General features: G+C 72.4%; 158 protein-coding genes and 1 pseudogene (1 of these 159 cut by a window edge). 43 read left to right on the forward strand and 116 right to left on the reverse strand.

Annotation, left to right across the window (positions count from 1 at the left end):
• Positions 1–288: 288 nt before the first annotated feature.
• Positions 289–4,368 (forward strand): non-ribosomal peptide synthetase, encoded by a 4,080-nt coding sequence (locus AZE13_RS13350; RefSeq protein WP_066930672.1) that lies wholly within the window; start codon positions 289–291, stop codon positions 4,366–4,368.
• A gap of 169 nt (positions 4,369–4,537) precedes the next feature.
• On the opposite strand, the gene AZE13_RS13355 is transcribed toward AZE13_RS13350, so the two are convergent.
• A complete protein-coding gene (locus tag AZE13_RS13355; protein WP_066930673.1) occupies positions 4,538–4,813 on the reverse strand; it encodes a hypothetical protein in 276 nt (91 codons plus the stop codon).
• Between the two features lie 261 nt (positions 4,814–5,074).
• Between AZE13_RS13355 and recQ the strand changes: the two genes are divergently transcribed.
• The gene (gene recQ, locus AZE13_RS13360; protein ID WP_066930674.1) at positions 5,075–7,108 is read left to right on the forward strand and encodes a DNA helicase RecQ; all 2,034 of its coding nucleotides are present in this window, start codon (positions 5,075–5,077) and stop codon (positions 7,106–7,108) included.
• A 56-nt stretch (positions 7,109–7,164) separates the two neighbouring features.
• On the opposite strand, the gene AZE13_RS13365 is transcribed toward recQ, so the two are convergent.
• Together AZE13_RS13365 and AZE13_RS13370 are read right to left on the reverse strand one after the other, a co-directional pair.
• Positions 7,165–8,445 (reverse strand): sensor histidine kinase, encoded by a 1,281-nt coding sequence (locus AZE13_RS13365; protein ID WP_066930675.1) that lies wholly within the window; start codon positions 8,443–8,445, stop codon positions 7,165–7,167.
• The gene (locus tag AZE13_RS13370) at positions 8,442–9,134 is read right to left on the reverse strand and encodes a hypothetical protein (RefSeq protein WP_181690340.1); all 693 of its coding nucleotides are present in this window, start codon (positions 9,132–9,134) and stop codon (positions 8,442–8,444) included. Before AZE13_RS13370 ends, AZE13_RS13365 begins: the two co-directional genes overlap by 4 nt.
• A 268-nt stretch (positions 9,135–9,402) precedes the next feature.
• Between AZE13_RS13370 and AZE13_RS13375 the strand changes: the two genes are divergently transcribed.
• The gene (locus AZE13_RS13375; protein ID WP_066930676.1) at positions 9,403–9,693 is read left to right on the forward strand and encodes a hypothetical protein; all 291 of its coding nucleotides are present in this window, start codon (positions 9,403–9,405) and stop codon (positions 9,691–9,693) included.
• Positions 9,694–9,752: 59 nt separating this feature from the next.
• On the opposite strand, the gene AZE13_RS13380 is transcribed toward AZE13_RS13375, so the two are convergent.
• Positions 9,753–10,586 (reverse strand): isocitrate lyase/phosphoenolpyruvate mutase family protein, encoded by an 834-nt coding sequence (locus AZE13_RS13380; RefSeq protein WP_066930678.1) that lies wholly within the window; start codon positions 10,584–10,586, stop codon positions 9,753–9,755.
• A gap of 303 nt (positions 10,587–10,889) precedes the next feature.
• Between AZE13_RS13380 and AZE13_RS36335 the strand changes: the two genes are divergently transcribed.
• Positions 10,890–11,207, forward strand: coding sequence for a hypothetical protein (locus AZE13_RS36335; protein WP_147264660.1), 318 nt, complete (start codon positions 10,890–10,892; stop codon positions 11,205–11,207).
• 197 nt (positions 11,208–11,404) lie between these two features.
• Here AZE13_RS36335 and AZE13_RS13390 read toward each other — a convergent pair whose 3' ends face one another.
• Positions 11,405–12,943 carry a glycosyltransferase family 39 protein gene (locus AZE13_RS13390; RefSeq protein WP_258527782.1) on the reverse strand — a complete coding sequence of 513 codons (1,539 nt, stop codon included), beginning with the start codon at positions 12,941–12,943 and terminating at the stop codon, positions 11,405–11,407.
• On the reverse strand, positions 12,940–15,489 hold the full coding sequence (locus AZE13_RS13395; RefSeq protein ID WP_066930682.1) for a D-alanyl-D-alanine carboxypeptidase family protein: 2,550 nt from the start codon (positions 15,487–15,489) through the stop codon (positions 12,940–12,942). The genes AZE13_RS13390 and AZE13_RS13395 overlap by 4 nt, the downstream gene beginning before the upstream one ends.
• A gap of 240 nt (positions 15,490–15,729) precedes the next feature.
• On the opposite strand from AZE13_RS13395, the gene AZE13_RS13400 reads away from it, so the two are divergent.
• From AZE13_RS13400 to AZE13_RS13410, 3 genes are all read left to right on the forward strand, one after another.
• Positions 15,730–16,503, forward strand: a complete 774-nt coding sequence (locus AZE13_RS13400; protein ID WP_066930683.1) for a GOLPH3/VPS74 family protein — start codon at positions 15,730–15,732, stop codon at positions 16,501–16,503.
• A 315-nt stretch (positions 16,504–16,818) separates the two neighbouring features.
• Positions 16,819–17,685, forward strand: coding sequence for a helix-turn-helix domain-containing protein (locus AZE13_RS13405; protein WP_066930684.1), 867 nt, complete (start codon positions 16,819–16,821; stop codon positions 17,683–17,685).
• Between the two features lie 199 nt (positions 17,686–17,884).
• Positions 17,885–18,094 carry a DUF397 domain-containing protein gene (locus tag AZE13_RS13410; RefSeq protein WP_066930686.1) on the forward strand — a complete coding sequence of 70 codons (210 nt, stop codon included), beginning with the start codon at positions 17,885–17,887 and terminating at the stop codon, positions 18,092–18,094.
• A gap of 452 nt (positions 18,095–18,546) precedes the next feature.
• Here the strand turns inward: AZE13_RS13410 and AZE13_RS13415 are convergent, their stop codons facing one another.
• Positions 18,547–19,665 (reverse strand): ADP-ribosylglycohydrolase family protein, encoded by a 1,119-nt coding sequence (locus AZE13_RS13415; protein ID WP_066931367.1) that lies wholly within the window; start codon positions 19,663–19,665, stop codon positions 18,547–18,549.
• 238 nt (positions 19,666–19,903) lie between these two features.
• On the opposite strand from AZE13_RS13415, the gene AZE13_RS13420 reads away from it, so the two are divergent.
• Positions 19,904–20,158: a hypothetical protein gene (locus AZE13_RS13420; protein ID WP_066931369.1), complete on the forward strand. Its 255-nt coding sequence runs from the start codon at positions 19,904–19,906 to the stop codon at positions 20,156–20,158.
• Between the two features lie 45 nt (positions 20,159–20,203).
• Here the strand turns inward: AZE13_RS13420 and AZE13_RS13425 are convergent, their stop codons facing one another.
• On the reverse strand, positions 20,204–23,041 hold the full coding sequence (locus tag AZE13_RS13425) for a bifunctional FO biosynthesis protein CofGH (protein ID WP_258527783.1): 2,838 nt from the start codon (positions 23,039–23,041) through the stop codon (positions 20,204–20,206).
• Positions 23,042–23,134: 93 nt separating this feature from the next.
• Positions 23,135–23,536 (reverse strand): VOC family protein, encoded by a 402-nt coding sequence (locus AZE13_RS13430; protein ID WP_066930691.1) that lies wholly within the window; start codon positions 23,534–23,536, stop codon positions 23,135–23,137.
• 420 nt (positions 23,537–23,956) lie between these two features.
• On the opposite strand from AZE13_RS13430, the gene AZE13_RS13435 reads away from it, so the two are divergent.
• A complete protein-coding gene (locus tag AZE13_RS13435; protein WP_107288337.1) occupies positions 23,957–25,531 on the forward strand; it encodes a CehA/McbA family metallohydrolase in 1,575 nt (524 codons plus the stop codon).
• Between the two features lie 66 nt (positions 25,532–25,597).
• Here the strand turns inward: AZE13_RS13435 and AZE13_RS13440 are convergent, their stop codons facing one another.
• The 3 genes from AZE13_RS13440 to AZE13_RS13455 all read right to left on the reverse strand — a co-directional run bounded on the left by AZE13_RS13440 (position 25,598) and on the right by AZE13_RS13455 (position 27,924).
• Entirely contained in the window at positions 25,598–25,846 is a 249-nt protein-coding gene (locus AZE13_RS13440; protein WP_066930693.1) for a hypothetical protein, read from the reverse strand.
• A gap of 432 nt (positions 25,847–26,278) precedes the next feature.
• Positions 26,279–26,593, reverse strand: coding sequence for a hypothetical protein (locus tag AZE13_RS13450; RefSeq protein ID WP_258527784.1), 315 nt, complete (start codon positions 26,591–26,593; stop codon positions 26,279–26,281).
• Positions 26,594–26,739: 146 nt separating this feature from the next.
• Complete coding sequence (locus tag AZE13_RS13455; protein WP_066930695.1) at positions 26,740–27,924, reverse strand: helix-turn-helix domain-containing protein; 1,185 nt, start codon at positions 27,922–27,924, stop codon at positions 26,740–26,742.
• A 185-nt stretch (positions 27,925–28,109) separates the two neighbouring features.
• Here AZE13_RS13455 and AZE13_RS33985 point away from each other — a divergent pair, with 185 nt between their 5' ends.
• Positions 28,110–28,316, forward strand: a complete 207-nt coding sequence (locus tag AZE13_RS33985) for a DUF397 domain-containing protein (RefSeq protein ID WP_079123970.1) — start codon at positions 28,110–28,112, stop codon at positions 28,314–28,316.
• Positions 28,317–28,449: 133 nt separating this feature from the next.
• Here the strand turns inward: AZE13_RS33985 and AZE13_RS13460 are convergent, their stop codons facing one another.
• The 6 genes from AZE13_RS13460 to AZE13_RS13485 all read right to left on the reverse strand — a co-directional run bounded on the left by AZE13_RS13460 (position 28,450) and on the right by AZE13_RS13485 (position 35,833).
• On the reverse strand, positions 28,450–29,958 hold the full coding sequence (locus tag AZE13_RS13460; RefSeq protein WP_066930696.1) for an aldehyde dehydrogenase family protein: 1,509 nt from the start codon (positions 29,956–29,958) through the stop codon (positions 28,450–28,452).
• Between the two features lie 94 nt (positions 29,959–30,052).
• Positions 30,053–31,795, reverse strand: a complete 1,743-nt coding sequence (locus AZE13_RS13465) for an N-acyl-D-amino-acid deacylase family protein (RefSeq protein ID WP_066930697.1) — start codon at positions 31,793–31,795, stop codon at positions 30,053–30,055.
• A 15-nt stretch (positions 31,796–31,810) separates the two neighbouring features.
• Complete coding sequence (locus AZE13_RS13470) at positions 31,811–32,929, reverse strand: LLM class flavin-dependent oxidoreductase (RefSeq protein WP_066930699.1); 1,119 nt, start codon at positions 32,927–32,929, stop codon at positions 31,811–31,813.
• 171 nt (positions 32,930–33,100) lie between these two features.
• Positions 33,101–33,883, reverse strand: coding sequence for an SDR family NAD(P)-dependent oxidoreductase (locus AZE13_RS13475; RefSeq protein ID WP_066930701.1), 783 nt, complete (start codon positions 33,881–33,883; stop codon positions 33,101–33,103).
• 55 nt (positions 33,884–33,938) lie between these two features.
• A complete protein-coding gene (locus AZE13_RS13480) occupies positions 33,939–34,922 on the reverse strand; it encodes a TIGR03619 family F420-dependent LLM class oxidoreductase (protein WP_066930703.1) in 984 nt (327 codons plus the stop codon).
• A 161-nt stretch (positions 34,923–35,083) separates the two neighbouring features.
• Positions 35,084–35,833 carry a pyridoxal 5'-phosphate synthase gene (locus AZE13_RS13485; RefSeq protein ID WP_079123971.1) on the reverse strand — a complete coding sequence of 250 codons (750 nt, stop codon included), beginning with the start codon at positions 35,831–35,833 and terminating at the stop codon, positions 35,084–35,086.
• A 338-nt stretch (positions 35,834–36,171) separates the two neighbouring features.
• Here AZE13_RS13485 and AZE13_RS13490 point away from each other — a divergent pair, with 338 nt between their 5' ends.
• Positions 36,172–37,356 carry a macrolide family glycosyltransferase gene (locus AZE13_RS13490; RefSeq protein WP_066930707.1) on the forward strand — a complete coding sequence of 395 codons (1,185 nt, stop codon included), beginning with the start codon at positions 36,172–36,174 and terminating at the stop codon, positions 37,354–37,356.
• A 56-nt stretch (positions 37,357–37,412) separates the two neighbouring features.
• Here the strand turns inward: AZE13_RS13490 and AZE13_RS13495 are convergent, their stop codons facing one another.
• Positions 37,413–38,594, reverse strand: coding sequence for a thiolase C-terminal domain-containing protein (locus AZE13_RS13495; protein ID WP_066930709.1), 1,182 nt, complete (start codon positions 38,592–38,594; stop codon positions 37,413–37,415).
• Between the two features lie 223 nt (positions 38,595–38,817).
• Between AZE13_RS13495 and AZE13_RS13500 the strand changes: the two genes are divergently transcribed.
• Positions 38,818–40,281 carry an acyl-CoA dehydrogenase family protein gene (locus AZE13_RS13500; RefSeq protein ID WP_066930711.1) on the forward strand — a complete coding sequence of 488 codons (1,464 nt, stop codon included), beginning with the start codon at positions 38,818–38,820 and terminating at the stop codon, positions 40,279–40,281.
• Positions 40,281–40,823 carry a nitroreductase/quinone reductase family protein gene (locus AZE13_RS13505; protein WP_079123972.1) on the forward strand — a complete coding sequence of 181 codons (543 nt, stop codon included), beginning with the start codon at positions 40,281–40,283 and terminating at the stop codon, positions 40,821–40,823. The genes AZE13_RS13500 and AZE13_RS13505 overlap by 1 nt, the downstream gene beginning before the upstream one ends.
• 343 nt (positions 40,824–41,166) lie before the next feature.
• On the opposite strand, the gene AZE13_RS13510 is transcribed toward AZE13_RS13505, so the two are convergent.
• Entirely contained in the window at positions 41,167–41,814 is a 648-nt protein-coding gene (locus AZE13_RS13510) for a TetR family transcriptional regulator (protein WP_066930713.1), read from the reverse strand.
• 987 nt (positions 41,815–42,801) lie between these two features.
• On the opposite strand from AZE13_RS13510, the gene AZE13_RS13515 reads away from it, so the two are divergent.
• On the forward strand, positions 42,802–45,423 hold the full coding sequence (locus AZE13_RS13515; RefSeq protein ID WP_258527816.1) for a PQQ-binding-like beta-propeller repeat protein: 2,622 nt from the start codon (positions 42,802–42,804) through the stop codon (positions 45,421–45,423).
• 62 nt (positions 45,424–45,485) lie between these two features.
• Here the strand turns inward: AZE13_RS13515 and AZE13_RS39260 are convergent, their stop codons facing one another.
• The gene (locus AZE13_RS39260; RefSeq protein WP_066930715.1) at positions 45,486–46,469 is read right to left on the reverse strand and encodes a hypothetical protein; all 984 of its coding nucleotides are present in this window, start codon (positions 46,467–46,469) and stop codon (positions 45,486–45,488) included.
• Positions 46,470–46,650: 181 nt separating this feature from the next.
• Here AZE13_RS39260 and AZE13_RS13525 point away from each other — a divergent pair, with 181 nt between their 5' ends.
• Entirely contained in the window at positions 46,651–47,190 is a 540-nt protein-coding gene (locus AZE13_RS13525; RefSeq protein ID WP_066930717.1) for a hypothetical protein, read from the forward strand.
• A 28-nt stretch (positions 47,191–47,218) separates the two neighbouring features.
• Here the strand turns inward: AZE13_RS13525 and AZE13_RS13530 are convergent, their stop codons facing one another.
• Genes AZE13_RS13530 through AZE13_RS13540 form a run of 3 tightly spaced genes read right to left on the reverse strand, consistent with a single transcriptional unit; the run spans position 47,219 to position 49,641 of the window.
• Entirely contained in the window at positions 47,219–47,980 is a 762-nt protein-coding gene (locus AZE13_RS13530; RefSeq protein WP_066930719.1) for an enoyl-CoA hydratase/isomerase family protein, read from the reverse strand.
• A complete protein-coding gene (locus tag AZE13_RS13535; RefSeq protein ID WP_066930721.1) occupies positions 47,977–48,462 on the reverse strand; it encodes a Zn-ribbon domain-containing OB-fold protein in 486 nt (161 codons plus the stop codon). The genes AZE13_RS13530 and AZE13_RS13535 overlap by 4 nt, the downstream gene beginning before the upstream one ends.
• 27 nt (positions 48,463–48,489) lie before the next feature.
• Complete coding sequence (locus AZE13_RS13540; RefSeq protein WP_066930723.1) at positions 48,490–49,641, reverse strand: lipid-transfer protein; 1,152 nt, start codon at positions 49,639–49,641, stop codon at positions 48,490–48,492.
• 133 nt (positions 49,642–49,774) lie between these two features.
• Here AZE13_RS13540 and AZE13_RS13545 point away from each other — a divergent pair, with 133 nt between their 5' ends.
• On the forward strand, positions 49,775–51,334 hold the full coding sequence (locus tag AZE13_RS13545; protein ID WP_066931377.1) for a FadD3 family acyl-CoA ligase: 1,560 nt from the start codon (positions 49,775–49,777) through the stop codon (positions 51,332–51,334).
• 188 nt (positions 51,335–51,522) lie between these two features.
• On the opposite strand, the gene AZE13_RS13550 is transcribed toward AZE13_RS13545, so the two are convergent.
• The 4 genes from AZE13_RS13550 to AZE13_RS13565 all read right to left on the reverse strand — a co-directional run bounded on the left by AZE13_RS13550 (position 51,523) and on the right by AZE13_RS13565 (position 57,352).
• The gene (locus AZE13_RS13550; protein WP_066930725.1) at positions 51,523–53,139 is read right to left on the reverse strand and encodes a class I adenylate-forming enzyme family protein; all 1,617 of its coding nucleotides are present in this window, start codon (positions 53,137–53,139) and stop codon (positions 51,523–51,525) included.
• Between the two features lie 142 nt (positions 53,140–53,281).
• A complete protein-coding gene (locus AZE13_RS13555) occupies positions 53,282–53,503 on the reverse strand; it encodes a hypothetical protein (protein ID WP_066930727.1) in 222 nt (73 codons plus the stop codon).
• Between the two features lie 371 nt (positions 53,504–53,874).
• On the reverse strand, positions 53,875–54,180 hold the full coding sequence (locus AZE13_RS13560) for a hypothetical protein (protein WP_066930729.1): 306 nt from the start codon (positions 54,178–54,180) through the stop codon (positions 53,875–53,877).
• Positions 54,181–54,418: 238 nt separating this feature from the next.
• On the reverse strand, positions 54,419–57,352 hold the full coding sequence (locus tag AZE13_RS13565) for an AfsR/SARP family transcriptional regulator (RefSeq protein ID WP_066931379.1): 2,934 nt from the start codon (positions 57,350–57,352) through the stop codon (positions 54,419–54,421).
• 256 nt (positions 57,353–57,608) lie between these two features.
• On the opposite strand from AZE13_RS13565, the gene AZE13_RS13570 reads away from it, so the two are divergent.
• Positions 57,609–58,952, forward strand: a complete 1,344-nt coding sequence (locus AZE13_RS13570; RefSeq protein ID WP_079123973.1) for an amidohydrolase family protein — start codon at positions 57,609–57,611, stop codon at positions 58,950–58,952.
• A 77-nt stretch (positions 58,953–59,029) separates the two neighbouring features.
• Here AZE13_RS13570 and AZE13_RS13575 read toward each other — a convergent pair whose 3' ends face one another.
• Both AZE13_RS13575 and AZE13_RS13580 read right to left on the reverse strand, forming a co-directional pair.
• Complete coding sequence (locus tag AZE13_RS13575; protein WP_066931382.1) at positions 59,030–59,518, reverse strand: GNAT family N-acetyltransferase; 489 nt, start codon at positions 59,516–59,518, stop codon at positions 59,030–59,032.
• An 86-nt stretch (positions 59,519–59,604) separates the two neighbouring features.
• Positions 59,605–60,081 (reverse strand): Zn-ribbon domain-containing OB-fold protein, encoded by a 477-nt coding sequence (locus tag AZE13_RS13580; protein WP_066930731.1) that lies wholly within the window; start codon positions 60,079–60,081, stop codon positions 59,605–59,607.
• A 156-nt stretch (positions 60,082–60,237) separates the two neighbouring features.
• Here AZE13_RS13580 and AZE13_RS13585 point away from each other — a divergent pair, with 156 nt between their 5' ends.
• Positions 60,238–62,511 carry an acetate--CoA ligase family protein gene (locus AZE13_RS13585; RefSeq protein WP_066930733.1) on the forward strand — a complete coding sequence of 758 codons (2,274 nt, stop codon included), beginning with the start codon at positions 60,238–60,240 and terminating at the stop codon, positions 62,509–62,511.
• A gap of 58 nt (positions 62,512–62,569) precedes the next feature.
• A complete protein-coding gene (locus AZE13_RS13590; RefSeq protein ID WP_079123974.1) occupies positions 62,570–63,433 on the forward strand; it encodes an enoyl-CoA hydratase/isomerase family protein in 864 nt (287 codons plus the stop codon).
• Positions 63,434–63,464: 31 nt separating this feature from the next.
• Here the strand turns inward: AZE13_RS13590 and AZE13_RS13595 are convergent, their stop codons facing one another.
• Positions 63,465–64,163 carry a hypothetical protein gene (locus AZE13_RS13595; RefSeq protein WP_309302188.1) on the reverse strand — a complete coding sequence of 233 codons (699 nt, stop codon included), beginning with the start codon at positions 64,161–64,163 and terminating at the stop codon, positions 63,465–63,467.
• Positions 64,164–64,171: 8 nt separating this feature from the next.
• Positions 64,172–64,807, reverse strand: a complete 636-nt coding sequence (locus AZE13_RS13600; protein WP_258527785.1) for an RNA polymerase sigma factor — start codon at positions 64,805–64,807, stop codon at positions 64,172–64,174.
• A gap of 268 nt (positions 64,808–65,075) precedes the next feature.
• Between AZE13_RS13600 and AZE13_RS13605 the strand changes: the two genes are divergently transcribed.
• From AZE13_RS13605 to AZE13_RS13615, 3 genes are all read left to right on the forward strand, one after another.
• Entirely contained in the window at positions 65,076–65,735 is a 660-nt protein-coding gene (locus AZE13_RS13605; protein WP_066931384.1) for a flavin reductase family protein, read from the forward strand.
• 256 nt (positions 65,736–65,991) lie between these two features.
• Positions 65,992–66,342 (forward strand): type VII secretion target, encoded by a 351-nt coding sequence (locus tag AZE13_RS13610; RefSeq protein ID WP_066930742.1) that lies wholly within the window; start codon positions 65,992–65,994, stop codon positions 66,340–66,342.
• A gap of 66 nt (positions 66,343–66,408) precedes the next feature.
• A complete protein-coding gene (locus AZE13_RS13615; protein WP_066930745.1) occupies positions 66,409–68,673 on the forward strand; it encodes a hypothetical protein in 2,265 nt (754 codons plus the stop codon).
• 12 nt (positions 68,674–68,685) lie between these two features.
• On the opposite strand, the gene AZE13_RS13620 is transcribed toward AZE13_RS13615, so the two are convergent.
• Genes AZE13_RS13620 through AZE13_RS13630 form a run of 3 tightly spaced genes read right to left on the reverse strand, consistent with a single transcriptional unit; the run spans position 68,686 to position 71,850 of the window.
• Positions 68,686–69,771 (reverse strand): Zn-dependent alcohol dehydrogenase, encoded by a 1,086-nt coding sequence (locus AZE13_RS13620; protein WP_066930747.1) that lies wholly within the window; start codon positions 69,769–69,771, stop codon positions 68,686–68,688.
• The gene (locus tag AZE13_RS13625) at positions 69,768–70,976 is read right to left on the reverse strand and encodes an acyl-CoA dehydrogenase family protein (protein WP_066930749.1); all 1,209 of its coding nucleotides are present in this window, start codon (positions 70,974–70,976) and stop codon (positions 69,768–69,770) included. Before AZE13_RS13625 ends, AZE13_RS13620 begins: the two co-directional genes overlap by 4 nt.
• Positions 70,966–71,850, reverse strand: coding sequence for an SDR family oxidoreductase (locus tag AZE13_RS13630; protein WP_066930751.1), 885 nt, complete (start codon positions 71,848–71,850; stop codon positions 70,966–70,968). Before AZE13_RS13630 ends, AZE13_RS13625 begins: the two co-directional genes overlap by 11 nt.
• Before the next feature lie 115 nt (positions 71,851–71,965).
• On the opposite strand from AZE13_RS13630, the gene AZE13_RS13635 reads away from it, so the two are divergent.
• Positions 71,966–72,895, forward strand: a complete 930-nt coding sequence (locus tag AZE13_RS13635) for a cyclase family protein (RefSeq protein ID WP_066930753.1) — start codon at positions 71,966–71,968, stop codon at positions 72,893–72,895.
• A 69-nt stretch (positions 72,896–72,964) separates the two neighbouring features.
• Here AZE13_RS13635 and AZE13_RS13640 read toward each other — a convergent pair whose 3' ends face one another.
• The 6 genes from AZE13_RS13640 to AZE13_RS13665 all read right to left on the reverse strand — a co-directional run bounded on the left by AZE13_RS13640 (position 72,965) and on the right by AZE13_RS13665 (position 83,550).
• Positions 72,965–73,429 (reverse strand): ATP-binding protein, encoded by a 465-nt coding sequence (locus tag AZE13_RS13640; protein WP_079123975.1) that lies wholly within the window; start codon positions 73,427–73,429, stop codon positions 72,965–72,967.
• Between the two features lie 494 nt (positions 73,430–73,923).
• On the reverse strand, positions 73,924–74,979 hold the full coding sequence (locus AZE13_RS13645) for an acyl-CoA dehydrogenase family protein (RefSeq protein ID WP_066930754.1): 1,056 nt from the start codon (positions 74,977–74,979) through the stop codon (positions 73,924–73,926).
• A gap of 7 nt (positions 74,980–74,986) precedes the next feature.
• Positions 74,987–76,168 carry an acyl-CoA dehydrogenase family protein gene (locus tag AZE13_RS13650; RefSeq protein ID WP_066930757.1) on the reverse strand — a complete coding sequence of 394 codons (1,182 nt, stop codon included), beginning with the start codon at positions 76,166–76,168 and terminating at the stop codon, positions 74,987–74,989.
• Between the two features lie 175 nt (positions 76,169–76,343).
• Positions 76,344–78,986, reverse strand: coding sequence for a protein kinase (locus AZE13_RS13655; RefSeq protein WP_258527786.1), 2,643 nt, complete (start codon positions 78,984–78,986; stop codon positions 76,344–76,346).
• A 206-nt stretch (positions 78,987–79,192) separates the two neighbouring features.
• The gene (locus AZE13_RS13660) at positions 79,193–81,580 is read right to left on the reverse strand and encodes a serine/threonine-protein kinase (RefSeq protein ID WP_066930761.1); all 2,388 of its coding nucleotides are present in this window, start codon (positions 81,578–81,580) and stop codon (positions 79,193–79,195) included.
• 263 nt (positions 81,581–81,843) lie between these two features.
• Entirely contained in the window at positions 81,844–83,550 is a 1,707-nt protein-coding gene (locus AZE13_RS13665) for a glycerol-3-phosphate dehydrogenase/oxidase (RefSeq protein WP_066930763.1), read from the reverse strand.
• Positions 83,551–83,781: 231 nt separating this feature from the next.
• On the opposite strand from AZE13_RS13665, the gene AZE13_RS13670 reads away from it, so the two are divergent.
• Positions 83,782–85,044, forward strand: a complete 1,263-nt coding sequence (locus tag AZE13_RS13670) for a nucleotide sugar dehydrogenase (protein ID WP_066930765.1) — start codon at positions 83,782–83,784, stop codon at positions 85,042–85,044.
• Between the two features lie 636 nt (positions 85,045–85,680).
• Here the strand turns inward: AZE13_RS13670 and AZE13_RS13675 are convergent.
• The 4 genes from AZE13_RS13675 to AZE13_RS13690 form a co-directional block, all read right to left on the reverse strand.
• Positions 85,681–86,796 (reverse strand): GuaB3 family IMP dehydrogenase-related protein, encoded by a 1,116-nt coding sequence (locus AZE13_RS13675; RefSeq protein WP_066930767.1) that lies wholly within the window; start codon positions 86,794–86,796, stop codon positions 85,681–85,683.
• Between the two features lie 151 nt (positions 86,797–86,947).
• Complete coding sequence (gene guaB, locus AZE13_RS13680; protein WP_066930769.1) at positions 86,948–88,450, reverse strand: IMP dehydrogenase; 1,503 nt, start codon at positions 88,448–88,450, stop codon at positions 86,948–86,950.
• A 193-nt stretch (positions 88,451–88,643) separates the two neighbouring features.
• Positions 88,644–89,219 (reverse strand): sigma-70 family RNA polymerase sigma factor, encoded by a 576-nt coding sequence (locus AZE13_RS13685; protein WP_066930771.1) that lies wholly within the window; start codon positions 89,217–89,219, stop codon positions 88,644–88,646.
• Between the two features lie 428 nt (positions 89,220–89,647).
• Positions 89,648–90,259 (reverse strand): response regulator transcription factor, encoded by a 612-nt coding sequence (locus tag AZE13_RS13690; RefSeq protein WP_003948568.1) that lies wholly within the window; start codon positions 90,257–90,259, stop codon positions 89,648–89,650.
• A gap of 382 nt (positions 90,260–90,641) precedes the next feature.
• Between AZE13_RS13690 and AZE13_RS13695 the strand changes: the two genes are divergently transcribed.
• Complete coding sequence (locus AZE13_RS13695; RefSeq protein WP_066930773.1) at positions 90,642–90,977, forward strand: WhiB family transcriptional regulator; 336 nt, start codon at positions 90,642–90,644, stop codon at positions 90,975–90,977.
• 105 nt (positions 90,978–91,082) lie between these two features.
• Here the strand turns inward: AZE13_RS13695 and AZE13_RS13700 are convergent, their stop codons facing one another.
• The gene (locus AZE13_RS13700; protein WP_066930775.1) at positions 91,083–92,024 is read right to left on the reverse strand and encodes a LysR family transcriptional regulator; all 942 of its coding nucleotides are present in this window, start codon (positions 92,022–92,024) and stop codon (positions 91,083–91,085) included.
• Between the two features lie 259 nt (positions 92,025–92,283).
• On the opposite strand from AZE13_RS13700, the gene AZE13_RS13705 reads away from it, so the two are divergent.
• The 3 genes from AZE13_RS13705 to AZE13_RS13715 all read left to right on the forward strand — a co-directional run bounded on the left by AZE13_RS13705 (position 92,284) and on the right by AZE13_RS13715 (position 95,181).
• Positions 92,284–92,949 (forward strand): MOSC domain-containing protein, encoded by a 666-nt coding sequence (locus tag AZE13_RS13705; RefSeq protein ID WP_066931386.1) that lies wholly within the window; start codon positions 92,284–92,286, stop codon positions 92,947–92,949.
• A gap of 154 nt (positions 92,950–93,103) precedes the next feature.
• Positions 93,104–93,877: an SDR family NAD(P)-dependent oxidoreductase gene (locus tag AZE13_RS13710; RefSeq protein ID WP_066930777.1), complete on the forward strand. Its 774-nt coding sequence runs from the start codon at positions 93,104–93,106 to the stop codon at positions 93,875–93,877.
• 314 nt (positions 93,878–94,191) lie between these two features.
• Complete coding sequence (locus tag AZE13_RS13715; protein ID WP_066930779.1) at positions 94,192–95,181, forward strand: hydroxyacid dehydrogenase; 990 nt, start codon at positions 94,192–94,194, stop codon at positions 95,179–95,181.
• Between the two features lie 112 nt (positions 95,182–95,293).
• Here the strand turns inward: AZE13_RS13715 and groL are convergent, their stop codons facing one another.
• Both groL and groES read right to left on the reverse strand, forming a co-directional pair.
• Positions 95,294–96,919 carry a chaperonin GroEL gene (gene groL / locus AZE13_RS13720; RefSeq protein ID WP_066930781.1) on the reverse strand — a complete coding sequence of 542 codons (1,626 nt, stop codon included), beginning with the start codon at positions 96,917–96,919 and terminating at the stop codon, positions 95,294–95,296.
• 133 nt (positions 96,920–97,052) lie between these two features.
• Positions 97,053–97,361: a co-chaperone GroES gene (gene groES, locus AZE13_RS13725; protein ID WP_066930783.1), complete on the reverse strand. Its 309-nt coding sequence runs from the start codon at positions 97,359–97,361 to the stop codon at positions 97,053–97,055.
• A 474-nt stretch (positions 97,362–97,835) separates the two neighbouring features.
• Between groES and AZE13_RS13730 the strand changes: the two genes are divergently transcribed.
• Both AZE13_RS13730 and AZE13_RS13735 read left to right on the forward strand, forming a co-directional pair.
• The gene (locus AZE13_RS13730) at positions 97,836–99,191 is read left to right on the forward strand and encodes an FtsW/RodA/SpoVE family cell cycle protein (RefSeq protein WP_066931388.1); all 1,356 of its coding nucleotides are present in this window, start codon (positions 97,836–97,838) and stop codon (positions 99,189–99,191) included.
• A gap of 354 nt (positions 99,192–99,545) precedes the next feature.
• Positions 99,546–100,727 carry a class I SAM-dependent methyltransferase gene (locus AZE13_RS13735; protein WP_066930785.1) on the forward strand — a complete coding sequence of 394 codons (1,182 nt, stop codon included), beginning with the start codon at positions 99,546–99,548 and terminating at the stop codon, positions 100,725–100,727.
• An 82-nt stretch (positions 100,728–100,809) separates the two neighbouring features.
• Here the strand turns inward: AZE13_RS13735 and tsaD are convergent, their stop codons facing one another.
• From tsaD to tsaB, 3 genes are read right to left on the reverse strand one after another with little or no spacing between them, the layout of a single operon-like run.
• The gene (tsaD, locus tag AZE13_RS13740) at positions 100,810–101,970 is read right to left on the reverse strand and encodes a tRNA (adenosine(37)-N6)-threonylcarbamoyltransferase complex transferase subunit TsaD (RefSeq protein WP_066930787.1); all 1,161 of its coding nucleotides are present in this window, start codon (positions 101,968–101,970) and stop codon (positions 100,810–100,812) included.
• A gap of 5 nt (positions 101,971–101,975) precedes the next feature.
• The gene (rimI, locus tag AZE13_RS13745; RefSeq protein ID WP_107288350.1) at positions 101,976–102,449 is read right to left on the reverse strand and encodes a ribosomal protein S18-alanine N-acetyltransferase; all 474 of its coding nucleotides are present in this window, start codon (positions 102,447–102,449) and stop codon (positions 101,976–101,978) included.
• A gap of 26 nt (positions 102,450–102,475) precedes the next feature.
• Positions 102,476–103,135, reverse strand: coding sequence for a tRNA (adenosine(37)-N6)-threonylcarbamoyltransferase complex dimerization subunit type 1 TsaB (gene tsaB, locus AZE13_RS13750; RefSeq protein ID WP_066930791.1), 660 nt, complete (start codon positions 103,133–103,135; stop codon positions 102,476–102,478).
• Positions 103,136–103,239: 104 nt separating this feature from the next.
• Here tsaB and AZE13_RS13755 point away from each other — a divergent pair, with 104 nt between their 5' ends.
• Positions 103,240–103,824, forward strand: a complete 585-nt coding sequence (locus AZE13_RS13755) for a hypothetical protein (protein WP_066930793.1) — start codon at positions 103,240–103,242, stop codon at positions 103,822–103,824.
• 62 nt (positions 103,825–103,886) lie between these two features.
• Here AZE13_RS13755 and AZE13_RS13760 read toward each other — a convergent pair whose 3' ends face one another.
• The 9 genes from AZE13_RS13760 to AZE13_RS13800 all read right to left on the reverse strand — a co-directional run bounded on the left by AZE13_RS13760 (position 103,887) and on the right by AZE13_RS13800 (position 113,021).
• Entirely contained in the window at positions 103,887–104,108 is a 222-nt protein-coding gene (locus tag AZE13_RS13760) for a hypothetical protein (RefSeq protein ID WP_066930795.1), read from the reverse strand.
• Between the two features lie 168 nt (positions 104,109–104,276).
• Positions 104,277–104,798, reverse strand: coding sequence for a tRNA (adenosine(37)-N6)-threonylcarbamoyltransferase complex ATPase subunit type 1 TsaE (tsaE, locus tag AZE13_RS13765; RefSeq protein WP_066930797.1), 522 nt, complete (start codon positions 104,796–104,798; stop codon positions 104,277–104,279).
• Positions 104,799–104,962: 164 nt separating this feature from the next.
• Complete coding sequence (locus AZE13_RS13770; protein ID WP_066930799.1) at positions 104,963–106,342, reverse strand: alpha/beta fold hydrolase; 1,380 nt, start codon at positions 106,340–106,342, stop codon at positions 104,963–104,965.
• Positions 106,339–107,538, reverse strand: coding sequence for an alanine racemase (gene alr, locus AZE13_RS13775; RefSeq protein ID WP_066930801.1), 1,200 nt, complete (start codon positions 107,536–107,538; stop codon positions 106,339–106,341). The genes AZE13_RS13770 and alr overlap by 4 nt, the downstream gene beginning before the upstream one ends.
• Positions 107,539–107,681: 143 nt before the next feature.
• The gene (locus tag AZE13_RS13780; protein WP_066930803.1) at positions 107,682–108,428 is read right to left on the reverse strand and encodes a L,D-transpeptidase family protein; all 747 of its coding nucleotides are present in this window, start codon (positions 108,426–108,428) and stop codon (positions 107,682–107,684) included.
• Between the two features lie 198 nt (positions 108,429–108,626).
• Positions 108,627–110,069, reverse strand: coding sequence for a bifunctional ADP-dependent NAD(P)H-hydrate dehydratase/NAD(P)H-hydrate epimerase (locus AZE13_RS13785; RefSeq protein ID WP_066930805.1), 1,443 nt, complete (start codon positions 110,067–110,069; stop codon positions 108,627–108,629).
• A gap of 22 nt (positions 110,070–110,091) precedes the next feature.
• A complete protein-coding gene (locus AZE13_RS13790; protein WP_066930807.1) occupies positions 110,092–110,460 on the reverse strand; it encodes a holo-ACP synthase in 369 nt (122 codons plus the stop codon).
• A gap of 76 nt (positions 110,461–110,536) precedes the next feature.
• Complete coding sequence (glmS, locus tag AZE13_RS13795) at positions 110,537–112,384, reverse strand: glutamine--fructose-6-phosphate transaminase (isomerizing) (protein ID WP_066930810.1); 1,848 nt, start codon at positions 112,382–112,384, stop codon at positions 110,537–110,539.
• A 139-nt stretch (positions 112,385–112,523) separates the two neighbouring features.
• Positions 112,524–113,021, reverse strand: a complete 498-nt coding sequence (locus AZE13_RS13800) for a hypothetical protein (protein ID WP_066930812.1) — start codon at positions 113,019–113,021, stop codon at positions 112,524–112,526.
• 259 nt (positions 113,022–113,280) lie between these two features.
• Here AZE13_RS13800 and AZE13_RS13805 point away from each other — a divergent pair, with 259 nt between their 5' ends.
• From AZE13_RS13805 to AZE13_RS13815, 3 genes are all read left to right on the forward strand, one after another.
• Entirely contained in the window at positions 113,281–113,514 is a 234-nt protein-coding gene (locus tag AZE13_RS13805; RefSeq protein WP_066930814.1) for a hypothetical protein, read from the forward strand.
• Positions 113,515–113,654: 140 nt separating this feature from the next.
• Complete coding sequence (locus AZE13_RS13810; protein WP_066931390.1) at positions 113,655–113,975, forward strand: DUF6234 family protein; 321 nt, start codon at positions 113,655–113,657, stop codon at positions 113,973–113,975.
• Between the two features lie 96 nt (positions 113,976–114,071).
• Positions 114,072–115,937 (forward strand): glycosyltransferase family 39 protein, encoded by a 1,866-nt coding sequence (locus AZE13_RS13815; protein ID WP_107288339.1) that lies wholly within the window; start codon positions 114,072–114,074, stop codon positions 115,935–115,937.
• A 21-nt stretch (positions 115,938–115,958) separates the two neighbouring features.
• Here AZE13_RS13815 and AZE13_RS33990 read toward each other — a convergent pair whose 3' ends face one another.
• Entirely contained in the window at positions 115,959–116,243 is a 285-nt protein-coding gene (locus tag AZE13_RS33990; protein WP_398780149.1) for a hypothetical protein, read from the reverse strand.
• A 203-nt stretch (positions 116,244–116,446) separates the two neighbouring features.
• A complete protein-coding gene (locus tag AZE13_RS13825; RefSeq protein ID WP_066930820.1) occupies positions 116,447–117,010 on the reverse strand; it encodes a TetR/AcrR family transcriptional regulator in 564 nt (187 codons plus the stop codon).
• Between the two features lie 72 nt (positions 117,011–117,082).
• Here AZE13_RS13825 and AZE13_RS13830 point away from each other — a divergent pair, with 72 nt between their 5' ends.
• Together AZE13_RS13830 and coaA are read left to right on the forward strand one after the other, a co-directional pair.
• A complete protein-coding gene (locus tag AZE13_RS13830; protein ID WP_066930822.1) occupies positions 117,083–118,243 on the forward strand; it encodes an FAD-dependent monooxygenase in 1,161 nt (386 codons plus the stop codon).
• Between the two features lie 77 nt (positions 118,244–118,320).
• The gene (gene coaA / locus AZE13_RS13835; RefSeq protein WP_066930825.1) at positions 118,321–119,313 is read left to right on the forward strand and encodes a type I pantothenate kinase; all 993 of its coding nucleotides are present in this window, start codon (positions 118,321–118,323) and stop codon (positions 119,311–119,313) included.
• A 79-nt stretch (positions 119,314–119,392) separates the two neighbouring features.
• Here the strand turns inward: coaA and glmM are convergent, their stop codons facing one another.
• The 4 genes from glmM to AZE13_RS13855 form a co-directional block, all read right to left on the reverse strand.
• Positions 119,393–120,751 carry a phosphoglucosamine mutase gene (gene glmM, locus AZE13_RS13840; protein WP_066930827.1) on the reverse strand — a complete coding sequence of 453 codons (1,359 nt, stop codon included), beginning with the start codon at positions 120,749–120,751 and terminating at the stop codon, positions 119,393–119,395.
• A 169-nt stretch (positions 120,752–120,920) separates the two neighbouring features.
• A complete protein-coding gene (gene rpsI, locus AZE13_RS13845) occupies positions 120,921–121,433 on the reverse strand; it encodes a 30S ribosomal protein S9 (RefSeq protein WP_066930829.1) in 513 nt (170 codons plus the stop codon).
• A 42-nt stretch (positions 121,434–121,475) separates the two neighbouring features.
• Positions 121,476–121,919 (reverse strand): 50S ribosomal protein L13, encoded by a 444-nt coding sequence (rplM, locus tag AZE13_RS13850; RefSeq protein ID WP_030062877.1) that lies wholly within the window; start codon positions 121,917–121,919, stop codon positions 121,476–121,478.
• A 234-nt stretch (positions 121,920–122,153) separates the two neighbouring features.
• Positions 122,154–123,779 carry an ABC-F family ATP-binding cassette domain-containing protein gene (locus tag AZE13_RS13855; RefSeq protein ID WP_066930831.1) on the reverse strand — a complete coding sequence of 542 codons (1,626 nt, stop codon included), beginning with the start codon at positions 123,777–123,779 and terminating at the stop codon, positions 122,154–122,156.
• Positions 123,780–123,835: 56 nt separating this feature from the next.
• Here AZE13_RS13855 and AZE13_RS13860 point away from each other — a divergent pair, with 56 nt between their 5' ends.
• Positions 123,836–124,708, forward strand: coding sequence for a hypothetical protein (locus tag AZE13_RS13860; RefSeq protein WP_066930833.1), 873 nt, complete (start codon positions 123,836–123,838; stop codon positions 124,706–124,708).
• A gap of 30 nt (positions 124,709–124,738) precedes the next feature.
• On the opposite strand, the gene truA is transcribed toward AZE13_RS13860, so the two are convergent.
• The 33 genes from truA to AZE13_RS14025 form a co-directional block, all read right to left on the reverse strand.
• Positions 124,739–125,617: a tRNA pseudouridine(38-40) synthase TruA gene (gene truA / locus AZE13_RS13865; protein ID WP_066930835.1), complete on the reverse strand. Its 879-nt coding sequence runs from the start codon at positions 125,615–125,617 to the stop codon at positions 124,739–124,741.
• 79 nt (positions 125,618–125,696) lie between these two features.
• Positions 125,697–126,164 carry a 50S ribosomal protein L17 gene (rplQ, locus tag AZE13_RS13870; protein ID WP_066930837.1) on the reverse strand — a complete coding sequence of 156 codons (468 nt, stop codon included), beginning with the start codon at positions 126,162–126,164 and terminating at the stop codon, positions 125,697–125,699.
• A 163-nt stretch (positions 126,165–126,327) separates the two neighbouring features.
• Positions 126,328–127,350 carry a DNA-directed RNA polymerase subunit alpha gene (locus AZE13_RS13875; protein WP_003956430.1) on the reverse strand — a complete coding sequence of 341 codons (1,023 nt, stop codon included), beginning with the start codon at positions 127,348–127,350 and terminating at the stop codon, positions 126,328–126,330.
• 121 nt (positions 127,351–127,471) lie between these two features.
• Positions 127,472–128,098 carry a 30S ribosomal protein S4 gene (rpsD, locus tag AZE13_RS13880; RefSeq protein ID WP_066930839.1) on the reverse strand — a complete coding sequence of 209 codons (627 nt, stop codon included), beginning with the start codon at positions 128,096–128,098 and terminating at the stop codon, positions 127,472–127,474.
• Positions 128,099–128,128: 30 nt separating this feature from the next.
• The gene (gene rpsK, locus AZE13_RS13885) at positions 128,129–128,533 is read right to left on the reverse strand and encodes a 30S ribosomal protein S11 (RefSeq protein WP_004571845.1); all 405 of its coding nucleotides are present in this window, start codon (positions 128,531–128,533) and stop codon (positions 128,129–128,131) included.
• Between the two features lie 63 nt (positions 128,534–128,596).
• The gene (gene rpsM, locus AZE13_RS13890) at positions 128,597–128,977 is read right to left on the reverse strand and encodes a 30S ribosomal protein S13 (RefSeq protein ID WP_066930841.1); all 381 of its coding nucleotides are present in this window, start codon (positions 128,975–128,977) and stop codon (positions 128,597–128,599) included.
• Between the two features lie 194 nt (positions 128,978–129,171).
• On the reverse strand, positions 129,172–129,285 hold the full coding sequence (rpmJ, locus tag AZE13_RS13895) for a 50S ribosomal protein L36 (RefSeq protein WP_003956441.1): 114 nt from the start codon (positions 129,283–129,285) through the stop codon (positions 129,172–129,174).
• Positions 129,286–129,345: 60 nt separating this feature from the next.
• Positions 129,346–129,567, reverse strand: coding sequence for a translation initiation factor IF-1 (gene infA / locus AZE13_RS13900; protein ID WP_003956442.1), 222 nt, complete (start codon positions 129,565–129,567; stop codon positions 129,346–129,348).
• Between the two features lie 163 nt (positions 129,568–129,730).
• Positions 129,731–130,567 carry a type I methionyl aminopeptidase gene (gene map / locus AZE13_RS13905; protein WP_066930843.1) on the reverse strand — a complete coding sequence of 279 codons (837 nt, stop codon included), beginning with the start codon at positions 130,565–130,567 and terminating at the stop codon, positions 129,731–129,733.
• A 125-nt stretch (positions 130,568–130,692) separates the two neighbouring features.
• On the reverse strand, positions 130,693–131,346 hold the full coding sequence (locus AZE13_RS13910) for an adenylate kinase (protein WP_066930845.1): 654 nt from the start codon (positions 131,344–131,346) through the stop codon (positions 130,693–130,695).
• Positions 131,346–132,659, reverse strand: a complete 1,314-nt coding sequence (gene secY, locus AZE13_RS13915) for a preprotein translocase subunit SecY (protein WP_066930847.1) — start codon at positions 132,657–132,659, stop codon at positions 131,346–131,348. The genes AZE13_RS13910 and secY overlap by 1 nt, the downstream gene beginning before the upstream one ends.
• A 226-nt stretch (positions 132,660–132,885) precedes the next feature.
• Entirely contained in the window at positions 132,886–133,341 is a 456-nt protein-coding gene (gene rplO / locus AZE13_RS13920) for a 50S ribosomal protein L15 (RefSeq protein WP_066930849.1), read from the reverse strand.
• Position 133,342: 1 nt separating this feature from the next.
• Positions 133,343–133,525 (reverse strand): 50S ribosomal protein L30, encoded by a 183-nt coding sequence (gene rpmD / locus AZE13_RS13925; protein WP_066930851.1) that lies wholly within the window; start codon positions 133,523–133,525, stop codon positions 133,343–133,345.
• Entirely contained in the window at positions 133,525–134,127 is a 603-nt protein-coding gene (rpsE, locus tag AZE13_RS13930; RefSeq protein ID WP_066930853.1) for a 30S ribosomal protein S5, read from the reverse strand. The genes rpmD and rpsE overlap by 1 nt, the downstream gene beginning before the upstream one ends.
• Positions 134,128–134,173: 46 nt before the next feature.
• Positions 134,174–134,557 carry a 50S ribosomal protein L18 gene (rplR, locus tag AZE13_RS13935; RefSeq protein ID WP_066930855.1) on the reverse strand — a complete coding sequence of 128 codons (384 nt, stop codon included), beginning with the start codon at positions 134,555–134,557 and terminating at the stop codon, positions 134,174–134,176.
• Between the two features lie 3 nt (positions 134,558–134,560).
• Positions 134,561–135,100 carry a 50S ribosomal protein L6 gene (gene rplF / locus AZE13_RS13940; protein WP_066930857.1) on the reverse strand — a complete coding sequence of 180 codons (540 nt, stop codon included), beginning with the start codon at positions 135,098–135,100 and terminating at the stop codon, positions 134,561–134,563.
• Positions 135,101–135,122: 22 nt separating this feature from the next.
• Entirely contained in the window at positions 135,123–135,521 is a 399-nt protein-coding gene (gene rpsH / locus AZE13_RS13945) for a 30S ribosomal protein S8 (RefSeq protein ID WP_066930859.1), read from the reverse strand.
• A 240-nt stretch (positions 135,522–135,761) separates the two neighbouring features.
• Positions 135,762–135,947 carry a type Z 30S ribosomal protein S14 gene (locus tag AZE13_RS13950; protein WP_003956452.1) on the reverse strand — a complete coding sequence of 62 codons (186 nt, stop codon included), beginning with the start codon at positions 135,945–135,947 and terminating at the stop codon, positions 135,762–135,764.
• Positions 135,948–135,949: 2 nt separating this feature from the next.
• The gene (gene rplE / locus AZE13_RS13955; RefSeq protein WP_016571061.1) at positions 135,950–136,510 is read right to left on the reverse strand and encodes a 50S ribosomal protein L5; all 561 of its coding nucleotides are present in this window, start codon (positions 136,508–136,510) and stop codon (positions 135,950–135,952) included.
• Positions 136,510–136,833 carry a 50S ribosomal protein L24 gene (gene rplX / locus AZE13_RS13960; protein ID WP_046927446.1) on the reverse strand — a complete coding sequence of 108 codons (324 nt, stop codon included), beginning with the start codon at positions 136,831–136,833 and terminating at the stop codon, positions 136,510–136,512. Before rplX ends, rplE begins: the two co-directional genes overlap by 1 nt.
• A 3-nt stretch (positions 136,834–136,836) precedes the next feature.
• Positions 136,837–137,205 carry a 50S ribosomal protein L14 gene (rplN, locus tag AZE13_RS13965; RefSeq protein ID WP_003998823.1) on the reverse strand — a complete coding sequence of 123 codons (369 nt, stop codon included), beginning with the start codon at positions 137,203–137,205 and terminating at the stop codon, positions 136,837–136,839.
• 98 nt (positions 137,206–137,303) lie between these two features.
• Entirely contained in the window at positions 137,304–137,585 is a 282-nt protein-coding gene (rpsQ, locus tag AZE13_RS13970) for a 30S ribosomal protein S17 (protein ID WP_019888756.1), read from the reverse strand.
• Positions 137,585–137,809, reverse strand: a complete 225-nt coding sequence (gene rpmC, locus AZE13_RS13975; protein ID WP_066930861.1) for a 50S ribosomal protein L29 — start codon at positions 137,807–137,809, stop codon at positions 137,585–137,587. The genes rpsQ and rpmC overlap by 1 nt, the downstream gene beginning before the upstream one ends.
• Positions 137,809–138,228, reverse strand: a complete 420-nt coding sequence (gene rplP / locus AZE13_RS13980; protein WP_066930862.1) for a 50S ribosomal protein L16 — start codon at positions 138,226–138,228, stop codon at positions 137,809–137,811. The genes rpmC and rplP overlap by 1 nt, the downstream gene beginning before the upstream one ends.
• Positions 138,229–138,233: 5 nt before the next feature.
• Positions 138,234–139,052, reverse strand: coding sequence for a 30S ribosomal protein S3 (gene rpsC, locus AZE13_RS13985; protein WP_066930864.1), 819 nt, complete (start codon positions 139,050–139,052; stop codon positions 138,234–138,236).
• Entirely contained in the window at positions 139,052–139,399 is a 348-nt protein-coding gene (rplV, locus tag AZE13_RS13990) for a 50S ribosomal protein L22 (protein ID WP_043264895.1), read from the reverse strand. Before rplV ends, rpsC begins: the two co-directional genes overlap by 1 nt.
• 43 nt (positions 139,400–139,442) lie before the next feature.
• The gene (gene rpsS / locus AZE13_RS13995) at positions 139,443–139,724 is read right to left on the reverse strand and encodes a 30S ribosomal protein S19 (RefSeq protein ID WP_004571826.1); all 282 of its coding nucleotides are present in this window, start codon (positions 139,722–139,724) and stop codon (positions 139,443–139,445) included.
• Positions 139,725–139,736: 12 nt separating this feature from the next.
• Entirely contained in the window at positions 139,737–140,573 is an 837-nt protein-coding gene (gene rplB, locus AZE13_RS14000; RefSeq protein WP_066930866.1) for a 50S ribosomal protein L2, read from the reverse strand.
• Between the two features lie 39 nt (positions 140,574–140,612).
• Positions 140,613–140,936, reverse strand: coding sequence for a 50S ribosomal protein L23 (gene rplW / locus AZE13_RS14005; protein ID WP_066930868.1), 324 nt, complete (start codon positions 140,934–140,936; stop codon positions 140,613–140,615).
• Positions 140,936–141,589 (reverse strand): 50S ribosomal protein L4, encoded by a 654-nt coding sequence (gene rplD / locus AZE13_RS14010; protein ID WP_066930869.1) that lies wholly within the window; start codon positions 141,587–141,589, stop codon positions 140,936–140,938. Before rplD ends, rplW begins: the two co-directional genes overlap by 1 nt.
• Before the next feature lie 8 nt (positions 141,590–141,597).
• Positions 141,598–142,242, reverse strand: a complete 645-nt coding sequence (rplC, locus tag AZE13_RS14015; RefSeq protein ID WP_066930871.1) for a 50S ribosomal protein L3 — start codon at positions 142,240–142,242, stop codon at positions 141,598–141,600.
• Between the two features lie 14 nt (positions 142,243–142,256).
• A complete protein-coding gene (rpsJ, locus tag AZE13_RS14020) occupies positions 142,257–142,565 on the reverse strand; it encodes a 30S ribosomal protein S10 (protein ID WP_003948644.1) in 309 nt (102 codons plus the stop codon).
• Positions 142,566–143,023: 458 nt separating this feature from the next.
• Positions 143,024–144,244 (reverse strand): cytochrome P450, encoded by a 1,221-nt coding sequence (locus tag AZE13_RS14025; RefSeq protein WP_066930873.1) that lies wholly within the window; start codon positions 144,242–144,244, stop codon positions 143,024–143,026.
• 318 nt (positions 144,245–144,562) lie between these two features.
• Between AZE13_RS14025 and AZE13_RS14030 the strand changes: the two genes are divergently transcribed.
• The 4 genes from AZE13_RS14030 (at position 144,563) to AZE13_RS14045 (ending at position 151,709) form a co-directional block, all read left to right on the forward strand.
• Complete coding sequence (locus tag AZE13_RS14030) at positions 144,563–145,957, forward strand: acyltransferase domain-containing protein (protein WP_066930875.1); 1,395 nt, start codon at positions 144,563–144,565, stop codon at positions 145,955–145,957.
• Positions 145,958–146,087: 130 nt separating this feature from the next.
• Positions 146,088–147,041 carry a class I SAM-dependent methyltransferase gene (locus AZE13_RS14035; protein WP_066930877.1) on the forward strand — a complete coding sequence of 318 codons (954 nt, stop codon included), beginning with the start codon at positions 146,088–146,090 and terminating at the stop codon, positions 147,039–147,041.
• Between the two features lie 10 nt (positions 147,042–147,051).
• Positions 147,052–150,414, forward strand: a complete 3,363-nt coding sequence (gene fabD, locus AZE13_RS14040; protein ID WP_066930879.1) for an ACP S-malonyltransferase — start codon at positions 147,052–147,054, stop codon at positions 150,412–150,414.
• Positions 150,415–150,464: 50 nt separating this feature from the next.
• Complete coding sequence (locus AZE13_RS14045) at positions 150,465–151,709, forward strand: cytochrome P450 family protein (protein ID WP_066930881.1); 1,245 nt, start codon at positions 150,465–150,467, stop codon at positions 151,707–151,709.
• A 107-nt stretch (positions 151,710–151,816) separates the two neighbouring features.
• On the opposite strand, the gene AZE13_RS14050 is transcribed toward AZE13_RS14045, so the two are convergent.
• From AZE13_RS14050 to AZE13_RS14095, 10 genes and pseudogenes are all read right to left on the reverse strand, one after another.
• Positions 151,817–153,004, reverse strand: a complete 1,188-nt coding sequence (locus AZE13_RS14050; RefSeq protein ID WP_066930883.1) for a cytochrome P450 — start codon at positions 153,002–153,004, stop codon at positions 151,817–151,819.
• Between the two features lie 228 nt (positions 153,005–153,232).
• The gene (locus AZE13_RS14055; RefSeq protein WP_066930885.1) at positions 153,233–154,372 is read right to left on the reverse strand and encodes an acyltransferase family protein; all 1,140 of its coding nucleotides are present in this window, start codon (positions 154,370–154,372) and stop codon (positions 153,233–153,235) included.
• Between the two features lie 241 nt (positions 154,373–154,613).
• Positions 154,614–156,023 (reverse strand): amidase, encoded by a 1,410-nt coding sequence (locus tag AZE13_RS14060; protein ID WP_066930887.1) that lies wholly within the window; start codon positions 156,021–156,023, stop codon positions 154,614–154,616.
• A 97-nt stretch (positions 156,024–156,120) separates the two neighbouring features.
• Positions 156,121–163,878: pseudogene (locus tag AZE13_RS14065) on the reverse strand (SDR family NAD(P)-dependent oxidoreductase); the annotation flags it as partial.
• Positions 163,879–163,957: 79 nt separating this feature from the next.
• Complete coding sequence (locus tag AZE13_RS14070; protein WP_066930891.1) at positions 163,958–171,877, reverse strand: SDR family NAD(P)-dependent oxidoreductase; 7,920 nt, start codon at positions 171,875–171,877, stop codon at positions 163,958–163,960.
• 10 nt (positions 171,878–171,887) lie between these two features.
• The gene (locus AZE13_RS14075; protein WP_066930893.1) at positions 171,888–192,749 is read right to left on the reverse strand and encodes an SDR family NAD(P)-dependent oxidoreductase; all 20,862 of its coding nucleotides are present in this window, start codon (positions 192,747–192,749) and stop codon (positions 171,888–171,890) included.
• Positions 192,750–197,600, reverse strand: coding sequence for a non-ribosomal peptide synthetase (locus AZE13_RS14080; protein WP_066930895.1), 4,851 nt, complete (start codon positions 197,598–197,600; stop codon positions 192,750–192,752).
• Complete coding sequence (locus AZE13_RS14085; RefSeq protein ID WP_066930897.1) at positions 197,597–212,137, reverse strand: SDR family NAD(P)-dependent oxidoreductase; 14,541 nt, start codon at positions 212,135–212,137, stop codon at positions 197,597–197,599. Before AZE13_RS14085 ends, AZE13_RS14080 begins: the two co-directional genes overlap by 4 nt.
• A gap of 23 nt (positions 212,138–212,160) precedes the next feature.
• Positions 212,161–218,574: a beta-ketoacyl synthase N-terminal-like domain-containing protein gene (locus tag AZE13_RS14090; RefSeq protein ID WP_309302189.1), complete on the reverse strand. Its 6,414-nt coding sequence runs from the start codon at positions 218,572–218,574 to the stop codon at positions 212,161–212,163.
• A 202-nt stretch (positions 218,575–218,776) separates the two neighbouring features.
• Positions 218,777–219,583: a 4'-phosphopantetheinyl transferase family protein gene (locus AZE13_RS14095; RefSeq protein ID WP_107288340.1), complete on the reverse strand. Its 807-nt coding sequence runs from the start codon at positions 219,581–219,583 to the stop codon at positions 218,777–218,779.
• Between the two features lie 235 nt (positions 219,584–219,818).
• On the opposite strand from AZE13_RS14095, the gene ccrA reads away from it, so the two are divergent.
• Positions 219,819–221,165, forward strand: a complete 1,347-nt coding sequence (gene ccrA, locus AZE13_RS14100) for a crotonyl-CoA carboxylase/reductase (protein WP_066930901.1) — start codon at positions 219,819–219,821, stop codon at positions 221,163–221,165.
• 266 nt (positions 221,166–221,431) lie between these two features.
• Positions 221,432–224,143: a helix-turn-helix transcriptional regulator gene (locus AZE13_RS14105; RefSeq protein ID WP_258527788.1), complete on the forward strand. Its 2,712-nt coding sequence runs from the start codon at positions 221,432–221,434 to the stop codon at positions 224,141–224,143.
• A 22-nt stretch (positions 224,144–224,165) separates the two neighbouring features.
• Here AZE13_RS14105 and AZE13_RS14110 read toward each other — a convergent pair whose 3' ends face one another.
• The 7 genes from AZE13_RS14110 to AZE13_RS14140 form a co-directional block, all read right to left on the reverse strand.
• Positions 224,166–224,939 (reverse strand): thioesterase II family protein, encoded by a 774-nt coding sequence (locus tag AZE13_RS14110; RefSeq protein WP_066930903.1) that lies wholly within the window; start codon positions 224,937–224,939, stop codon positions 224,166–224,168.
• 260 nt (positions 224,940–225,199) lie between these two features.
• Positions 225,200–226,393: an elongation factor Tu gene (tuf, locus tag AZE13_RS14115; RefSeq protein ID WP_066930905.1), complete on the reverse strand. Its 1,194-nt coding sequence runs from the start codon at positions 226,391–226,393 to the stop codon at positions 225,200–225,202.
• A 165-nt stretch (positions 226,394–226,558) separates the two neighbouring features.
• On the reverse strand, positions 226,559–228,679 hold the full coding sequence (gene fusA, locus AZE13_RS14120; protein ID WP_066930907.1) for an elongation factor G: 2,121 nt from the start codon (positions 228,677–228,679) through the stop codon (positions 226,559–226,561).
• Positions 228,680–228,718: 39 nt separating this feature from the next.
• On the reverse strand, positions 228,719–229,189 hold the full coding sequence (gene rpsG / locus AZE13_RS14125; RefSeq protein ID WP_004571813.1) for a 30S ribosomal protein S7: 471 nt from the start codon (positions 229,187–229,189) through the stop codon (positions 228,719–228,721).
• Positions 229,190–229,191: 2 nt separating this feature from the next.
• The gene (gene rpsL, locus AZE13_RS14130; RefSeq protein WP_003948652.1) at positions 229,192–229,563 is read right to left on the reverse strand and encodes a 30S ribosomal protein S12; all 372 of its coding nucleotides are present in this window, start codon (positions 229,561–229,563) and stop codon (positions 229,192–229,194) included.
• A 358-nt stretch (positions 229,564–229,921) separates the two neighbouring features.
• Positions 229,922–230,398, reverse strand: a complete 477-nt coding sequence (locus tag AZE13_RS14135) for a DUF1707 and DUF4190 domain-containing protein (protein WP_066930909.1) — start codon at positions 230,396–230,398, stop codon at positions 229,922–229,924.
• Positions 230,399–230,675: 277 nt separating this feature from the next.
• Positions 230,676–230,686 carry the 3' end of a DNA-directed RNA polymerase subunit beta' gene (locus AZE13_RS14140; RefSeq protein WP_066930911.1) on the reverse strand. 3,889 nt of this gene lie beyond the right edge of the window, so only the last 11 of its 3,900 coding nucleotides appear in the window; the start codon falls outside the window, past its right edge; the stop codon is at positions 230,676–230,678.

Here is a 230,686-nt window from a genome sequence, read left to right on the forward strand (position 1 = left end):
ATGGTCGTCCCAGACCTTCTCCGCGAGTGTCCTACCCATCGCTTTCCCTCCGCGTACGGAACATTCCTGTCACACTCGGCGAGGCTAGGTACCGGCCTCCCTGTACTGTCCTTGATCGGTCCTCGCCCCACCCGGAACGCCCGAGGTGCCGATCCGGCACCTCTCGACGGGGGTTGCGATTCAGGTTGCCCTGTGTTTCCGTTTGAAAAGCCATCCGGCGCGCCACGCCAATTTTTCTCGTTCGATACTTCTGCACTTCTGCACTATCGAGATACCGGGGGAGTCGTCATGACGGAGAGCGTCGAACCCTTTCCACTGACCGATCTGCAGCATGCGTATGTCGTGGGCGAGTTGGGCGGAGCGGATGATCCGGCGCCGGCCCTCCTCTGCCAGGAGTACGCATTCGGGCCCGGTGTCACCCCTGATCAGCGGCGGCTCGTCGAGGCCCTGGCGAGACTCCGGGAAACCCACCCGGCGCTGCGCCTTCGCATGCGCCCCGAGGGCGTGCAGGATTACGCCCCGGCCGGCTCCGAAGAAAATCCACTGGTATCCACCAGCGACCTGACGGGGCACTCGGCGGAAAGCGCCCTGAACATCCTCCAGGAATTACGTTCAGCGCTTCCCTTTGATATCCCTCCGCACACTGCGGGGTGCCCCTTTCTGATCCGTCTGGTACTGCTTCCCGACGGCACCTCGCACCTGCAGATCGCACTGCGGCTCACCGTATTCGACGGGACCACCACTCCGCGTTTCTTCACCGAGCTCGGCCGGTGCTACGCGGACCCCGGCCACCGGCCGAAATCCTCCGCGCAGTCCTTCCACGGATTTGTCGATGAGCGGAGACGCGCCAAGGACACCGAGGCATACCAGGCCGCCGCGCGGTACTGGCATACGCGAGTGGAAACCCTGCCGCCCGCGTTCGAGCTGCCACGTCGCGCCGCCGGAGATACCGCGGCGGCGACGTCGCCGCTGCTGCTGCGACGTGCTCATCGACTGGATCCGGAGACCTGGCAGGCGTTTCAGCGGAACGCCGCGGCGATGCGGATGTCGCCGAGCGCCGCGCTGTTCTGCCTCTACACCGACTGCCTGCTGCGCTGGTCCGGTGGACGCGGCGGCACTCTCACCGTGCTCACCTCCCAGCGGACGCCGGAGACCGGCCCGGACGGGCGCCCGGGCGGCGAGCCGTTCTGGGGATGCGCCTCGAACACCGTACTGGTCGGCGTCGACGCCGGGGAGGGCTCCTTCGCGGAGCGCGGCCGGGCCCGCATGGCGGTGGCCTACACCGACTTCGCCGCGGCCGCGGTCTCCGGTGTGGAAGTCGGCAGAGCGGTGAACCGACGCACCGGGCACACCGGCAACCCCGCGCCTGTCGTGTTCAGTTCGGCCCTCGGCCTGGCAAGCGGCTCACCCCATGACTACCTGCTCCCGCTGCCCGGCGCGAAGCTCGTGCACAGCGCCCTGAGCACGCCGACCGTGCAGCTCGACCACCAGGTGTACGAGGAGGAGGGCGGGCTGGTCTGCAACTTCGACCACGCCGCCGCCGCTTACCCCGACGGTCTCGTCGACGACCTGGCCGAGCACCACCGGACTCGGCTGCTGGCGCTCGCCGGTGACCTCGCGGAGTGGAGCCGGACCGAGCCCAGCCCGCTGCCGGAACGCCAGCTCACCGACCGGCGCAGCGCCAACGCGACCGGATCATCGCTGCCCGAGGGCGCGCTCCACTCGTTCGTGCTGGAGGCCTTCGCCCGACGGCCCGCCGCCCCCGCCGTGCTGACCCGGAGCCGGTGCCTGGACCGGCGCGAGATCGACCGGCGCTCCCGGACGCTGGCCGCGCGACTGCGCCGGGCCGGAGTCGGCCGGGACCCGGAGCGCACCGACCTGGTGGCCGTGCGGCTGCCGAAGTCCCCGGAGCAGATCATCGCCGTCCTGGGCGTCCTGCGGGCCGGGGCCGCGTACCTGCCGATGGCGCCGAGCTGGCCCGCCGCGCGCGTCGAAGCGGTGCTCGAGCAGAGCGGGGCGGTGGCGCTGGTGGGGGATGCGGACGGCTGCGGGACTCGGGTGGCGGTGCTCCCGGTACCGGCGGACACCGCGGAACCGGAAGCGGAAGCGGCCGAGGGGCCGGAGGGTGCCGGGGCGTACGCGGCAGCCGACCCGGACCGCACCGCGTACGTCATCTACACCTCCGGGTCCACCGGCACCCCGAAGGGCGTGGTGCTCTCCCACCGGTCCGCCGTCAATACCCTGCGCGACCTGACCCGGCGCTTCGGGCTCACGCAGGAGGACCGGGTGCTCGCCGTCTCGTCACTCGCCTTCGATCTCTCGGTCTTCGACATCTTCGGCCTTCTCGGCGCCGGCGGATCCGTGATCATCCCCGAGGACGGCGGCGCGCCGGACCCCGAGGCGTGGGGCGCACTGTGCCGACGGCACGGCGCCACGGTGTGGAACTCGGTGCCCGCACTGCTCGATCTCACCCTCGAGTACCTCGGCGGCCGTGCGGCGGAGCTCCTCGGCTCGCTGCGGCTGATCATGCTGAGCGGCGACTGGGTACCGTTGCCGCTGCTGGAGCGGATCGCCCAGGTCTGCCCCGGCGCCAGGGTCGTCGCCCTGGGCGGTGCCACCGAGGCCGCCATCTGGTCCACCTGCTTCTGGACCGAGGAGCAGCCGGCCGGCTGGTCGAGCGTGCCGTACGGATATCCGCTCGCCAACCAGACCCTGCACGTGCTCGACGCGGACCTCGTCGACGTGCCCACCTGGGTACCCGGAGACCTGTACATCGGCGGGGCCGGTGTGGCCACCGGCTACCACCATGCCCCGGGCCTGGAGAAGGCGGCCTTCGTGCGGCACCCCGCGACCGGGGAGCGGCTCTACCGGACCGGTGACCGGGCCCGCTACCGGCCCGGCGGCATCCTGGAGTTCCTCGGGCGCCAGGACGACCAGGTGAAGGTCGGCGGGCACCGGATCGAACTGGGCGAGCTGGAGGCGCGGTTGGCCGCCCGGCCGGAGGTGGGCAGGGCCGTGGCAGTGGTGGCGGGCAGCGGGTCCCAGCCGTATCTCGTGGCGTTCGTGAGCCCGGCTCCCGGCGCGCGGCCCGACCCGGACCGGCTGCGCGCGGCGCTCGCGGCCGAGCTGCCCTCGTATATGGTCCCGGCCAGGGTCGTCGCGGTCGACGCGATCCCGCTCGGCGCCAACGGCAAGGTCGACCGGCACGCGCTGCTGGAGCAGTCGCCCCGCTCGCGGGCGACGCGGGCCCCGGCGGACGGTGTCCCACCGCGCACCGCCGCCGAGGCCACCCTGCTCGGGCTGTGGCGCGAACTGCTGGGCCCGGCCCCCCGCGGCGTCACCGACGACTTCTTCGCACTCGGCGGCAACTCCCTGGTGGCGGTACGCCTGTTCCACCGCATCGGCGAGGCTTTCGGCACCTCGCTGCCGCTGGGCACGCTGATGCGCGCACGGACCATCGCCGCCCAGGCGAAGGAGCTGGCGGCGGCAGCCGCGGCCGGTGGTTCCGCGGGCACCGGCTCCGAGCTGATCGCCCTGCGCGGCGGCGCGGGCGACGGCGACCTGCTGGTGCTGGTGCACCCGGTGGGCGGCGAGGTCCTCTGCTACCAGGAGCTGCTGCACGCCCTCGGCGCGGACCCGCGGTCCGCCGGAGCGCCCGTGTACGGGCTGCGGGCGCTGGGCCTGCTGCCGGGTGAACCGCTCGCCGGGAGCCTCGTGGAGATGGCGGCCGGCTATCGCGACCGCCTGCTGGACGAGCTGCCGGCCGGCCGGATCCACCTGGCGGGCTGGTCCATGGGAGGGACGGTGGCCGTGCAGCTGGCCGAGCTGCTGGCGGCGGCGGGCCGCCCGGCGGCCTCGGTGACCACGGTCGACGCCTTCACCGGAGCTCTCGCCGGTGCGCCGGCCGGGGAGCGTGAGCGGGCGGCCGGCTTCTTCTCGGACCTGACGGGGGGCGCCGATGTCGGCCCGCTGGTGCCGGAGCGGGCGCCAGGGACGGACCGGACGTCCTGGCTGTGCGAGACCGAGGCGGCCCTGCTCGCGGCGGGGTTGTTGCCACGCTCCATGGGCGGCGCGGAGCTGGACCGGATCTATACCGTCTACGCGAACAACTCCGCGATCCTGGCCGCCCATCGGGCCGACGGCAGGGCGGTCCGCGACCGGCTGACGATGGTCCGGGCGCGCGGCACGGGGCGCGATGTCTTCGCCGGGCTGATTCCGCTCGACGAGGCTCTGGGCGGCGGTACGGAGGGCCGGGGCGGGTCACGGCCGGTCTGGTTCGACGGTGTGGACCACCACTCCGTGATCGTCGGCGAGTCCGCCCGGACGCTGGCCGGGCTGCTGGCCGGGCGACTGGCGGGCCGGCGGTAGCGCGACGCCGCCCGGGCGGATCGAGCTGCACCGGGCGGCACCTTCGATTTCTGCGGAGTGGGTCCGGTGCCGGAGCGCCGCCCCGGGCACCGGACCCACTCCCCTTTTCCGGGTTTCCGTTGTTGCGTTGTTGCGTTGTTTCCGTTGTCTCGGTGTTGCGTTGGTTCCGTTACTTACCCATGCCGACGCTGTTGTTGCAGCCCATGCTCGAGCCGATCCCGGTGTGCTGCGCACCCGGAGCACCCTCGCCGTTGAGCGCGTTGCCCAACAGGCCGTTGAGGATGCCGACTTCACCGAGGACGTCGACGTTCAGGTCGTGCGACCGGCATGAGCTGCCGGACTTGATGGACGAGCCGTGGCCGTCGGCATAGGCGGTGCCGGCGCCAAGGAAGGTGACACTGCCGAGAGCGGTGACCACAACGGCAGCCGTACGAAGCTTGCTCATTTTCCCATCTCCGGAGGTTGAACGATTGCGATCGGTAGTCGATCGACTTCATGTGGTTACTGAAGGCTAATACGACATATCTCACAATCAGTCAGCGACGCGCCGAAATGTCTGCGATGTCCTCTCTGTGGCGCGACGTTCCCACTCACGCCCACGGCCGTGACCTCCCCACTACCACCCCGCCCCTTGGACAGCCGGTCTCCGCGGCGGAGTTATCCACAGGGGCCACAGGGGAGGGCGTGGAGCTCGTAGGCTTCTGGAATGGCTCTGGCGGACGTGGAAGTGGTCGTGGACATGGATGTGGAAGACGCTCCGGGGACGAGCGAGGCGGTGCAGGTGCTGCGCCGGGTCTTCGGGTACGACGCGTTCCGCGGCAGTCAGCAGGAGATCATCGAGCACGTCATAGGGGGCGGGGACGCGGTCGTCCTGATGCCGACCGGTGGCGGCAAGTCGCTCTGCTACCAGATTCCCGCGCTGGCCAGGAGCGGTGTCGGCGTGGTGATCTCGCCGCTGATCGCATTGATGCAGGACCAGGTCGACGCGTTGCGCGCGCTGGGTGTGCGGGCCGGCTTCCTGAATTCGACACAGGATCTGGAGGAGCGGCGGCTGGTCGAGGCCGAGTTCCTGGCCGGGGAGCTGGATCTGCTGTATCTGGCACCGGAGCGGCTGCGGGTCGAGCAGACGCTGAGCCTGCTGGACCGCGGCAAGGTCTCGCTCTTCGCGATCGACGAGGCACACTGTGTCGCACAGTGGGGGCACGACTTCCGGCCCGACTACCTGGCGCTGTCGATGCTGCACGAGCGCTGGCCCGAGGTGCCGCGCATCGCGCTGACCGCCACCGCGACCGAGGCCACCCATACCGAGATCACCAACCGGCTGCGGATGGCGGACGCCCGGCACTTCGTGGCCAGCTTCGACCGGCCGAACATCCAGTACCGGATCGCGGCGAAGAGCGAGCCGAAGAAGCAGCTGCTGGAGCTGCTGCGCGGGGAGCACGCCGGGGAGGCGGGGATCGTCTACTGCCTGTCGCGGGCGTCGGTGGAGAAGACCGCGCAGTTCCTCGTGGACAACGGGATCCCCGCGGTGCCGTACCACGCGGGGCTCGACGCCGGCACCCGTGCGCGGAACCAGGCGCGCTTCCTGCGGGAGGACGGGCTGGTCGTGGTCGCCACGATCGCGTTCGGGATGGGGATCGACAAGCCGGATGTGCGGTTCGTGGCGCATCTGGATCTGCCGAAGTCCGTGGAGGGCTACTACCAGGAGACCGGACGCGCGGGACGGGACGGCCTGCCGTCGACGGCCTGGCTGGCGTACGGGCTCCAGGACGTGGTGCAGCAGCGGAAGCTGATCGACGGGTCGGAGGGGGACGAGGCGCACCGGCGGCGGCTGTCGGCCCATCTCGACGCGATGCTGGCGCTGTGCGAGACGGTGCAGTGCCGGCGGGTCCGGCTGCTGGCCTACTTCGGCCAGGAGAGCAGTGCGTGCGGCAACTGCGATACGTGCCTGACCCCGCCGCAGACCTGGGACGGCACGGTCGCCGCGCAGAAGCTGCTGTCGACGGTCGTACGGCTCCAGCGCGAGCGGGGGCAGAAGTTCGGGGCCGGGCAGATCATCGACATCCTCCTGGGGAAGAAGACCGCGAAGGTCATCCAGTTCGATCACGACGCGCTGAGCGTCTTCGGGGTGGGCGCCGACCTTCGGGAGGCCGAATGGCGGGGCGTGGTAAGGCAGTTGCTGGCGCAGGGCCTGCTCGCCGTCGAGGGTGAGTACGGCACGCTGGTGCTCACCGAGACCAGCGGCGAGGTGCTGCGCGGTGCGCGCGAGGTGCCGATGCGCCGGGAGCCGGAGAAGGCGGCGCGCGCGGCCAAGGCGCAGGCGAAGGCGAAGGGCAAGCGGGCGCCGGTGGACCTGCCCGAGGAGGCCCGGCCGGTCTTCGAGGCGCTGCGCGGCTGGCGGGCCCGTACCGCCAAGGAGCAGGGCGTGCCCGCGTATGTGATCTTCCACGATGCGACGCTGCGGGAGATCGCCATGCTCCGGCCGACGACGACGGCCGAGCTGGGCACGGTCAACGGGGTCGGCGAGAACAAGCTGGTGAAGTACGGGCAGCCGATCCTGGACGTACTGGCGGGAAGGGAGCACGGCGGCGGAGAAGGAGACGGAGACGGAGGAGGAGCAGCAGCGGGCGGAGGCGCGGGGGACGGAAGCGGAGCCGGTGCCTCGGCGGGTGAGGACGAAGCGCTGCCGGAGCCGCCGGACGACCTGGCTCCGGACGACCTGGACGCCATCGACTGGTGAGTGCCGAGTGGTGAGTCCCGAGCGCCTGCGGTGAGCCGGGGGTGAGTGCCCTCGGGTCACGGCGGGGCGGCGGAGGAGCCGTGCGCCAGGTACAGGGTGGCGCGGGCGCCGCCGTCCGGGGCGTTGGAGAAGCACAGGTCGATACCGAGGACGGCGGCCTGGCCGACGGCGATGGTCAGGCCCAGGCCGTGCCCCTTGCCGCGGCCGGGTGCGTCGGTGCGGAAGCGCCGTGGGCCGTGGTGCAGCAGATCGTCGGGGTAGCCGGGGCCGTGGTCACGTACCTCGACGGTGGGGAGACCGCCGGGCGGGGCGTCGACGGTGACGACGACCGGCGGCCGGCCGTGCCGGTGGGCGTTGAGGACGAGGTTGCCGACGATGCGGTCGAGGCGCCGCCGGTCCGTTTCGACGACGGTCTCGGAGACGATCCGTACCTCGGTGTCGAGGCCGGTGGCGCGCACCGCGCGCTCGATCAGCGCCCCCAGTTCGTACGCGCCGAAGTCGGCGCGCTCGGTGCCGGAGTCCAGCCGGGAGATCTCCAGCAGGTCCTCGGTGAGGCGGTGCAGCGCCCGCAGCCGGTCGATGATCATCTCCTTGGGCCGTCCCTCCGGGAGCAGCTCGGCCGCGGCGAGGGTGCCGGTGAGCGGCGTACGGAGCTCATGGGCGACGTCGGCGGTGAAGCGCTGCTCGGCCTGCAAGCGGCTCTGCAGGGAGCCGGCCACGGAGTCCAGGGCCGCGGCCACCGCCGCCACCTCGTCCTGCCCCGCCGGACCGCGGCCCGGTCGCCGCAGGTCCTCCCCGTCGCCGACCCGGGCGTCCAGATCCCCGGCCGTGATCCGGCGCGCCACCGCCGCCGTGGTGGCCAGCCGGCGGCTCATGCGGTGGGCCAGGAGCAGCCCGGCGAGGGTGACGGCCGTGGCGGCGAGCACGGCCGAGCCCAGGATGACGGTGTCGAGCTCCTCCAGGGAGTGCCGGGTATTGGCGTACGAGTGCCAGACGGCCAGCACCCGGCCGCCGGCGGGCGCCGCCGCCCACATGACGGGCCGGTCCCGGTACGTACCGACCATCGTGCCGCGCTGCCCGGAGCGCACCAACCGGCCCAGTCCGGCGGGCAGTTCGGCCGGATCGAGCAGGGGGTTGACGCCCTCGCGCGAGGTGCCGTACTCGAAGGCGTCCAGCGCGGTATCGAGGTTCTCGCGGGTCTCCTTGCGGATGTCGGCGACGATGTGCCGGGCCACCTCGTTGTGCACGAGGACGCCGAACACGGCGGCGACCGCGCAGCTCACCGCCATCACGGTCAGCGCGATCTTCCAGCGGACGGAGACCGCCGGGAACCTCATGGGCCGCCGCCGGCCGGACCGCCGCCGGCCGGACCGCCGCCGGACGGACCGCCACCGGCCGGCCGGGTCCCGCGCACCTGCCGAGTCAGGTGCTTGCGGGGATCGTCGAGCGTGAGGTCCCACAGGGCCATCGAGTCGCCGTCCCAGACGTAGTCGGTGACGGCGACATAGCGCGGGTCCTTGGTGGGCTCCCGGACGGAGAGGTGCCCGGCCGCCAGCTCGACCCCGGCCAGCACCGCGCGCAGCACCAGCACCCGGGTCACCACGGCGTGCTGGACGCTGTAGACGCGCAGCTCGCTGTTGCGGGGGTCGAGGTCGACGGCGGTGATCAGATCCGGCTTGCCGTCACCCGTCAGGTCGTGCAGTACGGGGCGGCGTACCGCCTTGGGGGCGGGCGGCCGCCGCCCCTCCGCGGTGAGGTCCGCGGCGACGACGGCGAGCGGGTCCGCGTCCGCCATGCTGCCGCTGGGGACGCGCGGCACGCCCCGTACCGGCTTGCGGGCGGTCGGGCTGTCCTCCCGGGCGAGCGGGGCGGGCGACGAGCCCGGCCACAGCGCGAGCGGCGCCTTGACGTCCCTGGCGCGCCCGTCGCTCTCCAGCCCCTCCGGACCGGCACAGGCGGCGAGGAGCGGGAGCAGCGGGAGGGACAGGAGGGGCAGGAGAACCAGGAGGCACGGGGACCGTCGCATCTCGTCGCCACCGCCTCCGTCGTCGTCGCGCCCACGCCCGTACGGCCACACCTCCGCACCTCCGCACACCCACACACCCGCATATCCGCACACCCGTACGGTCATTCGGCCCGGAGCTTCATCGTCAGGAGGCTTCGTCACAGGGCCGATCGCAGAGATCTTGCTGACTGTTACACAACATATGGGTGGCCGTTAAGGACGCTCCGTACCGTGGTGTGCCGTAACTCACCCCTATGGCGGCGAGCGCCGCCCCCGACGAGGAGCACCCATGCGGGCCCAGCGCCGCCACATGATCCGTACCGCCACCGTCGCGACCGGTGCGCTGGCCGTCCTGCTGCTTCCCGCAGGTGCCGCCTCCGCCGCCGACACCGCCGCGCACACGGAGAGCCGGACGTCGATCATGCTGCCCGACAACGGGCTGGCCGGACTGGCCGAGAAGGCCGGCCAGCTGCCCAAGGCCGGACTGATCGGTGGCGCGGGCGCGCTGGGCGTGGCCGGTGCGGTCGTCGCCGTGCAGCGCCGGCGGCAGAGCGGCCACAGCAGCGGCCATCAGGCCTGAGCGGCCCGCCGCCGAGCCCCCTGCTTCCCTGCTTCGCCCCCACTCTCCCCTGCTCCTCCCTATTCCTCCCCCGCCAGCCGCTGCACGTCCTCGTACCCCAGCACCTCGCCACCCGTCCCCGTGACATCCGGCAGTTCCCGCTCCGAGCCGATGGCCTCCGCCGCCCCGAGCATCGCCTGCAGGGCGGTACGGAAGAGCAGTGAGCCGGTGCTGATACGGCGAACGCCGAGCTCCGCGAGCCGGCTGACGGTGTGTCGCCCCGGGGCGAAGAGGATGTTCAGCGGCGCCGGGATCTCGGCGACCAGTACCGACACGTCCGCGTCGGCGACGACTCCCGGGACGAAGATGCCGTCCGCGCCCGCGGCCAGATAGCTCTCGGCGCGCGAGAGCGTCGCCGAGAGCGGCGGCGGGGCGTCCACCCGCCAGTGGGTGTCGACCCGGGCGTTCAGGAAGAGCCCCGGTGCGCGCTCCTTCGCCGCGCTGATCAACTCGGCCTGACGGACCGGGTCCTGCAGCCCCGCACCACCGGGCAGCCCGTCCTCCAGGTTGAGGCCGGCCGCCCCGCACTCCGCCAACTCGCCTGCGATTGCGGCGACTTGGGCCGCGTCTCCGGCGTATCCGCTCTCGATGTCGACGGTGTACGGGCACGGCAGCCGGCCGTTGAGCCGCCGCGCCAGGGCCAGGGTCGCCTCGCGGACTTCGGTGAGGCCGCGGCCGTCCGGCCAGCCATGGGCCGAGGCGACGCCCAGACTCGTCGTACCGACCGCCGCGTACCCGGCTCCGGCCAGAGCGGCGGCCGAGGCGACATCCCAGGCGTTGGGCAGCAGCAGGGGCCGGTCGGCGTGGTGCAGCGCATGGAAATGGAAGGTGGCGTACTCCGGGGAGGTGCTCATACGGGCACCGTAGGCATGTCTCCCTGCGGTAGCCAGCCGAGACTCGCGGCGAACAAGGGAGTCATGACCACTCCGGCGTACAGCCCTCACCCACAGCCCCCCGAGCACACGCGGCCGACCCCGCACCTCACCGGGTGGCCCCGGCCCGCACTCCGGGCGCCCACCGGGACCAGAAATGCCATACCCAAGTGCACAAATCACCCATAAACGCCGATGTCAATACCCGCTGCTTTATGGTTGTTTGAATCCCCTGCCCGGTATACAGTCGACCAAGATCAACAAGAACACCGGGAAAGGCTTCACATGAAGTCCAAGTGGATTTTCGCCGCTGCTGGCGCCATGACCGCCACCACGCTTCTCTTTTCCGCGCCGGCGGCGAGCGCTGCCTCCAAGGCCACAAAAATCTCGTTCACCACCGATGGCACCCGCATACGGGCGAAGCTCGACATCAACTCCTCTGTCGCGGGGCTCGGATACAAGAGCCACTCGGTCACCGGGTACTGCCAGGGCCTGGCAGGAGACGCCTGGATGGTGAAGCTCAAGGACAACACCACTGGGGTAAGCGGCTGGTCCTACATCGGCAACCTGTCAGGCTGGAACAATCTCCCGTACTGCGGCTGAATTCCCTTCCCGCGAACGTCGACGTGTGAGCCTTGACCGGTCGCGAGGGACGCCGCGAGGGGGCCGTCAGTAAACTGACGGCCCCCTCGCCGGTTTTTCACAAGGAAACCTCTGTCGGCCAGAATTCCCCTCTCGACCGGAGATTCTCGGCCACACCGCCATACCGCCATACCGGCACAGGCCGACGGCGCCCCGTCTCAGCAGTCTCCCGCATCGCCACCTTCCGTGCCGCCTCCTGCCCGTGCGTAGAGCGTTACCCGGGCCCCCCGCACCTCCGTGGTGCCACACACTACGAACGCCGAACGCAGCGTGGCCCGCTTGGCGATCTCCTCGTCACTGTTGTCGGCCGGCTGCCCGGCCGGGTCCCCGGCGACCACGATGCGGCGGCTGGCCAGCATCCGGCCCCGGACCTCGTCACCGGACAGCTCTGTTCCGTAGAGCGTGCGGGACGTCGACGGGCTCTCGGCCAGGGCAAGATCGCGCAGTCCACGGAAGTCGTGCGGCCGGGTCGCCATCCAGATCCGGCGCCGGGACGGCATGAAGAGCAGGCCGTCTCCCGGCTCAGCGACCTTCCGTACGGCCTGGGCGACCGCGGTGACGTCGTCGACCCGGCTGTCCGGGCTGCGGAGATGAACGTCGACGGGGAGCAGAGCCGCCAGGACCAACGCCACGGCCGCCACCCGGCGCAGCCGCCGGGTGCGGGTCTGGCCCTGCTCACCGGCCGGGCGGAGCAGCCGGGCCAGGGCCGCACCCGCGAGCAGCGCGAATCCGGCGACGTAGTACAGGACATAGCGGTCGACGTAGGCCGGTTGTAGGTGGGAGAGCAGGAGCAGCAGCAGAGTGGGGAGCAGGAGCAGGGGAACGGCCAGGTCACGCAGGCTGATCGGGCCGGACGGGGGTACCTCCCGACGGGGGAGCGCCCGGACGCGGGCGCAGGCGAGGCCGAGGGCCGCGAGCACGGCGAAGGTCAGCAGCTGAACCGGGTCCGGCCACATCAGCCAGCTGATCTGCGCGGACTGCCGGGTGCTGTAGACCGCGAGCGGAGCCAGTCCGGCGAGGACGGCGGCCGCGCACAGCGCCCAGGCACGCCGTACGCGGCGGGGCAGCCGGGCGAAGACCACCGCGGCGCCGTGCGCGGGCAGCGCCAGACACGCGAACTCGTGCAGCAGACAGGCGAACAGCATCAGCGCCGTATAGCCCAGCCACAGCCTCCGGCGGGGACGGGCGGCGGCCCGCACCAGCAGGTAACCGGCCCAGACGACCAGGGCGCAGACGATCGCGTAGGAGCGCCCTTCCTGCGCGTACTGCTGCATGAGCGGGATCACCGCGAAGGTCAGGCCGGCGAACAGTCCCGCCCGCCGGCCGGCCAGCCGTCGGCCGAGCAGGGCCACACCCGCCGCGGCGGCGGTCATCGCGGCCACGGACGGCAGCCGCAGGCCGATCGCCGCGCCGAAGTCCCCGTCGAGGGTGGCGTCGTAGAGGCGGAACCAGACGTGCATCAGCGCGTAGTACGCGCCGTGGACGACATCGACGTGCTGGAGCGTGGCCCACAGGTCGGCCAGGCCGCGGTGGGCCATGTCGTACGTGGCCGCCTCGTCCCGCCAGATGGCTTCCCGCCGGCGGATCCCCCACGCCCCCAGGAGCAGCATCAGCCCGGAGGGCATCAGCCATACGGCGGTGCTCTGCGCCGCCCGGACGCCACGGGCGCCACGGGCGGCGATGGTGGTGCCGCTCACCCCAGCCTGGTCAGCTTCGCTCCGAACGTCGGCGCGACGAGGTCCTTCTGCAGGGCCACCGGCACCGTCTGGGCGCTCGCGCCTGTGCCGACCGTCAGCACGCCGACCTGGGTGCCGGCCTTGGCCTCGTGCGGGACGGTCTTGCCGCCGTCGCCGAGGCTCATCTCCAGCTTCTGGCCCGGGACTCCCACCGCGTTCAGGTCCTTGGTGGCGACGACCGGCGTCAGCCCGTCCAGGCCGTCGTCGACGTAACCGACGACCTGGCCCTTCTTCACCGCCGTGGCCGAGGTCAGCGCGTTGCGCACCACTTCGATGACCTTCTTGCTGTTGTTCTTGACCATCTTGAGGCTGTTGAGGGCGTCGGGGTCCACGCCCGCGAAATGCTGGCCCATCATCGTGCCAAGGATCAGCCGGTCCTTGCCGTCCACTGTCTTGTAGGCCGCCCAGGACAGCGTGCCGCCGGCCGCCGAGCTGGAGCCGGTCTTGATGCCCTTGATGCTCAGCCCTGCCAGCAGCAGGTCGTCGTTGTTGTTGTTGATCCGCTCCGGCAGGCCCGGGATCTCGGCGTTGGGCATGGCGACGATCGGCCGGAAGGCGTCGAACTTCATGACGGCCTCGGCCAGCTTGAGCTGGTCGACGGCGGTGCTCACGGTCTTGGCGTCCAGACCGCTGGGGTCGGTGTAGGTGGTGTTCTTCATGCCGAGGTCCTTGGCGGCGACGTTCATCTTCTTGACGAATGCCGCCTCGTTGTCGGACTGGGTGTCCCAACGGGCCAGAAGCCGGGCGATGTTGTTGCCGGACGGGATCATCAACATCTTGAGCATGTCCTGCTCGCTGAACTTCTGCCCCGCCTTGAGCCCCTCGATCCGCGACTCGCTCTCGGATCCGCCCTCGTCCACCGCCTTGGCATCGACCTCGATGTCCGGGCCCTTCTCGTCCTTCTTGAGCGGGTGGTCCTTGAGGATGACGTAGGCCGTCATGATCTTGGCGACGCTCGCGGTGGGCACCGGCTTCTGCTCGCCGAACGTCCCCAGCTCGCCGGAGCCCACAACCTTGACTGCCGCCTGCCCCTTCTCGGGCCACGGGATGGACAGCTTGCCGCCCTCGAAGGTGAACGAGGACTTGGCGGCGCCGAAGGCGAGGGCAGGGTCGGGCAGCGGGCGCACCGACTGGACGACCACGAAGATGATCCCCAGCAGCGCCACCAGCGGGGTCCAGATCTTGACCCGGCGGACGATGGTGCGCATCGGCGTCTCGGCCGGCGGCGGGGTGTTGGTGAGCTTCGCCAGGAGGTCGAGCGGCGGCAGCGGCTCCTGCTTGGTCCGCTCCGACTCGGGCAGCGCGGCGGGCCCGGCGGCGCTCGCGGCACCGGTGGCCGCGCCGGCTCCGGCGGCGGCCGGCTTGGCGGGAGCGGCACCGGTGGCGGGCGGCAGAATCCCGGTGGCCGCGGCGCCACCGGACGCCTTGCCGGACGCCGCCTTACCGGTCTCCTTGCCGGATTCCTTGCCGGTCTCCTCCTTACCGGCCTTGCCGGAGGATCGGTCCGCGGGCTTCTGCCCGGCCGTGTCAGTGACCTTGTCAGTGACCTTGTCGGTGGCCTTGTCGGTGGCCTTCTCCGCGGCCTTGCCGGGGCCGGAGGCCGGGCCCGCGGTCTTGTCGGTGGCCTTGGCGGTCGTACGGGTCGGCGTCCGGGGCGCCGTCTTGCCCAGCGACTTGTCCGCGCTGCCGTCGTCCGCCGACTTCAGCGCCACGAACTGGCTGGTCCGCTCGGAGTCGCGCTCGGGAGCGTCCTCGGCGGCGGAGTCCTTGGCGGCGCCCGGCCCCTTCGCCACGCCGGAATCGGGAGCGTCCTTGCCCTCGCCCTTGGCCTCGTCCTTGCCCTTGGCCGGCGGGGCGATCTTGAACGTGGTGGTCGCCTGATCGACGGTCTCGGCCGAGGCGCCCTTCCCCTTGGTCTTGGCGATGGCAAACACACGGGTCGCGTCATCGACCGCCGACGCATCGTCCTCGGCCGCCTCGTCCTTACCGTCACCCTTGGCATCGGACGCCTCACCAGAGGTCTCACCGGACGTCGCGGCGACCGTCTCGGCTGCCGCCTCGGCAGGCCGGCCCTTCTGCCGCCCGACGGTCTTGAACACCGCGGTCGCCTTGTCGACGGCCTCGGACCCGGCGTCACTCCCGGCCCCGGACGCAGCTTCGGTGTCCGCGTCCGCGTCTGCGTCCGCGTCGGCTTCGGAGGTGGCCTCGGCCCGCTCCTCGCCCTCCGGCGCGGCCTTCACCTCAGCCTTCTCCTCGGCCTTCGGCTCCGCCGAGGCCGCCGCCTTCGCTTCCGCCTTCACTCCCGCCTTTGCGGGGGTACCCGCAGACGCCTCCGAAGCCTCGCCCCGCTCAGGCTCCGCCGACTCCTTCGCCGGTTCCTTCTCCGACTCCTTCGCCGGTCCGGCCGGCTCCCCTCGGAAGGCGGACAGGCGCGGATCACGTTCGCTCCGCGCCGTCTCCCCCGACGACTGCTTCTTGTCCGACTTGTCGGGGGACTCGCCCGCCACCGATGTCTCCTTCGTACGTCGCACTGCTGTCTGACCCAGTGTTCCCGAGTGTCCTGTTGTCCGCATGAGGCCGCCTCGCCACCACGCGAACCGGAACCTGCCGCACCCCACGGATAGCTGTCGCCGATGTACAAGACGAGAACGACATACCTACCGGTTCCCTACCGAACCCCCCACGCACTCTCGACAGATGAATGTGAGAGGGGTCACCCTGTCATTCATCCACGCGGGGAGGCATGGATGGGCAGGAGCCGCAGAACAATTCCGGAGGAGCTTCTGCTGCTCGCTTTGGACCCGGCAACGGGCACCACAGCGCAGCCGCAGTCGCTCGACCTCGGCCTGGCCGGGGCACAGCTAGTAGAGCTGGCTCTGGCAGGACGGATAGCCCCAGACGGGGATCGTATCGCCGTGGTGATGGCACGGCCGACAGGAGATCCGACTCTGGACTCCGCGCTCGAACTGCTGCGGCGACGCGGCAGTCCGGTGCGCGCGGTCCACTGGATCGGCGGGCCCCGCCTGGGGCTGCGCCAGACGTACCTCACACACCTCGAACGGTGCGGCATGGTGCATGCCGTGGCGGGGCAGATGTGCGGGGTACTGCCGACGACGCGCTACCAAGCGACGGAGACGGCGATCAGCCGGGAAATCAGGGCCCGGCTGGACAACGCGATCCGCACCGGCGTACCGCCGGACCCGCGGACCGCGGCACTCGCCGCGCTGGCCCACGCGGTCGGGCTCGGCAAGCACCTCTATCCAGGGAACGAGGGGCGGTCATCGCGCTCCCGTCTCCGGGATCTGATCCGGCACGACCCGATGGGCGGGCTGGTCGCACACGCCGTCATGGACGTGCAGAACGGCGTCGCGGCCCAGCCCCGGCGATCACAGGCCGCCAACGGCGGCGGCCGGACCGTACGGCAACCGGCGTCCGCGTCCCGCGGCACGGCGGATCCGGCCGGCGCGCCGGACCAGTCACGGCACGGCCACAGCAGGATGGCCCGGGCGGGCGCCCGCTGACGCCGTAGGGCGCCGCAGGGGCCCGCACCACCCGTGCGGCGCCACACCGGGCCATACGCACCATCCGAACCACCCGAACCATGCGCACCGCTCGCAGTACGCGTCACAGTACGCACGGCGGACCGGTCCGTTCTGGACGACGGCCGATCCGCCGCCCCGCGCACACCCGCTCCGCGCGCACACGCTTCACCCATATACACCTGCGCACATATGCACGGCGCTCGCCTTCTGTACGCATTTCACTGCGCGGTGTCACCTCGGGGTGGCAGGCTGCTGAGGAAACGAAAGCAGTACGGAGCCGGAGGTGCACTACCCGTGGCGTCCAATATCAACCCCACCGTCAGGCGACGCCGCTTGGGCCAGGAGCTGCGCAGGCTCCGCGAGGACAAGGGCATGACGGCGGAGCAGGTGGCCGAGGAGCTGCTGGTCTCCCAATCGAAGATCAGCAGACTCGAGAACGGCCGCCGCAGCATCAGCCAGCGCGACGTCCGCGACCTGTGCGCGGTGTACGAGGTCGATGACCACCGGATAGTCGAATCGCTGATGCAGATGGCGAAGGACTCACGCCAGCAGGGCTGGTGGCACGCCTTCGGCGACATCCCGTACAGCGTCTACATCGGCCTGGAGACCGAGGCCGCCTCGCTCCGGATCTATGAGTCGCTGCTGGTACCCGGCCTGCTCCAGACGCCCGGCTACGCCGAGGCGGTCATCCCCGGCACCGTCCCCGAGCTGGCGACGGACCACTTGGAGAAGCGGATCCAGGTGCGGATGCGCCGCCAGGAGCGCGTCAACGACCCCGAGAAGCCGCTGCGGCTTTGGGTGGTGCTGGACGAGAGCGCGCTGCGGCGGGTGGTCGGGAGCCATCTGATCATGCGCGAGCAGCTCGACCATCTCGTCGAGATGAGCAAATTGCCGCATGTGACGGTGCAAGTACTTCCCTATGACGCCGGTGCGCACGCCGGAATGTCGGGAACGTTCTCCATCCTGGAATTCGACGACGCCTCGGATTCCAGCGTGGTGTACATCGAGGGCGTCACCAGCGACCTCTATCTGGAGAAAACCAACGATGTCCACAAATACACAATCATGTACGAGCATTTGCGGGCACAGGCACTGAGCGCGGAAGCCAGCCGGGAGTTCATCGCGGACGCGGCGAAGACTCATGCGGATGCGGTGAGGTGAGGCCCAGGACCAGGGAAAACGGGGCGGAATATGGCATTCCGGAAAACCGGATCGCACCGTACACCCCGCCCCGCCTTCCATGAAAGGAGATCACGGAACACACCATTCGGACGGGTGAACGGCCTCGGCGGCTGGCGATGTCGGCGCGTAGCGTCATCACTACCGAATCCGCGGTAACTCAGAGTAAGCAGGAGTGAACATGGCCGTGCAGCCCAATTCCGCATTCTCCTGGACCAAGTCCTCGTACTCCGGTGGCAACGGCGCCTGCGTGGAAATCGCCGTGCCCGCCACCGCAGCCATCGCCGTGCGCGACTCCAAGGACCCCGAAGGGGCGCGCCTCACGTTCGACAACCCCTCCTGGAACCACTTCGTGTCGAACCTCGCCGACGGCGCGTTCGACGTGGCGTGACCTGACACGTCAGCACCGCAAAACCGCAGATACGAGCCCTCTCGACTGGATCGCCGTCCTGGCCGAGGGGGCTCTCCGCTGCGCTTGGCTTGCTTCCCACGTTGTCGTCTGCGGCGCCGTACCGTCCGTTTCGCCGTGGCGCCTGCGGCGGGCGTGGGTTTGTCGGGTGCGGGTCCGCTCCTCCGGACTGCCGTCCTGCGGAGCGGCCCCTCCCGTGAGGGGGAGGAAAGTCGGTGAGTGGGGGCGTACGCGAGTGGTCCACTGCGGACACGTACAGGGTTACGGTCACCCCCACCGGTCGTTTCCCACCCACCCACGGTAGGGGGCGCACCGCAGGACGTCAGTCCGGAGGGGCGCACCCGTGACGTACAGCCCCGCGCAGCGGAAAACAGCCCGCCGCCAGGCACCACGGCGGGAAAGCCAACAACGTGGGAAGCAAGCCAAGCGCAGCATCACGCCCGGGGATACCGCGCAAGCCACCCTGGCGAGGACCCGGCAGGCCCGTGCAGCGCCGCGCCCTGGGGCATCTCCATCGAGAAGTCGTCGGCCAGCTGCAGGATCGTGTCCCGGCCCTCCAGCTCGATCAGCCACTCCGGCGGCAGCGCCGTCTCGCCGTGCAGGGTGCCCAGCAGGTTGCCGCAGACGGAGCCGGTGGAGTCGCTGTCACCGCTGTGGTTGACGGCGAGCAGCAGACCGTGCCGGAGGTCCTCGGCGACCAGGGCGCAGTACACGCCGATCGCCAGGGCCTCCTCGGCCGCCCAGCCCCCGCCCAGCGACTCCACCCGGGCGGGCGTCGGCATGCCCTGCCGTACGGCGCCCAGCGCGCGCTGGAGGGCGTCGGTGGTCTCCTCGTGGCCGGGGCGGGTGGCCAGGTGGGCCAGTGCCGTCTGTACGGCGCTGTCGAGGTCGTCGCCGCGGGCCAGCGCATGGCTGATCACCGCGAGGGCGCCCGCCGCCAGATAGCCGGTGGGGTGGCCGTGCGTCTGCGCCGCGCATTCGACGGCGAGCTGGAAGACCAGCTGCGGTTCCCAGCCGACCAGCAGCCCGAACGGCGCGGAGCGCATCACCGCGCCGGAGCCTTTCGAACCGGGGTTCTTGGGCTTGTCGAGGGTGCCCATCACCTCGTCGCCGAGGCCGGTCAGGCAGTCCCGCCCGGGTGCGCGGCGGGAGTAGAGCCACTCCTGACGGGCCAGCCAGCCGTCCTCCTTCCTGCGCTCGTCCGGGCCCCAGTCGCGCTGGGTGGCGGCCCAGCGCAGATAGGCGCGGTGGACGTCGCTGGGCGGGTGCCAGGCGCCGGTGTCGCGGCGGACCTGGGCGCGGATCAGTCCGTCCACGGTGAACAGGCTCATCTGGGTGTCGTCGGTCACCGCACCGCGCCGCCCGTAGGCGGTCACCAGGTCCGTGACACCTTCCTGGCCGTGTGCCGAACGGATCGCGTCGAGTGAGTGGTGCTCGATCCCGGCCCCGAGCGCGTCGCCGATGGCACCGCCGAGCAGACAGCCGCGCACCCGGCTGCGGAAGTCCTGTTGTTCCGCGCGCCCCCAGATGGCGCCGCTGCCCGTTGTGCTCACCACGCCCTCCCGAAGCTCACCCGGTTCCTGGGCCTCGCCCCCTCGGGCCCCTCGCGCAGCACTGTAATCGACCGGAATTGATCAATTTTTGGCGAGGCGAGTCGGGGTGGGAATGTGAACAGTCACTGGTTAGGCGGCTTTTGGGCGGAGTGGTACCGGGGCGCCCGGCCTTGAGCCAATCTCCCGGCCGGGCGCCCGTTCGATAATGGCGAGGGCGCCCGCTGGGCATGCTCTCCCCATGTCCGAGTACGAGTGGGATCGCACCACCATGGCCGTTGTCGCCTCCGCGCTCTCCGGGGACAGCGACGGCGCGGTGGAACTCCTCCGGCCGCTCCCCCAGCGCGACGTCTGCCATATCGCGGTACGGCTCGCCGCCATGGCCGCCGATGCTCTGATCGTCGCCGCGCAGGACAGCGGGGGTGACCGCGAAGAGGCGCTGTCGCAGTGGCAGCAGTGCATCCTCCAGCACGAGTCCGAGTACGAGGGCGAGTAGCCGCGACGAGGGCGCGAGGGCGCGCCGGTCCGGACGGAGGTGCCGTTACTCCACCACCGGCAGCAGCTCCGGCAGGTGCCCGTCCGACGCGCGGGCGGCGGCCTGGCGCTCTTCGGGGACCGGACCGTAGGTCGTCGTACGGGGGCGGGCGGGGCGGCCCGCCCGGTCGGCTATGGCGACCAGGTCCTGGATGGATCGGTACGAGCCGTAACTCGACCCCGCCATCCTGGAGATGGTCTCCTCCATCAGTGTGCCGCCCAGGTCGTTGGCCCCCGAGCGGAGCATCTCGGCCGCGCCCTCCGTGCCCAGTTTGACCCAGCTGGTCTGGATGTTGGTGAGGTGCGGGTGGAGCAACAGCCGCGCCATGGCCGTCACCGCGCGGTTGTCGCGGATGGTGGGGCCGGGGCGGGCGATACCGGCGAGGTAGACGGGGGCGTTGGTGTGGATGAACGGCAGAGTGACGAACTCGGTGAAGCCGCCGACATTCTTGGACCGCGCTTCCCGCTGGATGTCGGCCAGCAGCCGGAGGTGGCCGAGCCAGTGGTGCGGCTGGTCGACATGGCCGTACATCATCGTCGAGGACGAGCGGATCCCCAGCTCGTGAGCGGTCTTGATGACCTCGACCCAGGTGGCGGTGGGGAGCTTGCCCTTGGTGAGGATCCAGCGGACCTCGTCGTCGAGGATCTCGGCGGCGGTACCGGGAATGGAGTCCAGCCCGGCCGCCTTGGCCTCCGTGAGCCACTCGCGGATGGACAGGCCGGTGCGCGCGGCGCCGTTGACGACCTCCATGGGCGAGAAGGCGTGTACATGGATTCCGGGGACGCGCTCCTTCACCGCGCGCGCGATGTCGAAGTATGCCGTGCCGGGCAGGTCGGGGTGGATGCCGCCCTGCATGCAGACCTCCACCGCGCCCACGTCCCAGGCCTGTTGGGCACGGTCGGCGACCTGGGAGAGGGAGAGGGTGAAGGCGTCGGCGTCCGTACGGCGCTGGGCGAAGGCGCAGAAACGGCAGCCGGTGTAGCAGACGTTGGTGAAGTTGATGTTTCTGGTGACGATGTAGGTGATGTCGTCGCCCACGGTGTCACGGCGCAGTGCGTCGGCGATGGCGCACAAGGCGTCCAGGGCGGGCCCGTCCGCGTGCAGCAGCGTCAGCGCCTGGGCGTCGGTGAGCTCGGTCGGGTCGTCGGCGGCCTGCGACAGGGCCTGCCGTACGTCGGCGTCCATCCGCTCTCCCCGCCCGCCGCCGGCGGGGACCGGCCCGGCCGCCATCACGGGCGCGGCGGCCTCGCGCAGCGCCTCCCAGTCGCCGTACACCTCGTCGAAGTCGTCCCGGCGGTCGCCGCTGCGGCCTTCGGTGTCGATGGTGTGGTGCAGGTCCGTACGGCCCGAGGAGTTCAGCGTGAAGGCCTCGTCGGGCTCCTGCCAGGGGCGGCCCACCACGGGGGCGTCCTCGACGGCCAGCCCCGTCTCCGGGTCGGCGAGCGCGCGTACGTGCGGCAGCATGCGGGGGTCCAGCCAGGGTTCGCCGCGCTGGATGAACTCCGGGTAGACGGGCAGCCGTTCGCGCAGCTCGAAACCGGCGGCCGCGCAGCGCTCGGTCAGCTCGTCGATCTGCGGCCAGGGGCGCTCGGGGTTGACATGGTCGAGGGTCAGCGGCGACACCCCGCCCCAGTCGTCGATCCCCGCGGCGATGAGCAGCGCGTACTCGCCGTCCACCAGGTTGGGCGGCGCCTGGAGGCGCGTCGACGGGCCCATGATGTGCCGGGCCACCGCGATCGTCGCGGCCAGCTCTTCCAGTTCGGCGTCCGGCATACCGCGCATCGCGGTGTCCGGCTTGGCCCGGAAGTTCTGCATGATCAGCTCTTGGATGCCGTGGTAGGACCGCTGTATCCGGCGCAGCGCGAACAGTGACTCCGCACGCTCCTCGTACGTCTCCCCGATACCGATCAGCAGCCCGCTGGTGAACGGGACGTTGGAGCGCCCGACATCCTCCAGGACGCGCAGCCGCACGGCCGGCTCCTTGTCGGGCGAGCCGTGATGCGGGCCGCCGGGCTCGCTCCACAGGCGCTCGGCGGTCGTCTCGAGCATCATCCCCAGAGACGCGGACACCGGCTTGAGGCGCTGGACGTCCGTCCAGGACATCACCCCGGGGTTGAGGTGCGGCAGCAGCCCCGTCTCCTCCAGGACGCGGATGGCCATGGCCCGGACGTACGAGATGGTGTCGTCGTAGCCGTGCGCCGCCAGCCATTCACGGGCCTCGGGCCAGCGCTCCTCGGGCTTGTCCCCCAGGGTGAACAGGGCTTCCTTGCAGCCCATTTCGGCGCCCCGCCGGGCGATGTCCAGCACCTCGTCGGGCGACATGAACATCCCGTGACCGGCCCGGCGCAGCTTGCCGGGGACGGTGGCGAAGGTGCAGTAGTGGCACTTGTCCCGGCACAGCCGCGTCAGGGGGATGAACACGCCCTTCGAGTACGTGATGACGCCGGGGCGGCCGACGGCCTCCAGGCCCGCGTCCCGTACCCGCCCCGCGGAGGCGCACAGGTCCTCGAGGTCCGCACCGCGGGCCTGCAGCAACACCGCGGCTTCGCCGGCATCCAGCGCCACGCCGTCGCGGGCCCGCCTGAGCGCGCGGCGCATCGCGTTCGCGGTGGGCCGGGCCGGAGCGGCGGGGCCCACCGGAGAAGCGGCGCTCCCCGGGGAGGCGGGGCTCACCGGGGAGGCGGCGGTCACCGGGGAGGCGGGAGAGGCCTGGACGGTGGAGCGGTCCTGGGCGGCCTCCTCCCCGCGGGTCCGCCGGCCGGCGTCCCGGCCGGACAGCTGGGCGGTCTTGCGGTCGGTCCCCCGGTCGAACGCCTGGTCAGATCCCTGCGCACTGGATGTCATTACTCGAGCATACGAGCGCGCACCGACAGCGCCACCGCCGGAAGGCGGGCGGCCGATGTGCCACTGATCACGACCGCCCGGGACTCTCGGGGATCAGAGACTCGCGAGCAGCTCGTCGGAGTATGTCCGGGTCAGGAACTCCATGCTGTGGCCGTCCGGGTCGTCGACGTACACCCCGCGGCCGCCGTCGCGGGTGTTGTACTGCTGCGGCTCACGGTGGCGGGGGCCCGCCCAGTACGGCAGACCGCGCTCCTCGATCCGGGAGAAGATGGCGTCGAACTCGTCCTCGGACACCAGAATCGCGTAGTGCGTGGGGACGAACTCCCGGCCGTCGGCGGCCAGATCCGCGAAGTCGAGCGTCACCCCGTTGTCGAGCCTGAGGACGGCGAACGGGCCGTAGGCCTTGGGTTCGGGCGCGTCGAGAAGCTCGGCGAGGAAGCGGGCAGAGGCGAAGCGGTCGGAGCTGAGCACGATCGTGTGGTCGAGGCTGGGCATGGGATCTCCTTGGTCTCCGTGGGCCCGTGATCAGCGCTGCCGGTGGCCGGCCCGGATTCCTCAGCCGCCACCGGATCCGCGATGCGCGGGCCCTTCCGTGATCCTGGATCCTGCGGTCCTTCACCGCGATCCTTCACCATCGACGCTACGACGCGGGGCCGGGCGGGGGATCGGTCTGCGGTACCGACCATGAACGGGAGCGCCGTACGCCCATGGTCCTAGGGCTCCGGCGACAGGCCCTGACGGGGGCTGAACCGGGTGCGAGGAACAGTTCGCCCCGCCGCCCGGCAGTTATCCACAGACCTTTGTCCACAGGCCTTTTCCTCGCCGCCCCGCCCGCGTACAACTGTCTTCACGCGGCGCGACGAACCGACTGCGCAGCGACATCGGACGGACGGCACGAGACATCACGGGGCGGAGATGAATCGACGCGAGGTGCTGAAATTCTCGGCAGTTGCGGGTACGGCGGGCGCGCTTACGCTCGAAGGTGTGAGCTTCGCCGACGCGGTGCCGGCGGGCGGGCGGCAGTCCGGAGGCGAGCCAGCCGAGCAGACCCGCCGGGTGACCGGGCATCTGCCCACGGGCGCGCCGGACTTCGTCTACCTACCGGTCGAAGTGCCGCCCGGCGTAAGCGAGATCGCCGTCTCCTACGACTACGACAGACCCGCCGTCCCGGACGGCACGGCGGGCAACGCCTGCGACATCGGCATCTTCGACGAACGGGGCACCGGGCTCGGCGGGCAGGGCTTCCGCGGCTGGTCGGGCGGCGCGCGCACGGAATTCTTCCTCCGGGCCGACGACGCCACCCCCGGCTACCTCCCGGGCCCCGTCAACGCCGGCACCTGGCATATCGCCCTCGGCCCGTACACGGTCGCACCGCAGGGGCTCTCCTACGAGGTCACCCTCACCCTGCGGTACGGCCCGCCGAGCCGGGCCCCGGCAGCCGTGTACCCGCCCGACCGGGCGCGAGGCCGCGGCCGCGCCTGGTACCGCGGCGACAGCCACCTCCACTCGGTGCACTCCGACGGCAAGCGCACACCGGCCCGGATCGCGGAGCTGGCCCGGGCCGCCGGGCTGGACTTCATCACCACCTCCGAGCACAACACCACCTCCTCGCACCGCGCCTGGGAGGGGTTGTGGGGTGACGACCTGCTGATCCTCATGGGCGAGGAAGTCACCACCCGCAATGGACATGTGCTGGCGATGGGCACCGACCCGGGCGTCTTCATCGACTGGCGCTACCGGGCCCGGGACCACGCCTTCGGCAGGTTCGCCCGGGCCATCCGACGGGCCGGCGGACTGGTCATCCCGGCGCATCCCCACGCCACCTGCATAGGCTGCAACTGGAAGTTCGGGCTGCACGAAGCGGATGCGGTGGAGGTGTGGAACGGCCCGTACACCCCCGACGACGAAGTCGCCCTCGCCGAGTGGGACAACACCCTGGCCGCGCACTGCCAAGACAGCCGGGAACACAAACCTGGCAACTGCCGCGGCCGCGGCCGCGCGGCCTGGCTGCCGGCCGTCGGACACAGCGACGCTCATCGTGGCCCGGACATCATCGGCCTGCCGCAGACCGTGGTGCTCGCCGACGATCTCTCCCGCCGCGCCCTGCACGACGGCATACGCGCGGGCCGGGTGTGGATCGCGGAGTCCTCGAAGGTCGGCCTGTCCTTCTCCGTCACCGGTGAGCGCGGCGAGCACGCCGGGATCGGCGAACGCCTGGAGGTGCCCGGCACGACGAAGGTCATGGCCCGGCTCACGGTCTCCGGCGTTCCCGGCTGCACCGCCTCCTTCCACACCGACCAGGGCCGCCTGCACTCCTCCCCTCTCCCGCCCTCCGGGGAGAGCACGGTCACCTGGCAGACCACGCCCGACAACGCCGCGTACATACGCGCGGAGGTCCGCCACCCAACCACTCCCGGCCTGCCGGGCCCCATGGCGGCGATGACCAATCCAGTCTTCCTGGGGCACCGGGCGGGCGACGAACGGGAGTGACCGTGGGGGGGGTGGGTGGGGGCGGGGGGCGGCCGGAAGGCGTGCCACGCTGGTCCCGCCCTGGACTTACGCCGTCGGCGGGGTGCGGTCCGCCGTCGGGTCGGTGAGGGTGGCGTCGAAGTACTGGAACGCCGACAGCTCGTAGACGTTGTGCCGTGTGGCGCCCGCGTGCTGGAGGCACCACGTCTGGGCGTCGGAGGCGTCGGCGGTGTCCACCGAGTGCTCCGCGCAGATCAGGCACTTACCGAGGTGCCGCACGACCATGCCCGGCACGGCCGACAGCGTCCATTCCAGGAACCGGTACCGCGCCCTCATAGCGTGCCCTCCGGACGGTCCGAGGCGTCGCGCTCCGCCGCCCGGATGCCGTCGATGCACTGCTGGAGACCATCCAGCATCTCCGCCAGTTCCTCCTCGGTCAGCTCATCCATCCACGCGGTACGGGCCTTGACCTCCGCCCGCCTCCGGTCAAGATGCCGGTACAACTGCCGGTGCCTCACGTGCCGGTTCCACGCTTGCTCGGCCCGGTCACGTAGCCGGCACCAAGCGCCCGCGCTCATGACCCTGCCACCGGGTGGAGGTAGCGGCGTAGCTCGATGTTGCAGTCGATCACCTTGGACTTGTCCCCGGCGGTGTACGCCTCGGCGCGCTGCCGGACCAGCGCCCCGCAGACGTCGCACCCGGCAACCGGTACCGGCTCCGGTACCGGCAGGGGGTCTTTCAGGTGGGCGGGACGGCAGTTGCGCGGCGTCAGGCCGTCACCACCCCATGAATCCGGCGCGGCCCGGCGTCGACGCCGTGCACGGCCAGCCACAGCACCTGGCGCCGCTGACGCTGCGCCCGCCGCTCGCGCCGCTCCTCAGGGGTGAGGACGTACGGGCGGATCAGGTACACGTCCTCACCGCGCAGCAGCCCCGGCTGCCGGACGGGTACGCGGGGAGGCGCGAGCATCGGGGCGGCCGCACGGCGCGCGGCGGGTAGCGCGCCGGTCGATCGATGGCGGCCCCGCGCGGGCAGTAGCACCCGCAACAGCAGTTCGAAGATCCACGCGCTATGTTTGCGCATGCTGTCAACCTCCCAGGGGTTGGTGGCCATGCCCCCGGGCCGCAGCCACGGTCGCGGGGGTCTTCTGCCCCCGGCATCGTCCCGACATGCGAAGGCCGGAACTATCAGACGTCGCTGATAGCCCCGGCCAAGGCTTTACGAAGGCGTCACATGCCCAGCCACGAACCATAGTTACTGAAGGTGTCCGGCATTCTGCGTTTGGCTGACTCCAGCCCGGCGTAGGTCTCGCGCACCGTAGGGCAGTACCGCGTCTGCTGAGGCGCCACCTTGCGCGCCTTCGACAAGCTCTTGAACGCCGCATCAATGCGGCCCGTCCACATCTGTGCCCGCGCGACCTCGACGTGGTGGCGTGCCAGTCGGGATGGGGGCCACCCGTCCGGAATCGTGATCTCTTGCGCGGAGTCCACAGCCTCGGCGTACAGGTCCAGTTCTGCCAGCACACTCACCCGATGTGCGCAGACATTCGTTGGACCGAACGACATCCAGTGGACTTTCTCCGCTGGTCCGGTCCGCTCAGCGATGCGCTGAGCCTCGCCGAGGTGGCCCTCTGCTGTGTCCTTGTCCTTCTCGCGGCCCGCCAGCACAGCGGCCCCGAGGTGGAGTTGCCCGGTGACGACATCGAGCACACGCCCCGGATCGGCTTGCTCCAAGGTGGCCATGCCCAACCGGACCAGCCGCTCACCGGTGCGATAGTCGCCCGCCCGGAGGTAGGCCAGCGCCCGCATGTACTGGCGCATTCCGCCGAGTACCGGGTCCGAGGCGCGTTGCGCTGCCCAGTCCAGGCGGTCCAACGCCACCGTGCACAAGTCCGGGAACCCGAGCTTCGTAGTCACGTCATACGCAGTGCGGTACGTACTCGCTAGCAACCGCCAGTGGCGGTCGGCGAGGTTGGTGTGCGCTGCCGTCGTAGCCTCGTGGATCAGGCCGGGAAGGTCAGCAGCCACCTGCTTGATGTTCGTAGCACGGACCAAGGCACAGAGCTTCTCCGCATGAGCCTCCAACTCCTCTACCGGGCGTGGGGTCACGTCCGGGTCGGGGCCGAGGTCGTAGATGTTCAGTGCCTCACGAATGGGGTTGATAAGGCCGTCCAGTTGGTCCTGTCGCAGTTCTTCGAGGTACGGCTGTCCGGTGAGGTCCGTGACCGGCACCGACAGGGCGCGAGCCAATGCGCCGATCACGGAGGGACTCGCGGGCAGGACGCCCTGCTCCACCTTGGTCAGCGTGCTGTATGAGACGTGCGAGAGATCAGCCAACTCGCGTTGCGTCAACCGGCGGACTTTGCGCGCGTGCGCGATGCGTGCGCCCGTGTGCTCGTCAGTGTGCGGGGGCATACTGGTCTCCGTTCTGCATCGACACCAGAACGGTACCCCTGGTCAGCCACAGGGGAACGGTGATCGGCCCCCGTCGCCCGGCGGGGGCCGATGCCGTCAGTACGAAGCGGCGTTGCAGGGAATCTGGGAAACAGCACTCGATGCACAGGCGTCGCGGCGTCTGATCTCTGAGGTAGCAGGGAGCCATGCAAAGCATTGATCTTCAAAGGGCAGAGTGGTTCAAGTCGAGCTACAGCAATGGACAGTCCTGCTGCGTCGAAGTTGCCGATCACTTTCCCGGCATCGTCCCCGTCCGCGACAGTAAGGACTCGCACGGCCCCGCGCTGGCCTTTTCAGCGGACGGCCGGTCATCGTTTGTATCAGCCGTCAAGCAAGGGCAGTTCCCCGCCTGAGCCGACCCGCAACACCCCCTGATCGGCCCCCGCCACGTCCCGGCGGGGGCCGATGCCGTAGCGGGACGCTGCCGCCCGCAGTCGGCTGCTCTCCCGCCCGTGTGTAGGAGCGGCAGGCGCAGGCCCCACCCCCTCACCCCGGCCACACGATTGCCTGGAGTTCGCTGTAGGCGTGGAGTGCGTACGAGCCCACGTCCCGGCCTACGCCGCTCTTCTTGAAGCCGCCGAAGGGCGCCTCCATGTTGCGGCCGACCGTGTTCACCCCGACCCCGCCGGCCCGCAGCCGCCGGGCCACCCGGAAGGCACGGGCCACATCGCCGGACCAGACGTAGTCGATGAGGCCGTAGTCGCTGTCGTTGGCCAGCGCCACGCCCTCGTCCTCGTCCTCGAAGGGGACGACCACGACGACCGGGCCGAAGATCTCCTCCCGGACGACGCGCATGTCGTTGCCGCAGTCGGCCAGCAGCGTCGGTGCGACGTAGCAGCCCCGCTTCAGGTCGGCGGGCCGTTCGCCGCCCGTGACGACGCGGGCGCCCTCCCGCCGCCCCAGTTCGATGTACGACTCGACGCGGTCCCGGTGGGCGGCCGAGATGACCGGGCCGACGACCGTGGCGCGCTCCCTCGGGTCGCCGACCTTCAGCCGGCGGGCGTACCGCGCGAGCCGCTCCACCAGCGCGTCGTACACACCCCGCTGTGCGATCACCCGGGTCGGTGCCGTACAGATCTGCCCGCTGTAGAAGGAGAACGTGGTGCCGATACCGGCCACCGCCGAGTCGAGGTCCGCGTCGTCGAAGACCAGCGCCGCGCCCTTGCCGCCCAACTCCATCAACTGGCGCTTCATGGCGCGCCCGCAGACCTCGCCGATGCGCTGCCCGACGGCTGTGGAGCCGGTGAAGCTCACCATGTCCACATCCGGTGAGTCGACGGCTGCCGCACCGAGCTCGGTGGCCGCACCGCTGACCACGTTCACCACCCCGGCCGGCGCCCCCGCCTCCTCCAGTGCCGCCGCCATCCGGTACACCGACAGCGGATCCTGCGGGGCCGGTTTCACCACGACGGTGTTGCCCATGGCCAGGGCCGGGGCGACCTTCCCCGCGGGATTCGCCCACGGGTTGTTGTACGAGGTGATGCAGGTGACCACGCCGACCGGCTGGCGGACGACGAGCGCGCCCACCACCCCGGCCTTCCCCATCGGCCCGGCCCCGGCCCCGGTTCCGGTTCCGCTCCTGGGCCCACCCACCGGCCCGGCCTCGTTGATCTGCGGCGGCAGCCCCTGCTCCACGGGCTCCAGGGCGCCCTTCGCGTACCGCCGGAAGCGGCTCACCGCCACCGCGACCTGCATCGCGCGGGCCGTCCCGGTCGTCGCACCGCTCTCGGCCTGCGCCAGCTCGGCGTTCGCCGCGAAGTCCCGCTGGATGACGTCCGCGGCCCGGTCGAGGATCGCGGCGCGCTCCTCGGGCGCCGTCCGCGACCAGGCCCCGAAGGCCTGGCGGGCCGCGGCGGCCGCCTCGTACACCTGCGCCCGGGAGGCCTCGGGGGCGAGCCCGACGGCCGCCTCCGTCGCCGGGTCGATCACCTCGTGGTGCCCGCCCGCGGGCTCGACCCACTCCCCGCCGATGAACAACCGCCCCGCCGGTGCCATCACTCCGTCCTCACCTCGTACTCACCGCCACCCACCTCGCACTCACGGCCACTCACCCCGTACTCACCGCCACTCGCCTCATGCTCACGGCCACTCACCTCGTAGCCACCGTCGCGGTGTCGCGGCCCGATCGCAGCACCCTGCCCGGTACGGCCCCGGTGACCGCATCGTCGCGGAGCGCCTCGACCCCGTTGACCCATACGGCATGGACGCCGATCGCCCGGGAATCCAGGCGCGGGCTGTCCCCCGGCAGGTCGTGCACCAGCGTGGCCTGCCCGGCGTCGATCCGCTCCGGGTCGAAGAGGACCAGGTCGGCGTGCCAGCCCTCCTGGATACGTCCGCGTTCCCGCAGGCCGAAGAGGCGAGCCGGATCGTCCGTGAGCATCTTCACCGCCTGCTCCAGACCGACCAGTCGCCGGCCGCGCAGACAGTCACCGAGGAAACGGGTGGTGTACGGGGCGCCGCACATCCGGTCCAGGTGCGCGCCCGCGTCCGAGCCGCCGAGCAGCACGTCCTGGTGCTGCCAGGTCTCGGCGCGCAGGGCCCAGGAGGCCGGATCGTTGTCGGTGGGCATGGGCCACAGGACGGTCCGCAGCCGGTCGTGGGCGCAGATCTCGACCAGGCAGCGGAAGGGGTCCTGGCCGCGCTCGGCCGCGATGTCCTGGACGACCCGCCCGGTCAGCCCCTCGTTCGCCGCGGAGTAGGTGTCGCCGATGACGTACCGGCCGAAGTCGGTGAGCCGCCGGAGGACACCGGCCTCCTCGCTGTCCGCGTGCCGCAGCATCCCGGCCTGGACGGCCGGATCGCGGAGCCGTGCGATCCGCTCGTCCACCGGCAGTCCGAGGATCTCGCCCCACCCGGGGATCAGGTTCAGCGCGCAGTAGGTGCCCAGGGACATGTTCATCGGCGTGAGGATCGGCATGGTGAGGGCGACGACCCGGCCGCCCGCCTCGCGGGCCCGTTCGCTCGCCTCCAGCTGTCGCGGTACGCGCCCGGGGACCGCCGCGTCGATGGTCAGGACGTTCCAGTTCAGCGGCCGCCCGGCGGCCGCGCTCAGCGCCACGAACAGTTCGATCTCGTCATCGCCGAACCGGTCGAGGCATCCGGTGACGATCGCCTCGATCTGGGTGCCCTCGTGTGCGGCGACGGCCCGGCCGAGCGCGAGCAGTTCGTCGGGCCCGGCGTACCGGGAGGCGACCGGCCGTCCGTCGCCGTCGGAGTGGGTGGACGACTGGGTGGTGGAGAAGCCCCAGGCCCCGGCGTCCATCGCGGCATGGAGGAGGGCGAGCATCTCCGCCATCTGCCGCCGGCTCGGCGGGCTGCCGCTCACGGCGTCGGCTCCCATCACATAGCGGCGCAGCGCGCAGTGTCCGACCATGAAGCCCGCGTTGACGGCGATCCGCCCTTCGAGCGCGTCGAGGTAGTCCCCGAACGAGTGCCACGACCAGGGCGCGCCTTTCTCCAGCGCCACCAGGGACATGCCCTCCACCTTGGCCATCATCCGCCGCGTGTAGTCGGCGTCCTCCGGTCGGGCGGGGTTCAACGGGGCGAGTGTGAAACCGCAGTTGCCGCCGGCCACGGTCGTCACCCCGTGGTTGAGGGAGGGCGTCGCGTACGGGTCCCAGAACAGCTGCGCGTCGTAGTGGGTGTGCGGATCGACGAAGCCGGGGGCGAGGGCGCGTCCGGTGGCGTCCTCGCTCGTCCGCGCCTCTTCGGCGACGGTGCCGGGCGGTGTGATGACGGCGATCCGCCCGTCCCGTATCCCGACATCGGCGACGTACGCGGGCGCACCCGTGCCGTCGACGACGGTCGCGCCCTTGATCAGGTGGTCGAGCATGGCCGCGGCCCCCTTTCAGGCGGCTTGCCGGAATCGCGTCGTCCGGTGCACCGGGTCGGTGTCGATCTTCGGGATGACGTGCTCGCCGATGAGCCGGATCGTGTTCATGGTGTCCTCGTACGGGATCCCGATCGGCAGCCCGAAGCTCAGCTGGTCGGCGCCGGCCTGCTCCCAGCGCTTGCACTGCCGGAGCACCTCGTCCGGATCGCCGCAGATCATCAGCTCCTCGGCGATCAGCAGCTCGATGACCTCCGCGGTGTAGTCGGGCAGCAGCTCGGGCCACTCGGGGATCCCCTCGGGCCGCGGGAAGGTGTCGTGGTACCGGAACACCAGCGACTGGAGGTAGTTGAGCCCCCCGTTGACGGCGAGCTCCACCGCCGCGTCGTGCGTCTCGGCGCATATCGCCGTCGACGTCACCATCACATTGTCGTTGACGAAGTCCCCGACCGGTTCGGCGTCCCGGACGGCCGTCTTGTACTGCTCCAACACCCACTCCATGTCGGAGACCTTCTGCACGCTGAAGCCCAGTACCCCCAGCCCCTTCTTCGCCGCCATGGCGTACGAGGACGGGGAGCCGGCCGCGTACCACATCGCCGGGTGCGAGGCCCCGTACGGCTTCGGGAAGACCTTGCGCGGCGGCAGCGACCAGTGCGTGCCCTGGAACCCGGCGTACTCCTCCTGGAGCCACATCTTCGGGAACTCGGCGATGGTCTCTTCCCAGATCTCCTTGGTGTGGTTCATATCGGTGATACCCGGCAGGAAGCCCAGGATCTCGTGCGAACCGGCCCCGCGCCCGCTGCCGAACTCGAACCGCCCCTCGCTGAGATGGTCGAGCATGGCGACCTTCTCGGCGACCTTGACGGGGTGGTTGACCTGCGCGAGCGGGTTGAAGATCCCGGAGCCGAGGTGGATGCGCTCGGTGGCGTGGGCGAGGTAGCCGAGGAAGACGTCATTGGCGGAGAGGTGCGAGTACTCCTCCAGGAAGTGGTGCTCGGACGCCCAGGCGTATTTGAAGCCGGAGGCGTCCGCCTGGATGACGTACTCGGTCTCCTCCATCAGCGCCTTGTGCTCCGCGAGCGGGTCGGTCTCGGCCCGCTTGCCCACGTACCCCTGTACAAAGAGCCCGAATTCCAAGGATGTTCACCGTCCTCAGCCGACTTCAGCCGTCCCCGGCCCCGTTTTCTGACGGTACGTCAGGTAACTGTGCGAGGCCGACTGTGGCACCGCCCGCACGGACCGTCAAGAGCCGCACGGGCCGTCAAGAGCCGCACGGCCGAGCGCCCCGGCAGGACAGGACAGGAGGAGTCAGACGACGGAGACGCCGGCCAGCCAGCCGCCGTCGATGACGAACGGCTGCCCGGTGATGTAGGACGAGTCGTCGGAGGTGAGGAAGAGCGCGAGCCGCGCCACCTCCTCCGGCCTCCCGGCCCTCCCCAGCGGTACGAGCTTGCGGTACAGCTCGTCGAGGGCGCGAGAGGCCTGCTCGGCGTCCGCCTCCGGGTCCAGTTGCGCCGGGTTGGACATCGCGGTGTCGATGGCGCCGGGGCACATGGCATTGACCCGTATGTTCCGGCGGGCCAGCTCCAGGGCCGCGACCCTCGTCAGCCCCACGATGGCGTGTTTGGCGGCGGCGTACGCACCCACATACGCCATGCCCGTGACACCCGCGTACGAGGCGGTGTTCACGATGGAACCGCCCCCGGCGGCGGCGATCTCGGGCGCGACGGCCTTGATGCCGAGGAACGTGCCGACCTGGTTGACCTGGATGATCTGCTGGAACTCGTCGAGGGGGGTGCCGGTCAGCTCGTTGAACCGCAGGATGCCGGCGTTGTTGACGAGCCCGTCGACCTTTCCGAACGCCTCCTTGGCCGCGGCGACGGCATCCGCCCACGCCTCCTCGCGGCCGACGTCGAGCGGGACGTACCGCGCGCCGGGCCCGATGTCCTTCGCGACCGCCTCCCCCTGCCCGTCGAGGACGTCGGTGAGCACCACCTTCGCCCCCTCGGCGGCGAACAGCCGGGCCTCGCGCTCCCCCTGTCCGCGCGCCGCACCGGTGATGAGCACGACCCGTCCGTCCAGCTTGCCCACGGAAACCTCCTCGTTGACGCCGCCGGCTACGTCAGTCGGTCGGCCGGTCAGCCGGTCAGCCGGTCAGCTGTGGAGCGACTTCGGTGGCGAACGCCGCCATCTGGTCCGTCAGTTCGCTGCGGCTGCGGCTGCGGAACCGCACCTGGATCTGCCCCACGCCCATCGCCCCGTACTCCCGCAGCGAGTCCGCGATCCGTTCCGGCCGCCCGGCCAGGGTCCGCCGCCCGACCTCCCACCCCGGCTCGCCGACGTACAGCGGCTCGACGATGGCGCCGATCACCGCCGGCTCCGCGATCCCGGCGGTCTCCCGCAGCCGCTGCAGCCGGGCGATCTGCCCGGGCAGCCGCTCCCGCCGGTCGCCCTGCGGCAGCCAGCCGTCCCCGCGCTCCGCGGCCCGGCGTACGGCGGCCGCCGAGGAGCCGCCCACCCAGATCGGCGGCCGCGGCGCCTGGACGGGCCGCGGCGCCTGCCCCAGCCCCTGGAACGAGAACCGCTCCCCCGCGAATTCCGGGAACTCCGCACCGCCGAGCGCCGCCTTCAGCGCGTCAATGGTCTCGTCCAGTACGGCCCCCCGCCGGGCGAAGTCCACCCCGAGCGCCTCGAACTCCTCCCGCACATGCCCCGCACCGACCCCGAGGATCAGCCGCCCGCCGGAGAGGTGGTCGAGCGTGGCGTACTGCTTGGCCGTGATCAGCGGATGCTTCAGCCCGACCACCGCCACGTGGCTCAGCAGCCGCACCCGCTCCGTCACGGCCGCCAGGTGCGCGAGCGTGGCGACCGGGTCGTACCAGACCGTGCTCATCGCCTCGGCCAGCCTCCGGGGGATCGCGAGGTGCTCGCAGCAGGCGAGGTACCCGAATCCATGGCGGTCGGCGGTCCGCGCGACCTCCACCAGGTCGGCGGGCCCGGCGGCGACCTCCCAGGTCTCGGCGTAGAGGGTGCTCTGCGACTGCACCGGAAGCTGCATCCCGTACATCAGCCGCCCGCCATCGGGCCGCCATACGCAGCCGCCCCCTGCACCCTCGCCCGTACTGCCCATGCGCCCTCCAGCCGCCGCGCGACCCCCACGCAACTGACGGGGCGTCACGTCGCTTCTTGGCGATACATGCTCGCCGCCGACGCGCCATCCGACAAGGCCGCTGCCATGGCCTCACGCCTCGCCCACTCACCACCGACTCATCCCCTCGCCGGCTCACGGCCTCACGGCCAGAGGAGCTCCCTCACCCACGCCCCGCCCTCGTAGCGGTAGTTGAGGCGTACGTGCCGCCGCTCGGCATCGCCCTGGAAGAACTCCACCTCCTCGGGGCGGAGCACATACAGCGTCCAGCTCGGCACCGGAGCGTCCGGTTCGCGGCGGGCGCGCTCCCAGGCGGCGGCCGAAGCCCGGGCCAGCTCCTCCACCGAGGAGAGCACCTCACTCTGCCTGCCGACCAGCGCGGCGGCCAGGGCGCCCGTGGAGCGGCGGTGCAGATCCGCCTGGCTCTCCTCGGAGCCCGCCGGGGACACCGTGCCCCGGATCCGCACCTGACGGCCGACCACAGGCCAGTAGAAGCCGAGCGCCGCCCGCGGCCGCGCGGCCAGTTCGCGGCCCTTGCGGCTGCCGCGGTGCGAGGCGAAGTGCCAGCCGCGCTCATCCGCGTCGTGCAGCATCAGGGTGCGTACGGAGGGGTCGCCGGCCGCATCGGCGGTGGCGAGGGTCATGGTGTGCGGCTCCGGCTGGCCGGCCTCGGCGGCCTCTCGCAGCCACCGCCGGAACAGCGGCAGCGGCTCGGTGGGCGCCTTCGCCGGGTCGAAGGACGGCAGTTCGCGGTCCCAGACCCGCAGTCCGCGCAGCAGCTCCCGGAACGCGCGGGCCTCGGCGTCCGGCACACCAGGATCAGCGGGCGCGTCAAGATCAGCGGGAGGGCCAAGTTCAGCAGGAGCGCCAGGGTCAGCAGGAGGGCCAGGCATTTCAGACATGCCAGGCAGCGTACGTCGGACATCGCTCCCGGCGCCGAAAAACCATTCGACCTGGGCCGACGGCCGCCCGTACGGTGTCCGGTATGAACTTCCTGCAGATCTACGGCTGATACTCCGCCGCCGCGGGCGCACGCCGCCCCGCCGCCGCCCCACACACCGAGGCACGCCCTGCGCGCGACCGGCTCCATTGCCGTGTCGCGCGGCGCCGCCCGGGTGATCGGGTTTCCGTTTTCCAAGCCGTATCCGCGAGCCGTATGCGCGAGCCGTATGCGCAAGCCGCATTTCCGAGCCGCAGGCTCCGCGCCGAAGGAAGTAAGGAAGTCTTGTCCATGTCTCGTCTGCCGCGTCGTGCCCATATCGCCATGATCGGCACGCCCATGATCAGCCATGTGCTGCCCAGCCTGGAGATCATCCGTGAGCTGGTGGCCCGTGGCCATCGCGTGACGTACGCCAACACCGACCACGCCGCCGCGGTGATCGCCCCCACCGGTGCCGAACTGGTCCGCTACACCTCCTCCCTGCCGGTCGCCACCAACGACTGGCCGGATGACCCCATCGCCGCCTCCTCGCTCTTCCTCGACGACGCGATCGACGTCCTCCCGCAGCTGCGCGCCGTGTACGACGACGACCCCGCCGACCTCTACCTGTCCGACATCGCGGCGTACGCCGCCCGCGCGCTGGCCGAGGCGCAGGGGCGTGACCTCGTCCAGCTGTCCCCGACGTTCGTGGGCTGGGAGGGCGCCGCGGAGGAGATGGCCGCGATGTTCGCCGAGCTGCCGGGGGCCGATGACTATCGGACGCGGTTCACCGCGTGGCTGGAGCGCTGCGGTGCGGTCACCACCGACGTGGACGAGTTCTCCGGCCGGCCGCGGCGGGCGCTGGCCATGATTCCGCGGGCCATGCAGCCGCATGCGGACCGGGTCGACGCCGACGCGGTGACGTTCGTCGGCCCGTGCCTCGGCTCCCGTGCGGAGCAGGGTGCGTGGACCCGGCCGGCCGATGCGGAGAAGGTGCTGCTGGTGTCGCTGGGTTCGGCGTACACCCGGCAGCCGGAGTTCTACCGGCAGTGTGTGCGGGCCTTCGGGGACCTGCCGGGGTGGCATGTGGTGCTGCAGATCGGCAAGTACACCGATCCGGCGGAGCTGGGGGACGCCCTTCCGGCCAACATCGAAGTGCGGTCGTGGGTACCGCAGCTGGAGATCCTCGAGCAGGCGGATGCCTTTGTGACGCATGCCGGAATGGGGAGCTGCAACGAGGGCCTGTACGCCGGCGTGCCGATGATCGCGGTTCCGCAGGGTGCCGAACAGCCCATGAACGCCGACCGGCTGGCCGAGCTGGGCGTCGCCCGCCGCATCGATACGGCTGACGCGACGGCGGAGGCCCTGCGTACGGCGCTGCGGGAGCTCACCGGCGATCCGCGGGTCGCCACGCGCTCGGCACAGCTTCGGACCGAGGCACGCGCCGGGGGCGGGGCCCGGCGGGCCGCGGACCTGATCGAGCAGCAACTGGGCTGACGCGATGCAGGGGAGTGCCCCACGGACCGCTCCATTCCATGGGGCACTCCCCCACCTCACCCCCGCCCCAGCACCACCGTCCCCGACGAGCAGAACCAGCCGCCGGTGCCCGAGGCGACCGCGAGCTGTGGCAGCGTGCCGTCCGCCCTCCGGACCTGACGGTCCGGGCCCGCCTCGCCACGGAGCTGACGTACCGCCTCGACCAGCAGGAACAGCCCCCGCATCCCGGGGTGGCAGGCGGCCAGCCCGCCACCGTCGGTGTTCACCGGCAGCTCGCCGCCGCGCAGCAGCCGCCCCTCCTCGACAAACGCCCCGCCCTCGCCCTTGGCGCAGAATCCCAGGTCCTCCAGCGTCACCAGGGTCATATACGTAAAGGCGTCATACAGTTCGGCGAGATCGATCTCGGCGGGGCGGACACCGGCGCGGGCGAAGGCGAGGCGCCCGGAGACCGCCGCGGGCGAGACGGTGAAGTCGTCCCACTCGGACATCGCGGCGTGCGAGATCGCGGTACCGGAGCCGAGCATCCAGACCGGTCGTTTGGCCAGGTCGGGGACGTAGTCCTCGGCGACCAGCAGGACCGCGCAGCCCCCGTCGGAGCGAATGCAGCAGTGCAGTTTGGTGAACGGATCAGCGATCATCGGCCCGGAGAGGACCTCGTCAACGGTGATCGGGGCGCGGTGCCACGCATCCGGGTTGGCGGCCGCGTTGGCCCGCGCCTGGACCGCGATCTGGGCCAACTGCTCCAGTGTGGTGCCGTATTGGTGCATATGGCGGCGGGCAGCCATGGCGTACTTGGCGATCAGGGTATGCCCGTAAGGGGCCTCGAACTGGAGCGGCCCGCGGGCGCCGAAGGAGAGGTTGGCGGTGCGCCGCCGGGCTTTGAGGTCGGCGCGGGCGGTGGAGCCGTAGGCGAGAAGCACGGCGTTGGCGTGGCCGGCTGCGATCGCGTCGGCGGCGTGCGCGGCCAGCACCTCCCAGGTGGAGCCGCCGACCGAGGTGGAATCGACCCAGGTGGGACGTAGTCCCAGGTACTCGGCGACCTCGATGGGCGCGAGGGTGCCCAGCCCGGCCGAGGCGAAGCCGTCGATCACGGACCGGTCCAGGCCGCTGTCGGCGAGCGCCCGGCGGGCGGCCTGGGCATGCAGGGCGTACGGGGTGGCCTCGTCCACGCGGCCGCAGTCGGACAGGGCCACCCCGGCGATGGCGACCTTGCGCCCCCTGGACGTCACTGGCGACATAAATCTGACGGTACATCAGCCAGACGGCGCCGGGCAGCCCACGAGATGCCGAGCAGCCCTCGAAGCGTCGGCGCGAATGGGCGATGACGGCCAGGCAGACCTAGGAAAATGCACCCGACCCACTTAATATGACGCCCCATCAGATGGGATACCGCAAGCCCGAGGCGGCCCGTCCGGATGCGGATCGGACGGGTGTGGTCGTACGGCTGGGAGGAGCCCGCCGATGGATGCCGCGCTCACCGAGGAGCAGCACGAAATCCGCCGCACACTGCGCGATCTGCTGCGCAGACACTGCGGCCCGGACGAGGTGAAGGCGGCGGTGCGCACCCCGCCGGGCTACGACGAGCAGCTGTGGCATCGCCTCGCCGGGCGGCTCGGCCTGCCCGGCCTCGCCCTCCCCGCCGCTTACGGAGGGGTGGGCTGCGGCCCCACCGAACTCGCCCTGGCCTGCGAGGAGACCGGCCGCGCCCTGCTCCCCTCACCGCTGATCGCCACCGCCGCGCTGGCCGCCCCGCTGATCCTCGCGCTGGGCAGCGACCGCCAGCGCGGCACGCTGCTGCCCGCCCTCGCCTCCGGCGAGCTGACCGGCACGCTCGTCGTACCGGGTGACCGGCTGACCACCGCGCTCACCCTCACCGGTGCGAACGACGGCGACTGGGCGGGTGACGGGCGGGCAGGCGGAATCCAGGCCCGGATGACGGAAGACGGCTGGCGGCTGTACGGGGAGGCCGGGCAAGTACTGAACGGGCATACCGCGGACGTCCTGCTGGTAGCCGCGCACACCGGCGGCTTCGTACGCGGCCGCACCCTGCTCTTCGCCGTACGCGCGGACGGGGCCCCAGGGCTGCTACGGGTCCGGCAGACCTCGCTGGACGAGACCCGGCTCCAGGCGCGGATCCAACTGCGCGACGTACGGGCCGAGTTGCTGGGCGAAGGGAAGGGCCCACGGAACGGCCCGAGCCGTGGCAGCGGGGGCGGCCTGAGGGGTGGCACCGGGGACGGCCCGAGCCGTGGCACCGGGCACGGCTCGGGGAACGATCCGCGCGACGACGACGCGACGGCGGTGGCCGCGGCGCTGGCCGCGACCGGCGCGGTGGCCGCCGCGGCCCTGGCCACCGAAGCCGTCGGGGCGGCCGATGCGGCGCTCACCCGCACTGTCGCCTACGTCAAGGAGCGCGAGCAGTTCGGCCGGCCCATCGGCTCCTTCCAGGCGGTCCAGCACCGGCTCGCCGACCTCTACGTCACGCTGCAGGCGGCGCGTTCGGCGGCGTACTACGCGGCGTGGTCGGCGGGACGACGCGCGGGGCCGGGCACTCCGCCGGTGGCGGACCAGTCCGACGATGGCGACGGCGGCGGCCGCGGTGCGGCCGAGCCCGGGGTGGGTGCGCTGGCGCTCGCGCAGGCACTGGAGGCGCTGCGCGCGGTGGCGGGCGAGGCGGTACAGCTGCACGGCGGCATCGGTTTCACCTGGGAGCATGCGGCGCATCTGTACGTCAAGCGGGCGGCCTGCGACGAGCTGCTACTGGGCCCGGCCCACCGGCTGCGGGCGCGGGCCGCCGAGGAGGCGGGCCTGTTCGCGGGCGTGCGGCAGGAAGCCCGCAGACGCGGTACCCGCGGACGGGGCGCCCGCGAACAGGACGGCGGGCCGGCCGCAGCCCTCCCCACCCGAGAGGCGGTCGATGTGTGATGCCCGCAGACGGACGCGCGCTGCCGCCCACCGGGCGGCCGGCGCGGAAACTGGCACGGAAACTGCTGCGGCAACGGGTGCAGAAGATCTCCGCGACCCGTACGTTCGCCCGGATCGCCCCGCACGTCATCCCGGCGCTGGACCGTGCGGTGCACCGGCTGACCCGCGGAAAGGTACTGATCAGCGCCCGGATGCTGCCAGGAGTGATACTGACCGCGACCGGCGCCCGGAGCGGGCGGCCGCGGCGCACCCCGCTGGCCTGCGTACCGGAGGAGGGCGGCACCTGGCTGCTGGTCGGCAGCAACTTCGGGCGGCCCGGGCATCCGGCCTGGACCGGCAATCTGCTCAAGCACCCCGAAGCGGAGATCAATTGGCGGAGGCAGGATATTTCCGTACGGGCCCGGCTACTGACCGGCGAGGAACGAGCGCGGGCGTGGCGGACGGCGCTGGATTTCTGGCCGCCGTATGCCGCGTATCAGGCGCGGGTGGAGCGCGAGATCCGGCTCTTCCGGCTGTCCCGACTGGAACAGCCTGGCCGGTGACGGCGACCGTGACAGCGACCGGCGATGATGACCGTAACCGTAACGGCGACCGGTGACCGGTCATGCACAACGGGTGCCCCCGCGGACGGGAGGCACCCGTTGTCAGTGCTGTATGGCTGTATGGCAGGACAGACACCGGACCGATGGCGAACCGGCCCGGACACACCGGGACTTGGAGGCGCGGCTACCACTCGGCCGCTTCCTCGGCTGCGTGCTCGGTTACTCGCTGGTTGCGCACCGGCCGCTCCGATACGTGATCGGCTGCTCGGCCGGCTTCGCGCCGGCTATACGGCCGCACCGGTTGCACCGGCACGGGCAGCGGCAGCGGCGCAGGTTGAGCCGGTTACTTGGTCGGCTTCTTGCCTGTGACGCCGTAGTGCACCAGCAGCGCCAGGTTGGGCTTGAGCTCGGCCTGCTTGACGCCCCAGCTCTGGAAGCCCTTCTGGTGCCCGGCGACCGCCGCCAGCATGGCGACGATCGAGCCGGCCATGGCTGCCGCACTCACGTCCTTGTCGATCCTGCCCTTGCTCTGGAGTTCCTGAATGGACTCCGTGAGCGAGTTGGTGACGGCATTGAGGATCTTCATGCGGATCTTGTAGAACCGCTTGTCACCCTCGGCCGCGCCCAGATCGACGACGCGCAGAATGGCGTCGTTCCGGCGCCAGAAGGAGAGGAAGCCGTCGACCAGGTCCTCTGCCGTCTGCCAGCCGGATTTACCCGCCCAGGAGCGGCCGGCGACAAGATCGGTCAGAGTGGCACCCTCTTTGGCCATCTCCTCCGCGATTTCGAGGACGGCTCCTTCGACGTCGGGGAAGTACTGATAGAACGTAGCGGGTGAAGTCCCCGCTTTTCGGGCCACATCGATGACCTTGACGTCCCGGTAGGGGGACGAACTGAGCATTTCACTGAGGCAGTCGAGAAGCTTCTGCCGCGTCGCCTGTCCGCGGCGGCCGGCAACTCTGCCGTCAACGGTTCGAACTTGTCCTGTCATGCCGTCAGCTTACCGAGGGGTGATCGGAGCGCGATCTGGCTGCCTGCAAATGGGGATGCGGGAGTTAGGGGCCCGGAAGCCCCGTGAGTGCCCTGGTGGCGCCCCTGCTCACGGCCGCAAACCGGGCGCCCCGGCTTGGTCCGAACCAGTGAATACCTTTATCAACAGGCTGTGGACAACTTCCGTGGATAAGCGGTCACTATCTGTACGATCTCCGTGCAGCCTCTCCTTGAACTCCGCGCGGTCGCACAGTAAATGCCCACGCGGTAAATGCCGGAACGGGCCCCCGAAGCCGGGAGTCCGAATCCCAGAGTCCGTATCCGGGGGCGTGGAATCATTCAGAACTACCGCCCCGCGCCGCCCCGCGCGTGAATCCGCGATCCCGCCGGGCAGATCACACAAACCGGCGCTAGCGTGGACATATGGCCGCCACGTCGGCCTGCGGTGAGCGCTGTCCGGACGCAATCACCCGACAATCGCGGCGCCACGCCACGCCTCATTCCACCGAAGTGACCCTCGACAGCGCAGAATTGATCCGTACTGAACGGTAGTGGACGGTAGTGGACGGCAGTGGACCGTAGTGGACGGTGCCGAACCGCGTCCGACGACGCGGGGAGGGCAGAGGCGGGGGCAGGGGCAGAGATAGGGGCAGGGCAGGGGCGGAGGCGACAGGGGGAAGGTGCGGGCGCCGGAGCGGCCGTAACCGACCGGTAACCCCTGGCGGCCGCACAACGGCGGACGGATCGGAGCACGTCAGACAGGATGGGGTGACATCGGGTAACGAGCCCGGTACGGGGAACGACGGGTATGCCAGGACACGGCGGACGGGCCCCGGGTTCGCAACCATCGGCTCGGCCAGGAAGAATCAGCACGCGTACGGCCGGTTCGGCCAGGCGGTGAGACGCTGCACGGGGCAGTGGCTCTCGGCGGCTCGTGGCTGGTGAGAGTCTCTTTTTTACGCCCCCACGGGGAGGTGGCAGGCAAGTGGTGGAGCAGCAGCTGAAGGCGCTGACGCAGCACGATCCCCGGCGGATCGGGCCGTTCGAGGTGCTCGGCCGTCTCGGGGCCGGCGGCATGGGCCTGGTCTATCTGGCCCGCTCGGCGTCCGGCCGGCGCGTGGCGATCAAGACGGTGCGCACCGAGCTGGCCGAGGACCAGCTGTTCCGGGTCCGCTTCACGCGCGAGGTCGAGGCGGCCCGCGCGGTCAGCGGCTTCTACACCGCGGCGGTGGTCGACGCCGACCCGCGGGCGGCGGTCCCCTGGCTCGCGACGGCGTACGTCCCCGCGCCCTCCCTGGAGGAAATAGTCAATGAGTGCGGGCCGCTGCCGGCCCAGGCGGTGCGCTGGCTGGCGGCCGGCATCGCCGAGGCGCTGCAGTCCATCCACGGCGCCGGCCTGGTCCACCGCGACCTGAAGCCGTCGAATGTGCTGGTCGTCGAGGACGGCCCCCGGGTGATCGACTTCGGTATCGCCTCGGGGGTGTCCAACACCCGGCTGACCATGACGAACGTGGCCGTCGGGACGCCTGCGTACATGTCGCCCGAGCAGGCCCGTGACTCCCGCAGTGTCACGGGCGCCAGCGATGTGTTCTCGCTCGGCTCGACGCTGGTGTTCGCGGCCACCGGGCATGCGCCGTTCCATGGCGCCAACCCCGTCGAGACGGTGTTCATGCTGCTGCGCGAGGGGCCGGACCTCACCGGGCTGCCGGACGAACTGCGTCCGCTCATGGAGTCCTGTATGCAGATGGAGGCCGGCCACCGGCCGTCCCCCGCGGATCTGCAGTCCCAGCTCGCACCCCACCTCTTCAGCTCCGGCGGCGACGACAGCGGAACCGCCTCCGCCTGGCTGCCGCCGGGCGCCGTGGCGCTCATCGAGAGCCGCCGCGGCGGCCGCTCCGTACCCCCCCAGGAGGCCCCGAGGGCAAGCGCGCAGCGCGGCTCCGGCCGTCCGGCGCACTCCACCCCGCCGGCCGCGCCTCCGCCGCCGCCCATGGCCCCGCCCGCGGTGCCTCCGATGCCCGCACCCCAGCCCGTAGCGGTGCCACCGCGTCCGGAGAGCGCCCCGGCGGTCTCGGCCCCCGCCTCCGCCCCGGTGTCCGCCAGTCCCGGGTGGCCGGGGAAGGTCGGCGCCGGCCCCGCCGCGCACCGCGCCGCCGACCCGCGCGGCAACCCTGGCGAGCACCCCGGTGCCCCCGGCACCCCTGCCGGCCCCGGCAACGCCGGTCCGGTACGCCTCGGCGGCTCGCCCGCCCCGATAGGGCCGGGGCCGCGCGCCGACGTCCGGGACCCGCAGCCGCGCGGGCAGGCCGCCGCCGCGACGAACTGGGTCCGGCCGCCCGCCGCCGGCCCCGCGGCCGGTGTCCCGCGGCAGGGCGCCGCCCCCGGCACCCCGGTGGCCACCGGCGCCGGAGCCGGAGCCGGGGCCGGCGCACAGCCCGCCGCCCCGCCGGAACCACCAGCTCCGCCCGCCGCCGAGCCGGACCGCTGGCGTCCCTGGCGGTTCCGGATGTCGAACGACGTCTGGGGAACCCCGGTCGTCGCCGACGGCCTGCTCTACATCACCTCCTTCGAGGTGCACGCACTCGACGTGGCGAGCGGGCGCCGCAGGTTCAAGACCCGCGACGTCGCCTGGTCGATGGCGGTCGCGGACGGCCGGATCCACGCCTCCGACGGTCCCAGCCTGTACGCGCTGGACGCCGCCGACGGCACCGAGCGCTGGCGGCTGAACACCGAGGGCTGGGTCTACGCCCTCCAGGCCGACCGCGGCACCGTCGTCACCAGCACCCGCGGTGGCGGTGTCCAGGCGTGGGAGGCCGCCACCGGCGAGCTGCTGTGGGAGACCACCGGCGTGCAGACCGACTTCGAGACCGCCGAGGCCGGGCCCGTGGTGCACAACGGCACGGTGTTCGTATGGGCCGATACGCGGCTGAAGGCGCTGGAGGCCCGTACCGGCGCCGAGCGCTGGTCGTATCCGGTCGGTGACGCGGCGGCCTGCGGCGGAGTGCCGATGCGGCTGCTGCCCGCGCCGGACGGGGTGGTCTATGTGGCGGCCGGGACCCGGGTGCTGGCGATCGACATCGCACGCGGCGATGTGCGCTGGCACTTCGAGGCACCCGCGGTGTTCCTGAGCCCGCCCGCGTTCGCCCCCGGCCCGGCCGTCACCGGCGGCGGCATCTACCTGGCGGACTACCTCGGCACGGTCTACGCGCTGGACCCGGCGGACGGCCGCGACCGCTGGCGGATCGCCACCGAGGCCCGGCAGTCCGCCGAACCGGTGCTGGTCGCCCATGGCGCGGTCCACCTGGGCAGCGGCAAGGCGCTCTACACCCTCGACGCGGTGACCGGCACCCCGCGCTGGCGCTTCCAGGCCGGTGCGGAGATCATCGGCGCACCGGTCGTCGCGGAGGGCAGGGTGCACTTCGGGTCGGCCGACCACTGCCTGTACACGCTCGACGCGATGGGCGGCCAACTGCGCTGGAAACTGGCCACCGGCGGAGAGATCACCGGCTCACCGGTGGCGGTCGCCGGGGTCGTCTACGCCTGCAGCAAGGACCGCTGCGTATACGCCCTGGACGCCGCGAAGGGGACGGGGCAGGCACGGAGGTCGTAACGGACTCGGCGGGACGGGACTCAGCGGGACGGGACTCGGCGGGCTACTCCTGCCGCTCCGGCCTACTGCTCCTGCTCCGGCGGCTGTTGAGCCTCGGACTTCTGGGTCTCTTCGGCCTCCTGCGGTTTCTGGACTGCCTGCGGTTTCCGGGCTGCCCGGGGTTGTTGCGGCTGAGGCCGCCGGTGTTCTCTGCCCCACTCCACCGGGGGTGTGGGAGGAAGCCGGTGGGACGGCATGGTCGGCGGTGGTCCCGGAGGCTGTTGCTGCCGGGGCTCCGGCGCGGGGGTTCGCGGTAGCTCCTCGGTCGGCGGCGGTTCCTCGGCCGGAGGCGGCTCGGTGACCGGCAAGGGCGTGGTCGGGGTGTCGTCCTCGTGATACCGCGTAGTCGCGTCGTAGGGGTCGTCGTATACGTAGCGCCGGCCGTAACGGCCGTTGTCGTACGGCCGCTCACCATAGCCGCGATGGCCATACCCACGATCGCCGTAACCACGGCCGTCATAACCCCCATGCCCATAAGCCCGGTCGTCGTAGCCCCCGTCGTATCCCCGCTCGTAGCCCCCGTCGTCGTAGCCCCGGTCGTAGGGTCCCTGGTGGTGGAGGCGGTCGTAGTGGCGATCGTCTCCGCGGCCGTATGCCCGGCGGTTGTGGCCCCGCATGATCAGAGCGCCGAGCAGCATCAGCGCGCCCCCGCCCAGCGCGCTGCCCACGCCGATACCCAGCCCGCGGGTGCCGGCCGTCAGCTCGCCCGCGGCCTGCCCCTGGCGGACCATCCACAGGATCGTGAAGCCGAAGACGACCAGCCCGGCGAGGGTGACCGTCAGCCGGGAGCGCAGAGCGATGCCGATCAGCGTGAGCAGCGCGGCGAAGGCCATGGGGAGGAGGATCGAGCCGAAGAGCGCGGCCGCGTTGTCGGTGATGCCGTTGAACAGGTCCTCGATCCGTACATCGCTGCCGTGACGGCCGTCGTACCAGGGACGGAAGGGGCTCCAGACGGCGGCCGTCGCTCCGACGAGGGCGACCAGGGACCCGAGAACGTTGCGCACCACGGGCGTCGCCTCGCTTCGGGTCGTTCTGCCGTCCTCCGTGACCGACGCTACGCCTGCCCGTCTGCGCTCGCTAGACAGGTACGCCCACATGAGACGCCCACGCGACTTGCTAGGGTGCCGTGCACGCGTCAACCCACAGGGTGGCGGGGCTCAGGTTGTTTTCACGGGGGACGGTCGGACAATGAAGCAGCGCACGGGCATACGTATGCGTACCGGCACCCGCAGGGGTACGAAGGCGGCGGTCGCGGCGGGACTGGCGGTGGCCGCGGTCGCGACGGTCGGCGGCTGCTCCTTCGCGCGGCCCCGGGTCGTGGTCCCGTCCTACTACCCGCCGCCCACGCCCACGCCCACCGGCTACGGGTCGGCCCCCTCCTACGAGCCCACCTACTCGCCGTCGCCGACCCAGGAGACGTACGACCCGGACGGACGGTCGGACGTCACCGGCCGCGGCTGTGAATTCTCCAACTCGCTGCGGCAGTTCACATACACCGTGACCATCCGCAACCCGTCGTCGACCGACACCTTCTCCTACGACATGGCCATCAACTGGATGAAGGCCCGGCCGGCCGACGGCAACGCGTACGGGCTGCACGAGCGGTCGATCGTCGTGCGCCCGGGGGACACCGAGACCTACACCGCCAAGTACACGGTCAACCAGTCCTCCATCGGGCAGTTCTGGTTCACCTGCCAGGTCACCCGGGCCCACAAGACCCGGATGTGAGGGTTCAGCGGCACCCGGATGTGAGGGTTCAGCCGCCCTGGTGCCGCTTCCGGGAGGCGAACAGCTCCGCCTGTCGCTCCGGGGGCAGGTTGCCCAGTGCGATGAGGTGGGGGGCGTGCGTCAGGGCCTGTGCCCTGGTGGCCTCCTTGGCCGCCCAGAGGGCGCGTACGGTGCCCTGGACCGCCTCCGTCGGCTGGGCGGCGACCACGGCGGCGCGGCGCAGCGCGACCTCGGCCGCGGCGCCCGGTGCGGTCAGCTCGGAGACCAGCCCGATCTCGTACGCGCGGCGGGCGCTGAGCCGCTCGGCCGTGCCCATCAGAGCGAGCCGGGCGGTCTCCCCCAGCGGCATCCGCTGCGCCATGAGGATGGATTCGTACGCGCTGACCATCCCGTAGGTGGTGTGCGAGTCGAAGAAGGTGGCGTTCTCGGAGGCGATGAGGAATTCGGCCTCGCCCAGGAGGTAGCAGGCGCCGCCGCAGGCCATGCCGTCGACGGCGGCGATGACCGGCTTCCACAGATCGTTGGCCTTCGGGCCGATGGCGAGCAGCGGGTCGTCGAGGGAGTAGGGCGAGGGCGGCTGGGGGACGTCGGCGGAGCGGTCGATGCCGGTGCAGAAGGCGCGGCCGCCGGCACCGGTGATCACCGCCGCCCGTACGGAGTCGTCGAAGCGGAACGCGCGCCAGGTGGCGGCGAGTTCGGCGGCGGTGTCGAGGTCGATGGCGTTGTGCCGGTCGGGCCGGTCGAGGGTGACCAGCGCGACCCCGTCCGTGATCTCCGTACGGACCGTCATGGCCGCTCCAGGAGCCAGCGGGGTACGGTCACGCCTCCGGGCATGGGGTGGAAGACGGCTTTCACCGGGGCGCCGATGCGCAGCCGGGCCGGGTCGACGGAGTTGAGGGCGGCGTCGGCGGCTGCGACGAGGTTGCCGACGAGCCGGATCCGGGGGGCGTCGGCCAGCTCCACGACGATCGCGTTGTAGCCGGGCCGGGCGGCGTACGCGGGCAGCAGCGGCGGGTGCGGCAGGACGTAGGACCAGATGCGGCCGCGGCCGCTCATCTTCTGCCAGTGGGCGGTGAAGGACCGGCAGTGCGGGCAGCAGGGCCGGGGCGGGAAGCGGAGTTCTCCGCAGTCGCCGCAGGCCTGGACGCGCAGTTCACCGCGGGCGGCGTACGCCCAGAAGGGCTCCCCGTCGTCGTCGGGGACGGGCAGCAGCAGGCCCGAAGCGTCGGTGGCAGGCGGATTGTCAGTGGCGGGTGTCACCCTGGGTGACATGGACTCACGTGTACTCATCGTCGCGCCTCAACTCCTCAGCAGCAGGGCCGAGGTGGGGACGCCCTCGCCCGCGGTGACCAGGCAGGTGGTAGCGCCGGGGACCTGCGCGGTGCTGGTGCCGCGCAGCTGTTTGACGCCCTCGGTGATCAGGTTGAAACCGTGCACGTATGCCTCGGAGAGGCCTCCGCCGCCGGTGTTGAGGGGGAGCCGGCCGCCGATTTCCAGCGCGCCGCCCTCGGTGAAGGCCGCGCCTTCGCCGCGCCCGCAGAAGCCGTAGCCCTCCAGCGAGAGGGGGATCAGGGGGGTGAACGCGTCATAGATCTGGGCCACATCGACGTCCTGCGGTCCGAGGTCGGCGCCCTTCCACAGGTGCCGGGCGGCGGTCCAGCCGGGGCCGGTGAGCGGGTCGTCGTTCCAGTAGTTGACCATGCCGTGGTGCTGGGCCGGCAGCCCCTGCGCGGCGGAGTGGAGGTAGACGGGCCGGTGGCGGCAGTCGCGGGCCCGCTCGGCGGAGACCACCACACAGGCCAGTGCGCCGTCCGTTTCCAGGCAGTTGTCGAAGAGGCAGAGCGGTTCGCTGATCCAGCGGGCGGTCATGTACATCTCGCGGGTCAGCGGGCGCTCGTACATCATCGCGGCCGGGTTCTGGTTGGCGCGGTTACGGCAGGCCAGCGCGACGTTGAAGAAGTGGTCGCGGGTGGCGCCGTATTCGTGCATATAGCGGCGGGCCAGCATGCCGATCTCGTCGGCCGGGCGCAGCAGGCCGAAGGGCCGGGTCCACTGCGCCGGTGTCGGCATCTGCACCCGGGTGTTCTTCCAGGGCCGCGGTCCCGAACCGCGTTTGCGGGACCGCCAGGCGACGCCGACGCCGGCCTGGCCGGTGGCGATGGCCGCGGCCAGGTGGGCCACCGTCGCGCAGGAACCCCCGCCGCCGTAGCCGACCTTGGAGAAGTGGGTGACATCCCCGGCACCGATGGCCTTGGCGATCTCGACCTCGTCGGTCTCCTCCATGGTGTAGGAGGCGAAGGCGTCCACCTCCGAGGGGACGATCCCGGCGTCGTCCAGCGCCGCGACGATGGCCCGGCAGGCGAGGGTCTTCTCGGACTCCGGAAGGCGTTTGGCGAACGGAGTCTGCCCGATGCCGGCTATCGCCGTAGCGTCCTTGAGGGTCGCCCCCATCGCCGCCTCCGTGGTCGTCCACCCGTACTGACAGCGCAGGAGGCTACCGTTAATCTGACACTCAGTCAGCTATTCCGGTCAGGCCTTCGACAGGAGGCGGGCGATGCGCAAAGACGCAGACAACGCACACGACATGGATGCGCGGGCGGATCTGCGGTACGGCACCCTCCCCGGGCTGCTGCGCACGGCCGCCCGGCGGTACGGCGCCCGGGAGGCCGTGGCCGAGGGCCGTACCCGCATCTCGTACGCCGAGCTGGGCGAGCGGGTGGAGCGGGCGGCGGCCGCCTGCATCGCCTCCGGTGTCATGCCCGGCGACCGGGTCGCCGTCTGGGCTCCCAACACCCTCGACTGGATCGTCTCCGCCCTCGGCGCGGTGACCGCGGGTGCCGTCCTCGTCCCCGTCAACACCCGCTTCAAGGCCACCGAAGCCGCCTACGTCCTCCACCGCACCCGCACCCGCCTGCTCTTCGTCACCGGCACCTTCCTCGGCACCTCGTACGTCGCCGCGCTCCGCCGCGTCCGGAGCCGGCTACCGGCCCTGGAACAGGTGGTGGTGCTGTCGGACAGCGCCCCCGAGGGGTGCCGCACGTGGAAGGAGTTCCTGGCCGGCGGCGACCGCGTCACTGGCGAGGAGGTGTGGCGGCGCGCCGGCTCGGTGGTGTCCGCCGCCCCGTCCGACATCATCTTCACCTCGGGCACGACAGGCCGCCCCAAGGGCGCGGTCATCACCCATGCGCAGACCCTGCGCTGCTACGGCGTATGGAGCGAGCTGGCGGGGCTGCGGGAAGACGACCGCTATCTGATCGTGAACCCGTTCTTCCACACGTTCGGCTACAAGGCGGGCATCATCGCGTGCCTGTTGCGGGGCACGGTGATGGTGCCGCAGCCGGTGTCCGGCGTGGACACGGTGCTGGCGAACCTCGCCGCCGAACGGATCTCGGTACTGCCGGGCCCGCCCGCCCTGCTCCAGTCCCTCCTCGACCATCCGGCGCGTTCCGCCCAGGACATGAGCGCGCTGCGGCTGGTGGTCACGGGCGCCGCGGCGGTACCGCTCGAACTCGTGGAACGGCTGCGTACGGAGCTGGGCGTGCGGACGGTCCTGACGGCGTACGGCCTCTCCGAAGCAACCGGTCTCGTGACGATGTGCCGCCGCGACGACACTCCGGAGACCATCGCCGCGACCTCCGGACGCGCCATCCCGGGCACCGAGGTGCGGGTCCTCGCCGCACCGGGCGAACCCGGCGAGGTACTGGTGCGCGGCCACCACGTGATGCGCGGCTACTTCGAGGCCCCGGAGGAGACGGCGAAGGTCCTCGACGCCTGGGGCTGGCTGCACACCGGGGACATCGGCGTGCTCGACACGGCCGGGAACCTCCGGATCACCGACCGCGTCAAGGACATGTTCATCGTCGGCGGCTTCAACGCCTACCCCGCCGAGATAGAGCAACTCCTCGGCCGCCACCCGGACATCGTCGAGGTCGCCGTCATCGGCATACCCGACCGCCGCCTCGGCGAGGTCGGCAAGGCCTATGCGGTACGCCGCGCCGGCTCCTCCCTCACCGCCGACGACCTGATCGCCTGGGCCCGCCGCGAGATGGCCAACTACAAGGTCCCCCGTGAGGTCGCCTTCGTCCCCGAACTGCCACGCAACGCCGCCGGCAAGGTCCTCAAGACAAAACTGCGACCGGCCTAGCCGAACCACTGGGCCCACTACCCGCAGACAATCACTGACGTACGCCCCCACCAGCCCTTTCCACCCACCCACGGGAGGGGCCGGACCGCAGGACGAAGTCCGGAGGGCCGGACCCGTGACGTACAGCCCCGCGCAGCGGCAACAGCCCGCCGCAGGCGCCACGGCGGGACGGCCGACAACGTGGGAAGTCAGCCAAGCGCAGCGAACCGCCTACGCAACACACCCTTCAGCACCTTGTTCAGCGGCCCCCCGCGCGGCAGCTCGTCGACGGTCTCCAGCTGCTCCGGCAGCTTCTGGACCATCAGCCCGGCCGCCCGCAGATGCGCGGTCAGCGCCCCCAGCGTCAGCGGCGGGTCGGCAGCCGGATCGACGGGCCTGACCACCGCGCACACCCGCTCCCCCCGCTCGCGGTCCGGCAGGCCGATCACCGCCGCCTCGGCGACGGCCGGATGGGTGTGCAGCAGGTCCTCGATCTCCTGCGCCGAGATGTTCTCACCCTTGCGGATGATGATGTCCTTGAGCCGTCCGGTGAGCACCAGATGCCCGTCCGGGCGGATCCGCCCCAGGTCACCGGTGTGGAAGTACCCGTGGGCGTCGAACGCCGCGGCGGTCAGCGCCGGATCGGTGTACCGCCGGAAGAGCATCCGGCCCTTGAGCGTCACCTCCCCCGCCTCCCCCGTCGCGGCCTCGCTCCCGTCCGGCCGGGCGATCCGTATCTCCGCGCCCACGACCGGGCGGCCCACCGTGTGCGCCAGCTGCTCGTCGCTGTCGTACGGCGTCCCCATCGCGATCATCGGGCACTCGGTCATCCCGTATCCGTGCACGAGCGCGCACTCCAGCTCCCGCCCGGCCGCCGCGTACAGCTCCGGCGGCAACGGCGCCCCGCCGCCCGACAGCAGCCGCAGCGAGGGAATCAGCGGCCCGGCCGGCCCGGCCCCCTCCGGCCGCTGCCCCCGACGGCGCCGCGACTCATCGAGGAACGCCTGGTAGAAGGCGGTACTGCCACCGGCCATGGTGACGCCCCGCCGCCGGTAGACGTCCGCCGCCCGGCCGGGCTCGAAGCTGTCCAGGATGACCGCGGGAAAGCCGCTGACCAGCATGGCGATGACGTAATCCGGGCCGGCGATATGCGCGTACGGGAAGGCGATCGAGCCGACGTCCCGCGCGGACATCCCGAGCGCCGTGGCCAGCCCGACCCCGCCGGCGATCAGCGTGGCGTCGGTGTGCTCCACACCCTTGGGCGACGCGGTCGTCCCGGAGGTGTGGTAGATCCAGGTCGTCGCCTCGTCGACGCCGGACACGCGCCTTCCCCCGCCGGGCGACGCGCCGGGCGACGCATCGGGCAGCCCGGCCGGATCCCCCCTCGGCAAACCGCCCGCGACCGAGACCACCCGCACCCCGTCCCCGTCCCCGCACCCCGCCACCTCCCGCACCATCGCGGTGTGGTCGAACCCCCGCCATACGCCTGGTACGAGGACGTACTCCGCCCCCGACGCGGCCAGGATGAAGCCGACTTCGCGCTCCCGGTGCTGGGTGATGACGGGTATCTGTACGGCCCCGAGCCGGGCCAGCGCCAGCGAGGCGACCACCGTCCCGATCCGGGTCGGCAGCTGCCAGGCCACGCGTGTCCCGGCCCCGATCCCCAGGGCACGCAACCCCGCCGCCGCCCGCAGCGCCTCGTCCCGCATCCCGTCGAACGTGATGCTCCGCCCGTCCCCGTCGAAGAACATGGGCTCCCCGCGCGAGGCCCGGGCCCGGTACTCGACCAGCTCCCAGAGTGTGCGGATACGAGCGGGTTCGAACACGGCGCGCCTCCTGACTGCGGGGCGGAGCGGGGGCGAGCGTGCCTCATGACGCCGCCAGCCCTGCAATGCACTGCCCTGCAATGCCTGCAACTGACGATACGTCAGATCACTGAGCACCGTCAGGAAGCTTGCGCAGGATCCGTCAGGGCATGTGGTTGTCCACAGGCACCAGCGGCGCGTGGTTGTCCATAGCCCTCAGCGGAGCGTGGTTGTCCAGCGGTATCACCGGCGCGTGGTTGTCCCATATCGCCACGGAGTGGGGCCGGCCGGGCGCGTGACCGGCAGCCGCGGCGGGCAGCGCGACGGCGCCGAGCGCGAGCAGCGCGATACCGGTGGCCACAAAGCTCTTACGTGTGCGGGTCATTCCAACTCCTAGGCAAGCGGGACAGTTGACAGTTACGACAGTGGACAGTTGCCGCTCTCGGGACAACTCCCGTGACAACTGCTGTTCCTGAGACAACGTAGCGGCGCGTGAAGGCAGATATTCGAAACATCGCGAAAAAGAAACAAATATCGCTAGTTACACGCTGATCGGGCCGCGAAATACGCCGCAGGGACCGGCTCTCGACAGCATCCCCTCCGTGCCGTCGAAGCCGGCCCCTGCGATCCCCCGAACACACCCCCGTTCCCCCGGTTCCCCCCGTCTTCCCCCGATTCCCCCCGATTCCCCCGTTGCTTCGATGGGCCCTGCCCCCCTTGCTCCCCTGCCCGGGCCCGTGGGCGAACCGACCGGTGTCAGTCCTTCTGGGAGACGCCCTTGCCCGGTGCGGACTGGTGGTCGTCCTCGACCATGGGCGTGGTGATGGGCTGGTGGTTGTCCATGGGCCGCAGAGTGTCGTCCCGCTCACCGGCCTTCTTCTTCGCCTTCGCGGTGGCGGCGGCTCCGATGATGGGCTGGTGGTTGTCCATGGGCAGGATGTCCCGCTCAACGGCTTCCTTCACCTGCGTGGCGACGCCGGCTCCGCTGATCGGCTGATGGTTGTCCATGGGCAGGAGAACGTCCCGGTCCCCGGTGGCTGGGGCCTTGTTGTCGGCGTTCACTTGGATCAACTCCTGTGTGGGCGATACTGCTTGGTAGCCCGGCCGGCGACTCCCCCGTTGGCCGCCGGACGGGCGTTGACGGCCGCTCACCATAACTGTGCGGCCTGGGCACCGAGCCGCTTGCCCCCCGAGGCGGCGGTTCGATGCTGACAAGAGTGGCCCGGCGCGATGAACGATCGATAAACGTCATCGATAAACGTCGGATTCGCCCTGCTGGGCGGCCGCGCTTATGCCCCCGCTACGCCACCGCGGTGGGCGAGAGAAGCGCCTGGACAACGATACTTTCCGAGGACCCCAGGCGCTCAAACGTCGCCAGCGCCTCCTGCCAGCACACCCTCGCCCGCCCGGTGTGGCCGAGCTGGTGCAGGGCCCGCCCCAGGGTGGTCAGGACCGTTGCCCGCCAGGAGTCGCCGCCGATGCCGCGCAGCGCGGTCAGTGCCTGCTCGGCGCGGTTCGCTGCGGCGGCGGGGCGGCGAGCGGCGAGTTCGACCTCGGCGAGCCGGAAGTGGGTCATCCCTTCCCAGAAGCGCTGCCGGCTGTCCCTGAAGATGGCCAGTGCCGCCATCAGCTGCTCGGTGGCCTCCTCCAGGCGCATGGCCTGGGTGTACGCGAGCGCGAGGGCATACATGCCGTTGGCGAGCCGGCGCCTGGCGCCCAGCCGCCGGTATATCGCGAGTCCCTCTTCCGCCAGCTCGATGGCGCTGTCCACCCGCCCGGTGTCCAGGTGGACGCGGGAGAGGTTGCACAGCGCGCTGGCCTCGGACTGCTGGTTCCGGTCGTCCCGGAAGGCGATGAGGGCCTGGCGGAGGTAGCCTTCCGCGTCGGCGTGCCGGTACTGGGCGTTGGCGATGATTCCGCGGTCGTTGGGCGCGGAGGACGTGACGTACGGATCCTCACAGGCCAGTCCGAGCAGCATGGCGGACTTGGCGTTCCCATCGGCTTCGTCGAGCCGCCCCGACAGCGTGCGGGCATAGGTGAGTCCGAGGTGGAACCGGGCCTCCGCGTGCTGGTCCCCGATCTCCCGGGCGGCCGCCAGCAGCTCGATGTTCGCCTGCTCGTACTGCAACGCGTCGGCGCCGGACTCGGACAGGTCCTTGGTGAGCAGCAGCAGGTCGGCGGCGCGTCGCAGGGTCGCCGGGCCACCGGACTGCCGGGCGCAGGCGAGGAGGCACCCGGCCTCGGAGAACAGCCACTCCAGCGCCGTGGCGCGGTCGGCGAAGACCAGGCCGGGGTAGCTGGTGCTCTCCATGTGGTCGACGAGCCGGTCGCCGGGACGCTCCAGCGCGTACATGCGCGCCGCGGTCGCCAGGTAGAAGTCCAGCAGCCGGGAGAGCGCCGCGTCCCGCTCCGACGGGGGGTGTTCGTCACGCTCGGCGCAGGCGCGCGCGTAGAGGCGTACCAGGTCGTGGTAGCGGTAGCGGCCCGGCGCGGCGGACTCCAGGAGGGAGGTGTCCACGAGGGATTCGAGGAGTTCCTCGGTCTCTTCGATGTCCATGTCAATCACGGCTGCGGCCGCGGCGAGCGAGATGTCCGGGCCGTCCGCCAGGCCCAGCAGCCGGAAGGCGCGGGCCTGGGCGGGCTCCAGCTGCTTGTAGCCCAGCTCGAAGGTCGCCTTGACGGCGAGGTCGCCGGCCCGGAGCTCGTCCAGCCTGCGGCGTTCGTCGGCGAGCTTGCGCGCCAGGGTGGAGACCGTCCACGTACGGCGTGCGGCGAGCCGGGAGGCGGCGATGCGGATGGCGAGCGGCAGGAATCCGCAGGCGCCGACGACAGCCATGGCGGCCTGCCGCTCCGAGGTGACGCGCTCCTCGCCCACGATGCGGGTGAAGAGCGCGAGCGCCTCCTCCGGGCTCATCACGTCGAGGTCGATGAGGTGCGCCCCGGCCAGGTCGATCATCCGGGCCCGGCTGGTGATCAGCGCGGCGCAGCCTTCCGTGCCGGGGAGGAGCGGCCGGACCTGTGCCGCGTCCCGGGCGTTGTCCAGGAGCGCCAGCACCCGCCGGCCGGCGAGGGTGGAGCGGTAGAGGGCCGAACGCTCCGCCAGGCCCTCGGGGATGGAGGCGTCCGGTGTGCCCAGGGCGCGCAGGAACGCGCCGAGGACGGCCACCGGCTCGGAGGGGTTGTGACCGGCGCCCTGGAGGTCGACGTAGAGCTGTCCGTCGGGGAAGTGGTCGCGGGCGGCGTGCGCGACGTGGACGGCGAGGGTGGTCTTGCCGACACCGCCGATGCCGGTGAGGGCCGAGACGGCCATCACGCTGCCCTCGGCGGTGGCGAGCTGATCGCCGAGTTCGGCGACGAAGGCAGCCCGGCCGGTGAAGTCGGCGACGGTCGCCGGAAGCTGCTGCGGACGCGGGACGACGGGGTCGGCCGGGTCGGCATCGAGGCCGGCGACCGCCGGTGCGTCCAGCTCCGGGTCGGCCTGCAGAATGCGCTGATGCAGCTCGGAGAGCGAGGCGCAGGGATCGACGCCGAGCTCGTCGGCGAGCAGCCGGCGGGTGTCGGCGTAGACGGCCAGCGCCTCGGCCTGCCGGCCGCTGCGGTACAGCGCCAGCATGAGCAGTTCGCGGAGGCGCTCGGCCAGTGGGTGGGCGGCGGTGAGCGCGGTCAGCTCGGAGACCGCGTCGGCGTGACAGCCCGCTTCCAGGTCGAGTTCGAGGCGGCTCTCCGTGAGGGACAGCCACCACTCCTCCAGGCGGGTCCGCTGGGTCTCGGCGTACGGGCCGGGGAGGCCGGCGAGCGGCTCGCCGTCCCACAGCGCCAGCGCCGTGTCGAGGAGTTCGCGGGCCCGGCCGCGGTCGCCGGCGGCCTTGGCCTTCTCCGCCTCGGCGACGTACTGCTCGGCGTGGTCGTGGTCCAGGTCCAGTGAACCTTCCGTCGGCCGGATCGCATAGCCTCCGGCCTCGCTGACCAGCACCTCGGCATCCGGGCCGAGCGCTTTGCGGAGCCGGGAGGCGTACGTGCGCAGCGCGGCGAGTGCGGCATGCGGCGGGGTGTCGCCCCACAGGGCGTCCACCAGCTCGGCCGCGGTGGCGGTACGTCCGCCGCGCAGCAGTAGTGCCGCGAGCAGCGCGCGCTGCTGCGGGGAGCCCGCCGCCAACGGCGTTGCGCCGCGCCAGGCCCGTACGGGACCGAGCACGGTGAAGCGGAGCCGCTCCCGCCCCGGACCGTCGTCCATGGTGTCCCCCTGCCTGTGCCAGATGACCACGCGGTACACATCTTCTCGCTGTGCGCAACGGCCAGTCTGCCTTGTTACGGGCCCTTCCGTCAGTAGGGGTCGGGACCGTGCACAAAGCCTCCTCGGCTGCCGAAGGGCGGCAACGGGCCGGCGCGCGGCCGGGCCGCGGAGTGTGCGCCTCCGTACGCCCCTGGTCAGACGGCCATCCGCACAGCTACTGCTGACGGAGCGTCAGATTCTCGCTACCTTACTCGCCATGGAGACCACGGCGAGCACGGCGAAGACGGCGAAGAGGGCGAAGACGGCGAGCACGACGACCACGGACGCCGTGGAGACCACGGAGGCCGCGGAGGCCGCGGCAGCCTCGGCGACCCCGGGCACCCCGCATCCCTTCCCCGAGATCATCTCGGTGGACGACCACACGGTGGAGCCCCCCGGCGTCTGGCAGGACCGGCTCCCTGCGAAGTACCGGGACACCGGTCCGCGGATCGTCCGCGCCCCGGTCAAGGAAATAACCTTCGTGGGCGGCAGATTCACCCCGAAGATGGGCACCACCGGCGAGGACGGGCCGATGGCCGACTGGTGGGTCTACGAGGACCTGCGCCGCCCGCTCACCCGCCTCGACACCGCCGTCGGCTGCTCCCGTGACGACATCAGGCTGGAGGGCATCACCTACGAGCAGATGCGCCCCGGTTCGTACTCGGTCCCCGACCGCCTGGCCGACATGGACGTCAACCACGTCCGGTCGGCCCTCTGCTTCCCCACCTTCCCCCGCTTCTGCGGCCAGACGTTCACCGAGGCCAGTGACCGTGAACTGGGCCTGCTGGGAGTGCGCGCGTACAACGACTGGATGGTGGAGGAGTGGTGCGGCCCCCAGGCGCAGGGCCGGCTGATCCCGCTCACCCTCATCCCTCTATGGGACGCGGAGCTGGCGGCGGCGGAGGTGCGCCGCAATGCTGCCCGCGGCGTACGGGCGGTCTGCTTCAGCGAGATCCCGCCCCGCCTGGGCCTGCCCAGCATCCACACCGACCGCTGGGACCCCTTCCTCCGCGCCTGCGACGAGACCGGCACGGTCATCGCCATGCACATCGGCTCCTCGTCGGCGATGCCGTCCACCTCGCCCGACGCCCCACCCGCCGTCGGCTCCACACTCACCTTCGCCAACTGCTGCTTCTCGATGACGGACTGGCTGCTGAGCGGCGTCTTCGAGCGCTTCCCCCACCTGAAGATCATGTACGCCGAGGGCCAGATCGGCTGGATCCCGTACATCCTCGAACGCGCCGATGTGGTCTGGCAGGAGAACCGCGCCTGGGGCGGCGTCGCGGAGAAGGTCCTCCGCCCCCCGTCCGAACTCTTCGCCGAGCATGTCCACGGCTGCTTCTTCGACGACGCCTTCGGCTTGAAGAGCCTCGACGCGATCGGCGTCGGCAACGTCCTTTACGAGACCGACTACCCGCACTCCGACTCCACCTGGCCGCGGTCGAGAGCGGTCGCCGAGTCCCAGATGGGCCACCTCGCCCCGGACGTGGTCGAACGCATCGTCCGCGGCAACGCGATCGACCTGCTGGGCCTGACAGAAGAGGGCCTCTGGGCCGGGTGAGGGCGTGGTCGTGAGAAACGAGGGGGCGAGGGGGGGGAGAGGGGAGGGGGCAAAGGGACGAGGGAGCGAGGCTCAGTTCACAGGCGCCGGTACATGATGTGGAGGCCCACATAGCCCTTGGTGGGGTGGTGGAAGCCCTCGGGGAGGGTGGTCATGATCGCGAACCCCAGGGACTCCCAGAGGGCGACGGCACCGGTGTTGGTCTCCACGACGGCGTTGAACTGCATCGCCCGATAGCCGTCGGCGCGGGCCCGGTCCACTACGTACTCGCCCAGGGCCCGCCCGACACCGCGTCCATGATGCCGCGGATCGACCATGAAGCTGGCGTTGGCGATATGCGCGGCGCCGCCCATGTGGTTCGGGTTCATCTTGGCCGTACCCAGCACCGTTCCGGACTCGTCGACGGCGACGACCGTACGGCCGGGCGGATGCTGCATCCAGATCTCCCGGCCTCCCGCCTCGTCGAGGTCGCGGGGGTAGGCGTACGTTTCACCGGCCGCGGTGATCGCATGGAAGAAGGGCCAGATGGCGGGCCAGTCGGCCGCGGATGCCTCGCGTATCAGCATGTCCACAGCATGGCGTCGGCGGGGGCGGACCACCACTGAATATGCACTGATGAATATGCACTGAATACGTACCGGTCAATCCGCCGCTACGCGGGACCGGGGCCGAAGACGGGAATGGCGAAAGGGCCGGCGTCGCCTTCGGCGATTCCGGCGGCCCCGGCGGCGTCCGGCTTCCCGACGCCGGGGGCCACGTCCCGGAACCGCACCGTGAGCGGCATCCCGATGCGTAGTTCCGCCGGCGCGCAGTCGGTGACCTCGGTCATCATCCGCGGCCCCTCGGCGAGATCGACCACGGCCGCCACATACGGCAGACGGTCGCCGAACGGGGGCAGGTCGTTGCGGTGCACGACCGACCATGTGTAGAGAGTGGCGTGGCCACTGGCCGGCTCCCAGACCACGTCCGCACTCCAGCAGTACGGACAGAATTCGCGCGGGTAGTGATGGGCCGTGCCACACCCCGCGGCCCGGCAGCGGCGCAGCAGCAGCTTCCCCGCGGCCGCCGCCTCCCAGTACGGCCGGGTGAAGGCGTCCACCTCCGGCAGATCGCATCGCGCGCTCGGCATCTCGACCCTCGCCCTCCCCTCCTCCGCCCCATTCCTGACGTGACTCCCCTTCGGTAACCTGACTAAACGTCAGCTGGCGCAACAGGCAGGTACGCGGGCAGGTACGCACGGCAGGTATCAGGCGACGAGAGCTCTCACACAGGAGTGGCGGCTGCGATGCTCGGATCGACGTACGGCACCCTCACCACGCACTCCCGGCCGGCCCGCATCGTGGCCTGTGGGGAGCGACCACCGCACACCGTTCACGGTATGAGCGCGCAGCATCAGCGTCGCGGCGGCGGCCCCGGCCCCGGGCAGAACGCCGGCGCCGGGGCCGACCTGGATGTCAGCGGCCGGCCGCTGCACGCCGCGGTGCCCGATCTGGACCGGTTCTTCCAGCCCGAGTCGGTGGCGGTGCTCGGCGCCTCGGATGCCGAAGGCCGCCCCAACACCGCTATCACCCGACGGCTCATCGCCTGGGCGGAGCGGGCCGGCGCCCGGCTCCACCCGGTCAATCCGGGCCGCAAGCAGGTCTTCGGCATGCCCTGTTACGCCACCGTCGCCGATCTGCCCGAACCGGTCGACCTCGCCGTGCTGCTGGTCGCGGACCCGCTACCCCTCATAGGCCAACTCGCCGAGGCCGAGGTGAAGTTCGCGGTGGTCTTCGCCTCCGGCTTCGCCGAGACCGGGGAGCGGGGGGCGGCCGCCCAGGCCCGGCTGGCCGAGGCGGTCGGACGCTCCGGACTTCGGCTGCTCGGCCCGAATACCAATCTCAACGCCTTCGAGGAGTTCCGCGAGGACCTCGAAGGGCCGGCCATCGCCCTGATCACGCAGTCAGGCCACCAGGGCCGCCCCGTCTTCACCCTTCAGCAGCTGGGCATCCGCCTCTCCCACTGGGCTCCCACCGGCAACGAGGCCGATCTGGAGACCGCCGACTTCCTCTCCTACTTCGCCACGCGCCCCGAGGTCGGCGCGATCGCCGCGTATGTGGAAGGCCTCAAGGACGGCCGGGCCTTTCTGCTCGCCGCCGACCGCGCGGCCCGTAACAAGGTGCCCGTCGTCGCCGTCAAGGTCGGCCGCACCGAGACCGGTGCCCGGACGGCCGCCTCGCACACCGGCAAGCTGACCGGCGCGGACGAGGTCGTGGACGCCGCGATGCGGCAGTTCGGCGTGATACGGGTGGACGGGCTCGACGAGCTGCAGGACACCGCCGCCCTCCTGGCCCGCGCCAAGCGGCCCACCGCCGAGGGCATCGCCGTCTATTCGATCTCCGGCGGCACCGGTGCCCACTTCGCCGACCTCGCGGCAGCGGCCGGGCTGCGGCTGCCCGCCCTCGACGACGCCAAGCAGGCCGAGCTGCACCAGTGGATACCGGACGATCTCAGCGTCGCCAATCCGGTCGACAGCGGTGGGCATCCGGTCGGCGACTGGCGCGGCCGCAAGATCATCGACGCGATCCTGGCGGACCCGGCCGTCGGCGTGCTGATCTGCCCGATCACCGGCCCCTTCCCGCCGATGAGCGACCGGCTCGCCCAGGATCTCGTGGCCGCGGCGGAGCGGACGGACAAGCTGGTGTGCGTGGTCTGGGGCTCGCCGGTCGGCACCGAGGACGCCTACCGCAGCACTCTGCTCGGCTCCACGCGGGTGGCGACCTTCCGTACCTTCGCCAACTGCATCACCGCCGTCCGGGCCTACCTCGACCACCACCGCTTCACCGACGGCTACCGCTCCCCCTTCGACGACGCGCCGCGCATCCCGTCCCCGTCCGCCCGCAAGGCACAGGCCCTGATGCGCCCCGGCCAGCAGCTCAGCGAACACGCGGCGAAGCAGCTGTTGCGCGCCTATGGCATCCGCGTCCCGCGCGAACAGCTGGTGGCCAGCGCGGCGGCCGCCGTACGGGCGGCGAGCCAGGTCGGCTACCCCGTCGTCATGAAGGCTTCCGGGCCGCAGCTGGCGCACAAGACCGAACTCGGCCTGGTCAAGGTCGGACTGACCTCGGCCAGCCAGGTCCGGGACGCCTACCGCGAACTCACCGACATCGCCCGCTACGAGAACATCCCGCTGGACGGAGTCCTGGTCTGCCAGATGATCGAGCGGGGCGTCGAGACGGTCGTCGGTGTCACCCACGACCGCCTCTTCGGGCCGACCGTGACCGTCGGCCTCGGCGGAATCCTCGTGGAGGTCCTGCGGGACGCCGCCGTGGGGGTACCGCCGTTCGGCGAGGACCAGGCGCGCGCGATGCTGGACGAGCTGCGCGGCCGCGCCCTGCTGGACGGCGTACGGGGCGCGCCGCCCTCGGATGTGGACGCGCTCGTGGAGGTCGTCCTGCGAGTGCAGCGGATGGCCCTCGAAATGGACGGTGAACTGGCCGAGCTGGACATCAATCCGCTGGTGGTGCTGCCGCGCGGACAGGGCGCGGTGGCTCTGGACGCACTCGCCGTCTGCCATTGATGCCCGCGCCCTCGGCCGCACTCCCACTCCCACTCCCGCTCCCTGGAGTCGCTCCCCCATGACGACGCCCTCCTCGTCCCCCGGCACTCCTGATTCCACGTCCTCCGCCGGCCCCAACAGCACTGCCGGGCCCGCCGATTCATTGATACTGCACACCACTGACAACGGCGTCGCGTGGATCACTCTCAACCGACCCGACGCCCTCAACGCCCTCACCTGGGACCAGCGCGAACGCCTGATCGCCCGGCTCGCGGACGCCTCCGCCGACCCGGACGTACGGGCGGTCGTCATCACCGCGACCGGCAAGGGCTTCTGCTCCGGTGCCGACCTGCGTGGTGCGCCGCAGGCGGGCGAACGGGTGGCCGGCGATGTCGCCCGGCTGATCCGGCGCGGCGCCCAGCGGTTCATCGCCGCGGTACTGGACTGCGAGAAGCCGGTCATCGCCGCCGTCAACGGCACCGCGGCCGGACTCGGCGCCCACCTCGCCTTCGCCTGCGATCTGGTGCTGGCCGCCGAATCGGCCCGCTTCATCGAGGTGTTCGTCCGCCGCGGTCTGGTCCCGGACGGCGGCGGCGCCTACCTCCTGCCCCGGCTGATCGGACCGCAGCGCGCGAAGGAGCTGATGTTCTTCGGTGACGCCGTACCGGCCGCCGAGGCCGCGCGCCTGGGGCTGGTCAACCGGGTCGTTCCGGATGGCGAGTTGGAGCGGACGGCCCAGGAGTGGGCCGACCGGCTGGCAGCCGGCCCGACCCGCGCGCTGGTTCTGACGAAGCAGCTGGTCAACGCCTCGCTGGAGTCCGACCGCGGTACGGCCTTCGCCGCCGAGGCGACGGCTCAGGAGATCATCATGACGACCGAGGACGCGAGGGAAGGCGTCACGTCCTTCGTGGCACGACGCCGACCCGCGTACCGGGGCCGATGACGCCACACCACCGCTGACGCGTCCACCGCATCTACCGCACGTCCGCTGGGCACACCGGCACCTCACGCGTATTACGGGTCCGCACCCCGGGCAGCCACCCCTGCGCCCCCTGCCCGCTGGTGACCAGATACCAGCGGGTGGAGGTGATCCCCGCCTCGTCGCGGACCATCTGCCCGTCCGTGACGACGCAGCGCGCGGCCAGCTCGTCGCCGTGCCAGACCCGTCCGACGGAGTTGCCGGCCGCGGCGTACTCGGTGTGCGGGTCCTTCGCCAGCCGTAGCGCGCACTCCAGGGAGCGGCCACTACGGCAGGCCTGCTCGCTGTTGTAAACCGTGATCGTCACCGTCGGCGGCGGTCCGGCGGGCTCCGGACCGACGGAACCGGGGCGCACCAGCCACCACACCCCCAGCCCCACCGCGACGACCGCGGCGGCGACCGCGAGCGCGACCGCGAGCCCGAACGGCCGTCTTCTGCGCGCCGGTGCGAGCGACACCGCTGCCGGAGCCGGCGCGTCGGCGGTCTCCTTGATGCGTTCCCAGAGGCCCGGCGGGGTGTCGATCTGTTCGTCCGCGAGCCGCAGCCGGGCGCGCAGCAGCGCCTCGGCCTCGTCTTCGGCGCCACCGCCCCGGCCATCGCCGAAGCCCCGGCCGTCCCCGAATCCCCCACCGTCCCCGAAGCCCCGGCCGCCGCTGCCTGCGGCGCCGCCGCCGTACCGTGACCCCACACCCACCGTGCTGCTCACCTCCCGGCCTGCCCGTACTCCGATTCAATGAGGTAAGCGCGCAGCCTGTCCAGCGCGCGGGCGCGATGCCGGGCGGCGGTGCCCCGGTGCACCTTCATGATCTGGGCGGCCTGGTCGATGGTGTAGCCGTCGAGGTCGACGAGGATGACGATGCCGGCCTGGCGGTGCGACAGGCGCCCTAACAGGCGCACCGCTTCGATCTCGGCGTGCCGCCGCTCCACCCCGCCGTCCCAGCCGCCGTCCCACCCGTCCGCCCCGGCTGCCCCGGCCGCCGCCCCGGGGCCCGCGCCCGCACCGGCCTCCTCGACGCCCTCCATCCTGTCGACCAGCACCTGGCGCCGGTCCTTGCGGTAGGCGTCCCGGGCGACGTTGAGTACGGCGGTGAAGGCATAGGCGTACGGCTCCGGATGGGCGAGGAAGCGCTGCGGCCGGGCGGCGAGTCTGAGGTACGCCTCGTGCACCACATCCTCCGCGGACTGTCGTGAACCGGCCAGCATCACCGCCCTTCGGTAGAGCCTGGGCAACAGCCCGCAGAAGACCTCGTCGAAGGTCGGCGACGCGGTGGATGAAGCGGATGAGGCAGATGAAGTGGGTGAAGCTGACGAACCAGGTGACGGTGTCGCATCGGCCATGTACCGGGACTCCCCCGTGCTGCTCTGCTACGGACGCGGCCGTGGTGGACGCTACCCGTGCGCACGGCACGCAATCGGGATTCTCCTTCCTCAATTCCCCACGCGTCCAGGGCGATCGGCCACCCGCCCCTACCCACCGCCCGGCCGCCGGCCAAACCACACCTCCGGGTGACCACCGCCCGCGTACGCCCCCTGCCCACCCGCTCCCCGGAGCTTCCCAACTGACGCTTCATCAGTTTCAATGAACGGCATGATGGGACACGCCGGAATGGCTGCCACGGCCGTGCGGTACCTGCGCTCCGTCGGGGCCCCGACCACTGCCGCCACACCCGCCACGTCCACCACGCCCCTCCCACGTCCGGCTCCACGCCCCGCCCTGCGCACCGTACGCGACGACGAACGTGCCCCGCTCGCCCCCGATCCGGCCGAATTCCGCACCGTCCTGGGCCACTTCGCCAGCGGCATCACCGTCATCACATCCCCCGGAGGGTCCGACCCGCGCGATCCCGACCCGGACGAGCCCGGCCCGGCCGGCTTCGCCTGCCAGTCCTTCGCCTCCCTCTCCCTCGACCCGCCCCTGGTGGCGTTCATGGTGGCGCGTACGTCGACCACCTGGCCGCGGATCGCCCGCGCCGGCGTCTTCTGCGTCAACATCCTCGGCGCCGGCCAGGGCGGCCTCTGCCGCGCCTTCGCCGTCAGCGGCGCCGACAAGTTCGCCGGTGTCTCCCACCGCCCCGCACCGGCCACCGGCTCACCACGCCTCGCGGACGTCCCGGCCTGGATCGACTGCACCATCCACGCCGTGCACACCGGGGGCGACCACCTGATCGTCGTCGGCCGCGTCGCCGCCCTGGGCACAGACCCGACCGCCGCCGAAGCCGGCCCGCTGCTTTTCCACCGGGGTGGCTTCGGGGTCTTCAGCCCGTAGGCTCCCTTTTTTTGCTTTGCTCCGCGGCTTCCTCCGGCTCCTTTCCGCAGAAACGGAATTCGACGGGCACCCCGTCGAGGCGACTTCCGTCGAGCACCCCCTCAGCCAGTGCAATACATACGCAGCCGTACGGTACGGTTGAGCGTTTGGCAGCGTACGGAGGCGGGCGCGACGGCCGGGCGAAATCCGCTCAGGAACACCGTTCACTACGCTTTCGCCAAACCATATGCACACAATAGTGACTTATGGAGCGGGAATGTCAGTAGGCGATATCGAGCTCGGTGACGCCGCGCAGCTGCGCAAGGCGGGCACCGGGGCCACTGAGGTCGCGGGGGAGACGGAGACGGCGGGCAAGCACCCGGTCGACGAGACCAGGGGGGCGTCCCAGTCCTTCAGGGGAGGCATGTGGGACGGCAAGCTGGGCACGGCTCTGGACAATCTGGTCGAGGTCTGGTCAAGCCAGACGTCCGCCCTTGCCGGAAAGTGCCATTCCTTGGGCACTCGCTGCATGGAGACCGCCGAAAACTACAGCTCTGTAGAGACGCAGAACGCATCGGCCTTTTCCGATGTCGCCAAGGGGACTCATTCTCCGTCCCCATTTGGATGAACTCCGCCTGTTTTCCATAGATAGAGCGCACACTGTCCGTTCGCATACACCACGGGGGCGATCGAAATGCCGACGTACGAGCAGCTGTACCACCTCGACCTGACCACTCTCAAAACCGCTGTCGACCGCTGGGCGGAGGTGGGAAGCAAGTTCAAAACCCTGCGCACCTCGTTCACGGATCGGGTGCAGAAGCCCTTCGACGCGTCCGCCTGGACGGGGCCGAGGGGCATGGTTGAGGATGCGCGCAGCCAGCTCAAAGCCTGCGGACGGGAGTACGAGGACGCGGGCGTCGAGGCCAAGGGCATACACGGAGTCCTCGCCGACGCACACACCCAGCTGAAGCAAGCCAAAGCCGACCTGCATCATCTCGCCGACGTGGAGGCCAAGAACCTGGGCCTGTACGTCAGCGGCAACGGCGAGGTCATCCCCCGCAAGGCCTTGGAGGGCAATTCCTCCACGGCCGGCGAATCGGAAGACGGCGACGGGCAGCAGGAGCAGCAGAAGGTCGACGCCTTCGCCCGGCGGATCACTGCCGTGCTGGAGCGCGCTGCCGAGATCGACGAGACCACCTCCTGGGCCCTGCGCAACGACCTCGGGCGCCGTAAGGACGACTTCAACGACAAGGGCGTCGCCAAATCCCTCACTGAGGCAGCCGCCAAACGCGAGGCGGAGCGGGAGGCGGAACGCGAGGCGAAGCGGCAGGCCAGGGCCGATGCCACGCGCGCCGCGGAGCTGGCCGAAAGTGGAGATCTCAGCGATGAGGAGCGCGAGGAGTTCCAGCGACTCGTGCACCGCAATCGCAACTCGCCGGAATTCAGCACCAACTTCTACAAGTCCCTTGGTCCCGAGGGGACGCTGGACACCTTCCGCGACATCTCCTTCTGGCTCGATCAGGACTATCCCATGGTCTCCGAGGAGCGCAAGAAGTTCTACGCGGACCTCCAGAAGGACCTCGGCTACTCCTTGGCGACAGCCACCAATCGGGTCAATGAGCCGCATCTGTCCGACGAATGGAACGACCAGCTACGCAAGGAAGGGTCGGAAGACCCCAAGGCTTACAACGCTCTCGGAGACGTCGTGCGGTACGGCGAATACGACTCTCACTTCCTGCTTCCGGTAACAGAGCACGTAGCACAGCTTCAGGTAGAACATCCCTATAGCTTCCGGGCATCCGGCTTCATGACCGCGCTGTCGCACAACCCGTCGATCGCCGAGCAGTTCTTCACCGAGCCACCCCACGCGTACAACGAAGACGGTACGCCGAGGGATGGCGCTCCCGACCTCGGCACCGATGAGGACGGGAAGCCGATCACCAACTACTTCGATATGTACACATCCGAGGACTTCCAGTGGGGGCAGCTGGGCGAGGACAGGGCGGTCGAAATGGGGCTACGCGAACCGGGGGTGGGTCAGGAAGGACGTGACGCCTTCGGTCAGGCTCTCGAAGCAGCCCTCACGAGCCGTAATCCTGACGACGACACCGAGAAGTCCGCAGGTCCGCATTCCGCGGGGCAGGCGCAGCTGATGCACGACGTCGTCGAGAAGTTCGGGAACGAGCCCGACCTCCTCAACAAGGCGGAGAGAGGACGGTTCGCCTGTATCAACGACAGCCTCGGAAACATCACAGCCGAGTACATGCTGGACGTTCAGAGGGCCATGGCCGGCGGAGACGGCAACAGCACCTACTTCCCGGCAAACGGCGAGGACGCGAAACTCTCCAGTGGGGGGCTGAACAACGGCCCGTTGACGGCCTTCATCGGCGCGGTGGGCAAGGACCCGGACGCCTATGGTGCGATCGCGAATGCCCAGCAGGCGGCCACGCAGGAAGCGATCAGGAACGCCATTCACTCCAGTGATGAAGCGGAGCGGGCCACATTGGTGAAGGATGTGGTCCGGCCAGGAGTCACCATCGAGGGCATCCTCACCGAATCGCGTGCTGTCGCGACGTACGACGAGAAGATCGCTGACGACGAGCGGTACAACAAGTCCCTGGAGGAGAAATCCAAGTGGGCAGGCCGCATCGTCGATGTGAGTGTCGGATGGATCCCTCTCGGTGGTGACTTGGCCCATATGGGAGTCGAGGAAGCGCAAGAGAACGTCCAGAAGAAGTACTCACGGGACTCCAGCGTCGCCGCCGAGCAGGATGCCGATACCTACGTTGAATCGAACCGGGAGAATGTCGCACAGGCGACCCGCAGTGCGGCGCTGACCGCCGCGAAGCAGGCCGGCCTGTCCTCCGAGGAGGCGGAACGACTGGCGCTCGCCGCCTACAACGAGGCCAACGACGGATACCACGAGGGACGAGGACGCGAACAGGGCATCGGCCGGTAGCGACACAGGCCGTCAGCCGAAGGTCAGCACCGTTCGGGCGGATCTGCCCTGAAGCGTGGCGTTTGCTGCTCCCGCGAAGTCCTCCACCCGGTACGTCCGCGTCACCAACTCGTCCAGCATGAGCCGCCCTTCCAGGTAGAGGCGGGCGTACCGGGGGATGTCGCGCTGGGGGCGGGCCGAGCCGTAGCGGCAGCCCAGGATGGACTTGTCCAGGTAGAGCGATGACACCAGGAACGACGCCTCCGCGCTCGCCGGGGGGACGCCGAGCAGCACTGCCTGGCCGTGCCGGTCCAGCAGGTCGATCGCCTGGCGGATCAGCCGGGTACTGCCCACGCACTCGAAGGCGTGGTCGGCGCCGGTCGGCAGGATTTCCCGGACCAACTCCTTCAGCGTTGGCCCGCCGTTCGCCGCAGTCGGCGCGGTCACGAAGTGTGTGGCGCCGAACCGGCGGGCCACCGGCTCCTTCGCAGGGTTCGAGTCCACTGCGACGATCGTCGACGCCCCGGCGATCCGCGCTCCCTGGAGCACATTGAGGCCGATGCCTCCGGTTCCGAGCACCACGACCGCTTCCCCGTGGTCCACCCGCGCGCGGTTCAGGACCGCGCCCACCCCGGTCAGCACCGCGCACCCGATCAGCGCGGCCGACGCCAGGGGTATCTGCTCCGGGATCTTCACCGCCTGGACGGCCTTGACGACCGTACGTTCCGCGAATGATGAGTTGGACGCGAAGTTGAACAGTTTCGTGCCGTCACGTCGCCGGAACGGCCGCGTGGGCATCCCGATCGCCTGGCGGCACATCGTCGGCCGTCCTCGGTCGCAGTCCGCGCACGTCCCGCAGTTGGCCAGGGTCGACAGGGCAATGTGATCGCCGGGTGCCACATGCTTGACGCCCGGGCCGACGGCCTCCACCACCCCCGCTCCCTCGTGCCCCAGCACCACCGGTACCGGGAAGGGAATCGTCCCATCGACCACTGACAGATCGGAGTGGCACAGGCCCGCTGCCCGGATGCCTGCCAGTACCTCGCCCGGCCCCGGATCCCGTACCTCCAGATCGTCCACCACCCGCGCCCGCTCGCCGTCGAAGATGACGCCTCTCATCGCCGGTCAGCCCTCCTCAACGCCCGGCTCTCCGGGAGCTCTCGGGAAGCTCTCGGCAGGCCGAGTACGCGCTCGGCGATGATGGTGCGCTGGATCTCGTCCGAGCCGCCGTAGATGGTGTCGGCGCGGGTGAAGAGGAAAAGTCTTTGGAGCGGGTCGAGTTCGTAGGGCGCCTCGGGGGACCAGTCGGCGGGGCCCAGTGCCGCCGTCGCGCCCCGTACGCGCATCGCCAGCTCCCCCAGCCGCTGATGCCAGCCGCCCCACAGCAGTTTCGCGACACTCGGTGCGCCCGCGTCCCCGGACGCACCGAGTGTCCGCATCGCATTCCAGCGCATGATCTTCAGCTCCGCCCAGTGATGGATGAGTTGCGCGGACATCAACGGGTCCTGGACTGCGCCGGAGCGGACAGCCGCGGCGATCACCTCGGACAACTCCGCCGCGAATCCGATCTGCTGGACGAGCGTGGACACCCCGCGCTCCAGCGCCAGCAGCCCCATCGCCACGCGCCAGCCGGCACCCTCCCCGCCCACCGCATGTCCGGCGGCGGCCACCGCTCCGTCGAAGAACACCTCGTTGAAGTCGGCGGCCCCGGACATCTGACGGATCGGACGGACGTCGATACGGCCCGGCTGGTCCATCGGCACCAGGAGGAACGACAGCCCCCGGTGCCGCCGCTCGTCCGGATCGGTCCGGGCCAGTACGAAGCACCAGTCGGCCTCCCTGGCCAGTGAGGTCCAGATCTTCTGGCCGCGGATGCGGTAGACGACCCCGTCCCGGATCGCCACCGTCCGCACCCCGGCCAGGTCCGACCCCGCGTCCGGCTCGCTGTAGCCCTGGCACCACAGCTCCTCGCCCCGCGCGACGGCCGGGAGGAAGCGGCGCCGCTGGGCGTCGTCCCCGTACGCGATCAGCGTCGGCGCCAGCAGGTTCTCCCCGATGTGCCCGATCCGCCGCGGCGCCCCGGACCGTGCGTACTCCTCGGCCCACACGATCTGCTGCGTCAGGCTCGCCGTACGGTTGCCGTACGTTCCGTGCGTACGGTCCCATCCGATCCCGATCCACCCGCCGGCGCCGAGTTCCCGCTCCCAGGCGAGGCCGCTGCGGTCGCCCGCCAACTCTGCGCCGGCGTCCGCGAGATGCTCGGTCAGCCAGGACCTGGCCTCGGTCCGGAAGCCGTCGTCCTCGCGCTCGAAGTCAAAGTTCATGCCGCTGCGCCAGGGCAGGCATCGGGTCCGCGCCGACGGCCTCCGGCACCACCTCGGCGACCTTCTCCGGGGTCCACCCTCCGCCCTCGGCATACGCGTCGGCGTACACGGCGCGCAGTTCCGCAGGCTGGGCCCACACCGCGATCTTGGGCCCGGCCACCGTGTAGACCTGTCCGGTGACCTCGCGGGCCCGCTCGCTCAGCAGGTAGACGACGAACGCCGCCACGTCCTCCGGCTCGCCGATCTCCGTCAGCTCCATCGGGACCTTCGCCGACATCCGCGTGTGCGCGACGGGCGCCACCGCGTTGGCGGTGACCCCGTACTTGTGCAGGCCCAGCGCGGCGCTCCGTACGAGCGAGATGACGCCGCCCTTGGCCGCGGCGTAGTTGGCCTGGGCCACCGACCCCTGGTGACTGCCGCTGGTGAAGCCCACCAGGGTTCCGGACCGCTGGCGCCGCATCACCGCGGCGGCCGCCCGGAAGACGGTGAACGTCCCCTTCAGGTGGGTGGCGACCACCGGGTCCCACTCCTCCTCGGTCATGTTGAAGAGCATCCGCTCGCGCAGGATCCCGGCCACGCAGACCACACCGTCGATCCGTCCGTACTGCGCCAGCGCGGTGTCCACGATCCGCCGGCCGCCGGCCATGGTGGAGACGTCGTCGGCGACCGCGGTGGCCACCCCGCCGGCCGCCTCGATCTCCGTCACCACGGAGTCGGCGACCTCGCTGCTCGGTTCGCTGCCGTCGAGGGCGACCCCGTAGTCGTTGACCACGACCTTGGCGCCGTGTGCGGCGCAGGCCAGCGCCACCGCCCGGCCGATGCCGCGCCCGGCACCGGTGACGGCGATCACCTTGCCGGACAAGAAGTTCCCCATGCCGCGCCCCTTCCCCTGGCCTGCGTCGCGCCCCTTGGGCCATTTCTGACGACCCGTTAGATTTTTGAGCAGGTGCGGTACGAATACAAGACCGAGGTACGAGGAGACGGACCCCATGCCCCTGCCGCGGGAGTTCCATGACATCGCCAAACGCGTGAACAACTGGGGGCGTTGGGGGACGGACGATGAGATCGGCACGCTGAACCTGATCACCGACGAGGTGGTGCGCAAGGCCGCCGCCGGCACCACCCGCACGGGACGCCGCATCCCCCTCGCCCTCCCGCTCCGGCAGGACGGGGTGCAGACCGGGATGATCCCCGGGCGCATCAATCCGCTGCACACGATGACCGCGATCAATCAGGAGATCTTCGGCCCGGATACGGTCGCGACCTCGGACGACATGGTCACCATGGGCCTCCAGGCCGCCACCCACTGGGACGGCCTCGCCCATGTCTCACACTCCGGGCGGCTCTACAACAACCGCGCCGCCGACTCGATCACCGCACACGGCGGCGCCACCGTCCTCGGCATCGAGAAGGCCACCCCGATCGCCTCCCGCGGCGTCCTGCTGGACGTGGCCCGGGTGCACGGCACCGACCGGCTGCCCGGCGGGCACGCCGTCACACCGGAGGATCTGGACGCCGCGGAGGAGCTGGCGGGTACGACGGTCCGGGCCGGCGACATCGTCCTCGTACGGACCGGTCAACTGCGGCACTACCTGGCCGGGGACCGGCGGGCGTACGCGTTCCCGTCACCGGGCCTGTCGCTGCGCACGCCGGAGTGGTTCCACGCGCGGGACGTCGCGGCGGTCGCCAACGACACCTTGACGTTCGAGATCTTCCCGCCGGAGATCGAGAACCTGTGGCTGCCGGTGCACGCGCTCCATCTGGTCGAGATGGGCATGCCGCAGGGGCAGAACTGGAATCTGGAGGAGCTGTCGCGGGCCTGCGCGGAGGCGGGCCGCTGGGCGTTCTTCCTGGTCGCGGTGGCGGAACCATTCGTCGGCGGGTCCGGCGCACCGGTCGCGCCCGTGGCGATTCTGTGAGCCGGCCGGCGGCCCGGAAGCTTTCTGAGTCGGTCGGCGGCCAAGGAAGCTTTCTGAGCCGACGGGCTCTCACCGTGCGACGGAGCTCAGCCGTCCCAGCTCCGTGCCGGTCGCGCTCGCCACCAGCACCGGCTGACCGCGGTCCACTTCGCACCAGATGCGCTTGCCGGCCCCCTCCTGCTGCCAGCCCCAGCGGTCCGCCAGACCGTCGACCAGCTCCAGGCCGCGGCCGTTGGTGTCGTCGCCGTCGGCGTGCCGCTGGCGCGGCGGGCGGGCGCTGGCGTCCGCCACCTCCACCCGGACGGTGCCGACCACGGCGCCCGCCCCGGAGAAGCACATTCGCAGTACGGCCGCCGCTCCGGTGTGCACCACGGCGTTGGTGACGAGCTCGGAGATCAGCAGGATCAGCGTCTCCGCGAGTGGTTCATCGGGCCCTATGCCGGACCCCACGAGCCGCGACCGGGCCCATCGCCGAGCCCGGCCCACCTCCGCGGGGTCGGGCCCTACGTCCAACTGCACCTGAAGCACCTGCACCGCTCACACCATCCGAACCGGCGGAAACATCGCCTCGCGCCTCCACGGAGTCACAGTGCGTGACCCCAGTGAGGCACAGCATGGTTGACGTTCAGTCACCCCAACAAGCGCTTCGGGCATATTCCAGCGCAAGGGAGTATGCATGCTGCATACTGTGCGACGCACTTTGCGGGGAGTCGAACAAGGGGGGTTGCCGGGCCCTCGCCCAAGGCGAGCGGCGCGCAGTCCGTACCCCGGAGTCGCCATGGGGTCGACACCGGGTTCGTTGCGCCATAGAACCACTCGCACCCAACGGAGCGTACCTGAGCGGGACGCCGACTCCCCCCTGTGACGAGTCACGCCTCGGACACAACCCGATATCGACCCTCCGTGACCACTTCTGCGTGGTGAGTCCGACATTTCGCACACGGGTTGGCGGAGTCTGACATCGGGCCGGCGCCCAGCCCTCTCGCTCAGCCGGCGCCGGCCCGTCAGCCGATGCCGGCGCCGGTCCGTCAGCCGGTGCCGGCTTCTCCGGCGATCAGGCCCGCCGCCAGACGCTCCTCCGCCTCGCGCGCCGCGCCCCAGCGCTCGGCCCGCAACCAGGCCCGCTTGAGGTGCAGATGGACATCCGCCTCCCAGGTGAAGCCCATGCCGCCGTGGACCTGGAGGCAGTCCCGGGCGTTGCGTACGGCGGCCTCGTCGGCGAGCAGTTTGGCGCCCGCGATGTCCAGGGAATCGCCGGTGACCGCCGCCGCGTATACGGCACTTCTGGCGATTTCCGTACGTACGAGCATCTGCGCACACAGATGCTTGACCGCCTGGAAGGAGCCGATGGGAGCGCCGAACTGGGTGCGCTCGCGGGCATGGGCGACCGCCATCTCGACCGTCCGGGCCGCACTGCCCAGTTGCTGCGCGGCGGTGAGCAGTGCGGCCTCGCGGCGCAGCCGGGGTACGTCCAGGCCGGCCACCAGGGGTGCGCCGCGCGACGGGTCGGTGACGGTGGCGGTGGCGGAAGCGGTGACGGCGGTGGTGGTGATGACAGCGGCGAGTGGGGTGAGGGGGTCGACCGAGGTCCAGGGGGTGCGGGCAACCTGGCCTGCCGGGCTCCGGCATACGCGGTATGCCTCGCGTGTGCGCCCCTGCGCGCCCCCAGACCCCTCCAGCGAGTCCGGGGAGTCCAGCAAGATCAACTCATCGCAGTCCTCCGGGTGTTCCCACAGCACCGGCTCCGCCGCACCGTCGCACAGTCCGACGATCCGGTCGCCGTCCGCGACCCCCGCCACGACCCCGGCCAGCAGCTGGCACGCCACCACCGGCCCCGGCAGCAGCACCCGCCCGGTCTCCTCAAGGGTCAGCACCGCTTCCGGCAGCCCCAGCCCCACCCCGCCGGCCGCCTCGGGCAGCCGCAGCGCGAAGAGCCCGGCCGCGCCCAGCTCCCGCCACAGCGCGCGGTCCAGTACCGGGTCGTCCACGGCCGCCCGCAGCCGGTCGCGGCCGAACCAGCCGGCCAGCATTTCCCGGATCCCGTTGCGCAACGCCCGCTGATCGTCGGTGAGTTGGAAGTGCACCGGCCGCTCACCGCCCCTTCGGCAGGCCGAGGATCCGCTCGGCGACGATGTTCTGCTGGATCTGCGACGTACCGGCGGCGATGGTGTACGAGAGGGAGGAGAGCCGGTCCGCGACCCAGGGGTGGCCGGCGTCCAGCGCGCCCGCGCCCAGCACCTCGGCGGCCGCGTCGTACAGCTCCTGGCGGGCGTGCGAGTAGCGCAGCTTGAAGACCGAACCTCCCCCGAGCTCAAAGGGGCAGGGGGGACCCCCGGCGCCGGGCGGGCTCCCAGCGCCGGGCGGGCCCCCGGCGTCCCGGAACGCGCTGACGTTCCACTGGATGAGCCGCCACAGGGCGGTGAACTCGGCGCTCAGCCTGCCCAGCCTGCGGCGCAGCACCGCGTCGCCCCAGCGGCCGTTCCCGTGTGCCGCACGGGCGAGTTCACCGAGCACCCGACGGCAGGCCACGACCTCGCCCACGAACGCCGTACCGCGCTCGAAGGACAGCGTCACCATCGACACCCGCCAGCCGTCGTTCTCCGCCCCCACCCGGTTGGCGACCGGGACCCGCACCTCGTCGAGGAAGACCTCGGCGAACTCGGCCGACCCGGCGAGGGTACGCAACGGCCGGACCGTGACACCGGGCGCGTCCATGGGCATGGCCAGCCAGGTCAGGCCCCGGTGCTTCGGGGCATCGGGGTCGGTGCGGACCAGCAGTTCGCACCAGTCGGCGACCTCGGCGTGCGAGGTCCAGATCTTGGCGCCGCTGATCACGTACGTCTCGCCGTCCCGTACCGCCCTCGTGCGCAGCGCGGCGAGGTCCGATCCGGCGTCCGGTTCGCTGAAGCCCTGGCACCAGATCTCGTCACCGCGCAGGATCGGCGGCAGCCAGCGCCGCCGCTGCCGGTCGGTACCCTCCGCCGCGATCGTCGGCCCGGCGTGCAGCAGCCCGACGAAGTTCGCGCCCACGTAGGGCGCACCGGCGCGCTCGGTCTCCTCCAGGAGGATCAGCCGACGGGCCGGATCGGCGTCCCAGCGCACTTCCGCGTACCCGGCGTCGTACAGCCTCCGCTGCCAGGCCGCGTCGTACGCCCGGCGGCCCGGCCAGTCGGTCGCGGCGGGCTTCGCCGGGAGCCCGGGCAGCACCTCGGCGAGCCACCGCCGCAACCGGGCCCGGAAGTCCTCCTCTTCCGGCGTGCAGGAGAGATCCATCGGGTCCCCATCCCCCTCCACATCCGCATCCAGCCACTACCTGATGCATCGTCAGGAAATGAGGCTAGGCCGGATCCCCAGGGGCGACAAGGCGACGGCGTCGACATCGGCATCGGCATCGGCACCAGCACCGGCACCGGCACCGGCACCGGGGCGTGTTACGGGGCAGGGGACCTCAGCGTGGGCGGTAGGAGCTGGTCGCCTGTTCGTACAGCCGGTCCGTCTCCTGGCGGCCGGTGTCCGGGCCGATGACCAGGACCAGGTGGTAGCGGCCGTGGTGGATCAGGGCGAGATTGCGTACGTAGACCTCGCGGCCGCTGGTGTCACGCCAGCTGAAGGCGCCCTCCGCCATGGCCGTCGTACCGACGTCGATCCGCCGTAGGCCGGAGGCGGTGGCCCAGCCGGAGCTGCGGTACGGGGCGAGTTCGGGCTCCTTGTTCTGGAGGTAGGCCAGCGGGTCCGTGCCGAACCTCGCCGCGGTGTCGCGGCCGGGCACGATCAGCAGCTCGTGAGCGCCTTTGCCGACGTACCGCACCTGGCTCTGGTTGTTCGCGCCGCGCCGCTGCCAGTCCGTGGGGACGGCGATCTGGAAGCCCTTGGGGTCGGTGCGCAGCCCGAAGCCCTTGGCGAGGCCGGCGGACGCGGTGGGCCGTGGGGCGGTGGTACCGGTACCGGGCGGGTCGCCGTCCCGGTCACCGCCCTGGCCGCCGTCCTCCTGGCCGCTGGAAGGGGCGGGGTTGCCGCCGGGGGCCGCGCCGGAGGTGGCCGCGCGGTCCGCGCCGGGCCCGCCGGACTCCGCGTCCCGGCCGGCCTTCGGCATGAACGCCGTCGCGTAGACCACCGCGCAGACGAGGAGCAGCAGGATCACGGTGAGCAGGATCCGGCCGAGGTGGCGCGGGGTACCGCTCCGTGCCGGGCGGGCGGGCCGTACGGCCGTGCCGACATCGACCTGACCCAGCATCTGCTGCTCGTACAGGTCCCGGTCCGTTGTCCTGGACCGTCCGGCCGGTCCGGGCGGTCCGGCCCACACGTCGGTGCGCGCCGGACGGGCGGCCGGACGGGACGCCCGGAACGGCTTCGGCTCCCTCAACTGCTTCGGTTGCTTTGGTTGCTTTGGTTGCTTTGGCTGCTTCGGGGAGCGTGGCGGAGATGGGGGTCCCCCCTGCTCCTTTGAGCTTGGGGGAGGGAAGGTCTGCTCGGTGGGCGGTGCCGGACGGCGGGGGCCGGAGGTGCGCGGGGCAGGCGTGCGCGGCCCGGGCGGTGCCGGTGCGATGGTGGCGGCGGCGGTCCGGCGTGCGCGGGACGGCTGTGCGGGCGCCGCACGGCGGGCGGCGGCCCGGCTCCTCCCGGTCCTTCCCCGGAGGACGAGTTCGCCTCTGCGGCGCAGGATCGGCAACCGCCGCGCGGCGCCGCCCGGCTCCAGCGCGGGCATCGTCACCAGCCGACGGCCCACCTCCGGCTCGGGCGCCGTACGGAGCAGCGCGCGCAGTTGGCGGTGCAGCTCCTCGGCGTCCGGGCGGTCGGCCGGATCCCGGCTCAGCAGGGACTCGACGACGGGCCGCAGCGCCCCGCACTCCCCGGCCGGGACCGGTGGCTGGGAGCGGACCAGCCGCGCCAGTTCGGCGACGCTGTCCTCAGGGAATGGTGGGTGCCCCTGGACGCCGCGGAAGAGCAGCGCGCCGACCGCCCAGAGGTCGGTGGCCGGGCCCACCGGCAGCGCCCGCTCCCCGTTCTCGTACGGCGGTCCGGCCTGTTCCGGCGCCCAGCGCTCGGTGACCGGGCCGACGACGGTCAGCCGCGCCTGCCGGGCCCGCTCGGCGGCGAGTGCGGTGGTGGGGCGGCCGTAGGCGGTGGCTGTCGCGGTGTCAGTACCAGGGGTGGCGGTGTCGTCGGGCGCGGGGGACGGCTTGGACAGGGAGATCCTGCCCGAGGCCGCGGCCGCAGCCTCGGCCCCTGCCTCCCCCTCCGTCCCTGCCCCCGTCTCCGTCCCCGCTCCTGTCCCCGGCCCCGCCCCTGGCCCTGCCGCGGCGTCCGCGCCGGGCGGCGAATCGTATCCGCACAGCGCCTCCTGGGCCGCGCCGGCCGCCAGACCGGTCAGGATGGCGCGGCCGTCGTCGCAGATCAGGACCGTACGGGCGGTGATGTTGCGGTGCAGCAGGCCGTCCGCGTGCAGCACGCGCAGTGCGGTCAGCAGGTCGGCGGCGATCTCCGTGGCGCGGTGCGCGGACAGCGGGCGCTCGGCGAGCAGCGCGGTCAGCGGGCGGGCGGTGAGGAGTTCGCCGACGATCCAGAGGCTGCCGTCCTGCACGAAGACGTCGAAGACCTGCTCCAGCCTCGGGTGGTCGGGCAGCTGCGCCACGGTCGTGGCGGCCTCCAGGGCGCGCCGTACCACAGGGTCCCGGGGACTGCGGTCCGCGCCCCGGCCGGGCCGGCCGGTGCCGAAGCCGCCACCGGGGCGGCGGTCGGCGGCCCCGGCCGCCTCCGCGTCCATGGCTCCGGCCCCCATGGCCCCCACCGCACCCGCGCCCACGACCTCCGCCTCGACGACCTCCGGCAGCGGCACCTGGCGGACCAGGACCTCCTGCCCGCTGTACGTGTCGAACGCCCGGGTCTCGGTGACATCGCCCTCGGCGAAGCCGCCGCCGCCCCCCTCGCCGTTGCTGCCGCTGACGTCGTTGCCGGGGAAGCCGTTGCCAGGGAAGTTGTTGCCAGGGAAGTTGTTGCCGGGGAAGCCGTTGCCGGGGACGTTGTTGCTGCCGAAGGGGTGTACGGGCAGGCGGTAGCGCTCGGCGAGCACTCGTCCTGCGTACTCGTCCACGACGCCTCCCCGCAGCGCGCGCTCTGTCCACCCTCACGCCGGAGCCGACCACCGGCGCGGATGCCGCTCACGATACGTGCCCGCACCGGCGGTTGCGGTCCGCTCGGCCGAACGACGCGCGCGCCGTCTCCGTCCTTCCGCCCGGGCCGGGCCCAGTCGGTCCAGGGCCCGTCTCCGTGATCTCCGTGGGCCCGCCCCGGAAGTCCCTAGTCCTTGATCGCGAAGGTCTTGAACGCGGTCGCGATCACCTGCTGGCATTCCTTCGCCGACCAGGTGTCCGCCGTGCAGGTGATCATGATGGCGTAGCCGTGGTCGTCGTCGGCGCGGAACCCGCGGTTGAGTATCCGCACCTTCTCGCCCTTCTGCGAGCGCGTGAACGACCAGTCGGCGACGGTCGGGTAGCCCCGCCACTTCACCGGCTTGATGTCGATGCGGTGGTAGTCGTCGCTGGAGTCGCGCACACTCGGCTCCAGGCTGCGCCAGGCGGCCGCCGCGTCCTTGCCGGGCTTGGCGTTGTAGTCGATCTGAACGCGCGGGAATCCGCCCGAGGCGCTGTATATGGCGCCGGAGTTGTCGCCGGCGGTGTCGGTCTGGTGGAAGCCCTTGGGCATCGCCATGCGGAAGTGGAAGGTGTCGTTGACCAGCTCGGCGAAGCCGTCCGGCAGCTTCCCGCCCTTGCCGTCCTTGCCGTCCTTGCCGCCGTCACCGTCCGCGCCGTCGTCATCGTCCTTCTCGCCCTTGCCGCCCGCGCCGTCGCCGGTGGTGGAGCCGGGCCGCTGCGCGCCCGTGCCGGGCCCGTCGGTGTCCTCGTCGCCCTTCGTGCCGGACGCATCGGCCTCGCCGGCCGAAGGGCCGGCCTTGGCGGCGGGGGACGTCCGGCCGTCGCGGCCGGCCGCGGCGCCGCTCTCGTCGTCGCCGCTCAGCGTGACGGCCAGGATCGTGCCGAGGACGGCCAGGACGACGACCACGGCCACGGCCACAGTGATCAGCGTGCGGCGCGGGACCACATCGGTCAGCGGCGCGCGCGGGACGGACGGGCGGTTCCCGTCTCCGGGTCTGGACTCGGTTCTGGACTCCGTACGGGCCGCCACGGCGGCGTTGCGCACGGACTGCAGGGCGCCGCGCAGCCGCTCCTTGGCGGCATCGGCGGCGTCGGCAAAGGCCGGGCGGGCGGCGCTCGCCGGGCGGCCCGCCACCGTACGGTCCCCGGCCGCACCGCTCCTGGCCGCACCGCCCCCGGCCGTACCGCCTCCGGCCGTCTTCTTCGCGTCCCTGGCGTTCTTCTCGTCCCTGGCGTTCTTCGCAGCACCCACGGCGGACGAGCCCGTGGCACCCGCGGCCGCCTTCTTCCCGTTCGCCGGGCGCTTCGGCGCGCCCACCGAGGCGTTGACACCGGCAGCACCCGCAGCACCGGCACCCTTGGCAGCGCCGGTCTTCGCTTTCACACCGGCCGCCGTCGTCTTCGTACCGGCCCTGCCGGCGCCGGACGCGCTACCGCTGCCACTCCCGGACGACGTCCCCCGGCTCCCGGCCGCGCTCCCGCCCTCCTCCGCCGGCTTCGCCTTCGGCCCCCGGCTCTTGGGTTCGGCCGCCGGCTTCGACGCGCCCTGAGCGCCCTTGATGCCCTTGGCGCCCTTGATGCCCCTGGTGCTCTTGGCGCCCCCGGTGCTCTTGGCGTCGGTCCGTTCCCCGGGCACTACCGGCAGCGCCATCGCCCGCGTCGCGTCCACCGGCGGCTCGGGAGCGGCCTCCTCCGGGGCGTGGATGACGTCCAGCAGCAGCGCCCGCGCACCCGCGTCGTCCAGCCGGGCGTCCGGGTCCTTCACCAGCAGGCCGTACAGCACCTCTTCCAGTGCGCCGGCGCTCTTCGGCGGCTCCACCGGCTCGGTCATCACCGCCGTCAGCGTGGCGATCGCCGAGCCCTTGTCGTACGGGGGCACGCCCTCGACGCAGGCGTACAGCAGCCCGCCCAGCGACCACAGGTCGGCCGGCGGCCCGGGCCGCTGACCGCGGGCGCGCTCAGGGGAGATGTAGGAAGGGGCGCCGACGAGCATGCCGGTCGAGGTCACGGAGGGGTCGCCCTCGACCTGGGCGATACCGAAGTCGGTCAGCACGACCCGGCCGTCGTCGGACATCAGGACGTTGGACGGCTTCACATCGCGGTGCAGGATGCCCACGCCGTGCGCGGCCCGCAGCACGTCGAGCACGGCCAGGCCCACCTCGGCGGCGCGGCGCGGGGTCAGCGGTCCGTCGTCTCGGACCACCTCGGCCAGCGAGCGGCCCTCGACCAGCTCCATCACGATCCACGGCCGGTCGTCCTCGTCGACCACGTCGTAGACCGTCACCGCACCGTTGTTGCGGATCCGGGCGATCGCCTTGGCCTCCCGCAGCGTACGGGTGATCAGGCGGCGTTTCTCGTCCTCGTCGACCCCGCCCGGGAAGCGCAGCTCCTTGACTGCGACCGTGCGGCCCAGGACCTCGTCGCGTGCCCGCCAGACGGTGCCCATGCCACCCCGGCCGAGGACATCGGCGAGCCGGTACCGGCCGGCGAGCAGCCTGCCCTCCGTGCCGTCCATCTCGACCTCGTCGCCCACTGAATCCCCTCGGCAATCCAGCCGAGTTGGCAGCTTTGATGTCGCATCAATCATCAAACTGACCCAACTCGGACAACCCACCCTGGCAGAGCCTTCATTCTCTCTCATCCGCGGCCATGCGAAAGGCCCGGGTAGGCGCCGGAAGGCACAAGAGAGCTGAAGAGGGAGCTGAGCAGGAAGGAGAAGAGGGACGTGAAGAGGGACGCGCAGAGGAGACCCGAGGGGATCCGAAGGGGATCTGAAGAGAAGCCGAGGAGGGAGCTTCAGAGCGGCACGATGTCGGGCGCGCCCAGCCGCGCCGCATCCGCCGTCAGATCGTCCGGCTGCCGCTGCGATTCGCGCTCCGCCTCCACCCGCTTCTCGTAGTGCGCGATCTCCTTCGCGATCTGCTCCTCGTCCCAGCCCAGTGCGGGAGCCATCAGGGCGGCCGCCTCCGAGGCGCTGCGGGTGCCCCGGTCGAAGGTCTCGATCGAGATCCGGGTACGGCGCGTCAGCACGTCGTCCAGGTGCCGCGCGCCCTCGTGCGTACAGGCGTACACCACCTCGGCGCGCAGGTAGTCGTCCGCGGCGGCCAGCGGTTCGCCGAGGGCGGGATCGGCGACGACCAGTTCCAGCAGCTCCTCGGCGAGCGAGCCGTAGCGGTTCAACAGATGCTCTATCCGCGCCACATGCAGCCCGGTGCGCGCCGCGATCCGGGCCCGCGCGTTCCACAGCGCCTTGTAGCCCTCGGCTCCGGCCAGCGGGACGTCCTCCGTGACGCACTCCGCGACCCTCTGGTCGAGCCCGTGCACCGCCTCGTCGACGGCGTCCTTGGCCATCACCCGGTACGTCGTGTACTTGCCGCCGGCGATCACCACCAGCCCCGGCACCGGATGCGCGACCGTGTGCTCGCGCGACAGCTTGCTGGTGGCATCCGACTCCCCCGCCAGCAGCGGCCGCAGCCCGGCGTACACACCCTGTACGTCATCCCTGGTCAGCGGGGTCGCCAGCACCGAGTTGACGTGCTCCAGCAGGTAGTCGATATCCGCGCTGGACGCCGCCGGGTGCGCCTTGTCCAGATCCCAGTCGGTGTCCGTCGTGCCCACGATCCAGTGCCGCCCCCACGGGATGACGAACAGCACGCTCTTCTCGGTACGCAGGATCAGCCCGGTCGTGGAGTGGATGCGGTCCTTCGGGACGACCAGGTGGATCCCCTTGGAGGCCCGTACGTGGAACTGCCCGCGCTCCCCGATCAGCGCCTGGGTGTCGTCCGTCCACACCCCGGTGGCGTTGACGATCTGCCGGGCCCGGATCTCGTACTCGCCGCCCGTCTCGACGTCCTGCACCCGCGCGCCGACCACCCGCTCGCCCTCGCGCAGAAACCCCACCACGCGGGCGCGATTGGCGACCTGTGCGCCGTACGCGGCGGCCGTCCGCACGATCGTCATCACATACCGGGCGTCGTCCATCTGGGCGTCGTAGTACTGGAGGGCGCCGACCAGTGCGTCCTTCTTCAGGCAGGGCGCGACCTGGAGTGCGCGTTTGTGCGAGAGGTGCCGGTGGACGGGCAGGCCGCGGCCGTGGCCGGACGAGACCGACATCGCGTCGTACAGCGCCACGCCGGAGCCCGCGTACCAGCGCTCCCACCCCCGGTGCGCCAGCGGATAGAGGAACGGCACCGGCTTCACCAGGTGCGGCGCGAGCCGCTGCAGCAGCAGCCCGCGCTCCTTCAGCGCCTCCCGTACCAGCGCGAAGTCCAGCATCTCCAGGTAGCGCAGACCGCCGTGGATGAGCTTGCTCGACCGGCTGGACGTGCCCGACGCCCAGTCCCGGGCCTCCACCAGACCGGTGAACAGGCCCCGGGTCGCCGCGTCCAGCGCGGTTCCCGCACCGACGACGCCGCCGCCGACCACGAGAATGTCCAGCTCCCGCTCCGCCATTCGGGCGAGCGCCTCGGCCCGCTGCGCCGGTCCCAGTGTCGCTGTCCTCACCGCTGCCTCCCGCTGCCGTCGGGGCCACTGTGGTCGGGGGCGACACCCCCGCACGTTCGATTCTGACGGCGCCACGTGCCGCTGCCCACCCTCCGCTCACGGCGGCAACACCCGGCGGTACCGATCCATCAATCCCCATTCTGGGCCAAATATCCGTTTAGTCTACTTATGCACTATTCGCATACGTCAGACCGCAGTCAGCCGCTGTCACTCGGGAAGGACGGCCGCAGCATGCCCGCAGATCTCGCCGTCATCGGACTCGGTCACCTCGGTCTCCCCCTCGCCCGAGCCGCCACCACCGCCGGTATCGGCACCCTCGGTTACGACCCCGACCCGCGCGCCACCGCCCTCTCCTGCGCCGACGGACCGCTGTCCGCCACCGAGTTCCGCCGCCTGCTCGCGGCCGGCTTCCGCACCACCACCGACCCCGCCACCCTCGGCCGGGTCCGTACCGCCGTCATCTGCGCGCCCACCCCGCCCCGCGAGGACCGCGCCCTCGACCTCACGGCCGTCGCCGACGCCGCGCGCGTCCTCGCCGCCCAGCTGCGCCCGCACACCACCGTCATCCTGGAATCCACCGCCTACCCGGGCACCACCGAGGAATTCCTGCGCCCCCTCCTCGAAGCGGGCTCCGGCCTCACCGCCGGCCGCGACTTCCACCTCGCCTGCGCACCCGCGCGCCACGACCCCGGCAACCGCACCCACTGCTACACCAACACCCCCAGGGTCATCGGCGGACTCACCCCCGCCTGCACGGAGGCGGCCGCGACGTTCTACGGCCGGCTCACCGACAAGGTCGTACGGGCCCGGGGCCCGCGCGAGGCGGAGATGACCAAGGTGCTGGAGACCAACTTCCGGCACGTCAACATCGCCCTGGTCAACGAGATGGCGGTGCTCTGCCACGACCTCGGCGTCGACCTGTGGGACGTCATCCGCTGCGCGGAGACCAAGCCGTTCGGATTCCAGTCCTTCCGGCCCGGCCCGGGCGTCGGCGGCCACACCACCCCCGTGGACCCCAACAGCCGCCCCGCCCAAGGGCGTTCACCGGCCGGACGCCCACCGACCCCGCCGCTCCGCCTGGTCGAACTGGCCCGGGACGTCAACGGCCGGATGCCCCGGTACGTCATCCAGCGCTGCGCCGCCCTCCTCAACGAACACGGCAAGTCCGCGCGCGGCGCCCGGATCCTCCTGCTGGGCGTCACCTACAAACCCGACACCACCGACCAGACCGGCTCCCCGGCCCGGGAGATCGCCTCCCACCTGCGGGAACTGGGCGCACACGTCACGTACCACGACCCCTACGTCCCCCACTGGCAGGTCCAGGGCCGCCCCGTCCCCCGCGCGGACTCCCTCTACGAGACCGCCGCCGCGGCCGACCTGACGGTCCTTCTCCAGGCCCACCGCACCTACGACCTCCAGGGCCTCTCGGTCAAGGCCCAGCTGCTGCTGGACACGCGGGGAGCGACGCCGGCGGGGGCGGCGCATCGGCTGTGACAGGGGCGCGCAACGGCCGCCCGGACTCCGGAGCTGGTGGCACCCGGGCCCTGCCACGGGTACCGTACTGGCTGGATCGCGGGTGTCCGCCCCTACCTTGTATGGGGGCGGCCGCTCACCATCACCGCAAAAAAGGTGGAGCCCACCGCAGCGGGTACTGCGGCAGGCTCCTGGCCGGATTACGGGTGTCCGCCCCTAACTCTCGGAGGGGCGGCCGCTCACCGGCCGTACATCCGCAAGATCCACCTCCTCCGGAACTTCACCAGCCGAAGCCGAATCTGATCCCAGCGAGTGGGCTTGCGGTGACGGCCCATGGGCACGCCCCCTTCCATGACGCCGCCCATTGACCCGGTTGGACGGTCCACTGGAGCTTCGGGCCGGGCCCCCGGGCAAAGGGTCCGGTACGTGCTCCTTGGAAGGGGGCGCCCCAGAGAGCGGGTCGCCGAGCATGGACACTACCGCCCTGCTACACCCGTTCAGCCCACACTCACGCTGAACGCAACCACGCGCCCCTGCCCCCGCAAAACGCGCCCCCACCAGCCCTGTTGGGCATGCGAAAGGGCCGGTCACCCCCTGGATGACCGGCCCTCGTGGGTCTACGGCTCGTAGGTCCTACGGCCTACCGCGTCCGACGGCTCACCGCCGCGGTGCGACCGTCACCTCGACCCGCTGGAACTCCTTCAGCTCGGAGTAGCCCGTGGTCGCCATCGCCCGGCGCAGCGCTCCGAAGAAGTTCATCGAGCCGTCGGGGGTCGAGGACGGGCCCAGCAGGATCTCCTCGGTCGTGCCGACCGCGCCCAGGTTCATCCGCTTGCCGCGCGGCACGTCCTCGTGGACCGCCTCCATGCCCCAGTGGTAGCCGTGCCCCGGTGCGTCCGTCGCCCGCGCCAGGGGCGAGCCCATCATCACCGCGTCCGCGCCGCAGGCGATCGCCTTCGGGAGGTCGCCGGACCAGCCCACCCCGCCGTCCGCGATGACGTGGACGTACCGGCCGCCGGACTCGTCCATGTAGTCCCGGCGGGCCGCCGCGACATCGGCGACCGCGGTCGCCATCGGGACCTGGATGCCCAGCACGTTCCGGGTGGTGTGCGCGGCACCGCCGCCGAAGCCCACCAGCACACCGGCCGCGCCGGTCCGCATCAGGTGCAGGGCCGCGGTGTAGGTGGCGCAGCCGCCGACGATCACCGGGACGTCCAGCTCGTAGATGAACTGCTTGAGGTTGAGCGGCTCGGCCGCGGACGAGACGTGCTCGGCGGAGACGGTCGTGCCGCGGATCACGAAGATGTCGACACCGGCGTCCACCACGGCCTTGGAGAACTGGGCGGTGCGCTGCGGCGACAGCGCCGCGGCGGTGACCACACCGGAGTCGCGCACCTCCTTGATGCGCTGCCCGATCAGCTCTTCCTTGATCGGCGCGGCGTAGATCTCCTGAAGGCGGCGGGTGGCGGCCTCCTCGTCCAGCTCCGCGATCTCGGCGAGCAGCGGCTCCGGGTCCTCGTAGCGGGTCCACAGCCCCTCAAGGTTGAGGACGCCCAGGCCGCCCAGCTCGCCGATGCGGATCGCGGTCTGCGGCGAGACCACCGAGTCCATCGGCGCCGCCAGGAACGGCAGCTCGAAGCGGTAGGCATCGATCTGCCAGGCGATCGAGACCTCCTTCGGGTCGCGGGTGCGGCGACTGGGTACGACGGCGATGTCGTCGAATGCGTATGCCCGGCGGCCGCGCTTGCCGCGCCCGATCTCGATCTCAGTCACTGTGATTGGCCCTTCCTACGGATACGCCCCCAGTATCCCCGACCGGGGACACTGGGGGCGCATCCGGTGCTTCCGTCCTCGGCGAGCACCTGAGTGAAGTCCGCAACACCCCACCCTGGCCCACCCTGAGGCTCGATACCCGCCCGGAGGCTCAGCGCCCCGAGTAGTTCGGCGCCTCGGTGATCATCTGGACGTCGTGCGGGTGCGACTCCTTCAGGCCCGCCGCCGTGATCCGGACGAAGCGGCCCTTCTCCTTGAGCTCGGGGATGTCGGCGGCGCCGACGTAGCCCATGGAGGCGCGCAGGCCGCCGACGAGCTGGTGGGCGACCGAGGCGAGCGGGCCGCGGTAGGGCACCTGGCCCTCGATGCCCTCGGGCACCAGCTTGTCCTCGGAGAGGACGTTGTCCTGGAAGTAGCGGTCCTTGGAGAAGGACCGGCCCTGGCCGCGGGACTGCATCGCGCCCAGCGAGCCCATACCGCGGTACGACTTGAACTGCTTGCCGTTGATGAAGACCATCTCGCCGGGCGACTCCTCGCAGCCGGCCAGCAGCGAGCCCAGCATGACGGTGTCCGCGCCGGCCGCGATGGCCTTGGCGATGTCGCCGGAGAACTGCAGACCGCCGTCACCGATCAGCGGCACCCCCGCCGCGTGCGCGGCCTGCGCGGCCTCGTAGATCGCGGTGACCTGCGGGACGCCGACGCCGGCGACGACGCGGGTGGTGCAGATGGAGCCGGGGCCGACGCCGACCTTGATGCCGTCGGCGCCCGCGTCGATCAGCGCCTGGGCGCCGTCGCGGGTGGCGACGTTGCCGCCGACGACATCGACGCTGATGTTGGACTTGACCTTGGCGATCATGTCGAGGATGCCGCGGCTGTGGCCGTGCGCGCTGTCCACGACGAGGAAGTCGGCACCGGCCTCCACCAGCGCCTGCGCCCGTTCGTACGCGGCGTCGCCGACGCCCACCGCGGCACCGACGACCAGCCGGCCCTCGGCGTCCTTGGCGGCGTTCGGGTACTTCTCGGCCTTGACGAAGTCCTTGACCGTGATCAGGCCCTTGAGCACGCCCGCATCGTCGACCAGCGGCAGCTTCTCGATCTTGTGGCGGCGCAGCAGCTCGATGGCGTCCTCGCCGGAGATGCCCACCTTGCCGGTGACCAGCGGCATCGGCGTCATGACCTCGCGGACCTGACGGCTGCGGTCCATCTCGAAGGCCATGTCGCGGTTGGTGACGATGCCCAGCAGCTTGCCGGCGGCGTCGGTGACCGGCACCCCGCTGATCCGGAACTTGGCGCAGAGCGCGTCGGCCTCGGCCAGCTCGGCGTCCGGGCGGACCGTGATCGGGTCGGTGACCATGCCCGACTCGGAGCGCTTGACCAGGTCGACCTGGTTGGCCTGGTCCTCGATGGAGAGGTTGCGGTGGAGGACGCCCGCGCCGCCCTGCCGGGCCATGGCGATGGCCATCCGCGCCTCGGTGACCTTGTCCATCGCCGCGGAGAGCAGCGGGATGTTGACCGTGACGTTCCGCGAGACCCGGGAGGCGGTGCTCACCGCGTTCGGCAGCACCTCCGACGCACCGGGCAGCAGCAGTACGTCGTCGTATGTCAGGCCGAGCATGGCGAATTTGGCGGGCATACCGTCGACGTTGTCACTCATGACACCTTCCCCAATGCTCTTGCCTCAGCGCGGACTCCCATGCTAACGGCCTAGAGAAGTGTCCCAATCCACGAGCGATGAGGGCCTCGTCACTTGTGTTTTCCTACGGCGACATCACGCCGGTCGTCCACGACGGCGTCACGCCGCCCCTTCCGGGCACGGATCCCGCGCCACGGTCACGTCACTGCTCGGCTCACTGCTCGGCGAGCGCCCGCAGCCTGCTCAGCGCGCGGTGCTGGGCGACCCGGACCGCGCCCGGTGACATTCCCAGCATCTGCCCGGTCTCCTCGGCTGTCAGCCCGACGGCGACCCGCAGCAGGACCAGCTCGCGCTGGTTCTCCGGCAGATTCGCCAGCAGCTTCTTGGCCCACTCGGCATCGCTGCTCAGCAGCGCCCGCTCCTCGGGCCCGAGGGAGTCGTCCGGCTGCTCGGGCATCTCGTCGGACGGCACGGCCGTACTGCCGGGATGCCGCATCGCGGCGCGCTGCAGATCGGCGACCTTGTGGGCGGCGATGGCGAAGACGAACGCCTCGAACGGCTTGCCGGTGTCGCGGTAGCGCGGCAGCGCGCACAGCACCGCGACGCACACCTCCTGCGCCAGATCCTCGACGAAGTGCCGGGCATCACCCGGCAGCCGCGACAGGCGGGTCCGGCAGTAGCGCAGGGCCAGGGGATGCACATGGGCCAGCAGGTCGTGGGTGGCCTGCTGGTCACCCTCCACGGCGCGTGCGACGAGATCGCCGATCTCCTGTCTCCCGTCATCGCGCATCGCACCATGGTGCCTCGGTGCGGCGCTGTCGGTGACGCCGCCCCCGTCGTTGCGCCCCGAACCGTTACGAACCGTCGTGCCGGCACTCACGTTCCACGCCTCCCCCGTTCGGGTTGTACCCATACCGACCACAAGCCCTCGCCGGTAGCTTGTCTCCGTGCCGTACGGCACCGGGCAGGGCTTGTCCGTCATAGAGGTCTCTTCTGGCCGAGTGAGAAGCCCCGGCCTCCGCCGGGGAGGAGTCACACCTCCAAGGATGCGGCATCCCGTGAGGTTTCGGCGCCGGCGTCGACGCGGCGGGGTTACGACATGCCCTGCCCGTTCGGCGGGCGGGCGTCGTAACCCCGTTTGCACAGCAGGCCGCGGCGTTCGCACGGCAGGTCGCAACCCCGCGTGCGCAGCGGGCCGTAACCCGCTCGCGCGGCCGGTCAGCGCACCAGTCCCCAGCGGAAGCCCAGGGCCACCGCGTGTGCCCGGTCCGAGGCGCCGAGCTTCTTGAAGAGCCGCCGGGCGTGCGTCTTGACGGTGTCCTCCGACAGGAACAGCTCACGGCCGATCTCGGCGTTCGAGCGGCCGTGACTCATGCCCTCCAGCACCTGGATCTCCCGCGCGGTGAGCGTCGGCGCGGCACCCATCTCGGCGGACCGCAGCCGGCGCGGGGCGAGCCGCCACGTCGGATCGGCGAGCGCCTGGGTCACCGTCGCCCGCAGCTCGGCGCGCGAGGCGTCCTTGTGCAGATAGCCGCGGGCGCCGGCGGCGACCGCGAGCGCGACGCCGTCGAGGTCCTCGGCCACCGTGAGCATGATGATCCGGGCGCCGGGGTCGGCGGACAGCAGCCGGCGCACGGTCTCGACACCGCCGAGACCGGGCATCCGTACGTCCATCAGAATCAGGTCCGAGCGATCGGCACCCCAGCGGCGGAGGACTTCCTCGCCGTTGGCCGCGGTCGTCACACGCTCGACGCCGGGCACGGTCGCAACCGCCCGACGGAGCGCCTCTCGGGCAAGCGGGGAGTCGTCGCAGACGAGGACGGATGTCATGACCGCCCTCCGCAGCTGATGCGCGTCACCTTGAGCCTCCAGGCTGGTACGTATCGTCACCTGTGCGATTGACGGCCGCCTCGGACACCTGCCCGAGGGCTACCTCTGCCAACCGCCTCCGCACACTCAACGACGGTCACTCGAAAGAGTTACGGCTTCGCTGACCGTATTCAGCACGCTCCGTGAGGAGCCGGATACGCAGGCGACTGGCGGACCAACCGGCATCCGCGCGTGCACCCTATGCCCTATTTGGCTCCCTTTCTTCCATTTTCGCGGTAACTATGACTAGATTCGCAATGAGTCATATTTACATCTACTTCGATAGTAGATGTACGGTCGTGAGCACCGAGCCCGAATCAGCATCGCGTCGAGGGGACAAGCAATGGCAGATTTCTCCCGCCTCCCGGGCCCGAACGCAGACCTCTGGGACTGGCAGCTGCTGGCCGCCTGCCGCGGCGTGGACAGCTCGCTCTTCTTCCACCCCGAGGGCGAGCGTGGAGCGGCCCGCAGCGCGCGTGAGCAATCGGCTAAGGAGGTGTGTATGCGCTGCCCCGTACGGGCCGAGTGTGCGGCGCACGCACTGGCCGTCCGCGAGCCCTACGGGGTCTGGGGCGGCCTGACCGAGGACGAGCGCGAGGAGCTGATGGGCCGGGCCCGCCACCGGCTGATCCCCGCCACCTCCGCCGCCTCCGGCGACCCGGGCGTCGCCGGCCCCTGAGAGCGGTCTGGAGACCCCCTCGGGAAGAAACGTTCCTTCGCACGAGCGGGCAGCCGGGAACGGCAGGTGTGTCACCTCCGCCGACCGCCCCGTACCACCAATGGCCTAACGGCCCTCACCGACGGCCGTACGCGCGCGCCGGCCCGCCGCGTTCACCAGCTGGTCGAGCGTCGCCTCGACAGCGGGCACATGCGCCAGATCCGGCAGCGTCAGCGCGACGATCTCCCGCTGTACGGCAGGTTCCAGCCGCACCGCCGTGGCCCTCTTCGGACGCACCGACTCCAGCGTCAGCTCGGGCAGCGCGGCCACCCCCAGCCCCGCGCCGACCAGTCCGATCACCGCCGGGTAGTCATCGGTCGCGAAGTCGATACGCGGGGTGAAGCCCGCACTCTCACAGACCTCCACGAGGTGCCTGCGGCACCGGGGGCACCCGGCGATCCACGGCTCGTCCGCCAGCTCCGCGAACCGCACGGTCTCCGCCTTCGCCAGCCGGTGGCCGTCCGGCACCAGGCCGATCAGCCGGTCCGCCAGAATCGGCCGCGCCACCAGGTCGTCCCACTCCGCGCAGGCCGCCGGGTCCGCACCGCGCACCTCCGGGTAGCGGAAGGCCAGCGCGATCTCGCAGTCACCGTTGCGCAGCATCTCGATCGAGCGCGGCGGCTCGGCCTCGACCAGCGAGACCCGGGTACCCGGGTGCGCGGCCCGCATCCTGGCCAGGGCGGTCGGCACCAGCGTCGAACTGCCCGACGGGAACGACACCAGCCGCACCCGCCCCGCCCGCAGGCCGGCGATGGCCGCGACCTCCTCCTCCGCCGCGGTGAGCCCGGCCAGGATGCCGACGGCATGCCGTACGAGCGCCTCGCCGGCCTGCGTCAGCCGCATCTCACGGCCGGCCCGGACCAGCAGCGGAGTGCCGGCGGACTGCTCCAGGGCCTTCATCTGCTGGCTGATGGCGGGCTGGGTGCAGCCCAGCTCGCGCGCCGCACCGGAGAACGAACCGGTCTGCGCGACGGCGCGCAGCACACGGAGATGACGGGCCTCGATCATGGTTCAAGTATAAGCGGGGCTTGGATAGATCACGAAAATCCGCTCTGTCGCTTTGGGGTGGGACGGCGGGACGGGTCACGTGGAACAGGTGGAGAAGGGGGTTGTGCGGAGCCGGGGGTGTGCGAAGCCGGGGATTGCGCGGAACAGGGGTTGCTCTGATGCCCGTCGTTCGGCTGGGGTGGGTGGGTGCGGGCGGGTCCGGACCATGACAAGGGAGCGAAGGATGGACGACACGACGTCCACGGAGGCCATCGACGCCATGAAGGTGCTGACCGTGAACCTCGGGAAGGCCACACCGTCCGAGCACACGGCCGCCGAGGGCGGCACCGGCATCGACAAGCGGCCCGTGACGGGCCCGGTGGCGGTCGCCGCACCCGGCCCCGAGGGCGTCGGCGGCAGCGGACTGGCCGGTGACACGGTGGCCGATCTGCGCCATCACGGCGGCGACGACCAGGCCGTGTACGCCTACGCCCGCGAGGACCTGGACGACTGGGAGCAGGCGCTCGGCCGGACGCTGCCCAACGGGTGCTTCGGCGAGAACCTCACCACCTCCGGCGTGGACATCACCACCGCCCGGATCGGCGACCGCTGGCGGGTCGGCCCGCGGCTGCTGCTCGAAGTGAGCTGTCCGCGCATCCCCTGCCGCACGTTCCAGGGGTGGCTCGGCGAGCACGGCTGGGTCCGGCGGTTCACCGAGGCCGGGGTGCCCGGCGCGTACCTGCGGGTGATCGAGCCGGGCGAGATCCGCGGTGGGGACACCGTGGAGCGGGTGTACCGCCCGGATCACGAGGTGACGGTCGGGCTGATGTTCCAGGCCCTGACGACCCGCCGGGAGCTGCTGCCCCGGCTGCTGGAGGCGGGCGAGGCGCTGGCCGGGGCGGGGCGCCGGGCAGCGCTGAAGTACCTTGAGAAGAACGCCGGTTGAGCGGAGGCCGAGCGCGGCGGACGCGCGGCGGATGCGCGGCGGACGCGGCGGATGCACGGCGAAGCCCGGCAGGCCGCCGCCCGGTCCCGGCAGGCGGCACCCGTCCGCGCCCGGGCGGATAGCGTGCCCGTAGGGCGCCGGATAGCGTGCCCGTATGACGACTGCATTGATCACGGGTGCGACGGCGGGCATCGGGGCGGCGTTCGCCCGGCGGCTGGCGAGCGACGGCCACAACGTGGTGCTGGTGGCACGCGACGAGAAGCGACTGCGCGAGCAGGCAACCGAATTGCACGACCGGCACGCCATCGAGGCGGAGGTGCTGCGCGCCGATCTGTCGACGGAGGACGGTATCGCGGCGCTCGAAGCACGGCTCTCGGACACCAGGCGTCCGGTCGACCTGCTGGTGAACAACGCCGGCTTCGGCAACAAGGGCGAATACCTGGAGGTCCCGATGGCCGATGAGCTGGCGATGCTCAAGGTCCACTGCGAGGCGGTGCTGCGGCTCACCACCGCCGCGGTGCGCGGGATGCGGGAGCGGCGGCGCGGTGCGGTGGTCAATGTGGCATCGGTGGCGGCGTTCCTCCCACGCGGCACCTACGGCGCGAGCAAGGCATGGGTCGTGCAGTTCACCCAGGGCGCCGCGCGCGACCTGGCGGGCAGCGGGGTACGGCTGATGGCGCTGTGCCCCGGCTTCGTACGGACCGAGTTCCACCAGCGGGCCGGGATGGGCACGGACAACATCCCCGGCTGGATGTGGCTGGACGCGGACAAGCTGGTGGACGCGGCGATGAAGGACCTGGTGCGCGGGAAGTCGGTGTCCATCCCCGACCCGCGCTACAAGGCCCTGATGGGCGCGGTGAAGCTGACGCCGCGGGGGGTGCTGGGCGGACTTTCGTCCCGGACGGGGCGGAAGTACGGGCCGCGGTAGTCCATCCGCCGCACTCCTGCGGCCCCCTCCTGCCGCAACGGCGAGCGGCCGCGACGGCGAGGGTCCGGCAGCATGGTTGACGACAGAAGCGAGAGGTCCACCCACCCCCACGGGAGGGGGCGGACCGCAGGACGCCAGTCCGGAGGGCCGCACCCGTGACGTACAGCCCCGCGCAGCGGCAACAGCCCGCCGCCAGGCGCCACGGCGGGAAAGCCGACAACGTGGGAGGTCAGCCAAGCGCAGCGGAAGGCACGGCGCCGCAGACGACAACGCGGGAAGGGAGCCAAGCGCAGCGACCCGGTCTGCTCCTGGCGATGGCCGCCGATACCGCCGAGCGCCTGTTCGATGACCGGCACCGGGCCCGGCTCGGGGCGCTGGCGCGTACCGATCCGTACCTCGTCGCGGACGAGCTGGCCGAGCCCGCGCCCGCGGTCGCCGACGCGCTGGCCCGGGCCGAGATCCTCCTCACCGGATGGGGCGCCCCGGCCCTGACCGGCCGGGTGCTCGCCGCCGCGCCGCGGCTCCGTGCGGTCGTCCACGCCGCCGGCTCCGTCAAGCACCACCTCACCGAGGCCTGCTGGGAGCGCGGGATCGCCGTCGCGTCGGCCGCGGACGCCAATGCGCTCCCGGTCGCCGAGTACACCCTGGCGGCGATCCTGCTGGCCAACAAGCGGGTGCTGCACTCCGCGCACCGCTACCGCGAGCTGCGCGGGCGGCCCCATGACTGGCACGCCGAGCTGGGCCGGGCCGGCAACTACCGCCGTACGGTCGGGGTCATCGGCGCGTCCCGGACCGGCCGGCGCGTGATCGCGTTGCTGCGCCCGTTCGACCTGCGAGTGCTGCTGTACGACCCGTACGTGGACGCCGCCGAGGCCGGCCGGCTGGGGGTCCGGGCGGTGGCCCTCGATGAGCTGTGCGCGGCGAGCGACATCGTCACGGTGCACGCGCCGCAGCTGCCCGCCACCCGCCATCTGCTCGGGGCCCGCGAACTGGCCCTGATGCCGGACGGTGCCACGCTGGTCAACACCGCCCGCGGCTCGCTCGTCGACGGGACGGCGCTGCTGGCGGAGCTGCGAACCGGCCGTCTCCATGCCGTCCTCGACGTCACCGAGCCCGAACTCCCACCGCCCGGCTCGCCGTTGTACGACCTGCCGAACGTTCTGCTCACCCCGCACATCGCGGGGTCGATGGGCGGCGAGCTGCACCGGCTGGCCGATGCGGCGCTGGACGAGGTCGAGCGCTATGTGAACGGGGTGCCGTTCGCCGGTCCCGTACGGGCAGCCGACCTCGGCCACTCGGCCTGACACTGGCCGATCTCGGTCACTCGGCCTGACACTGCCGGGCGGTCCGCCCCGGAGAACGGGCGAGGCCCGGCCCCCTCGGGAAAGGGGACCGGGCCGTCGTACGCGGGAGGCGTCAGTGCGCGTGGCCGTGACCGTGACCGGCCTCGGCGGCGGGCTCCTCTTCCTTCTTCTCGACGACCAGGGTCTCGGTCGTGAGCAGCAGGGAGGCGATCGACGCGGCGTTCTCCAGGGCGGAGCGGGTGACCTTGACCGGGTCGATGACGCCGGCCTTGACCAGGTCGCCGTACTCGCCGGTGGCGGCGTTGAAGCCCTGGCCCTTGTCCTGCTCGGCGACCTTGGCGGTGATGACGTAGCCCTCGAGGCCGGCGTTCTCCGCGATCCAGCGCAGCGGCTCCACGGCGGCGCGGCGGACCACGGCGACACCGGTGGCCTCGTCGCCGTCCTTGCCGAGGTTGCCGTCCAGCACCTTCACGGCGTGGACCAGCGCGGAGCCACCACCGGAGACGATGCCCTCCTCGACCGCGGCGCGGGTCGCGGAGATGGCGTCCTCCAGGCGGTGCTTCTTCTCCTTGAGCTCGACCTCGGTGGCCGCACCCACGCGGATGACGCAGACGCCACCGGCGAGCTTGGCGAGGCGCTCCTGGAGCTTCTCGCGGTCCCAGTCGGAGTCGGTGCTCTCGATCTCGGCCTTGATCTGGGCGACCCGACCCTGGACGTCGTCGGCGTTGCCGCCGCCGTCGACGATGGTGGTGTCGTCCTTGGTGATGGTCACGCGGCGGGCGGTGCCCAGCACGTCCATACCGGCCTGGTCGAGCTTGAGGCCGACCTCCTCGGCGATGACGGTGGCACCGGTGAGGGTGGCCATGTCGCCGAGCATCGCCTTGCGGCGGTCACCGAAGCCGGGGGCCTTCACGGCCACGGCGTTGAAGGTGCCACGGATCTTGTTGACCACCAGGGTCGACAGGGCCTCGCCCTCGACGTCCTCGGCGATGATCAGCAGCGGCTTGGAGCCACCCGCCTGGATGATCTTCTCCAGGAGCGGCAGGAGGTCCTGGATGGACGAGATCTTGCCCTGGTGGATCAGGATGTACGGGTCGTCGAGGACGGCCTCCATACGCTCCTGGTCGGTGACCATGTACGGCGAGAGGTAGCCCTTGTCGAAGGCCATGCCCTCGGTGAAGTCGAGCTCCAGACCGAAGGTGTTGGACTCCTCGACGGTGATGACGCCGTCCTTGCCGACCTTGTCCATGGCCTCGGCGATCAGCTCACCGACCTGCTTGTCCTGCGCGGACAGGGCGGCCACGGCGGCGATGTCGGCCTTGTCGTCGATCGGGCGCGAGGTCGCGAGGAGCTCCTCGGACACGGCCGCGACGGCGGCGTCGATGCCCTTCTTCAGGGCGGCCGGGGAAGCACCCGCGGCGACGTTGCGCAGACCCTCGCGGACCAGGGCCTGGGCCAGCACGGTGGCGGTGGTGGTGCCGTCACCCGCGATGTCGTTGGTCTTGGTCGCCACCTCCTTGACGAGCTGGGCGCCCAGGTTCTCGTAGGGGTCCTCGACCTCGACCTCACGGGCGATGGTGACACCGTCGTTGGTGATGGTCGGGGCGCCGAACTTCTTGTCGATGACGACGTTGCGGCCCTTGGGGCCGATCGTCACCTTGACCGTGTCGGCAAGCTTGTTGACGCCGCGCTCAAGGGCACGACGGGCGTCCTCGTCGAACTTCAGGATCTTCGCCATGGTTAGCTTCAAGTCCTCTCATTGCGATCCTCGGCACGCAGTGGGGACCGCGGTGTCAAACGGAACTGCGCCCCTGCCCCGGGTTGTTCAGACTCGGGAACCAGGGGCGCAGATCACGGCAAAACTGGGTGACTTACTTCTCGATGACCGCGAGCACGTCGCGGGCCGAGAGGACGAGGTACTCGTCGCCGTTGTACTTCACCTCGGTGCCGCCGTACTTGCTGTAGAGCACGACGTCGCCGACCTTCACGTCGAGCGGAAGGCGCTCGCCGTTCTCGAAGCGGCCCGGGCCCACGGCGAGGACGGCGCCCTCCTGGGGCTTCTCCTTCGCGGTGTCCGGGATGACCAGGCCCGAGGCCGTGGTCTGCTCGGCGTCGAGCGGCTGGACCACGATGCGGTCCTCGAGCGGCTTGATGGCAACCTTGGAGCTGGTGGTCGTCACGATCCGACCTCCCCCTTCGGAGATCTCACGGGGTTAACTGTCTGAGGTGGCGACCAGGAGGATCCGTCGTCGCGGGTGCCGGACCTGCCCGTCGCTGTGTTCTGGCACTCCCCCAGGGAGAGTGCCAACGCTGAGACTATGACGCGGTTAGCACTCGGTCAAGCGGAGTGCCAGCGCGGCGAGGAGCGGTTCCGGTGACGCGGGTTGACCCGGCGATCCACCGGACGGCCATCCGGGACGGGTTCGTGCCAAATCGGACACATCTTCGCGTTTCCTCGCAACCACGCCACCCCCTGCCCTCGTCTACCTCCCCGACCACCGGGCCGACGAACCGGGTCCGGGCATGTCACATAGGCGTGGGAACCAGTCCGGACCGGCCCGTGCATTGACCATCGATGCGGAGGTAACCGCGTGCGTGGACTGACCGGCGCTCCCCGGGCAAGCGAGGAACGGGAGAGCGATGCCGAACGCACCATGACGTTCGCCGCACTCGCCGCAGCCCCGAACCGCCGCAGAACCGAGGCCTGGCTGCTCGCGTTCGTCGTCCTGATCGCCGTCTTCGGCTACGCCTGGACCGGGCTGGCGATGACCGGCCGGCTGCCCGGCGGACTGACCGGCTTCTCGGTGAGCATGTTCTTCCTCGCCCTGGTGCCGCATCTGGTGCTGCGCCGCTTCGCCCCGCGCGCCGATCCCCTGATCCTGCCGCTGGCGACCCTGCTCACCGGGATCGGTCTCGTCCTGCTGCACCGCCTGGACATCACCTACGCGCAGACCCCCAGACTGAAGATCGCCGAGGCGGCCAGCGGCCAGCTGGTGTGGTCGGTGATCGGGGTGGCGGTCTGTGTCGTCGCCCTGCTGGTGCTGCGCGATCACCGCATTCTGCAGCGGTACATCTACGTGATGATGGCGGTCGCGCTGGTACTGCTGATGGCGCCGGCCTTCTTCGGCGCGGACACCTTCGGCGCCAAGCGCTGGATCCTCCTCGGCCCGCTGTCCCTCCAGCCCGGCGAATTCGTCAAGATCGCGATCACGGTGTTCTTCGCGGGCTACCTCACCGTCAACCGCGACGCGCTGGCGCTGGCCGGGCGCCGGTTCATGGGCATGCAGCTGCCCCCGGGCCGGCAGCTGGCGCCGATCTTCACGATCTGGGTGATCAGCCTGCTGGTGCTGGTCTTCGAACGCGACCTGGGCACCTCGCTGATCTTCTTCGGCGTCTTCGTGATCATGCTCTACATGGCCACCGGCCGCACCAGCTGGGTCGTGTGCGGCCTGCTGATGGCCACGGTCGGCGCGGCCGTCGTCGGCACCCTGGAGCCCCATGTCCACGGCCGGGTCACCGCCTGGCTCGACCCCATGCGGGCCTTCACCAAGGAGGGCCGGGCGGAGCTCATGTCCGACCAGCTCGGCCAGGCCCTGTTCAGCTTCGGCAGCGGCGGCATCAGCGGCAGCGGCCTGGGCCAGGGCCACCCCGAGCTGGTCGGCTTCGCCGGCAACAGCGACTTCATCCTCACCACGGTCGGCGAGGAGCTGGGCCTGGCCGGGGTGATGGCCGTGCTGGTGCTGTACGTACTGCTGGCGCAGCGCGGCCTGCGGGCGGGACTGATCGCCCGCGACCCGTTCAGCAAGCTCCTCGCGGTCGGCCTCGCCGGCGCACTGCTGCTCCAGGTCTTCGTCGTCGCCGGCGGCGTCACCGGCCTCATCCCGCTCACCGGCAAGGCCCTCCCGTTCCTCGCCAAGGGCGGCTCGTCACTGGTGGCGAACTGGGTGATGGTGGCGCTGTTGCTGCGCATCAGCGACCACGCGCAACGACGCCGGGAACCGGCGAATTAATCCCACGTCGTCGGCTGCGGCGCCGTACCTTCCGTTTCGCCGTGGCGCCTGCGGCGGGCGTGGGTTTGTCGGGTGCGGGTCCGCTCCTCCGGACTGCCGTCCTGCGGAGCGGCCCCTCCCGTGAGGGGGAGGAAAAACGGTGAGTGGGGGTGTACGTCAGTGGTCCACTACCGGCACATGGGGACTACGTACACCCCCACCGGTCTTCTTCCACCCACCCACGGGAGGGGGCGCACCGCAGGACGGCAGTCCGGAGGAGCGCACCCGTGACGTACAGCCCCGCGCAGCGGAAACCAGCCCGCCGCCAGGCGCCACGGCGGGAAAGCCAACAACGCGGGAAGAGACAATGGTCCCGTGAACGTAGAGGATTTCGTCGGGTTGCTCACCCCGGAGGGGCAGTCGCTACTGGAGGAGCTGCGGGAGTACGACCCCGCGGATGAGCTGGCGGCAGCCACCCGGCTGCGGCGTACGCACGCCGCGTCGCTGGTGTCCGCGGCGCTCGGCCAGGCACGGCTCCGGCAGCGTGCGGAGGCGAAGTTCGGCGAGGACGCCCACCGCATGTACTTCACGCCGAACGGCGTGGAGCAATCCACCCGCGCCGCCGTGGCGCGCCACCGTGCCGAGCACTTCGCCGCGCTGGGGGTGCGCCGCCTCGCCGACCTGTGCTGTGGGATCGGCGGTGACGCGATCGCCCTCGCGCGGGCCGGGATCGACGTACTGGCCGTCGACCGCGACCCGCTGACCTGCGCGGTCGTACGGGCGAACGCGGATGCCCTGGGGCTGGCCGACCGTATCGAGGTGCGCTGCGCGGATGTGGCCGAGGTCGACGTCTACTCGTACGACGCGGTGTTCGTGGATCCGGCCCGGCGCGGGGGCCGGGGCCGGATCTTCGATCCGGAGGCGTACTCGCCGCCGCTGTCCTGGGCGATCGGAACGGCTCGGGCGGCCCGGTGCGCGGCGTTGAAGATCGCGCCCGGTATTCCGCACGAGGCGATCCCGGACGACGCCGACGCGGAGTGGATCTCGGACGGCGGGGACGTGAAGGAGGCCGTGCTGTGGTTCGGCTCCGGGCAGCCGGGGTTCCGGGCGACGCTGCTGCCCCGGCACGTCTCGCTGTGGACCGCGCGGGACGCCATGCTGCCCGACCCCGAGCCGGGTCCCGTGGGCCGCTATCTGTACGAGCCGGACGGTGCGGTCATCCGGGCGCACCTGGTCGCGGAGGTCGCGGAGGAGGTCGGCGGCCGGCTGATCGATCCGACCATCGCCTACGTCACGGCCGACGAACTGCTCCCGACGCCTTACGCGACCGCGTACGAGATCACCGACGTGCTGCCGTTCCACGTCAAGCGGCTCAGGGCGCTGCTGCGCGAGCGCGGGGTCGGCACCGCGGTGATCAAGAAGCGTGGTTCGGCGGTCGAGCCGGAGGAGCTGCGCAAGAAGCTGAAGCTGGCGGGCGGCGGCGACACCGTGACGATCTTCCTGACCCGGGTGGCGGGAGCGCCGTCGATGCTGCTCGGACACCCGGCGAAGGCATGACCGCGAAGGCATGACCGCAAAGGCGTGACCGCGAAGGCCTGGCGGGCGGGGAGGCGGCCGGTTCGTGCCGCCTCCCCGGCGCTCAGGAGTAGAGGTTCTGCTTGCTCAGCTCGTGGACGTGATCATGGGAGTGGGAGTGGCCATGGCTGTGTCCGTGGCCGTGGCCGTGATCATGGGCGTCCTCGGTGGCCGTGCCCGGTACGTGGGGTTCGGTGACGGGGAGCGAGGAGTCCGCCGAGAGGTCCCAGTCGGAGGACGCGCGGTTGCGGGCCACCATCTCCGCGCCGAGGGCCGCGACCATCGCGCCGTTGTCGGTGCACAGCTTGGGGCGGGGCACGCGCAGGGTGATGCCGGCGTCCTCGCAGCGGCGTTCGGCCATGGCGCGCAGGCGGGAGTTGGCCGCGACCCCGCCGCCGATCATCAGGTGCTCGACGCCGTTGTCCTTGCAGGCCCGTACGGCCTTACGGGTCAGGACGTCGACGACGGCCTCCTGGAACGAGGCCGAGACGTCCGCCACCGGAACGTCCTCGCCGGCCGCCCGCCTGGTCTCGATCCAGCGGGCCACGGCGGTCTTCAGGCCGGAGAAGGAGAAGTCGTACGCGGCGTCGCGCGGGCCGGTCAGACCGCGCGGGAAGTGGATCGCCTCCGGGTCGCCCTCGCGGGCGTGGCGGTCGATGACCGGGCCGCCCGGGAATCCGAGGTTCAGTACCCGTGCGACCTTGTCGAACGCCTCGCCGGCCGCGTCGTCGATGGTCGAGCCGAGGGGACGTACGTCGGAGGTGATGTCCGCCGACAGCAGCAGCGAGGAGTGGCCGCCGGAGACCAGCAGGGCCATCGTCGGCTCGGGCAGCGCGCCGTGCTCCAGCTGGTCGACGCAGATGTGCGAGGCGAGGTGGTTGACCCCGTAGAGCGGCTTGCCGAGGGCGTAGGCGTACGCCTTGGCGGCCGAGACGCCGACCAGCAGGGCGCCGGCCAGGCCCGGACCGGCGGTGACCGCGATGCCGTCCAGGTCGGAGGCGGCGACCCCGGCCTCCTTCAGCGCGCGCTGGATGGTGGGGACCATCGCCTCCAGGTGGGCTCTCGACGCCACCTCCGGGACCACTCCGCCGAAGCGCGCATGCTCGTCGACGCTGGAGGCGACCGCGTCGGCGAGGAGGGTGTGTCCGCGGACGATGCCGACGCCGGTCTCGTCGCAGGAGGTCTCGATGCCGAGGACGAGCGGTCCGCCGCGTGAGTCAGCCATGATTCTCAAGTTCCTTGTACGGAGGGTGCTTCGGAGGAGGACTGGGTGGTGCGCCGCATGACGAGGGCGTCGATGTTGCCGGGCTGGTAGTAGCCGCGGCGGAAGCCGATCGGCTCGAAGCCGAAGCGCTCGTAGAGGCGCTGGGCACGCTGGTTGTCGACCCGGACTTCCAGCAGCACCTCGTGGCACTCGAAGTCCGTTGCCGCGCCCAGGAGTTCGGTCAGCAGCCGGGCTCCGAGGCCGGTGCCCCACTGGTCGCGGGCGGCGGCGATGGTCTGGACGTCTCCGGTGCCGTCGACGGCGGCCAGCCCGGCGTACCCGACCAGCCGGCGGTCCAGTTCGGCGACGACATAGCGGCGGGTGGCGTGCGGAGCACGGGCCTGGGCCAGCTCGGACCAGAACATGCCGGGCGACCAGGCGTCCTCGGGGAAGAGATCGCGCTCCAGCTCCAGCACCGGCGCTATATCCCACCAGCGCATCTCGCGCAGCGTCGCGGCCGGCCCGGTCACTTGGGGGTGACCACCTTGTAGTTGGCGGGCACCTGGGCGTCCGGACGGCGCAGGTACAGCGGCTGCGGGGGCAGCAGCTCCTCGCCGGCCGCCAGCTTCAGGGCGGCCAGCTCGGCGAGCGCGGCGCCGGACTGGTGCTCGGGCGCCGTACGCCGTACGCCGGTGAAGGCGGTGTCGTAGAGCAGCGCGCCGGCACCCACGGCCGGGACGCCGTCCACCTGGTCGGCAATGTCGGCGGGGCGGTCGACGGCCGGTTCGGTCAGCCGCGTACGGGCATCGCCGTAGCGGGCCCAGTAGACCTCTTTGCGGCGGGCGTCGGTGGCCACGACGAAGGGCTCGGTCAGCCCGGAGGCGTAGGCGAGGCCGTCCAGCGAGCACAGGCCGTGGACGGGCACGCCCAGGGCCGCGCCGAACGTGGCGGCGGTCACCAGGCCGACTCGCAGGCCGGTGTACGGCCCGGGGCCCACGCCGACCACGATGTCGCTGACCTCGTCGAGCTTCCGTCCGGCCTCGGCCAGCACCCGGTCGACGGCGGGCAGCAGCAGCTCGCCGTGCCGGCGGGCGTCCACCTGGCAGGACTCGGCGAGGGCGTGCGTCCCGTCATGGAGCGCGACGGTGACGGCGGGGGTGGCGGTGTCAAGAGCAAGCAGCAGCACGTATCAAGCCTACGGCTCGGCCGGCGGTGCCCTGCCCCCTGCTACCGTCGCCCCGTAGCAGGGGAATATAAGGGCGGCAGGAACAAGGGAGAGGTGGCACAGCGGTGCCCGCTAAGAGCAGCACGATCGTCACCGCGCTGACCGTGGCCGCCGTGGTCGCGGTCGGAGTGCTGGGCTACCAGGCCGCGGCGTCCGCTCCCGATCACCTCACGCCGGTCCGCAGCGACGGCCGGCCCACCGCGCCCAAGGACCCGCAGGACGGGCGCGGCAAGAAGACCGAGCCGGCCGCCCCGGCCGTCCCCGCCGCCTCCGGCACCGGAAAGCGGGTCGTCTACGCGCTCGGCGACAAGCGGGTGTGGCTGGTCGGCGAGAAGGGCGAGGCGCTGCGGACGTTCACCGTCGCGCCGAGTGCGGTGAGCCCGAAGCCGGGGGCGTACAAGGTCACCTCGCGGTCGGTGAGCATCACGGGCTCGGACGGGGTTCCGGTCGAGCATGTGGTGCGGTTCGCCGCCGTCGGCGGGGTGACGATCGGCTTCAGTGCGGCGGTCGACGGCTCCCGGCCGGGTACCGGCGCGACGCCGGGTACGGGCGCGGCGAAGAAGACCGGCGGCGTCCGTGAGTCGCGGGACGACGGCAAGGCGATGTGGGACTTCGCGGTGAACGGCACCAAGGTCGTCGTGGTCGCCTGAGCGGCCCTCGGCCCGTTCTTCAGCCCGTGCCTCAGTCCGTTCCGTTTTTCGGCCCTTTCGAGCTATGCGGCGTGGCGCCCCTGAGTGGACGCGGGCTTGTCCTCGTCCTCCGGCGCGGTCGAACCCGTCTCCCTACGGGCATCCTCGGCGGCGCCGGGAGGCGTGGAGACGGCGGTGGCCGCGGCGCATGCCGCGAGCAGCTCGTTCATCGTGGGCGTCGTGGGCGTCGTAGGCGTCGTGGGCGTCTCACGCGCATCGTGCGTGGGGTGCTGGTGGGCCGGCATGGACGCCTCCTGGGGCTCCTGGGGCAGGCAGACGACAGAAGCCAGGCCGCTACTTAGGCTGACCTAACTGGGTCTCTCCCCATGTCACCATGCCCGGCACCAGCTGCGCAACATCTTACCGACGGCTTGTCGGAAACTACCGCAGGAGCAGGCCGCCGGCGGCAGGGCCTACGCGAGCAGCAAGCCGTCCAGCTCCGTGCCCGACCAGCGGGAGCCGACCCCGGTGACCGTCACCTCGCGGACGTCCTCCACGTCCTCCTCCGGGTGCGGCGCGGCGGCGCCCATGGCGCGTCCGATCACGACGTGCAGCCGGTCCTCGGACAGCTCCTCGACCTTGCCCTCGCCCCACTCCACGACCACCACCGACTCCGGCAGCGAGACGTCCAGGTCCAGGTCCTCCATCTCGTCCAGCCCGCCGCCGAGGCGGTAGGCGTCGACGTGGACCAGGGCGGGGCCGCCGGTCAGCGAGGGGTGGACCCGGGCGATGACGAAGGTCGGGGAGGTCACGTCGCCGCGTACGCCCAGGGCCTCGCCCAGGCCGCGGGTCAGCGTGGTCTTGCCGGCCCCCAGCTCACCGGTGAGCAGCACCAGGTCGCCGGGGCGCAGGAGCGGGGCCAGTCTGCGACCCAACTCCTGCATCTGACCTGGGGACTTGACGGTGACATGGGCGGTGGCGTCAGTGGTGCTCATGCCGCAAATGGTACGGCCTGCCCCTCGCCCGACCACCGCCCCTCAACGACACCGCTTGCGCGGCGGCACACTCCGTAGCCGCCACCCGGCCACCACCCCTCAACGACGCCGCTGCGCGGGGCAGGCCCGGATGGGCGCGTTGAGTGCGCGTCCCCGGCCGCGCCTCAGGCCCGGGCGTGACGCGAACTGCGTGCCCTGGCCGTCGCCCGTTCCACCAGGGACACCAGGTGCTCGTTCACCAGCTCGGGGCGCTCCAGCATCACCAGGTGCCCGGCGCCGGGGACGCACTCCAGCTCCGCGTCCGGCAGCACCTCGGCGATCGTCCGGCTGTGGTCCGCCGGGGTGATCAGGTCGTTCTCCCCGGCGAGCACCAGCGCGGGCACCGCGTCGTACGCCACCAGCGCCTCGGTCTTGTCGTGCACCGCGAACGCCGGGAAGAACTCGGCGACCACATCGATCGGGGTCGCCTCGATCAGCCGCTCGCCGAACCGCGCGATGCCCGGGTCCACCTGCTCCGGCGTCCCGAAGGAGTACCGCTTGATCAGCCCGGCGAACAGATCGGCGGTGGCCCGCCGGCCCCGCTCGACGATCTCGCTCTGCCAGCCCAGGGCCTTGAGCACGCCCGGCGCGAGCCAGTGGAACGCCTTGACGCCCATCGACGGCAGGCCGTAGCTGACCTCGCTGAGCCGGCCGGCGGAGGTGCCGATCAGCGCCACTCCGATCACTCGCTCCGCGACGAAGTCGGGGAACTGGTCGGCCAGAGCCATCACCGTCATCCCGCCCATGGAGTGCCCGACCAGCACGATCGGCCCCTCGGGCACCGCGGCGTCCAGCACCGCCTTCAGATCGCGGCCCAGCAGGTCGATGGTGACCTCTTCCGTGCCGTCGAGCTGGCCGCGCCCGCGCGCGGAGCGGCCGTGGCTGCGCTGGTCCCAGTGGACGGTGCGCACGGTGCCGCGCAGCGCGGCGCGCTGGAAGTGCCAGGAGTCCTGGCTGAGGCAGTAGCCATGGCTGAAGACCACCGTCGGGGCCGCCGAGCGCCGGCCCAGCGCGGCCGTCAGGCGCTTGCGCAGGCCGCCCTGGGCCTCCTGGGCGGCCCGGACCGGCTTGCCGCGGGCGGGCTGCTTGGCGGACCGTTCGCGCGGGGCGTCCCGGCCGTCCCTGCCGCCCCGCCCGTCCCTGCCATCCCGGCCGCTCTTGCCGTGTTTGGCCGGATGATGACCAGCGCTCCCCGGGTCGCCCGGCTCGTCGACCTCGTAGTACAGCTCGGTGCCGTCCTCGGCGACCGCCGCGCCCGGTGTGCCGCGCAGCGTGCCGTACGGGCCGGCCGAGTCCAGCGCGAGCCGGGCCCGGCGGCGCATGCCCCGGCCGACGGTCATCCGCTCTATCGCCACTCCGGCCGCGGCGCCCGCCGCGACCACGCCGATCGCGGCGCCCGCGAGGCCGGCGTGCCGGCCGGCCTTCGCCCAGTTGGTGGCGGCTTCCGTGGCCACCTCGGCCGCTGCCTCGACCGCCTTCGCGGCGGTCTCCTTGCTGTCCGTCATGTAGTACCCCCCGTGAGCGTGGTGTTCCCTTCGGGTTCTTGCCGTGCTCCGTTCCGTATGTCGCTGTCCACATAGACGCGCGGCACCCGGGTACCGATCCGGGTGACGATTTCGTAGCCGATGGTTCCGGCCGCGCGGCCCCAGTCCTCGGCGGTCGGCTCACCACGGTCCCCGGGCCCGAAGAGCACGGCCGGGTCGCCGGCCTCGGCGTGCTCGCCGCCCAGGTCGACCACGAACTGGTCCATCGCGATCCGCCCGGCGACCGTCCGCCACTTGCCGGCGACCAGTACCGGGCCGGCGCCGGAGGCGTGCCGCGGGATGCCGTCGCCGTAGCCGAGCGGGACCAGCGCGAGGGTGGTGGCGCCGGGTGTGCTGTACCGGTGCCCGTACGAGACGCCGTGGCCGCCCGGGACCCGCTTGACCGAGGCGAGCGAGGCCTCCAGCGTCATCGCGGGCCGCAGCCCGAAGTCCTCGGACGTGCCGACCTCGGGGCTGGGCGAGACGCCGTAGACGCCGATACCGGCGCGTACCAGGTCGAAGTGCGCCTCGGGGAGGGTGAGCGTCGCCGGGGTGTTGGCGAGATGGCGCACCTCGGGGCGCAGCCCGGCCGCCTCGGCGGTGCCGAGCGCCTCGCGGAAGGCGGCGAGCTGGGCGGCGATCGAGGGGTGGCCGGGCTCGTCGGCGCAGGCGAAGTGCGACCAGACGCCGGTGACGGTCAGCGCGCCCTCGGCCTCGGCGGCGCGGGCGGCGCGGGTCAGCTCGGCCCAGTCGGCGGGCTGGCAGCCGTTGCGGCCGAGACCGGTGTCGATCTTGAGCTGGACGCGTGCCGTACGGCCGCAGGCGCGGGCCGCCGCGGTCACCTCACGCAGCGCCCACAGCCCGCTCACCGCGACGTCGATGTCCAGCTCGATGGCCTTGCGCCAGGGCCCGCCCGGCGTCCACAGCCAGCACATCAGGCGCCCGGTGTCGCCGGCCGCGCGCAGCGCGAAGGCCTCCTCGGGCAGCGCGGTGCCCAGCCAGGCCGCGCCGGCCGCCCGGGCGGCGCGCGCGCAGGGCACCGCGCCGTGTCCGTAGCCGTCGGACTTGACCACGGCCATCAGCTCCGACCCGGGGGCGCGTTCCCGCAGTGCGCGGACGTTCGACCGCACGGCGGCGAGGTCGATGGCGGCACGGGCGCGCTTCGCTGTCTCGTTCATCCCCCTCAGTGTCGCAGGCGATGCGCCCGGGCCCGGGGGGACGGGCGGGGAAAGTACGTTCCCCCGCCGGATCGCACATCGGATCGCGCGTCGGAACGCGCGTCGGAACGCACAGCGGTACGCAGGCCGGATCACCCGCCGGGTCACCCGCTGGGTTTCCGCCCCCAGACGTAGACCATGTCGCCCTTCTTCAGCACGCTCCACAACGCGCGCGCGTCCGACCGGAAGAGGTTGACGCAGCCGTGCGAGCCCTCCCCTTCGTAGATGTCGTCCGAGACGCCGTGGAGCGCCTCCCCGCCGTCGAAGAACTGCGCGAACGGCATCGCCGAGCGGTACAGGCTGGAGACATGGTGCTTGCTCCGGTGATAGATCCGAAATGTTCCGGTACGGGTGGCCATACTCGGCACCCCGGTACGGATCGGCACCGGAGCGAAGACCACCCGCCCCTTCTGCTGCACCCACAACAGCTGCCGGCCCAGATCGACGCAGGCGGTCCGCTCGGGGCGGTCGGGGCAGCGTCCGGCCCGGTTGGGGTTCCGCTTGGCCCGCATCAGCCGCACCACGGCGCCGGTGACCGGCCCCGCGTAACCGGACGCCGGGGAGATCCGGTGCACCTTCTGGAACCGCCGGATCGCCCGGCAGTCCTCCGTGCTCTGCTCCCCGTCCGCCGGCCGCCGCAGATAGCGCTCGGCCTGCTGCTGAAAGGGCCCGGCGACGCGAGTGCAGCCCGACTCGTCGACGCCGTCCGCCCGCGGTACGTCCTCGAAGTGCAGCTGCTGCCGTCCCCGGGGCGGCCCGGGCGCCCGCTCCTCGGCCGTGGCCACCTCGGACGGCCCGGCGAACGGGAGCAGCGAGGCGCTGACCAGCAGCGCCACAAAGGTCCGTTTCATACCCTCACGATGCCGCCACCGGGCCGCCGTTCGGTTCGCACCGGGGCCAGGTTCGCCCTCGTGGTCACGGCCATTCCCCCGCCGGGCGTAACCGCGCCGTCCCCCCGGAGACCGTCCGACGGGTCAGGCCCTTCCCTCACCCGTCAGTCCGTTGGCCCGTCCCTCTCCCGGCAATCCATCGGGCCTTCCGTTCACCCGTCAATCCGTCGGGCCGTCCGTCACATCCAGCCAGGCAGCGTCCAGATGTTCCGCGATCTCCGAGGCGAGACACGGCACACCGACCGGCAGCCCGGCGGCCCGCCGCCCGGCGAGACCGTGCAGATACGCACCGGCCGAACCGGCGTCGCGCGCGCCGAGGCCCGCGGCGAGCAGCGAGCCGGTCAGCCCCGACAGCACATCCCCGCTCCCCGCCGTCGCCAGCCAGCTGGTCCCCGTGGGGTTCACCCGCACCGGCCCGCGCTCCCCGGCCACCAGCGTCGTCGAGCCCTTGAGCAGCACCGTGGCGCCATAGCGCGCCGCCAGCTTCCGTACGGATGCCAGCCGGGCCGCCTCGACCTCGTCCCGCCCGCACCCGAGCAGCGCGGCCGCCTCCCCGGCGTGCGGGGTCAGCAGGGTCTCGGCGGTCCGCGCCCGGATCCGCTCCGGCGTCAGGAAGCGCAGCCCGTCCGCGTCCACCAGCACCGGCACATCCGACGCGAGCACGTCCTCCAGCGCGCCCGACTCGTCGCCGAGGCCCGGCCCGACCACCCAGGCCTGCACCCGGCCCGCCCGGTGCGGCGGCCCGGCGTGCACCAGCGTCTCCGGGAACCGCGCCAGCACCGCGTCCGCGGCCGGCCCGACGTACCGCACGGCCCCCGCACCACCGCGCAGCGCACCGGCCACCGCCAGCACCGCCGCCCCCGGATAGCGCGCCGAGCCGGCGACCACCCCGACCACACCCCGGCGGTACTTGTCGCTCTCCGCGGACGGACGCGGCAGCAGCGCCGCCACCTCCGGATGCTGCAGCGCCTCCACCTCGGCCGCGCCGTCCGGCAGCGTGAGCCCGATGTCCACCAGCCGCAGCGCCCCGGCCCGTTCCCGGGCCGGATCGATCAACAGCCCCGGCTTGTACGTGCCGAACGTGACCGTCGCATCGGCCCATACGGCGTCCCCGGACACCTCGCCGCTGTCCGCGTCCACCCCGCTGGGCAGATCGACCGCCACCACCAGCGCCGACTCCCGTGCCGCCCGGACCAGTCGCGCGGCCTCGGGGCGCAGTCCGCCGCGCCCGCCGATCCCCACGATCCCGTCCACGACCAGATCGGCCCAGGCGACGTCCCGCGGCGGATCGTCCGACACCCGCCCGCCGGCCCGGCGCAGCGCGGCCAGCCCGCCCTCGTGCGCCCGCCCGGGCGAGAGCAGTACGGCCACCACCCCGGCCCCGCGCCGGGCGAGCCGGGCCCCGGCGTAGAGCGCGTCCCCGCCGTTGTCGCCGCTGCCCACCAGCAGCACCACCCGGGCGCCGGACACCCGCCCCAGCAACTGCCCGCAGGCGACGGCCAGTCCGGCCGCCGCCCGCTGCATCAGGGCCCCTTCGGGCAGCCGGGCCATCAGCTCCCGCTCGGCGGCCCGTACGGTCTGAACGCTGTATCCAGTCCTCATGGGACCAGTCTGATCCCTCGCGCTACCCCTCGGCGATCACCACGGCGGACGCGACGCCGGCGTCATGGCTCAGCGACACGTGCCACGACCGCACGCCCAGCGCCGCCGCGCACGCCTCGACCGTGCCCCGCACCCGCAGCCGCGGCCGTCCGCTGTCCTCGACGTAGACCTCGGCGTCCGTCCAGTGCAGCCCGCCCGGCGCGCCCAGGGCCTTGGCCACCGCCTCCTTGGCCGCGAACCGTGCGGCCAGCGAGGCGACACCGCGCCGTTCCCCGCTCGGCAGCATCAGCTCCGAGGGGATGAACAACCGGTGCGCCAGCTCCGGCGTACGGTCCAGCGCCGCGCCGAACCGGTCGATCTCGGCCACATCGATCCCGACCCCGATAATCACGCGCTCACTCCCCCGTCACCGAAACCGTCACCGAAGCCGTCGCCGAAACCTTCACCGAACCCGGCAGGATTCCGCATCACTCCACCGTCACCGACTTGGCGAGATTTCGCGGCTGATCGACCTCGTTGCCGCGCGCGGTGGCCAACTCACAGGCGAACACCTGCAACGGCACGGTGGACACCAGCGGCTGGAGCAGCACCGGCGTCCGCGGAATCCGTACGAGGTGATCGGCGTACGGCACCACCGCCTCGTCCCCCTCCTCCGCGATCACGATCGTCCGCGCCCCACGCGCCCGGATCTCCTGGATATTCGACACGATCTTGTCGTGCAGCACCGACCGCCCGCGCGGCGACGGCACCACGACGACCACCGGCAGATCGTCCTCGATCAGCGCGATCGGCCCATGCTTCAGCTCACCGGCCGCGAACCCCTCCGCGTGCATATACGCGAGCTCTTTCAGCTTCAGCGCGCCCTCCAGCGCCACCGGATAGCCCACATGCCGCCCGAGGAAGAGGACCGTGTTCTTACCGGCCAGCCCGCGGGCCAATTCCCTTACCGGCTCCATCGTGCCGAGCACCTGCTCGACCTGCGTCCCGATCGCGGCCAGCTCCCGCACCACGTCCCGGATCTCGTCGCCCCATTTCGTCCCCCGCACCTGCGCGAGGTAGAGCGCCACGAGATAACAGGCGACCAGCTGCGTCAGAAACGCCTTCGTCGACGCCACCGCGACCTCGGGCCCGGCGTGCGTGTACAGCACCGCGTCCGATTCCCGCGGAATCGTCGACCCGTTCGTATTGCAGATCGCGAGCACCTTCGAGCCCTGCTCGCGCGCATGCCGCAGGGCCATCAGGGTGTCCATGGTCTCGCCGGACTGACTGATGGCGATCACCAGCGTCCGCCGGTCCAGAATCGGATCCCGGTAACGGAATTCGCTCGCCAGCTCCGTCTCGCACGGAATCCGCGTCCAGTGCTCGATCGCGTACTTGGCGATCATCCCCGCGTGATACGCCGTCCCGCACGCCACGATGACGACCTTGTCGACCTCGCGCAGCACCGCCGGCGCGATCCGCACCTCGTCCAGGGACAGCACCCCCGACACGTCGATCCGCCCCAGCAGCGTGTCGGCGACCGCCTTCGGCTGCTCCGCGATCTCCTTCAGCATGAAGTAGTCGTAACCGCCCTTCTCGGCGGCCGACGCGTCCCAGTCGACGTGGTACTCCCGCACCTCCGCCGGCGCCCCGTCGAAGTCGGTGACCGCCACCCCGTCCCGGCGCAGCTCCACCACCTGGTCCTGCCCCAGCTCGACCGCTTCCCGGGTATACGCGATGAACGCCGCCACATCCGACGCGAGAAACGCCTCACCGTCCCCCACGCCGACCACCAGTGGCGAATTCCGGCGCGCCCCGACCACCACATCCGGCTCGTCCGCGTGCACCGCGACCAGCGTGAACGCGCCCTCCAGCTGCCGGCACACCTGCCGCATCGCCTCGGCCAGCTCCCCGCACGACGAGTACGCCTCGGCCAGCAGATGCGCCACGACCTCGGTGTCCGTCTCCGAGACCAGCCGATGCCCCCGCTCTGCGAGCTCGGCCCGCAGTCCGGCGAAGTTCTCGATGATCCCGTTGTGCACGACGGAGACCCGTCCGGCGTTGTCCAGATGCGGATGCGCGTTCTCGTCCGTGGGCCCGCCATGGGTCGCCCACCGCGTGTGCCCGATCCCCGTCGACCCGGTCGGCAGCGGACGGTCCGCCAGCTCCTTCTCCAGGTTGGCCAGCTTCCCCGCCTTCTTCGCGGCCGCCAGCCCTCCGTCGGCGAGCACGGCGACCCCCGCCGAGTCATACCCCCGGTACTCCAGCCGCTTCAGCCCGGCCAGCACCACCTCAAGGGCGCTCTGCCCGCCCACGTATCCCACGATGCCGCACATACAAACCCCTTCGGACCCGATGATCGCGCCCGAGCCATCGTGCCACGAGCACCAACGACTCCCCCGACTTCGAGCCGGGGCGCGGGGTGGGTGTGGCGCAGGAAACGGGCCCGCGATCGGCGGGCCCGTCCTGCGGATATCAGCGCGAGCCGCAAACGCCGTATGACATGAGCACCGCCGTGGACTCTTCGTCAGGATCCGAGCTGTTGAACCATTCGATCTGGAGCGTGGGGGTACAGGCGCTCGTCGACGCCTTGAAGACGACAGCGTCACGAGTGCTCAGTTGCTCGCCGGCATCCACCGATCCACTGCCGCTGAGGCCACAACGAATGTGCGTGGAGTCATTCACCGTGCAGGTGCCCACCTGTTCACCTGTGCTGGACCGAACCAAGGCGATGGACGATCCCACGCTGTTGAGGATCTCTGCGTCGTTGAGGGCGGAAACCTCAAGGTGGTGGTAGCTGCTGTAGTCGCACGGCTCCGTCTCCGGCCACAGCCGACTGCAATAGGCCCACGGATGAAGCTGGCCCACGGACCCCGGGGCCACGGTGCCGCTCGGGCCTGCCTCCCAGCCGCTGGGCCAGTCGTCGGCCGCGAATGCCGTTCCTTGCGACAACATCAGCACCGCTGCCCCCACGGCGGCGATGACGCCGAACCTACGCCCCCTCCGCTCTCTCCGCCCTCTCCGCTCTCTCTTGAGTCTCACGGCCACCCCTCTCTCTGGACAACTCCCTTGTTTCCGGGAGCAAGACCAGAACAGCACGACACATCAGCCCCGAACAGAGCATGTGCCCACACCCATCCCAAAGGGGCATATGACGCGCATACGTGCGCACGGCAGGTCACGACGCCTCGACAGCGGCCGTGCCTCGCGCGCTTCCCCATAACATCAGCGCATGAAGGAGAGCAGTGAGAGCAGCGAGAGCGATGTCTCCGCACAACAGGGCCACGATTCCCGGCGGTTCATACCAGCCACGCTCCTGGCCATAGGGATCGCGGTGCTGATCTGGTACGCGGCGGGGAAGCTGGACTGGCGGCCCCCCGGCCTCGGCTTCCTGACGGCGAAGACGGCCGTCTTCGGCGCGACCGGAATCGTCGGCCTCGTGGTCTGGCTCGTCAAGCGACGTTGATCGGCACCGGGGCGCGGGGCACGGAACAAGCCCCGCAACTCGCCGAGACCCTGCGACGGCAGGAGAAACAGCCCCGGGACCGGGCGAAATAGGTACGGCTACTCATGCCCTCGTGCTCGATCTTCGTCACGGTGACGGACATGCAAGGCAAAACTGGACCATCGCGAGGAACGGACATCGGGGTGGCCATCGCCCTGCTCGTCCTCGACATTCTGCTCGTCGGGTGGCTGCTGTACGGGTACGGGATCACCGGGTGGGCGGACGGCTACTCGCCGAACAGGGAGCCCGAAGCCCCCGACGTCGCGCGGACGGCGATCTGGATTCTGCTGGGCGGCTCCGTCGTCAGCGGCGGTGGACTGCTCTACCTGCGATGCTGGGTCGCCGGCGTGACGCAGTTCCTGGTCCTGGGTGCCGGAGCGATGCTGTTCGCTTCCATGCCCCTCACCTTCCCCTCCCTGTGATCCAGGCGCGGAGCGCGCAGGGGCGGGTAGCGGTACGTGGCTGTCCGCGCTGCCGCTGGTCGCGGCGGGGCCGGCAGCCGGGACAATGGTGTCCCTATGGACGATGACATATCCCCGCATCCGGGCAGACAGCCGGCCGCTGGATCCGCTTCGGCGGAGGGCACCCGGCCCGACACGTCTTCCGGGCAGGACCCGGCGCCCGCCCCGTGGCGGCGGGTGGCCTTCGGTGCCGCGCTGGTGCTGACCGGGGCCGCGGCCCTGCAGCAGATCCTGCTGATCGCCGGCCTGGGAGGCTGGCTGCCGGGCTGGCAGCCGTGGCCCTACCTGCTGGGCGCGGCACCGGCCTGGATGCTCGCCCGGCCTTACTGGCCGAGGGCTTTCGGTGCGGGGGCCGGATCGGGATCGGGGTCGGGATCGGGGTCGGGATCGGGGTCGGGCGGCTGGGCGAAAGCCGTCAGCGTCGCGCGGCGGGTGCCGCCCTGGGCCTGCGCCGTCGCGATCCTGGCGCTGGCCGCGGGCCTGTGGGCGGCGCTACAGGACGACGAGCCCTATATCGGGCACGAAGAGGCCGTCTACGCGAACAAGGCGCGATCGTGGCAGGACGGCACCCCTGACGCGGGGTGGGGCGTCTACCGGCCCGTCGGCCTCCCGGCGCTCGGGCGCATCGCGCTCGCCTTCCACGACGACGTCGGCGCGCTGCGGGCCGTCGCCCTCGTCCTGGCGCTCTTCACCCTCGGTGTGACGTACGTGGTCGCCAGCCGCTGGACCACCCCGCGGCGCGCCGTCGTGATCTTGCTGCTGCTCCTGAGCGGGCTCGGCTTCCTGCGCCGCGTCCCCGAGTTCCTCAACGACATCGGCAGCACGGGGCTCCTGCTGATCGTCGTCTTCCTCCTCATACGGGCGCAGGAGAAGCCGCGGTCACGGGCCCTGCTCCTCGTGCCGTTCGTGATCCTGGCGGCGTTCTACCTGCGGTACGGGGTGGTCGGGAACCTCGTCGCGATCGCGCTCGCGGCGGTCGTCGTGTACGGCCCGCGCGCCTGGCTCGCGCAGTGGCGGCGCCTGGTCGCCGCCGTCCTCATCGTCCTCGCCGGGCTGGTACCGCACTTCCTCTACGCCATCCACGAGACCGGCTCCCCCCTCGGCGTCATCCTGTACGCCACCGACCAGGCCAACCGCGACTACATCGGCGACGGGCTCGTCTACTACCTGGCGATCTTCCCGTACCGCCTGGCCGGCGACCTCGGCGCCATCGTCATGGCGGCGGGTCTCGTGGCGGCCTGGCTCGCGTTCCGCGGGATACGCCGAGCCCGCAAGGCGCAGGGTGAACGTCCAGAACTTTCAGAACGTCCGGAAGGTCCTGGACGTCTGTCTGCGGAGGCGCGGCGGCGCGCCCTCCTCGGCACCGCCTCGGTGCTCATCTTCGTCATCCTGGGCGTGGCGACCGACGGTGAACCGCGCTTCGTCTACCTGCCCGTCATCCTGCTCACCACGCTCGGCGTGGACTACCTCGCCGAGCTGAGCGGCCGCTCGGCTCCGCGGGTGCTGTGCGCCGTCGCCGCGCTGGCCGGGGTCACGGTCTTCGGGACCGCCCAGGTGGTTGCGCACGGGGCGATGCCCGGCCCCACCAGCCTGGCCCACTCCACGGTCCCGGTCGCCCGGCAGCTCTCCGCCGACGGACCGTGCCTGCTGGTCACCGGGTACGAACCCGAACTCGGCTGGTACTCGGGCTGCGACGCGGTCACCTACGCCCAGTACCGGGAGATGTCCCCGCCGCCTGGCGTGAAGATCAGCTTCGTCGTCTTCGAGCGCGGGCGGCTTCAGCCGGACGCGGCCGGGCTGGCACGGCTGGTCGGGAACCGGCCGCACACCAAGCGCACCATCCCGACGGACGGCCCCCTCGGGACCAGCACCGTGATCACCCTGACCTCGGCGTCACCGGCCGGTGGCGGCCCCCGGCGGTAGCCTCCGGGCCCCGGAGCCCCGTCAGTAGCCGCGCGCTATCCGGTGGCGGGCCTCGCGGACCTGCTCCAGGAGTTCCTCGTGGGCTTCCGGGTCCGCGCCGGGGCCGGCGGGCGGCGTGTGGCCATCCAGGAAGTCCCCGAGGTCCTGGTCCTCGCCGAGGTCGTCGAGGTGACCGTCCGGGAGTTCGTCGGCCAGGTCGGCATGGACCCGGGCCGCGTGTGCCTCGGCCGCCCGGGCGGCCGCTGACGGGGCCTTCCGCCGGCGTATCCGTCGCAGCAGAGCAGTTTTACGCGCTCGCGCACCCACCCTCATATCCCCCTGTTGTGTGCTCGGCCCGTGGCCCGAGAGCCTGCTGTCACTCGGGCCGTATTGGGCAAACTGCATGACAGTACAACAAGATGACGGGCGCCTCGGCAGGGAATTCGTGACCACTGGCGGATATCGGGGTGAATTCCTGGCTTGAAAGGCATTGCGGAGTCGGCGAGGAGCCAGTGCGGAGTCGGTGTGAGTCAGTGCAGTGCCGCGGTCACCAGCCTGTGGATCTCCGCGGCGGACACGCTCCCGCCGCCCCCGCCCACCAAGCGGTCGAAGATCAGACCGTCGACGCAGGTCAGCAAGGTGACGGTGCGCTCGTCGGCGTCCGTGAGGCCCTGCGCGGCGAGGAAGTCGCGCACAACCTGCCGGGCCACGTTCCGGCGGGACACGAGGATCTCCCGCAGCTCGACATGGTGCACGCTCTCGATGGCACAGGCGTAGCGGGCGAGGGTGCGCCGCCGCCCTTCTCCGGTGAGCCGCCGCTCGGCGAAGGCGGCGAGACCGGCCGCCAGTTCCGCCGCGGTCCGCGGCACCGGCGTGCGCTCGCCGGTCGCCTGGAGTTCCGCCTGGTCGAGTGCGACCAGGCGCCGGACCAGTGCGATGAGCAGCGCCTGGCGGGTGCGGAAGTAGGCGGACGTGGTGCCGGGCGGCAGGTTCGCCGCCCGGTCCACGGCGCGGTGGGTCAGTCCTCGGATCCCGGCCTCCGCGAGCACGGTGATGGCCGCGTCGGCGAGGACGGTCCGTCGATCGGTGGGCATCCCCCCTTTCTACACCTGTAGAGGGGAGGAGTACGCTCCTTCTACAGATGTAGAAAGTCGAGAGGGGCGGGCGTGAACGGCGGTAGTGCGGTGATTGTCGGCGGCGGCATCGGCGGACTGGCCGCCGCGATCGGCCTGCGACGGATCGGCTGGGAGGTGACGGTCGTCGAACGCGCCGCCGTCCTCGACGACGCCGGCGCGGGCATCTCCCTGCACGCCAACGGCGTCCACGCCCTGGACGCCCTGGGTGTCGGCGAGGCGGTGCGCGCGGCGGCGCGGCCCCAGTACACCGGGGGCACCCGGGTCCCCGGCGGCGGCTGGCTGGCCCGGATGGACGGGGACGCGCTGGAACGCGCACTGGGCACGCCCATCGTCGGTATCCCCCGCGCCGTGCTGCACCGCCTGCTGCGCGCGGCGCTGCCGCCCGGGTGCCTGGTCACCGGTGCCGAGGTGACGTCCGTCGACCGTTCCGAGCACACCCGGGTACGCGTACATACCGGGGACGACGTCCTGGAGGCCGATCTCGTCGTGGCCGCGGACGGACTCAACAGCCGGCTGCGTACCCAGCTGTTCCCCCACCACCCCGGACCGGCCTACAGCGGGTCCACCGTCCTGCGCGCCCTCACCGAGCACCCGGTCGAGCCGGCGACCGACTTCGAGCTGACCTGGGGGCCGGGCGCCGAGTTCGGTCACATCGCGTTCGTCGACGGCCGGGCCGAGTGGCACGCGGTGCTCAACTCGCCGCCCGGTGTGCGGTATGCGGATGCGCTCGCCGAGGTGCGCCGCCGGTTCGGCGACTGGCACGATCCGATCCCCGCGCTGCTGGACGCGACCCGGCCCGATGCGGTCCTCCACCACGACATCCACGAGCTGGTGACGCCCTTGCCCGCCTTCGCCGCCGGCCGGATCGTCCTGCTCGGTGACGCGGCCCATGCCATGACCCCCAACCTCGGCCAGGGCGCCTGCCAGGCGCTGGAGGACGCGGTCACACTCGCCGCCGCGCTCGCCACCGAGCCCACCGTGGCAGCGGCACTGGCCCGTTACGACGCCGAGCGCCGCCCGCGCAGCCAGTCCGTCGCCCGCGCCGCCCGTCAGGCCGGTCGGATGGGCCAGCAGATGACGCACCCGCTGGGCATCGCCGTCCGCAACCTCGCGTTCCGTCTGGCGCCGTCCGGCGCGACCGTCCGCACCATCCTGCGGCACGCCGCCTGGACCCCGCCGGCCCTGAGCTGACCGGCCCCCTGCCGCCCGGAGGCCGCGGTCGGGCACCCCGGCATGAACGGCGTAGGGCGGCTGCGGAGAATGGGCGCGTGGCCTTGACGACCGATCCGCAGCAACGGCGCCGCACCGACGGCTCGCCGTACGTCGACCTGACGCGCGCGCAGTGGAGCGCCCTGCGGGAGAAGACCCCGCTGCCCCTGACGGCCGAGGAGGTCGAGCGGCTGCGCGGCCTGGGCGACGTCATCGACCTCGACGAGGTGCGCGAGGTCTACCTCCCGCTCTCCCGCCTGCTCAACCTCTACGTGAGGGCGACCAGTAACCTGCGCGGGGCGCTGAACACCTTCCTCGGCGACGCGGACGGCGGCGGCCAGGGATCGCAGCCCGGCACACCCTTCGTCATAGGGGTCGCGGGCAGTGTGGCCGTCGGCAAGTCGACCACCGCCCGCCTGCTCCAGGCGCTGCTGGCCCGCTGGCCCGAGCATCCGCGGGTCGAGCTGGTCACCACGGACGGGTTCCTGTTCCCCAACGCGGAGCTGCACCGGCGCGGTCTGATGTCCCGTAAGGGGTTTCCCGAGTCGTACGACCGGCGGGCCCTGACCCGGTTCGTGGCGGATGTGAAGTCGGGCCGGGCCGAGGTCACCGCCCCGGTCTACTCGCATCTGATCTACGACATCGTGCCCGGTGAGCGGATGACCGTGCACCGCCCGGACATCCTCATCGTCGAGGGCCTCAACGTCCTCCAGCCGGCGCTGCCCGGGAAGGACGGCCGGACCCGGCTCGGGCTCGCCGACTTCTTCGACTTCTCGGTCTACGTGGACGCGCGGGCCGAGGACATCGAGCGCTGGTACCTCGGCCGCTTCCGGAAGCTGCGGGACACCGCGTTCCAGAACCCGTTCTCGTACTTCCGCAAGTACACCCAGGTGTCGGAGGACGAGGCGCTGGACTACGCGCGGATGATGTGGCGGACCATCAACAAGCCCAATCTCCAGCAGAATGTGGCGCCGACGCGGGGCCGGGCGAACCTGGTACTGCGCAAGGGGCCGGACCACAAGGTGCAGCGGCTGTCGCTGCGGAAGCTCTGACCTCCACAGCCTGCGGGCCCGGCCGCGCGCCGACGAGCGCGGGGCCGGGCCCGGGACCGCAGGGATCCGGACGGGATCGTCAGCCCAGTGCGGACTTCACCGCGTCGGCCAGGCGTTCCGCCACGGCCCGCGCCTGCTCGCTGTCGGCGGCCTCGACCATGACCCGGACCAGCGGCTCCGTGCCGGACGGTCGCAGCAGCACCCGGCCCGTCGAGCCCAGCTCCCGCTCCGCCTCGGTGACCGCGGCGTTCAGCGCGGACGAGGTGGCCACCCGCGACTTGTCGACGTCCGGGACGTTGATGAGGACCTGCGGCAGCCGCTCCATGACGCCCGCCAGCTCGGCGAGCGAGCGGCCGGTGGCGGCGACCCGGGCCGCCAGCATCAGACCGGTCAGCGTGCCGTCGCCGGTGGTGGCGTGGTCGAGGACGATGACGTGGCCGGACTGCTCGCCGCCGAGCGCGAAGCCGTGCGCCTTCATCTCCTCCAGGACGTACCGGTCGCCGACCCCGGTCTGTACGAAGGCGATGCCCGCACGTTCCATGGCCAGCTTGAAGCCCAGGTTGGACATGACGGTGGCGACGACGGTGTTCTCGCGCAGCGTCCCGGCCTCGCGCATACCGAGCGCCAGGACCGACAGGATCTGGTCGCCGTCGACCTCGTTGCCCTCGTGGTCCACGGCCAGGCAGCGGTCCGCGTCACCGTCGTGGGCAACACCCAGGTCGGCGCCGTGCTCGACGACCGCCGCGCGCAGCTTCGCGAGGTGGGTGGAGCCGCAGCCGTCGTTGATGTTGAGGCCGTCGGGCTCGGCGCCGATGGTGACGACCTCGGCACCGGCCCGGGCGAACGCCTCCGGGGAGACCCGGGCGGCCGCGCCGTGCGCCCCGTCGATGACGATCTTCAGGCCGTCGAGACGGTTGGGCAGTACGCCCACGAGGTGCGCGACGTAGTTGTCGAAGCCCTGGTCGTAGTCGGTGACCCGGCCGACGCCCGCGCCGGTCGGCCGCTGCCACGGCTCGCCGGAGCTGTGCGCGCGGTAGGTCTCCTCGATCCGGTCCTCCAGCTCGTCGGCGAGCTTGTGACCGCCACGGGCGAAGAACTTGATGCCGTTGTCGGGCATCGCGTTGTGGCTGGCGGAGAGCATCACGCCGAGGTCCGCGCCGAGCGAGCCGGTCAGGTACGCGACCGCCGGGGTGGGCAGCACGCCCACCCGCAGGACGTCCACACCCGCGCTCGCCAGCCCCGCGACGACCGCGGCCTCCAGGAACTCCCCCGACGCCCGCGGATCCCGCCCGACCACGGCCACCGGCCGGTGCCCCTCAAAGGTGCCTGCTTCCGCGAGCACATGTGCTGCGGCGACCGACAGGCCGAGCGCCAGCTCCGCCGTCAGGTCCGCGTTGGCGACGCCGCGCACACCGTCCGTGCCGAAGAGTCGTCCCACTGGTGTCCTCCCAGTTGTCGTGCTTGGACCAGGGCCTCGGTCCAGGTATACGCCCCAGGTCCCAGGTGTACGCCCCAGGTGTACGCACCTGGTACGGATAGCCGAACGCCCCGGCAGCACGGAGGTGCCACCGGGGCGTTCGCCGGAGCTGCATGAGTGCAGCGCGCGATTAGCGCTTGCTGTACTGCGGCGCCTTACGGGCCTTCTTCAGACCGGCCTTCTTGCGCTCGACCGCACGGTCGTCGCGCTTGAGGAAGCCGGCCTTCTTCAGCGGGCCGCGGTTGTTGTCGACGTCCGCCTCGTTCAGCGCACGGGCCACGCCCAGGCGCAGCGCACCGGCCTGGCCGGAGATGCCGCCGCCGGCGATGCGGGCGATGACGTCGTAGCGGCCCTCCAGCTCGAGCACCTTGAAGGGCTCGTTGACTTCCTGCTGGTGCACCTTGTTGGGGAAGTAGCCCTCGAGGGTGCGGCCGTTGATCTTCCACTGGCCGGTGCCCGGGACGATCCGGACGCGGGCGATGGCGTTCTTGCGGCGGCCCAGGCCGGCGGCCGGCTGCGGCTCACCGAAGCGGGACGCGAGGGACTCGGAGGTGTACTCGCCCTCCAGCGGAACCTCGGTCTCGGTGGTGTACTGCTCGACCTCGACCTCGTCCAGCGGGGTCTCGGGGGTGGTCTCAGCCACGATGCTCCTCAGATTCTCTGTCGTCTTAGGGGGTGGCCGGACTTACTGCGCGACCTGGGTGATCTCGAACGGGACCGGCTGCTGCGCAGCGTGCGGGTGCTCGGCGCCCGCGTAGACCTTCAGCTTCGAGAGCATCTGACGGCCGAGGGTGTTCTTGGGGAGCATGCCCTTGATGGCCTTCTCGACGGCCTTCTCCGGGTTCTTGTCCAGCAGCTCGTCGTAGCGGACGGAGCGCAGACCACCCGGGAAGCCGGAGTGACGGTAGGCCATCTTCTGGGTCCGCTTGTTGCCGGACAGGTGCACCTTGTCGGCGTTGATGATGATGACGAAGTCACCCGTGTCAACGTGAGGGGCGTACACCGGCTTGTGCTTACCCCGCAGGAGGGACGCGGCCTGGCTGGCCAGGCGGCCCAGGACAACGTCCTGCGCGTCAATGATGTGCCACTGGCGCTGGACGTCGCCGGGCTTGGGGCTGAACGTACGCACGTCTTAGCCTTCGCTTCTGTGGTGAATGGGCCTGTACTGGGCCACCTCGGCTGATCACACAGCTGTCGGCGCTACGGGTGACGCAACCCGGTCGTCCGCTGCTGGTTATCGGCCCGGTGGACCGGCGTAAGGCCCCTCACGTGAGATAGAGCAAGCCAATACGCATAACGAACCAGCAGAATACCGGGCGGCCCCCGGCGGGGTCAAAATCGCCCTGCTGTCCCCCTCACAGCCCTACCGCCGCCGCTCCACCCTCCGCTCGTCCCACACCGGCTCGGCGGCCTCGCGCACCCGGCCGTCCGCGCCGAACACCAGGAAGCGGTCGAAGCTCCTGGCGAACCACCGGTCGTGGGTCACAGCCAGCACCGTGCCCTCATACGCCTCCAGCCCCTCCTGCAGAGCCTCGGCACTCTCCAGGTCCAGGTTGTCCGTCGGCTCGTCCAGGAGAAGGGCGGTGGTGCCGGCCAGCTCCAGGAGCAGGATCTGGAAGCGGGCCTGCTGGCCGCCGGAGAGGCGCTCGAAGCGCTGCTCGGCCTGCTTCTCCAGCTCGTAGCGGCGCAGTGCGGACATCGCCTGGCCCTTGTCCCTGGCGTGCTCGGTCCACAGGATGTCGAGGAGGGGGCGGCCCAGCAGCTCCGGGTGGGAGTGCGTCTGGGCGAAGTGGCCGGGGACGACCCGGGCGCCGAGCTTCCAGGCGCCCTGGTGCGCGACCTCCTCGCCCGCCAGCAGCCGCAGGAAGTGCGACTTGCCCGAGCCGTTGGAGCCGAGGACCGCGACCCGCTCGCCGTAGAAGATCTCCAGGGAGAACGGCTTCATCAGGCCGCTGAGCTCCAGCTTCTCGCAGGTGATCGCGCGGACACCGGTCCGCCCGCCGCGCAGCCGCATCCGGATGTCCTGCTCGCGCGGCGGCTCCTGCGGCGGCCCGGCCTCCTCGAACTTCCGCAGCCGGGTGCGCGCCGCCTGGAGGCGGGAGGACATATCCGAGTTGAAGGCCGCCTTCTGCTTGTACATGATCACCAGCTGCTTCAGCTTGGCGAGGTCCTCGTCCCAGCGCCGCCGCAGCTCCTCGAAGCGGGCGAAGCGCTCCTTGCGGGCCTGGTGGTAGGTGCCGAAGCCGCCGCCGTGCACCCAGACGTCGGACCCCGCCGGGCCCGGCTCGACGCTGATGATCTTCTCCGCGGCGCGGGCCAGCAGCTCCCGGTCGTGCGAGACGAACAGCACCGTCTTACGGGTCTGCCGCAGCTGCTCCTCCAGCCAGCGCTTGCCGGGGACGTCCAGATAGTTGTCCGGCTCGTCCAGCAGCAGCACCTCGTCCGTGCCGCGCAGCAGCGACTCCAGGACCAGGCGTTTCTGCTCGCCCCCGGAGAGTGTGCGCACCTGGCGCCACTGGGCCTTCTCGTACGGCATCCCCAGCGCGGCCATGGTGCACATGTCCCAGACCGTCTCGGCCTCGTACCCGCGGGCCTCCGCCCAGTCGCTCAGCGCCTGCGCGTACGCCATCTGCGCCGGCTCGTCGTCGCCCTCGGCGGACATCAGGGCCAGCTCGGCGGCGTCCACCGCCGCGGCCGCCGCCCGGATCCGCGGCTGAGCCACCGAAACCAGCAGGTCACGGACCGTACGGTCGTCCCGTACGGAGCCCACGAACTGCGGCATCACCCCCAGCCCGCCGCTGACCGTCACCGCCCCGCCGTGCGGCTGCAGCTCCCCCGCGATCAGCCGGAGCAGCGTCGTCTTGCCGGCGCCGTTGGCCCCCACCAGCGCGACCGAGGCCCCCTCCCCCACCCGGAAGGACACATCCCCCAGCAGGGCTCTCCCGTCCGGCAGGTAGTACTCCAGGTGCCCGGCTTCCAGATGTCCCATGGGCGCGATTCTGGCCGGGCTCCTGGCGTTCCACCAAGCGGATTAATATGCGCGCCATGAGTTTCGGGCAAGGCGGGCCCTTCGACGGCCCCGGGGGATCATTTTCGTCCACGCCGGACTGGGACGCACTCGCCGAGGAGAGCGAGGCGCGCACCCGCCGCAAACGCTGGCTGTGGATCGGCGGCGGGGCGCTGGCCGCCCTCGCGGTGGCCGGTATCGTCGCCGCCGCCGTGATCTCCAGCGGCAGTGACGCGCCGGGCGGGGGTCCGACGGCCGCGCCCAGCTCGTCCGGCCAGGCCGTCCCGGACGACAAGCCGTCCTTCCCCGACGTGTCCGTGCCGCCCCCGCCCAACCCGCACGACTACATCTCCGACCCCAGGAAGGACACCGCGCCGCTCACGCCCGCCACCCTCTTCCCGCAGAAGAGCATGGTCGTCGGCGAGCACAGCTACCCGCGCACCGAGACCGCCGGCACCGGGGACTGCACCGCCGGCGTCCAGGGCGCGCTGGTCTCGTCGCTCTCCCACAACGGCTGCAAGCAGCTGCTGCGCGCCACGTACGCCAAGGACGGTGTGGCGGTCACCATCGGTGTCGCGGTCTTCGACTCCCCCGCCCAGGCCACCAAGGTCATGAACGAGAACCGGCCGAACCTGATGCCGCTGCCCGGCAGCGGTGTCCCGTCGGGCTTCTGCCAGGGCAGTAAGTGCCAGATGACGACCAACGCCACCGGCCGCTACACCTACTTCACCATCGCCGGCCACCTCGACGGCACGGACGTCACCAGCGGCGACGCCGCCGTCCGGCAGATCTCCAAGGACGCCGGCTCCTACGCCTTCACCCGGATCGCCCAGCGCGGCAAGGACCAGGCCGCCAAGGCCGCCGAGCAGCAGCTGAAGGAGGCACAGCGGAAGGCCGGGCAGGGCTCCTGAGGCCGGCGGGCCCCAGCCGGGAAAAGCGCCCTAGTCGCAGGTGACGCAGCCGGTCCCGGCGCCGGACGGGGCCGGCAGGGTCCGCCGGTTGCGGGCCTCCTTGTTGCGGGCCCTCAGCAGGTCGTCGGCCGGGTAGCCGACCTCCTCCAGCGTCAGCCCGTGCGGCCGTACGACATGCACCGCGGAGTCCCGTACCCCGGCCGCCAGCACCTTCCCGGGCCACTCCGGCGGCCGGTGCCCGTCGCCGACGAACAGCAGCGCGCCGATCAGCGACCGCACCATGTTGTGGCAGAAGGCGTCCGCCCGCACGGTCGCCGTGACGATCCCGTCCGCACCCCGCTCCAGGCTCAGCTCCTGGAGCGTACGGATGGTGGTGGCGCCCTCCCGCCGCTTGCAGTACGCCGCGAAGTCGTGCTCCCCCAGCAGGGCGCGGGCCGCCTCGTTCATGGCGTCCACGTCCAGCGGCCAGTCGTGCCAGAGCACATGGCCGCGCAGCAGCGGGTCGACGCCCCCGGGGTGGTCGGTCACCCGGTACGCGTAGCGCCGCCAGATCGCCGAGAAGCGCGCGTTGAAACCGTCCGGCGCCTCGGCCGCGGACCAGACCCGTACGTCCTTCGGGAGCCGCCCGGCGAGCCGCTTGAGCAGCTTCTCCCGGTGTTCGGCCCACAGCGCCTCGGGGAGATCCACATGCGCCACCTGGCCGCGCGCGTGCACTCCGGCGTCCGTCCGCCCGGCCACGGTCAGCTCGTAGGTCTCCGAGGACCGCGTCACGGTGCGCAGCGCGTCCTCGATCTCCCCCTGGACGGTCCGCTGCCCGTGGGCCTGTTTGGCCCACCCGGAAAAGTCCTTGCCGTCATAGGAAAGGTCCAGCCGCACCCGGACGTACCCGGGCTCCACCTTGTCACTCACGTAAGCAATCCTCTCAGGCCCGCGGCAACGCGAAGCGGGCCCGCCCCCGAAGGGACGGACCCGCTCACGAGGGGGTGCCTCAGGCGTCCTTCGACTCCTCGGCCGCCTCGGCGGCCTTGGCCTCGTCGGCCTCCTTGACCGCGCGCTTGGCGGCGGCCTCGGCCTCGGCGACGGTCGCCTTCTTGGCGATCTCGCCCTCGACCAGCTCGATGACCGCCATCGGGGCGTTGTCGCCACGACGGTTGCCGATCTTGGTGATACGGGTGTAGCCACCCGGACGCTCCGCGTAACGCGGCGCGATCTCGGTGAAGAGCGTGTGGACGACGCTCTTGTCCGAGATCAGCTGCATGACCTGACGGCGGTTGTGAAGGTCGCCCTTCTTCGCCTTGGTCACCAGACGCTCCGCGTACGGACGCAGACGACGGGCCTTGGCCTCGGTCGTCGTGATGCGGCCGTGCTCGAAGAGCGAGGTGGCCAGGTTGCGCAGCATGGCCTTCTCGTGCGAGGCGCTGCCGCCCAGACGAGCACCCTTGGCGGGCTTCGGCATGTTCTTTCTCCTTGGTATCTGCCCCGGCCGTATCAGGTACCGGGGTCAGGACCCGATGAGCGGCTGCTCACCGGCAACAACCAGCGCCCCATCAGGGGCGCGGGGAACTGCGCGACCCGCCACAGCGGGCCCGCAGTCACAATCCGGCCGTCAAGCCCGAGCTCTAGTACTGCTCGGTCTCCACGAAACCCGCGTCCGCGTCGTCGTCGGCGCCAAAGGCGTCAGCGGCGGCGGTCGGGTCGAATCCGGGCGGGCTGTCCTTGAGGGCCAGGCCCATACCGGCCAGCTTCGCCTTGACCTCGTCGATGGACTTCGCACCGAAGTTGCGGATGTCCAGGAGGTCCGCCTCGGAGCGCGCCACGAGCTCACCCACGGAGTGGATGCCCTCACGCTTGAGGCAGTTGTAGGAGCGGACGGTGAGCTCCAGCTCCTCGATCGGCAGCGCCAGGTCGGCGGCGAGGGCGGCGTCCGTCGGGGACGGGCCCATGTCGATGCCCTCGGCGTCGATGTTGAGCTCGCGGGCCAGACCGAACAGCTCGACCAGGGTCTTGCCGGCCGACGCCATGGCGTCGCGCGGACGCATGGCCTGCTTGGTCTCGACGTCGACGATCAGCTTGTCGAAGTCGGTGCGCTGCTCGACACGGGTCGCCTCGACCTTGTAGGTGACCTTGAGCACCGGCGAGTAGATGGAGTCGACCGGGATCCGGCCGATCTCCTGGCCCACCTGCTTGTTCTGGACGGCGGAGACGTAGCCGCGACCGCGCTCGACGGTCAGCTCCATCTCCAGCTTGCCCTTGCCGTTCAGGGTGGCCAGGACCAGGTCGGGGTTGTGCACCTCGACACCGGCCGGCGGGGCGATGTCGGCGGCGGTGACCAGGCCCGGGCCCTGCTTGCGCAGGTACATCACGACCGGCTCGTCGTGCTCCGAGGAGACGACCAGCTGCTTGATGTTGAGGATCAGGTCGGTGACGTCCTCCTTGACGCCCGGCACGGTGGTGAACTCGTGCAGGACACCGTCGATCCGGATGCTGGTGACAGCAGCGCCGGGGATCGAGGAGAGGAGCGTACGGCGGAGGGAGTTGCCGAGGGTGTAGCCGAAGCCCGGCTCCAGCGGCTCGATCACGAACCGGGAGCGGTATTCGTCGACGACCTCTTCGGTCAACGAGGGACGCTGAGCGATCAGCATGTTTTTCGGTCCTTCAGTCGTGGGCGCCCGCTATTTGACGCCCGCTGTACTGACAAGGGTACGGGCGGTACGACGCCATCGGCTCCGTACCGCCCGACCTGCCAGCGTGTGAGCGCGAGCCCTACTTCGAGTAGAGCTCGACGATCAGCTGCTCCTGCACCTGGGTGTCGATCACCTGGCGCTCGGGCAGGCTGTGCACGAGGATCCGCAGCTGCGAGGGGATCGCTTCCAGCCAGGCCGGAATTGTCTTCTCGCCGGCCTCGGCCTGAGCCACCTGGAAGGGGGTCAGGTTCCGAGAGCTCTCGCGGACCTCGATGATGTCGTTGGCGGCGACACGCGACGACGGGATGTTGTTCTTCTTCCCGTTGACGGTGATGTGTCCGTGGCGGACCAGCTGACGGGCGTGATCGCGGGACTTGGCGAAGCCGGCCCGGTAGATCACGTTGTCGAGGCGGGTCTCAAGGATGCGCAGAAGGTTCTCACCGGTCTTGCCGGTCTTCTGGTTCGCTTCCTTGTAATAGCCAACGAACTGCCTCTCAAGGACACCGTAGATACGGCTGCACTTCTGCTTCTCACGAAGCTGGAGCAGGTACTCGCTGTCCTTGGTGCGCCCGCGTCCGTGCTCACCCGGGGGGTAAGGACGGATCTCGATCGGGCACTTCGCGCTCTCGCACTTGCTCCCCTTGAGGAAGAGCTTCTGCTTCTCCCGACGGCAACGCTTGCAGTCGGCCCCGGTGTAACGCGCCATTGTTTATTTGTCTCCTAGATCAGCCGGTGATCAGACCCGGCGCCGCTTCGGGGGGCGGCACCCGTTGTGCGGAGTCGGCGTCACGTCCTGGATCGAGCCCACCTCGAGGCCGGTCGCCTGGAGCGAACGGATGGCGGTCTCGCGGCCCGAGCCCGGGCCCTTGACGAAGACGTCAACCTTGCGCATGCCGTGCTCCTGCGCGCGGCGGGCGGCCGACTCGGCAGCCATCTGCGCGGCGAAGGGGGTGGACTTGCGCGAGCCCTTGAAGCCGACGTGGCCGGCCGAGGCCCAAGAGATCACGTTCCCGGTCGGGTCGGTGATCGAGACGATCGTGTTGTTGAACGTGCTCTTGATGTGAGCGTGCCCGTGGGCGACGTTCTTCTTCTCCTTGCGGCGCACCTTCTTGGCGCCGGCCGTACGGCCCTTCGGAGGCATGAATTTCTCCCGTGGAGGTGGTCGGTCCTACAGCGAAGACCGCTGGTGGGCGTCCGCTGAGGACTACTTCTTGCCCGGCTTCTTCTTGCCGGCGATCGCGCGACGCGGACCCTTGCGGGTACGGGCGTTCGTGCTGGTGCGCTGACCGTGCACCGGCAGACCACGACGGTGACGCAGACCCTGGTAGCAGCCGATCTCGACCTTGCGGCGGATGTCGGCCTGGATCTCGCGACGGAGGTCACCCTCGGTCTTGACGTTGTTGTCGACGTACTCGCGGATCTTGACGAGGTCTTCCTCGGCCAGGTCGCGGACGCGGGTGTCCGGGTTCACGCCGGTGGCGGCGAGGGTCTGACGCGAGAGCGTCCGACCGATACCGAAGACGTAGGTGAGGGCGACCTCCACACGCTTTTCGCGCGGGAGATCAACGCCTGCGAGGCGTGCCATTGATGTGGCTCCTGATGGCTATTCGGAGGTCTTCCGCAGCACCGTTCCCGTAAGACTCTGCAGCATTACGAGCCGGGTCCCCGGCCTCCGAGCCGGGGGTGTCGTCCCCACACGGGTGCGGGGTCGGGTGTCTGCGTATGTACGTGTTGTGCTTGCGTCGCGCGAACTGCGAAGTTGCAGGTGGTCGGCGTGCGTCAGCCCTGGCGCTGCTTGTGGCGCAGGTTGTCGCAGATGACCATGACCCGGCCGTGGCGGCGGATCACCTTGCACTTGTCGCAGATCTTCTTGACGCTCGGCTTGACCTTCATGGGATGTGAGGTTCTCCGGGTCAGGTGCCGTCACCCCACGGGAGCGGGGTGCGACAAGATCTACTTGTACCGGTAGACGATCCGGCCACGCGTCAGGTCGTACGGAGAAAGCTCCACCACGACCCGGTCATCCGGGAGAATACGGATGTAGTGCATCCGCATCTTGCCGCTGATGTGCGCGAGGACCTTGTGACCGTTCTGGAGTTCCACCTTGAACATAGCGTTCGGCAGGGACTCGATCACGGTGCCCTCAATCTCGATGGCACCTTGCTTCTTGGCCACGCTTCGCCCTTCGAATCGGCTACCTTGATCGACCTCGAACATCAACTTCCACCCGCCAGGCCTTGAGCCTTCAGGGCATACGGATGCACGAGAGCCGACGCGTCAGTCTACGCCAGCGCCCCGGAAAAGACGAATCCAGGATTATTGCCCACCGCGGAGATCCTTACGCCAGCGGGTCCGGCGCGGCCTCGATGCCGTACTCGGCGAGCTTGGCCTTGCCGCCGTCGGGGGCCGTGAGGACCAGCGGGCCGTTCTCGGTCAGCGCGACGGAGTGCTCCCAGTGCGAGGACCAGCTGCCGTCGTCCGACTTGACCGTCCAGTCGTCCTCGAGGACGTGGGTCTTGGGCGTACCGAGGTTGATCATCGGCTCGATCGCGATGCAGAAGCCGGGCACCAGCTTGGGGCCGCGGCCGCGCCTGCGCTCGACGTAGTTCAGCAGATGCGGGTCCATGTGCATCTGCGAGCCGATGCCGTGGCCGCCGTAGTCCTCGACGATGCCGTACTTGCCGCAGGACGGGCGGGGCTGGCGGCGGATGTAGCCCTCGATGGCCCGGGAGATGTCGACCAGGCGGTTGCCCTTGCGGACCGCGGCGATACCGGCCCACATCGACTCCTCGGTCACCCGGCTGAGCTCGACGAGCTCCGCGGAGTGACCGGACCCGACGAATGCCGTGTACGCGGCGTCACCGTGCCAGCCGTCGATGATCGCGCCGGCGTCGATGGAGATGATGTCCCCGTTCTGGAGCACCGTCTCGGTGTCGGGGATGCCGTGGACCACGACGTCGTTCACGGAGGTGCAGATCGTCGCGGGGAAGCCGCCGTAGCCGAGGAAGTTCGACTTCGCGCCGTGCTCGGCGATCACCTTGCGCGCCGCGTCGTCCAGGTCCTTGGTCGTGGCGCCGGGCACCGCGGCCTCCCGGGTCGCCGCGTGGATGGCGGCGACCACCAGCCCCGCCTCGCGCATCTTCGCGATCTGCTCGGGGGTCTTGATCTCCACCATGCCGGGCCCGTCCGCCTTCGCTCTCGTCCTGAGTCTGTTCCGACCAGTCCTGCGTCTGTTCTGACCAACAGTACGGCCGCGGTACCCCTGCGGGGCAACCGCGGCCGTACGGAGTCTGCTGCCGGCTACTCGCCGGAGCGGAGCGCCGCCATCGCGCGCTCCGTGACCTCGTCCACCTTGCCGAGGGCCGGGATCGTCACGACCAGGTCCTGGGCCTTGTAGTAGTCGATGATCGGCTCGGTCTCCGTGTGGTAGACCTCCAGCCGCTTGCGGACGGTCTCCTCACGGTCGTCGTCCCGCTGGTACAGCTCGCCGCCGCAGACGTCGCAGACGCCCTCGGTCTTCGGCTTGTTGTACTCGGCGTGGAAGACGTGGCCGCTGTCCTTGCGGCAGATGCGCCGGCCGGCGATCCGCTTGACGACCTCGTCCTCCGGGACCTCCAGGTCCAGGACGGCGTCCAGCTTGAGGCTGTGGCTCTTGAGGTACGCGTCCAGCGCCTCGGCCTGGCCGAGGTTGCGCGGGAAGCCGTCGAGGAGGAAGCCCTCGGCGGCGTCGGCCTGCTCCATGCGGTCCTCGGCCATACCGATGGTGACCGAGTCGGGCACCAGGTTGCCGGCGTCCATGTAGGACTTCGCCTCGACACCCAGGGGCGTGCCCTGGCTGATGTTGGCGCGGAACAGGTCCCCCGTGGAGATGTGCGGGATCGCGAGGTTCCGGGCGAGGTACGCGGCCTGCGTACCCTTGCCGGCTCCCGGAGGTCCGACGAGGACGATTCGCATCAGCGGAGGAACCCTTCGTAGTTGCGCTGCTGGAGCTGGCTCTCGATCTGCTTCACGGTCTCCAGACCCACACCCACGATGATGAGGATGCTCGTCCCGCCGAACGGGAAGTTCTGGTTCGCGTTGAACAGCACCAACGCCACTGTTGGTACGAGCGCGATCAGCCCCAGATACAGCGAGCCCGGCCACGTGATCCGGTTGAGCACGTAGCTGAGGTACTCGGCCGTCGGGCGACCAGCCCGGATTCCCGGGATGAAGCCACCATACTTCTTCATGTTGTCGGCAACTTCTTCGGGGTTGAAGCTGATGGCGACATAGAAGAACGCGAAGAACACGATCAGCAGGAAGTACGTGACGATGTAGACGGGGTGGTTCCCCTTGGTGAAGTTGGTGGCGATCCAGGTCGCCCACTCCGCCTGCGACCCGCTGAACTGGGCGATGAGCGCCGGGATGTAGAGCAGCGACGACGCGAAGATGACGGGGATCACGCCCGCCTGGTTCACCTTGAGCGGGATGTACGTGGAGGTACCGCCGTAGGACCGGCGCCCGATCATCCGCTTCGCGTACTGCACCGGGATGCGCCGCTGGGCCTGCTCGACGAAGACCACCAGGGCGACCATCGCCAGGCCCACCGCGATCACCGCCGCGAACTCGATCCAGCCGTCGGCGAGCTTGCCGGTGAGCTTGATCTGCCACAGGGCGGTCGGGAAGCCGGCCGCGATCGAGATGAACATCAGGATCGACATGCCGTTGCCGATCCCGCGGTCGGTGACCAGCTCACCGAGCCACATGATCAGGGCCGTACCGGCGGTCATGGTGATGACCATCGTGACGGTGGTGAAGATCGAGTCGCTCGGCACGATCTCGCGGCTGACCGGGCAGGCCTGGAAGAGCGCACCACTGCGGGCGGTGGCCACCAGGCCGGTGCCCTGCAGGACGGCGAGCGCCATGGTCAGGTAACGGGTGTACTGAGTGATCTTCGCCTGGCCGGTCTGCCCCTCTTTCTTGAGGGCCTCCAGCCGGGGGATCACGACGGTCAACAGCTGGAGGATGATGCTCGCCGTGATGTACGGCATGATCCCCAGCGCGAAGATCGTGATCTGCAACAGCGCTCCACCGCTGAACATGTTCACCAGGGCGAACAACCCGCTGTTCCCGCCGGCCTGCTTCATGCAGGTCTCGACGTTCGCGTAGTTCACCCCAGGGAGCGGGACGCTCGCCCCGATCCGGTAGAGCACGATGATGCCCAATGTGAACAGCAGCTTCTTGCGCAGGTCGGGCGTCTTGAACGCTCGGGCGAACGCGGTGAGCACGGTGCCTCCTGCGCCTCCCGCCTCGTAGCGGGAGGTGACGGTCTTGAGGATCGACGAATACGTAGCGGCCAAAAGCCGCGCGGCGGGCGCCGCACGGACGGGGTACCAGGGCCTTCGCCCCGGAAAACAACAGTGCATGCCACCTTACCGGCGACCACACCCCCGTGGAACGACCAACCGGGGATGCCCAAACGATGGGCATCCCCGGTCAGTTGAACCAACGAACTCAGATGAGCTCGGTGACGGTGCCGCCGGCGGCGGCGATCTTCTCCTTGGCGGAGCCGGAAACGGCGTCAACCGTCACCTGCAGCGCCACGGAGATCTCGCCCTGGCCCAGGACCTTGACGAGCTCGTTCTTGCGCACCGCGCCCTTGGCGACCAGGTCGGCCACCGTGACCTCGCCACCCTGCGGGTAGAGCGCGGCCAGCTTCTCCAGGTTCACGACCTGGAACTGCTTGTGAGCGGGGTTCTTGAAGCCCTTCAGCTTCGGGAGGCGCATGTGGAGGGGCATCTGCCCACCCTCGAAGCGCTCCGGAACCTGGTAACGGGCCTTGGTGCCCTTGGTACCACGACCAGCGGTCTTACCCTTGGACGCCTCACCACGACCGACACGGGTCTTGGCGGTCTTGGCGCCCGGGGCGGGCCGGAGGTTGTGGACCTTCAGCGGGTTGGTCTCCGCCATGTCAGTCGACCTCCTTGACCGACACGAGGTGGCGGACGGTGTGCACCATGCCGCGGTACTCGGGACGGTCCTCCTTGACAACCACGTCGTTGATCTTCTTCAGACCGAGCGAACGCAGGGTGTCGCGGTGGTTCTGCTTGCTGCCGATGATGGACTTGATCTGGGTGATCTCGAGGCGAGCCATTACGCGCTCACCCCAGCCCGCGCCCGCAGCAGAGCGGCGGGAGCAACGTCCTCCAGCGGCAGGCCACGACGGGCCGCGATCTCCTCGGGGCGCTGAAGGCCCTGAAGCGCGGTCACCGTGGCGTGCACGATGTTGATCGGGTTCGCCGAACCGAGCGACTTGCTCAGTACGTCGTGGATGCCCGCGCACTCCAGAACGGCACGCACGGGGCCACCGGCGATCACACCGGTACCGGGGGAAGCCGGCTTGAGCAGGACGACGCCCGCGGCCTTCTCGCCCTGGATCGGGTGCGGGATGGTGCCCTGGATACGGGGGACCTTGAAGAAGTTCTTCTTGGCCTCTTCCACGCCCTTGGCGATGGCAGCCGGAACTTCCTTGGCCTTGCCGTAACCGACACCTACGGTGCCGTCACCGTCGCCCACCACGACCAGCGCGGTGAAGCTGAAACGACGACCACCCTTGACAACCTTGGCGACGCGGTTGATCGCGACAACGCGCTCAACGTACGCGGTCTTCTCGGCGGCAGCGCCACCGTCGCGACCCTTCCGGTCCCGCCGCTCGCCGCCACCGGCACCGCTCCCGCGGCGCTGGGGTCCAGCCATTGGAATTACCTCTCTCTGTTACGTCCGCTAGCTCCGGAACCGGGGCTCAGAACTTCAGCCCGGCTTCGCGGGCGGCGTCGGCCAGAGCGGCAATCCGCCCGGCGTACTGCTTGCCACCGCGGTCGAACACGACGGCCTCGACACCGGCGGCCTTGGCACGCTCGGCAACCAGGGCGCCGACCTTCTTGGCCTGGGCGCTCTTGTCGCCCTCGCCACCACGGATCGACGCGTCCAGGGTCGACGCAGAGGCCAGCGTGTGGCCCTTGATGTCGTCGATGACCTGGGCGAAGATGCCGCGGTTGGACCGCGTCACGACCAGACGGGGACGCTCCGCGGTACCCGAAATCCGCTTGCGGATGCGGATGTGGCGACGCTTGGCGGCGGCGCGCTTGTAGGCGTCACCCTTCGCGATCTTCACACCGTATGCCATGGCTTACTTACCAGCCTTTCCGACCTTGCGGCGGATGACCTCGCCGGCGTACTTGACGCCCTTGGCCTTGTACGGGTCAGGCTTGCGCAGCTTGCGGATGTTCGCCGCCACCTCGCCGACCTTCTGCTTGTCGATGCCCTCGACGCTGAGCTTGGTCGGGGACTCGACCTTGAACGAGATGCCCTCGGGGGCCTCGATCAGGATCGGGTGGCTGTAGCCCAGGGAGAACTCCAGGTTGGAGCCCTTGGCCTGGACGCGGTAACCGACACCGCTGATCTCAAGGTTCTTGCTGTAGCCCTGGGTCACACCGGTGATCATGTTCGCCACCAGCGTGCGGGACAGGCCGTGCAGGGCCTTGTTCTGACGCTCGTCGTTCGGGCGGGTGACGTTGATGACGCCGTCCTCACCCTTGGCGACCTCGATGGGCGCCGCGACGGTGTGCGAAAGGGAGCCCTTGGGACCCTTCACGTTGACCGTGCGGCCCTCGATAGTGACGTCCACACCAGCGGGAACCTGGATGGGCAGCTTGCCAATGCGCGACATTAGCTCTTCCTCCGTTCCCGGGTTACCAGACGTAGGCGAGGACTTCCCCACCCACGCCCTTCTTCTGCGCCTGCTGGCCGGTGAGGAGACCGTGCGACGTGGAGATGATCGCCACGCCCAGGCCGCCGAGCACCTTCGGCAGGTTGGTGGACTTTGCGTAGACCCGCAGGCCCGGCTTCGAGATCCGCTTGATACCGGCGATCGAGCGCTCGCGGTTGGGACCGAACTTCAGGTCGAGGACGAGGTTCTTGCCAACCTCGGCGTCCTCGACACGCCAGCCGGTGATGTAACCCTCCTGCTGGAGGATCTCCGCGATGTGCGCCTTGATCTTGCTGTGCGGCATCGTCACGGTGTCGTGGTACGCCGAGTTCGCGTTCCGCAGACGGGTCAGCATGTCTGCGATGGGGTCAGTCATGGTCATGAATTGGCCTTCGGCCTCTCTCGCCGGGGTTTCCTATCTGCGCCATCCCTCTCCCCGATCTTTCGTCGGGACGGGTGCGGCGCGGGGACCTACGGCGTAGTAAGCGACGTTATGCGGGCTCGGCCCGCGGTCGGTCTCGGGCGGCGGGGCGCCCAAACCCCTCCACCCTACGGGAAAGGGGACGGGGCGCCCGCCGACCGATTGCTTACCGAGAGTCTCCGGGGAATCCCAACTGGGGGATTACCAGGAGCTCTTGGTCACGCCCGGCAGCTCGCCACGGTGAGCCATCTCACGAAGGCACACGCGGCACAGGCCGAACTTGCGGTACACGGAGTGCGGACGACCGCAGCGCTGGCAGCGGGTGTACGCGCGCACGCCGAACTTGGGCTTGCGGGCAGCCTTGGCGATCAGAGCCTTCTTCGCCATGCTCACGCCTCCTTGAACGGGAAGCCGAGGTGACGAAGGAGGGCGCGGCCCTCGTCGTCGTTGGTCGCCGTGGTGACCACGGTGATGTCCATACCCCGGGTACGGTCGATCTTGTCCTGGTCGATCTCGTGGAACATGACCTGCTCCGTGAGACCGAAGGTGTAGTTGCCCCGACCGTCGAACTGCTTCGGGGACAGACCACGGAAGTCGCGGATGCGCGGCAGCGCCAGCGACAGCAGGCGGTCCAGGAACTCCCACATGCGGTCACCGCGGAGGGTGACGTGGGCACCGATCGGCTGGCCCTCGCGCAGCTTGAACTGCGCGATGGACTTACGGGCCTTGGTGACGGCCGGCTTCTGGCCGGTGATCGTGGTGAGGTCGCGGATGGCGCCCTCGATCAGCTTGGAGTCGCGGGCGGCGTCGCCCACACCCATGTTGACCACGATCTTGGTCAGACCGGGGATCTGCATGACGTTCTCGTAGGAGAACTCGTCCTTCAGCTTCCCGGCGATCTCTTCGCGGTAGCGCGTCTTGAGACGCGGCGCGTTGGTGGTGGCAGTCATCAGATGTCCTCACCGGTCCGCTTGGCAACGCGGATCTTGTTGCCCTCGTCGTCGAAGCGGTACCCGACGCGGGTGACGACCTTCTTGCCGTCCTTCTCCACGACCAGCTGGACGTTGGAGACGTGGACGGGGGCCTCGGTCGTCACGATGCCGCCGGTCTTCGAACCACGAGCGGTCTGTCCGGCCTTGGTGTGCTTCTTGACCCGGTTGACACCCTCGACCAGGACGCGGTCCTCGCGGGGGAAGGCCTGGATGACCTTGCCCTGCTTGCCCTTGTCCTTACCGGTGATGACCTGGACCAGGTCGCCCTTCTTGATCTTCATCGGTTACAGCACCTCCGGCGCGAGCGAGATGATCTTCATGAACTTCTTCTCGCGCAGCTCACGGCCCACGGGGCCGAAGATACGGGTGCCGCGGGGGTCGCCATCGTTCTTGAGGATGACGGCCGCGTTCTCGTCGAAGCGGATGTACGAGCCGTCCGGACGGCGGCGCTCCTTGACGGTACGAACGATGACCGCCTTGACGACGTCACCCTTCTTCACGTTGCCACCGGGGATCGCGTCCTTGACGGTGGCAACGATGACGTCACCGATGCCCGCGTAGCGGCGACCGGAACCACCGAGAACACGGATGCAAAGGATTTCCTTCGCACCAGTGTTGTCGGCGACACGCAGTCGCGACTCCTGCTGGATCACGTCTATCTCCTGTTTGTCTGCCGGTTCCCCCGGGGCAGTTCAGCGAACTGCCCCGGGAGCCTGGCGGAACGAACTCCGAGGGAATACCCCTCGGAGAATTACTTGGCCTTCTCGAGGATCTCGACGACGCGCCAGCGCTTCGTCGCGGACAGCGGCCGGGTCTCCATGAGGAGGACGCGGTCGCCGACACCCGCGGCGTTCTGCTCGTCGTGCGCCTTGAGCTTGTTGGTACGGCGGATGACCTTGCCGTACAGCGCGTGCTTGACGCGGTCCTCGACGGCGACGACGACGGTCTTGTCCATCTTGTCGCTGACGACCAGACCCTCACGGGTCTTGCGGAAACCGCGCTCGTTCGTCTCAGTCACATTCTTCTCGCTCATCAGGCGCTCTCCACCGTCTCGATGCCCAGCTCGCGCTCACGCATCAGGGTGTAGATCCGGGCGATGTCCTTGCGGACGGCCTTCAGCCGGCCGTGGTTCTCGAGCTGTCCGGTCGCCGCCTGGAAGCGGAGGTTGAACAGCTCCTCCTTGGCCTCACGAAGCTTGGCAACGAGGTCCTCGTTGCTCAGCTCGCGCAGCTCGGTCGCCTTGGTACCGGCCGCCATCACGACTCACCTGCCTCGCGCCGGACGATCCGGCACTTCATCGGAAGCTTGTGGGCGGCGCGGGTCAGCGCCTCCTTAGCAACCTTTTCGTTCGGGAAGGACAGCTCGAACATCACCCGACCGGGCTTGACGTTCGCGACCCACCACTCCGGAGAACCCTTACCGGAACCCATGCGGGTCTCGGCCGGCTTCTTCGTCAGCGGACGGTCGGGGTAGATGTTGATCCACACCTTGCCGCCACGCTTGATGTGACGGGTCATGGCGATACGAGCGGACTCGATCTGCCGGTTCGTCACGTAGGCCGGGGTGACGGCCTGGATTCCGTACTCACCGAAGGCCAGCTCGGTGCCACCCTTGGCCATGCCGTGGCGCTTCGGGTGGTGCTGCTTGCGGTGCTTGACCCTGCGAGGGATCAGCATGTCGGTCAGGCCTCCGTTCCGGGGGTCTCCGCCGGAGCAGCGGCAGCGGCCTCGGCCTTGGGGGCCTCGGCAGCGGCGGACTGCTGCGGCTTGCGGCCGCGGCCGCCGCGCTCGCCACCACGACGCGGGCGGTCGCTGCCGCCGCGGGCCGGGCGGTTGCCCGCACGGGCGGCGGCGTTCTCGGCACGCACCTCGGCGATGTTCTTGACGTCGCCCTTGTAGATCCAGACCTTCACGCCGATCCGGCCGAAGGTGGTCTTGGCCTCGAAGAAGCCGTAGTCGACGTTCGCGCGGAGCGTGTGCAGGGGCACCCGGCCCTCGCGGTAGAACTCCGAGCGGGACATCTCGGCACCGCCGAGACGGCCACCGCACTGGATCTTGATGCCCTTGGCGCCGGCCTTCATCGTCGACTGCATGCTCTTGCGCATGGCGCGACGGAAGGAGACGCGGGAGGACAGCTGCTCGGCGACGGCCTGGGCCACCAGCTGGGCATCGGTCTCGGGGTTCTTGACCTCGAGGATGTTCAGCTGGACCTGCTTGCCGGTCAGCTTCTCCAGCTCACCGCGGATGCGGTCGGCCTCGGCGCCGCGGCGGCCGATGACGATGCCCGGGCGAGCGGTGTGGATGTCGACGCGGACGCGCTCACGGGTGCGCTCGATCTCCACCTTGGAGATACCGGCGCGCTCCATGCCCTTCGTCATCATGCGACGAATGGCGACGTCTTCCTTGACGTAGTCCTTGTACAGCTTGTCGGCGTACCAGCGGGACTTGAAGTCCGTCGTGACGCCGAGCCGGAACCCGTGCGGGTTTACCTTCTGGCCCATTACCGGGTTCCTTCCTTGCTGCTGACGACCACGGTGATGTGGCTGGTCCGCTTGCGGATCCGGTAGGCACGGCCCTGGGCACGCGGACGGAACCGCTTCAGGGTCGGGCCCTCGTCGACGTACGCCTCGCTGATGAACAGCGTGGAGGCGTCCGTGTGGTCGTAGTTGTGCGCGGCGTTGGCAATGGCGCTGTCCAGCACCTTGCCCACCGGCACGCTCGCGGCCTGCGGGGCGAAACGCAGGACCGCCTGAGCCTCCGTGGCATCCATGCCACGGATGAGGTCCACCACGCGGCGGGCCTTCATGGGCGTGACGCGGATGTACCGCGCCTGGGCCCTGGCTTCCATGGTTGTCCCTTCGGTGTCAGTCATAGTCTTCGCACTCCGCCGATCAGCGACGACGCGACTTGCGGTCGTCCTTCTCGTGGCCGCGGAAGGTGCGGGTCGGCGCGAACTCGCCGAGCTTGTGGCCGACCATCGACTCGGTGACGAACACCGGGACGTGCTTGCGGCCGTCGTGCACCGCGATCGTGTGGCCGAGCATGGCCGGGACGATCATCGAGCGGCGGGACCAGGTCTTGATGACGTTCTTGGTGCCGGCTTCGTTCTGGACATCCACCTTCTTGGCGAGGTGGTCGTCGACGAAGGGCCCCTTCTTGAGACTGCGCGGCATCTAAACCCGCTCCTAGCGCTTCTTGTTCGTCTTGCGGCGGCGGACGATGTACTTGTTGCTGGCCTTCTTCGGCGAGCGAGTACGACCCTCCTTCTTGCCCCACGGCGAGACCGGGTGGCGACCACCGGAGGTCTTGCCCTCACCACCACCGTGCGGGTGGTCGACCGGGTTCATCACGACACCACGCACGGTCGGGCGGACGCCCTTCCAGCGCATACGGCCGGCCTTGCCCCAGTTGATGTTCGACTGCTCGGCGTTGCCGACCTCGCCGACGGTGGCGCGGCAGCGCACGTCGACCAGGCGGATCTCACCGGACGGCATACGAAGGTGGGCCATCGAGCCCTCCCTCGCCAGCAGCTGCACGGAGGCACCGGCCGAGCGGGCGAACTTCGCACCGCCGCCCGGACGCAGCTCGATCGCGTGGATCGTCGTACCCACGGGGATGTGGCGCAGCGGCAGGTTGTTGCCGGGCTTGATGTCGGCACCGGGGCCGTTCTCAATCCGGTCACCCTGGCTCAGGCCACGGGGCGCGATGATGTAGCGCTTCTCGCCGTCTGCGTAGTGCAGCAGCGCGATGCGCGCGGTGCGGTTCGGGTCGTACTCGATGTGCGCGACCTTGGCCGGCACGCCGTCCTTGTCGTGACGACGGAAGTCGATCACGCGGTAGGCGCGCTTGTGGCCACCGCCCTGGTGGCGAACGGTCACACGACCGGCGTTGTTACGGCCGCCCTTGCTGTGCAGCGGGCGGACCAGCGACTTCTCCGGCGTGGACCGCGTGATCTCGACAAAGTCGGCGACGCTGGAGCCACGACGGCCCGGGGTCGTCGGCTTGTACTTGCGGATACCCATTTCTCAGTCCTCGTCCGATTCCGGACGACTCGGACTCCGTTAGGAGACCGGGCCGCCGAAGATGTCGATACGGTCGCCCTCGGCGAGGGTCACGATGGCGCGCTTGGTGTTGGCGCGCTTACCGAAACCGGTGCGGGTGCGCTTGCGCTTGCCCTGCCGGTTGATCGTGTTGACCCCGGTGACCTTGACCGAGAAGACCGCCTCGACGGCCTGCTTGATCTGGGTCTTGTTGGCACGCGGGTCGACGACGAACGTGTACTTGTTCTCGTCCAGCAGCGCGTAGCTCTTCTCCGACACGACCGGCTTGACGAGCACGTCACGCGGGTCGGTGAAGGTCTTGCTGGTGACGACGGCCTCGGTCATCAGGCGTCGCTCCCTTCGGTCTCAGCGTTGGCCTTGGGGCCAGACACGAAGGACTCGAAGGCGGCCTTGGTGAAGACCACGTCGTCGGAGACGAGCACGTCGTACGTGTTCAGCTGGCCCGGCTCCAGGATGTGGACCTGGGGCAGGTTGCGGGCGGAGAGCCACGCGGCCTCGTCGCTGCGCTCGGCGACCAGGAGCACGTTCTTGCGCTCGCTGACCTTGCCCAGCAGGGACTTGGCGGCCTTGGTGGAAACCGCGCCCTCGACCACGCCGGAAACGACGTGGATGCGGCTGTGGCGGGCCCGGTCGGTGAGGGCACCGCGCAGGGCGGCGGCCTTCATCTTCTTCGGGGTCCGCTGGCTGTAGTCACGCGGCACGGGGCCGTGGACGATGCCACCGCCGGCGAACTGCGGCGCACGGGTCGAACCCTGACGCGCCCGGCCGGTGCCCTTCTGGCGGTACGGCTTCTTGCCACCGCCGCGGACCTCGCCGCGGGTCTTGGTCTTGTGCGTGCCCTGACGGGCCGCGGCCAGCTGCGCGACAACGACCTGGTGGATCAGCGGAACGCTGACCTTGGCGTCGAAGATCTCCGCGGGGAGCTCGACGGACCCGGCCTTGTCGCCTGCCGGCGAAAGGATGTCAATGGTGCTCATCGGTTACCTCAGGCCCCCTTGGCCGCGGTACGGACCAGGACGAGGCCGCCGTTCGGACCAGGAACTGCGCCCTTGATGAGCAGCAGACCCTTCTCCGCGTCAACGGCGTGGACGGTCAGGTTCTGGGTGGTGACCCGCTCATTGCCCATACGGCCGGCCATCCGCATGCCCTTGAACACGCGGCCCGGGGTGGCGCAGCCACCGATGGAGCCCGGCTTACGGTGCACGCGGTGCGCACCGTGCGAGGCCTTGCCGCCGCCGAAGCCGTGACGCTTCATGACACCGGCGAAGCCCTTGCCCTTGCTCTTGCCGGTCACGTCCACCTTGGCGCCGGACTCGAAGGTCTCAGCGGTCAGCTCCTGGCCGAGGGTGTACTCGGACGCATCCGTGGTACGGACCTCGACGAGGTGACGACGGGGGGTGACGTCGGCCTTCGCGAAGTGGCCCTTGAGGGGCTTGTTCACCTTGCGCGGGTCGATCTCGCCGAAGGCGATCTGGACGGAGTCGTAGCCGTCCTTGTCATTGGTGCGCACCTGGGTAACGACGCAGGGGCCGGCCTTCACCACGGTCACCGGGACGACACGGTTGTTCTCGTCCCAGACCTGGGTCATGCCGAGCTTCTCGCCCAGGATGCCCTTGATCTGCTTAGCCATCTCTTCCGCGCCTCTCAGAGCTTGATCTCGATGTCAACGCCGGCCGGAAGGTCCAGGCGCATCAGCGAGTCAACGGTCTTGGGCGTCGGGTCGAGGATGTCGATCAGGCGCTTGTGCGTGCGCATCTCGAAGTGCTCGCGCGAGTCCTTGTACTTGTGCGGCGACTTGATGACGCAGTACACGTTCTTCTCAGTGGGCAGCGGCACCGGGCCCGCGACCGACGCACCAGTGCGGGTCACCGTCTCGACGATCTTCTTCGCCGAGGAGTCGATGACCTCGTGGTCGTAGGCCTTGAGCCGGATGCGGATCTTCTGTCCCGCCATGGCTACTTCGTAGTCCTGTCTCTCGTAACGCTCTGGGACCCGGCGGGGACAACACTCTTCTCCGACCCTTCGACCCACGCGGTCGGGCGTGTCGCGCCCCTTCTCGTAGCTCCCCGCACAGGAGATCCTTCAAGAAGGAAGAGGCAGGGGAAGAACACCCACCGGGCGCCTGGCCGAGGCACCCCGCTGACGCTTCCCGGAAGATTCCCGTATTTCCGACCCTGAGAAGGGACGACGAATACCTGGGACTCGCTTCCGGTCCTCCCGGCGGGAGGCGCGCAGCATCGGCACTCAACCGAGCAACCCATGCAGTGTGCCATACGGGCGAAACACGCGCCAATCCAGACCGCCGGGCCGGACCGAGAACGAGCTGGGCACGGCGCGCAACCATGTGTGAGGCGAAACACGCGCCAATCCAGACCGCCGGGCCGGACCGAGAACCGTATGAGGCGAGACTCTCACCACTCGACGGGCAGGGACTCCAGGCTGCTGATCGCCGAGCCGGGCTTCATCCGCAGGGCGGACCCGGGCACCGCCAGGCGCAGCGCCGGCATCCGGTGCAGCAGACCCTTCAGCGCCTCCTGGAGCTGCACGCGAGCCAGCTGGGCGCCCAGACAGTAGTGGATTCCGGCGCCGAAGCCCAGGTGCTGGTTGTCGGTGCGGGTCAGGTCGAGGCGTTCGGGGTCCGGGAACGCCAGCGGGTCGCGGTTGGCGGCGGCCAGGGCGGGCAGGACGAGCTTGCCCGCGGGGATCGTCACCCCGGAGAGCTCGACCTCCTCGGTGGTCAGCCGCGGTCCGCTGGCCCCGCTCATCACCAGGGGCACGAAGCGCAGCAGCTCCTCCACGGCGCGCGGGATCGCGTCCGGGTCGGTGCGCAGCCGCTCGATCTCCTCGGGGCGGCGCAGCAGCGTCACCAGGAACATGGTGATCAGGCTGGCCGTGGTGTCGTTGCCCGCGCTCAGCAGCCCGACGCACTGGGCGATCAGCTCGCTCTCGGAGAGCTTGTCGCCCTCGTCGCGGGCGGCGATCAGCTCGGTCATCAGGTCGTCGCCGGGTTCCGCGCGCTTGGCGGCGATCAGCTCGGTGAAGTACGCCTTGAGCGCGACGGTGGCGGCGTTGCGCTCCCGCTCGTCGCGCAGCCAGTCGATGAGCGCCGCCGACCACTTCTGGAAGTCGTCGTGGTCCGCGGCGGGGACGCCGAGCATGCCGCAGATCACCGCGTTGGGGATCGGCGTGGCGAAGTGCCGGACCAGGTCGACCGGGCGGGGCAGGGTCTCCAGCGCGTCCAGGCGCTCCTCGACCAGGGCGGCCACGGTGGGCCGCATCCCCTCCACGCGGCGGGCGCTGAAGGCGCGGGAGACCAGCCGGCGGATCCGGGTGTGCTCGGGGGCGTCCATGCCGACCAGGGACTGGCTGATCAGGGCGCCGTGCTCGGTCTCCGCGACCTCGGGGCGAGCGGCGGTGAGCCGGCTGCTGAAGCGGGGGTCGGTCAGGATCCGGCGGACGTCGGCGTAGCGGGTGACCAGCCAGGCCGGCGTGCCGTCGGGCAGCTTCACCTGGAGCACGGGGTGCGTGGCGCGGGCCTCGGCCAGTCCGGGAGCGGGCAGGCAGGCCTCGGGCGCGTCGGCGAAGGGGAACGGTACCGGCGCGGCGGTCCGGGCCGTGTCTGCTGTGTGCATGGATGCTCTCTGTCCGTGGTGGCGTGACGGTGCGGCGCTGCGGCGCGGGAGCGGCGGATGCCGGACGCGTCGGCAACGTAGCAAGCGGGCGGGGCGGGAGGTACCCGAGAACGTGCCGGGGCATCCCCTACTTTTCCGGCCCGGCCCCTATAAGGGCGCGGATCGCTTCTCGGCGCTGGTGGGCTTGTCTAGCGTGGCGCCGTTGAGCCGAGGAAAGGTGTCCCGAAGGTGACCGTTTCTGCCCCGTCCGCCCCGCCTTCCCCGTCCTCTCCCCCGTCCGCCGCGCCCTCGGCGCCGGGCATGACTTCCGCGCCGGACATGGCTTCCGCGCCGGGCGGCCCGGCGGCGCACGACGCCTGTCTCCTGCCGCTGTCCGCGCCCTCGGCCGGCGGGCTGGCCGCACTGCTGGGCTCGTACCGGGAGCTGGCCCGGGCCGCCGCGGACGGGCGGGGCGGGCCGGAGCCGGCGGCGCTGTGCCGGGCGGCGATGGACGCGCCGCACCACGAGCACCGGGCCTTCGCCGTCGCCCACTCGTACGCCGGACTGGTGGAGGCCCTCGACATGGCCGCGGAGCCCGGAGGGGTGACGGACGGGGCGCCGCCGCGGAGCGAGCGCGGGCTGGTGTTCGTCTTCGCCGGGCAGGGCCACCAGTGGTTCGGGATGGGCCGGGAACTGCTGCGCACCGAGCCGGCGTTCCGGGCCGCCGTGGCGCGGTGCGAGGCCGCCGTACGCCGTCATGTGGACTTCTCCGTACGGGAGCAGCTGGCCCTGGACGAGGACGAGTCCCGGATCGGCGAGATCGACGTGCTGCAACCCGTGCTGTTCACGGTGCAGGTCGCGCTGGCCGAGCTGTGGCGGTCCTGGGGCATCGAGCCGGATGCCGTGGTGGGCCACAGCATGGGCGAGATCGCCGCGGCGCATATCGCGGGCGCGCTGTCGCTGGAGGACGCCGCGATGATCGCCTGCCGGCGCAGCGCGCTGCTGCGCCGGATCAGCGGCAAGGGCGCGCTGGCGGTGGCCGAGCTGTCGCCCGAGGAGGCGGCGGGGCTGGCCGCGGGGACCGGGGGGCGGGTGAGCGTCGCCGGTTTCAACAGCCCGGTGCTCAGCGTGCTGGCGGGGGACGCCGACTCGCTGGAGGAGATCACCGGCCGGCTGGACGCGCAGGACGTCTACTGCAAGCTGATCAAGGGGACGGTCGCCTCGCACAGCCATTACGTGGAGGAGCTGCGGGACGACCTGGCGGTGGCGCTGAAGGACCTGCGCCCCGGGCGGGCCAGGGTGCCGATGTACTCCACGGTGACCCGGGAGCGGCTGACCGGGACCGAGCTGACCGCCCCGTACTGGATGCGCAACCTGCGCGAGCCGGTGCGCTTCGCCGAGACGGTGACCGCGCTGCGGGCCCGGGGCTTCGGGGTGTTCCTGGAGATCAGCGCCCACCCGGTGCTGACCGGCTCGGTCCAGCAGTGCCTGGAGCACGGCGGGCTGACCGGACGGGCGCTGCCCTCCGGACGGCGCAGGGCCGAGCGGTCCTCGGTCCTGACCTCGCTGGGGTCGCTGTACGCGCTGGGGCGCGACCCGCGGTGGGCGGCGGTCGGCCGCGCCGGCTCCCCCGCCCGGCCGGCGCTCACCCCGTACCAGGCCGCGCTGGCCTCCGCCGTCCTGGGCCCGGGCCCGGCGGCTCCCGCCGGCCGGGGCGCGGCCGACCGTGCGTGACCTCCTCGCCGCCCCCCGGTGATCTGGGGGTCCGTAGGGGGGATTAGGGGTGTCTTGCCCGCCGGGGCCGGTCATAGCCTGCGCACGCCGGTGACCTTCCGGGCCCCAAGCATGCGCACGAGAGGAAGACATGGCCGCCTCCAAGGTGTTCACCGAGTTCAGCGAGGGACTCGGGACAATCAATTCCAGTGACAGCGGGCAGGGCCCGGACCGTGCGGTCAGCGACCGGATCAAGGGCGCCACGTCCTCGTCGTACGACATGGCGGCGACCGCCTCGTCGCAGGGCGACATCTGGAACTGGGGCATGCACGACGACACCCTGCTGCGCGAGATCCGCGCACTGGTCCCCGGCTTCGCGGACTACGACACCGACGGGTACTCCGAGCAGCTGTACTTCCTCGCGCTGCGCGATCTGCCCATTGGGCTCGCGGAGCTGGCCGGCGCCTCCGTCCTGGAGGTCGGCTGCGGGCTGGGCGAGGGGCTGAACTTCCTGTCCCGGCTGATCGACGCCGAGCGGGTGACCGGTCTGGACCTGTCCCCGCAGGCCATCACCCGCGCCACCACCCGCCTCTCCCGCGGCCGGCGGCTGCACTTCGTCCAGGGCGACGCGGAGAACCTGCCGTTCGAGGACGGCGAGCTGGACCTGGTCATCAACATCGAGAGCTCGCACACCTACCCGGACTTCGGCCGGTTCCTGGACGAGGTGGCCCGGGTGCTCAAGCCGGGCGGCCACTTCTCGCACATCGACACCTTCACCGCGCCGCGCTACGCGCAGATGACGCGGCACAAGGAGGAGTCCCGGGGGCTGGCGTGGATCCACGAGCGGGACATCTCCGAGGAGGTGCGGACCTCGATCCGGCGCCGGATGACCGCGGGCAGCCACTTCCAGCGGACCTTCGCCGAGAAGCGGATGTCGCCGGTGGCGCGGCTGGTCGGGCGGCAGGTGCGCCGGACCATCTTCGGGGCGAAGTTCGCCGGCTTCCCCGACACCGCGCTGACCAAGGCCCTCAAGAAGGCGGGCGCCGTCCCGTCGCTGCAAGGGCTGCCGGACAGCTACCGGCACCACATCGCCAGGAAGGGCTGAGCCCGGCCCCATGAGCCTGAGCAACGTCTTCCTCTTCGCCGGCCAGGGATCGCAGTACCACCACATGGGCGGCTGGTTCTACGAGCACGACGAGGTGTTCCGGGACACCCTGCGCGACCTGGACGCGGTGGTGCGCGCCGAGCGCGGCGACTCCGTACTGGAGCGGATCTACGGGCCCGAGCGGCGGCTGGACGAGCCCTTCGACCGGTTCCGCGACAGCCAGCCGGGCATCTTCATGGTCGAGTACGCGCTGGCGCGGAGCCTGATGGCACGGGGTATCCAGCCGGATGCGGTGCTCGGGGCGAGCCTGGGAGAGGTGGCGGCGGCGGCCGTGGCCGAAGCCGTCGACGTGCACGAGTGCCTGGCGCTGCTGGTGCGCCAGGTCGACATCTTCGAGGAGCGCTGCCCGCGCGGCGGGATGCTGGCGGTCCTGGCCGAGCCCGCGCTCTTCGACCGGGAACCGGTCCTGAACGGCCCGCTCGAACTGGCCGCGGTCAACGCGGAGAACAACTTCGTGGTGGCGGGCAAGGCCCCCGACCTGGACCGGGCCGAGGAGCACCTGACCGGGCAGAACATCCTCTTCCAGCGGCTCCCGGTGCCCTACCCCTTCCACTCCTCCCATATCGAGGCCGTACGGGACGAGTTCGTCGCACAGGTCGGCAAGCTCACCCTGCGCCGGCCACGGGTGCCGCTGCTGTCGGGCACCACCGGGGACGAGGTCCGGGAGCTGGACGTCGACCACATCTGGCAGGTGATGCGGCGGCCGTTCGACATCCGGCCGCTGGTGAACCGGCTGCTGCGGGAGGACCGCTGGCGGTATCTGGACCTCGGTCCGTCCGGTTCCATGGCGGGCCTGGTCAATCCCCGGCTGCCGGCCGGCGCGGCGTCCCGGGCGATGCCGCTGCTGTCGCCGTTCTCCCGGGACGGGGCGCTGCTGGAGCGGGTGGTGGAACACCATCGCGCCCTCGCCTCCGCGCCCCGCACACCCACGACACCCCAGACCTCCGAGGCAGCGCAGATGTTCCCCGCCCCTCTGTCCCCCGTGTCCCCGGTATCCCCGCACCCGCTGCGCGTCCATGTCTTTCCCGGTCAGGGCTCGCAGGTCAAGGGCATGGGCAAGGACCTGTTCGACCGGTTCCCCGAGCTGACCGCGCGGGCGGACCGGGTGCTGGGCTACTCGGTCCGCACGCTCTGCGTGGACGACCCCGAACGGAAGCTGAAGCAGACCGAGTTCACCCAGCCGGCGCTGTACGTGGTCGGCGCGCTGTCGCATCTGGCGCTGCTCCAGGTGGGCGGCCGGATGCCGGACTGCGTACTCGGGCACAGCCTGGGTGAGTACGTCGCGCTCTTCGCGGCGGGCGTCTACGACTTCGAGACCGGCCTGCGCCTGGTCCGCAGACGCGGTGAGCTGATGGGACAGGCGAACGGCGGGACGATGGCCGCGGTGGCCGGCTGCGACGCCGAAGCGGTGCGCGGGGTACTGCGCGCGCACGGTCTGGACGCCATCGACATCGCCAATGTCAACACCCCCTCGCAGACCGTGATCGCCGGCCCCGAGGACGCCGTGCAGCGGGCGCTTCCGCTGTTCTCCGCCGAGGCCGGCGCCCGGTGCGTACCGCTGAACGTGAGCGCCGCCTTCCACAGCCGCTATATGGCCGACGCCGCCGACGAGTTCGGGCGCTTCCTGGACAAGTTCGACTTCTTCCCGCCCAAGGTGCCGGTCATCGCCAATGTCGACGCGCGGCCGTACGGGCCCGGTGCCGACGACATCAAGGAGAACCTGCGGCGGCAGATCGACGGCCCCGTGCAGTGGACCGACAGCGTGCGCCGCCTCATGGGCCTGGGCGAGCTGGAGGTGCACGAACTCGGTCCGGGCACCGTACTGACCAAGCTGATCGCCAGAATCCAGGACGAGGCGGAGCCCCTGCCGGCCGAGGAACCCGGGCCGTCCCGGACCACCGGGGCCGCGGGCCGGCCGCAGCGCGACGCGGCGCCCGAGCCCGCGCCCGCCCCCGTGGTGCCGGCGCCCGCCGCTCCCGTCACCGGACGGACACTGGGCTCGGCCGCCTTCCGTACCGCGTACGGCGTCGACTACGCGTACGCGGCCGGCGGCATGCACCACGCGGTCTCCTCGGTGGACTTCGTGGCCCGGATGGCCGGGGCCGGCCTGCTGTCCTTCTTCGGCACCAGCGGCCTGACCGGCACCGAGGTGGCGGACGGCCTGCGGGCGCTGCGCGACCGGCTGGGGGCCGGGGCGCCGTTCGGGGTCAACCTCGCCTACAGCCCGTTCGGCGGGCGGGCCGAGGACGACGTCGTGGACGCGGCGCTGCGCTGCGGCGTCACGGCCCTGGAGGCCGCCGCGTACATCCAGATCACCCCGGCGCTGGTGCGCTACCGGCTCAGCGGTGCCCGGGTGGGACCCGACGGGCGGGCGCACGCCCCGAACCGGCTGCTGGCCAAGGTGACCCGGCCCGACGTGGCCCGGCTGTTCTTCGAGCCGCCGCCCGCCCGGGTCGTCGAACGCCTGCTGGCGGCCGGCGCGATCGGCGCCGAGGAGGCGGCGGCGGCCCCGCTGCTGGCGATGGCCGACGATGTGTGCGCGGTCGGCGATGCCGGCGGCTACACCGACATGGGCGCGCTGCCCGCGCTGCTGCCGTCGGTGCGCCGGCTGCGCGACGAGGTCGCCCGCACGTTCCCGGCGCTGCCCCCGGTGCGGGTGGGCGCCGGTGGCGGCATCGGGTCGCCGGAGGCGGCGGCGGCCGCGTTCGTCCTGGGCGCCGACTTCGTCCTGACCGGGTCGGTCAACGTGTGCACGGCCGAGGCCGGCGTCAGCGGCCGGGTCAAGGACCTGCTGGCGAACCTGGACGTGCACGACACGGTGTACGCGCCGTTCAGCGATCTGTTCGAACTGGGCGGCCGGGCCCGGGTGATGAAGAAGGGCACGCTCTTCCACGCCCGCGCGAACAAGCTGCACGACCTGTGGCGCACGCATGACGACTGGTACGCCATCGACGCCGGGGTCCGCGCGCACATCGAGGAGCGGTACTTCCGGACGCCGTTCGAGTCCGCCTACGCGGAGCTGCGCCGCGGCGCCCCGGCGGGCGAGCCCGAACCGGACCCCAAGCGGCGGATGGCGCTGGTGTTCCGGTGGTACTGCGACCGGTCCCTGCGCTTCGCCATCGCCGGTGAGCCCGGCCGCGAGATGGACTTCCAGGTGTACTGCGGCCCCGCGCTGGGCGCCTGCAACCAGTGGCTCCGGGAGACCGGCCCGGCCTCCTGGCAGGACCGGCACGTCGACGAGATCGGCCGCCGGATCATGGACGAGGCGGGAGAACTGGTCGGTGCCGTCGGGACCGCCGGGAAGTGGCAGTGACGTGGCAGTGAAGTTAAGCGAAGTGAAGTGACGTGCAGAGGAAGGATGCCGTGACAGAGACCGCCCCACCCCCTCGGCAGGAACCGGACCTCGGCGAACCCGGTGCGTACGACCTGTCCGACCCCGCGTTCGTCACCGACCGGGAGGCGGGGCGGCGCTGGCTGACCGCGCCCCGCCCGATCTGCCGGGGCCGGTCGCTGGACGGTTCGCCGTGCTGGGTCGTGACGCGCTACGAGGACGCCAGACTCGTCCTCACCGACCCCCGGTTCACCAGCCGGCCGCCGGGCCAGTCGCACGCCGCGGGCATGCGGGCGCAAGGGGTCCCCGAGGACGTGGTGCCGCTGCTGGACTCGAACCTGCTGTGCATGGACCGCGAGGACCACGGCCGGGTGCGCCCGCTGGTGACGCTGGCCTTCTCGGCCCGCCGCGTCCGGACCATGCGGCCCGCCATCGAGGGGATGGTCGGGGAGCTGCTGGACGCCCTGGACCCGGATGCCGAGAACGACCTGATCGCACGGTTCGCCGACCCGCTGCCGATCCGGGTCGTCTCCCATCTGATCGGGGTGGACGAGGAGCACCGCGAACAGTGGCTCCAGTGGGCCCATACGTTCAACGGCCCCGTCCCCCCGCCGCCGGACGTCCTCGCGCCCGCCCTGCGCGGCATGGTCGAGGTGATCCGGCATCTGATCGCCGAGCGGCGGCGGAAGCCGGGCGACGACCTGCTCTCCGATCTGATTCGTACGCACGACGAGGACGGCGAGCGGCTCACCGACGACGAACTGGCGGCGCTGGCCATTCTGGTGATCCAGGCCGGGCACGACTCGGTGCGCCAGCTGATCGCGCTGGGCGTGCTCACCCTGCTGGAGAATCCGGACCAGTTCGAGCTGATCCGCTCCGGCCGGACCACCTGGTCGAGCGGGCTGGCCGAGATCATGCGCCACGCGGCGCCCGTCAAGCACGCCTTCCGGCGCTTCCCCACCGAGCCGGTCGAGGTGGGCGGGGTCACGGTCACCCCCGGCGAGGGCGTCCTGGTCGTGCTGGCCGCCGCCAACCGCGACCCCGCCGAATTCCCCGACCCCGGCGTCCTGGACGTGACCCGCTCGCCCAACCCGCACCTCGGCTTCAGCCGCGGGCCGCACTTCTGCCCCGGCTCGACGCTGGCCATGACGGAGGTCGAGATCGCGCTGAAGGCGCTGTTCACACGGTTCCCGAAGGTGCGGCTCGCGGTACCGGCCGAGGAGATCGCACCACAGTTCCTGATCGGTGTGCGGCGGCTGCCGGTGCTGCTCGGCTGAGCCCGGCCGGCCCGGGCCCCTCAGGCAGACCTGTGGGCCCGGGCCGGCGGCCGCGGAGTACGAGGTGGCCGGAGACGCCCGGCGCGGTCAGGGAGTGCGGGGCGGGGTCAGGGAGTGCGGGGCGGCCGGAGGGTGACGGGGAGCTCGGCCACGCCGTAGAAGCCCGCGGACTCGAACGGCGGGACCTGCTCCGCGGGTACCGCGAGCCGCATCCGCGGGAAGCGCTCCAGGAGCCGGTCCAACACCACCGCGATGACCTCCCGCGCCAGGTGCTGGCCCAGACAGCGGTGCGCGCCGTGCCCGAAGGCGAGGTGATGGGCGGCGTTGGCGCGGGTCACGTCGAGGGCGTCGGGGTCGGGGAAGACCGCCGTGTCACGGTTGGCGGTCACCAGTGAGGTGACCACCACCTCGCCCCGGGCGATCCGCTCACCGTCCACCTCGGTGTCCTCGGCGGCGACGCGCACCGCGCCCATGTTGTTGAACGGCACGAAGCGCAGCAGCTCCTCGATCGCGTTCGCCCGTATGCCGGGCTCCTCGCGCACCAGACGGAGCTGCTCGGGGCGGCTCATCAGGGCGAGCAGGCCCAGGCCCAGCAGGTGGGCCACGGGGTCGAACCCGGCGATGCGCAGGGAGAGCCCGATCGAGGCGATCTCCGCATCGCCGAAGCCGTCCGGACCGTCCTGCTCCGCGATCAGCTCACCGATCAGGCCCCGGCCGCCCGGACCGTCCCGCTCGGCGCGGACCCGGTCGCGCATGTGCTGCCACATGTCGCGGTACACACCGGTGATCTCCTCGCGGGACAGGCCCGGGTCGATCAGCGCGTCGATCTGCCGTTTGAACCACGCCTGGTCGTCGCCGGGTATCCCGAGCAGGGCACTGGGCACCTGTACGGACACCGGCCAGGCGAGCTCCGCCATGAGGTCGGCGGTCCCGTCGGGCCCGGTCAGGCGGCGCTCCACGGTGTCCAGCAGTCCGTCCACGAGTTCCCGGATCACCGGCGTGAACCGCCGCATCCGGGTCGCGGAGAACTTCTTGGCCAGCACCCTCCGGTGGCGGGCGTGGCCGGGGCCGTCCATCCCGAAGAACCAGCCGGGCGGCGACTGGCCGTCCATGACGGGCGGCAGCTGGTGCAGGGCCGAGCTGAGCCGGTCGCTGCGCAGCGCGGTCCGTACGTCGTCGTACCGGGTCAGCAGCGTGCCCTGCCGGTCGTACTGGAGGCGGATGCGGCTGAGGCCGGGCCGCTCCAGGGCCTGCCGGCAGGGGTCCGGCGGACCCATCGGGCAGCCGCGGGGCATGGATCCCGGTGGGGGGAGGACGGGAGCGGCCGGTTCGGCCGGTGTGGTGGGTGCCGGTGGGGTGGGTGCCGGCCCTGTCGGTGCCGGTTCGGTGGGTGCCGGTTCGGTTGCTTCGGGCGCCGGTGATACGCGGTCCATGGAAGGCTGGCCCTTCTCGCTGGTTCTCTGGGGTGCGCTCCGGCGCGCTCGGGCGGGAGGGCCCGGACGCGCCCCGCGCACCCCCCGGAATCAGGCGCGCGACGGAGCCTCCACGCTCTCGCGCGCCCGTCGCATCGCCCGCGGTACCGCCCAGCGGCGCATCACCGGCCGCTCGACGCCCGCATACAGGGCCCACGCCACCAGGACGGCCACCGCGAACACCAGTACCGCGATCCCCATGCCGGCCGCCGCACCGGCGGCCGGCACACCGGACACCGCGATCAGCAGCGGCCGGTGCACCAGATAGAAGGCGAAGGAGATCTCGCCCAGCCAGGTCATGGTCCGCCCCGCCAGCAGCCCGCTCTCCCCCTGCGTGTCGGCCACGGCGACGGAGGCGATCAGCAGACCGAGGGGGACGACGCCCACCGCGGCCACTCCGAACAGATACGGAACCGCCAGCGCCACCACGTAGGAGAGGGCCACCAGGGCCGCCGCCCGGCCACGCGGCAGCCGGATCCAGCGCCCGCTCAGCACGATCCGGGCGAGCAGGATGCCCAGGACGAACTCCAGCACCCGTACCGGCGGCGCGAAGTTCACGAACCACCACTGCACGAAGGAGAAGTCGAGCGGCGGCGCGACGCGGGGCCGGGCAGGCAGCAGTTGCGCGAGCCACGGTACGGCGACGACGCCCGCGACCGTGCCGAGGGCCGCATGCCACAGCCGCTCCGGCCGGATGCGTCCGGTCCAGCGCATCAGCAGCGGGAACGCGGCGTAGAAGAACACCTCACAGCTCAGCGTCCAACTCACCGTGTTCACACTGTTGATGACGCCGAAATCCGGTACCCACGACTGCACCAGCAGGAGATTGGGCAGCCACCCGGCGAGACTCCGCCCCGTCCACCACAGCAGCACGGCCGTGCACCCGAACGTGACGAGGTGATTCGGGTAGACCTTGAGCAGCCGGCGCCGGAGGAACCGCACCGGCCGGTCTCCCGCGCGGGCCGACCAGGCGAGGACGAATCCGCTGAGGATGAAGAAGAAGGAGACACCGAAGGAACCCGCCCGGTACCACAGAACGGCGAGGAATCCCGGGGCCGCCACCTTGCTGAGCGGATCGGCGAAGGCGTGCCCGAAGAACACCATGGCGGCCGCGAGGAAACGCAGTCCGGTGAGCGACGGAAGCCGCCCCGGGCAGGGCGCGTTCGCGGTTTCCCGTGCGGCAGCCTCCATGGTTCGGCTTCCCCCGTTCTCGTCCGGCGTTCCGGTGTTCGCCCGTGGGCTGTACCCAAGGCGATGCGACCCGCGAAAACGTATGCGGAGACCGGGAATCCGGGGCACCCCGGCGGACCCCTGAGCGTCTTCGCGGGTCCCCTACGCCGAAACCGGCCCGGCCGCGCCGTACGGGTCGGCCGTACGGGTCAGCCGTACGGGTCAGCCGTACGGACCCGTCGCACGGGCCGGTCGTACGGGGTCAGTCGCGCGGATCGAGCGGGGTGAAGGTGCCCCGGCGTGCCTCGACGGCCGCGGCGGCGTCCAGGCACAGGTCCTCGCGGTAGGCACGGCCGATGAGCTGCACCCCCTGGGGGAGGCCGGCGACGACCCCCGTGGGGACGGCGACGGCGGGGAGGCCGAGGAAGGTGGCGACCGAGCACAGCCGCTGTGCCCTCCACACCCGGTCCAGCTCCTCGGGGCCGCGGGCCTCCAGTCCGGGTTCGATGGCGGGCTCGGTGAACACCGGTCCGAGCACCAGGGGGTAGGTCTCCTGGAACGCCGTCCAGGCGCGCTGGACGCCCAGCCGGGTGCCGATGAGCTTGACGTACCCCTCCAGGCCGACCGGTGGGGTGCGCTCCATGGACATCTCCAGGAAGCGGCAGCCGTCCTCCGGCATCAGGGTCCTGACCATCGGCCAGGTGAGGCTGTAGTCCGTCATCACCAGCCGGCCGTAGGCGTCCAGGGCCTCTTCGAGACGGGGCAGTTCCACCTCTTCCACCACATACCCGGCGTCTGCCAGCGCGCCGGCCGCCAGCTCGACCGCGGCCCGTACGTCGGGGTGTACCCCTAGTCCGCCCGGGTCGGCGACGACGCCCACCCGGACCGGCCCGTCCAGTAGGGGCAGGGTCGGGGGGACCGGGACCGTACGGGGGTCGCGGGGGTCGGCGCCGGCCAGCACCTGGTGCACCGCGCGGGCGTCGGCGACGGTACGGGTCAACGGGCCGTCGACGGGGAAGAGCAGGGAGCTGAGCTGGGGTTCGCGGCCGGCCAGACGGTTGTCGGAGGCGTACCGGCCGTAGCTGGGGCGTACCCCGACCACACCGCAGAAAGCGGCCGGAATGCGGTTGGAGCCCTCCCAGTCATTGGCCAGGCCCAGGGGTGCCATACCGGAGGCCACCGCCACCGCGTCGCCGCCACTGGTGCCGCCCGGACTGCGGGCCGGGTCCCAGGGGTTGACGGTGTCGCCGTGCAGGCCGCTGCGGGTGTGCACACCGCGCATCCCCATATCGGGCATGTTGGTGCGGGCGAGGGGGATCGCCCCGGCCGCGCACAGCCGCTCCACCGGCGGGGAGTCGGCCTCGGCCACCAGCCCCTGGAACTCCGGTACGCCCTGGGTCGTGGGCATACCGGCCACGTGGATGTTGTCCTTGACGGTGAACGGCACTCCGGCCAGCGGCCCCAGGGGTTCGCCCGCGGCCCGCCGCCGGTCGGTCTCGCCGGCGGCCGCGCGGGCCCGGTCGGCCAGCAGGCCGGTGACGGCGTTCAGCCGCGGGTTGACCGCGGCGATGCGATCCAGGTGGCTCTCCACCACCTCGGCCGCGGTGACCTCACCGCGCGCCACCGACGCCGCCAGTTCGACCGCGCTCGTCTGCCAGATGTCGCTACCCATGTGCGCCCTTCGTTCCTCTCGTGTCCATGTCGTGGTCGTGCGGTGTGGTCGTTCGGTGTGGTCGTGCTCTCGCGGCCGTGCTGACGCGGCCGTGCCGCTACGGGGCGTCCGCCGGACGGGGGCGGGTGAAGACACCGGACGGCCGGACGGCCCACAGGGGCGGGCCGGCGTCGTCGCCCGCGTCGTCGCCCGCGGCTCCGGCCCCGGCTCCGGCCCCGGTCGCGTCCTTCGCGGCGCCCCTGGCCAGGACGGCGCAGAGCCGTTCCCGTGCGGACTCGTCGAGAGCCGGCGGGAGGTCGATCAGGGCGCCCGGGGGCAGGTGTTCCCAGGCGGCGGCCTGGAGCGGGTCGGGCCGTTCGCCCGGCTCGACGGCGACCGCGCCCCGGGTGAGGTGCCAGACGGGTGTGTCCGCGACGGCCTCGCGGACGGCGGCGGGCAGCGTCCACGGCCCGTCGGGCGCGCTGTCGGGCGCCGCGGCGGGAAGCAGGGAGAGGGCCCCCGTCAACGGGCCGCGGGAGGCGAGGAGCTGCGAGAGCCGGGAGGCGTGGCCGGCGGTGGCACCGGCGGCCGGGTCGACGGCGAACGGCAGGACGTCGGCGCCGTGCCGCAGCAGTGCGCCGAGAACCGGTTCGGTGAGGTCGGCGCCGGCCCGGCCGGCGGGCGGGATGACCACGAGCCAGCTGCCGTCGAGGCCCGGCGCACCGAGGTCGCCGGCGGGCGACCAGACGGGCCGGCCGGTGCGCTGGAAGGCGTACGTCGGCAGGTCGGTGCGGCGGGCCGGCCGGCCCCCGAACACGGCCGTCCAGTCGACGGGTACGCCGCCGGTGTGGAGGCTGCCGAACGCCCGGCCGAGGGCGTCGGGGGAGGTGAGCTCCTCGCCCGATACCGCCGTGCCCCGGTGCTCGCCCCGGCCGGTGACGGCGAAGCCGTCCGCACCCAGCCGGAGGGCGGTCCCGGTGCCCGGGAGGCCTGCTGCCTCCTCCCCCGCCTCGTGCTCGTCGAGCCGCCGGATCCAGCCGTCGGGCGAGGAGAGGGACACACCGGCGGCCGGGCCGCCGCCGGGAGGGGACGGGAACGGGAACGGGATCTCCGGCGGCCGGAAGGCCAGCGTCTCCAGGGCGCGCCGGAAGTCCTCCCGGGCCCGGGCGTCCCGGTCACCGTCCGCGAGCCGGCCGTACGCGACCGCCAGTGCGGCGGCGTCGCCGAGCGCGAGCGCACCGGAGGCGTACGCCGCGGCGACCGCGCCGGAGGCGGTCCCGGTGACCGTGTCCGGGGTGACGCCCCAGCTCGTCAGCAGCCGGTGCAGCGCGGTCTGCGCCGCGAAGAGGGCGGGGTAGCCGTAGGCCGGACGCTCCAGCAGTTCGGGCTGGTACCAGACGACCTCGCGCAGGGAGCGCTCCAGATGCTCGTCCAGGCATCCGGCCGCCTCGTCGAACGCCTCGGCGTACACCCGGAACGCCCGGTACAGCGGGCCGCCGACGACGGGCCGACGACCGTGGTGCGGGACGAAGCGGAAGGTGAGCGGCCGGTCGGCGGGCGTACCGCGCAGGACGGCCGGCAGGTCCTCGCCGCGCGCGACGGCGTCGAGGGCGGTGAGCAGCTCCTCGCGCCCGCCGGCCACCAGCGCCGCCCGGTGCCGGAAGGCGGTACGGGTCGTGGCGAGCGCGCGGGCGAGGTCCGCCGGGCGCACCTGCGGGCGGGACTCCAGGTGGGAGCGCAGACGGGCCGCCTGGGCGCGCAGGGCCGACGGGGTCTTCGCCGAGAGGAGGTACGGGAACGGGACGGCCGGCGACTCGGCGCGCGGGGCGGCCGCACCCGCCACGGGTGAGGCTTCCGGCGGGGCCGGTGCCACGACGGCCTGGCCCGTTTCGCCGTTCCGTACCAGCGCGTGTACCCGGTGGCCGTGGCGGCGGGCGGCCGAGAGCCGCGCCAGCAGCAGGATTTCGGTGCCCTCGCCGTTCCGGTCCGGGTCGGTGAGCGCGCCACCGGCCAGGGCGAGTCCGCACTCCCCCAGCCGGAGCGACTGTGCAGCGAGGTGCAGGGCGGTCCCGGCGGATCCGTCGCCGGTGTCCACGGCGACGGCCGGGCCACGGAGTCCGAAGGCGGTGGCGAGGGCCTGGGTCGGCAGTCCGCCGCCGACCGCTCCGTCCGGGCCGTCACCGGGCCGGGGCAGGCCGAGGAAGACGGCCGTATCGCTGCCGTCGAGGGTGTCCGGGACGATCCCGGCGTCCTCGACGGCCTCCCACGCGGTCTCCAGCAGGGGCCCCTGCCGGGGGTCCAGGGCGGCGGCCTCGTCCGGACCGTAGCCGAAGAAGCCGGCGTCGAAGCCGGCCGGCTCCTGCGGCCCCTCGCCACGGAGGCGACGGCTCCTGCCGACGACCACGATCGGGTCGTCGTCCGGATCCGCCGCCGGGGACGGCGCGGAGGGAGACGGTCCGGAGGAAGCCGGTACGGAAGGCGGCGGGGAAGCAGGCGGGGAGGCAGGCGCGGAGGGCCGGCCGGGTGCGGCACCGGCCGGCTCCGGGAGCAGCGTGCGGAGGTGTGCGGCCACCTCGGCGGGGGTGGGGAAGTCGAAGACCAGGGTGGTCGGCAGGGTGAGGCCGGTGCGGGCGGCGAGGTGGTTGCGCAGCTCCACCGAGTTGAGCGAGCCGATGCCCAGCTCCTGGAAGGTGAGCCCGGGTTCGATCGCGTCCGCCGAGTCGTGGCCCAGGACGTCGGCCGTGCTGGATCGGACCAGCTCCGCCAGCGCCCGGTCGCGGGCGGCCACCGGAAGGGCGGAGAGGGAGGCGGGTCCGGCGGGGTCCGGCGCGCCCCGGTCTTCCGGTGCGGCGGCGGACCCGGCCGCCGTCCGGAGGGCGGGCGCGCCGGCCAGGCCGCGCAGCAGCGGCGGCAGGGCGCCGGTGCCCGCCTCGGCCGCCTGGGCGCGCAGCGCGCCCAGGTCCAGCCGTACGGGCACCAGGGCGGCCTCGTCGAGGTCGTGCGCCGCGTCGAAGAGGGTGAGCGCGTCCGTGGTGGGCAGCGGCGGGAATCCGCCCCGCGCCATCCGCTCGCGTACCGACCGGTCCAGGTCGCCGGTCATCCCGCTGCTCTGCTCCCACAGGCCCCAGGCGAGGGAGGAGGCGGGCAGGCCCTGTGCCCGGCGCCGTCGGGCGAGGGCGTCCAGGAAGGCGTTCGCGGCGGCGTAGTTGGCCTGGGCGAGGCCGCCGAGCACCCCGGAGAGGGAGGAGAAGAGGACGAAGGCGGAGAGGTCCAGGCCGCGGGTCAGCTCGTCCAGATGGACGGCCGCATCGACCTTGGGGCGCAGCACGGTGGTCAGGCGCTCGGGGGTGAGCGAGGCCAGGACCCCGTCGTCGAGCACACCGGCCGCGTGGATCACGCCGGTCAGCGGGCGCGTGCCGGGGATGTCGGCCAGCAGCGCGCGGAGCGCCGCGCGGTCGGCGACGTCACAGGCCGCCCAGGTCACGGTCACCGCGCCGGCGGGGCGGGCCAGCTCCTCCAGTTCCGTGGTGAGCCGGGCGGCGCCTGGTGCGGCGCCGCCCCGGCGGCCGGTCAGCAGAAGGTGGCGGACGCCGTGTGCGCGGACCAGGTGGCGGGCGACGAGTCCGCCCAGGGTGCCGGTCGCACCGGTGATCAGAACGGTGCCGTCGCCGTACCGGCCCGGGGCCGGCCCCTCCGGCCCGTCCGCTCCGCCCGTGTCCGGTGTCGCCGCGGCCGGTGCCTGCGGGCGGACGGGGGCCAGGCGGGGGACCGACACCGCACCGTCCACGAGGGCGAACTGCGGCTCACCGGCGGCGAGCGCGGCCGGGAGGGCGCGGACCGAGGCGTCGTCACGGGCCAGGTCGGCCAGCACGAAGCGGTCCGGATGCTCGGACTGCGCGGAGCGGATCAGCCCCCAGACGGCGGAGCCCACGGGGTCGTTCCCGGCGTGCGGTCCGGCCGCTCCCCGGGTGAGGACGACGAGCCGGGCCGCGGTGAAGCGCTCGTCGGCCAGCCACTGCTGGGCCGTCGTCAGCGCCCGCCGGACGGCCTCGTGGACGGCGGCGGGCCCGGCGTCGTCGTGGCCGCGGCGCGGCGGGCACGGCCACAGCACCGTGCCGGAGCCGTCGGGCACGGAGGCCAGGTCCCGGTACGGCACGGCCGGTATGCCCTGGGCCCGTAGTGCGACGGCCGTGCCCGGTGCGTCGGGGCCGAGCACGGCCCACGAGGGGCGGCCGGGTGCCTTCGGACCGGACGCGGCGGCACCCGACACGGCGGCACCGGACGCGGGCGGCAGCGGCTGCCACTCCTCGCGGTGGAGCGGGGTGTCCGGGCGGCCGTCGGCGGGCGGCGGGGCGTCCGCGACCGGCCGGACGACGAGCGAACCGACCGTGACCACCGGGGCTCCGGCCGCGTCGTAGGCGTCCAGGCGTACCGTGTCCGCTTCGGCGGTGAGGCGGACCCGCAGGGCGGTGGCCCCGCGGGAGTGCAGGGCGACCCGGTTCCAGGCGAACGGCAGCCGGGGGCGGCCGTCCGGTCCGCCGCCCAGGCCGGGCAGGCCCAGGGCCAGCGGGTGCAGCGCGGCGTCGAGCAGCGCCGGATGCAGGCCGAATCCGGCCACGTCGGTGGTGGTGCCGGTCCCGGCCGTGTGCTCCGCGCCGGCCGGCTGGGCGATCTCGGCGAAGAGGGCATCACCACGGCGCCACACGGCCCGTACGCCGCGGAAGGCCGGACCGTACTCCAGACCGGCCGCGGTCATCCGGTCGTAGACCTGCTGCGGTGCGATCTCCTCGGCGCCCGCGGGCGGCCACTGCTCCTGGAGGGGCTCGGCAAGCGGCGCGGCCGGGCCGGTGCCGGGGGACACGACCCCCGTGGCGTGCCGGGTCCAGGACCGGCCGTCCGCGGCCGGGGCCGGGTGACCGGCGTCGTCGGCGCGGCCCGTACCGTCGGCGCGGTCCGTACCGTCGGCGCGGTCCGTACCGTCGGCGCGGCCCGTACCGTCGGCGCGGCCGGCGCACGAGTACAGCGACAGCGTGCGGCGTCCCCGGTCGTCGGGGGTGCCGACGGTCACCTGGAACCGGACCGCGCCCTCCGCCGGCAGCACCAGCGGCGCCTGGAGGGTCAGCTCCTCCAGCAGGCCGCAGCCCGCCTCCTGGCCGGCGCGCAGCGCCAGTTCGACCGTGGCGGCACCGGGCAGCAGAACGGTGCCCCGGACCGCGTGGCCGGCCAGCCATGGGTGGGTGCGCAGCGAGAGGCGGCCGGTCAGGACCAGGCCGCCGGAGTCCGCCAGGGCGAGGCGGGCGCCGAACAGCGGGTGGCCGGCGGTCCGCAGGCCGAGCCGCTCCGCACCGGCGGCGGCCGCGGCCGATGCGGGGGCCGCGGACACCGCGGGGGTCCAGTAGCGCCGCCGCTGGAAGGCGTAGGTCGGCAGGTCGACGCGGCGGGCGCCGGTACCGGCGAAGGCCGCCGCCCAGTCGGGCGTCCCGCCGCCGGCGTGGAGGCGGGCGAGTGCGGTGGTGAACTCCCGTGCGGCGTCGCGCCCGTGGCGCAGCGTGCCCAGGACGGTGGCCTCGCCGCCGGCGTCGGCCAGCAGGGCGCGGAGCCGGTCGAGGAGTACCGGGTGCGGGCCGGTCTCGGCGAACACCGTGACGCCGCGCTCCAGCAGCGCGCGCACCGTGGGGCCGTCCAGGTCGGTGTGGAGGGGGATGCCGGCGGTGGGGTACGGGCCCGGGGGGCCGGGGCGCAGCGCCGCACGGGCCGCCTCCGCCAGGGAGAGTCCGCCGGCCACGTGGGCGGCGACGGCCGCGCCCACGGCGTCGGTGCCGACCACGGCCGCCGGATCGACTCCGTGTGCCCGCCAGAGTCCGGCCAGGGCGACCCCCACCGCGAACAGCGCGGGCCCGGCGACCTCGGCGCGGCCGGGGTCGGCGGCGCCCGGCCCGCCGCGCAGCAGCGCGTCGAGCGACCAGCCGGTCAGCGGGTCCAGCACCCGTGCGCAGGCGGCGAGGTGCTCGGCGAACACCGGGGAGGCCGCGAGCAGTTCGCGTGCGGTGGCGGTCCAGCGGGCGCCCTCGCCGGCGAACTCGGCGGCGGGCGGGAAGACCAGCGCCACCTTGCCGCCGCCGGACGCGGCGGTCCGGCCGGTGACGAGGACGGCCGGCGAGCCGGCGCCCGGCGCGTCCGCCGCCCGCTCCCCCTCCTCCGGGCCGCTCTCTGCGGCCACGGCGGACGCACCGGCCGGGGCGGCCAACTCGGCCAGGCCGGCCAGCAGTTCCTCCCGGTTCGCGCCCAGCACCACGGCGCGGTACTCGAATGCGGAGCGGGTGGTCGCCAGCGAGTACGCCACGTCCACGGGCCGCAGCCCGGGGTGGCGTTCGGTCCAGGCCAGCAGCCGGGCCGCCTGGTCCCGCAGCGCGTCCCGGGTCCGCCCGGAGACCGGCCACACCAGCGGGGCACCGGGCAGTGCGCCCCCCGGCCGCGGTGCCCGCGCCCCCCGCGGCGCCTCCCCGGGGTCCCGCTGCTGGTGCTGCTCCTGGGGCTGCTCCTGGGGCTCTTCGATGATCACATGGGCGTTGGTGCCGCTGACGCCGAACGCGGAGACGGCCGCCCGCCGCGGTTCACCGGCCGCCGGCCAGGCGGTCTCCTCGGCCAGCAGCCGGACCCCGCCCGCCGACCAGTCCACGTGCGGGGTGGGCGCGTCCAGGTGCAGCGTCCTGGGCAGCACCCCGTGGCGCATCGCCATGACCATCTTGATGATCCCGGCCACCCCGGCCGCCGCCTGGCTGTGCCCGAAGTTGGACTTGACCGAGCCCAGCCACAGCGGGTGTCCGGGCGAGCGGTCCCGGCCGTAGGTGGCCAGCAGGGCCTGGGCCTCGATGGGGTCGCCCAGCCGGGTGCCGGTGCCGTGCGCCTCCACCGCGTCGACCTGGGCGGCGGACAGCCCGGCGTCCAGCAGCGCGTCCTGGATGACCCGCTGCTGGGCCGGCCCGCTGGGTGCGGTCAGGCCGTTGCTGGCGCCGTCCTGGTTCACCGCGCCGCCGCGGACCACCGCGAGCACCGGGTGCCCGTTGCGGCGCGCGTCCGCCAGCCGTTCCACCACCAGGACGCCGACGCCCTCGGCCCAGCCCGTGCCGTCCGCCGCGGCCGCGAAGGACTTGCAGCGGCCGTCCCGGGCCAGGCCGCCCTGGCGGCTGAACTCCACGAAGGTCTCCGGCGTCGCCATCACCGTGGCGCCGCCGGCCAGGGCGAGCGCGCACTCGCCGCGGCGCAGCGCCTGTACGGCCAGGTGCAGGGCCACCAGCGAGGAGGAGCAGGCGGTGTCCACGGTGAGGGCCGGGCCCTCCAGGCCGAGGGCGTAGGCGACCCGGCCGGGCACCACGCTGCCGGCGGCGCCGGCGCCGGGGTAGTCGTGGTACATCAGCCCGGCGAAGACCCCGGTACGGCTGCCCCGCAGCGACTTCGGGTCGATCCCGGCGCGTTCGACCGCCTCCCATGCGGTCTCCAGGAAGAGCCGCTGCTGGGGGTCGGTCGCCAGCGCCTCACGGGGGGACATGGCGAAGAACCCGGCGTCGAACCCGGCGGCGTCGGCGAGGAATCCGCCCTCGCGGGTGGCGGAGCCGCCGCCGGCCGGACCGGCCCCGTGGAGCGCGTCGAGGTCCCAGCCCCGGTCCTCGGGGAAGGCGCACACCGCGTCGGTGCCGTCGGCGACCAGCCGCCACAGGTCCTCCGGCGAGCTGACGCCGCCCGGGTAGCGGCAGCCCATGCCGACGATCGCGATGGGCTCCCGGCGCCGGGCCTCGGCGTCGTGCAGCTCCGTGCGGGTCTTCTGGAGCTCGGTGGTGACCCGCTTCAGATAGTCGCGGAGCCGGTCCTCGGTGTGCATCAGGTGTGGTCGCCCCTCAGCGCGTCGGTCGTGTCGGTGGAACAGGTGGAACAGGTGAAGCGGGTGGACGCGCGGGTCATTCCGTGCCCAACTGCTGGTCGAGGTAGGCGAAGAACTCGTCGTCGGTCGCCGCGTCCATGCGGGCCAGCAGGTCGTCACCGTCCTCGGGGCGGCCGGCGGGCTCCTGCCCCGGCGCGGTCAGCCGGGCGGCCAGGTCCCGCAGCCGGGTCGCGAGCCGGTCGCCCACGGCGGCGTCCTGTGCGACCTCGTCCACCATCCCTTCCAGGCGGTCGAGTTCGGCCAGGATCCGCAGGACGGGGCTCTGCCCGCCGTCGCCGCCCAGCTCGTCGCGCAGGTGCCCGGCGAGCTCGCCCGGTGTGGGGTGGTCGAAGGTGAGCGTGGCGGGCAGCCGCAGCCCGGTGACCGCCTGGAGCCCGTTGCGGAAGACGACCGCGGTCAGCGAGTCGAAGCCCAGCTCGGAGAAGGGACGGTCGGCCTCGATCGCCTCCGGGCCCGGGTAGCCGAGGACTTCGGCCGCCTGGCCGCGGACCAGCACGGAGAGCCGGGCCGCCTGCTCGGGCTCGGACAGGCCGGTCAGGGTCCGGCGCAGCGCCTCGGCCACGCCGTCCGCCCCGTCCGCGGCCGCGTCCGCCGCCTGGCGACCGGGCGCCGGGACGAGCCCGCGCAGCAGCGGCGGTACGGCACCGGGACCGGCCTGCGCGGCCAGCGCCGCCAGGTCCAGCCGGATCGGGATCAGCTGCGGTTCCGCGGCGCCGCCCGCGAGGTCGAGCAGGCGCAGCCCGTCCGCCTCGCTGAGCGCGCGGATGCCGCTGCGGTCCATCCGCCGGCGGTCGGCCGCGTCGAGCGCCCCGGCCATCCCGGCGGCGCTCTCCCACCTGCCCCAGGCCAGCGAGACGCCCGGGAGCCCCAGCTCGCGCCGGTGCCGGGCCAGGGCGTCCAGGAAGGCGTTGGCCGCCGCGTAGTTGCCCTGCCCCGGGCCGCCCAGCACCCCGGCCGCCGAGGAGAACAGGACGAACGCCGAGAGGTCGGCATCCCGGGTGAGGTCGTGCAGCAGCCAGGCGGCGTCGGCCTTCGGCCGCAGCACCGCGTCCAGGCGGCCGGGGGTCAGCTCGCCCACCGTCGCGTCGTCGAGGACTCCGGCCGCGTGCACGACGGCGGTCAGCGGGCGGTCGGCCGGCACGGCGGCCAGCAGCCGGCGCACCGCGTCGCGGTCGGCCGTATCGCAGGCGACGGTGGTGACGTGCGCGCCCAGGTCGGTCAGCTCGGCTTCCAGGGCTGCGGCGCCCGGGGCGTCGGGGCCGCGCCGGCCGGCCAGCAGCAGATTCCGTACGCCGTGCTCGGTGACGAGGTGCCGGGCGACCAGACCGCCCAGGGTCCCGGAGGCGCCGGTGATCAGCACGGTGCCGTCGGGGCGCCAGGGTGCCGCGCCATCCGTCGCCGCGGGCGCCGTACGCACCAGCCGGGGCACCCGCACCCCGCCCTGCCGGACGGCCAGTTGGGGCTCGTCGCCGGCCGCGTCCGAACCGGTCGCCGCCGACAGCAGCGCGGTCAGCGCGGCGGGAGTGTCCGTCCGGTCGAGGTCGGCGAGGACGAACCGGCCGGGGTGCTCGGACTGCGCGGAGCGCACCAGCCCCCACAGCGCGGCGGAGCCGAGGTCGGCGAGGTGCTCGCCGGGCCCGGTGGCGACCGCGCCACGGGTCACGAACACCAGGCGCGCGGCGGACAGCCGGGCGTCGTCCGTCCACGCCTGCACGTGTGCCAGCGCCCGGCGGGCGGCGGTGTGCGCGCCGGCGGCCGGGCCGTCGGGGTCACCGGAGGTGCCGGATGCCGCGCATGGCACGAGGACCAGCTCCGGGACCGGGCCCGCGGCGCGGAGCGCGTCGAGGCTCGGGTGGACCGGTGCGGTGACCCCGGCCGCGGCCAGGGCCTCCGCCAAGCCGAGGCGGTCGGGGCCGAGCACCGCGCACCGGGGCACGGCGGGGTCGCCGCCGGCGGCAGCGGCCGGCTCGGTCCAGTCGGTCCGGAACAGCGCGTCGGCGACGCTCTCCCCGCCGCCCGGGGACAGCGGGCGCAGCACCAGTGCCGCGATGTCGGCGACGGGCCGGCCGGCGGGGTCCGTGGCGTGGACCGCCACGGTGTCCCGGCCCGCGGCCCGGATCCGGACCCGCAGCTCGCCGGGGGCCGCGACGGCACCGTGGAGCCGGACCCCGCGCCAGGTGAAGGGGACATGGGGCCGTGCGGGGTCGGCCACGAACGAGCCGTGGGCGACCGCGTGCAGCGCCGCGTCCAGCAGGGCGGGGTGGACGTCGAACGCCCCGGTGTGCTCCGGGCCGCCGGCCCCCTCCGCCCGCGGCAGCGCGACCTCGGCGTACAGCGCACCGTCCGTGCCGCGCCGGACCGCGCGCAGCCCCTGGAAGGCCGGGCCGTAGTCGAGCCCGGCCTCGGCGAGCCCCGGGTAGAGCCCCTGCGTCGGCACGGGCTCGGCACCGGCCGGCGGCCACGGGAGGTCACGGTCCGCCGGCCCGGCCGGATCCGCCGTCGCCGCGGCCGGGTCCGCCGTCGCCAGGACGCCGGTGGCGTGCTGGGTCCACGGGGCGCCGGCCGGTGCGCCGTCGGGCCGCGCGTGGACGGTGACCGTCCGCCGCCCCGTCGCGTCCGGGGCCGAGGCCCGTACGCTCAGCCGGACCCGGCCGGTCTCCGGCAGCGGCAGCGGCGCCTGGAGCGTCAGCTCCTCCACCAGGCCGCAGTCCACCGCCGCCCCGAGGCGGGCGGCCAGGGCCAGGAACGCGGTGCCCGGCAGCAGCACCGTGCCGCCCACGGTGTGGTCGGCCAGCCAGGGCTGGTCCGCGAGGGACAGGTCCCACGCCAGGTGCACCGAGCCGTCGGGGAGTTCGAGAACGGACGGCCCGGCCGCCGGCACCGGTTCCGGACGCGGAACGGCCCCGGCGGAGGGCGCGGCGGAGGGCGCGGCGGACGTGACCGCCGGCCGGACGGGAGCGGGCTCGATCCAGCAGCGGGTGCGGGCGAACGGATAGCCCGGCAGCGACATCCGGCGCGGCGGCCGCCCCCCGTCAGCCACCGGCCCGAGGTCGATCTCGGCGCCGGCGACCCAGGCCCGCGCCAGGAGCTCCAGGTCTCCGCGTTCGGCGGCGGACCGCAGCTCCTCGGGCGCGGGGCGGCCGGCGCCGCGGTCGCGCCGCCCGCGGTGGGTGCCCGCCGGCAGCGCGCCGCCGCCGAGCCAGGCCGTGATCCGCTCGATCAGGGTGCGCACGTCGGACGCGATGACCGCGAGCCGCTCGTCCATCGCCTCCCGGCCCGTGTGCAGGGTGAAGGCCAGGTCGTCGAGCGGAACGGCGGGGAGGGGGCCGGTTCCGGCGGGGGCCGGCCGGCCGTCCGCGCCGGTGGTGCGCAGCACCGCCGCCAGCGACTGGAGGGTGGCCTCGCCGTGTACCGCGGACGGGGGCAGTCCGCACCCCAGCTCCTCCTCGATCCGCTGCCGGAGGATCGTCAACAGCGGGTAATCCAGACCGAGTTCGGCAAGCGTCTCGGGGCCGTCCCCGGACCCCACCGCGGCCGGCCCGCCGGTCCGCTGCGGGGCGACGCCGAGCAGGTCGTCCAGGATGCCGGCGAGCCGGTCCGTGAGGTGTCCGGGGTCCCCGGCGTGCGGGCCCAGGAAGGCGGTGAAACGCTCCGCCAGGGCGCGCAGGCGGTCCTCGTCCTTGGCCGAGAAGACGAACAGCCGGTCCCGGGCACCCTGTTCCGGGTCCGGGGACCCCGGCCGTGCCGCATCGCCCTCGTACGCCTCCAGCACCACGTGCGCATTGGCGCCTCCCGCCCCGAACGAGCTGATGCCCGCCCGCAGCGGAGCGCCGTCCGGCGCGCGCCACGGCGCCACCTCACGCTGCACCCGGAAGCGCGAACGCGCCCAGTCCACCGCGGTGTTGAGCTGCTCGGCGTGCAGCGAGGGCACCAGTTCACGGTGCTTGAGCTGGAGCACCACCTTGGTGACGGCGGCGATACCGGCCGCCGACTCAAGGTGCCCGACGTTGGACTTCACCGACCCGATGGGGACCGGAGCCGCGGCCGGCCCGCCCGGTGCGCCGGACTCCGCGAAGGCCTTCTCCAGGCCGGCCACCTCGATGGGGTCGCCGAGCGAGGTTCCGGTGCCGTGCGCCTCGATGTAGCCGAGCGTCGCCGGGTCGGTGCCGGAGCGCCGGAAGGCGTCGGTCATCAGCTCGGCCTGGGCCTGGGGGTTGGGCACCGAGAAGCCGCTGGTGCGTCCGCCGTGGTTGAGGGCGGCCCCGCGGACCACGGCGTGGATCCGGTCGCCGTCGCGCAGCGCGTCCCGCAGCGGACGCAGCAGCACGGCGCCGACGCCCTCGCCGGGTACGTAGCCGTCGCCGTCCGCGCCGAAGCTGCGGCAGCGCCCGTCGGTGGACAGGAAGGAGGACTGCCCCAGCAGCAGGTACTTGTTGGGGTGCACGGAGAGGTTGACCCCGCCCGCCACGGCCGCCTCGCACTCCCCGCGCCGGATGCTCTCGCACGCCTGGTGGATCGCGGTGAGCGAGGACGAGCACATGGTGTCCAGCGCGATACTCGGACCGCGCAGGTCCAGGAAGTACGAGACGCGGTTGGCGATGGCGGCGTTGAAGGAGGAGGGGACCAGCCCGCCCGGCTCGCCGGGGCCGCGGACTCCGTAGAGCTGGTACTGGTTGTACATCACCCCGACGTAGACGCCGACCTTGCGGCCCTTCCAGGCCGACGGTGCGTGGCCGGCGTCCTCGAACGTGTGCCACACCGTCTGCAGGAACAGCCGCTCCTGCGGGTCGATGACCGCGGCCTCCTTCGGCGAGATGTGAAAGAAGAGCGGGTCGAAGGCGTCGACCTCGCTGAGGAATCCGCCCCAGCGGCCGTAGGTGCGCCCGGGAGTGCCCCGTTCGGGCGCGTAGACGGCGTCGTGGTCCCAGCGGTCGGCGGGGACCTCGGTGATGCAGTCCCGGCCGGCCCGCAGGTTGTCCCAGAACTCGCCGAGGTCCTCGGCCATCGGGTAGCGGCCGCTGATGCCGACGATGGCGATCGCGGTGCCGTCCGCGTCCTCGGCGCGGTCGTCCTCGGCGGAGTGCCGCGGACGCGTCCGCGGCGGCGGTGCCTCCGCTCCGAGCACCATCTGCTGGAACGCGGGGGCGTGCCGGCCGATCGCCTCGGTCATCCGCTGCCGGTCGCCCGCCAGGGCGATGAGGTGTCCGGCGGTGCCCGCCAGGGCGGTCAGCAGGATGGCCGGACCGGTGACGGCGTCCAGCGGCTCCATGCCCATCGAGCGGAGCCCGGCCTCGGCGGTGGGCGTCAGCCCCATGCCGCCGTCGCGCCAGGCGGGCCAGCCGACCGAGACCGTGCGGCCGGCCCGCTCGCCGACGGTGACCAGCCGGTTCCGCTCGACCGCGAAGGCGTCCAGGAACGCGTTGGCGCAGGCGTAGTCGGACTGGCCCGCGTTGCCCCAGGACGCGGCGGTCGACGAGCAGAGCGCGAAGAAGTCCAGCGGCTCCTGGCGGGTGGCCCGGTCCAGGTGCACGGTGCCGGCCACCTTGGCGGCCAGGACGGCCTCGGCGTCGGCGGCCGTCTTCCCCGGGACCAGGCCGTCGCGGAGCACACCGGCCGCGTGGATCACGCCGTGCAGGGCGCCGAACCGGCGGCGGGCGGCGGCGACCAGCTCGGCCACCTCGTGCGCCGAGGCGACGTCGGCGCGGTGGTGCAGCACCTCGGCGCCCAGCGCGGTCAGTTCGGCGATCCGCCGCTCTCCCCGGGCGTCGAGCGGTGAGCGGCCGCACAGCACCAGCCGGGCCCGGTGGTGGCGGGCCAGGTGGCGGGCGAAGGCCAGTCCGACGCCGCCGAGTCCGCCGGTGATCAGGTAGACCCCGCCGTCGCGCGGACGCCACGGCCGGCCGGCGACCGGGACCTCCCGGTAGCGGCGTACGGTGCGCCGGCCGGCCCGGTAGCGGACGTCGACCTGTTCGTCGTCCGCCAGCTCGGCTTCGATGACGTCCAGCGCCCTCGCCACCGGCACGTCGAGCCGGAGCAGTGTGCAGCGCAGCCCCGGGTGTTCGAGGCGGATGGTCTTGAACATGCCGCTGAGCGCCTGGAGCGGGGTGAAGCCGCCTCCGGCGGTGTCCGCACCGGCGCCACCCGTCCCGCCGGCTGCGCCGGACCCGCCGTCGCCGGCCACGGACAGGCAGTGGACCAGGCGCACCCGGCGCAGGCCCGGCCGGCGCATCAGCGCGCCGGACAGGCCGAGCAGGGCGGTGAACTCGTCCGTCAGCAGGGCGGGTCCGCCCTCGGTCACGGGCGGGCACCAGACGATCTCGTCCGGCAGCGCCCCCCGCTCGGTCAGCCGGTCCAGCAGGCGCCGCCAGTCGCCGGGCGCCGCCGGGTCCAGCCGGAAGGAGCCGTCGGCCTCCTCCGTGAAGCCGGGGCCGTGTCCGACGCGTACGGTGTGCCGGCCCCAGGAGCCGTCGGGGACCTGGCCCGCCGGGTCGATCAGCAGCCGGGTACCGGACGGTGCCGGACCGGGGGCGGGGTGCCGGAGCGGGGCGTCCTCCCAACGGCCTTCCAGGTGGAGTACGTCGGGAGCGGCCGCCGGCGCCCCGGCCGTCTCCTCGCCATCGCCCGGGACCGGTTCCGGTTCCTGCGGCGCGGCTTCGCCGCCCGGCACGGATGCGGGCCGCGGCGCGGCCACGCGGGCACCGACGGTCTCGTGGAGGTGGGCGGCCAGCGCCTCGACCGTGTTGTGCTCGAAGAGCAGCGTCGGGTACAGCTCGGTGGCCAGCGCCTCCTCCAGCTCCCGTACGACCGAGAGCAGCGCGGTGGACTCCAGCCCCAGCTCGTAGAAGCCGCGTTCGGGGTCGATCGCCTCGGGGCCGGTGCCCAGCTGCCCGGCGAGCAGGGCGGCGATCAGCTCGCGCAGCGCGGCCGGGCCGCCGTCCGCCGCGGACTCCGCGTCCGGGCCCGGGTCCGGGTCCGGTTCCGGGTCCGGCGCGCCGGCCGGCCGGCCGGCGGATGCCACGGCCGGCTCCGCCGCCGTGCCCACCTCGGTCAGCCGGCTGATCGAGCCGGTCTCCCGTACGCGCTTGGAGGTCAGGCCGTGCAGCCACATCTGCCGCACCCCGTCCGCATCGTAGAAGTCCAGGTCGCAGCTGTTGAGGTCGGCGTCCTGGCCGGCGTAACGGGGTGGCCGGGCGTGCACCCGGTTGTCCCCGCCCAGGGCCCGGCGGGCGCGGAAGGACTCGATGTAGAGGGGGATGTACGGCTTGCGGTCCTGCGGGGCCACCGCCCCGGAGTGGCGCGCGACGTCCTCGGCGAACTGGGTGGGCAGCAGCGTCGAGGAGTCCAGGACGGCCGGGTGCAGGTGGAAGTAGTCCAGGTAGCCGGCGGCCTGGCGGCTGACCTGGATGTCGGCGAGGAGTTCGCCGTCGGCGACGTGCAGGGTGCCCCGTCCGCGCATGAACTCGCCGTGCACGATGCCCGCGGCGCGCACCTCCCGGTACAGCTCCGCGAGGTCCGCGGTGCGGCCGGCACGGGCCCGCAGCGCGTCCAGGTCGATGCGGTGGCGGGGGAACGGCTCCCCCAGGCGCAGTTCGCACTCCAGCACCTCGGCCGGCGCGCCCCGCCCGCCGGTGCGCAGCAGCGGGATGCCGCGCACCGCGATCCGGTGCCGGCCCGCGGCCGTACCGGTGAACCGGAACTCCAGCTCGGTGTCGAACTCCTCGCCGGCCGCGACGGCCTGCTGGAACAGGATCCGCCGCAGCTCGGCGGTCTCGGTATCCACGCCCTTCGATCGCAGGATCCGGTAGATCAGGTCGAGGAACGAGACCCCGGGAAGGATGCTCGTGCCGTGCACCGTGTGATCGCGCATCACCGGGTCGGTGTGGCGGACCACTACGGTGCACTCCAGCCCGTGCAGGGCGTCCGTCGTGTTGCTCAAGGCTCGTCCTCTAGAAGCGCAGTTCGAGAAAGGGGGTGGACTGGTGTGGGGCGTCATCCGCGTCCGGGAGCGGGCCGTGGCCGGCGGGTCGCTCCCCGGCCGGCCCCGCCCCGTCGTGCTCCGGGGCCGGCTGCGGGAACCAGTACCGGCGGCGCCGGTAGCGGACCGGGTCCAGCGCGGTCCGGCGCACCGGATGCCGGTCGCGAAGCGCCGGATCCAGGTCGCTGACGATCATGTGGGCGTTGGTGCCGCCGAACCCGAACGAGCTGACGCCCGCCCGGCGCACCCCGCCCCGCCCCGGCCAGTCCCGCAGTTCCCGCACCGGATACAGCGGTGAGGTCTCGAACCGGAACCGGGGGTTGACCGTCCCGCAGTTCAGCGTGGGCGGCAGCTGACCGTGCCGGACCGCCAGGATCACCTTGATCAGGCCGGCGATCCCGGCGGCGCTCAGCAGGTGACCGATATTGGTCTTCACGCTGCCGACGCCGCAGTATCCGGACTCGTCGGTGGTCCGGCGGAACACCTCGGTCAGCGCCTTGAGTTCCATCGGGTCCCCGATCATGGTCCCGGTGCCGTGCGCCTCGACGTACGAGATCTCCGCGGCGCTCACCCCGGCGGCGCTCAGCGCCCGGGCGATCACATCCCGCTGGGCGTCGGGGTTGGGGGTGGTGATCCCCATCGTGCGGCCGTCATTGTTGACCGCGCTGCCGTCGATGACCGCGTACACCCGGTCGCCGTCGCGCAGCGCGTCGTCCAGCCGCTTGAGCAGCAGCACCCCGGCGCCCTCGCCCAGCACGATGCCGTCGGCGCGCTCGTCGAAGGTGTGGCAGCGCCCGGTGGGCGACAGTGCCCGGCCCTGGCTCATGCCGACGAACGGCACCTGGTCCAGCAGGATCTCCACCCCGCCGGCCAGCGCCAGCTCGCATTCGCCGGCCCGCAGGCTCTGCGCCGCCAGGTGGACGCTGAGCAGCGACGACGAACAGGCGGAGTCCACCACGGCGTTGGGGCCGCGCAGGTCCAGGTAGTGGGCGACGTGGGCGGTGATGAAGTTCTGCGCCAGACCGCTGATGCTGTCCTTGCCGGCCGCCGCGTGGTACGAGCCGAAGTTGGCGGTACGGGCCCCGGCGAAGACCCCCACCCGGCGTCCGGCGACCTCGTCCGGACGGTACCCGGCGTCGGCCAGGCACTCGGCGCTGACCTCCAGGAACTGCCGGACCAACGGGTCGACCTGGGGGGCGGAGGCCTCGTCCATCCGGAAGTGCTCCGGGTCGAAGTCCTCGATGGCGTCCAGGAACCCGCCCCACTTGCTGATGGTCCGGCCGGGCTCATGGCGCGGCGAGTAGTAGCGGCCGGCGTCCCAGCGGGAGGCGGGGACCTCGGTGACGGAGCTGGTGCCGGACGCGAGGTTCCGCCAGAAGGCGTCCTGGTCGGGCGCGCCGGGGAAGTGGCAGGCCAGCCCGATCACGGCGATCCGGCCGGCGGGCGCCGGCTCGGGCTCCGGCTCCGGCCGGGACTGGGGCACCGCCACCGGCTCCGGCTCGGGCTCGGGCTCGGGCTCGGGCTGAGGCTCCGGCTCGAACTGTGGTTCCGGTTCCGGCTGCGACCGCGAGGTGTTCTCCGCCACCGCGCCCTGCTCCCGCAGATGCGTGGCCAGCCGGCGCAGTGTGGGGTGTTCCAGGAAGGCGGAGGGCTCGACGGTGACGCCCACCGCCCGCTCCACCCCGGCCAGCAGCTGGGCGATCATGATCGAGTCCACGCCGAAGTCGGCGAAGTTGACGTCCGCGTCCAAGGCGGCCGCGTCCAGGCGCAGTTGTCCGGCGAACACCTCGGTCAGCCGGGCACACAGCGCGGCGTCGGCGGCATCGCCGGCGTCACCGGCGCGGGGGGCTGCCGTACGCCCGGTCTCCGCGGACGGTACCGGCCCGGAAGCGGCGGCCGGGGCGGGCGCGGGCCGGCCGGCCCGTTCCGGCACCCGCAGCACCCGGTCCGGGTCGAACGCGGCGGTGTCCACCACGCAGGGCAGCAGCACCGGCCGCCCCGGCACCGCCATGGCGCGGTGCAGCAGCGCCAGGCCCGCCTCGGTCGGCAGGGTGCGCAGCCCGAGGCCCCGGTAGGCGTCGGTGGTGACCTCCGGCATGCCCATCGACCGCCAGCTCGGCCACTGCAACGACCGGAAGCAGGTGCGCCCGACGGCCGCCTGGTACTCCGCGTAGCGGTCCATGAAGGAGTTGGCGAGCGCGTAGTCGCTGATGCCGGCGCCGAGCACCGGCGCCTCGCCGGACACCGACGAGCACAGCACGAAGAACCGCAGCGGATCCTCGGCGCACGCCTCGGCCAGCTCCTGCAGACCGGCGACCTTGGGCTCCAGGACCGTGCGCATCTCCTCGACCCGCTTACCGACGAACGCCGGGTTGGCGGTCAGGCCCAGGCCCGCGCAGTGCACGACCCCGGCGAGCGGACCGTGCTCGGCACGGACGGCGGCCAGGGTGGACCGCAGCCGGCCGGCGTCGTCCAGGCGGCCGTCGACGACGTCGATGCGCACGCCGGGACGGTCCAGGGCGAGCAGGTCGCGCAGCCGCGCCGCGGTCTCCGGATCGGTGCCGGGGTCCGCGCACAGCGCCTCCCACCGGTCGCGTGCGGGCAGCGGGCGGCGGCCCATCAGGACCAGCCGGTCGGCGCCGCGCGCGACGAGGTCCGCGGCGACCGCCCGGCCCAGCGCGCCGGTGCCACCGGTGATCAGTACCGGCCGGCCGGACAGACCCGCGCGCCAGTCCGCCGGCCCGTCCGCTCCGGGCTCCGGGGCCTGCTCCAGGTGCGGCAGGTAGCGGACGCCCTCGCGTACACAGGCCTCGGTGTACGTACCGGAGGCGGCCAGTTCGCGCGCGACGAGCTCCCGCAGCCGCCCGGTGGTCAGGGCGTACGCGTCCACGTCGACGGTCCGGGCGGTCATCCCGCGGTACTCGGCCGGCAGCATCCGCACGAGCCCGGCGAACGCCGCGCCGCGCAGGCTGGGACGTTCCGCCCGGAAGGCGGTCAGCCCCTGCGTGAAGTGCAGGTAGCACAGGCCCGTGGTGCGGTGCCGCGCCACCAGTTCCTGGGCCAGGACGATCCGGGCCCAGCTCTCCCGCACCCGGTCGCACGGCCGCGGCGAGACGTCCACCAGGTCGACGACCGCGGCGATCCGGACGTCGTCGGCCGTTAGCCGGCCGGCGAGCCGGGCGCCCTCGTCGGCGGCGGCGTCCTGCTCCTCGTCCAGCACGACGACCACGGCGTCCGGGCCGAACAGCCCCCGGGCGAGCGCCTCGTTGGCGGGGTTGGCCAGCACCAGGACGGGGCCCGGGAGGGCCGTTCCGCCGGCACCGGCGGCGCGCTCGCCGGCGGTGGCCCGCTCGTCGTCCGGGCGCCACGCCTTGGCCAGCAGCAGCTCCCCGTCGCCGGGGGCCGGCCGGGCGACGGCCGGCGCCGGGGCCGGGGCCGGGGCCTGGGCCTGGGCCTGGGCCGTTGTGGACGGCCGCGGTTGTTCACCGCCGAGCCAGTGCCGGTCCCGGGCGAACGGATAGGTCGGCAGGGTGGTCCGCCGCGGGGCGGCACCCCCGTGCCCCGTCGCTGACAGGGCCGTCCAGTCCACCTCGGCCCCGGCGACCCACAGCCGGGCCACCTGTTCGAGGTCCCCGTCCCGGAGGATCCGGTCGAGGTACTGCCGCCCCTCGGGTTCGGCCAGCCAGTCGTGCCGGCCGTCCGCGGCCGCGTCACTGCCGGTGAACAGGGCGCCGGCACTGGCCGGTGCGCCCTGCTCGGCGAACCGGCCGAGCGCTGCCCGGAGTTCGTCGTGCGTACCGGCGACCACGGCCAGCCGGGACGCCATCGGCACCCGGCCCACCCGCGCGGTATGGGCCAGCTCGGCGAGCGAGGCGGCGGGGCCGCGGCCGAGGAAGTCCGCCGTCCGGGCGGCGTAGGCGCGCAGCCGCTCGGGGGTGCGGGCCGACAGGACGAACAGCTGCCGTCCGCCGTCCGCGCCATCGGCCGCCGGGCGGCCGGGCGCCGTTGCGGGCGCCTCCTCCAGCACGACGTGCGCGTTGACCCCGCCGAAGCCGAACGAGCTGACGCCCGCGCGCAGCGGCAGCGGATCGCCGGCGGCGTCGGCCGGGCGCCAGTCGCGTGCCTCCAGCACCGGTGCGAACCGGCTGCCGTCGAGGCGGATCAGCGGGTTGAGCCGCTGGACGTGCAGGGTCGCGGGCAGCCGCCGGTGGCGCATGGCCAGCAGCACCTTGACCACGCCCGCCACGCCCGCGGCCGGCTCCAGGTGCCCGATGTTGCTCTTGACGGTGCCCAGCCCGACCTCCGTGCCGGGCGCCTCCCCGGCGAGCCGCCGGTACGCCTGCTGGATGGCGTCCACCTCGACGGGGTCGCCGAGTTCGGTGCCGGTGCCGTGCATCTCGACGTACGAGACGGTCTCGACCGGCACCGCGGCGTCGCGGTAGGCGGTCACCAGCAGATCGGCCTGCGCCGAGGGGTTGGGCGCGGTGAGCGAGGTGGCGTGACCGCCGTGGTTGACCGCGCTGCCGCGGATCACCCCGTGCACCCGGTCGCCGTCGGCCAGCGCCCGCGACAGCGGCTTGAGGACCAGGGCCGCGACGCCCTCGCCCTTGACGTAGCCGTTGGCGCCGCTGTCCATGGCCTTGCAGCGGCCGTCGGGGGCGAGCACCCCGAGCTGGTGGCCGCTGACGATGGTCTGCGGCGACAGGACCAGGCTCACCCCGCCCGCGATGGCCAGTTCGCTCTCGCCGTCCCGCAGCGAGCGGACCGCCCGGTGCAGGGCCACCAGGGAGCTGGAGCAGGCGGTGTCGATGCTCTCGCTCGGGCCGCGCAGGTCCAGCAGGTAGGAGAGCCGGTTGGCGAGCATGGTGCGGGCCAGGCCGGCCCCGGAGTACGCGTTGGGCTCGGTGCCCTCCCCGCCTAGCACCATGGACTCGTAGTCGGTGAACTGGGTGCCCACGAAGACGCACACACCGCGCCCGGCCAGCTGGTCCGCGCGGCAGCCCGCGTCCTCCAGCGCCTTCCAGCTCTCCTCCAGGAAGAGCCGGTGCTGGGGGTCCATGACCTCGGCCTCCAGCGGCGAGATCTTGAAGAACAGCGGGTCGAACCGGTCGACGTCGTCGAGGAATCCGCCCCAGCGGGGGGTGCCCGGGAAGCGGTCGGCCAGCTCGCGCCAGTCCCAGCGCTCGGCGGGTGCCTCGGTGATCAGGTCGCGGCCCTGCGCCAGGTTGTCCCAGTACGCGTCCAGGTCGGGGGCGCCGGGGAAGCGGCCGCTCATGCCGATGACGGCGATGGGCTCGGGCTCTTCGGCACCGTGACGGTCACGCTCGCGGCCGCCGGCCGCCGGGGCGGTTCCGGTGCGGGGGGCCGGTGCGGCGGCGGACGCCGGCGCGGCGACGGGCCCGTGCTGCGGGGCCGGCGGGGGAACCGGTGCCGGTGCGTGCACGCGGCGCAGGTCCTCGGCGAACTCCGCCACCAGGTGGGCGGCGAGCTTGGTGATCGTGTTGGCGGAGAACAGCGCGGTGGTCGGGACATCGATGCCGTAGCGCTCGCCCAGCTCGTGGGAGAGCGTCTTGAGCCCGAAGGAGTCGAGACCGTACTCCCCGAAGCCCGCATCGGCCTCCAGCGCGCCGGCCGGCATATCGAGCACCGTGGCCAGTATCCCGCGCAACTCCCTTGCGCAGGCCGCCTCCAGCTGTGCTCCGTGCACCGCCGGCCGGGCGGCGCCGGCCACGGCGGGAGCGGTACCGGCGGGAGCGGTACCGGCGGTGGCGGTACCGGTGGGGGCGGTCACGGACGGCCCGGCGGGGGCCGCGGCCCGCTCGTGCCCCTGCGGGCGACCGCGCTCGCCGCCCTCGGCGGCCAGGACGTGGGCCCGCACCCGCTCCGGGTCGCCGGGGACCGCCATCAGCCGGCTGCGTCCGCTGCTCAGCGCGAGGTCCAGCACCCGCTCGCCCTCGGCGGACTCCAGGTAACGGAAGCCCGTGGTGGCCAGGTAGCGCGCCTCGTCGTCCTCCTGGACGTGCATCCCGCCCTCGCGCCACATCGGCCAGTCGACGGCCACCGTCACGCCGTGGCGTTCGCCCACGGCCCGACGGGCCGCGCGTTCGGCCGCGAAGCCGTCCAGGAAGCGGGCGCCGAAGCCGTAGTCGACCAGGCCGTAATCGCCCAGGTGTCCGGCGGTGGAGGCGTAGAGCAGGAAGAGGTCCAGCCGCTCGTCACCGGTCGCCGCGTCGAGGGCGAGGGTGCCCTCCGTACGGACCCTGAGCTGTGCGCGCAGCTCGGTGAGGTCCTTGTCGGCCAGCGGCCGTTCGCTCACCGTGCCGGCCAGGTGGCAGATGCCGTGCAGTGCGCCCCAGCGGGTGCGGACGGCGGCGACCACCTCGGCCATCCGGGCGGCGTCGGCGGCGTCGCCCTGGAAGTAGTCGGCCTGTGCGCCCAGTTCCCGCAGCTCGCGCAGCCACGCCTCCTTGGCGGCGTCCAGTGGCGAGCGGCCGACCAGCGCCAGCCGGGCACGGTGCCGTACGGCGAGGGTCCGGGCCAGGTGGCGGCCGAGCCCGCCCATACCGCCGGTGAGGAGATAGACGCCGTCCTGACGGAACGTCACTGCCTCGCCGGACCCGGCCAGTTCCGCCGGGGTCAGTTCCCGCTGGTGCTGGGTGCGGCGCTCACCGGCGTCGTGGCGGACCACCGCGGCGTCCACGTGTGCGGCGGCCAGTTCGGCCAGCAGGGCCGGCGTGTCGTGGGGGCCGGTGAAGCGGATGACCGAGAACGCGGTACCGGGCGTGATGGCCCGCAGCGAGCCGGCGAAACCGCCCCACGCCTCGGCGAGCGCCAACGCCCCGTCCGGCCCGTCCTCGCGGACGGCCACCTGGATGCGGGCGAGGGCCGCGGTGCCGGCCGCGCCGAACGCCTTCAGCAGCAGGAACAGCGCCTCGGGCCCGTGCGCCAGGCGCTCGGAGAGGCTGCCGGGAGGTGCCCCCTCCCCCGCGACGCCCGGCACAGGCCCCAGCGGCCACAGGTGTGCCACGCGGGTGATCCGCAGCCCGGCGGCGCGCAGGGCACCGGCCAGCCGGACGTGGTCCTCGGGGCTGTCGGGGCGCACCTCGTAGGTGCGGCCGTCCAGTTCGCGGAAGCGGGCGCCGGGGCGGACCACCACCGGGTCGCCCGGCAGCCGGGCGGCCAGGGCGTCGTCCGCGCACAGGGCCAGCAGCGTGCCCCCGTCCCGGTCGCCCGCCGCCGGCACCGGTGCGTGCCGCCATTCGGTCCCGAACAGCAGCACATCGGCGGCCAGGGCCGGTGCCGGATCCGGCACGGCGGCCAGGGCCGTCCCGTCCGCGCCGGCCGCGCGCTCCCCCGTGGGGAACCAGTGGCGTTCGGCCGCGAAGGGGTAGGTGGGCAGGGAGCGGCGGCGCGGCACCGAGCGGTAGAGCCGGCGCCAGTCGACCGCCGCCCCCCGCACCCAGGCGTCGCCGATCGCGTCGAGAGAGGTCTCGCCGGCGGCCGGCACGGGCGGGACGGCGCCGCGTTCGACCCGTCCGGTGCGGACGGCACGGACGTCCTCGGGCCGGCCCGCGAGCCAGCCGGCCAGGCGGTCCCGCGCCTCCGCGCCGTCGTGGGCCACGAAGGCCAGCCGCTCGGGGAAGTCGGCGCGCCCGGCCTGGAGGGTGTAGGCGGTGCCGGTCAGATCGCCGGTCCAGTGGGGCGCGTCCCCGGCGACGAACGCCCGCGCATAGGCGCGCAGCCGCTCCGGGTCCCGGGCGGACAGGGTGAACAGGACCGGGTCCGCGCCCGGCCCGGCCTGCGCGGCGGCGGGTCCGGCCTCGGCGGCGGGTCCGGCCTCGGCGGCCGCGTCCCGGCCCGCTCCGGCGGGCGGCTCGTCGGCCATGTACTCCTCCAGCACCACGTGGGTGTTCACTCCTCCATAGCCGAATGCGCTGATACCGACGCGGCGGGGCAGGTCGCGCCCGTCCGGGCCGGCCGGGCGGGGCCAGTCCCGTGCCTCGCCCAGCACGTGGAACGGCGAACCGGCCAGCTTCAGATAGCCGTTGAGCTCCTGGACGTTCGGGTTGGCGGGCGTCCGTCCGTGCCGCATGCTCAGGACGGCGCGCAGCAGCGCGGAGACGCCGGCGGCCGGTTCCAGGTGCCCGATGGTGTTCTTCAGGGCGGCGAGTCCGCAGTGCGGCCGCTCGGGCGCCGGCAGGCCCCGGCGGTCGTAGAGCTCGGCGAAGGCCTGCCGCAGCCCGTTGACCTCGGCCGGGTCACCGATGACGGTGCCGGTGCCGTGGGTCTCGATGTAGCCGATGGTGCGCGGGTCGACGCCGGCCTTCTCGTGTGCGGCGACGATCACTTCGGCCTGTGCGGTGGGGTTGGGCGCGGTGAGCGAGTTGGCCCGCCCGCCGTGGCCGACGGCGGTGCCGCGGACGACCGCGTGGATCGGGTTGCCGTCGGCGAGTGCCGTGCTCAGCCGCTTGAGGACGACGGCGCCGACCCCCTCGCCCCGTACGTAGCCGTTGGCGTCCTTGCCGAAGGCCCGGCCCACGCCGTCGGGGCTGAGCATGCCGGCCCGCTCCAGGGACGAGAAGGTGACCGGCGAGAGCATCACGCTGACGCCGCCGGCGATCACCGTGTCGCAGTGGCCGAGCTCCAGCGCCTCGGCCGCGCGGTGCAGCGCCACCAGGGAGCTGGAGCACGCGGTGTCGACGGGCTCGCTGGGGCCGCGCAGGTCGAGGTGGTACGAGATCCGGTTGGCCAGCATCGAGGGGGCGAGCCCGGTCGAGGCGTAGGCGTCGGTCCTGGCACCGGAGCGCTGGATCAGCTCCGCGTACTCCGAGGCGCCGACTCCGACGAACAGGCCGGTGCGGGTGCCCGCGAGCGAGCCGGGGTCGATACCGGCGTCCTCGATGGCGGTCCACACCGTACGCAGCAGCAGCCGCTGCCGCGGGTCCATCCAGCGGGCCTCGCGCGGCGAGATCCCGAAGAACAGCGGGTCGAACTCGTCGATGGCGGGCATGAATCCGCCGCGGTTGACCCGGGTGCGGCCGGGGTGGCCGGCCGGGTCGCCGTAGGTCTCGCGCCAGTCCCAGCGGTCCTGCGGCACCTCGGAGATGAGGTCGCCGCCGCGCTCCAGGTTGGCCCAGAAGGCGTCCAGGTCGGGCGACTGCGGCAGGATCCCCGCCATACCGACGATCACCACCGGGTCGGTGCCGCCGGCGGCCCCCGGCGCCACGGCCGGGGCCGCGGCCGGCTCCTGTGCGGGGGCGGACGGCTGGTCCGTCTCCGGCGTCCCGGGCGCGTCCGGGGCCGTCAGCTCCGCCGCGTGGTCCCGCCACAGCAGGGCGGTGAGCGCGTCGGGGGTGGCGGCTTCCAGGAACGTGTCGGGCGTGACCGTCAGGCCGAACGCCTCACCCACCTGGTCGGCGAGCTTGATGAGGCTGAGCGAGTCCAGTCCGTGGTCGTGGAAGGTGGTGCCCGGGTCGAGTTCGGCACCGGAGTACCCGGTGAGGCCGGAGAGCAGCTCCAGGACCCGGGCGGCGAGCCAGCCGGGCGGCGTCGACCGGTCCTGCTGCGGGCCGGCGGCCGACCCGCCGGGCAGCCGCGCCGGAGCCGCCGGCGAGGCCGGAGCCTGCGGGGCCGGGGCCTGCGGGGCCGGCTGCCGGGCCGCGATCCAGTAGCGCTCGCGCGCGAACGGATAGGTGGGCAGCGTCATCGGACGCGGGCGCACCGGGTAGAGCGCGTCCCAGTCGAACTCCGTGCCGGCCGCCCAGCGCTCCGCCAGCCGCTCCAGCTCGTGCCGGGGCAGGGGCAGCGGACCCGGGACGGCCCGGGGCGCGGGCCGCAGCCAGGACTCGGCCCGTACGCTGCCCCGCCACAGGGCCGGGCCACGGTCGTCGCCGTCGGCGAACCGGCGGAGCATCCCGGCCAGTTCACCGGTGCTGGACGCGATCAGCGCCAGCCGCTCCCCCATCGCCTCGCGGCCCGCCTGCAGGGTCCAGGCCAGCCGGTCGAGGCCGGCCGGTTCCAGGGCGCCCCCGGCGGCCGTCCGCCCAGGGGCCGGTCCGGCGTCCGGTCCGGCCAGTACGGCCGCCACCTGACGCAGGGTCATCTCCTCGTGCAGATCCCCGGGACGTACCCGGTCGGGGTCGAGTCCGCGCCGCTCGGCGGCCTCGGCCACCAGCCGCAGGACCGCCATCAGGTCCAGGCCCAGATCGGCCAGCGGCTCGTCCGGACCGGCCCCCGACACACCCGCGAGTCCGGCGAGTTCGGCGGCCAGGGCGTCCACCGGCGCCGAGGGGCCGCCGGCGGCCGCCGCCGCTCCGCGGGTGAGATGGGCGCACAGGCCCGCGGCCGCCTCCCGCAGCCGGTCCTCGTCGCGCGCGGAGAGCACGAACAGCCGCGGTGCGCCGTCCTCGTGGGCCGGTGCGGCCGGCGGCCCGGCGTACTCCTCGAGGATCAGATGGGCGTTGGCGCCGCCCGCGCCGAACGCGCTGATGCCGGCGCGCAGCGGCCCCCCGTCCGGCAGCGGCCGCCACTCGGCGCGCTCGCGCTGGAGCGCGAAGGGGACCCCCGCCCAGTCGATCTTGGGGTTGAGCCGCTCGGCGTGCAGGGACGGCGCCAGTTCGCGGTGGCGCATCTGCAGCAGCACCTTGGTGACGGCGGCGATACCGGCCGCCGACTCCAGATGGCCGATGGAGGACTTCAGCGAACCCAGCGCGATCCGTGGCGCGCCTGCCGGGCGGTCACCGAAGGCCCGTACCAGACCGGCCATTTCGGCCGGGTCGCCCAGCGCGGTGCCGGTGCCGTGCGCCTCGACGTAGGAGACGGTGCCCGGGTCGATGTCCGCGCGGCGCAGCGCGTCCGTCATCAGCGCGCCCTGCGCCACCGGGTTGGGCACGGCGAACCCGCCGGTCTTGCCGCCATGGTTGAGGGCGCTGCCCAGGATCACCCCGTGGATGCGGTCACCGTCGCGCTCGGCCAGCTCCAGCGGCTTGAGCAGGACGGCGCCGACGCCCTCGCCGGGCACCATCCCGTCGCCGTCCGCACCGAAGCTGCGGCAGCGGCCGTCGCTGGAGGTGAACCCGCCCACCGCGAGCTGGCCGTACTTGCGCGGGTGCACGGCGAGGTTGACCCCGCCGGCCAGCGCGTACTCCGCGTCGCCGAGGAGCAGCGCCTCGCAGGCGAGGTGGAGCGAGCTGAGCGAGGAGGAGCACATGGTGTCGACGGCCAGGCTGGGGCCCTGGAAGTCGAAGAGGTAGGAGACACGGTTGGCGATGGAGGAGTACCCCATGCTGCCGGCCAGCCCGTCGGCCGTCTCGTAGAGCTGGTACTGGCCGTACATGACGCCCACGTACACCCCGACCCGGGCGCCGTGCAGCCGCCCGCGCGGGTAGCCGGCGTCCTCCAGGGCCTCCCACGCGGTCTGCAGGAACAGCCGCTCCTGCGGATCGGTCAGCTCCGCCTCGTTGCGGGACATCTGGAAGAACCGGGGGTCGAACTCGTCGACGCCGTCCACGAATCCGCCCCAGCGGCTGACCGGCGCGCCGTTCACCTCGGGGTGGTCACGCCAGTCCCAGCGCTCGGCGGGCACCTCGCGCACGGCCTCACGGCCGGTGCGCAGGTTGTCCCAGAACTCCTCCAGGCCGCGGGCCATCGGGTAGCGGCCGGCCACTCCGATGATGGCGATCTTCTGCCAGTCCCCGGGCCGGCGGGCGGGCGCGGACGCGCGCGCCACGGCGATGGTACGGGACCGGGCGCCCTCCTGGTCCCGGCCGCGGTCCTGCTCCGGGCCGCGGTCCTGCTCCGGGAGCAGGGCGGCACGCAGCGCCTCGGCGTGCTCGGCGACGAGGTGGTCGACGAGCTGCCCGATGGTCGGGTACTCGAACAGCAGCGTCGCCGGCAACGAGCCGGCCACGGGGGTCAGCTCGTCGACGATCCGCGGCGTGGTGAGCGAGTCGATGCCGAAGTTCTCGAACGTCTCGTCGGGGAAGAGCCGGTCCTCGGGCACCTGGAGCACCTCGCGGAAGGCCCGCTTGACGTACCCCTCGACGGCGGTCCGCAGCGCCTCACCGTCCGCCGGCGCGGTGGCGGTCGCCGGTGCGTCCGCGGTCCGCCGCGGCGCGGGTGCGGAGGCCGGGGAGACCGCGGCGGCCGGAGAGACCACGGCGGCCGGGGAGGCCGGGGCGTCCGCGGAGTCCGTCCCGGTACCGCGGTCCGCGACGATCACGCACTGGGTGCTGCCGACATCGGCCGGCAGCGCCCGGCTCCGCGCGAAGCCGGCCATCCCCAGCACCCGCTCCCAGCCGGCGCCGGACAGCAGCGGTGAGCCGGGCAGCCGCAGGTGCGCGTCGGTGTTGAGCCACCAGCCGTCGAGCAGGCCGAAGGTGAGGGTCGCGGTGATGACGTTCTGGCTGGCCTCGTTCAGGACGAGCCAGCCGCCCGGCGCCAGCAGGGACCTGACGTTGCCGAGGGTGGTGAGCAGGTCGTCCGTGGCGTGCAGGACGTTGGCCGCGACCACCACGTCGAAGCCGGCCGGCTCGAAGCCCTGGGCCGCGGGGTCGCGGCTCGCGTCGAGGGTGGCGAACTCCATGAACGGGTACTGCTCGGCGAACCGCTGCCGCCCGTGCTGGAGGAACGCCTTGGACAGGTCGGTGTAGACGTAGCGCACCGGTACACCGGCCGCGGCGATGGCGGGCAGCACGCTGCCGGTGGTACCGCCGGTACCGGCCCCCACCTCCAGGACGGCCAGCGGCCGGCCGGTGCCGCCGTCCCGGTGCCGCCGGTCCAGGAAGCGGCCGACGGCCGAGGCGACCAGCTCGTTGGCGCGGTCCACGACCGGGCTGCCCTTGTAGGCGCCTTCGACGAGCGCGGTGGAGCCGCCGGGGAACATCACGTCGGTGGCCCGCACCTCCCCGCGCAGCACCGGGAACAGGCTGTGCATACAGGGCCGCAGCAGCCGGTCGAAGCGGTTGAGCGCCGTGGTCCGCTCGCACAGCGCGATCAGGTCCCGCTCGGGGTCCTCGGCCACCCGCGGGCCGGCCGGGACCACGGTGCCGTCGGACTCCCGGCGCAGATGCCCGGCCACGGCCAGCACCCGCAGCAGCTCGGCGAAGAGCCGGCGCTGGGTGTCCCGTACGCCCAGCCCGCCGGCCAGCGCGTCCTCGGTCCAGCGCTCGGCATCGTCCAGGAACACCCCCTGCTCCCGGAAGAGCCGCCACAGCCAGTCCAGCATGATCCGGTCCAGGCGGTCGCTGTCGGCGGCGGGCAGCAGCAGGTCCGCGGCCGGCTCGGCGGCCAGCGCCTCGACGATGCCCCATGCCGCAGGCCCGCTCCCCGGTACCGGCATCGCTCCGGTCACCTGCCCTTCCTGTCCTGGGTGTGTGCCGGCCGCGGCCGCGGAGAAGTCCACACCGGCGCTCTCCAGCACCTGGCGGGTGGCCTTGGTGACCACGACCTGGGGCTCCGGGTGTCCCAGGACGTGCGCCACCGCCGCCATGCCTTCGGCCGGCTCGATCGAGAAGATGCCGTTGCGGGCCAGCCGCTCCCGGTAGCGGTCCTCGGCCACGATCCCGACGGTGCCCCAGAAACCCCAGTTGACGACCCGCACGGCGGCGTCCAGGCGGTCCTCCAGGAAGTGCGCGAAGGCGTCCTCGAAGGCGCTGCCCGCCGCGTAGTTGCTCTGCCCCGCGCTGCCCGACAGCGCCACGGCCGAGGAGAAGAACATCACGAAGTCCGGGCGCACCGGACGCACCGCGGCCAGCAGGGCCACACTGGTCCTGGTCTTGGCCTCCAGCGCCGCCCGGAACGTGGCCTCGTCCATGTTGGCCAGGCTCTGGTCGCGCAGCACGATCGTGGAGTGGAAGACGCCGTGCAGCACACCGTGCTCCTGCGTGCAGCGGCGCACCACGCGCTCCAGTTCACCGGGGTCACCGGCGTCGGCACGCTCGTAGCGCACCAGCCGGCCGTCCGGGTCGATCGCCGCCAGGCGCGCCCGGCGCCGCTCGTCCAGGGCGCTGCGGCCCACCAGGACGACCCGCGCCCCGTACTCCCGCACCAGCCACGCGGTGACCTCCAGGCCGATGCCGCCGGCCCCGCCCAGGATCAGGTAGACCCCCTCGCGGCGGATCCGGTCCGTACCGGCCGGAGCCGGTGCCACCGGGACGAGCTTCCTGCGGTGCACCGCACCCGCGCGCAGCGCCAGCGGACCGCCGGCCCCGGCCGCGGTGCCGGCGGCCACCAGACGGGTCAGCGCGGCGGCCGTGGTACGCACCGCGTCGCCGCTCGCGCGGTCCAGTACGGACACCTCCCAGCGCGGGTACTCCTGGGCCAGCGACAGGGCCAGGCCGTGCAGGCTGCCCGCGAACGGGTTGCCCACCGGCTCGCCCAGCACCCCGCAGACGTCCTCGGTCACCACGGCCAGCCGCACCGCATGTGCCGAAGCACCGCGCGCGAGCAGCGACTTGACCAGGCGGAAGAGGGCCAGCACACCGCGCTCCTGGCTGTCCTCCAGGGCTCCGGCGTCGTGGTGGCGCTCGCCGGGCCGCGCGGACCCGGAGAGGAAGTACACCGTGCCGGGCAGCGCCGCAGCCGACGCCGTCGACCCGGCGTCCGCCGCGGCCACCACGACCGGCCGGCCGCCCACCTCGGCGGCGAGCTCCGCGGCCAGCTGTTCGCTGCCCTCGTCGTGCACGATCCAGGTCTCGCCGGCCGGGCGGGAGCGGGCCGGGTCCGCCGGGGCCGCCTCGGCCGCGGCGGCCGCCACGGCGGTCCAGCGCGGCGCGAAGAGCAGCCCGTCCAGCGCGGCGGTGCCGGTGCCGCCGGTGGCCGGGGCCCGGGTGTCCGCGGTGTTCACGGTGTCCGCGGTGGCTGCGGCGTTCGCGGTGACCGCGGTGGCCGGGGCCTCCGCGGCCGCGCCGGGCGCGGGCCGCAGTGCGAGGTCACGCAGCTGTACGCAGACCCGGCCCGCGTCGTCGAGGAGGTCGATGTCGTAGCGGTCGGTGCCGCGGGCCCGTACGTGGGCGTAGGCCTGCCGGCCCAGGGGGTGCCGGACCTCCACGGACTCGACCGCGTACGGCACCATCGCCGGGCCGGCCGCGCGGTCGCGGAGCACGGCGAAGGTGTGCAGCGCGCCGTCCAGCAGCGCCGGGTGCAGCAGGCAGTCCTCAAGCGCGGGGCCGGTGGCCTCGACGGCGGTGAGACGGGTGAGCGCCTCGCCGTCGCCGGCCGCGATCCACTCCACCGCGCGCAGCGCGGGGCCGTAGCCGAGCCCGGCCGCCTCGAACTCCTCGTACAGCCAGGCGCCTTGGTACTGCTGGGCGCAACGGGTGCGGATCTGCTCGATCCCGTCCCGGCCGGCCGGCTCCGCGGGGCCGGCCGCCGGCAGCGGTTCCACCGTGCCCTGGGACAGGACGGCGGTCTCCGTGCCCTCCCCGGCGGTCAGTTCGAACGCGAGGCCGCGCTCGGTGCGGCGCAGCGACAGCCAGGCCTCGCGCGGCTGCCCGGTCACCGTCAGCGGGCGCAGCCAGCGCACCCGGCGCAGTGCGCAGGGCTCGCCCAGGCCCGCCTCCCGGGCGGCGGCGCGGGCCATCTCCAGGACGGCGACGCCGGGCAGCAGGTGGACGCCGCCCACCTGGTGGTCCCGGATGAGGGTGTGCCCGGGGCCGAAGGACGTGGTGAAGGCGAGCGCGCCGTCCAGGGAGCGCGCGGGGTCGACCCGGTCGAGCAGCGGATGGCCAAAGCCGCCCGCCGCCGGGCCGCCGGGGCCGGTGCCGTCCGGGCCGTCGGAGCCACTGCCCCCGCCCGGGCCGCCGGTACGGCGGTGGGCCGGGGCATCGCCGTCGGTGATCCAGCAGCGCATCCGCTCGAAGGGGTAGCCCGGCAGCGGGATGCGGTCCGGGGTCGCGGCGCGCAGCAGCCGCCATTCGGGGGCGCCGCCGCGTACCCACAGCCCGGCGACGGCGACCGGGTCGCGCCGCTCGACGGCCGCCCGGACCTCGTCCGGGGTGACCCGGGTGCCGCGGTCGCGCGACGCACCGCGCACGCTCCCCAGAAACGCCCCGTCGGGCACCGTCCCGTCCTCGGCGAACGCGCCCAGCGCGCAGGCCAGTTCGGACACGGTGCCGGCGACGACCGCGAGCCGGTCGTCCAGGGCCTCCCGGCCGTCCTGAAGGGTGCGGGCGAGGGCCGCGGGGCCGGTCTCCGGGTTGCGGGAGAGGAACCGCGCGAAGCGGCGGGCCAGTTCCCGCAGCCGCTCGGGGGTCTTCGCCGAGAACGGGAAGACGAACGGGCCTTCCGCACCGGAGACCGGGCCCCGGCCGGCCCCGGTGGCCGCACCGGCCGGCCGGTGCTCCTCGACCACCAGGTGCGCGTTGGCGCCGCCCGCGCCGAAGGAGCTGATGCCGGCCCGCAGCGGCGCGCCGTCCGGCGAGTGCCACGGCGCCGGCTCGCGCTGCACGACGAACGGCGAATCCGCCCAGTCGATATTCGAGTTGAGCGTCTCGGAGTGCAGCGAGGGCACCAGCGTCCGGTGCCGCATCTGGAGCAGCACCTTGCACAGCGCCGCCATACCGGCGGCCGACTCCAGGTGGCCGATGTTGGACTTCACCGAGCCGATCGGCAGGCTCTGCGGCGCCAGCCCCGCGGACTCGAAGGCGCGGGTCAGGCCGCGGATCTCGACCGGGTCGCCGAGCGAGGTGCCGGTGCCGTGCGCCTCCACGTAGGAGATGGTGCGCGGGTCGACGCCCGCCGACGTCAGGGCACCGCCGATCAGGTCGCCCTGGGCGATCGGGCTGGGGACGGTGAAGCCGTTGGTGCGGCCGCCGTGGTTGACGCTGCTGGCCAGGATGGTCGCGTAGATGTGGTCACCGTCGCGCAGCGCCGCGCCGAGCGGTTTGAGCAGGACGGCGCCCACGCCCTCGCCGGGCACGTAGCCGTCGCCGCCCTCGCCGAAGCTGCGGCACAGGCCGTCGCTGGAGGTGAACTGCCCCTGGCCCAGGAAGCGGTACTTGTACGGGTGGACGTGCAGGTTCACCCCGCCGGCCAGCGCCACGTCCGCCTCGCCGGAGCGCAGGTCGCGGATGGCGAGGTGGATCGCGCTGAGCGCCGAGGAGCACATGGTGTCCACGGCCAGGCTCGGGCCGCCGAAGCCCATGGTGTAGGAGACGCGGTTGGCGATGGCGGCGTAGGAGGAGGCGGCGATCCGGCCGTTGTCGGCCTCGTACAGCTGGTAGAGGGTGTACATCGCGCCGACGTAGACGCCGGTGCGGCCGGCCCGCAGCCCGGCCCGGGTGTAGCCGGCGTCCTCCAGGGTGTGCCAGGCCGTCTGCAGGAACAGCCGCTCCTGCGGGTCGAGGATCTCCGCCTCGCGCGGCGAAATGCCGAAGAACAACGGGTCGAAGGTGTCGATGCCGTCGATGAAGCTGCCCCAGCGGCTGTACTCGGCCGCCCGGTCGGCCTCGGTGGCGGTGTCGTAGTCCCGCCAGTCCCAGCGGTCGCCGGGAATCTCGGTGATCAGGTTCCGGCCGGCGCGCAGATGCTCCCAGAAGCCGTCGAGGTCGTCGGACTCGGCGAAGCGGGCGCTGACGCCGATGATGGCGATGGGCTCGTCGGCGGCGGAGCCGGAACCAGAGGTGGCGGCGGGGGCCGGGGCGGCCGTGGGCGCGGGGGCCGGCGCGGGCCGCTCCCGTACGGCCGGGACGGTCGGCGCCGGCGCGGTCGGCGCCGGGACGGCGGCCTCCGGCACCGGGGCCGCGGCCGGCGCCAGTTCGTCCAGCTTCGCCGCGTGCCGCTCGACGAAGTACCCGGCCAGCGACCGCAGTTCCTGGTACTCGAAGAACAGGGTCTTGGGCAGCGGTCCGAAGTGCTGCTCCAGCACCCGGTTCAGATCCATGATGAGGATCGAGTCGATGCCGTACGCCTGGAAGGCGGTATCGGTCTCGATGTCCTCGGCGGGCATGCCGAAGACTCCGGCCAGCAGCTCCCTGAGGTGGTCCTCGGCGCGCTCCTGGATGCCGGCTCCGGCCGCCGGAGCGGATCCGGGCACGGCCTCCGGAGCGTTTCCGGGCGCGGCCGCCGCGGCCCGGGGCAGCGCCCGCCGCCCCGCCGTCTCCAGCAGCTCCCGCACCTTCGCCGGGCGGCCCCGGACCAGCAGCAGGTGGTCACCGTCGTGCCCGGCTGCGGCGTCGAGGGCGGCCAGCCCGTCGGCGGTGGTGAACGCCCGCAGCCCCACCTCGTCGACCATCCGGTCCTGTGCCGCCGCGTCCATGTCCATGCGGATGCCGCCGTCCTCCCACAGCGACCACAGCAGCGACCGGGTGCGGCCGGCCCGCCGGCCCTCCCGGCGCCGGTCCTCGCGCCAGGAGGCGAAGGCGTCCAGGAAGCGGTTGGCGTAGGCGTAGTCGGCCTGGCCGGGGGAGCCCGCGGCGCCCGACATGGAGGAGAACAGGACGAAGAAGTCCAGCGGCTGGCCGGCGGTGGCCCGGTCCAGTTCGAGGGTGCCGCGCACCTTGGGGGCCAGCACCCCGGACAGCTCCTGGTCGTCCTTGGCCAGCAGGTACCCGTCCCGGGTCGTGCCCGCGAGGTGCAGTACGCCGTGCAGGGCGCCGAATTCGCCGCGGACCGACTCGACCAGGGCCGCCGCACCGCCCGCCGCGCCCAGGTCCGCCGGGCGGTAGACGGCGTCGATGCCGTCGGCGCGCAGCGCCGCGAGCTCCCGCTCGACGTCCGGGCCGTGGGGGGTACGGCCGGTGAGGACGAAACGGGCCCGGGAGGCGGCGGCCAGATGCCGCACCACGATCCGCCCCAGGCCGCCGAGGCCGCCGGTGACCAGGTAGTTGCCGCCGTCCCGCAGCGGCAGGCCGGAGCCCAGTGCGGCGGGGAAGCCGGTGACCGGCTCCCAGCGCCGTACCTGCCGCTCGCCGGCGTGGTGGCGGACCGCGAAGTCATGCTGTGCGGCGCCCAGTTCGGCGGCCAGGACGCGGGCGCGGTCCTCGGTGGATCCGGGCGCCACGGCGATCACGGAGGTCAGGAAGTCCGGCTGCTCGTTGGCGATCGTCCGGGCCAGGCCGTCCAGTGCGGCGCTGAGCGCGTCATCGGCGCCGCCGGTCGCCTCGTACAGGTACAGCAGCCGTACCGGAGCGTCGAAGCGGGCATGCGACCAGGCGCGGAAGAGCGCGGCCAGGCGCCGGGCCGGCCGGTCGGCCGGCCCGTCCCGGTCCGGGGTGGCGACGCCGTCCCACACGAGGACGGCGGGGGTGCGGCCCTGCCGGGCGAGGCCGGCGAAGAGGGCGTCGAAGTCGGCCTCGGTGCGGTGGTCCCCGGGTGCGTACGTCGCGACGCCGCCGTCCGGCAGCAGTCCGGCCAGTGCCGGGTCCGCGCTGAACAGCAGCACCTCGCCGCCCACGGGGCGCTCGCCCGCCGCGGCGGGCCGCCACACCTCCTCGAAGGCCAGGGTGCGGTCGTCCTCGGGTGCGGTGCCGGGGCGCAGCGCGTGCCCACCGCCGACCGCGCGGGTCACCAGGTTCTCGATGCGCAGGACGACGCGGCCGTCGTCATCGGCCAGCGTCAGGTGGTGGCCGTTGCCGTCCGGGGCGGGCACGGCGTGCACCAGGCCGCGCTCCGGCAGCGGGCGCAGCACCTCCAGGGAGCCCAGCGAGAAGGGGAGCCGGCGCTCCTCGACGGCGGCGGGGTCGGCCTCGGTCCACAGGGCGGCCTGGAGCATGCCGTCCAGCAGGGAGGGGTGCAGGGTGAACAGGCCGTGCGGGTGGCCGGTCTCCGCCGGAACCGCGATCCGGGCGAGGACCTCGCCGTCGCCGTGCCGCAGGGAGGTGATCGGGCGGAAGCTGGGACCGTATCCGCCGCCGAGCCGGTCGAAGAGGGCGTAGCACTCCGCGCCGGTGACGGTGTGCGGGCAGCGGGCCCGGACCGCGTCCAGGTCGAGCGTGACCGGTCCGGGCCCGGCCGACGGGTCCTCGGCGGGCGCGCCGAAGCCGATCCGGCCCGCCGAGGACAGCTCGCCGGTCTCCTGCGGCGTACCGCGCCAGACCTCGTAGGCCACCCCGTCCGCCTCGGGCGTCAGCTGCAGCCGCACGGTCTGCGGGTGGCCGTCGGTGACGATGACCGGGCGGGTCCACATCACGTCGCGGACGGTGCGCACCGCTCCGCGCCCGGTGCCCGCCGCGGTGGCCGCCGCGAACTCCAGGGCCGCCACGGCGGGCAGCACCTTCCTCTCGCCGAAGGCGTGGTCGCGCAGGAAGAACTCGTCACCGGTGAGCGTGCGGGTGAAGATCAGGCCCTCCGCGTCGGCCGGGGTGCCGGCCAGCGGGTGCGCGGGTGCCGCGGCCGGGCCGGCCGCCGGCTCCTCGATCCAGTACGGGCGGGAGTGGTACGGCGGGGTGGGCAGCGACAGCCGCGCCGGGCGGGGCGCGTCCCCGCGCAGCGCGTTCCAGTCCACCGCGGCGCCGCTCGCCCAGAGCCGGGCCACCTCGTCCGGCCCGGTGCCGGCGGGCACCGCCGCACCGGGCGTGCCGTCCGTGGTGACCGTGCCGCGCACCAGGCCGTGGCCGCCGCCGTCCGGTCCGGCCACGAACCGGCCCAGCCCGTCGGCCAGTTCCGCCAGGGAGGACACCGCCAGCGCGAGCCGCTCACGCATCGGCTCCCGGCCGACCTGGAGGGTGTGGGCAAGCCGCTCCAGCGTGGTGGCGGCACGCTGCGGCCGGTCCTCCGCCAGGTGATCGTCGATCCACCGCTTCAGGCGCGCGGCGTACTGTTCCAGCTGTCCGGGTCCGGACGCCGACAGCACCACGACGTGCCGCTGCGAAGAGGTCGTCTTCTTCTGCACCATCTACTGTTCCTCTGCTGCCTCTTCGAGCACTACGTGCACATTGCTGCCGCCCATGCCGAACGAGCTCACGCCCGCCCGCCTCGGCCACGCGGTCCCGTCCGCGTCGCGCCGCGGCTCCCAGCCGGCGGTACGCGTCTGAAGGTGGAAGGGACTGCCGACGAAGTCGAGCATCGGGTTGGGCTCGGTCAGGTGGACCAGGCCGGGCAGGGTCCGGTGTTTCATCGCCAGCAGCACCTTGACCAGGCCCGCCACCCCCGCCGACGCCTCCAGGTGGCCGATGTTGGTCTTCACCGAGCCGAGCGCGACGCCGGCCCCGTCGGTGGCCGGCCCCCAGCGGTCCAGGAGCCTGCCGAAGGCGTCCTTGAGGCCGTCGACCTCGATGGGATCGCCGAGTTCGGTGCCGGTGCCGTGCGCCTCGATGTAGCCCACGGACGCCGGCGGGATGTCCGCCGCTTCGTAGGCGCGCACCACCACATCGGTCTGGGCCCGGGGGTTGGGCACGGTGAGCGAGTGCGTACGGCCGCCGTGGTTCTCGGCGGAGCCGATGATCACCCCGTGGACCGGGTCGCCGTCCGCCCGCGCCCGGTCCAGACGCTTGAGCATCAGCAGGACGACACCCTCGCCGCGCCCGTATCCGTCGGCCCGCCGGTCGAAGGTCTTGCACCGGCCGTCGGGGCTGAGCATCCCGGCCCGGCGCAGCGCGCGCCAGCCGTAGGGCGACAGCAGCAGGTTGGCACCGCCGGCCAGCGCCGCGTCGCAGTCGCCCAGCTGAAGGGCGCGGACGGCCCGGTGGACGGCGACCAGCGAGCTGGAGCAGGCGGTGTCGTAAATGGTGCTCTGGCCGTGCAGGTTGAACAGGTGCGAGATGCGGTTGGCGGCGACCGAGGCGACATTGCCGACGTGGAAGTGGTCGTCGCTCTCCCGCTCGTGGCCCAGCAGGCTGAAGTAGTCCGCGCCGCTGATGCCCACGAAGACGCCGGTCCGGGTCCCGGAGAGGGCCTGCGGCGCCCAGCCCGCGTCCTCCATCGCCTGCCGTGCGGTGTGCAGGAGCAGCCGGTGCTGCGGGTCCATCTGGGCGGCTTCGCGGGGGGAGATGCGGAACTGCTGGGCGTCGAAGTCCGCCACGTCCCGGACGAAGGAGCCCGGGAAGGCCGCCGGGTCGCCGCCCTCGTAGCGGCCGAACAGGCTGCGGGAGAAGCCGCGTTCCAGCGGATAGGGGCGGATCAGATCCCGGCCCTGGACCAGGTGCGACCAGAACTCCTCCAGGGTGTCCGACTCCGGCAGCCGGGCGCCGATGCCCACCACCGCCACCGGCGGGTAGCCGGTGTCCCGCGGGGAGCGGGCGGCGGCGCGCGCCGGGGCGGCCGCGGACGCGGCGGCCGGCGCGGACGCGGCGGCGGTGCGCCGCGCCGCCGGCTCCGGGCGGTACCGCCCGGACAGCTGCGCCGGGTACTTCCCCAGCAGGTGGGCGGCGAGCGCGTCGAGGGTGGGGTGCCCGTAGAAGGCGGTCGGCGGGACGGTGATGTCCAGCCGGTCGCGCAGGACGGCGCTGAGCCGGGTGAAGCGGATGGAGTCGAAGCCGTAGTCGCCGATCGGCCGGTCGGCCGCGAGGACCTCCGGCGGCACCCCGGCGATCTCGGCGACCCAGCGGCGCAGCTCCTCGCGCAGCCCGGCCACGGGGTCGGGTGCGGCGTCCGCCGCGGCCGCCCCGTCCCCGTCCGGTACTTCTGGTACTTCCGGTGCTTCCGGTCCGTCCGCCGCCGCGTCCGGGTATCCGTAGCGCCGGACGATCTCCTCGACCGGGAGGCGCTGGAGCGGCCCGGTGTCGATCTTGGCGTTGGGCGTCTGCGGGAAGGCCCGCAGGGGGACCGTACGGGCCGGAACCATATAGCCCGGCAGCCACTCGGCCAGCTCGGCGCGGAGCCGGTCCGCGAAGTCCCCGGCGGGGCCGCCGGCCCGGGCCGTCCGGACGAACGCCACCAGCGCCTGGTGTCCGGCCACGTCCTCCCGCAGCAGTACCCGGGCCTCCTCGACCAGGTCGCTGCGGCGCGCCGCGGCCTCGATCTCCCCCAGCTCGATGCGGTAACCGCGCAGCTTGACCTGCCGGTCCAGCCGGCCCAGCAGCTCCAGACTCCCGTCGGGCAGGTAGCGGGCCGCGTCCCCGGTGCGGAAGACCCGTCCGGACTCGCCGAGGAACGCGCCGTCGGGGAACTTCTCCTCGGTCAGCTCCGGCCGTCCGCGGTAGCCGAGGGCCACACCGTGCCCGGCGATGTACAGCTCTCCGGTGGCGCCGAACGGCACCGGCCGCCGGTGCTCGTCCAGCAGGTGGAAGCGGGTGTTGGCGATGGGCGTGCCGACGCCGATCCGGCGGTGGCGGCGCACCTGGCCGACCGAGGACCAGATGGTCGTCTCGGTCGGCCCGTACATGTTCCAGACCTCGTCGGCCCGGTTGAGCAGCTTCTCGGCCAGGCCGGGGGTGAGCGCCTCGCCGCCGCACAGGATCTTCCCGGCCAGGCGTCCGGACCAGCCCGCCGAGAGCAGCATCTGCCAGGTGGCGGGGGTGGCCTGGACGATGGTGGGCGCGGCCCCGCCCGTCGTGCCGTCCAGGCGGTCCTTGAGGGCCAGGCCGTCCCGGGCCACCTCGGCCGCCGCGATCTCCACGGTCGCGCCACGGGTCAGCGGCAGCAGCAGCTCCAGGGCGGCGATGTCGAAACTGACGGTGGTGACCGCGAGCAGCCGGTCATCTTCGGCGCAGCCCGGCGTCCCGCCCATCGCGGCGAGGAAGTTGACCAGGCTGCCGTGGCTGATCTCCACGCCCTTGGGACGCCCGGTGGAGCCCGAGGTGTAGAGCACGTAGGCGGTGGCGTCGTGGAAGGTGCCGGCCGGCCGGTGCGGTGCGGGCGGCAGCGGTCCGGGGGACGCCGCCCAGTCGACGTCGTCCAGGACGATGCGGGCGAGGCCGTCGGCGGGCAGCCGCCCGGCCGAGGCCCGGTCCGTGACCACCGTCGAGATCCCGGCGTCGGCGACGATGAACTCCAGCCGTTCGGCGGGGAACTCGGGGTCCAGGGGCACATAGGCGGCGCCCGCGCGGTGCACCGCGAGCAGCGCGATCACCAGTTCGGCCCGCCGGCCGGCCAGCACCCCGACGAGCGCGCCGGGGCCGACCCCGTCCTGCCGCAGCCGGCCCGCCAGCACCTCCACACGGTGGGCGAGTTCGGCATACGTCAGGGACGTGCCGGCGTCGACGAGCGCGGTGTTGCCGGGCGTCCGGGCGGCCTGGTCCAGGATCAGCCCGGCCGCGGTGCGGTGGCACGGCAGCCCGGCGTCGGTGGCGTTGGCCCGGCGCACCAGTGCCCGTTCACGGGGGCTCGACAGCTCGACGGCGCCCAGTTCGAGCGCCGGGTCCGCGGCCATGGCGAGCAGCAGCGCGCGGTAGTGCTCGGCCAGCCGCTCGACGGTGGCGCGGTCGAACAGCGCGGGGTCGTACTTGAAGTAGACCAGGGCGTGGTCGCCGCGCACCACGACCTCCACGACCAGGTCCGACTCGCCTTCCTGGGTGATGGCCAGGGCGTCCTCGAAGAGGGTCTGCCCGGCCGCCATGTCCAGGTCCCGGCCGACGCCCTGCTGGAGGTAGAAGCCGATGTCGAAACCGGCCCCGGGGTCGCCGCCGCGCCGCAGGTCGTCCACTACCGAGGCGAACGGGTAGGCGCTGTGGTCCTCCGCCTCCAGCAGGCCGTCGTGGACCGCGGTGAACAGCTCACCTGCGGTCGTCCGTGACGAGCAGGCGGTCCGCAGCACCACCGGGTTGATCAGATAGCCGAGCGTCCGGTCGAACTCCTGGGCGGCCCGCCCGTCGGTGGGCACCAGGACGGAGAAGTCCTCCAGGCCGGTGTGGCGGTGCAGCAGGCCCACGAAGGCGGCGTACACCACGCTGAACGGGGTGAGCCCGTGGTCCCGCGCGGTGGCCCGTACGGCGCTCCACGACGCGGCGTCCAGCTCCAGCTGGACACTGCGCCCGGTGAAGGTCCGCTCACCGGCGCGGCGGCGGTCGGCCAGCCGGTCGAGCACCGCGGCCGTGGAGGCCCCGGACAGGGTGCGCCGCCAGTACGCGCGGTGCTCCTCGGCCTCCGGGCCGTCGAGCATCTCCCGCTGCCAGCGCACGAACGCGTGGTACGGGGTGCCCGGTTCCACCGGAGCCGGGGCATCCGAGCGGGTCAGGCTGTCGTAGCCGGCGACGATGTCGCGCAGCATCAGGTGGCTGGAGACGCCGTCGGTGATCAGGTGGTGGAAGACCAGCAGCAACAGCGGGCCGGCCCCGGGGCCGCGCAGGAAGTAGACCCGGTACAGCGGATCGCGCTCCAGGTCGAACGGCACCCGGACCAGTTCCCGGATCCGCTCCAGCAGCTCCTGCTCGGTGAGGTGGCCGAGGTCCATCTCGACCATGTCCAGGCCTCGTTCGGCCACCACCTGGACGGGGCCGTCGGCGCCGTCGGGGCCCGGCTTCACATTGATCCGCAGGCCGGGGTTGCGCTCGATCACCGTGCGTACCGCGCGTTCGAGGAGGCCCGGGTCGGCGTCCGGGCGCATCCGCAGCGCCATGGGCAGGTTGTACGCGGCGCTGGTGGGCGCGCTCTGGTGGATCGCCCAGAGGGCGGCCTGGCCGCGGCTGAGCGGGTAACTCGCCCCGGCCGGGAGGCCTTCCGCTTCCCCTGCTCCCGCTCCGTCGTCTTCCCCCGCTCCCGCTCCGTCGTCCCCGCCCTCGGCGAGTCCGCGCAGCAGCGGCAGCGCCTGCTCCTCGGTGATGCGCTGGTCCGCGACCGCCTCCAGGAGCTCCTTCAGGATGGCGTTCATCGGCCCGACTCCTTCGTCAGTTCCTGGAGCGCCTCGCCCACGCTGAGCTGCCCGGAACGCAGTCCGCGCAGCAGCGTCTGGATACCGTCGCCGTCGGCGGGGGGCCCGGCGGGCGGGGCGGCCGCGGTGGGCCCGGCGGGTGTGGTGTGTGTGGGGGGCGTCGCGGAGCGCTCCGGGGCGGCGGCCAGCTCCGCCGGGAAGGTCTCCATGAGTTTGCGCACGATGCCGTCGACCGACCCGCTGGTGGAGAAGAACTTCGCCGGGATACGGATCCCGAACTGGGCGCTGAGCGCCCGCCCGAGCCGGCGCAGGCCGAGCGAGTCGACGCCGTACTCCACCAGGCTGCGGTCGGGCCGCAGCCGTGCGCCGTCCACACCGAGGTGCTGCGCCAGCAGCGTCGTGATCCGCGCGGCCAGCCGGCCGGCCGCATCACCGGCTCCGGCTCCGGTGGCCACGACGGCGGCCGGGGCGGGCTCCGGCAGGGGGGCCGGCTCCGGTACGGGCGCGGGCTCCGGCACGGGTACGGGCGCGGGCTCGGGCGCCCCGTCCGGCACCAGCCCGGCCTCCCGTACCTGCTGCCGGTCGAACCGCTCCCCCGGCCGCACCCAGTACCGCTCCTGGGCGAACGGGTAGGTCGGCAGCGCGACCCGGCGCGGCGCGCCGGCGCCCCACAGCAACGCCCAGTCGATCCGTACGCCCCGGGTCCACAGGTGCGCCAGCTTCTCCCACTTGCGCCCGGCGACGACCATCCGCAGGTACTCGCTGCCCTCCGGACCGTCCAGCAGCACGCTGGTGCCGTCGTCCCGCGCCTCGGAGGTGCCGGTGAACACGCCTGCGGGCTCCGGCTCCCCCTCCAGCCAGCGGGTCAGCCTGCCGCGCAGATCGGTGAGGTCGGCGGCGACCACGGCCAGCCGTTCGGCCATCTCCTCACGGCCGGTCTGCAGGGTGCGGGTGAGCGCGTCGAGGGTGACCTGGGCCGGCGGCTCGGCCAGCCAGTCGGCGAACCGGGCGGCGGCGGCCCGCAGCCGGTCCGGGGTCTTGGCGGAGAGCACGAACACACCGGGCCCCGACGCCGCACCCGGGGCCTCGGCGGCCCCGGCGCCGGGCAGGTACTCCTCCACCACGACGTGGGCGTTGACCCCGCCGAGTCCGAAGGAGCTGACCGCGGCCCGGCGGGGCACCACGGCGCCGTCCGCACCCCGCTGCCGGTCCCAGGCCCGGCTCTCCCGCAGCACGCGGAAGGGACTGCCGTCCAGCTGGAGGTAGGGGTTGGGCTTCTGGATGTGCAGGTTGGCGGGGAGCGTTCCGTACCGCATCGCCAGCAGCGTCTTGAGCAGACCGGCGATACCGGCCGCCGCCTCCAGGTGCCCGGTGTTGCTCTTGACCGCGCCCAGCGCGCAGTGCGCCTCGGCCGGCCCGGTCACCCCCCAGTCCTGGTAGAGCCGGCGGAACGCGGCCTTCAGGCCGTCGATCTCCACGGGGTCGCCCAGCGCGGTGCCGGTGCCGTGGGTCTCGACGTAGGTGACGGTGCGCGGGTCGATACCGGCCCGCCGGTGCGCCTTGACCACCGCGTCGGCCTGCGCGTCCGGGTTCGGTGCGGTCAGCGAGTTGGTACGGCCGCCGTGGTTGACGGCGCTGCCGCGGATCACACCGTGGATCACATCGCCGTCCGCGATGGCCGCCGACAGCCGCTTGAGCAGCACCGTGCCGACGCCCTCGCCGCGCACGATCCCGTTGGCGTCCGCGTCGAAGGTCTTGCACCGGCCGTCCGGGCTGAGCATGTCGGCCTGGCTCATGTCGACGAAGAGCATCGGTGAGGCCAGGACCTGGACACCGCCGGCGATCGCCAGTGCGCAGTCGCCGTTCCGGACGGACTCCACCGCACGGTGCAGCGCCACCAGTGACGAGGAGCAGGCGGTGTCGATCGCCTCGCTGGGGCCGCGCAGGTCGAGCAGGTACGAGACCCGGTTGGCCAGCATGGCGTGCGCCCGGCCGATGGCGTTGTAGCCCTCCAGCGGGGTGCCGAAGGCGTGCTGGATCTCGAAGTAGTCGTAGGTGCAGGCGCCGAGGAAGACCCCGGTGTCCGTCCTCGCCAGTGCGGACGGGCGGATACCGGCGTCCTCGATGCAGCTCCAGACCGTCTCCAGCACCAGGCGGTGCTGGGGGTCCATGGCCTCCGCCTCCCGTGGGGAGATCCCGAAGAAGGACGGGTCGAACCGGTCCACCCGGTGCATGAAGCCGCCCCACTTGACGGGCGTCTTGAACTCCCCGTTCCCGGGCTCTCCGTAGATGCTCCGCCAGTCCCAGCGGTCGGCGGGGATCTCGGTCACCAGGTCGTCACCGGCCGTCAGATGCGCCCAGAACTCGTCCAGGTCGTCCGACTGCGGCAGCCGCCCCGCCATGCCCACGACGGCGACCGCGTCCTCGAAGGGGGCGGGAGCCGGCGACGGCGCGGGCTCGGGGGCCGGCGTGGCGGCCTGCACGGCCTGCTGCGGCGCGGGGGCGGATTCCGGCGCCGGCCGGTCCGCGAGGGCCGGCTCCGGCGCCGGCTCCGGGGCGGCCTGCCGCGCGTGGTGCGCGCGCAGTTCCTCCGGATAGCTGCGGGCCAGTTTGTCCGCCAGGTCCAGCGACGTGGCGATGCCGAAGAAGAAGGCCGGGGTCACGTCCACCCCGAACACCTCGTTGAAGGTGTGGCTGAGCCGGGTGTAGGCGATCGAGTCGAACCCGTACCGGCTCAGCTCCCCGTCCGGGGCCAGTACCTGCGCGCTCACCTTGGCCGCCTCGCACACCAGCGCGTGGACCTCGGCGCGCAGCGCCCCGGCCGCCTCCGGCCCGCCGTCCGCGGTCCGTGTGCCGTCCACGGGCTCCGTGCCCTCGACGGTCCGTGTGCCGTGCGCGGTGTGCGCACCGTGCGTGGTCTGTGCGCCGTGCGCGGTCTGTGCGCCGAGCCCGGTGACGAACTCCGCACTGCCCGAAACCACCGCCACCTGAACTACCTCCCGGCCGAGGACCTCGGTCATCGCTCGCAGCCCCCGAGAGGGCGGAATGGGTGTCACGCCGATCGCCCGCATCCGGTCCCGGTACCGGTCGGCCAGCGCCGAACCGCCCCAGAAACCCCAGTCGACGACGCGTACCGGGAAGGGCAGCCGGGCCGCCAGGCTGTGTGCGTAGGCGTCCTGGAAGGTGCAGGCGGCCGCATAGCCGCTCTGCCCGGGGTTGCCGAGGAAGGACTGCACCGAGGAGAAGACCAGCAGATAGTCCAGGCCGCGGGCGGCGAACACATCGGCCACCGCCGCCGTGGTGCGGGTCTTGGACTCCAGGCCCTCCCGGAAGCGGGTCTCGTCCAGGGCGTGCAGCGCTCCGTCGCGCAGGGTGTTCGCGGTGTGGATGACGCCGTCGATCCGGCCGAAGCGGCGCTCCACGGCGTCCGCCGTGGCCCGCAGCGCCTCCCGGTCGGCCGCGTCCGCCCGGAAGTAGGCCACCCGCTCACCGCTGGGGTCGATCGTCCCGAGCCGGGCCTGCCGCGCGGCGTCCAGCGGGCCACGGCCCACCAGCGCCACCCGGGCCCGGTACCGCCGGACGAGGTGGGCGGCGACATCGGCGCCGATGTCGCCGGCGCCCCCGATGATCAGGTGTACGCCGCCCTCGCGCGGCACCACGCCGCGCGGTGCCCCGGAGTCCGGCGCCGCCGCGCTCATCGGCTCCAGCACCCGGCGGTGGAACCGGCCGCCGCGGACGGCGAGTTCGGCCCCGGGCAGCGCCCCGGCGGCCGCCACCACCCCGGCCGCGTACGGCGCGTCCCGCAGGGTCTCGTCCCCGTCCAGGTCGAGCGTGGCGACCTGCCAGGACTCGCACTCGCGGCGCAGGGACTTGGCGAAGCCCCACAGGTGTGCGGCGTACGGGTTGCGCACCGGGTGCCCGGCGACCGCACAGGTGTCGCCGGTCACCAGGGTGAGCGCCAGCCCCCGGCTGGCGGCGGGCCGTTCGAGCAGGTGGCGGACCACCCGGAACAGCGGCAGGACACAGCTCTCCTCCGCCTCCCGCAGCGCATCGAGGTCCGCGCCCGGCGCCGGGTCCGCCGCCTGCCGGATCCCGGCCAGGAAGTACACCTGGGCAGGGGCCGGCAGGGCGCCCAGCATCGCGTTCCCGGTCGCCTCGGGGCGGTCCGCGGATATCCGGACGACCGGCCGCGGGGCGAGCCGGGCGGCCAGCGCGTCGGCGAGCGGCGCCGTCCGTGCGGTGTGCACCAGCCACGCCGTGCCGGTGTCAGCGGGCCGGGCGGGGGCGGGCGACGGTTCCGCCACGGGCCGCCAGACCGGCACGTACATCAGGTCCGCCACCGGCTCATCCGCCACCCGCTCGTCCGCCACCGGCTCGGCGAGCGCGGTGCGGGCAGCGGCGGCGTCCGGCGTGCCGACGGCGCCGACGGGGGCCGGGCCGGCCGCCGGCGTCTCGAACCACAGGCTCATCGGCTCGAACGGGTAGGTGGGCAACGGCACCAGGCGCGGAGTGCGCCCGGCGTACCGGCCGCGCCAGTCCACCGCGTCCCCGGCCACCCAGCCCCGGGCGAGCCGCTCGGGGCCGGTGCCGTCCACCGGCTCCGCCGTACCGCGCCGCGCTCCCCCGGCCGTTCCCGTGAACACCCGCTCGCCGGCGCCGGGTTCGGCACCGCGGGCGAACCGCGCCAGCGCGCCGGCCAGCTCCTCCCGCGTACCGGCGACCACCGCCAGCCGGTGCTCCATGGCGTCCCGGCCGGTCTGGAGGGTGTACGCGAGGTCCGCCAGGTCCGTCTCGCGGGCACCGTCGAGGTACCGCTCCAGGTCCGCCGCGTACCTGCGCAGTGCGGACTCCGTACGGGCGGACAGGACGAACACCGGCACCGGCAGGTCCGGCCCGGCGGACGTCCCGGGCCCGGCGGTCCGTGCGCCGTCCCCGGTCATGGGCTCCTCCAGGACGACGTGTGCGTTGACCCCGCCGTAGCCGAACGAGCTCACCCCGGCGCGGCGCGGGAGCTGCCGCCCCTGTGCGTCCAGCGGACGCTCCCAGGGCTCGGCCGCGGCCGGCAGGCGGAACGGGCCGTCCGCCAGCTGGAGATAGGGGTTGAGCGTGGCCATGTGGAGGGAGGGCGGCAGCGTCCTGTGCTCCATGGCGAGCAGGACCTTGAGCACCCCGGCGATACCGGCGGCGGACTCCAGGTGCCCGATGTTGGTCTTCACCGCGCCCAGCGCGCAGTACGCGCCCTGCGGGTCCGGTGTCCCGGCCCGGTCCCGGAGTTCGGCGAAGGCCGTCTTCAAACCGCTGACCTCGACCGAGTCCCCCAGTGAGGTCCCGGTGCCGTGGGTCTCCACGTAGCCGACGGTGCCGGGATCGACCCCGGCCCGGCGGTACGCGGCGACCAGCATCCGGGCCTGGCTCGCCGGGTTGGGCGCGGTCAGGGAGCGCGCCTTGCCGCCGTGGTTGACGGCGCTGCCGCGCAGCCAGCCGCGCACCCGGTGGCCCGCCTCGGCGGCCCGCTTCCTACTGGTGAGCACGACCACGCCGAGGCCTTCGCCGCGGACGAACCCGTCGGCGGAGGCGTCGAAGGTCTTGCAGCGGCCGTCCGGGCTGAGCATGCCGGTGCGGTCCAGGAGCCGGAAGTTGTGCGGGGAGAGCAGCAGGTTCACCCCGCCCGCGACGGCCACCTCGCAGTCGCCGTTGCGGATCGCCTCGGCGGCGCGGTGCAGCGCGACCAGCGAGCTGGAGCAGGCGGTGTTCACCGGCTCGCTCGGGCCGTGCAGGTCCAGGAGGTAGGAGACCCGGTTGACCAGGATCGAGTGGGTGTTGGCGGTGGCGCTGAAGGCGTCGATCCCGGCGCCGGCCGCCATCTGGAGTTCCTGGTAGTCGTTCGAGCCGACGCCGATGAACAGTCCGGTGTCGCTGCCCGCCAGGCCGCCCGGTGCGATGCCCGCGTCCTCCAGGCCCGTCCAGACCGTCTGCAGCAGGAGCCGCTGCTGGGGGTCCATGCCCTCGGCCTCGCGCGGCGAGATGCCGAAGAACAGCGGGTCGAAGAGGTCCACGCCGTCGATGAACCCGCCGCGGTGGGAGAGCGACCGCAGCCCGTCGCGGTCCGCCGGTACGGCCGTGACCAGGTCGTCGCCCGCCTCCAGGTGCCGCCAGAACGCGTCCAGGCTCGCGCTGCCGGGCAGCAGGCCGGCCATCCCGACGATGGCCACGGGCTCGTCGGCGCCCCTGGCCACGGGTCCGGCCGGGACCTCGGCGGCGACCGCTTCGGACGGGGCCGCGCCCACGCCGGCCGGAGCCGCCGCGGACGGCACCGTGGCGGCCACCGTGGCGGCCGGTGCCGCCTGCGCTCCGCTCCCGTACCGGTCGCTCAGTGCCGCGGCGTGGTCCGTCGCCAGCTTGTCGGTCAGGGCGCGCAGGGTGGCGGTCTCGTAGAAGAGCGTCGGGGTGATCCCGAAGCCGTAGGTGTCGTTGAGCCGCCCGGCCAGCAGGCTGTAGCTGATCGAGTCGAAGCCGAAGTCGCCCAGGTCCTGGTCGGGGTCGAGGTCGTCGAGGTCGATGCCCGAGACCTCGGAGGTCAGGTCGAGCAGGTCCCGCTCGAAGCGGGCGCGCGGCTCCGGAGCCACCGGGGCCGGAGCCGGGTCGGCAGCGGCAGCGGGAACGGGAACGGGAACGGGAACGGGTGGCACGGTCCCGTGCCCCGGCTCCACCCTGCCCCCGGCCACCCCGGTCTGCGCGGTCTGCGCGGTCGCCTCGGTCGGCTCGGACACCGTCACCCCATCGCTCTGCGCCACGATCACATGCTGGAAGTTGCGTTCCGTCACCTCGCGCCCGGGCAGCGCCGTGAAGCCGCCGTACCCCAGCTCCGCCATGACCGCGCGCCAGCCCGCCACGTCCAGCAGCGGCGAACCGGGCAGCCGGCGCCCGGTGTCGGCGTAGCTCCACCAGCCGTCGAAGAGGCCGACGGTGAGCGTCATCTGCACGGTGACGGTGGTCAGTTCGTTCAGTACCAGCCGGCCGCCCGGCCGCAGCGCGCCCTTGACGTTGCCCAGGGTGCGCCGCACGTCCTCGGTGGTGTGCAGCACATTGGCCGCCACCACCAGGTCGAACGTGCCCGGCTCGAAGCCCTGCCCGGCCAGGCCGCGTTCGGCGTCCAGCCGCTTGAAGCGCAGGAAGGGGCGGTCGGCGCCGTACTCCCGCCTGCCGTGCGCGAGGAAGGCCGCGGACAGGTCGGTGTAGCAGTAGTCCAGATGTGCGCCGTAGGGGTCCAGGGCCCGCAGCAGGCCCGCCGACGTGCCGCCGGTGCCCGCGCCCACCTCCAGGATCCGGATCTTCTCGCCCTCGGCGAGCGCCGCCACGCGGTCCTTGACGTAGCCGACGACGGCGGCGTTCACCAGCCCGTTGTAGGCGTCGCTGAGCGCGTTGCCCTTGTAGACGCCCTCCATGAGGGACATGCCGGAACTGGGGAAGAGCAGGTCGGTGGCGGCCAGTTCGCCGCGCAGCAGCTCGGGGTAGTGGCCCAGGCACAACGCCAGCAGCCGTACGTACACGGCCAGGTCCTCGTGTGCGGTGGCGAGGCCGGCCAGCTCGGCGGCGTGGTCGGCGCCCCGGGCGGCGGCCAGCGCGGCCGGCTCGGGCAGATAGGCCCGGCCGGCCGGCCGCAGCTGTCCGTGCGCGCACAGGACGTCGAGGACCGTGGCGAGCAGGCGCTCGTAACGCGCGACGCAGCCGATCCGACGGCCCACGGTCGCCGCGTCGGCGGCCGCGCCGGGCTCCGGCCAGGCACCCATCTCGTCCAGGATGCGCAGCAGCCATCCGGCCGCCGTGCGCGCCATCGCCGTTTCCACGCCATGGAAGCGGTCCACGGCGGCAACCCCCGTACCGTCCAGCTGCGCCGCGCCGTCGAGAAGCCCGGTGGACGGCCCGGTGGACGGCCCGGTGGACGGATCGGTGGACGGCTGTGCGCCCTCGCGCCGGTGCCCGTCCGGCCCGCCGTCCAGCCCCAGCCGGGCCAGCAGCGGTGCCTCGGCCGGCAGCGCCAGGACCTGGGGCACGGTGCCGGCCAGCAGGCGCAGCACGGTGTCCCAGCCCTCGCACGGGGAGATGGAGCGGAAGCCCTGGCGGAGCAGCTGTTCGCGGGCCCGCTCATGGGCCACCGCGCCGACGGTGCCCCAGAATCCCCAGTTCACGGCCCGGACGGCGTACGGCAGGCGGGCGTCGAGGGCGTGCGCGTACGCGTCGAGGAAGGTCGAGCCGGCGGCGTAGTTGGCCAGTCCGGCGTCTCCGAGGAAGGACTGCACCGAGGAGAAGAGGACCAGGAAGTCCAGCGGCTCGTCCCGCAGGGACTCGACCAGGGCGACGCTCACCCGGGACTTGGCGGCCAGGCAGGCCCGCAGGTCGTCCTCGGCCAGGTTCCGGACCAGGCCGCTCCTGTTCGACAGCGCGGAGTGGAACGCGCCGTGCACCGGGCCGAAGCGCCGGTGGACCTCCGCCAGGGCGGACCGCAGGCTCACCGGGTCCCCGGCGTCGGCCGGTACGTAGAGCAGGTGCGCACCGCCGGGGTCGGCCTCGGCCATCCGCCGGCGCCGCGCGTCGTCGAGCGGGCTGCGGCCGAGCAGGGCCACCCGGGCACCGTGGTCGCGCACCAGCGAGCGGGCCATCTCGAAGCCGATACCGCCCGCGCCACCGACGACCAGGTAGGTGCCACCGGGGCGGACCGGGGCCGGGCCGGCGGGCGGCAGGGTGACCGGGCGCAGGGCCTGGCGGTGGCGGGCCCCGGCGCGCAGCGCGATCCGGGCACCCCGGACGGCGGGTTCGGCGACGATGCGGTCGGCGAGCTCCCCCCAGCGCGGGCTGCCGGCCCCGGGCAGCGGGCCCTCGGCGTCGATGACGACGGCACTCCAGCCCGGGTATTCGCTCTCCAGCACCCGGGCCATACCGGACAGGCCGCCCGCGTACGGGTTGCCGGCCGGCTCACCGGCCACGGACCACACGCCGTTGGTGACGATCTTCCAGGTCAGCTCCCGCGCCCCGGCCAGCGGTACGGCGAGCCGCTGGGCGCAGCGGAACAGCGCCCGCACGCCGGTCTCCTCGGCGCGTTCCAGGCCCGGCAGCCCGCCGAAGCCGTCCCCCGCCGCGCCGGTGGCGTCGGCAGGGGCGGTGGCGTCCGTGGACCCGAGCAGTCCGCCCAGGAAGTAGACGGTCCGCAGCCCGGCCAGGTCGTCCAGCGGCGCGGCGGCCGCCTCCGGGTCGGCCGCGTCGATCTCCCACCGGTCCGGGCCGATCTGCCGGGTCCGGCCGCCCAGTTCGATCCGTACGACCTTCCGGCCGGCGTGCCGCCCGGCCAGCGCCGCGGCCAGCTCGCGCCCGTCCGGGGCGCTGACCACCAGCACCGTGCCGGTGCCGGGGGCAGCGGACGCGCCGGGGCCGGCGGACGGGAGCGCGGGCAGCGGCTGCCAGGTGGCGGTGTAGGTGAACTCCTCGGCCGGCACCGCGTCCTGCACCGTACCGGACGCGGCGAGCGGCCGGTCCGGGCGCGGCTCCGGGGCGTCGATCCAGCAGCGACGCCGGGTGAACGGGTACAGCGGCAGGGCGACCCGGCGCGGGGCGTACCCGGCGTACAGCGACGGCCATTCGACCGTCGCACCGGCTGCCCACAGGCGGGCCAGCGTGTCCGTGTCACGGCGTGCGACGGCGTCCCGCACGGCCTGCGCGTCCGCCGGGCCGGACGCCTGCACTCCGGGCCGGACGCTGCCGCGATGGCCGCACCCGCCCGCCTCGCCCCGCTCGGTGAACTCCTCCAGTGCGGCGCGCAGCTGGTCCAGGTCGGACACGACGAGGGCGAGCCGCTCCGCCATCGCCTCCCGCCCGATCTGGCTGGTGTACGCGAGATCGGACAGCGCGGGGGCACCGCCGGTGCCGGCCCAGGTCACCTGGGCGGCGATGCTCTCCAGCGTCGAGCCGAGGTCGATACGCGGGCCGGCTCCCTCCAGGCCGAGGCGCTCCGCGGCCTGTTGCTCGAAGCGGCGCAGGTCCGCCGCGTCCAGGCCCCATTCGTCCAGCGGCACCGCCGGGTCGAGCACCGCTCCGTCGAGGCCGAACAACTCGGCGGCCAGGTCCCGCAGTTCACCCTGCACCCCGGCGCCGCCGGGCTCCCGCGCCCCGTGCGCGGAGAGGAAGCCGAGGTAGCGCGCGGCCAGTTGCCGGAGGTTCTCGTCCTTCTTGGCGGACAGCAGCACGGCGTACGGCCCGGGCGGAACGTCGCCCCCGGACGGTGCGCTCCCGGTGAACTCCTCCACGATCACATGGCCGTTGGCCCCGCCCGCGCCGAAGGCGCTGACACCGGCCCGCAGCGGCACGGCGGCCCCGTCGCGGCCCGGCCGCGGCTGCCACGGCTCGCGCGCGGTCTGCACCCGGAACCGTGCCGCGTCCCAGTCGACCGCGGGGTTCAGCTGCTCGGCGTGCAGCGAGGGCACCAGCGTCCGGTGCCGCATCTGGAGCAGCACCTTGGTGAGACCGGCGATGCCGGCGGCCGGTTCGAGGTGACCCAGGTTCGACTTCACCGAGCCGATCGGTACGGGCCGGCCGGCCGGCTCCGCGCCGCCGAACACCCGCTCCAGGGCCGACATCTCGATGGGGTCGCCCAGCGCGGTGCCGGTGCCGTGCGCCTCCAGGTAGGCGAGGGTGTCCGCACCGGTCCCGGCCCGGTCCAGGGCCTCGCGGATCAGCTCGGCCTGGGCGACGGGGCTGGGCACGGTGTAGCCGCCGGACCGCCCGCCGTGGTTGACGGCGCTGCCCTTGATCACACCGTGGATCCGGTCCCCGTCGGCCAGCGCCCGCTCCAGCGGCTTCAGCAGTACGGCGCCCACCCCCTCGCCGGGCACATAGCCGTCCCCGCCGGCGCCGAAGCTGCGGCACCGCCCGTCACCGGAGACGAATCCGGCCTGGCTCAGGTAGAGGTACTTGTACGGGTGCACCGTGACGTTGACGCCACCCGCGAACGCCACCTCGCAGTCGCCGGCGAGCAGGCTCTGGCAGGCCAGGTGCAGCGCGGTCAGCGACGACGAGCACATGGTGTCCAGGGCCAGACTCGGTCCGTGGAAGTCGAAGAAGTACGAGACCCGGTTGGCGACCGACGAGGAGAACGAGGTCGGCAGCGCGGTCAGCTCCTCCGGAGCCGTCAGACCGAGCATCTGGTACTGGTTGAACATCACCCCGGCGAACACGCCCACCCGGTGGGCGGCCAGCGCGGACCGGGTGTAGCCAGCGTCCTCCATGGTGTGCCAGACCGTCTCCAGGAACAGCCGCTCCTGCGGGTCCATGGACTCCGCCTCACGCGGGGTGATCTGGAAGAAGTGCGGGTCGAACCGGTCGGCGTCGGCCAGGAAGCCGCCCCAGCGGCTGTAGGACCGCCCCGGCGTCTTCCGCCCGGCGTCGAAGAACCCCTCCAGCGGCCACCGGCCGGCCGGGATCTCGGTGACGGCGTCGCGGCCCGCCGCGAGGTTGTCCCACAGCTCGTCCAGGTCCCCCGCCATCGGGTAGCGGCCGGCCAGGCCGATGACGGCGATGTCCCGCTCCGGTGCCGGTGCGGGAGCCGGAGCCGGCGCCGGGGACGGCACCGCGTGCGCGGGCGGGAGCGCCGCCGTCTCCGTGGCCGGCGGAAGGTCGAAGGGCGCGCCGGGGTCGGCCCCGTCCAGGGAACGCAGCACGCGCTCCCGGTCGCCGTGGAAGAGCACGAGTTCGGGCACCTCCTGGCGCAGCGCGGCGAGGAAGATCCGGGTACCGGCGGCGGCCGCCAGCGGCGTCTGCCCGTGCTTGCGGAAGTACGCCTCGGTCGCTTCGTCGGTGCGCATCCCGCCGTCGCGCCACAGCGGCCAGCCCAGCGCGACCGTGCGGCCGGGCGCGCCGGAGGCCGCGCGGTGCGCGGCGTAGGCGTTCAGGAAGGCGTTGGCGGCGGCGTAGTCGGACTGCCCGGCGTTGCCCGCCGCGCCGGTCACGGACGAGAACAGCGCGAAGAAGTCGAGCGGTTCGCCCCGGGTCGCGGTGTCGAGGTGCACCGTGCCGCGCACCTTGGGCGCCAGCACCTGCCCGATACCGTCGGCGTCCTTGTGCATCAGCAGCGCGTCCCGCAGCACTCCGGCGGTGTGCAGTACGCCGTTGACCGCGCCGTAGCGGGAGCGGGCCTCGTCCACGACCCGCGCCACGTCGGCGGGGTCGGTGACATCGGCCTGCACGTAGTGGACCTGGGCACCGTGCGCCTCCATGGCGCGCAGTGCCTCGCGCGTCGCGGCGTCGGGGGCCGAGCGGCCGAAGAGCACCATCCGGGCCCGTACGGTGCGGGCCAGCAGATCCGCGAAGAGCAGACCGAGGCCGCCGTTGCCGCCGCTGACGAGGTAGACGCCGCGGTCGCGGAGCACCGGCCGGCCGGCCGCAGCCGGAGAGGCTTCCGCCGGGGTTGCCGGGCCGGTGCCGAGCCCCCTGTCGAGCCCGGTGCCGAGGCCGGTGTCGAGCCCGGGCAGCTGCGCTTCCCGGTAGCGGCGTACGTACCGCCGCCCGCCCTGGTAGCGCACCCATGACTCGGCGTCGGCGGCGCACTCGCGCAGCACCAGTTCGCCGAGCGCCGCCGGGTCGGGCCCGGTACCGTCACCGAGCTCCACCACCTTCAGGCGCAGCCGGGGCTGTTCGATGCGGACGGTCTTCGCCAGGCCCGCCAGCGCGCCCGGCACCGTCGCCGCCAGGGTGTCCCCGGCGGCCGAGAGCCACAGCACCGGAAGCTCCGTCCGGCCCGCGGTCTCCAGCAGCGCCCGGCCGAGCAGGAGCAGGGTGGTGCAGGCGTACTCGACGGCCGCGGGGAGTTCGTCCGCGCTCCGCGGCGGCTTCGGCGGTGCCGTGTGCACCACCGCGTCGGGGAACCGCCCCTGCTGCGCCAGATCGGCGAGCAGCCGCCGGACGTCGTCGTACGAGCCGGGGCGCAGCTCGAAGACGCCGGGTTCCACCTGCCGGTAGGCCCCGCCGGGGCGGGCCAGCACGACGGCCGGTCCGCCGGCCCGCTGCCGCGGCCAGTCGACCGGGCCGGAGTCCGTACCGAGCAGGAGCAGGTTCTCCGGGCGGTGCCCGGTGGCGGCCGGGTGGGCGTCGGCGGCCTCCCAGATCCCGGTCAGGCTGAGCGTGTCGGCGGGCGCGGCGGCCTCGGCCGCTCTGTCCGCGGGCGCCTCGGCCGCCCCGTCCGCGGTGGCTTCGGCGTCCCGGGCGTGCCGGGCGTCTTCACCGCCGACCGCGGCGAAGGCGGCGTCCGGGATGTGCTCCAGGAGGTAGTCGGCCACGCTGTCCACGGTGGGGTACTCGAACAGCAGGGTCGGGTAGAGGCCGATGCCCCAGCGCTCCTCCAGGGCCCGGACGAGCCGCAGCAGGTGCGTGGACTCCAGCCCCAGCTCGTAGAAGCCGGTCTGCGGGTCGACGGCGGCCGCCGCGTCCCCCCGCAACTCGCCGACCGCGCGGGCGACTTCGCGGAGCACCAGGGACCGGCGTTCGTCCCCGGACGGTGCCGTGGCGGGCGCTGTGGCGGGCTGCGTGGCGGGCGCTGCGGCGGGCGCCTCCGGCGTGGGGCGCGCGCCCCGGCCCGCTCGCTCCGGCCCCTCCACCGGCAGCGCCGCCGGACGGCCCGCCGGGCGCCCGGCCCCGCCCTCCGTCAGCCGGGTGATCAGCTCCCTGGACCGGATGCGCTTGAGCGCCAGCCGCTCGAACCGGGCCAGCAGCCGCCCCTGTTCGTCGTGCAGGTCGATATCGACGTACAGCACGTCACCGGCGCGGCCCGCACCGTCCCGCACCCGCAGATTCACCAGACACGCGTCGCCGAGCGACCCGGCGGCGCGGAACGCCGCGATGTGGAAGGGGATCAGCGGCCGTGGATCGGTCTCCTCACCGGAGAAGGCGAGCGCGTAGCTCTGCATCGTCGACGCGTCCAGCAGCGCCGGGTGCAACAGGAAGTCACCGCGGCTCGCCCGGGCCTCGTCGCCGAGCGCGATACGGGCCAGCAGCCCGCCGTCACGGTCGCGGACGGTGCCGTGGCACGTCATGAACGAGCGGTGGTGGATATCGGCGGCCCGCCCCAGGACGTAGACCCGCTCGACGTCCTCGGCCGGTGCGCCGTCACCCTCGCCGGCCGGCGGCACCGCGTCCGGGAACGGGCTGTCCAGATGCAGCTCCGCCTCCAGGTGCGCGGTCCACTCCGGGCCCGGCTCCTGCCCCGCGGACACCTTCCGGCTGCGGGCGGTCACCCGGTAGTGCCCGGACGCCCACTCCAGTGCGACCTCGATCTCCCGGTCGGAGTCCTCGGTGGTGACGACCGGTTCGATGAAGAGGACGTCGCGCAGTTCGGTCCGGTCCAGGGTGAAGCCCCGGGCGTCCAGCAGCCGGTAGACGACGTCCAGGAACGTCACTCCGGGCAGGGTGCGGACACCGTGCACCCGGTGGTCGTCCACGAGGGGGTTGGTGTGCGTGAGCGTCAGACGTGAGCGAATGCTCTGGTGGCGTTCCACAGGGTCTCTTCCCGGTTCCACGGTCAACGAGCGGGCAGGAAAGTCAGGTCCAGGCGCGCCGACCGGCCGCCGGTGAGGGTGGGCACGTGGGCGGCGTCCGGGGCCGGGACGGTGGCCGGGACGGTGGCCGGGGCGGTGGCCGGGGCCGGGACGGTGGCCGGGCCCGGGTCGATAACCGGTGCCGGGTCGCCCGGCCGGACCGCCCACAGCGTCGTACGGCGGTAGGACGGCGGAGCCAGCGGCTGCCGGGGGCGGGCGCGCAGCCCTGCGGCGTCGTCGCCCCGGCGCAGGATCAGATGCGCGTTGGTGCCGCCGAAGCCGAACGCGCTGACCGCGGCCCGCTCCAGCGGGGCACCGCCGGTGAAGTCCCGCAGCTCGGTGGCGGGGTAGAAGGGCGACTCGGGGAAGCCGAAGCGCGGGTTGGGGCGCACACAGTGCAGCGTCGGCGGGACCTGCTGATGGCGCAGGCTCAGTACGACCTTGAGCAGCCCGGCCACGCCCGCCGCGCTCAGGAGGTGCCCCATGTTCGTCTTCACGCTGCCCACGGCGCAGAACTGGCGGTCGGGGGTGTACTCGCGGAAGGCGGCGGTCAGGGCCTGGAGCTCGATCGGGTCGCCGATCATGGTGCCGGTGCCGTGTGCCTCCACATAGCCGACGGTGCGGGCGTCGATGCCGCCCCGGGTCAGCGCCTCCTGGATCAGCGCGCGCTGGGCACGGACGCTGGGGGTGGTGTGGCCCATGGTGCGGCCGTCGTTGTTGACCGCGCCGGATTCGATGACGGCCAGCACCCGGTCCCCGTCGCGCTCGGCGTCCGCCAGACGCTTCAGCAGCACCATCCCGGCGCCCTCGCCGGGGACGAACCCGTCGGCGCCCTCGTCGAACGTACGGCACCGCCCGCTCGGCGACAGCGCCCTGCCCTCGCTCAACAGCAGGTACATGTCCTCGTCCAGCAGCAGGTCCACGCCGCCGGCCAGCGCCAGCTCCGACTCCCCCAGGGCCAGGCTCTGGCAGGCGAGGTGCACGCCGACCAGTGAGGAGGAACAGGCGCTGTCCACGACCAGGTTGGGGCCCGCCAGGTCGAAGTGGTGGGAGAGGTGGGCCGCGATGAAGTTCTGGTTGACGCCGACGATGGCCTCACGGGGCAACGGCCGCAGGTACTCCCGGTAGTTGGCCGACCGGGAGCCGACGTACACGCCGACCCGGCGCCCCTTGAGCTCGTCCTCCCGGTAGCCCGCGTCCCGCAGGCACTCGGCGGTCACTTCCAGGGCCTTGCGCGCCAGCGGGTCCAGATAGCGCGCGGTGCGCTCGTCGAACCCGAAGTACGCCGGGTCGAAGTCGCCCGCGTCGTCGAGGAACCCGCCCCACTTGCTGATGCTCGTCCCCGGCTCCCCGTGCGGGGAGTACAGCGCGCCGGTGTCCCAGCGCGACGCCGGCACCTCCCGGACGCTGTCCCGCCCCTGGACGAGGGCCTGCCAGAAGGCATCGGGGCTCTCGGCGCCGGGGAAGCGGCAGGCGGTGCCGATCACGGCGATCGGCACCGGGCCGGCGGCGGCCGCGGGCCCGGCGTTCCGGCCCCCGGTCCCGGCCACCCCTCGCGTCTCCGCCTCCGTGCGCGTCTCCGACTCCGTGCGCGTCTCCGACTCCGTGCGCGTCTCCGCCTCCGTGCGCGTCGGCGCCGCCGTTCCCCCGGCCGCCGGAGCCTCGCCGAGCACGGCCCGCAGCGCCGGCCCCGAGCGTTCGGCCAGGGCCGCCGCCAGCTCCCCGATGGTGGGGTGCTCCTGGACCAGCGCCGGGTCCACGGCCGTCCCGAGCGCGCTCTCCAGCGCGCGTACGAGTTCCGCCAGCAGCAGGGAGTCCACGCCCAGTTCGGCGAACGAGGCGTCGGCGGACATCCGGGCCGGGTCCGTGCGGAGGGTCCGGGCGCACACCTCGGTCAGCCAGCCCACGACGGCCGCGGGCGCCGGCCCCCCGTCGGCAGCGCCGTCGGGCACCGCGGCCCGCACCGGGTCCGTCCCCGGCGCGACCGCGGGCACGGGATCGGGCTCGGGCCCGGGTGCCCGCAGCAGCTCCTCGGCCGGTACCCGTGACCGGTCGGCCTGGCAGGGCAGGAGCACCGGCCGCCCCTCCACCGCCAGGGCCCGGTCCAGCAGCGCCAGCGCGTCCGCCGCCGGCAGGGCCGGCAGCCCGAGCTCGCCGACGGCTTCGCCGCGGCCCCGGCCCAGCCCGGTGTCCTGCCACAGGGGCCACTGCAGCGCGCGCACCCGGCACCCGTCCCGGCCGTCGTGCAGAGTGGCGAAGTCGTCCAGGAAGGCGTTGGCCGCCGCGTAGTCGCCGTACGAGGCGCCCAGGCGGGGGATCGCGGCGGAGACCGACGAGAACAGCACCAGCAGGCGCGGCAGCCGGCCCCGCAGCGCCGCCCACAGGGTCCGCAGCCCGCGCACCTTGGGGTCGAGCACCCGCTGGACCTCGTCGGGCGACTTCGCCAGCAGGGAACGGCTGTCGTCCATCGCGCCCGCGCAGTGGAAGACGGCCGTGACCGCGCCGTGCCGCTGCCCGGTCCGGTCCAGGATCCGGGCCAGGGACGCGGCGTCGCGCAGTGCGTGGGTGCGGACCTCCACCGAGGCGCCGGCCGCGGTCAGCTCCAGCAGACCGGCCAGCCGCCGCCGCAGCCTGGGCTCGGTGGCCGGATCGGCCGCCAGGGCGGCCCACTTGGCGCGGGCGGGCAGCCGTCCGCGGCCGATGAGCAGCAGGTGGCGGGCGCCCCGGCGGTGCAGTTCGCGGGCCAGGTGCAGGCCGATCTCGCCGGTGCCGCCGGTGATCACGACGGTGCCGTCGGCCAGGCCGTCCAGCGGTCCGGCCCCGGTGGCGGCGGGGTGCTCACCGGTGGGCAGGAAGCGCAGGAGCGCGCGCTCGCGGCGGCCGGCGCGGTACCGGACCTGGGTCTCCCGGTCCGCGGCGGCCAGTTCGGCGGTCAGGACGGGGGCCAGGAGCTCGGGCCGGTCGGGGCCGAAGTCGACCTCGACGGTCCGGCTCCGTACGGTGCGGAATTCGCTGGAGAGCGTCCGGTACAGCCCCGCCGCCTCGTGGGGCAGCGGGCCCCGGCTCACCCGCAGGCAGGTCAGCGACGGCAGCCGGTGCCCGGCGAGGATCTCCTGGAGCAGCGCCAGCCGCCCGCGGAACGCCGTCGGGGACGGGGACGGTTCTTCCGTGCCCTGCGGCCACCAGTCGGTGAGGTCGACGAGGCCGGCGAGCCGTTCGCCCGCGGCCGGTCCGCCGTGCGCCGCCAGGGCCGTCGCCAGCGTTCCCGGCCGTCCGGTCAGCTCGGCGGCGGGGATCACGACCGTCCGCAGCGCACCGGCCGGCAGCGCCGTGGCGACGGACGCCGAGGCCTCGTTCACCAGGACGAGGCAGATGCCGTCGGCGGGCGCCTGGGCGTCCCCCGTCCGGCCACCCGCGTCCGGGTCCGCCGCGGTCCAGTCCCTGACCAGGAACTCCTGGGTGGGACCGGTGGCGATCCAGTGCTGGTCGCGCCGGAAGGGGTAGGTGGGCAGTGCCAGCCGCCGCGGCCGGGCGTGCGGACCGCGCAGCGCGGACCAGTCGACGGTACCGCCCGCCACCCAGTGCCGGGCGGTCGCGAGCGGACCGTCGCCGGGTGTCCCGGCGGCGTCCGGTCCCGGCTCCGCCGTGCCCCGCAGCACCGTGCCGTCCATGGGCTCGCCCGCGAGGAAACCGCGCAGCTTCGCGCGGAGTTCGTCCGTGGAGTCGGCCAGCACCGCCAGCCGCTCCGCCATCGCCGTCCGCCCGCTCTGCAGCGTATGGGCGACATCGGGCAGCGCGGCCGGCCGCTGTCCGCGCTCGTCCAGGAAGTGCAGCAGCCCGCGGACCACGTCCGCCAGGGCCTCGGCGGTACGGGCCGACAGCGGCACGACGCACGGCGCGGTCACCGGTCCCGGGGCCGACGGCTCCGCCCTGAACTCCTCCAGCACCACATGCGCGTTGGTGCCGCCCATCCCGAACGAGCTGACGCTTGCCCGGCGCGGCAGTTCGCGTCCTGCGGCGTCCGTGAACCGGGTCCACGGCGCCCGCTCGCGCTGGATCCGCAGCGGCGAACCGGCAAGCCGGATCATGGGGTTGACCTCGCCGACGTTGCGGGTGGCGGGCAGCTCCCCGTGCCGCATGGCCAGCATGACCTTGATCATTCCGGCCACTCCGGCGGCCGCTTCCAGGTGCCCGATGTTGCTCTTGAGCGAACCGAGCCCGCAGTACGCCTCGGGTGGCTCGGTGCGCCCGCGCTCGCGGAACATCTGCGCGAAGGCGTCGACGATCCCGGAGACCTCGATCGGGTCGCCCAGCACGGTGCCGGTGCCGTGCGCCTCGAAGTAGCCCACCGTCGCCGGGTCGGTGCCGGCCGCCGCGTACGCCTGCCGGATCAGGGCGGACTGCGCATCGGCGTTGGGCGCGGTCAACGACTGGGCCTGGCCGCCGTGGTTGACCGCCACGCCCTTGAGCACGGCGTGGACGGTGTCGCCGTCCGCGCGGGCCCGCGACAGCGGCTTGAGCACCAGCGCCGCCACCCCCTCCCCGCGGACGTAGCCGTTCGCGCCCGCGTCGAAGGTGCGGCACCGGCCGTCCGCGCTGAGCACCCCGGTCCTGGCGTACGCCCGGTGCTGTTCCGGATCGCAGATCACATTGACGCCGCCGACCAGCGCCTGCTCGCAGGAGCCGTCGCGCAGCGCCCGTACCGCCTGCTCCACCGCGACCAGCGAGGACGAGCACATGGTGTCGACGGCGACGCTGGGGCCGTGCAGCCCCAGGGCGAAGGAGACCCGGTTGGCGATGACGGAGGGCGAGGTGGCCACGCTGCGGTGCGGTTCGGGGGCCGGCAGGCAGGCGCGCAGCACCGCCGCGTAGTCGCTGTGGCACACCCCCGCGTACACGCCCGTACGGCTCCCGCGGAGCGCGCCGATGTCGTGCCCGGCGTGCTCGAAGGCCTCCCAGGCCACTTCGAGGAAGAGCCGCTGCTGGGGGTCCATCAGTTCCGCCTCGCGCGGCGAGATGCGGAAGAACCCGTGGTCGAAGCGGCGGACGTCGCGCAGGAAGCCGCCGCGCCGGACCACGTCGGCGGCCGGCCGGTCCGCCCCGTCCCGCGGCCGGTACCAGTCCCAGCGGTCGGCGGGGATCTCGCCGACCGTCTCCCGGCCCTCGGCAAGGACCTGCCACAGCTCGTCGACGGAGTCGGCGCCGGGGAACCGGCCCGCCATGCCCACCACGGCGATCTCGTCCTGGTCGCCCCGCCCCCGGGTCCGCCGCCGGGCGGGCCGCACCGGCGCGGGCTCCGCGGCCTCGCCCGCGACCACCCGTGCGATCTCGGTGAGGGTGAAGCTCTGGAACAGCCGGCTGGGGTCGGCCTCGACGCCCAGCCGCCCCGCGGCGTCGGCGAAGGAGGACAGCGCGAAGCTGTCCAGGCCGAGCGTGCGCAGGTCGGTGTCCGCGGCCAGGGCGTCCTCCGGGACCTGGAGGGCCTCGGCCATGACGGGCCGCAGCCGTTCGGCGAGCGCGGCGGCGGAGGCGCCAGGGGTACGGACGGCGGCGGCTGCCCTGCGCCCCGCGGCGTCCGGCACGGGGGCCAGCGCCTTCACCGTACGGATCCGGGCCAGCGGCGCACCGTCGCTCTCCCGCAGCAGGGTCGAGGCCAGGTGCGCCCGGTCGCCGTCGAACCGGCAGGAGTCCAGGCGGAAGCGCACCGCGTCGTCCGGTCCGCAGTTCCCCAGGTAGACCACATCGCGGGAGACCGTCGAGGCGGCGTGGGTCCAGTCCCGGCCGTGCAGCCGCTCCGGGCCCGCGTCCAGGGCGTGGACGTAGGCCCGTTCGCAGTGGTCGTTGATGTGCGGGTAGGAGGCGAAGTAGAGCAGGCCGGCGCCATTGACGTCGAGGTACGGGTTCAGCTCGTAGACCTGCTCGGACAGCCCGCCCCCGGCCGGCCCGCCGCCGGCCGCGGCGTCCTGCCGTACCGCGAGGAACTCCCGGTGGAAGCCGGCGGCCTCCTCGTCGGCCGGCGCCTCGGGCGCGCCCGGCGGCTCCTGCGGCACCACCGGCGTGAGCACGTTGTCCGCCGACCGTTTGGCGAAGACCGTCATCAGCCGTGCGGTCAGCTCCTTGTCGCCCGAGCGCAGCGCGAGATCACCGACGTAGGTGCGGGCGTCCACCCGGCCCAGCCGTCCGGTCAGCACGCAGTCGTCGCCCTCCCGGAAAGCGCTCAGCGGCTGTCGCGCGTCGATGCGTACGCGGACGAAAACGGGGAGCAGCCGTTCACCACCGGTATCCCGCAGTTCCGTCACCGGTATACCGAAATGTTCGCCGAGCAGCTCCCAGTGGAGGTCACCGAACTCTTTGCAGAGCCAGTTCTCGGAGAGCCCGCCCATTGCCATCTGCGGCAAAGCCAGACGCAGGCTCCTGGATCCCACGAATCCCCCTCGAAGAACCAACACCACTTGCTCATGGACACGACGGGCGGACCGTGGAACGGCCGGAAATCCCCGTCCTCGCCCTGCCGACGCATTCGACCAGACGTCCGCCCTTCCCGGAACCCCTAATCCCGGTTGCCGGACCGGGGCCGAATAGGGGCTGGGCAAACACGCTCTAAACTGCCAGGACCGGGCCGGTGAGCAGGGTCGCCGTCACCGGGCCGGGAGGCACCGGCAGACAGGCCGCCCCGATGAACCCCACCGCCGGCTCCAGGTGCAGCAGGCACCAGGGGCGCCGGGCCGGGAAGTGCGCGCCCCGGCCGAGCGCGACCGTCGGCACATCGAGGTCCACCGCCACCTGGAACGAGTCCAGCCCCACCGACATCCCCGTCCCGATGGCCTTGACGACCGCTTCCTTGCGGGTCCAGCAGCGGTAGAAGGCCGCGCGGCGCCGGTCCGCCGGCAGCGCCGCCAGGGCCCGCCGCTCGGCGGGGTGGAAGTAGTCGGCGACGCCGGTCTCCGGTGCGCCCGCGCGCACCGCCTCGACGTCGACGCCGACCGGCTCGGTGGCGACGCCGACCAGCGCCAGGCCCGGGCAGTGGGACAGGTTGAACTCCGGCCGCGGCGACGCCCCCGGGCCGTCGAGCCGCGGCTTGCCGTACGCGCCGGCGGTGAAGCGGAGCGCGTCCGGCGGCCGCGCGACGTACCAGGACAGCACCCGGCGCAGGAAGGCGTGGCTGATGACGTACCACTGCCGGTCGCGCGGGAAGACGAAGGCATCGGCCCGGCGCCGCTCCGCGTCGTCCAGCACCGCGTAGAGGTCCCGCGGATCGTCCGGCCACCGGTCGGTGCGCACCGCCCACAGGTGCAGTCCGCCCGGCGGCACGGTGCGGGCCGGCCGCCCCGCCGGCCCCGGTCCGGCCGTCCCCGTGACCGATCGCCGCACCGTCCAGGCGACCCCGGAGGACACCCTCGTGTTCATCCGCCGTCGTACCGCACTGTTACGGTCTCCCCGCCGCGCTGCCGCGCCTGCCGTACGCACGAGGACACGCGTACGTACCTGAAGCCAATGGAACCGGACGGTATTCGAGCAGAGGAAACCCTCGCGCGGAACCCCTATTCCGGCGCCGGTCTTCTAGGGGCCCGTTAAGGGTGTTCCGTCTTATCGGGGGTCACTTAGCCTGGGCGGCAATCGTCCGCGTTTTATCGGAGCCCCCGTGCGAGAAATCATCAGTGCCGTCCTGTCGGATGACGCCTCTTCCGAGGACTATGCCGCTCTGCCGGTCCCGGACTCGTATCGGGGTGCCTTCGTGCGCAAGGACGAGGCCGGTATGTTCGAGGGCCTGCCGAGCGCGGCCAAGGATCCCGCCAAGTCCCTGCACGTCGGCGAGGTGCCGACCCCCGAACTCGGGCCCGGCGAGGCCCTGATCGCCGTCATGGCCAGCGCGATCAACTACAACACCGTGTGGAGCTCGATCTTCGAGCCGCTGCCGACCTTCGGCTTCCTCGAGCGCTACGCCCGCACCGGCCCGCTCGCCGCCCGCCATGACCAGCCCTTCCACGTCGTCGGCTCGGACCTGTCCGGTGTGGTGCTGCGCACCGGCCCGGGCGTGGGGCGCTGGAAGCCGGGCGACCGGGTCGTCGCCCACTGCCTCTCGGTGGAACTGGAGTCCCCCGACGGCCACGACGACACCATGCTCGACCCCGAACAGCGCATCTGGGGCTACGAGACCAACTACGGCGGCCTGGCCGAACTCGCCCTGGTCAAGGCCAACCAGCTGATGCCCAAGCCGGCCCACCTCACCTGGGAGGAGGCCGCGAGCTCCGGCCTGGTCAACTCCACCGCCTACCGCCAGCTGGTCTCCCGCAACGGTGCGGGGATGAAGCAGGGCGATGTGGTGCTGATCTGGGGCGCGGGCGGCGGACTGGGCTCGTACGCGACCCAAATCGCCCTCAACGGCGGCGCCATACCCGTGTGCGTGGTCTCCAGCGAGCACAAGGCGGAGCTGGCCCGCGCCATGGGCGCCGAGCTGGTGATCGACCGGGCCGCCGAGGGCTTCCGCTTCTGGCGGGACGAGCAGACCCCTGACGCCCGCGAGTGGAAGCGGTTCGGCGCCAGGATCCGGGAGCTGACCGGCAGCGAGGACCCGGACATCGTGCTGGAGCACCCCGGCCGGGAGACCTTCGGCGCCAGCGTCTTCGTGGCGCGCCGCGGCGGCACCGTCGTCACCTGCGCCTCCACCTCCGGCTTCCAGCACCAGTACGACAACCGCTATCTGTGGATGGGGCTCAAGCGCGTCATCGGCAGCCACTTCGCCAACTACCGCGAGGCATGGCAGGCCAACCGCCTGGTGACCAAGGGAATGGTGCATCCCACGCTCTCCACGGTGCACCCGCTGTCCACGGTCGGCGAGGCGGCCCGCGAAGTGCACCTGAACCAGCACAGCGGCAAGGTCGGCATCCTCTGCCTGGCTCCCCGCGAAGGGCTCGGTGTCACGGCACCCGAGCTGCGGAGCCGCCACGAAAAGGCCATTAACCGCTTCCGTTCCTCCAACCTCCCGTAGCCGGAAAAAGCACCCGGAAACGCCCTTCCGGGAAGGGCGTTTTCTCGCCTCGCGAGAAAGCAATCACACCCCCGCCACCTGCAACGATGTCCTGATCGCCGTCATGAATTGGCGCACTCTTTTCGGTGCGCATCTTTGTTATCGTGCTCGCGCGGGCGCCGAGGGAACTGCCGTACGCACCTCCATGCTGCGCCCGCATGCCCGGCTGTCGACCGTGACCGCCGTACCACGACCCGGGCGACCGAGCGGCGAAACGGGGGAGCTCTGTGACAATCGACCGCGATGACGCACTCGTCGAACTCCGCACTGCGCTGACGGAGGCCACCGCCGGAACCGGCGGCCTCACCGTGCTCCGGGGCAGCGCGGCGACCGGCAAGACCGACCTGCTCCACACGCTCTCCGGACTGGCCGCCGAGCTCGGCTTCCAGACCCGGCACGCCATCGGCAGCCCCATGGAGCAGCCGTTCCCCTACGCCCTCCTGGAACAGCTCTTCCCCGAGGCGGGACCGGAGCCGTCCGGCACGCCCGGGTCCGTACCGCCGGACGTCCTGCGCCGGGTGTACGACGCGGCCCGCCACGCGGCCGCCCGGCAACCGCTGCTGCTCGCCGTCGACGACGTGCAGCACGCCGACGCCGCGTCCCTCCAGTGCCTGCTCTATCTGATCCGGCGGCTCCGCGGCGTCCCCATCGCCGTCGTCACCACCATGAACCCGTACACCGTCACGGGCCGCGCCCTCCTCGCGGAGCTGCAGTTCCTCCCCGGCGCCCGCTGCCTGCGTCTGGGCACCCTCACCCCCGCCGCCGTCACCCGTCTCCTCGCCACCGAACTGGGCCAGGAGAACGCCGGCCGGCTGACCCCCGACTACCTCGCCCTCAGCGGCGGCAACCCACTGCTGCTCCGCGAACTCCTGCGCGCCGCCACGCTCTCCGGCGCCGACGGCCCGCAACGGCCCGTGGTCACCGACGACTTCCTGCGGGCCGCGCTGTCCTGCGCCCACCGCGGCGGTGCGGACACCCGGCAGGTGGCCCACGCCCTCGCACTGCTCGACACCGGCGCCTCCGCGGAGCTGGTCAGCCGCCTGGCCGACCGCTCACCCGCCGCCACCTCGCAGGCCATGGACGCGCTGACCGAATCGGGCCTGCTGAGCGACGGCCGCTTCCGCCACCCCGCGCTGCGCACCGCCGTCCTCGCCGACATCCCCGCCGACACCCACACCGAACTCCGGTGCCGCGCAGCCGAGTTGCTCTACGCCAACGGCGCACCGCCCACCCTGGTCGCCACCCACCTCCTGGAGGGCGGCCCGATCGGCGAGGCCTGGGAGGCACCCCTGCTGCGGCTGGCCTCGCACCAGTTCCTCGCCGACGGGCTCAGCACCCGGGCCGCCCAGTGCCGGGAGCTCGCCAGCCGCTGCACCACCAACGAGAAGCAGTCCCTCGCCGACCAGGCCGCCGCCGCCGGCATCACCTGGCGCACCGACCCCAACGCCACCGTCCCGCACCTCCAGTCGCTGGTCTCCGCGGGCGCCGACGGCGCACTCCCGCTCCGCAACACCCTCCAGCTGATCCGCGCCCTCCTGTGGAACGGCCTGGAGGACTCCGCGGTCGCGGTCTCCGCCGGCCTGACGGCGCCCGAACAGCGCCCGGACGCCACCGGCCGGCTGCTGTCCACCTGGCTGCGGCTGACCACCACCTACCCCGACGCACTCGCCCGGATGACCGGCGCCCTGAACTCCGCACCCCCGGCCGCCGTGCCCCCGGCCGCCGACCCCGTCATCCCCGACCTCTCCGCGGGCCGCGCCCTCCACGCCGCACTCACCGACGGCACGGAGGAGGACGTGATCGCCGACGCGGAACAGGTCCTGCAGTACCTGCGCCTGGGTGAGGACTCCCTGGAGCTTCCGCTCTCCGCCCTGCACGCCCTGATCTACCTCGACCGGCTGGAGCTGGCCGACTCCTGGTGCGACCGCCTGCTGGCCCACTCCGCCAAGCAGACGGCCCCCGCCTGGGACGCCCTGCTGATCTCCACCAAAGCCATGATCTCGCTCCGTACCGGCAACCTCCCGGCCGCCCGGGACCAGGCCGACGAGTCGATGTCCCGGATACCGCTGCCCGGCTGGGGCGTCGGCCTCGCCCTCCCGCTCGCCACCCTCATCGAGGCGCATACCGCCCTCGGCGACCACGAGACGGCCGGCGAGCTGCTCGCCCAGCCGCTCCCGGACACCGCTGCGCACACCCGCTTCGGCGTACACCACGAGTTCGCCCGCGCCCAGCACCACCTGGCGATCGGGCAGAACCAGGCCGCACTGGCCTGCTTCCTGGCCATCGGCGAGCGGGTACGGAACTGGCAGCTGGACTCCCCCGGCCTGGTGCCCTGGCGCACCGGCGCGGCCGAGGCCTGGCTGCGGCTGGACAAGCCCGCACGCGCGGTCCAGCTCGCCAACGAGCAGCTCGCCCTGGCCGACTCCCGGCTGCCGCGCGCCAGGGGCACCGCCCTGCGCATCCTGTCGGCCACCCGCGCCCCGTCCCAGCGGCCGCGCCTGCTGGCCCGCGCCATGGAGGCGTTCCAGTCCGCCGGCGACCGGTACGGCATGACCCGGACCCTGGCCGACCTGGGACAGGCCCAGCAACAGCTCGGCAACGGCAGCGAGGCCCGGCAGACCGTCCGCCGCGCCTGGCGCCTGGCCCAGGAGTGCGGCGCCGAGAAGCTGCTGCGCACCGTCCTGCCGCCGCTCTCCGGCGACCTGGCCGTCCCGCGGACCACCGAGACGGTCTCGGCCGCCGAGCCGCTCAGCGAGGCCGAACGACGGGTCGCGGCGGTGGCCGCCCAGGGGTACACCAACCGGGAGATCGCGGCGCGGCTGTTCATCACGGTGAGCACCGTCGAGCAGCATCTGACCCGTATCTACCGCAAGTTCGGCATCAAACACCGCCACCAGCTGCCCGCCAGCCTGGGCTTCGACACCGCCGGCGCCGCCTGACCGGCGGATGCGCCGGACCCCGTCACTCCTCCCCGGCGACCACGGGCAGCAGCACATCCGAGACCACGTTGGCCACCGACGAACGGTAGTCGTCGAGGTAGAAGTGCCCCCCGGGATACACATGCATCTCGAAGTCGCCGCTGGTGTGCTCGCGCCAGGTCCGGGCCTCCTCCAGTCCGGCCTCGGGGTCGGCGTCGCCGACCAGGACCGTGACCGGGCAGCGCACCCGCGCACCGGGTTCGCACCGGTAGGAGCCGGCCACCGCGTAGTCCGCCCGGATCACCGGGAGGAAGATCCGCAGCAGGTCCGCGTCCTCCAGGATGCGCGCGTCCGTCCCGCTGAGCCGCTTCATCTCCGCCACCACGTCGTCGTCCGACGCGGTCCGCAGCGGCTCCTCCTGCCGTACGCACGACGGCGCCCGCCGCCCTGAGGCGAACAGCGCCACCGGCGGCGCGCCGTGCTCGCGCTCCAGCAGCCGGGTCAGCTCAAAGGCCACCGCGGCCCCCATACTGTGCCCGAAGACCGCGACCGGACGGTCCAGCCGCCCCTTCAGCGCGCCGGCCACGGACCGCGCGAGCTCGTCGACGCTGCGCGCCGGCGCCTCCCAGCGGCGGTCCTGACGACCCGGGTACTGCACCGCCAGCACCTCCACCGACGGCGCCAGCGCCTCCGACATCCGGAAGTACGCGCTGGCCGAGCCGCCCGCATGCGGCAGGCACACCAGTTGCACCGCACTGTCCGGCGCGGGGTGGAAACGCCGGATCCACAGGTCATGGTCGTCGGGGCGGGTCGTCACAGTTCCTTCCAATCCTTCGGCCGGGCCACCGCGCGTCGAGGGGCGGCATGCGTCCACATATCCACCGCAGCCTGACGCCCGCACGTCCGCCGGGAAAACCCCTATCGACGGCACACCTGCCGCGCACCACCCCTACGCTCACCACCCCGCACCGGCCGCACCGGGGCAGCAAAAAGGCGGGCCCGCACATCTCGCGATGTGCGGGCCCGCCCGATCCGCCTATGGTTCCCGCCCGACGGCGGGACGGATCAGTTCACCAATTACTTGACGATCTTGGTGACCTGGCCGGCGCCGACGGTACGGCCACCCTCACGGATGGTGAACCGCAGGCCCTCCTCCATGGCGACCGGCTGGATCAGCTGGACGTCCATGGTGGCGTTGTCGCCCGGCATGACCATCTCGACACCCTCCTTGAGGGTGACGACGCCGGTCACGTCAGTCGTACGGAAGTAGAACTGCGGACGGTAGTTGTTGAAGAACGGGGTGTGGCGGCCACCCTCGTCCTTCGACAGGATGTAGGCCGTGGCCTCGAACTCGGTGTGCGGGGTGACCGAACCCGGCTTGATGATGCACTGGCCGCGCTCGACGTCCTCGCGCTTGATGCCGCGGAGCAGCAGACCGACGTTCTCACCGGCCTGGCCCTCGTCGAGCAGCTTGCGGAACATCTCGATACCGGTGACCGTGGTGGAGGTCTTCTCGGTCTTGATGCCGATGATGTCGACGCTCTCGTTGACCTTGAGGACACCGCGCTCGATACGGCCGGTGACGACGGTGCCACGACCGGTGATCGTGAAGACGTCCTCGATCGGCATCAGGAACGGCTGGTCGACGTCGCGCTTCGGCTCCGGGACGTTCTCGTCCACGGCCTTCATCAGGTCCTGGACGGACTTGACCCACTGCTCGTCGCCCTCGAGGGCCTTGAGCGCGGAGACCTTGACGACCGGCAGGTCGTCGCCCGGGAACTCGTACTCGTTCAGGAGCTCACGGACCTCGAGCTCGACGAGCTCCATGATCTCCTCGTCGTCCACCATGTCGGCCTTGTTCAGGGCGACAACGATGTACGGAACGCCGGACTGGCGGGCCAGGAGCACGTGCTCCTTGGTCTGCGGCATCGGGCCGTCGGTCGCGGCGACCACCAGGATCGCGCCGTCCATCTGGGCGGCACCGGTGATCATGTTCTTGATGTAGTCCGCGTGACCGGGGCAGTCGACGTGGGCGTAGTGACGGTTGTCCGTCTGGTACTCCACGTGCGCGATGGAGATGGTGATACCGCGCTGACGCTCTTCCGGCGCCTTGTCAATGTCCTCGAACGGCGTGAACGGGTTCAGGTCCGGGAACTGGTCGTGCAGCACCTTGGTGATCGCCGCGGTAAGGGTCGTCTTACCGTGGTCGACGTGACCGATGGTGCCGATGTTGACGTGCGGCTTAGTCCGCTCGAACTTCGCCTTCGCCACTGGGGTCCTCCTGAAGAGTGGTTCTGTACGCCTTACTCATCGGCGCCAGGTGATCTTTGCTGGGGTGCCGGCCGACGGGGCAATCCTCACGGTTTGCCGGGGATTGCCCCGTCAGACGGTGTCAAGCCTAAAGCGTGTTGCGTTCCGGCTCCTACGAGACCGGCCTTACTCGCCCTTGGCCTTCGCGATGATCTCCTCGGCGACGTTCCGCGGAACCTCGGCGTAGGAGTCGAACTGCATCGAGTAGCTCGCGCGACCCGACGTCTTGCTGCGGAGGTCTCCGACGTAGCCGAACATCTCCGAGAGCGGAACCAGGCCCGTCACGAGCTTGGCGCCGGCGCGGTCCTCCATGGACTGGATCTGACCACGACGAGAGTTGATGTCGCCGATCACATCGCCCATGTAGTCCTCGGGCGTGGTGACCTCGACCTTCATCATCGGCTCGAGCAGGGCCGGGGAGGCCTTGCGGGCGGCCTCCTTGAAGGCCATCGAACCGGCGATCTTGAACGCCATTTCCGAGGAGTCGACCTCGTGGTAGGCGCCGTCGAGCAGGACGACCTTGACACCGGTCAGCGGGTAACCGGCGAGCACGCCGAACTCCATGGCCTCCTGGCAGCCCGCGTCCACGGACGGGATGTACTCCCGCGGGATACGGCCACCGGTGACCTTGTTCTCGAACTCGTACCCGTCGCCCTCGAGCGGCTCCAGCGCGATCTGCACCTTCGCGAACTGACCGGAACCACCGGTCTGCTTCTTGTGGGTGTAGTCGTAGCGCTCGACCGACTTGCGCAGCGTCTCGCGGTAGGCCACCTGCGGCTTACCGACGTTCGCCTCGACCCGGAACTCACGCTTCATACGGTCGACCAGCACGTCGAGGTGCAGCTCGCCCATACCCGCGATGATGGTCTGGCCGGTCTCCTCGTCGGTGTGCACCTGGAACGAGGGGTCCTCTTCGGCGAGACGCTGGATGGCGACACCCAGCTTCTCCTGGTCGCCCTTCGACTTGGGCTCGATGGCGACCTGGATGACCGGGGCCGGGAACTCCATCGACTCCAGGATCACCGGCTTCGCGGCGTCGCAGAGGGTCTCACCGGTGGTGGTCTGCTTCAGACCCATGACGGCGACGATGTCACCGGCACCCACCGAGTCGATCTCCTCACGCTTGTTCGCGTGCATCCGGTAGATCTTGCCGATGCGCTCCTTCTTGCCCTTCACCGAGTTCTGCACCTGCGAGCCGGCGTCGAGGCGGCCCGAGTAGACACGGATGAAGGTGAGCTTGCCCAGGTGGGGGTCGCTCGCGATCTTGAACGCCAGGGCGGAGAGCGGCTCGTCCTCGGACGGCTTGCGCTTGACGATCTCCTCCGGGTCGTTGACCGCGTGGCCCTCGATGGCCTCGACGTCCAGCGGGGAGGGGAGGTAGCGCACGACCGCGTCGAGCAGGGGCTGGACGCCCTTGTTCTTGAACGCGGTACCGCAGAACACCGGGGTGACCGTGGTGTTCTCGGACTTGCCGGCGGCGATGGTGATACGACGGATCGCGGCGTACAGCTGCTCCACGGTGGGCTCCTGGCCCTCCAGGTACAGCTCCATGATCTCTTCGTCGTTCTCGGCCACGGTCTCGAGGAGCTTGCCGCGCCATTCGTCGGCGGCCTCGATGTGCGTGTCCGGGATGTCGACGGTGTCGTACATCTCGCCCTTGGCGGCCTCGGCCGACCAGACCAGGGCCTTCATCTGCACGAGGTCGACGACGCCCTTGAAGTCCGCCTCGGTGCCGATCGGCAGCTGCATGACGATCGGCACCGCGCCCAGGCGGTCCACGATCATGTCCACACAGCGGTGGAACTCGGCACCCGTACGGTCGAGCTTGTTGACGAAGCAGATCCGCGGAACGCCGTAGCGGTCCGCCTGACGCCAAACGGTCTCGGACTGGGGCTCGACACCGGCGACGCCGTCGAACACCGTCACCGCACCGTCGAGCACGCGCAGCGAACGCTCCACCTCGACGGTGAAGTCGACGTGGCCCGGGGTGTCGATGATGTTGATGGTGTTGTCGACGTTGTCCAGCGGCCAGTGGCAGGTCGTCGCGGCAGACGTGATCGTGATGCCGCGCTCCTGCTCCTGCTCCATCCAGTCCATCGTGGCAGCGCCGTCGTGGACCTCACCGATCTTGTAGGAGACACCGGTGTAGAACAGGATCCGCTCGGTGGTGGTCGTCTTGCCCGCGTCGATGTGGGCCATGATCCCGATGTTGCGGACCTTGGCCAGGTCAAGCGAAGTGGTAGCCATAGTGGCTCAATCTTCTCTCGGTCTCGATGGGGGTTGCGACTACCAGCGGTAGTGCGCGAAGGCCTTGTTGGACTCGGCCATCTTGTGCGTGTCCTCGCGCTTCTTGACCGAAGCGCCGAGGCCGTTGGAGGCGTCGAGCAGTTCGTTCATCAGGCGCTCGGTCATGGTCTTCTCGCGGCGGGCGCGGGAGTAACCCACGAGCCAGCGGAGCGAGAGGGTGGCCGCACGGCCGGGCTTGACCTCGACCGGGACCTGGTAGGTCGCGCCACCGACACGGCGGGACTTGACCTCAAGGGTCGGCTTGATGTTCTCGAGCGCGCGCTTCAGCGTGATGACCGGGTCGTTGCCGGTCTTCTCACGCAGACCCTCCATGGCGCCGTAAACGATGCGCTCAGCGGTGGAGCGCTTGCCGTTCAGCAGAACCTTGTTGATGAGGGAGGTCACCAGAGGAGAGCCGTAGACCGGGTCGATGATGACCGGGCGCTTCGGGGCGGGGCCCTTACGAGGCATTCTTACTTCTCCTTCTTGGCGCCGTAGCGGCTGCGAGCCTGCTTGCGGTTCTTGACGCCCTGCGTGTCGAGGGAGCCGCGGATGATCTTGTACCGAACACCCGGCAGGTCCTTCACACGGCCGCCACGCACGAGCACGATCGAGTGCTCCTGGAGGTTGTGGCCCTCACCCGGAATGTAAGCGGTGACCTCGATCCCGCTGGTCAGACGCACACGCGCGACCTTACGCAGGGCCGAGTTCGGCTTCTTCGGGGTGGTGGTGAAGACACGCGTGCAGACGCCACGGCGCTGGGGGGAACCCTCGAGCGCGGGCGTCTTGTTCTTCTCGACCTTGTCCTGCCGGCCCTTACGGACCAGCTGCTGGATCGTAGGCACTACTTCTCCGGTTTCTGTGTGCCAGTCACGGTAAAGCTAACCTGGAACGCCCCCGACCCACGCGGTCGGGTGTGTCGAATACTGCAGTCCCATGCCTCGCTGGAACGAGAACGGTGGCAGATTGCGGTGTCAAAACCCGGCTTCCGTGCTCTTGGGCCCTCCCGGCCTCAGCGGCGGGAGTTTGCGCGCACGGCAGCCCAGGGACACCCCAGGCACAAGGTCAGAGCGTACCTACCGCATGGGCTGCGGTCAAAACAAATGCACACGCGAAGGACACGCCGGACTCGTCACGGCGTTGCGGCCACCGTAGTGCGAACCGCCGCCGCACGGAAGAAGGCGCGGGCGCCCCCGCGGAGGGTCAGACGCTGGCCACCAGGATGAGCATCCACATCAGGATGATCAACGACCAGCCGCCGATCGACAGCCACCCCAGGATCAGCCCGGTGAGGGCCTGGCCGTCGCCGTCCTCACCCGTGCGGCGGATCTCGGCCCGCGCCTTGTGCCCGAGGATGACGGCCGGAACGCCGGTCAGCCCGCCCGTCACCAGCGTCAGGATCCCGCAGATCATCGAGTTGGTCGCCGTGCTGTTCGTCCGCACCGGCGGCGGCATCGGCAGGAACGTGGCCGGCACCGCCGGGCGCTGCGGCACGAACTGGGCCTGCGGCACCGGTCCCACCGGAAGATCCGCGATCAGCATCTGAAGCTCGGCATGGGTCTGCGCCTTGTACGCCCGGGCGAGCCGCTGCTCGTACTCCGGCTGCTGCAGCCGCCCCTCCGCGAACCCCGCCTTGAGCACATCGACCGCCCGCTCACGATCGGCGTGCGAGGCACGCATGGCAGGCGCCTGGTGCGACGGCTGAATCGGCTGCTGCCCACCCTGCCACGGCTGGAATGCCATGTCGCGAACCTCCCCCCGCTCGACAGTTGAGGCCCATCCTCTCATCACAGACGCACAGAGGGGAGCACAAGTTCCCCGTGCGCCCCGGCCGGCTGGCCCTGATGTGGCCCCTCCCCTGGCCCTGACCTGCCCCCTACGCCGCAGGGCGGCCACCCCGTAAGGAGTGACCGCCCTGTTGCTGCCGTACGGACCGGACGTGCCGGCCCGAACAGGCTTACTGGTTGT

Origin of the sequence: Streptomyces sp. NBRC 110611, from assembly GCF_001590865.1 — a bacterium.
Classification (GTDB): Bacteria; Actinomycetota; Actinomycetes; order Streptomycetales; family Streptomycetaceae; genus Streptomyces.

Bases quoted from the DNA above. Each gene is read 5' to 3' on its own strand.
- fabD (WP_066930879.1), top strand. From the start codon at position 147,052: ATGAGCCTGAGCAACGTCTTCCTCTTCGCCGGCCAGGGATCGCAGTAC.
- AZE13_RS13910 (WP_066930845.1), bottom strand. From the start codon at position 131,346: ATGCGAATCGTCCTCGTCGGACCTCCGGGAGCCGGCAAGGGTACGCAG.
- AZE13_RS13780 (WP_066930803.1), bottom strand. From the start codon at position 108,428: ATGAAACGGACCTTTGTGGCGCTGCTGGTCAGCGCCTCGCTGCTCCCG.
- AZE13_RS13760 (WP_066930795.1), bottom strand. From the start codon at position 104,108: ATGCCGGCCCACCAGCACCCCACGCACGATGCGCGTGAGACGCCCACG.
- AZE13_RS13600 (WP_258527785.1), bottom strand. From the start codon at position 64,807: ATGGCCGATGCGACACCGTCACCTGGTTCGTCAGCTTCACCCACTTCA.
- AZE13_RS14080 (WP_066930895.1), bottom strand. From the start codon at position 197,600: ATGAACGCCATCCTGAAGGAGCTCCTGGAGGCGGTCGCGGACCAGCGC.
- rpsQ (WP_019888756.1), bottom strand. From the start codon at position 137,585: ATGAGCGAGAAGAATGTGACTGAGACGAACGAGCGCGGTTTCCGCAAG.
- AZE13_RS13695 (WP_066930773.1), top strand. From the start codon at position 90,642: ATGGCAGATTTCTCCCGCCTCCCGGGCCCGAACGCAGACCTCTGGGAC.
- AZE13_RS13465 (WP_066930697.1), bottom strand. From the start codon at position 31,795: ATGCTCGACCACCTGATCAAGGGCGCGACCGTCGTCGACGGCACGGGT.
- AZE13_RS13380 (WP_066930678.1), bottom strand. From the start codon at position 10,586: ATGAGCACCTCCCCGGAGTACGCCACCTTCCATTTCCATGCGCTGCAC.
- AZE13_RS13350 (WP_066930672.1), top strand. From the start codon at position 289: ATGACGGAGAGCGTCGAACCCTTTCCACTGACCGATCTGCAGCATGCG.
- AZE13_RS13805 (WP_066930814.1), top strand. From the start codon at position 113,281: ATGAAGGAGAGCAGTGAGAGCAGCGAGAGCGATGTCTCCGCACAACAG.
- AZE13_RS13825 (WP_066930820.1), bottom strand. From the start codon at position 117,010: ATGCCCACCGATCGACGGACCGTCCTCGCCGACGCGGCCATCACCGTG.
- AZE13_RS13410 (WP_066930686.1), top strand. From the start codon at position 17,885: ATGGCCGTGCAGCCCAATTCCGCATTCTCCTGGACCAAGTCCTCGTAC.
- rimI (WP_107288350.1), bottom strand. From the start codon at position 102,449: ATGCGCTGGTGGGATATAGCGCCGGTGCTGGAGCTGGAGCGCGATCTC.
- AZE13_RS14050 (WP_066930883.1), bottom strand. From the start codon at position 153,004: ATGCCCCGCGGCTGCCCGATGGGTCCGCCGGACCCCTGCCGGCAGGCC.
- AZE13_RS13565 (WP_066931379.1), bottom strand. From the start codon at position 57,352: ATGGACGACGGTCCGGGGCGGGAGCGGCTCCGCTTCACCGTGCTCGGT.
- AZE13_RS13730 (WP_066931388.1), top strand. From the start codon at position 97,836: ATGACGTTCGCCGCACTCGCCGCAGCCCCGAACCGCCGCAGAACCGAG.
- AZE13_RS33985 (WP_079123970.1), top strand. From the start codon at position 28,110: ATGCAAAGCATTGATCTTCAAAGGGCAGAGTGGTTCAAGTCGAGCTAC.
- rplD (WP_066930869.1), bottom strand. From the start codon at position 141,589: ATGAGCACCATTGACATCCTTTCGCCGGCAGGCGACAAGGCCGGGTCC.
- AZE13_RS13435 (WP_107288337.1), top strand. From the start codon at position 23,957: ATGAATCGACGCGAGGTGCTGAAATTCTCGGCAGTTGCGGGTACGGCG.
- AZE13_RS13555 (WP_066930727.1), bottom strand. From the start codon at position 53,503: ATGACCCGCACACGTAAGAGCTTTGTGGCCACCGGTATCGCGCTGCTC.
- AZE13_RS13635 (WP_066930753.1), top strand. From the start codon at position 71,966: ATGCCCCTGCCGCGGGAGTTCCATGACATCGCCAAACGCGTGAACAAC.
- AZE13_RS14135 (WP_066930909.1), bottom strand. From the start codon at position 230,398: ATGCGTGCCTCGCACGCCGATCGTGAGCGGGCGGTCGATGTGCTCAAG.
- AZE13_RS13530 (WP_066930719.1), bottom strand. From the start codon at position 47,980: ATGACGGTCCGTACGGAGATCACGGACGGGGTCGCGCTGGTCACCCTC.
- AZE13_RS13620 (WP_066930747.1), bottom strand. From the start codon at position 69,771: ATGAGAGGCGTCATCTTCGACGGCGAGCGGGCGCGGGTGGTGGACGAT.
- rpsG (WP_004571813.1), bottom strand. From the start codon at position 229,189: ATGCCTCGTAAGGGCCCCGCCCCGAAGCGCCCGGTCATCATCGACCCG.
- AZE13_RS13425 (WP_258527783.1), bottom strand. From the start codon at position 23,041: ATGACATCCAGTGCGCAGGGATCTGACCAGGCGTTCGACCGGGGGACC.
- AZE13_RS13400 (WP_066930683.1), top strand. From the start codon at position 15,730: ATGGGCAGGAGCCGCAGAACAATTCCGGAGGAGCTTCTGCTGCTCGCT.
- rpsS (WP_004571826.1), bottom strand. From the start codon at position 139,724: ATGCCGCGCAGTCTCAAGAAGGGGCCCTTCGTCGACGACCACCTCGCC.
- AZE13_RS13700 (WP_066930775.1), bottom strand. From the start codon at position 92,024: ATGATCGAGGCCCGTCATCTCCGTGTGCTGCGCGCCGTCGCGCAGACC.
- AZE13_RS13610 (WP_066930742.1), top strand. From the start codon at position 65,992: ATGTCAGTAGGCGATATCGAGCTCGGTGACGCCGCGCAGCTGCGCAAG.
- AZE13_RS13570 (WP_079123973.1), top strand. From the start codon at position 57,609: ATGGAGACCACGGCGAGCACGGCGAAGACGGCGAAGAGGGCGAAGACG.
- AZE13_RS13670 (WP_066930765.1), top strand. From the start codon at position 83,782: ATGCCCGCAGATCTCGCCGTCATCGGACTCGGTCACCTCGGTCTCCCC.
- rplR (WP_066930855.1), bottom strand. From the start codon at position 134,557: ATGGCATACGGTGTGAAGATCGCGAAGGGTGACGCCTACAAGCGCGCC.
- AZE13_RS13770 (WP_066930799.1), bottom strand. From the start codon at position 106,342: ATGACGGACAGCAAGGAGACCGCCGCGAAGGCGGTCGAGGCAGCGGCC.
- AZE13_RS13860 (WP_066930833.1), top strand. From the start codon at position 123,836: ATGAGTTTCGGGCAAGGCGGGCCCTTCGACGGCCCCGGGGGATCATTT.
- AZE13_RS14060 (WP_066930887.1), bottom strand. From the start codon at position 156,023: ATGGGTAGCGACATCTGGCAGACGAGCGCGGTCGAACTGGCGGCGTCG.
- rpsH (WP_066930859.1), bottom strand. From the start codon at position 135,521: ATGACCATGACTGACCCCATCGCAGACATGCTGACCCGTCTGCGGAAC.
- AZE13_RS13615 (WP_066930745.1), top strand. From the start codon at position 66,409: ATGCCGACGTACGAGCAGCTGTACCACCTCGACCTGACCACTCTCAAA.
- AZE13_RS13365 (WP_066930675.1), bottom strand. From the start codon at position 8,445: ATGAGGTTCCCGGCGGTCTCCGTCCGCTGGAAGATCGCGCTGACCGTG.
- AZE13_RS13815 (WP_107288339.1), top strand. From the start codon at position 114,072: ATGGACGATGACATATCCCCGCATCCGGGCAGACAGCCGGCCGCTGGA.
- AZE13_RS13455 (WP_066930695.1), bottom strand. From the start codon at position 27,924: ATGCCCCCGCACACTGACGAGCACACGGGCGCACGCATCGCGCACGCG.
- AZE13_RS13545 (WP_066931377.1), top strand. From the start codon at position 49,775: ATGGATGCGCGGGCGGATCTGCGGTACGGCACCCTCCCCGGGCTGCTG.
- AZE13_RS13370 (WP_181690340.1), bottom strand. From the start codon at position 9,134: ATGCGACGGTCCCCGTGCCTCCTGGTTCTCCTGCCCCTCCTGTCCCTC.
- rplP (WP_066930862.1), bottom strand. From the start codon at position 138,228: ATGCTGATCCCTCGCAGGGTCAAGCACCGCAAGCAGCACCACCCGAAG.
- AZE13_RS13685 (WP_066930771.1), bottom strand. From the start codon at position 89,219: ATGCGCGATGACGGGAGACAGGAGATCGGCGATCTCGTCGCACGCGCC.
- guaB (WP_066930769.1), bottom strand. From the start codon at position 88,450: ATGAGTGACAACGTCGACGGTATGCCCGCCAAATTCGCCATGCTCGGC.
- rplX (WP_046927446.1), bottom strand. From the start codon at position 136,833: ATGAAGATCAAGAAGGGCGACCTGGTCCAGGTCATCACCGGTAAGGAC.
- AZE13_RS13490 (WP_066930707.1), top strand. From the start codon at position 36,172: ATGTCTCGTCTGCCGCGTCGTGCCCATATCGCCATGATCGGCACGCCC.
- AZE13_RS13480 (WP_066930703.1), bottom strand. From the start codon at position 34,922: ATGGGCAGTACGGGCGAGGGTGCAGGGGGCGGCTGCGTATGGCGGCCC.
- rpsM (WP_066930841.1), bottom strand. From the start codon at position 128,977: ATGGCACGCCTCGCAGGCGTTGATCTCCCGCGCGAAAAGCGTGTGGAG.
- rplO (WP_066930849.1), bottom strand. From the start codon at position 133,341: ATGGCGGAGACCAACCCGCTGAAGGTCCACAACCTCCGGCCCGCCCCG.
- AZE13_RS13705 (WP_066931386.1), top strand. From the start codon at position 92,284: ATGAAGGTGCTGACCGTGAACCTCGGGAAGGCCACACCGTCCGAGCAC.
- fusA (WP_066930907.1), bottom strand. From the start codon at position 228,679: ATGGCTACCACTTCGCTTGACCTGGCCAAGGTCCGCAACATCGGGATC.
- AZE13_RS13855 (WP_066930831.1), bottom strand. From the start codon at position 123,779: ATGGGACATCTGGAAGCCGGGCACCTGGAGTACTACCTGCCGGACGGG.
- recQ (WP_066930674.1), top strand. From the start codon at position 5,075: ATGGCTCTGGCGGACGTGGAAGTGGTCGTGGACATGGATGTGGAAGAC.
- rpsJ (WP_003948644.1), bottom strand. From the start codon at position 142,565: ATGGCGGGACAGAAGATCCGCATCCGGCTCAAGGCCTACGACCACGAG.
- rplE (WP_016571061.1), bottom strand. From the start codon at position 136,510: ATGACTGCCACCACCAACGCGCCGCGTCTCAAGACGCGCTACCGCGAA.
- map (WP_066930843.1), bottom strand. From the start codon at position 130,567: ATGGTGGAGATCAAGACCCCCGAGCAGATCGCGAAGATGCGCGAGGCG.
- AZE13_RS13495 (WP_066930709.1), bottom strand. From the start codon at position 38,594: ATGTCGCCAGTGACGTCCAGGGGGCGCAAGGTCGCCATCGCCGGGGTG.
- AZE13_RS13500 (WP_066930711.1), top strand. From the start codon at position 38,818: ATGGATGCCGCGCTCACCGAGGAGCAGCACGAAATCCGCCGCACACTG.
- AZE13_RS13485 (WP_079123971.1), bottom strand. From the start codon at position 35,833: ATGCCTGGCCCTCCTGCTGACCCTGGCGCTCCTGCTGAACTTGGCCCT.
- AZE13_RS13525 (WP_066930717.1), top strand. From the start codon at position 46,651: ATGAAGCAGCGCACGGGCATACGTATGCGTACCGGCACCCGCAGGGGT.
- AZE13_RS13630 (WP_066930751.1), bottom strand. From the start codon at position 71,850: ATGGGGAACTTCTTGTCCGGCAAGGTGATCGCCGTCACCGGTGCCGGG.
- AZE13_RS13650 (WP_066930757.1), bottom strand. From the start codon at position 76,168: ATGGATCTCTCCTGCACGCCGGAAGAGGAGGACTTCCGGGCCCGGTTG.
- rplW (WP_066930868.1), bottom strand. From the start codon at position 140,936: ATGACCGAGGCCGTCGTCACCAGCAAGACCTTCACCGACCCGCGTGAC.
- groL (WP_066930781.1), bottom strand. From the start codon at position 96,919: ATGGCGAAGATCCTGAAGTTCGACGAGGACGCCCGTCGTGCCCTTGAG.
- AZE13_RS13715 (WP_066930779.1), top strand. From the start codon at position 94,192: ATGGCCGCCGATACCGCCGAGCGCCTGTTCGATGACCGGCACCGGGCC.
- alr (WP_066930801.1), bottom strand. From the start codon at position 107,538: ATGAACGAGACAGCGAAGCGCGCCCGTGCCGCCATCGACCTCGCCGCC.
- rpsE (WP_066930853.1), bottom strand. From the start codon at position 134,127: ATGGCTGGACCCCAGCGCCGCGGGAGCGGTGCCGGTGGCGGCGAGCGG.
- AZE13_RS14055 (WP_066930885.1), bottom strand. From the start codon at position 154,372: ATGGAGGCTGCCGCACGGGAAACCGCGAACGCGCCCTGCCCGGGGCGG.
- AZE13_RS13540 (WP_066930723.1), bottom strand. From the start codon at position 49,641: ATGGGGGCGACCCTCAAGGACGCTACGGCGATAGCCGGCATCGGGCAG.
- AZE13_RS13440 (WP_066930693.1), bottom strand. From the start codon at position 25,846: ATGAGGGCGCGGTACCGGTTCCTGGAATGGACGCTGTCGGCCGTGCCG.
- AZE13_RS13535 (WP_066930721.1), bottom strand. From the start codon at position 48,462: ATGTCACCCAGGGTGACACCCGCCACTGACAATCCGCCTGCCACCGAC.
- tsaD (WP_066930787.1), bottom strand. From the start codon at position 101,970: ATGGCTGACTCACGCGGCGGACCGCTCGTCCTCGGCATCGAGACCTCC.
- AZE13_RS36335 (WP_147264660.1), top strand. From the start codon at position 10,890: ATGAAGTCCAAGTGGATTTTCGCCGCTGCTGGCGCCATGACCGCCACC.
- rplF (WP_066930857.1), bottom strand. From the start codon at position 135,100: ATGTCGCGCATTGGCAAGCTGCCCATCCAGGTTCCCGCTGGTGTGGAC.
- AZE13_RS13710 (WP_066930777.1), top strand. From the start codon at position 93,104: ATGACGACTGCATTGATCACGGGTGCGACGGCGGGCATCGGGGCGGCG.
- tsaE (WP_066930797.1), bottom strand. From the start codon at position 104,798: ATGAGCACCACTGACGCCACCGCCCATGTCACCGTCAAGTCCCCAGGT.
- rplV (WP_043264895.1), bottom strand. From the start codon at position 139,399: ATGGAAGCCAGGGCCCAGGCGCGGTACATCCGCGTCACGCCCATGAAG.
- AZE13_RS13690 (WP_003948568.1), bottom strand. From the start codon at position 90,259: ATGACATCCGTCCTCGTCTGCGACGACTCCCCGCTTGCCCGAGAGGCG.
- AZE13_RS13605 (WP_066931384.1), top strand. From the start codon at position 65,076: ATGGCTGCCACGGCCGTGCGGTACCTGCGCTCCGTCGGGGCCCCGACC.
- rpmD (WP_066930851.1), bottom strand. From the start codon at position 133,525: ATGGCTCGCCTCGAGATCACCCAGATCAAGTCCATCATCGGCAGCAAG.
- rplQ (WP_066930837.1), bottom strand. From the start codon at position 126,164: ATGCCGAAGCCCGCCAAGGGTGCTCGTCTGGGCGGCAGCGCCTCGCAC.
- rpmC (WP_066930861.1), bottom strand. From the start codon at position 137,809: ATGGCGGCCGGTACCAAGGCGACCGAGCTGCGCGAGCTGAGCAACGAG.
- AZE13_RS14025 (WP_066930873.1), bottom strand. From the start codon at position 144,244: ATGCACACAGCAGACACGGCCCGGACCGCCGCGCCGGTACCGTTCCCC.
- rpsK (WP_004571845.1), bottom strand. From the start codon at position 128,533: ATGCCTCCGAAGGGCCGTACGGCCGGCGCCAAGAAGGTGCGCCGCAAG.
- AZE13_RS13450 (WP_258527784.1), bottom strand. From the start codon at position 26,593: ATGCGCAAACATAGCGCGTGGATCTTCGAACTGCTGTTGCGGGTGCTA.
- glmS (WP_066930810.1), bottom strand. From the start codon at position 112,384: ATGTGCGGCATCGTGGGATACGTGGGCGGGCAGAGCGCCCTTGAGGTG.
- AZE13_RS14095 (WP_107288340.1), bottom strand. From the start codon at position 219,583: ATGAACACGAGGGTGTCCTCCGGGGTCGCCTGGACGGTGCGGCGATCG.
- AZE13_RS13950 (WP_003956452.1), bottom strand. From the start codon at position 135,947: ATGGCGAAGAAGGCTCTGATCGCCAAGGCTGCCCGCAAGCCCAAGTTC.
- AZE13_RS13510 (WP_066930713.1), bottom strand. From the start codon at position 41,814: ATGACAGGACAAGTTCGAACCGTTGACGGCAGAGTTGCCGGCCGCCGC.
- AZE13_RS13420 (WP_066931369.1), top strand. From the start codon at position 19,904: ATGTCCGAGTACGAGTGGGATCGCACCACCATGGCCGTTGTCGCCTCC.
- AZE13_RS13505 (WP_079123972.1), top strand. From the start codon at position 40,281: ATGCCCGCAGACGGACGCGCGCTGCCGCCCACCGGGCGGCCGGCGCGG.
- AZE13_RS13355 (WP_066930673.1), bottom strand. From the start codon at position 4,813: ATGAGCAAGCTTCGTACGGCTGCCGTTGTGGTCACCGCTCTCGGCAGT.
- AZE13_RS13375 (WP_066930676.1), top strand. From the start codon at position 9,403: ATGCGGGCCCAGCGCCGCCACATGATCCGTACCGCCACCGTCGCGACC.
- AZE13_RS13810 (WP_066931390.1), top strand. From the start codon at position 113,655: ATGCAAGGCAAAACTGGACCATCGCGAGGAACGGACATCGGGGTGGCC.
- rpsC (WP_066930864.1), bottom strand. From the start codon at position 139,052: ATGGGCCAGAAGGTAAACCCGCACGGGTTCCGGCTCGGCGTCACGACG.
- AZE13_RS13875 (WP_003956430.1), bottom strand. From the start codon at position 127,350: ATGCTGATCGCTCAGCGTCCCTCGTTGACCGAAGAGGTCGTCGACGAA.
- rpmJ (WP_003956441.1), bottom strand. From the start codon at position 129,285: ATGAAGGTCAAGCCGAGCGTCAAGAAGATCTGCGACAAGTGCAAGGTG.
- AZE13_RS13585 (WP_066930733.1), top strand. From the start codon at position 60,238: ATGCTCGGATCGACGTACGGCACCCTCACCACGCACTCCCGGCCGGCC.
- AZE13_RS13575 (WP_066931382.1), bottom strand. From the start codon at position 59,518: ATGCTGATACGCGAGGCATCCGCGGCCGACTGGCCCGCCATCTGGCCC.
- rpsD (WP_066930839.1), bottom strand. From the start codon at position 128,098: ATGGCGCGTTACACCGGGGCCGACTGCAAGCGTTGCCGTCGGGAGAAG.
- AZE13_RS14035 (WP_066930877.1), top strand. From the start codon at position 146,088: ATGGCCGCCTCCAAGGTGTTCACCGAGTTCAGCGAGGGACTCGGGACA.
- AZE13_RS13460 (WP_066930696.1), bottom strand. From the start codon at position 29,958: ATGGCACCGGCGGGGCGGTTGTTCATCGGCGGGGAGTGGGTCGAGCCC.
- AZE13_RS13580 (WP_066930731.1), bottom strand. From the start codon at position 60,081: ATGCCGAGCGCGCGATGCGATCTGCCGGAGGTGGACGCCTTCACCCGG.
- rplB (WP_066930866.1), bottom strand. From the start codon at position 140,573: ATGGGTATCCGCAAGTACAAGCCGACGACCCCGGGCCGTCGTGGCTCC.
- AZE13_RS14075 (WP_066930893.1), bottom strand. From the start codon at position 192,749: ATGGTGCAGAAGAAGACGACCTCTTCGCAGCGGCACGTCGTGGTGCTG.
- AZE13_RS13785 (WP_066930805.1), bottom strand. From the start codon at position 110,069: ATGAGGACTGGATACAGCGTTCAGACCGTACGGGCCGCCGAGCGGGAG.
- AZE13_RS13625 (WP_066930749.1), bottom strand. From the start codon at position 70,976: ATGAACTTTGACTTCGAGCGCGAGGACGACGGCTTCCGGACCGAGGCC.
- AZE13_RS13590 (WP_079123974.1), top strand. From the start codon at position 62,570: ATGACGACGCCCTCCTCGTCCCCCGGCACTCCTGATTCCACGTCCTCC.
- AZE13_RS14030 (WP_066930875.1), top strand. From the start codon at position 144,563: ATGGCTTCCGCGCCGGGCGGCCCGGCGGCGCACGACGCCTGTCTCCTG.
- rplC (WP_066930871.1), bottom strand. From the start codon at position 142,242: ATGGCTAAGCAGATCAAGGGCATCCTGGGCGAGAAGCTCGGCATGACC.
- AZE13_RS13430 (WP_066930691.1), bottom strand. From the start codon at position 23,536: ATGCCCAGCCTCGACCACACGATCGTGCTCAGCTCCGACCGCTTCGCC.